Source organism: Enterobacter wuhouensis (assembly GCF_004331265.1).
Taxonomy (GTDB): domain Bacteria; phylum Pseudomonadota; class Gammaproteobacteria; order Enterobacterales; family Enterobacteriaceae; genus Enterobacter; species Enterobacter wuhouensis.
The window spans coordinates 284,999-515,684 of sequence record NZ_SJOO01000003.1; the positions used below are offsets into that span (position 1 = coordinate 284,999).

Annotated in this window: 193 protein-coding genes, 8 tRNA genes and 1 pseudogene (2 of these 202 cut by a window edge); 118 read left to right on the top strand and 84 right to left on the bottom strand. The window is 57.9% G+C overall.

Annotated elements, in window-relative coordinates; all coding sequences use genetic code 11:
• Positions 1–592 carry the 5' portion of a LysR family transcriptional regulator gene (locus E0L20_RS08970; RefSeq protein ID WP_131633651.1) on the bottom strand. The gene continues 335 nt to the left of window position 1, outside the view, so 592 of the gene's 927 nt are visible here — the first part of the coding sequence; it begins with the start codon at positions 590–592; the stop codon falls past the left edge of the window.
• A gap of 123 nt (positions 593–715) precedes the next feature.
• On the opposite strand from E0L20_RS08970, the gene lysA reads away from it, so the two are divergent.
• A complete protein-coding gene (gene lysA / locus E0L20_RS08975; protein ID WP_131633652.1) occupies positions 716–1,978 on the top strand; it encodes a diaminopimelate decarboxylase in 1,263 nt (420 codons plus the stop codon).
• Here the strand turns inward: lysA and E0L20_RS08980 are convergent.
• Positions 1,948–2,985, bottom strand: a complete 1,038-nt coding sequence (locus E0L20_RS08980) for a LacI family DNA-binding transcriptional regulator (protein ID WP_131633653.1) — start codon at positions 2,983–2,985, stop codon at positions 1,948–1,950. The genes lysA and E0L20_RS08980 overlap by 31 nt on opposite strands.
• A 299-nt stretch (positions 2,986–3,284) precedes the next feature.
• Here E0L20_RS08980 and E0L20_RS08985 point away from each other — a divergent pair, with 299 nt between their 5' ends.
• From E0L20_RS08985 to E0L20_RS09000, 4 genes are all read left to right on the top strand, one after another.
• A complete protein-coding gene (locus E0L20_RS08985; RefSeq protein WP_131633654.1) occupies positions 3,285–4,610 on the top strand; it encodes a PTS sugar transporter subunit IIC in 1,326 nt (441 codons plus the stop codon).
• Positions 4,611–4,617: 7 nt separating this feature from the next.
• Positions 4,618–6,045, top strand: coding sequence for a glycoside hydrolase family 1 protein (locus E0L20_RS08990; RefSeq protein WP_131633655.1), 1,428 nt, complete (start codon positions 4,618–4,620; stop codon positions 6,043–6,045).
• 76 nt (positions 6,046–6,121) lie between these two features.
• Positions 6,122–6,895 (top strand): GntR family transcriptional regulator, encoded by a 774-nt coding sequence (locus tag E0L20_RS08995; protein WP_131633656.1) that lies wholly within the window; start codon positions 6,122–6,124, stop codon positions 6,893–6,895.
• Entirely contained in the window at positions 6,892–7,368 is a 477-nt protein-coding gene (locus tag E0L20_RS09000; RefSeq protein ID WP_131633657.1) for a GNAT family N-acetyltransferase, read from the top strand. The genes E0L20_RS08995 and E0L20_RS09000 overlap by 4 nt, the downstream gene beginning before the upstream one ends.
• Here the strand turns inward: E0L20_RS09000 and galR are convergent.
• Entirely contained in the window at positions 7,329–8,345 is a 1,017-nt protein-coding gene (gene galR, locus E0L20_RS09005) for an HTH-type transcriptional regulator GalR (protein ID WP_131633658.1), read from the bottom strand. The two genes, E0L20_RS09000 and galR, sit on opposite strands and share 40 nt — an antisense overlap.
• Before the next feature lie 619 nt (positions 8,346–8,964).
• Between galR and aas the strand changes: the two genes are divergently transcribed.
• Together aas and lplT are read left to right on the top strand one after the other, a co-directional pair.
• Positions 8,965–11,124, top strand: coding sequence for a bifunctional acyl-ACP--phospholipid O-acyltransferase/long-chain-fatty-acid--ACP ligase (gene aas / locus E0L20_RS09010; protein WP_131633659.1), 2,160 nt, complete (start codon positions 8,965–8,967; stop codon positions 11,122–11,124).
• Positions 11,117–12,313: a lysophospholipid transporter LplT gene (gene lplT / locus E0L20_RS09015; RefSeq protein WP_131633660.1), complete on the top strand. Its 1,197-nt coding sequence runs from the start codon at positions 11,117–11,119 to the stop codon at positions 12,311–12,313. Before aas ends, lplT begins: the two co-directional genes overlap by 8 nt.
• A gap of 90 nt (positions 12,314–12,403) precedes the next feature.
• On the opposite strand, the gene E0L20_RS09020 is transcribed toward lplT, so the two are convergent.
• From E0L20_RS09020 to E0L20_RS24055, 4 genes and pseudogenes are all read right to left on the bottom strand, one after another.
• Positions 12,404–13,444, bottom strand: a complete 1,041-nt coding sequence (locus tag E0L20_RS09020) for an NADP(H)-dependent aldo-keto reductase (protein ID WP_131633661.1) — start codon at positions 13,442–13,444, stop codon at positions 12,404–12,406.
• A 131-nt stretch (positions 13,445–13,575) separates the two neighbouring features.
• A complete protein-coding gene (locus E0L20_RS09025; RefSeq protein ID WP_131633662.1) occupies positions 13,576–13,794 on the bottom strand; it encodes a YgdI/YgdR family lipoprotein in 219 nt (72 codons plus the stop codon).
• 129 nt (positions 13,795–13,923) lie between these two features.
• A complete protein-coding gene (gene mutH, locus E0L20_RS09030) occupies positions 13,924–14,616 on the bottom strand; it encodes a DNA mismatch repair endonuclease MutH (RefSeq protein ID WP_131633663.1) in 693 nt (230 codons plus the stop codon).
• A gap of 151 nt (positions 14,617–14,767) precedes the next feature.
• Positions 14,768–14,857 (bottom strand): annotated as a pseudogene (locus tag E0L20_RS24055) (hypothetical protein); the annotation flags it as partial.
• Positions 14,858–15,299: 442 nt separating this feature from the next.
• Between E0L20_RS24055 and rppH the strand changes: the two are divergent.
• The 12 genes from rppH to recD all read left to right on the top strand — a co-directional run bounded on the left by rppH (position 15,300) and on the right by recD (position 33,618).
• The gene (rppH, locus tag E0L20_RS09040) at positions 15,300–15,830 is read left to right on the top strand and encodes an RNA pyrophosphohydrolase (RefSeq protein WP_003862791.1); all 531 of its coding nucleotides are present in this window, start codon (positions 15,300–15,302) and stop codon (positions 15,828–15,830) included.
• Positions 15,831–15,842: 12 nt separating this feature from the next.
• The gene (gene ptsP, locus E0L20_RS09045) at positions 15,843–18,089 is read left to right on the top strand and encodes a phosphoenolpyruvate--protein phosphotransferase (protein WP_131633664.1); all 2,247 of its coding nucleotides are present in this window, start codon (positions 15,843–15,845) and stop codon (positions 18,087–18,089) included.
• Between the two features lie 182 nt (positions 18,090–18,271).
• Positions 18,272–19,147 (top strand): prolipoprotein diacylglyceryl transferase, encoded by an 876-nt coding sequence (gene lgt / locus E0L20_RS09050; RefSeq protein ID WP_131633665.1) that lies wholly within the window; start codon positions 18,272–18,274, stop codon positions 19,145–19,147.
• A 6-nt stretch (positions 19,148–19,153) separates the two neighbouring features.
• The gene (gene thyA / locus E0L20_RS09055; RefSeq protein WP_131633666.1) at positions 19,154–19,948 is read left to right on the top strand and encodes a thymidylate synthase; all 795 of its coding nucleotides are present in this window, start codon (positions 19,154–19,156) and stop codon (positions 19,946–19,948) included.
• A 184-nt stretch (positions 19,949–20,132) separates the two neighbouring features.
• Positions 20,133–20,597, top strand: a complete 465-nt coding sequence (locus E0L20_RS09060; RefSeq protein WP_131633667.1) for a prepilin peptidase-dependent protein — start codon at positions 20,133–20,135, stop codon at positions 20,595–20,597.
• Positions 20,588–21,148: a prepilin peptidase-dependent protein gene (locus E0L20_RS09065; RefSeq protein ID WP_131633668.1), complete on the top strand. Its 561-nt coding sequence runs from the start codon at positions 20,588–20,590 to the stop codon at positions 21,146–21,148. The genes E0L20_RS09060 and E0L20_RS09065 overlap by 10 nt, the downstream gene beginning before the upstream one ends.
• A complete protein-coding gene (locus tag E0L20_RS09070) occupies positions 21,145–21,546 on the top strand; it encodes a DUF2509 family protein (protein ID WP_131633669.1) in 402 nt (133 codons plus the stop codon). Before E0L20_RS09065 ends, E0L20_RS09070 begins: the two co-directional genes overlap by 4 nt.
• Positions 21,531–21,854 carry a prepilin-type N-terminal cleavage/methylation domain-containing protein gene (locus E0L20_RS09075; protein WP_131633670.1) on the top strand — a complete coding sequence of 108 codons (324 nt, stop codon included), beginning with the start codon at positions 21,531–21,533 and terminating at the stop codon, positions 21,852–21,854. Before E0L20_RS09070 ends, E0L20_RS09075 begins: the two co-directional genes overlap by 16 nt.
• Before the next feature lie 11 nt (positions 21,855–21,865).
• Entirely contained in the window at positions 21,866–25,240 is a 3,375-nt protein-coding gene (recC, locus tag E0L20_RS09080; protein WP_131633671.1) for an exodeoxyribonuclease V subunit gamma, read from the top strand.
• A 139-nt stretch (positions 25,241–25,379) separates the two neighbouring features.
• Positions 25,380–28,262 (top strand): pitrilysin, encoded by a 2,883-nt coding sequence (ptrA, locus tag E0L20_RS09085; RefSeq protein WP_131633672.1) that lies wholly within the window; start codon positions 25,380–25,382, stop codon positions 28,260–28,262.
• Positions 28,259–31,801: an exodeoxyribonuclease V subunit beta gene (recB, locus tag E0L20_RS09090; protein WP_131633673.1), complete on the top strand. Its 3,543-nt coding sequence runs from the start codon at positions 28,259–28,261 to the stop codon at positions 31,799–31,801. Before ptrA ends, recB begins: the two co-directional genes overlap by 4 nt.
• On the top strand, positions 31,798–33,618 hold the full coding sequence (recD, locus tag E0L20_RS09095; RefSeq protein ID WP_131633674.1) for an exodeoxyribonuclease V subunit alpha: 1,821 nt from the start codon (positions 31,798–31,800) through the stop codon (positions 33,616–33,618). The genes recB and recD overlap by 4 nt, the downstream gene beginning before the upstream one ends.
• A 33-nt stretch (positions 33,619–33,651) precedes the next feature.
• Here recD and argA read toward each other — a convergent pair whose 3' ends face one another.
• Positions 33,652–34,983 (bottom strand): amino-acid N-acetyltransferase, encoded by a 1,332-nt coding sequence (argA, locus tag E0L20_RS09100; RefSeq protein ID WP_131633675.1) that lies wholly within the window; start codon positions 34,981–34,983, stop codon positions 33,652–33,654.
• 216 nt (positions 34,984–35,199) lie between these two features.
• Here argA and amiC point away from each other — a divergent pair, with 216 nt between their 5' ends.
• Positions 35,200–36,453: an N-acetylmuramoyl-L-alanine amidase AmiC gene (gene amiC / locus E0L20_RS09105; RefSeq protein ID WP_131633676.1), complete on the top strand. Its 1,254-nt coding sequence runs from the start codon at positions 35,200–35,202 to the stop codon at positions 36,451–36,453.
• 89 nt (positions 36,454–36,542) lie between these two features.
• On the opposite strand, the gene E0L20_RS09110 is transcribed toward amiC, so the two are convergent.
• The 3 genes from E0L20_RS09110 to E0L20_RS09120 form a co-directional block, all read right to left on the bottom strand.
• Positions 36,543–36,619, bottom strand: a tRNA-Met gene (locus tag E0L20_RS09110).
• 44 nt (positions 36,620–36,663) lie between these two features.
• A tRNA-Met gene (locus tag E0L20_RS09115) sits at positions 36,664–36,740 on the bottom strand.
• A gap of 171 nt (positions 36,741–36,911) precedes the next feature.
• Positions 36,912–36,988: transfer RNA gene (locus tag E0L20_RS09120), tRNA-Met, on the bottom strand.
• A gap of 208 nt (positions 36,989–37,196) precedes the next feature.
• On the opposite strand from E0L20_RS09120, the gene mltA reads away from it, so the two are divergent.
• Together mltA and tcdA are read left to right on the top strand one after the other, a co-directional pair.
• Entirely contained in the window at positions 37,197–38,294 is a 1,098-nt protein-coding gene (gene mltA, locus E0L20_RS09125; protein WP_131633677.1) for a murein transglycosylase A, read from the top strand.
• Between the two features lie 75 nt (positions 38,295–38,369).
• Positions 38,370–39,176: a tRNA cyclic N6-threonylcarbamoyladenosine(37) synthase TcdA gene (gene tcdA, locus E0L20_RS09130; protein WP_131633678.1), complete on the top strand. Its 807-nt coding sequence runs from the start codon at positions 38,370–38,372 to the stop codon at positions 39,174–39,176.
• Here the strand turns inward: tcdA and csdE are convergent.
• Both csdE and csdA read right to left on the bottom strand, forming a co-directional pair.
• A complete protein-coding gene (gene csdE / locus E0L20_RS09135; RefSeq protein WP_131633679.1) occupies positions 39,167–39,613 on the bottom strand; it encodes a cysteine desulfurase sulfur acceptor subunit CsdE in 447 nt (148 codons plus the stop codon). The two genes, tcdA and csdE, sit on opposite strands and share 10 nt — an antisense overlap.
• Positions 39,610–40,818 (bottom strand): cysteine desulfurase CsdA, encoded by a 1,209-nt coding sequence (csdA, locus tag E0L20_RS09140; RefSeq protein ID WP_131633852.1) that lies wholly within the window; start codon positions 40,816–40,818, stop codon positions 39,610–39,612. Before csdA ends, csdE begins: the two co-directional genes overlap by 4 nt.
• Positions 40,819–41,010: 192 nt before the next feature.
• Between csdA and E0L20_RS09145 the strand changes: the two genes are divergently transcribed.
• The 4 genes from E0L20_RS09145 (at position 41,011) to rlmM (ending at position 44,033) form a co-directional block, all read left to right on the top strand.
• Positions 41,011–41,238 (top strand): YgdI/YgdR family lipoprotein, encoded by a 228-nt coding sequence (locus tag E0L20_RS09145; protein WP_008499648.1) that lies wholly within the window; start codon positions 41,011–41,013, stop codon positions 41,236–41,238.
• 349 nt (positions 41,239–41,587) lie between these two features.
• Positions 41,588–42,505 (top strand): glycine cleavage system transcriptional regulator GcvA, encoded by a 918-nt coding sequence (gene gcvA, locus E0L20_RS09150; RefSeq protein ID WP_131633680.1) that lies wholly within the window; start codon positions 41,588–41,590, stop codon positions 42,503–42,505.
• Positions 42,506–42,544: 39 nt separating this feature from the next.
• Complete coding sequence (locus E0L20_RS09155; RefSeq protein WP_003862756.1) at positions 42,545–42,940, top strand: DUF423 domain-containing protein; 396 nt, start codon at positions 42,545–42,547, stop codon at positions 42,938–42,940.
• Positions 42,933–44,033, top strand: coding sequence for a 23S rRNA (cytidine(2498)-2'-O)-methyltransferase RlmM (gene rlmM, locus E0L20_RS09160; RefSeq protein ID WP_131633681.1), 1,101 nt, complete (start codon positions 42,933–42,935; stop codon positions 44,031–44,033). Before E0L20_RS09155 ends, rlmM begins: the two co-directional genes overlap by 8 nt.
• 41 nt (positions 44,034–44,074) lie before the next feature.
• On the opposite strand, the gene xni is transcribed toward rlmM, so the two are convergent.
• The 5 genes from xni to queF form a co-directional block, all read right to left on the bottom strand.
• A complete protein-coding gene (xni, locus tag E0L20_RS09165; protein ID WP_131633682.1) occupies positions 44,075–44,830 on the bottom strand; it encodes a flap endonuclease Xni in 756 nt (251 codons plus the stop codon).
• A 112-nt stretch (positions 44,831–44,942) separates the two neighbouring features.
• A complete protein-coding gene (gene sdaB / locus E0L20_RS09170) occupies positions 44,943–46,310 on the bottom strand; it encodes an L-serine ammonia-lyase II (protein ID WP_131633683.1) in 1,368 nt (455 codons plus the stop codon).
• A 63-nt stretch (positions 46,311–46,373) separates the two neighbouring features.
• Positions 46,374–47,663, bottom strand: a complete 1,290-nt coding sequence (locus tag E0L20_RS09175; RefSeq protein WP_131633684.1) for an HAAAP family serine/threonine permease — start codon at positions 47,661–47,663, stop codon at positions 46,374–46,376.
• Between the two features lie 511 nt (positions 47,664–48,174).
• Complete coding sequence (ppnN, locus tag E0L20_RS09180; RefSeq protein ID WP_131633685.1) at positions 48,175–49,539, bottom strand: nucleotide 5'-monophosphate nucleosidase PpnN; 1,365 nt, start codon at positions 49,537–49,539, stop codon at positions 48,175–48,177.
• 116 nt (positions 49,540–49,655) lie between these two features.
• The gene (queF, locus tag E0L20_RS09185; protein ID WP_131633686.1) at positions 49,656–50,498 is read right to left on the bottom strand and encodes an NADPH-dependent 7-cyano-7-deazaguanine reductase QueF; all 843 of its coding nucleotides are present in this window, start codon (positions 50,496–50,498) and stop codon (positions 49,656–49,658) included.
• Positions 50,499–50,567: 69 nt separating this feature from the next.
• Between queF and syd the strand changes: the two genes are divergently transcribed.
• From syd to E0L20_RS09235, 8 genes are all read left to right on the top strand, one after another.
• Positions 50,568–51,113, top strand: a complete 546-nt coding sequence (gene syd / locus E0L20_RS09190) for a SecY-interacting protein (protein WP_131633687.1) — start codon at positions 50,568–50,570, stop codon at positions 51,111–51,113.
• Between the two features lie 632 nt (positions 51,114–51,745).
• Entirely contained in the window at positions 51,746–52,075 is a 330-nt protein-coding gene (locus tag E0L20_RS09200; RefSeq protein ID WP_131633689.1) for a YqcC family protein, read from the top strand.
• Positions 52,072–52,857, top strand: a complete 786-nt coding sequence (gene truC / locus E0L20_RS09205; protein ID WP_131633690.1) for a tRNA pseudouridine(65) synthase TruC — start codon at positions 52,072–52,074, stop codon at positions 52,855–52,857. The genes E0L20_RS09200 and truC overlap by 4 nt, the downstream gene beginning before the upstream one ends.
• Before the next feature lie 15 nt (positions 52,858–52,872).
• On the top strand, positions 52,873–53,322 hold the full coding sequence (locus E0L20_RS09210; RefSeq protein ID WP_131633691.1) for a flavodoxin: 450 nt from the start codon (positions 52,873–52,875) through the stop codon (positions 53,320–53,322).
• Between the two features lie 328 nt (positions 53,323–53,650).
• Positions 53,651–55,006 (top strand): galactarate/glucarate/glycerate transporter GudP, encoded by a 1,356-nt coding sequence (gudP, locus tag E0L20_RS09220; RefSeq protein ID WP_131633692.1) that lies wholly within the window; start codon positions 53,651–53,653, stop codon positions 55,004–55,006.
• Positions 55,006–56,346 (top strand): enolase C-terminal domain-like protein, encoded by a 1,341-nt coding sequence (locus tag E0L20_RS09225; RefSeq protein WP_131633853.1) that lies wholly within the window; start codon positions 55,006–55,008, stop codon positions 56,344–56,346. Before gudP ends, E0L20_RS09225 begins: the two co-directional genes overlap by 1 nt.
• A 15-nt stretch (positions 56,347–56,361) precedes the next feature.
• Entirely contained in the window at positions 56,362–57,699 is a 1,338-nt protein-coding gene (gudD, locus tag E0L20_RS09230) for a glucarate dehydratase (RefSeq protein ID WP_131633693.1), read from the top strand.
• Positions 57,700–57,776: 77 nt separating this feature from the next.
• The gene (locus E0L20_RS09235) at positions 57,777–58,916 is read left to right on the top strand and encodes a glycerate kinase (protein WP_131633694.1); all 1,140 of its coding nucleotides are present in this window, start codon (positions 57,777–57,779) and stop codon (positions 58,914–58,916) included.
• 118 nt (positions 58,917–59,034) lie between these two features.
• On the opposite strand, the gene barA is transcribed toward E0L20_RS09235, so the two are convergent.
• Complete coding sequence (barA, locus tag E0L20_RS09240; protein ID WP_131633695.1) at positions 59,035–61,794, bottom strand: two-component sensor histidine kinase BarA; 2,760 nt, start codon at positions 61,792–61,794, stop codon at positions 59,035–59,037.
• Between the two features lie 57 nt (positions 61,795–61,851).
• Between barA and rlmD the strand changes: the two genes are divergently transcribed.
• The 5 genes from rlmD to eno all read left to right on the top strand — a co-directional run bounded on the left by rlmD (position 61,852) and on the right by eno (position 69,536).
• A complete protein-coding gene (rlmD, locus tag E0L20_RS09245) occupies positions 61,852–63,150 on the top strand; it encodes a 23S rRNA (uracil(1939)-C(5))-methyltransferase RlmD (protein ID WP_131633696.1) in 1,299 nt (432 codons plus the stop codon).
• 51 nt (positions 63,151–63,201) lie between these two features.
• The gene (relA, locus tag E0L20_RS09250; RefSeq protein WP_131633697.1) at positions 63,202–65,433 is read left to right on the top strand and encodes a GTP diphosphokinase; all 2,232 of its coding nucleotides are present in this window, start codon (positions 63,202–63,204) and stop codon (positions 65,431–65,433) included.
• Between the two features lie 69 nt (positions 65,434–65,502).
• Complete coding sequence (mazG, locus tag E0L20_RS09255; protein ID WP_131633698.1) at positions 65,503–66,294, top strand: nucleoside triphosphate pyrophosphohydrolase; 792 nt, start codon at positions 65,503–65,505, stop codon at positions 66,292–66,294.
• A gap of 223 nt (positions 66,295–66,517) precedes the next feature.
• A complete protein-coding gene (pyrG, locus tag E0L20_RS09260) occupies positions 66,518–68,155 on the top strand; it encodes a glutamine hydrolyzing CTP synthase (RefSeq protein WP_131633699.1) in 1,638 nt (545 codons plus the stop codon).
• 82 nt (positions 68,156–68,237) lie between these two features.
• Positions 68,238–69,536 carry a phosphopyruvate hydratase gene (eno, locus tag E0L20_RS09265; RefSeq protein WP_131633700.1) on the top strand — a complete coding sequence of 433 codons (1,299 nt, stop codon included), beginning with the start codon at positions 68,238–68,240 and terminating at the stop codon, positions 69,534–69,536.
• A 53-nt stretch (positions 69,537–69,589) separates the two neighbouring features.
• Here the strand turns inward: eno and E0L20_RS09270 are convergent, their stop codons facing one another.
• Both E0L20_RS09270 and E0L20_RS09275 read right to left on the bottom strand, forming a co-directional pair.
• On the bottom strand, positions 69,590–70,699 hold the full coding sequence (locus E0L20_RS09270; RefSeq protein ID WP_131633701.1) for an SDR family oxidoreductase: 1,110 nt from the start codon (positions 70,697–70,699) through the stop codon (positions 69,590–69,592).
• Between the two features lie 356 nt (positions 70,700–71,055).
• Positions 71,056–71,880: a MurR/RpiR family transcriptional regulator gene (locus E0L20_RS09275; protein ID WP_131633702.1), complete on the bottom strand. Its 825-nt coding sequence runs from the start codon at positions 71,878–71,880 to the stop codon at positions 71,056–71,058.
• Between the two features lie 165 nt (positions 71,881–72,045).
• Here E0L20_RS09275 and E0L20_RS09280 point away from each other — a divergent pair, with 165 nt between their 5' ends.
• The 3 genes from E0L20_RS09280 to queE are packed head-to-tail and all read left to right on the top strand — an operon-like array spanning position 72,046 to position 75,038.
• The gene (locus tag E0L20_RS09280) at positions 72,046–73,605 is read left to right on the top strand and encodes a PTS transporter subunit EIIC (protein WP_131633703.1); all 1,560 of its coding nucleotides are present in this window, start codon (positions 72,046–72,048) and stop codon (positions 73,603–73,605) included.
• Positions 73,605–74,312, top strand: coding sequence for an N-acetylmannosamine-6-phosphate 2-epimerase (locus E0L20_RS09285; RefSeq protein ID WP_131633704.1), 708 nt, complete (start codon positions 73,605–73,607; stop codon positions 74,310–74,312). The genes E0L20_RS09280 and E0L20_RS09285 overlap by 1 nt, the downstream gene beginning before the upstream one ends.
• 54 nt (positions 74,313–74,366) lie before the next feature.
• Complete coding sequence (queE, locus tag E0L20_RS09290; protein ID WP_131633705.1) at positions 74,367–75,038, top strand: 7-carboxy-7-deazaguanine synthase QueE; 672 nt, start codon at positions 74,367–74,369, stop codon at positions 75,036–75,038.
• A 17-nt stretch (positions 75,039–75,055) separates the two neighbouring features.
• Here the strand turns inward: queE and E0L20_RS09295 are convergent, their stop codons facing one another.
• Both E0L20_RS09295 and E0L20_RS09300 read right to left on the bottom strand, forming a co-directional pair.
• Positions 75,056–76,453 (bottom strand): MFS transporter, encoded by a 1,398-nt coding sequence (locus E0L20_RS09295; protein ID WP_131633706.1) that lies wholly within the window; start codon positions 76,451–76,453, stop codon positions 75,056–75,058.
• Between the two features lie 27 nt (positions 76,454–76,480).
• Positions 76,481–77,650: a M20 aminoacylase family protein gene (locus tag E0L20_RS09300; RefSeq protein WP_131633707.1), complete on the bottom strand. Its 1,170-nt coding sequence runs from the start codon at positions 77,648–77,650 to the stop codon at positions 76,481–76,483.
• Positions 77,651–77,821: 171 nt separating this feature from the next.
• Here E0L20_RS09300 and E0L20_RS09305 point away from each other — a divergent pair, with 171 nt between their 5' ends.
• Positions 77,822–80,170: a helix-turn-helix transcriptional regulator gene (locus E0L20_RS09305; protein WP_131633708.1), complete on the top strand. Its 2,349-nt coding sequence runs from the start codon at positions 77,822–77,824 to the stop codon at positions 80,168–80,170.
• Here the strand turns inward: E0L20_RS09305 and queD are convergent.
• On the bottom strand, positions 80,155–80,520 hold the full coding sequence (gene queD, locus E0L20_RS09310; protein ID WP_165500697.1) for a 6-carboxytetrahydropterin synthase QueD: 366 nt from the start codon (positions 80,518–80,520) through the stop codon (positions 80,155–80,157). The two genes, E0L20_RS09305 and queD, sit on opposite strands and share 16 nt — an antisense overlap.
• Positions 80,521–80,822: 302 nt before the next feature.
• On the opposite strand from queD, the gene cysJ reads away from it, so the two are divergent.
• Genes cysJ through cysH form a run of 3 tightly spaced genes read left to right on the top strand, consistent with a single transcriptional unit; the run spans position 80,823 to position 85,090 of the window.
• Positions 80,823–82,628 (top strand): NADPH-dependent assimilatory sulfite reductase flavoprotein subunit, encoded by a 1,806-nt coding sequence (cysJ, locus tag E0L20_RS09315; RefSeq protein WP_131633709.1) that lies wholly within the window; start codon positions 80,823–80,825, stop codon positions 82,626–82,628.
• The gene (cysI, locus tag E0L20_RS09320; protein ID WP_131633710.1) at positions 82,628–84,340 is read left to right on the top strand and encodes an assimilatory sulfite reductase (NADPH) hemoprotein subunit; all 1,713 of its coding nucleotides are present in this window, start codon (positions 82,628–82,630) and stop codon (positions 84,338–84,340) included. The genes cysJ and cysI overlap by 1 nt, the downstream gene beginning before the upstream one ends.
• 15 nt (positions 84,341–84,355) lie before the next feature.
• A complete protein-coding gene (cysH, locus tag E0L20_RS09325; protein WP_063146470.1) occupies positions 84,356–85,090 on the top strand; it encodes a phosphoadenosine phosphosulfate reductase in 735 nt (244 codons plus the stop codon).
• A 161-nt stretch (positions 85,091–85,251) separates the two neighbouring features.
• Here the strand turns inward: cysH and E0L20_RS09330 are convergent, their stop codons facing one another.
• Positions 85,252–86,295 carry an aminopeptidase gene (locus tag E0L20_RS09330; RefSeq protein ID WP_131633711.1) on the bottom strand — a complete coding sequence of 348 codons (1,044 nt, stop codon included), beginning with the start codon at positions 86,293–86,295 and terminating at the stop codon, positions 85,252–85,254.
• Between the two features lie 246 nt (positions 86,296–86,541).
• Between E0L20_RS09330 and cysG the strand changes: the two genes are divergently transcribed.
• The 13 genes from cysG to rpoS all read left to right on the top strand — a co-directional run bounded on the left by cysG (position 86,542) and on the right by rpoS (position 97,535).
• Positions 86,542–87,891, top strand: coding sequence for a siroheme synthase CysG (gene cysG / locus E0L20_RS09335; protein ID WP_165500706.1), 1,350 nt, complete (start codon positions 86,542–86,544; stop codon positions 87,889–87,891).
• A gap of 9 nt (positions 87,892–87,900) precedes the next feature.
• Positions 87,901–88,809, top strand: a complete 909-nt coding sequence (cysD, locus tag E0L20_RS09340) for a sulfate adenylyltransferase subunit CysD (protein WP_131633713.1) — start codon at positions 87,901–87,903, stop codon at positions 88,807–88,809.
• A gap of 9 nt (positions 88,810–88,818) precedes the next feature.
• The gene (cysN, locus tag E0L20_RS09345; protein WP_131633714.1) at positions 88,819–90,243 is read left to right on the top strand and encodes a sulfate adenylyltransferase subunit CysN; all 1,425 of its coding nucleotides are present in this window, start codon (positions 88,819–88,821) and stop codon (positions 90,241–90,243) included.
• Positions 90,243–90,848: an adenylyl-sulfate kinase gene (cysC, locus tag E0L20_RS09350; RefSeq protein WP_131633715.1), complete on the top strand. Its 606-nt coding sequence runs from the start codon at positions 90,243–90,245 to the stop codon at positions 90,846–90,848. The genes cysN and cysC overlap by 1 nt, the downstream gene beginning before the upstream one ends.
• A 58-nt stretch (positions 90,849–90,906) precedes the next feature.
• Complete coding sequence (locus E0L20_RS09355; RefSeq protein ID WP_131633716.1) at positions 90,907–91,233, top strand: DUF3561 family protein; 327 nt, start codon at positions 90,907–90,909, stop codon at positions 91,231–91,233.
• 79 nt (positions 91,234–91,312) lie between these two features.
• Complete coding sequence (gene ftsB / locus E0L20_RS09360) at positions 91,313–91,624, top strand: cell division protein FtsB (protein WP_003862095.1); 312 nt, start codon at positions 91,313–91,315, stop codon at positions 91,622–91,624.
• A 19-nt stretch (positions 91,625–91,643) separates the two neighbouring features.
• Complete coding sequence (ispD, locus tag E0L20_RS09365) at positions 91,644–92,354, top strand: 2-C-methyl-D-erythritol 4-phosphate cytidylyltransferase (RefSeq protein WP_131633717.1); 711 nt, start codon at positions 91,644–91,646, stop codon at positions 92,352–92,354.
• Complete coding sequence (gene ispF / locus E0L20_RS09370; protein ID WP_131633718.1) at positions 92,354–92,833, top strand: 2-C-methyl-D-erythritol 2,4-cyclodiphosphate synthase; 480 nt, start codon at positions 92,354–92,356, stop codon at positions 92,831–92,833. Before ispD ends, ispF begins: the two co-directional genes overlap by 1 nt.
• Positions 92,830–93,879 (top strand): tRNA pseudouridine(13) synthase TruD, encoded by a 1,050-nt coding sequence (gene truD, locus E0L20_RS09375; protein ID WP_131633719.1) that lies wholly within the window; start codon positions 92,830–92,832, stop codon positions 93,877–93,879. Before ispF ends, truD begins: the two co-directional genes overlap by 4 nt.
• A complete protein-coding gene (gene surE / locus E0L20_RS09380) occupies positions 93,860–94,621 on the top strand; it encodes a 5'/3'-nucleotidase SurE (protein ID WP_131633720.1) in 762 nt (253 codons plus the stop codon). Before truD ends, surE begins: the two co-directional genes overlap by 20 nt.
• On the top strand, positions 94,615–95,241 hold the full coding sequence (locus E0L20_RS09385; RefSeq protein WP_131633721.1) for a protein-L-isoaspartate(D-aspartate) O-methyltransferase: 627 nt from the start codon (positions 94,615–94,617) through the stop codon (positions 95,239–95,241). The genes surE and E0L20_RS09385 overlap by 7 nt, the downstream gene beginning before the upstream one ends.
• 116 nt (positions 95,242–95,357) lie before the next feature.
• Positions 95,358–96,482: a murein hydrolase activator NlpD gene (gene nlpD / locus E0L20_RS09390; protein ID WP_131633722.1), complete on the top strand. Its 1,125-nt coding sequence runs from the start codon at positions 95,358–95,360 to the stop codon at positions 96,480–96,482.
• Between the two features lie 60 nt (positions 96,483–96,542).
• Complete coding sequence (gene rpoS, locus E0L20_RS09395) at positions 96,543–97,535, top strand: RNA polymerase sigma factor RpoS (protein WP_013098493.1); 993 nt, start codon at positions 96,543–96,545, stop codon at positions 97,533–97,535.
• 52 nt (positions 97,536–97,587) lie between these two features.
• On the opposite strand, the gene E0L20_RS09400 is transcribed toward rpoS, so the two are convergent.
• Together E0L20_RS09400 and E0L20_RS09405 are read right to left on the bottom strand one after the other, a co-directional pair.
• The gene (locus E0L20_RS09400) at positions 97,588–97,965 is read right to left on the bottom strand and encodes a DUF4440 domain-containing protein (RefSeq protein WP_131633723.1); all 378 of its coding nucleotides are present in this window, start codon (positions 97,963–97,965) and stop codon (positions 97,588–97,590) included.
• Positions 97,962–99,164 (bottom strand): MFS transporter, encoded by a 1,203-nt coding sequence (locus E0L20_RS09405; RefSeq protein ID WP_131633724.1) that lies wholly within the window; start codon positions 99,162–99,164, stop codon positions 97,962–97,964. Before E0L20_RS09405 ends, E0L20_RS09400 begins: the two co-directional genes overlap by 4 nt.
• A gap of 110 nt (positions 99,165–99,274) precedes the next feature.
• On the opposite strand from E0L20_RS09405, the gene E0L20_RS09410 reads away from it, so the two are divergent.
• Positions 99,275–100,162, top strand: coding sequence for a LysR family transcriptional regulator (locus tag E0L20_RS09410; RefSeq protein ID WP_131633725.1), 888 nt, complete (start codon positions 99,275–99,277; stop codon positions 100,160–100,162).
• Here E0L20_RS09410 and E0L20_RS09415 read toward each other — a convergent pair.
• Positions 100,159–100,566 carry a MarR family winged helix-turn-helix transcriptional regulator gene (locus E0L20_RS09415; RefSeq protein ID WP_131633726.1) on the bottom strand — a complete coding sequence of 136 codons (408 nt, stop codon included), beginning with the start codon at positions 100,564–100,566 and terminating at the stop codon, positions 100,159–100,161. The two genes, E0L20_RS09410 and E0L20_RS09415, sit on opposite strands and share 4 nt — an antisense overlap.
• A 172-nt stretch (positions 100,567–100,738) precedes the next feature.
• Between E0L20_RS09415 and E0L20_RS09420 the strand changes: the two genes are divergently transcribed.
• From E0L20_RS09420 to E0L20_RS09430, 3 genes are read left to right on the top strand one after another with little or no spacing between them, the layout of a single operon-like run.
• Complete coding sequence (locus tag E0L20_RS09420; protein WP_131633727.1) at positions 100,739–101,341, top strand: non-oxidative hydroxyarylic acid decarboxylases subunit B; 603 nt, start codon at positions 100,739–100,741, stop codon at positions 101,339–101,341.
• Positions 101,331–102,758 carry a non-oxidative hydroxyarylic acid decarboxylases subunit C gene (locus tag E0L20_RS09425; RefSeq protein ID WP_131633728.1) on the top strand — a complete coding sequence of 476 codons (1,428 nt, stop codon included), beginning with the start codon at positions 101,331–101,333 and terminating at the stop codon, positions 102,756–102,758. Before E0L20_RS09420 ends, E0L20_RS09425 begins: the two co-directional genes overlap by 11 nt.
• 10 nt (positions 102,759–102,768) lie before the next feature.
• Positions 102,769–102,990, top strand: a complete 222-nt coding sequence (locus E0L20_RS09430; RefSeq protein ID WP_059311755.1) for a non-oxidative hydroxyarylic acid decarboxylases subunit D — start codon at positions 102,769–102,771, stop codon at positions 102,988–102,990.
• A gap of 93 nt (positions 102,991–103,083) precedes the next feature.
• Here E0L20_RS09430 and mutS read toward each other — a convergent pair whose 3' ends face one another.
• Both mutS and E0L20_RS09440 read right to left on the bottom strand, forming a co-directional pair.
• On the bottom strand, positions 103,084–105,645 hold the full coding sequence (gene mutS, locus E0L20_RS09435) for a DNA mismatch repair protein MutS (RefSeq protein WP_131633729.1): 2,562 nt from the start codon (positions 105,643–105,645) through the stop codon (positions 103,084–103,086).
• Positions 105,646–105,758: 113 nt separating this feature from the next.
• The gene (locus E0L20_RS09440; RefSeq protein WP_131633730.1) at positions 105,759–105,989 is read right to left on the bottom strand and encodes a SymE family type I addiction module toxin; all 231 of its coding nucleotides are present in this window, start codon (positions 105,987–105,989) and stop codon (positions 105,759–105,761) included.
• A gap of 174 nt (positions 105,990–106,163) precedes the next feature.
• Between E0L20_RS09440 and E0L20_RS09445 the strand changes: the two genes are divergently transcribed.
• Positions 106,164–106,508: a nitrous oxide-stimulated promoter family protein gene (locus tag E0L20_RS09445; RefSeq protein ID WP_207389441.1), complete on the top strand. Its 345-nt coding sequence runs from the start codon at positions 106,164–106,166 to the stop codon at positions 106,506–106,508.
• A gap of 5 nt (positions 106,509–106,513) precedes the next feature.
• Here the strand turns inward: E0L20_RS09445 and E0L20_RS09450 are convergent, their stop codons facing one another.
• The 10 genes from E0L20_RS09450 to hypA all read right to left on the bottom strand — a co-directional run bounded on the left by E0L20_RS09450 (position 106,514) and on the right by hypA (position 116,445).
• On the bottom strand, positions 106,514–107,734 hold the full coding sequence (locus E0L20_RS09450) for an MDR family MFS transporter (RefSeq protein ID WP_131633732.1): 1,221 nt from the start codon (positions 107,732–107,734) through the stop codon (positions 106,514–106,516).
• Between the two features lie 15 nt (positions 107,735–107,749).
• Positions 107,750–108,511 (bottom strand): siderophore ABC transporter ATP-binding protein EitC, encoded by a 762-nt coding sequence (gene eitC, locus E0L20_RS09455; RefSeq protein ID WP_131633733.1) that lies wholly within the window; start codon positions 108,509–108,511, stop codon positions 107,750–107,752.
• Positions 108,511–109,548 carry a FecCD family ABC transporter permease gene (locus E0L20_RS09460; RefSeq protein ID WP_131633734.1) on the bottom strand — a complete coding sequence of 346 codons (1,038 nt, stop codon included), beginning with the start codon at positions 109,546–109,548 and terminating at the stop codon, positions 108,511–108,513. Before E0L20_RS09460 ends, eitC begins: the two co-directional genes overlap by 1 nt.
• Positions 109,548–110,546: a siderophore ABC transporter substrate-binding protein EitA gene (gene eitA, locus E0L20_RS09465; protein ID WP_131633735.1), complete on the bottom strand. Its 999-nt coding sequence runs from the start codon at positions 110,544–110,546 to the stop codon at positions 109,548–109,550. The genes E0L20_RS09460 and eitA overlap by 1 nt, the downstream gene beginning before the upstream one ends.
• A 151-nt stretch (positions 110,547–110,697) precedes the next feature.
• A complete protein-coding gene (gene flhA, locus E0L20_RS09470; RefSeq protein ID WP_131633736.1) occupies positions 110,698–112,770 on the bottom strand; it encodes a formate hydrogenlyase transcriptional activator FlhA in 2,073 nt (690 codons plus the stop codon).
• Between the two features lie 62 nt (positions 112,771–112,832).
• Entirely contained in the window at positions 112,833–113,843 is a 1,011-nt protein-coding gene (hypE, locus tag E0L20_RS09475; protein ID WP_131633737.1) for a hydrogenase expression/formation protein HypE, read from the bottom strand.
• A complete protein-coding gene (gene hypD, locus E0L20_RS09480; RefSeq protein WP_131633738.1) occupies positions 113,840–114,961 on the bottom strand; it encodes a hydrogenase formation protein HypD in 1,122 nt (373 codons plus the stop codon). The genes hypE and hypD overlap by 4 nt, the downstream gene beginning before the upstream one ends.
• A gap of 3 nt (positions 114,962–114,964) precedes the next feature.
• Positions 114,965–115,237: a HypC/HybG/HupF family hydrogenase formation chaperone gene (locus E0L20_RS09485; protein ID WP_119936001.1), complete on the bottom strand. Its 273-nt coding sequence runs from the start codon at positions 115,235–115,237 to the stop codon at positions 114,965–114,967.
• The gene (gene hypB / locus E0L20_RS09490; protein ID WP_131633739.1) at positions 115,228–116,091 is read right to left on the bottom strand and encodes a hydrogenase nickel incorporation protein HypB; all 864 of its coding nucleotides are present in this window, start codon (positions 116,089–116,091) and stop codon (positions 115,228–115,230) included. Before hypB ends, E0L20_RS09485 begins: the two co-directional genes overlap by 10 nt.
• A gap of 3 nt (positions 116,092–116,094) precedes the next feature.
• The gene (gene hypA, locus E0L20_RS09495) at positions 116,095–116,445 is read right to left on the bottom strand and encodes a hydrogenase maturation nickel metallochaperone HypA (RefSeq protein WP_131633740.1); all 351 of its coding nucleotides are present in this window, start codon (positions 116,443–116,445) and stop codon (positions 116,095–116,097) included.
• 211 nt (positions 116,446–116,656) lie between these two features.
• On the opposite strand from hypA, the gene hycA reads away from it, so the two are divergent.
• From hycA to hycI, 9 genes are all read left to right on the top strand, one after another.
• Complete coding sequence (hycA, locus tag E0L20_RS09500) at positions 116,657–117,121, top strand: formate hydrogenlyase regulator HycA (RefSeq protein WP_131633741.1); 465 nt, start codon at positions 116,657–116,659, stop codon at positions 117,119–117,121.
• 71 nt (positions 117,122–117,192) lie between these two features.
• The gene (locus E0L20_RS09505) at positions 117,193–117,801 is read left to right on the top strand and encodes a 4Fe-4S dicluster domain-containing protein (protein ID WP_131633742.1); all 609 of its coding nucleotides are present in this window, start codon (positions 117,193–117,195) and stop codon (positions 117,799–117,801) included.
• Entirely contained in the window at positions 117,798–119,612 is a 1,815-nt protein-coding gene (hycC, locus tag E0L20_RS09510; RefSeq protein ID WP_131633743.1) for a formate hydrogenlyase subunit 3, read from the top strand. Before E0L20_RS09505 ends, hycC begins: the two co-directional genes overlap by 4 nt.
• Before the next feature lies 1 nt (position 119,613).
• Entirely contained in the window at positions 119,614–120,537 is a 924-nt protein-coding gene (locus tag E0L20_RS09515) for a respiratory chain complex I subunit 1 family protein (RefSeq protein WP_131633744.1), read from the top strand.
• Between the two features lie 15 nt (positions 120,538–120,552).
• Positions 120,553–122,262 (top strand): hydrogenase large subunit, encoded by a 1,710-nt coding sequence (locus E0L20_RS09520; protein ID WP_131633745.1) that lies wholly within the window; start codon positions 120,553–120,555, stop codon positions 122,260–122,262.
• Positions 122,263–122,386: 124 nt separating this feature from the next.
• Positions 122,387–122,929: a formate hydrogenlyase complex iron-sulfur subunit gene (locus tag E0L20_RS09525; protein WP_131633746.1), complete on the top strand. Its 543-nt coding sequence runs from the start codon at positions 122,387–122,389 to the stop codon at positions 122,927–122,929.
• Complete coding sequence (locus tag E0L20_RS09530) at positions 122,929–123,696, top strand: NADH-quinone oxidoreductase subunit B family protein (protein WP_023295327.1); 768 nt, start codon at positions 122,929–122,931, stop codon at positions 123,694–123,696. The genes E0L20_RS09525 and E0L20_RS09530 overlap by 1 nt, the downstream gene beginning before the upstream one ends.
• Positions 123,693–124,103 (top strand): formate hydrogenlyase maturation HycH family protein, encoded by a 411-nt coding sequence (locus tag E0L20_RS09535; protein WP_131633747.1) that lies wholly within the window; start codon positions 123,693–123,695, stop codon positions 124,101–124,103. The genes E0L20_RS09530 and E0L20_RS09535 overlap by 4 nt, the downstream gene beginning before the upstream one ends.
• A complete protein-coding gene (gene hycI, locus E0L20_RS09540; RefSeq protein ID WP_131633748.1) occupies positions 124,096–124,569 on the top strand; it encodes a hydrogenase maturation peptidase HycI in 474 nt (157 codons plus the stop codon). The genes E0L20_RS09535 and hycI overlap by 8 nt, the downstream gene beginning before the upstream one ends.
• 54 nt (positions 124,570–124,623) lie before the next feature.
• Here the strand turns inward: hycI and E0L20_RS09545 are convergent, their stop codons facing one another.
• Both E0L20_RS09545 and ascF read right to left on the bottom strand, forming a co-directional pair.
• Complete coding sequence (locus tag E0L20_RS09545; protein ID WP_131633749.1) at positions 124,624–126,048, bottom strand: 6-phospho-beta-glucosidase; 1,425 nt, start codon at positions 126,046–126,048, stop codon at positions 124,624–124,626.
• A gap of 18 nt (positions 126,049–126,066) precedes the next feature.
• The gene (ascF, locus tag E0L20_RS09550) at positions 126,067–127,518 is read right to left on the bottom strand and encodes a PTS cellobiose/arbutin/salicin transporter subunit IIBC (RefSeq protein ID WP_131633750.1); all 1,452 of its coding nucleotides are present in this window, start codon (positions 127,516–127,518) and stop codon (positions 126,067–126,069) included.
• Between the two features lie 189 nt (positions 127,519–127,707).
• Here ascF and E0L20_RS09555 point away from each other — a divergent pair, with 189 nt between their 5' ends.
• The 4 genes from E0L20_RS09555 (at position 127,708) to E0L20_RS09570 (ending at position 132,673) form a co-directional block, all read left to right on the top strand.
• Positions 127,708–128,745, top strand: coding sequence for a LacI family DNA-binding transcriptional regulator (locus tag E0L20_RS09555; protein ID WP_345788977.1), 1,038 nt, complete (start codon positions 127,708–127,710; stop codon positions 128,743–128,745).
• 135 nt (positions 128,746–128,880) lie between these two features.
• On the top strand, positions 128,881–129,426 hold the full coding sequence (hydN, locus tag E0L20_RS09560) for an electron transport protein HydN (RefSeq protein WP_131633752.1): 546 nt from the start codon (positions 128,881–128,883) through the stop codon (positions 129,424–129,426).
• A 6-nt stretch (positions 129,427–129,432) separates the two neighbouring features.
• Complete coding sequence (hypF, locus tag E0L20_RS09565; protein WP_131633753.1) at positions 129,433–131,673, top strand: carbamoyltransferase HypF; 2,241 nt, start codon at positions 129,433–129,435, stop codon at positions 131,671–131,673.
• Positions 131,651–132,673 (top strand): HoxN/HupN/NixA family nickel/cobalt transporter, encoded by a 1,023-nt coding sequence (locus E0L20_RS09570; RefSeq protein ID WP_131633754.1) that lies wholly within the window; start codon positions 131,651–131,653, stop codon positions 132,671–132,673. Before hypF ends, E0L20_RS09570 begins: the two co-directional genes overlap by 23 nt.
• On the opposite strand, the gene E0L20_RS09575 is transcribed toward E0L20_RS09570, so the two are convergent.
• The 4 genes from E0L20_RS09575 to norV all read right to left on the bottom strand — a co-directional run bounded on the left by E0L20_RS09575 (position 132,646) and on the right by norV (position 137,412).
• Positions 132,646–134,310: an SgrR family transcriptional regulator gene (locus tag E0L20_RS09575; RefSeq protein ID WP_131633755.1), complete on the bottom strand. Its 1,665-nt coding sequence runs from the start codon at positions 134,308–134,310 to the stop codon at positions 132,646–132,648. The genes E0L20_RS09570 and E0L20_RS09575 overlap by 28 nt on opposite strands.
• Positions 134,311–134,471: 161 nt before the next feature.
• Positions 134,472–134,630 (bottom strand): hypothetical protein, encoded by a 159-nt coding sequence (locus E0L20_RS23855; protein WP_165500698.1) that lies wholly within the window; start codon positions 134,628–134,630, stop codon positions 134,472–134,474.
• Positions 134,631–134,836: 206 nt separating this feature from the next.
• The gene (norW, locus tag E0L20_RS09580; RefSeq protein ID WP_131633756.1) at positions 134,837–135,970 is read right to left on the bottom strand and encodes an NADH:flavorubredoxin reductase NorW; all 1,134 of its coding nucleotides are present in this window, start codon (positions 135,968–135,970) and stop codon (positions 134,837–134,839) included.
• Positions 135,967–137,412 carry an anaerobic nitric oxide reductase flavorubredoxin gene (norV, locus tag E0L20_RS09585; protein ID WP_131633757.1) on the bottom strand — a complete coding sequence of 482 codons (1,446 nt, stop codon included), beginning with the start codon at positions 137,410–137,412 and terminating at the stop codon, positions 135,967–135,969. Before norV ends, norW begins: the two co-directional genes overlap by 4 nt.
• Before the next feature lie 187 nt (positions 137,413–137,599).
• Between norV and norR the strand changes: the two genes are divergently transcribed.
• Positions 137,600–139,114 (top strand): nitric oxide reductase transcriptional regulator NorR, encoded by a 1,515-nt coding sequence (norR, locus tag E0L20_RS09590; RefSeq protein WP_131633758.1) that lies wholly within the window; start codon positions 137,600–137,602, stop codon positions 139,112–139,114.
• On the opposite strand, the gene gutQ is transcribed toward norR, so the two are convergent.
• The 7 genes from gutQ to srlA all read right to left on the bottom strand — a co-directional run bounded on the left by gutQ (position 139,111) and on the right by srlA (position 144,010).
• Positions 139,111–140,076, bottom strand: coding sequence for an arabinose-5-phosphate isomerase GutQ (gene gutQ, locus E0L20_RS09595; RefSeq protein WP_131633759.1), 966 nt, complete (start codon positions 140,074–140,076; stop codon positions 139,111–139,113). The two genes, norR and gutQ, sit on opposite strands and share 4 nt — an antisense overlap.
• Entirely contained in the window at positions 140,069–140,842 is a 774-nt protein-coding gene (gene srlR / locus E0L20_RS09600) for a glucitol operon DNA-binding transcriptional repressor SrlR (RefSeq protein ID WP_032640855.1), read from the bottom strand. Before srlR ends, gutQ begins: the two co-directional genes overlap by 8 nt.
• 63 nt (positions 140,843–140,905) lie before the next feature.
• Positions 140,906–141,265 (bottom strand): transcriptional regulator GutM, encoded by a 360-nt coding sequence (gutM, locus tag E0L20_RS09605; protein WP_131633760.1) that lies wholly within the window; start codon positions 141,263–141,265, stop codon positions 140,906–140,908.
• Positions 141,266–141,357: 92 nt separating this feature from the next.
• Positions 141,358–142,137, bottom strand: a complete 780-nt coding sequence (srlD, locus tag E0L20_RS09615) for a sorbitol-6-phosphate dehydrogenase (protein WP_131633761.1) — start codon at positions 142,135–142,137, stop codon at positions 141,358–141,360.
• Between the two features lie 14 nt (positions 142,138–142,151).
• Positions 142,152–142,514: a PTS glucitol/sorbitol transporter subunit IIA gene (gene srlB, locus E0L20_RS09620; RefSeq protein WP_131633762.1), complete on the bottom strand. Its 363-nt coding sequence runs from the start codon at positions 142,512–142,514 to the stop codon at positions 142,152–142,154.
• Positions 142,515–142,526: 12 nt separating this feature from the next.
• Entirely contained in the window at positions 142,527–143,450 is a 924-nt protein-coding gene (srlE, locus tag E0L20_RS09625) for a PTS glucitol/sorbitol transporter subunit IIB (protein ID WP_131633763.1), read from the bottom strand.
• A complete protein-coding gene (gene srlA, locus E0L20_RS09630) occupies positions 143,447–144,010 on the bottom strand; it encodes a PTS glucitol/sorbitol transporter subunit IIC (protein WP_023333189.1) in 564 nt (187 codons plus the stop codon). Before srlA ends, srlE begins: the two co-directional genes overlap by 4 nt.
• 252 nt (positions 144,011–144,262) lie before the next feature.
• Here srlA and mltB point away from each other — a divergent pair, with 252 nt between their 5' ends.
• The 19 genes from mltB to E0L20_RS09725 all read left to right on the top strand — a co-directional run bounded on the left by mltB (position 144,263) and on the right by E0L20_RS09725 (position 158,764).
• Positions 144,263–145,363 (top strand): lytic murein transglycosylase B, encoded by a 1,101-nt coding sequence (gene mltB / locus E0L20_RS09635; protein ID WP_207389442.1) that lies wholly within the window; start codon positions 144,263–144,265, stop codon positions 145,361–145,363.
• A 371-nt stretch (positions 145,364–145,734) separates the two neighbouring features.
• Positions 145,735–146,388, top strand: a complete 654-nt coding sequence (locus tag E0L20_RS09640) for a metal ABC transporter ATP-binding protein (RefSeq protein WP_131633765.1) — start codon at positions 145,735–145,737, stop codon at positions 146,386–146,388.
• On the top strand, positions 146,385–147,245 hold the full coding sequence (locus E0L20_RS09645) for a metal ABC transporter permease (RefSeq protein ID WP_131633766.1): 861 nt from the start codon (positions 146,385–146,387) through the stop codon (positions 147,243–147,245). The genes E0L20_RS09640 and E0L20_RS09645 overlap by 4 nt, the downstream gene beginning before the upstream one ends.
• A 14-nt stretch (positions 147,246–147,259) precedes the next feature.
• Positions 147,260–148,138 (top strand): metal ABC transporter substrate-binding protein, encoded by an 879-nt coding sequence (locus E0L20_RS09650; protein ID WP_131633854.1) that lies wholly within the window; start codon positions 147,260–147,262, stop codon positions 148,136–148,138.
• A 130-nt stretch (positions 148,139–148,268) separates the two neighbouring features.
• On the top strand, positions 148,269–148,766 hold the full coding sequence (pncC, locus tag E0L20_RS09655; RefSeq protein WP_131633767.1) for a nicotinamide-nucleotide amidase: 498 nt from the start codon (positions 148,269–148,271) through the stop codon (positions 148,764–148,766).
• 89 nt (positions 148,767–148,855) lie between these two features.
• Positions 148,856–149,914, top strand: coding sequence for a recombinase RecA (gene recA / locus E0L20_RS09660; protein WP_131633768.1), 1,059 nt, complete (start codon positions 148,856–148,858; stop codon positions 149,912–149,914).
• A gap of 68 nt (positions 149,915–149,982) precedes the next feature.
• Positions 149,983–150,483, top strand: a complete 501-nt coding sequence (recX, locus tag E0L20_RS09665) for a recombination regulator RecX (protein ID WP_131633769.1) — start codon at positions 149,983–149,985, stop codon at positions 150,481–150,483.
• Positions 150,484–150,614: 131 nt separating this feature from the next.
• Positions 150,615–153,242 (top strand): alanine--tRNA ligase, encoded by a 2,628-nt coding sequence (gene alaS / locus E0L20_RS09670; protein ID WP_131633770.1) that lies wholly within the window; start codon positions 150,615–150,617, stop codon positions 153,240–153,242.
• A gap of 241 nt (positions 153,243–153,483) precedes the next feature.
• Positions 153,484–153,669 (top strand): carbon storage regulator CsrA, encoded by a 186-nt coding sequence (csrA, locus tag E0L20_RS09675; protein ID WP_000906486.1) that lies wholly within the window; start codon positions 153,484–153,486, stop codon positions 153,667–153,669.
• Between the two features lie 342 nt (positions 153,670–154,011).
• Positions 154,012–154,104 (top strand) — tRNA-Ser (locus tag E0L20_RS09680).
• Between the two features lie 4 nt (positions 154,105–154,108).
• Positions 154,109–154,185 (top strand) — tRNA-Arg (locus tag E0L20_RS09685).
• 64 nt (positions 154,186–154,249) lie between these two features.
• A tRNA-Arg gene (locus E0L20_RS09690) sits at positions 154,250–154,326 on the top strand.
• 29 nt (positions 154,327–154,355) lie between these two features.
• Positions 154,356–154,432, top strand: a tRNA-Arg gene (locus E0L20_RS09695).
• A 28-nt stretch (positions 154,433–154,460) separates the two neighbouring features.
• Positions 154,461–154,537: transfer RNA gene (locus tag E0L20_RS09700), tRNA-Arg, on the top strand.
• 118 nt (positions 154,538–154,655) lie between these two features.
• Positions 154,656–155,222, top strand: coding sequence for a fructose-1-phosphate/6-phosphogluconate phosphatase (yqaB, locus tag E0L20_RS09705; protein WP_131633771.1), 567 nt, complete (start codon positions 154,656–154,658; stop codon positions 155,220–155,222).
• Positions 155,219–155,647 carry a YqaA family protein gene (locus E0L20_RS09710; RefSeq protein ID WP_008499541.1) on the top strand — a complete coding sequence of 143 codons (429 nt, stop codon included), beginning with the start codon at positions 155,219–155,221 and terminating at the stop codon, positions 155,645–155,647. The genes yqaB and E0L20_RS09710 overlap by 4 nt, the downstream gene beginning before the upstream one ends.
• A gap of 83 nt (positions 155,648–155,730) precedes the next feature.
• Entirely contained in the window at positions 155,731–157,275 is a 1,545-nt protein-coding gene (gene gshA / locus E0L20_RS09715; RefSeq protein WP_131633772.1) for a glutamate--cysteine ligase, read from the top strand.
• Positions 157,276–157,429: 154 nt separating this feature from the next.
• Positions 157,430–157,945, top strand: a complete 516-nt coding sequence (gene luxS, locus E0L20_RS09720) for an S-ribosylhomocysteine lyase (protein ID WP_119935962.1) — start codon at positions 157,430–157,432, stop codon at positions 157,943–157,945.
• Positions 157,946–157,999: 54 nt separating this feature from the next.
• On the top strand, positions 158,000–158,764 hold the full coding sequence (locus E0L20_RS09725) for an AraC family transcriptional regulator (RefSeq protein ID WP_131633773.1): 765 nt from the start codon (positions 158,000–158,002) through the stop codon (positions 158,762–158,764).
• Here E0L20_RS09725 and leuA read toward each other — a convergent pair.
• From leuA to E0L20_RS09785, 13 genes are all read right to left on the bottom strand, one after another.
• Positions 158,751–160,406 (bottom strand): 2-isopropylmalate synthase, encoded by a 1,656-nt coding sequence (gene leuA, locus E0L20_RS09730; protein WP_131633774.1) that lies wholly within the window; start codon positions 160,404–160,406, stop codon positions 158,751–158,753. The two genes, E0L20_RS09725 and leuA, sit on opposite strands and share 14 nt — an antisense overlap.
• A gap of 184 nt (positions 160,407–160,590) precedes the next feature.
• Positions 160,591–162,138, bottom strand: coding sequence for a multidrug efflux MFS transporter permease subunit EmrB (emrB, locus tag E0L20_RS09735; protein WP_131633775.1), 1,548 nt, complete (start codon positions 162,136–162,138; stop codon positions 160,591–160,593).
• Positions 162,139–162,154: 16 nt separating this feature from the next.
• A complete protein-coding gene (gene emrA / locus E0L20_RS09740) occupies positions 162,155–163,327 on the bottom strand; it encodes a multidrug efflux MFS transporter periplasmic adaptor subunit EmrA (RefSeq protein ID WP_131633776.1) in 1,173 nt (390 codons plus the stop codon).
• 126 nt (positions 163,328–163,453) lie between these two features.
• Positions 163,454–163,984: a transcriptional repressor MprA gene (gene mprA / locus E0L20_RS09745; RefSeq protein WP_131633777.1), complete on the bottom strand. Its 531-nt coding sequence runs from the start codon at positions 163,982–163,984 to the stop codon at positions 163,454–163,456.
• 313 nt (positions 163,985–164,297) lie between these two features.
• The gene (locus E0L20_RS09750; RefSeq protein ID WP_131633778.1) at positions 164,298–165,482 is read right to left on the bottom strand and encodes an MFS transporter; all 1,185 of its coding nucleotides are present in this window, start codon (positions 165,480–165,482) and stop codon (positions 164,298–164,300) included.
• Positions 165,483–165,691: 209 nt separating this feature from the next.
• Entirely contained in the window at positions 165,692–166,687 is a 996-nt protein-coding gene (proX, locus tag E0L20_RS23860; RefSeq protein ID WP_165500700.1) for a glycine betaine/L-proline ABC transporter substrate-binding protein ProX, read from the bottom strand.
• A 9-nt stretch (positions 166,688–166,696) separates the two neighbouring features.
• A complete protein-coding gene (proW, locus tag E0L20_RS23865; RefSeq protein WP_165500701.1) occupies positions 166,697–167,761 on the bottom strand; it encodes a glycine betaine/L-proline ABC transporter permease ProW in 1,065 nt (354 codons plus the stop codon).
• Positions 167,745–168,956: a glycine betaine/L-proline ABC transporter ATP-binding protein ProV gene (gene proV, locus E0L20_RS09760; protein WP_131633779.1), complete on the bottom strand. Its 1,212-nt coding sequence runs from the start codon at positions 168,954–168,956 to the stop codon at positions 167,745–167,747. Before proV ends, proW begins: the two co-directional genes overlap by 17 nt.
• Positions 168,957–169,389: 433 nt before the next feature.
• Positions 169,390–170,349, bottom strand: coding sequence for a class 1b ribonucleoside-diphosphate reductase subunit beta (nrdF, locus tag E0L20_RS09765; RefSeq protein ID WP_131633780.1), 960 nt, complete (start codon positions 170,347–170,349; stop codon positions 169,390–169,392).
• Positions 170,350–170,358: 9 nt separating this feature from the next.
• On the bottom strand, positions 170,359–172,503 hold the full coding sequence (nrdE, locus tag E0L20_RS09770) for a class 1b ribonucleoside-diphosphate reductase subunit alpha (protein ID WP_131633781.1): 2,145 nt from the start codon (positions 172,501–172,503) through the stop codon (positions 170,359–170,361).
• The gene (gene nrdI / locus E0L20_RS09775; protein ID WP_131633782.1) at positions 172,476–172,886 is read right to left on the bottom strand and encodes a class Ib ribonucleoside-diphosphate reductase assembly flavoprotein NrdI; all 411 of its coding nucleotides are present in this window, start codon (positions 172,884–172,886) and stop codon (positions 172,476–172,478) included. Before nrdI ends, nrdE begins: the two co-directional genes overlap by 28 nt.
• Positions 172,883–173,122 carry a glutaredoxin-like protein NrdH gene (nrdH, locus tag E0L20_RS09780; protein ID WP_131633783.1) on the bottom strand — a complete coding sequence of 80 codons (240 nt, stop codon included), beginning with the start codon at positions 173,120–173,122 and terminating at the stop codon, positions 172,883–172,885. The genes nrdI and nrdH overlap by 4 nt, the downstream gene beginning before the upstream one ends.
• A 243-nt stretch (positions 173,123–173,365) precedes the next feature.
• A complete protein-coding gene (locus E0L20_RS09785; protein ID WP_131633784.1) occupies positions 173,366–173,692 on the bottom strand; it encodes a DUF883 family protein in 327 nt (108 codons plus the stop codon).
• 158 nt (positions 173,693–173,850) lie between these two features.
• Here E0L20_RS09785 and E0L20_RS09790 point away from each other — a divergent pair, with 158 nt between their 5' ends.
• Positions 173,851–174,195, top strand: coding sequence for a DUF2002 family protein (locus E0L20_RS09790; protein ID WP_023333165.1), 345 nt, complete (start codon positions 173,851–173,853; stop codon positions 174,193–174,195).
• A 32-nt stretch (positions 174,196–174,227) separates the two neighbouring features.
• Here E0L20_RS09790 and alaE read toward each other — a convergent pair whose 3' ends face one another.
• Positions 174,228–174,677, bottom strand: a complete 450-nt coding sequence (gene alaE / locus E0L20_RS09795; protein WP_131633785.1) for an L-alanine exporter AlaE — start codon at positions 174,675–174,677, stop codon at positions 174,228–174,230.
• A 495-nt stretch (positions 174,678–175,172) separates the two neighbouring features.
• Between alaE and stpA the strand changes: the two genes are divergently transcribed.
• Complete coding sequence (stpA, locus tag E0L20_RS09800; RefSeq protein WP_131633786.1) at positions 175,173–175,577, top strand: DNA-binding protein StpA; 405 nt, start codon at positions 175,173–175,175, stop codon at positions 175,575–175,577.
• Positions 175,578–175,613: 36 nt separating this feature from the next.
• Here stpA and E0L20_RS09805 read toward each other — a convergent pair whose 3' ends face one another.
• The gene (locus tag E0L20_RS09805) at positions 175,614–175,793 is read right to left on the bottom strand and encodes a YodC family protein (protein WP_131633787.1); all 180 of its coding nucleotides are present in this window, start codon (positions 175,791–175,793) and stop codon (positions 175,614–175,616) included.
• A gap of 220 nt (positions 175,794–176,013) precedes the next feature.
• Here E0L20_RS09805 and E0L20_RS09810 point away from each other — a divergent pair, with 220 nt between their 5' ends.
• Positions 176,014–176,172, top strand: coding sequence for a YqaE/Pmp3 family membrane protein (locus E0L20_RS09810; RefSeq protein WP_007681616.1), 159 nt, complete (start codon positions 176,014–176,016; stop codon positions 176,170–176,172).
• Here E0L20_RS09810 and E0L20_RS09815 read toward each other — a convergent pair.
• Positions 176,169–177,098, bottom strand: coding sequence for a LysR substrate-binding domain-containing protein (locus tag E0L20_RS09815; RefSeq protein WP_131633788.1), 930 nt, complete (start codon positions 177,096–177,098; stop codon positions 176,169–176,171). The two genes, E0L20_RS09810 and E0L20_RS09815, sit on opposite strands and share 4 nt — an antisense overlap.
• A 320-nt stretch (positions 177,099–177,418) precedes the next feature.
• Here E0L20_RS09815 and E0L20_RS09820 point away from each other — a divergent pair, with 320 nt between their 5' ends.
• From E0L20_RS09820 to E0L20_RS09850, 7 genes are all read left to right on the top strand, one after another.
• Entirely contained in the window at positions 177,419–178,024 is a 606-nt protein-coding gene (locus E0L20_RS09820; RefSeq protein ID WP_131633789.1) for an ankyrin repeat domain-containing protein, read from the top strand.
• A 107-nt stretch (positions 178,025–178,131) separates the two neighbouring features.
• Complete coding sequence (gene fdrA, locus E0L20_RS09825; protein WP_131633790.1) at positions 178,132–179,673, top strand: acyl-CoA synthetase FdrA; 1,542 nt, start codon at positions 178,132–178,134, stop codon at positions 179,671–179,673.
• A complete protein-coding gene (locus E0L20_RS09830; RefSeq protein ID WP_207389443.1) occupies positions 179,673–181,088 on the top strand; it encodes a YlbE family protein in 1,416 nt (471 codons plus the stop codon). The genes fdrA and E0L20_RS09830 overlap by 1 nt, the downstream gene beginning before the upstream one ends.
• 11 nt (positions 181,089–181,099) lie before the next feature.
• On the top strand, positions 181,100–182,680 hold the full coding sequence (locus E0L20_RS09835) for a xanthine permease (RefSeq protein WP_131633792.1): 1,581 nt from the start codon (positions 181,100–181,102) through the stop codon (positions 182,678–182,680).
• Positions 182,677–183,642, top strand: a complete 966-nt coding sequence (locus E0L20_RS09840; RefSeq protein ID WP_131633793.1) for a carbamate kinase family protein — start codon at positions 182,677–182,679, stop codon at positions 183,640–183,642. The genes E0L20_RS09835 and E0L20_RS09840 overlap by 4 nt, the downstream gene beginning before the upstream one ends.
• Complete coding sequence (locus E0L20_RS09845) at positions 183,635–185,014, top strand: amidohydrolase family protein (RefSeq protein WP_131633794.1); 1,380 nt, start codon at positions 183,635–183,637, stop codon at positions 185,012–185,014. Before E0L20_RS09840 ends, E0L20_RS09845 begins: the two co-directional genes overlap by 8 nt.
• A 125-nt stretch (positions 185,015–185,139) precedes the next feature.
• Complete coding sequence (locus tag E0L20_RS09850) at positions 185,140–185,874, top strand: class I SAM-dependent methyltransferase (protein ID WP_131633795.1); 735 nt, start codon at positions 185,140–185,142, stop codon at positions 185,872–185,874.
• On the opposite strand, the gene E0L20_RS09855 is transcribed toward E0L20_RS09850, so the two are convergent.
• Positions 185,868–186,470: a short chain dehydrogenase gene (locus E0L20_RS09855; RefSeq protein ID WP_131633796.1), complete on the bottom strand. Its 603-nt coding sequence runs from the start codon at positions 186,468–186,470 to the stop codon at positions 185,868–185,870. The genes E0L20_RS09850 and E0L20_RS09855 overlap by 7 nt on opposite strands.
• A gap of 98 nt (positions 186,471–186,568) precedes the next feature.
• Between E0L20_RS09855 and E0L20_RS09860 the strand changes: the two genes are divergently transcribed.
• The gene (locus E0L20_RS09860) at positions 186,569–187,492 is read left to right on the top strand and encodes a LysR family transcriptional regulator (protein ID WP_131633797.1); all 924 of its coding nucleotides are present in this window, start codon (positions 186,569–186,571) and stop codon (positions 187,490–187,492) included.
• 23 nt (positions 187,493–187,515) lie between these two features.
• Here E0L20_RS09860 and E0L20_RS09865 read toward each other — a convergent pair whose 3' ends face one another.
• From E0L20_RS09865 to E0L20_RS09885, 5 genes are all read right to left on the bottom strand, one after another.
• A complete protein-coding gene (locus E0L20_RS09865) occupies positions 187,516–188,076 on the bottom strand; it encodes an Ail/Lom family outer membrane beta-barrel protein (protein WP_131633798.1) in 561 nt (186 codons plus the stop codon).
• Positions 188,077–188,169: 93 nt separating this feature from the next.
• Positions 188,170–188,529 carry a hypothetical protein gene (locus E0L20_RS09870; protein WP_131633799.1) on the bottom strand — a complete coding sequence of 120 codons (360 nt, stop codon included), beginning with the start codon at positions 188,527–188,529 and terminating at the stop codon, positions 188,170–188,172.
• A gap of 11 nt (positions 188,530–188,540) precedes the next feature.
• On the bottom strand, positions 188,541–196,343 hold the full coding sequence (locus E0L20_RS09875; RefSeq protein WP_131633800.1) for a two-partner secretion domain-containing protein: 7,803 nt from the start codon (positions 196,341–196,343) through the stop codon (positions 188,541–188,543).
• Positions 196,336–196,884, bottom strand: coding sequence for a toxin-activating lysine-acyltransferase (locus tag E0L20_RS09880; RefSeq protein ID WP_131633801.1), 549 nt, complete (start codon positions 196,882–196,884; stop codon positions 196,336–196,338). The genes E0L20_RS09875 and E0L20_RS09880 overlap by 8 nt, the downstream gene beginning before the upstream one ends.
• Positions 196,884–198,506: a ShlB/FhaC/HecB family hemolysin secretion/activation protein gene (locus E0L20_RS09885; RefSeq protein ID WP_165500702.1), complete on the bottom strand. Its 1,623-nt coding sequence runs from the start codon at positions 198,504–198,506 to the stop codon at positions 196,884–196,886. Before E0L20_RS09885 ends, E0L20_RS09880 begins: the two co-directional genes overlap by 1 nt.
• 368 nt (positions 198,507–198,874) lie before the next feature.
• On the opposite strand from E0L20_RS09885, the gene E0L20_RS09890 reads away from it, so the two are divergent.
• The 6 genes from E0L20_RS09890 (at position 198,875) to E0L20_RS09915 (ending at position 206,050) form a co-directional block, all read left to right on the top strand.
• Positions 198,875–200,056, top strand: coding sequence for an aminotransferase-like domain-containing protein (locus E0L20_RS09890; RefSeq protein ID WP_131633803.1), 1,182 nt, complete (start codon positions 198,875–198,877; stop codon positions 200,054–200,056).
• Positions 200,057–200,441: 385 nt separating this feature from the next.
• Positions 200,442–201,062 carry a LuxR C-terminal-related transcriptional regulator gene (locus E0L20_RS09895; RefSeq protein ID WP_131633804.1) on the top strand — a complete coding sequence of 207 codons (621 nt, stop codon included), beginning with the start codon at positions 200,442–200,444 and terminating at the stop codon, positions 201,060–201,062.
• A gap of 122 nt (positions 201,063–201,184) precedes the next feature.
• Positions 201,185–201,727, top strand: a complete 543-nt coding sequence (locus E0L20_RS09900) for a fimbrial protein (RefSeq protein ID WP_131633805.1) — start codon at positions 201,185–201,187, stop codon at positions 201,725–201,727.
• A gap of 45 nt (positions 201,728–201,772) precedes the next feature.
• Entirely contained in the window at positions 201,773–202,432 is a 660-nt protein-coding gene (locus E0L20_RS09905) for a fimbrial biogenesis chaperone (RefSeq protein ID WP_131633806.1), read from the top strand.
• A 43-nt stretch (positions 202,433–202,475) separates the two neighbouring features.
• The gene (locus E0L20_RS09910) at positions 202,476–205,004 is read left to right on the top strand and encodes a fimbria/pilus outer membrane usher protein (protein WP_131633807.1); all 2,529 of its coding nucleotides are present in this window, start codon (positions 202,476–202,478) and stop codon (positions 205,002–205,004) included.
• Between the two features lie 11 nt (positions 205,005–205,015).
• A complete protein-coding gene (locus E0L20_RS09915; RefSeq protein ID WP_131633808.1) occupies positions 205,016–206,050 on the top strand; it encodes a fimbrial protein in 1,035 nt (344 codons plus the stop codon).
• 23 nt (positions 206,051–206,073) lie between these two features.
• On the opposite strand, the gene nudI is transcribed toward E0L20_RS09915, so the two are convergent.
• The 9 genes from nudI to E0L20_RS09960 all read right to left on the bottom strand — a co-directional run bounded on the left by nudI (position 206,074) and on the right by E0L20_RS09960 (position 226,164).
• On the bottom strand, positions 206,074–206,499 hold the full coding sequence (gene nudI / locus E0L20_RS09920; protein WP_131633809.1) for a nucleoside triphosphatase NudI: 426 nt from the start codon (positions 206,497–206,499) through the stop codon (positions 206,074–206,076).
• 40 nt (positions 206,500–206,539) lie between these two features.
• Positions 206,540–206,887, bottom strand: a complete 348-nt coding sequence (locus E0L20_RS09925; RefSeq protein ID WP_131633810.1) for a HigA family addiction module antitoxin — start codon at positions 206,885–206,887, stop codon at positions 206,540–206,542.
• 10 nt (positions 206,888–206,897) lie between these two features.
• On the bottom strand, positions 206,898–207,197 hold the full coding sequence (locus tag E0L20_RS09930) for a type II toxin-antitoxin system RelE/ParE family toxin (protein ID WP_131633811.1): 300 nt from the start codon (positions 207,195–207,197) through the stop codon (positions 206,898–206,900).
• A 282-nt stretch (positions 207,198–207,479) separates the two neighbouring features.
• A complete protein-coding gene (locus E0L20_RS09935; protein ID WP_131633855.1) occupies positions 207,480–208,649 on the bottom strand; it encodes a beta-barrel domain-containing protein in 1,170 nt (389 codons plus the stop codon).
• Positions 208,650–208,659: 10 nt separating this feature from the next.
• Positions 208,660–210,852 carry a type I secretion system permease/ATPase gene (locus E0L20_RS09940; RefSeq protein WP_131633812.1) on the bottom strand — a complete coding sequence of 731 codons (2,193 nt, stop codon included), beginning with the start codon at positions 210,850–210,852 and terminating at the stop codon, positions 208,660–208,662.
• Positions 210,849–212,252 (bottom strand): TolC family outer membrane protein, encoded by a 1,404-nt coding sequence (locus E0L20_RS09945; protein WP_131633813.1) that lies wholly within the window; start codon positions 212,250–212,252, stop codon positions 210,849–210,851. Before E0L20_RS09945 ends, E0L20_RS09940 begins: the two co-directional genes overlap by 4 nt.
• 73 nt (positions 212,253–212,325) lie before the next feature.
• Positions 212,326–224,370: a BapA/Bap/LapF family large adhesin gene (locus tag E0L20_RS09950; protein WP_131633814.1), complete on the bottom strand. Its 12,045-nt coding sequence runs from the start codon at positions 224,368–224,370 to the stop codon at positions 212,326–212,328.
• 713 nt (positions 224,371–225,083) lie between these two features.
• Positions 225,084–225,440 carry a hypothetical protein gene (locus E0L20_RS09955; RefSeq protein WP_131633815.1) on the bottom strand — a complete coding sequence of 119 codons (357 nt, stop codon included), beginning with the start codon at positions 225,438–225,440 and terminating at the stop codon, positions 225,084–225,086.
• A 67-nt stretch (positions 225,441–225,507) separates the two neighbouring features.
• On the bottom strand, positions 225,508–226,164 hold the full coding sequence (locus tag E0L20_RS09960) for a TOBE domain-containing protein (RefSeq protein ID WP_242673395.1): 657 nt from the start codon (positions 226,162–226,164) through the stop codon (positions 225,508–225,510).
• Positions 226,165–226,215: 51 nt separating this feature from the next.
• Here E0L20_RS09960 and E0L20_RS24275 point away from each other — a divergent pair, with 51 nt between their 5' ends.
• The 4 genes from E0L20_RS24275 to tssK form a co-directional block, all read left to right on the top strand.
• Positions 226,216–226,632, top strand: a complete 417-nt coding sequence (locus tag E0L20_RS24275; RefSeq protein ID WP_131633816.1) for an Ail/Lom family outer membrane beta-barrel protein — start codon at positions 226,216–226,218, stop codon at positions 226,630–226,632.
• Between the two features lie 655 nt (positions 226,633–227,287).
• A complete protein-coding gene (tssB, locus tag E0L20_RS09970; RefSeq protein ID WP_131633817.1) occupies positions 227,288–227,779 on the top strand; it encodes a type VI secretion system contractile sheath small subunit in 492 nt (163 codons plus the stop codon).
• A 40-nt stretch (positions 227,780–227,819) separates the two neighbouring features.
• On the top strand, positions 227,820–229,355 hold the full coding sequence (gene tssC, locus E0L20_RS09975) for a type VI secretion system contractile sheath large subunit (protein WP_131633818.1): 1,536 nt from the start codon (positions 227,820–227,822) through the stop codon (positions 229,353–229,355).
• 13 nt (positions 229,356–229,368) lie between these two features.
• Positions 229,369–230,686: the 5' portion of a type VI secretion system baseplate subunit TssK gene (gene tssK, locus E0L20_RS09980; RefSeq protein WP_131633819.1), read on the top strand. It continues 23 nt past the right edge of the window; only the first 1,318 of its 1,341 coding nucleotides appear in the window; it begins with the start codon at positions 229,369–229,371; its stop codon lies beyond the right edge, outside the window.

Consider the following 230,686-nt stretch of genomic DNA (forward strand, 5'->3'; position numbering starts at 1 on the left):
ACAGGCTAATGTAGTTCTCGCCGTGGAAATCAGCGGGCGTCAGCACCTCTTTGCTGGCAAGGGGATGGCCGGCGGGCAGCACGCAAACTTCGTCCAGCGAAAGCAGCTCCGTGCGCTCCGTGCCGGCAGGCGTGGCGAGGGTTTCCGTCAGACCCAGATCGTGACGCTGGGCCGACAGCCACTCTTCAAGCAGCGGCGACTCCTGCGGCACGATGGTGAGGTTGACCTCGGGGTATCGGGCCAGAAAAGGCTGCAGCAGCGCGGGCAGGAACGACTGGGAAAAAACGGGCAGGCAGACGATGGACAGCTCGCCCTGGCGAAACTCGCGCAGGCTCTCTGCCGCGCTCACAATCCTGTCCAGCCCGTACCACGATCGCTGTACCTCTTCGAACAGACGCAGGCCCTGAACCGTCGGGTGCAGTCGGCCTCGCGTGCGCTCGAACAGCTTCAGTTCCAGCACCTTCTCAAAGCGCGCCAGCTCGCGGCTGACCGTCGGCTGCGAGGTATGCAGCATCTGCGCGGCTTCGGTGAGATTGCCGGTGGTCATCACGGCGTGAAAAATCTCGATATGGCGGAGGTTAACGGCGGGCATAAGGCACCTGATGGCTGAACGTAATCCATATCATTTTTGCATAGACTCAGGATAAAACGATATTTTTTATTCCCTTCGGGCTGTGGCGTAATCAGGTAAAACAGTGATTACCCGGAGAAGACCATGCCACGCCCGCTGAACCAGACGGATACCGATTTGAACGCCGACAACCTGCTACGCCTGCCCGCCGAGTTTGGCTGCCCGGTGTGGGTCTACGATGCGCAGATTATTCGCGAGAAGATCGCCGCCCTGCATCAGTTTGACGTGGTGCGTTTTGCCCAGAAGGCCTGCTCCAATATTCATATTCTGCGCCTGATGCGCGAGCAGGGCGTAAAAGTCGACTCCGTCTCGCTGGGCGAAATCGAGCGCGCGCTGGCCGCCGGGTTTGATCCAAAAACCGATAGCGACGCGATCGTCTTTACTGCGGATCTGATTGACGACGCCACCCTGGCGCGCGTCCAAGAGCTGCAGATCCCGGTGAATGCCGGTTCTGTGGATATGCTGGAACAGCTGGGGCAGGTCTCGCCCGGTCACCGCGTCTGGCTGCGCGTGAACCCAGGCTTTGGTCACGGCCACAGCCAGAAGACCAACACTGGCGGAGAGAACAGCAAGCACGGCATCTGGTATGCCGATCTGCCTGCCGCGCTGGCGGTACTGCAGCGCTATAACCTCACGCTGGTAGGCATTCATATGCACATTGGTTCCGGCGTGGATTACGGCCACCTTGAGCAGGTGTGCGGAGCGATGGTGCGCCAGGTTATCGCGTTTGGTCAGGATCTGGAGGCGATCTCCGCCGGTGGCGGGCTGTCTATTCCTTACCGTGAAGGTGAAGAGGCGATCGATACCGATCACTATTACGGCCTGTGGAGCACGGCGCGCGACAACATCGCCGCCCACCTGGGTCATCCGGTGAAGCTGGAAATCGAGCCGGGCCGTTTCCTGGTGGCAGAGTCGGGCGTGCTGGTGTCGCAGGTGCGAAGCGTGAAGGAGATGGGCAGCCGTCACTTCGTGCTGATTGACGCAGGCTTTAACGACCTGATGCGTCCGTCCATGTACGGCAGCTATCACCACATTACGGCGCTGGCCGCCGATGGCCGCGATTTAACGCAGGCTTCGCGCGTTGAGACAGTTGTTGCCGGTCCGCTGTGTGAATCCGGCGACGTCTTTACCCAGCAGGAAGGCGGCAAAGTCGAAACGCGCCCGCTGCCTGAAGTGAAGCCGGGGGATTACCTGGTGCTGCACGATACCGGCGCGTACGGGGCGTCTATGTCGTCTAACTACAACAGCCGCCCGCTGCTGCCGGAAGTGCTGTTCGATCGCGGCGTGGCGCGGCTTATCCGCCGCCGCCAGACCATTCAGGAGCTGCTGGCTTTAGAACTCATCTGAGTAAAGTACGGCCCCGTTGTGACCGAGTCGCGCAGGACCAGCGTGCCGGTAAACGGCGGGATTGCTTCGACCGGCTGGTTTTTCGCCAGCCGGATCGCCTGATCGATAGCGGTGACGATCATATTGTCGATCGGCAGGTAGACCGACGATAGCGCAGGCTCCAGCCATTTCGCGCTGGGCGCATCGTCAAAGCCAAACAGCGAAATATCCTGCGGGATCTTAAGCCCGGCCTGGTGCAATGCTTTAGAGGCACCTAATGCCATATCATCGTTACAGGCAAACAGGGCGCTGAACGGTACCTTCTCGTCAATCAGCTCTTTGCACAGCTCATAGCCCCGCGTCATGCCCGCATCGCCGTACTTAATCCGCCGCTCGTCCAGACGAATGCCGTGCTTTTCCAGCGCCTTGCGATAGCCCATCAGGCGCGCTTTGCCGGTGGGGGTATGGATAGGCACGGTCATGCAGGCGATCTCGCGATGCCCCTGGCTTATCAGGTAATCTACCGCTTTGAAGGCGGCATCCTGCTGTTCGAAGAAGACGCAGCGATCCGGTGCCTGGCTGACTTCACGGTTGATCACCACCAGCGGCGTTTGCACGCTGTGGATCAGCTTGATGATCGCCTTTTCGCTCATGTAGCGGGTGTACAGCACGATGGCGTCGCATTTGCGATCGGCCAGCATCTGCACCGCCTGTTCTTCCTGCTCCGGCGCGTCGTGACCGTCGGTGACGATCAGCTGTTTACCGTGCGTCTCCGTCTGCCGCGAGGCCTGCTGCAGCAGGCGGCCAAAGTAAAAGCCGTCGAAGGTAGAAACCACCAGACCAATGCTGTTGCTGGTCTGGTTAGCCAGCGAGCGCGCGAGAAAGTTCGGGCGATAGCCCAGCTCTTCCATCGCAGCGAACACCTGCTTTCGCGTACTCTCTTTAACCTGACCCGTGCCGTTCAGCACGCGCGAGACGGTGGCCTTCGACACGCCCGCACGCAGTGAGACATCCAGCATTGTTGCCATTCGAAATTCCTGCTTCCCCGTTATGGTCTGCAGTTTAACACAGACCTCACGGCGCATAAGCGACGCGGGACCGGCAAAACCCCATGAGGATCACGCTTTTCAGCAACGATCTAACGGCGCGGAATAAATGGCTGAAAGTGGTATGCCAAATTGGTCAAAAATCGCAATCTGGAATACCTCTGGCGGCGTTGAGAGCTTAATCACAGAACAATCCGCATCATGAAGCTATTTTTGGTATGCCAATAGTATCCGGCTGTACACCTTATTCAATAAAAGCCCTTTTACTGAGGTATTACCCTATGGCATTACAGGAAAAACTGATCGACGCTCTGGGCAGTTTTGCCACCAAATTCAACAGCTATCGCTACATCATGGCGATCAAGTCTGCCTTTATTACCCTCATGCCGGTCATCATCGTTGGGGCATTCTCGGTGCTGATCTCCAACATGGTGCTGGACCCGAAAAACGGGCTGGCGAGCTTCCAGTCGCTGTCGTTTCTCGCCGCGCTAAAGCCGATCACCAGCGCGCTAAACTACGCCACGCTTAACTTCCTTAACATCGGCGCGGTATTTTTAATTGGCGTGGAGCTGGGGCGCATCAACGGGATCAAGTCCCTGTTTCCCGGCCTGCTGGCGGTGATCTGCTTTATCTGCGTTACGCCGACCACCGTGGAAATGCTGGTGGACGGCGAAATGCACGTGGTGAAAGACGTCCTGCTGCGCCAGTTCTCCGATACCCGCAGCCTGTTCCTCGGCATGTTTATCGCCATTCTCTCCGTTGAGGTTTACTGCTGGCTGGAAAACCGCAAGGGGCTGAAGATTAAGATGCCGGATACCGTACCGCCTAACGTGGCGGCGTCGTTTTCCGCCCTGATCCCGGCGATTATCACCACCACCGCGATCGCCACCTTTGGCTTCGTTTTCCACCAGCTTACCGGCATGTATCTCTACGACGCGGTGTATCAGGTGGTGCAGCAGCCGCTGGAGCGCGTGGTGCAGAGCCTGCCGGGTATCCTGTTGCTGATGTTTGTCGCCCAGCTATTCTGGGTGATTGGTATCCACGGCAACCAGATGATCAAGCCGATCCGCGAGCCGCTGCTGCTGGGGGCGATCACCGTCAACATGAGCGCCTTCGAGCAGGGCAAAGAGGTGCCGAATATCATCACCATGCCGTTCTGGGATGTGTACATGAGCATCGGAGGTTCCGGCCTGACCATCGGCCTGCTGATTGCGGTAATGATTGCCACCAAACGCAAGGAGATGAAGGAAATTGCCAAGCTCTCCATCGGCCCGGGCCTGTTTAACATTAACGAGCCGGTGATCTTCGGTATGCCAATCATGCTTAACCCGATCCTCGCCATTCCGTTCATCATCACGCCGCTGGTAACCGGCTCAATCGGTTACTTCGCCACCGTGACCGGCTTTGCCGGTAAAGCCGTGGTAATGGTGCCCTGGACCACGCCACCGCTGATTAACGCCTGGCTCTCTACTGCGGGTTCAATGGGGGCGGTCATCACCCAACTGATCTGCATCGTGACGGCGGTGCTGATTTATCTGCCGTTTGTGAAGATTGCTTCACGCCGTGCAGATCAGGCCGCGCTGCAGCAAGCTACCGACAACGCATGAGGACGCGATGAGTACAAAACAGATAACCCTACCGCAGGATTTCATTCTTGGCGCGGCCGCTTCTGCCTGGCAAACCGAAGGGTGGAGCGGTAAAAAGCCGGGGCAGGATTCGTGGATCGATCTCTGGTACAAGAACGATCGTCACGTCTGGCATAACGGCTTTGGTCCGGCGGTGGCGACCGATTTTATCAATCGCTTTCGCGAAGATGTGTCCCTGATGAAGCAGGCGGGGCTGACGCACTACCGCACCTCTATCAACTGGTCGCGCTTTTTAACCGACTATGAAAACGTGACGGTGGATGAAGAATACGCCGCCTATTACGACGCGCTGTTCGACGAAATGCACCGTCAGGGCATTGAGCCAATGATTTGTCTGGAGCATTACGAACTGCCGGGCGCGCTGCTGGAAACCTACGGCGGATGGGCGTCGAAGCACGTGGTTGAGCTGTTCGTTCGCTATGCGGAAAAGGTCTTTGAGCGCTTCCACGGCAAAGTCACCCGCTGGTTTAGCTTCAACGAGCCGATTGTGGTGCAGACCCGCGTTTACCTTGACGCGCTGCGCTGGCCGTACGAGCAGAACACCAGCACCTGGATGCGGTGGAACCACCATAAGGTGCTGGCGACGGCGAAGGTCGTGAAGCTATTTCGCGAGAAGGGTTATGACGGTTCGGTGGGCTGTATTCTCAATCCGGAAGTGACCTATCCGCGCTCCCGCGCGCCGCACGACGTTAGGGCAGCGGAGATTTACGATCTGTTCTATAACCGCGTGTTTCTCGACCCGCTGGTACACGGGCGCTATCCGCAGGAACTCTTTACCCTCCTCGAGCATCATCAGGTTGAGTGGGATTACACGGCGGAGGAGCTGGCGCTGATCGCTGAAAACACCGTGGACGAGCTGGGCATCAACCTCTATTACCCGCACCGCGTTAAAGCGCCTTCCCGCGCCTGGCACCCGGACACGCCGTTCCACCCGGCCTACTACTACGAGCCGTTTGAGCTGCCGGGGCGACGGATGAACAGATCCCGCGGCTGGGAAATTTATCCGCGCATCATCTACGACATGGCGATGCGGATAAAAAATGACTACCGCAACATCGACTGGTTCGTGGCGGAAAGCGGCATGGGCGTGGAAAACGAAGCGCAGTTTCGCAACCGAGACGGCATTATTGATGACGCATACCGCATAGACTTTATCAGTGAACACCTCTACTACGCGCTGCTGGCGCGGGAGGAGGGGGCAAACTGCCACGGCTATATGCTGTGGGCCTTCACGGATAACGTCTCGCCGATGAACGCCTTTAAAAACCGCTACGGGTTGATTGAAATCGATCTGGACAACAATCGCGCCCGGCGGCCAAAAAAATCGGCTTCCTGGTTCCGGCGGCTGCGCGACGAGCGCGTGCTTACCCTCAGCGTTGACGATGAATGGAAGTGAGCCTTCTGGTAAAATAGTGCACAAACTGGCCGGGAGGACGCCCGGCCTGCGCATTAACTGAAAAACAGGTGAAAACGTGGATAAGGCTGTCATCCTGCCGGAAAAAAAACAGTACCAGGAAATTGGCGAGGATTTACGGGCGCAAATTATCCAGGGGCATTATCCCGTGGGATCGCGCCTGCCGCCGGAGCGCAACATTGCTGAGACCTATGGCGTAAGCCGCACCATCGTGCGCGAAGCCTTGCTGATGCTGGAGCTGCAGGGCACGGTGGATATCCGCCAGGGCTCCGGCGTCTACGTGATGCGCATCCCTGAAGAGCACGAAAACGAGGAGGAGCGTTTCCTCAACAGCGACGTGGGCCCGTTTGAGATTTTACAGGCGCGCCAGCTCCTCGAAAGCAACATCGCCGCCTTTGCCGCCAAAATGGCAACGCGCGCCGATATCGACAACCTGCGCCGCATCATCGAGCAGGAGCAGCGGGCGATTGCCGCCAACGACAACAGCCAGGATAACAATAAAATGTTTCACCTGGTGCTGGCGGGGGCGACGCAAAACCAGATGCTGCTGGCGACGGTCGAGAGCGTCTGGCATCACATGGACAGCAGCCCGCTGTGGCAGCAGTTCAACGTCCATATTGCCAGCCGGGCGTATCGCCTCAAATGGCTGGGCGACCGCCAAACCATTCTCGCCGCGCTGCGCCGTCGCGACGTGATGGGCGCCTGGCAGGCGATGTTCCAGCATCTGGAAAACGTGAAGAAGAGCCTGCTCGAATTATCCGATGAAGATGCGCCAGATTTTGACGGCTACCTTTTTGAATCCGTTCCGATTTTTCAGGGAAAGCTGGTGTGAATATTCTGCCGCTCTATGCCGCGCCGCAGTATGCCGATCGGGTGATTGACTGGATCTGGCGTGCTTTTGGCGACGGGCTGCCGCGTGAGTTTTTCCACAGCGTTATCGATCACAGCCAGACGCCAGGCGCATTGCCGCTGACCTTTATTGCCGTTGAGGATGAGCAGCTTCTGGGCACCGTGGGACTATGGCGCTGCGATCTTATTACTCGTCAGGATCTGTACCCCTGGCTGGCGGCGCTGTACGTCGATGACGCGGCGCGCGGAAAAGGGCTGGCGGGGAAGCTTCAGGAGCACGTTATCGCGTATGCCGCGCAGGCCGGGTTTACCGAGCTGCACCTGTGGTCTGCCTGCCGCGACTTCTACGAACGTTACGGCTGGCAGTACATTGGCGATGCGCTGGAGTACCCGGATAAAACAGTACACCTCTATCGTTATTCGCTCTGCGCTTCGGCAGGCGAAGTAACGGAGTGACGGCGTACTAACGTTGGGCTGAACAGGTGCGTGATTTCCGGCGGCTGCCGCTGTTCCGCCAGCGCTAACGCCAGCTCCGCTGCCTGCGTTGCCATGGTGATAATCGGGTAACGCACGGTGGTCAGGCGAGGGCGCACGTAGCGTGAGACCAGCACGTCATCGAACCCAATCAGCGAAATTACTGCCGGAACATCAATACCGTTGTCGTTTAACACGCCCATCGCGCCGGCGGCCATCGAGTCGTTATAGCTGGCCACTGCGGTAAAATTGCGCCCGCGTCCGAGTAATTCCGTCATCGCCTGTTCGCCACCGCTCTCGTCTGGCTCACCGTAGGCCACCAGGCGATCGTTGCACGGCAAACCGTTTTCGCGCAGCGCGTCGTAATAGCCCTGCAGGCGATCTTCCGCGTCTGAAATCGGGTGATTCGAGCAGAGGTATCCGATGCGGGTATGGCCCTGCTGGATCAGGTGACGGGTTGCAAGCCACGCGCCGTAGCGGTCGTCGAGCGCCACGCAGCGTTTTTCAAAGCCGGGGATAATTCGGTTGATAATCACCATCCCGGGGATCTGCTTCATCAGGTGAATCAGCTCGTCATCAGGGATCATTTTGGCGTGGACAACCAGCGCGGCGCAGCGATGGCGAATCAGCTGTTCGATGGCCTGGCGTTCTTTTTGCTGGTTGTGGTAGCCATTGCCGATCAGCAAGAAATTGCCGGTGTGATAAGACACCTGTTCAACGGCCTTAACCATTGCGCCAAAAAACGGGTCCGAGACATCGCCCACCACTAGCCCGATGGTTTCGGTAGATTGCTGAGCAAGTGCGCGGGCATTGGCGTTGGGATGGTAATTCAGGTTTTCCATGGCGCTTTGCACTGCCTGGCGCGATGCGTCACTGGCTTTGGGGGAGTTGTTAATGACGCGTGAGACGGTCGCAACGGAAACTCCTGCCAGACGAGCCACATCCTTAATTGTCGCCATTTAATACCTTCTTAGTGGGGTAAGCGTTTACACATCAACTAGTGTTGCGGAAAAGTCCCGCGCATTCAAGGGGAGGGAGATTTGGTCATTCACAAACGTGATGCAGACCAGAGCGTGACCGTGTAATCGTTACACGCTTAACCATGTCTAAATAATGTCAATCCGAACCTTTAGTTACACTTTGCCTCAGGCTGTTGCGATTGTCCGATAGCGGGATGAGGATGGGATTGATAGAGTCGAGATCCCAGAGGTATTGATAGGTGAAATCAACTCCGGTTGATTGACACGATTTACACCAACCTGCGTTTATACGCAGGTTTTTTTTTGCCCGTCATTCAACCTGTAACAGCAAACGAGAATATTCACACCTGGTTGCATTTCGGCTTATTCCCTTGCGTTTTCCCGCTGGCGAAGCCGGGTAGCAAGAGCCACAATCAGGATCCCAGAGGTATTGATTGGTGAGAATTCTTAGTACGGTTTCGTACTCATCTCTTGCACCAGCCTGCGCGGATGCGCAGGTTTTTTTTCGCCTCAATTTTTGCTGTCGCCCCCTCTCCACTTCTCGTGTAATCTGCCAACAATTAATAACCCTCCATACTGGCTGGCAAAGGGAGTTGAGATGCTTTTTGGGTTCTTCCGTACACTGTTTCGTGTCCTTTTCCGCGTCCGCGTCACTGGCGATGCCCAGGCGCTTCGCGGCGAACGCGTGCTTATCACGCCAAACCACGTGTCGTTTATCGACGGCATACTGCTGGCGCTATTTCTGCCGGTGCGGCCCGTTTTTGCCGTGTACAGTTCCATCAGTGAAAAATGGTACATGCGCAAGCTGGCGCCGCTGATCGATTTTGTGCCGCTCGACCCTACAAAACCGATGATGATCAAACATCTGGTGCGCCTGGTTGAACAGGGCCGGCCGGTGGTCATTTTCCCAGAAGGGCGTATCTCGGTGACGGGTTCGCTGATGAAAATCTATGACGGTGCCGGATTCGTTGCGGCGAAGTCAAAAGCCACGGTGGTGCCGCTGCGTATTGAAGGCGCAGAGCTGACCCACTTTAGCCGCCTGAAAGGGCTGGTGAAGCAGCGTCTGTTCCCTAAGATTACCCTGCACATTCTGCCACCGACCACGTTACCGATGCCTGAGGCACCGCGAGCCCGCGATCGCCGCAAAATCGCCGGTGAAATGCTGCACCAGATTATGATGGAAGCGCGCATGGCCGTACGCCCGCGCGAAACGCTGTATGAATCGCTGCTGTCGGCGCAGTACCGTTATGGCGCAAAGAAGAACTGCATTGAAGACATCAACTTCACGCCGGATACCTACCGCAAGCTTTTGACCAAGACGCTGTTTGTTGGCCGTATTCTTGAGAAGTACAGCAAGCAGGGGGAAAAGATCGGCCTGATGCTGCCGAACGCGGGCATCAGCGCCGCCGTGATTTTTGGCGCCGTTTCTCGCGGGCGTATTCCGGCTATGATGAACTATACGGCGGGCGTGAAAGGGTTGACCAGCGCGATTACCGCGGCGCAAATCAACACCGTGTTCACCTCCCGCCAGTTCCTTGATAAAGGCAAGCTGTGGCATCTGCCGGAGCAGCTGACGCAGGTGCGCTGGGTCTTCCTGGAAGATTTAAAAGCCGACGTCACCACCGGCGACAAGCTGTGGATATTTGCTCACCTGCTTGCGCCGCATCTCGCGCAGGTGAAGCAGAAGCCGGAAGACGACGCGATTATCCTCTTTACGTCCGGTTCTGAAGGCAACCCGAAAGGGGTCGTTCACAGCCACAAGAGCATTCTGGCGAACGTCGAGCAGATCAAGACGATCGCTGACTTTACCGCGAATGACCGCTTTATGTCGGCACTGCCGCTGTTCCACTCCTTTGGCCTGACCGTCGGCCTCTTCACGCCGCTGCTAACGGGTGCGGAAGTGTTCCTTTACCCAAGCCCGCTGCACTACCGCATCGTGCCGGAGCTGGTCTATGACCGTAACTGTACCGTGCTGTTCGGTACATCAACGTTCCTCGGCAACTACGCCCGCTTCGCCAATCCGTATGACTTCTTCCGCGTGCGCTATGTGGTTGCAGGCGCTGAAAAACTTCAGGACAGCACCCGCCAGATCTGGCAGGACAAGTTTGGCCTGCGCATTCTGGAAGGCTATGGCGTGACGGAGTGTGCGCCTGTCGTATCGATCAATGTCCCGATGGCGGCGAAGCCGGGCACCGTTGGCCGCATTTTGCCGGGGATGGACGCGCGCCTGCTGGAGGTGCCGGGCATTGAGAACGGTGGCCGCCTGCAGCTGAAGGGGCCTAACGTGATGAACGGCTATCTGCGCGTGGAGAACCCGGGCGTGCTGGAAGCGCCAACGGCGGAAAACGTCAATGGGGATATAGAGACCGGCTGGTACGACACCGGCGATATTGTTCGCTTCGACGAGCAGGGCTTTGTGCAGATCCAGGGGCGCGCTAAACGCTTCGCCAAAATTGCGGGTGAAATGGTTTCGCTGGAGATGGTTGAAATGCTGGCGACGGCGGTTTCTGCCGACAAACTGCACGCGACGGTGGTGAAGAGCGATGCCAGCAAAGGCGAGGCGCTGGTGCTGTTCACTACGGACAGTGAGCTTAAGCGCGACCAGCTGCTTAAACATGCGCGCGAGCACGGCATCCCCGAGCTGGCGGTGCCGCGCGATATTCGCTATCTCAAGCAGCTTCCTGTACTGGGCAGCGGTAAGCCCGATTTCGTCACCCTAAAAGGCATGGTTGAAGAGGCGGAAAAGCAAAATGCGTGAGTCAGTACACACTAACACTTCAATCTGGTCGAAGGGCATGATGGCGGTCATTGCGGCGCAGTTTCTCTCTGCGTTCGGCGATAACGCGCTGCTGTTTGCCACCCTGGCGCTGCTGAAAGCCGAGTTTTACCCCGACTGGAGCCAGCCGATCCTCCAGATGGTGTTTGTGGGTGCTTACATTATCTTTGCGCCTTTTGTGGGGCAGGTGGCGGACAGTTTCCCGAAAGGTCGGGTGATGATGTTTGCCAACGGCCTCAAGCTGCTGGGGGCCGCGAGCATCTGCTTTGGTATCAACCCGTTTATCGGATATACGCTGGTGGGGATCGGTGCTGCCGCTTACTCTCCGGCCAAGTACGGTATTCTGGGCGAGCTCACAACCGGCGATAAGCTGGTGAAAGCCAACGGCCTGATGGAGTCCTCCACCATTGCCGCTATCCTGATTGGTTCTGTCGCGGGCGGAGTGCTGGCGGACTGGCATGTGCTTGCTGCACTGAGCGTCTGTGCCGTGGTATACGGCGGGGCGGTTATTGCTAACCTGTTCATTCCCAAACTGGCGGTGGCACGTCCGGGGCAATCCTGGCGCTTCAGGCCGATGACCGGCAGCTTCTTTAACGCCTGCCGCGTGCTGTGGCGTAACGGTGAAACGCGCTTCTCGCTGATGGGCACCAGCATGTTCTGGGGCGCGGGCGTGACGTTGCGCTTCCTGCTGGTGCTGTGGGTGCCGGTGGCGCTGGGGATCGTGGACAATGCTACCCCAACTTACCTTAACGCGATGGTTGCGGTCGGGATTGTCGTTGGGGCCGGCGCTGCGGCAAAACTGGTTACGCTTGAGACGGTGGCGCGCTGTATGCCTGCGGGCATCCTGATTGGCGTTGGCGTGCTGTTCTTCTCGCTCCAGCATGCGTTATTACCCGCGTATGCGCTGCTGATCCTGATTGGTATCCTGGGCGGGTTCTTCGTGGTGCCGCTGAACGCGCTTTTGCAGGAGCGGGGAAAACACACCGTTGGAGCCGGGAACGCCATCGCCGTGCAAAATCTCGGCGAAAACATGGCGATGCTCCTGATGCTGGGGCTTTATTCGCTGGCTGTGAAGGTTGGCGTGCCGGTTGTGGCCATTGGCGTCGGGTTTGGCGCGCTGTTTGCGCTGGCGATTACGTGGCTGTGGGTCTGGCAGCGTCGGCGTTCATAAGTGCTGCCTGATGCCCTCACCCCGGCCCTCTCCCACAGGGAGAGGGGGCAAACCCTAAAAACGGCAACGTGCGTTGCCGTTTTGCTTTTATTACGGTGCCGGGTATGTGTATACCTGATGCACCGCTTCAATTTCCGCTAACACCTCTTCACTCAGGTTCAGATGGAAACTCTCAATGTTTGTTTTCAGCTGATCCATCGTCGTTGCGCCCAGCAGGGTGCTGGCCACAAACGGCTGACGACGCACGAAGGCGAGCGCCATCTGCGCAGGGTCAAGACCGTGACGCTTCGCGATGTCCACATACGCCGCGACGGCTTTTTGGGTTTGCTCACCGCTGTAGCGGGTAAAGCGGCTGAAGAGCGTATTACGCGCGCCAGCAGGCTTTGCGCCGTTCAGGTATTTGCCCGTCAGCGTGCCAAAGCCCAGGCATGAGTAGGCGAGCAGCTCCACCTCTTCATACTGCGTCACTTCCGCCAGACCGACCTCATAGCTGCGGTTAAGCAGGCTGTAGGGGTTCTGGATGGTGACGATACGCGGCAGGTCGTGCTTATCGGCCAGGTGCAGATAGCGCATCACGCCAAACGCGGTTTCGTTCGAGACGCCAATGTAGCGGATCTTGCCCGCGCGCTGACACTCGGTAAGGGCTTCCAGCGTTTCCAGCAGTGAGACCGCCGGGGCGTTCTCATTCCAGCTGTAGCCCAGCTTGCCAAAGCAGTTGGTTGGGCGCTGCGGCCAGTGAACCTGGTAGAGATCGAGATAATCGGTTTGCAGGCGCTTCAGGCTGGCATCCAGCGCGGCGCGGATGTTTTTGCGATCGAGGATCTGGTTAGGGCGGATCCCGGCATCGTTATTGCGCGAGGGGCCGCTAACTTTCGAGGCAACGACCAGCTTTTCACGATTGCCGCGTTTTGCCAGCCAGTTACCCACGTAGGTTTCGGTCAGCCCCTGCGTCTCAGGGCGAGGAGGAACGGGGTACATCTCCGCGACATCAATCAGGTTAATGCCCTGGCTGACGGCATAATCAAGTTGTGCATGGGCATCGGCTTCGCTGTTTTGTTCACCAAATGTCATCGTGCCCAACCCCAGCTGGCTAATCTCCAGAGCGCTATGGGGGATACGGTGATAGTGCATAGCCGGCTTCCTTAGTAAACATGTGGATCGCGTCAGGGGCTTCCCGACAAAGGAATATAAACATGGCAGAGGGGAGGCAAAAGGGGAAGAGAAAAATCAAAAAGGCCAGCAGGGTACTGACCTTTATCCATTTATCGTTCGATAATCTGCGAAACTTCGTCGCGATTGATTTGCATGTTATTCCCTTCCCGATCGCGGTAGCTGACCAGGCCGGTATCGTCGTCGACTTCAGGCTTGCCGTCGGTCAAAATCATCCGACCGTCTTTTGTCGACATCACGTAATCACTGCTACAACCCGAGACAGCAAATGCTAAACCGACTGCTGAAATTAACACTGCCCATTTTTTCATCGTTATCGTCCTCACCTGGCTCGTATCAAATCATAGTGTAGTAATAACCTGATATTTCGACAGGAGGAAGCGGTAAAATCTTAAAAACCAGGCGATTGTGTTTGATAGCTCGCAAAATTCGTTAAAAACTTAGTTTTTGAGTAAGAAATGGCGAGCAAGCAGCGCGCTGGTGAAATTCTTTTTAAGGTAAAAACCGCGCGGTAACGTCAGTATGGATTCACCCCGCATGCCGACTGCCTCTGTCAGCGCCTTGCTGTTGGCCGCTTTCGGGCGGATCTGTAACACTTCGCCGTGTCGGGCGGTAATACGCTCTACCTGCCCGAGAACGATCATATCCATTAATTCCTCCCAGTCGAGGCGGAGCTGGCGATCCTCGTCCTCATCAGGGCTCCAGAGCAGCGGTGCCCCAACCCGGCGCTCGGCGAGGGGGATTTGGCGCTCTCCTTCGACCGGAACCCACAGAACACGCTTCAATTTATGGCGTACGTGGCTGGTTTCCCACGTCACGCCCGTATTACCCGTTAAAGGCGCAACGCAGACAAAGGTTGTTTCCAGCGGTTTACCGTTGCGATCGACAGGGATAGTTTTTAGCTCCACGCCCAGTGCCGCAAAATCTTGCTCAGGTTTACTTCCCGCGCTGGCGCCCAGCCATAGCTCAAGCAGCATGCCAATCCAGCCCTTATCGCGCTTGAGATCGTTTGGGATCGGTAAACCTGCCATTGCCGCCAGCTCGCCGAGCGAAAAGCCCGCCAGACGCTGCGCCTGGTCGATCAGCTGGGTTTCACTGGAAGGGGGTGAAAGCAATGGGGCAAGCGGGCGCATGACGTTAACCTTTTGATTAAAAAATGTACCAGGAAATTATCCCTTGTGGATAGAGTTTAACTTTTTCTGTATGAATATTCCATGTCACTGATTTATAGGTTTTTTTAAATTTTTTAGAGTAATCCGATACGGCTAAGCGCAGGGTTGTTCAAATCTGGTCACTGACAATGAACAGGATCTTACACCATGTTATCCACAGAAAAGTGGGATAACTGGGAATAACCCTCACTACTGTTTCAATTTACAGCCTTGACGTGCGATGAAAATCGAATTTTCACACAAATTGTGACTAACTTATTGGCACAATCTGTGGATAAAACCGACGCTGTTCGATCTTTCGTCAGTACGACGATCTCTGATGTGACGATCGTCACGTTATGGGCTCGGCGGTCTATGAAAATACAATTAACGCAATGAAATACATAGTATTATTTTTAATGTGTGGTCGGACGCTTTGGCCGGGCTTTTAGGTTGTCCATCGGTAATTCCATACTTCTTCACAACTATATCCACAGAAAAGGTGAATAAAATTGCCGTTATGGCGTCTCATCTGTTTATAACTCGCCTCATAATTGTGAGTTATTCAAATGTTATTAGGTTGCAAGCCTGTAAGAGAGTGGTTTACCGCCTCCCTGTAGTGTGAAACAATCATTTGTATATAAGGTTTAGTTTGGGGTAGTCCGGTGATTGATGACGATGGCTACCGCCCGAACGTAGGAATTGTAATTTGTAATCGTCAGGGCCAGGTGATGTGGGCCCGGCGATATGGTCAGCACTCCTGGCAGTTCCCACAAGGTGGGATCAACCCAGGAGAGTCCCCAGAACAAGCGATGTACCGGGAGCTGTTTGAAGAGGTCGGTTTAAGCCGAAAAGATGTTCGCATCCTGGCTTCGACCCGCAACTGGTTGCGTTACAAGTTACCGAAACGTTTGGTGCGTTGGGACACAAAGCCGGTTTGTATCGGCCAGAAACAAAAATGGTTTCTGCTGCAGTTGGTGGGCAACGATTCAGATATCAATATGCAAACCAGCAGTACGCCGGAATTCGATGGCTGGCGCTGGGTAAGCTATTGGTATCCTGTTCGTCAGGTCGTGTCGTTCAAACGCGACGTTTACCGTAGGGTGATGAAAGAGTTCGCAAGTGTTGTGATGCAGCTTCAGGAGACGCCTCCAAAGCCGCAGAGCGCACCTGCCTGGCGACGTAAAAGAGGTTAAGCTACGCAAATCATGCTCACCCGCTTGCGAGAAATAGTCGAGAAAGTGGCCAGTGCGCCTCGTCTGAACGAGGCGCTGAATATTCTGGTCACTGACATCTGTCTTGCGATGGAAACCGAAGTCTGTTCGGTGTATCTGGCCGACCATGACCGGCGATGCTATTACCTGATGGCGACCCGTGGCCTGAAAAAACCGCGAGGCCGTACCGTTACGCTCGCGTTTGATGAAGGTATTGTGGGCCTGGTTGGGCGTCTGGCTGAACCCATCAACCTTGCCGATGCGCAAAAACACCCTAGCTTCAAATATATTCCTTCCGTAAAAGAAGAGCGATTCCGCGCCTTCCTGGGCGTGCCGATTATCCAGCGTCGCCAGCTCCTCGGCGTGCTCGTAGTCCAGCAGCGCGAGCTGCGCCAGTACGATGAGAGTGAAGAGTCTTTCCTTGTGACGCTCGCCACGCAGATGGCCGCGATCCTCTCTCAGTCTCAGCTTGCTGCTCTCTTTGGTCAGTATCGTCACACGCGCATACGTGCGCTTCCGGCATCGCCGGGTGTCGCCATTGCTGAAGGCTGGATGGACGCAACTCTGCCTTTAATGGAGCAGGTGTACGAGGCCTCGACGCTTGATGAAGCGCTCGAACGCGAGCGTCTTACCGCTGCGCTTGAAGAGGCTTCCAACGAATTCCGCCGCTACAGCAAACGCTTTGCCGCGGGCGCGCAAAAAGAGACGGCGGCCATCTTTGACCTCTATTCTCACCTGCTTTCCGATGCCCGTCTGCGGCGGGAGCTGTTTGCTGAAGTCGATAAAGGCGCGGTAGCAGAATGGGCGGTGAAAAAAGTTATCGAGAAATTCGCCGAACAGTTTGCTGCGCTGACCGACGGTTATCTGAAAGAGCGGGCAGGTGATTTGCGCTCGCTGGGGCAGCGTCTGTTGTTCCACCTCGACGATACCATTCAGGGCGCAAATGCCTGGCCTAAGAAGTTTGTGCTGGTCGCTGATGAGCTTTCGGCAACGACGCTGGCCGAGCTGCCGCAGGACAGGCTGGCGGGCGTGGTGGTACGCGATGGCGCAGCCAACTCACATGCTGCCATTATGGTGCGCGCGCTGGGTATCCCGACGGTTATGGGCGCAGATATTCAGCCCTCGGTGTTGCACCGACGCACGCTGGTGGTGGACGGGTATCGCGGCGAGCTGCTGGTCGATCCTGAGCCGGTTCTGCTCCAGGAATACCAGCGCCTTATCAGTGAAGAGAATGAATTAAGCAAGCTGGCGGAAGATGACGTCAATCTGCCCGCACAGCTTAAAAGCGGCGAGCGGGTTAAAGTCATGCTCAATGCCGGTTTAAGCCCCGAGCATGAAGAGAAGCTCGGTAGCCGCATTGACGGCATTGGCCTATACCGCACGGAAATCCCGTTCATGCTGCAAAGCGGCTTCCCGTCTGAAGAGGAGCAGGTCGCGCAGTATCAGGGCATGCTGCAGATGTTCAACGATAAGCCCGTCACGCTGCGTACCCTTGACGTAGGGGCGGACAAACAGCTGCCGTATATGCCGATCAGCGAAGAGAACCCGTGCCTCGGCTGGCGAGGGATCCGCATTACCCTCGATCAGCCAGAAATATTCTTGATTCAGGTACGTGCCATGCTGCGTGCCAACGCGGCGACGGGAAATCTCAGCATTTTATTGCCGATGGTGACCAGCATTGACGAGATCGATGAAGCGAAGCGCCTGATCGAACGTGCGGGCCGTGAAGTGGAAGAGATGATCGGCTATGCGATCCCTAAACCGCGCATTGGCGTGATGCTCGAAGTGCCGTCCATGGTCTTTATGCTGCCGCAGCTGGCCAACCGCGTTGATTTTATCTCTGTCGGCACCAACGACCTGACGCAGTACATTTTGGCCGTTGACCGAAACAACACGCGCGTTGCCAGTATCTATGACAGCCTGCATCCGGCGATGCTCCGGGCATTAGCAATGATTGCCCGTGAAGCCAATCAGTACGATCTCGACCTGCGCCTATGCGGTGAAATGGCCGGAGATTCCATGTGCGTTGCGATCCTGATTGGTCTGGGGTTCCGCCATCTGTCGATGAACGGCCGCTCGGTTGCGCGTGTGAAATATCTGTTACGCCATATCGACATCGACGATGCCAGCGAACTGGCGGCCCGCAGTCTGGAGGCGCAGCTAGCCACCGAAGTGCGACACCAGGTTGCGGCGTTCATGGAGCGACGCGGCATGGGCGGCCTGATCCGCGGCGGCCGTTAAGCCCTCATCCCGCAGAAGAGGGCACCCGCGCACAATACCCTATACACATCTTTTACATCTCAGGCGCATCCTCTGCGCCTGCCTTATGCTATTATTCGCAACCTTGGAGCACCTGCCATCGGCGGGAATGCAATTCTACCGCTGTCCACTTTCAGCGGAATAACAACATCTTGTGGTGACAGATGAACAGTGGTTATCTGCATTTTCCGGAATTCGATCCGGTTATTTTCTCAGTAGGACCTGTCGCGCTTCACTGGTACGGTTTGATGTACCTCGTGGGCTTTATTTTCGCTATGTGGCTTGCGGGCCGTCGCGCCAGCCGTCCAGGCAGCGGGTGGACGAAAAACGAGGTCGAGAACCTGCTGTATGCCGGTTTCCTCGGCGTGTTCCTCGGTGGCCGCATTGGCTACGTCCTGTTCTATAACTTCCCGGTTTTCCTGAACGATCCACTGTATCTGTTCCGCGTCTGGGACGGCGGCATGTCCTTCCACGGCGGCCTGATTGGTGTGATCCTGGTGATGGTGATTTTCGCCAAACGTACCAAACGCAACTTCTTCCAGGTTTCTGATTTTATCGCACCGCTGATTCCGTTTGGTCTGGGTGCAGGCCGTCTGGGCAACTTTATCAACGGTGAACTCTGGGGCCGTGTCGATCCGAGCGTCTCTTTCACCATGCTGTTCCCGGGTTCACGTGCAGAAGACATTGCGCTGCTGCCGTCCCATCCCGAGTGGCAATCTATCTTTGATACCTATGGCGTTCTGCCTCGCCATATGTCCCAGCTGTATGAGCTGGCGCTGGAAGGCGTTGTGCTGTTTATCATCCTCAATATCTTCATCCGCAAACCGCGCCCGATGGGGGCTGTCTCTGGCCTGTTCCTGATTGGCTACGGCGCGTTCCGTATCATCGTCGAGTTCTTCCGCCAGCCGGATGCACAGTTTACCGGCGAGTGGGTACAGTACATCAGCATGGGGCAGATCCTCTCCATTCCGATGATTGTCGCGGGTGCCATTATGATGATTTGGGCGTATCGTCGTCGTCCACAGCAACAACTCTCCTGAGGAACCATGAAACAGTATCTTGAATTGATGAAAAAAGTGCTCGATGAGGGCACGCCGAAAAACGACCGCACCGGCACTGGTACGCTCTCCATTTTTGGCCACCAGATGCGCTTCAACCTGCAGGAAGGCTTCCCTCTGGTGACGACGAAGCGCTGCCACCTGCGCTCGATCATTCATGAACTGCTCTGGTTCCTGCAAGGCGATACCAACGTTGCGTATCTGCACGAAAACAACGTCTCCATCTGGGACGAGTGGGCAGATGAGAACGGCAACCTGGGTCCGGTTTACGGCAAACAGTGGCGCGCGTGGCCCACGCCAGACGGTCGCCATATTGACCAGATCAGCACCGTCATGAACCAGCTGAAAAACGACCCGGACTCGCGCCGTATCATCGTTTCTGCCTGGAACGTGGGGGAGCTGGACAAGATGGCGCTGGCGCCGTGCCATGCGTTCTTCCAGTTCTACGTGGCTGATGGCAAGCTATCCTGCCAGCTTTATCAGCGCTCCTGCGACGTGTTCCTCGGCCTGCCGTTTAACATCGCCAGCTATGCGCTGCTGGTGCATATGATGGCGCAGCAGTGCGACCTGGAAGTGGGTGATTTTGTCTGGACCGGTGGCGATACTCACCTGTATAGCAATCACATGGAACAGACACACCTTCAGCTGACCCGTGAACCGCGCGCGTTGCCAAAACTGGTTATCAAGCGTAAACCGGAATCAATTTTCGACTATCGCTTTGACGACTTTGAAATTGAAGGATACGACCCGCATCCCGGCATCAAAGCGCCTGTCGCGATCTGATACCGCAAATATTCACACAGCCGGCGCGTATTCGCGCCGGTTTTTTTTCGCCCGCATTTCGTTTCACGAGCCGTTATCCAGATCGCATGCAACGTGTTGCAACAGGCCATATTCTCTGGATGCCGCCTCGTAATCCTCCCATTCGTTCCTCGCGGCTTCCCCGGCGCTGCGCCACACTCCCGTCATGAAAAAAGAGAACGGCTTTACGCTTACTGAAATCATGGTTGCTATCGCCCTTGTCGCCATTCTTAGCGCTACGGGGATGTATGGCTGGGACAGCTGGCAGCACCAGCAGCGGCTTTGGCAAACCGCCGGGCAGGTGCGTGACTATCTGGTGTTTCTGCGCAATAACGCAAACCGATATAACCGTGACCACCAGGTAACCATTCAGAGAGAGGGAGAGAGCCTCTGTCTGGCAAGCTCTTTCGTGAAGGGTTGCGAGAAGGGCAATCCGTACGTAATGAGCCCGCTCTGGCCTGAGGTGACGTTTAGCGAGATAACGCCTTCATTAGGCTTCTATGGATTAAGGGATACCGCATGGGCAGGAAGGATACGGGTGCAAAGTCGGGCGGGAGAATGGCTAATAATCGTTTCAAACGGTGGTCGAATCAGGATGTGCAATGCTACAGGCGATCGGTCATGCCAATGAATCAGCAGGGCTTTTCCCTGGCTGAGGTCCTGATCGCGATGGCAATCAGCAGCGTGTTGCTACTAAGCGCATCGCGTTTTTTACCTGCCCTGCAGCAGGCCGTTTTGTTGCAGTCAGGCCAGCGGGAGCTTGAGGAGGAGGTCTGGCAACGCCTTTACGTCGTCGGCAAGCAGCTTCAACGGGCGGGTTTATGCGCCGGAAACTGCCAGGGGCAAGGACTGACAATTGCCAGACAGGGGAGTTGCGTCGTTGTGAAGTGGGATGCAAACAGCAACGGTCGCTGGGACACGGCCGCATCGGAAAACGAGAGTACGGGCTATCGCCTGGAGTCAGGGGCGCTGGAAACGTTGCGGGGGGCGAGCGGCTGCGAGGGAAAGGGGTGGGAAAAACTTACCGATCCTAATCGGGTGGTCATCCAGCAGTTTAAGGTGAGTCAAACGGAACGCGCCGGTTTTGCGCCAGAGCTGACCATTGCACTGACCGCTATTCGCAAAACTGAAAATAGTGCCCCTTATCAGGCGCGCTACGGGGTCACGGGGTTTAACCTGTGAACCGGCAGTGCGGAATGTCCTCTCTGGCGCTGGTTCTGCTTCTGCTGGTGCTCGGCACGCTCATCCTCACCGGCCTTAACCAGCAGCTTACCTCGTTCAGCACGCTGGTGGGCGGCGAGAGTCGCGCGGTTCAAATGCAGGCAACCGTACAGTCAGCGCTGGAGTGGGGCCGGGTTCAGCCCTGGTCGACAGAGACAGATCTCCAGTGCAAAAACGGCACCGCCTGGCGAGTGTGTTTGCGATTGCTCAGTGAGGCGCGGGTGTTGCTCATTGCCAGAAGCGATGATCTGCTGCTGTGGCGTACGGGGGAGGTGGTGGAGGGAAACATTCAGTTTTCGCGCCACGGCTGGAGTGATTTTTGTCCGCTTAAGGAGAGTGCGCTATGCCAGATACCCTGAACAGAGAAAATGGGTTCAGCATGGTTGAGGTATTACTGGCGATGATGCTGCTGGTCGTGGTGGTCACGGCATTGTCCGGATATCACCGGGCGCTGGCCGCACGTTTTACCTCGTTTAATCAGTACCGCCAGCTCTGGCATAACGTCTGGAACCAGTCGCTGCTGGAAGCCGATGCGCTACCTGACGGCTGGCAGGTCAAGCGGGTGCAGACAACGCAGTCCGGATGTGTCAGCATCACGGTTACACTTATTTCTCCTCTGGGGCGGCGCGGCGAGATGACGCGTCTGCATTGCCCGGTAAGCCAGTAGTCGGAGCGTCTATGTTAAGGGTCTACCACTCGAATCGTCTGGATGTGCTGGAAGCGCTGATGGAGTTCATCGTTGAGCGCGAGCGGCTCGACGATCCTTTTGAGCCTGAAATGGTGCTGGTGCAAAGCACCGGCATGGCGCAGTGGCTGCAAATGTCGCTTTCACGGAAATTTGGCATTGCGGCTAACATCGATTTTCCATTGCCCGCGAGCTTTATCTGGGAGATGTTTGTCCGCGTGCTGCCGGACATCCCTGAGCAGAGCGCGTTCAATAAGCAAAGCATGAGCTGGAAGCTGATGTCGCTGCTGCCTGATATGCTGACGCACGATGAATTCACTATGCTACGTCACTACCTCAGTGATGATACCGATAAGCGCAAGCTGTTCCAGCTGGCATCGCGTACCGCCGATCTTTATGACCAGTATCTGGTTTACCGCCCGGAATGGCTGACAAGCTGGGAGGCAGGTGAATTAGTTGAAGGCCTACCGGAAGCGCAAATCTGGCAGGCACCTCTGTGGAAAGCGCTGGTAGAACATACTGAGGCGCTCGGTCAACCCAAATGGCACCGTGCGAACCTTTACCAACGGTTTATCTCAATTCTGGAAAGCGCTTCCGAACGTCCGGCCCGGCTGCCGTCGCGCGTGTTTATTTGCGGTATTTCTGCTTTGCCGCCAGTCTACCTGAAGGCGCTAGACGCGCTGGGTAAACACATTGATATCCATATTCTCTTCACCAACCCGTGCAGAGACTACTGGGGTGATATTCAGGATTCGCGCTGGCTTTCGCGGCTGGTGACTCGCCAGAGAAAACGCCTCTTTGAAGAACGCGCCGTTCCTCTGTTTAAAGACAGCGAAACCGCCGCCCAGCTTTTCGATGAAAACGGGATTCAAAATCTGCCAAATCCCCTGCTCGCATCCTGGGGCAAGCTGGGGCGTGATTACATTCATATGCTCTCAGACATCACGTCGTCAGGTGACGGTGATGTGGATGCGTTCGTCGAGATCCCGCCGGACAGCCTGCTGCACAATATTCAGCTGGATATCCTGAATCTGGAAAATCGTGCGGTTATGGGAGTGACTGCGAAAGAATTTGAACGCAGCGACAGCAAACGAAAGCTGGATCCTGACGATCGCAGTATTACCGTTCACGTATGCCATAGCCCACAGCGTGAGGTTGAGATCCTCCACGACCGGCTGTTGGCCATGCTGCAGGACGATCCTGAGCTGACGCCGCGCGATATCGTTGTAATGGTGGCGGATATCGACAGCTACAGCCCCTTTATACAGGCTGTTTTTGGTAGCGCCACGGGCGAACGATACCTTCCTTATGCCATCTCTGACCGTCGCGCACGGCAGTCTCACCCGGCGTTACAGGCTTTCCTCTCTTTGCTTTCGCTGCCGGATAGCCGGTTTATCTCTGAAGACGTGCTGGCATTGCTGGATGTGCCCGTCCTGGCCGCGCGTTTCAACATTGATGAAGAAGGGCTGCGCTATCTTCGCCAGTGGGTCAATGAATCTGGCATTCGCTGGGGGATCGATGACGACAACGTTCAGGAGTTCGAACTTCCGCCTACCGGACAGCACACCTGGCAATTTGGCCTGACGCGTATGCTGCTGGGCTACGCGATGGAAAGCAGCCAGGGTGAATGGAACGAGGTTCTGCCTTACGACGAGTCCACCGGGCTTATCGCCGAGCTTGTCGGCCATTTAGCCTCGCTGCTGATGCAGCTCAACCGCTGGCGACGCGAGCTTATGCAGCCGCGACCGCTTGAAGAGTGGCTGCCAGTTTGCCGCGAGATGCTGAATGACTTCTTCCTGCCGGACGGTGAAACCGAAGCGGCGATGGCGCTCATTGAAAAGCAGTGGCAGGGGATCGTTGATGAGGGCGTTAATTCGCACTATTACGAGGCAGTTCCACTTACGCTTCTGCGCGATGAGCTGACTCAGCGTCTTGACCAGGAGCGCATCAGCCAGCGTTTCCTTGCGGGGCCGATCAACATTTGTACACTGATGCCAATGCGATCTATCCCGTTCAAAGTGGTTTGTCTGCTCGGCATGAACGACGGTATTTATCCACGCGCGCTCGCCCCGCTTGGCTTCGACTTAATGAGTCCAAAACCAAAGCGTGGCGACCGTAGCCGCCGTGACGATGACCGTTATCTGTTCCTGGAAGCGCTCATTTCTGCCCAAAGCAAACTGTACATCAGCTATATCGGTCGTTCGATTCAGGACAACAGCGAGCGCTTCCCCTCCGTGCTCGTTCAGGAACTGGTGGACTACATCGGGCAGAGCCACTATTTGCCGGGTGATGAAGAGCGCAATTGCGACGAAAGCGAAAAGCGGGTGAAAGCGCATATTACCTGCTGCCACAGCAGGATGCCGTTTGACCCGGTGAACTACGTTGCCAACGAGTATCAGAGCTACGCCCGCGAGTGGCTTCCGGCAGCAAAAAAAGACGGCACGGCGCATACCGACTTCATTCAGGAACTTGAGCCGCGCCCTATCGAAAACCTTAACTTCGACCAGCTGCAGCGCTTTTGGGCGCATCCGGTGCGCGCATTCTTCCAGCAAAGGCTGCAGGTTAACTTCCGTTCTGAGGAGAGTGAAATTCCGGATGCTGAACCATTCATCCTGGACGGGCTGGAGAGGTTTAAGCTGAATTCCCAACTTTTAAATGCGTTGGTAGATCAGGAAGACGCGAATACGCTTTTTCGTCGTTATAAGGCTTCGGGATTACTCCCGTATGGCGCGTTTGGCGAAATCGTGTGGGACGCGCAGTGTCAGGAGATGAAGGCGCTGGCCGATCGCGTAATCGAATGCAGACAGCCCGGCAAAAGCCTTGAGATCGATCTCCACTGCAACGGTGTTCATCTCACGGGCTGGCTGCCTCATGTCCAGCCTGACGGGCTTCTGCGCTGGCGGCCCTCTATGCTTAGCGTTTCACACGGTTTGCAACTCTGGCTTGAACATCTTGTCTACAGTGCGGGTGGTAACAAAGGCGAAAGCCGGATCTTCGTGCGTAAAGAGGGCGAATGGCGTTTTCCGCCGATGGAAGCTGAGCAGGCGCTGAATTATTTGTCACTGTATATCGAAGGCTACCGTCAGGGAATGAACAAACCGCTGCTCCTACTGCCAGAAAGTGGAGGGGCGTGGATAAAAGTCTGTTATGACGCGCAGAATGATGCCATGTTAACGGATGACGCTTCCCTACAGAAAGCGCGGAGTAAGTTTGTTCAGGCCTATGAAGGCAACATGATGGTGCGAGGCGAAGGTGAAGATGTCTGGTATCAACGTTTATGGCGAACGCTTGAGCCAGAATATTTCGAGGCAATCACGGAAGAGGCGCAGCGCTATCTGTTACCGCTGTTCAAATTTAATCAGTCCTGAGTGCTGTATAAAAATTGCGCAGTATGGGGTGTTCATTTATGATGCACTTCTTATCACGGACTGATGTACCCAAAGAAAGAGATGCTGGCGTGTCCAGCACGCAGTTTGTTAATGATGTAGCCGTGATAAAGAGGTCGTAATGCCAGGCAGCACCTTGTTTAAAGCGTTCGTTTTGTTTGTCGCCCTTTGGGCTCCAGTCACTCAGGCAGATTCCGGTTGGCAACCCGTTCAGGAAACTATCCGTAAGAGCGAAAAAGATACCCGCCAGTATCAGGCTATTCGCCTTGATAACGGGATGACCGTGCTGCTGGTTTCCGATCCGCTGGCGGTAAAGTCTCTGTCCGCGCTTGTTGTACCGGTAGGCTCGCTGCAAGATCCTGAAGCCCACCCAGGGCTTGCGCACTATCTGGAACATATGACGCTGATGGGTTCCAAAAAATACCCGCAGCCAGATAGCCTCTCCGAATTCCTTAAAATGCATGGCGGCAGCCATAATGCCAGTACCGCACCGTACCGCACTGCATTTTACCTCGAAGTTGAAAACGATGCGCTGGTAGGGGCGGTAGACCGCCTGGCTGATGCTATCGCCGCACCGCTGCTCGATAAAAAATACGCCGATCGTGAACGCAATGCGGTGAATGCCGAACTGACCATGGCACGCACGCGAGACGGTATGCGCATGGCGCAGGTGAGCGCCGAAACCATCAACCCGGCGCACCCGGGGTCGCGTTTTTCCGGCGGTAACCTTGAGACGCTGAGCGACAAGCCGGGCAGCCCGGTGCTCGACGCGCTGCACGCATTTCGTGATAACTACTACTCCGCCAATCTTATGAAAGCTGTCATCTACAGCAACAAACCGTTGCCGGAGCTGGCAAGCATTGCATCGCAGACGTTTGGGCGGGTACCGAATAAAAACATCGATCTGCCAAAGATTGACGTTCCGGTCGTGACCGACGCGCAAAAAGGGATCGTGATCCACTACGTCCCTGCCATGCCCCGCAAAGTCCTGCGCGTGGAGTTCCGTATTGATAACAACACGGCGCAGTTTCGCAGCAAAACCGATGAGCTGGTGACCTATCTTATCGGTAACCGTAGCCCGGGTACGCTGTCCGACTGGCTGCAAAAGCAGGGGCTAGTAGAAGGCATTCGTGCAGATTCCGATCCCGTTGTGAACGGCAACAGCGGCGTGCTGGCGATCTCAGCAACCCTGACGGACAAAGGTCTGGCGCACCGCGATGAGGTCGTGGCGGCTATCTTCAGCTACCTCTCTTTGCTGCGCGAAAAGGGCGTTGATAAGCACTACTTTGATGAACTGGCCCACGTGCTGGATCTCGATTTCCGTTATCCGTCAATCACGCGCGATATGGACTACGTTGAATGGCTGGCGGATACCATGATCCGCGTGCCGGTCGCGCACACGCTGGACGCGGTGAATATTGCTGACCAGTATGATGCGGAGGCGATAAAAGCGCGTCTGGCGATGATGACCCCGCAAAATGCGCGAGTCTGGTATATCAGCCCGAACGAGCCGCATAACAAAACGGCCTACTTTGTCGACGCTCCTTATCAGGTAGATAAGATCAGCGCCCAGACCTTCGCCGACTGGCAGAAAAAGGCCGGAGAGATTGCGCTGCAGATGCCCGAGCTGAACCCCTACATCCCGGATGATTTTTCGCTGATTAAAACCACGAAGGATTACCCGCACCCGAAACTGATTATCGATGAGCCGACGCTGCGCGTGGTGTACGCGCCAAGCCGCTATTTTGCCAGCGAGCCGAAAGCGGATGTCAGCGTCGTGCTGCGCAATCCGAAAGCGATGGACAGCGCAAAAAATCAGGTGATGTTTGCCCTCAATGACTATCTGGCCGGTATCGCGCTGGACCAGCTCAGCAATCAGGCTGCTGTCGGTGGGATCAGCTTCTCTACCAACGCCAATAACGGGCTGATGGTGAATGCGAACGGCTATACTCAGCGTTTGCCACAGCTGTTCCAGGCCTTGCTGGAAGGCTACTTCAGCTACACGCCAACCGAAGAACAGCTTGAGCAGGCTAAATCCTGGTATGCGCAAATGATGGATTCGGCGGAGAAGGGCAAAGCGTACGATCAGGCGATTATGCCTGCACAGATGCTCTCCCAAATCCCCTATTTCCAGCGTGAAGATCGTCGGGCGCTTCTGCCATCCATCTCTTTAAAAGACGTGCTGGCCTACCGTGATTCGCTGAAAACCAACACGCGTCCGGAGTTCCTCATTGTCGGGAACATGAGCGAGGAACGGGCTAAAGCCCTGGCGAACGATGTGCGAACGCAGCTGGGTTCAAAAGGCGACGAGTGGTGTCGCAACCAGGATGTCCTGGTTGAGAAAAAGCAGAATGTGATTTTCGAGAAAGCGGGGAGCAGCACCGATTCCGCGCTGGCCGCCGTATTCGTACCGAAGGGCTATGATGAGTTTGCCAGCTCTGCGCAAAGCGCCGTACTTGGACAAATTATCCAGCCGTGGTTCTACAACCAGCTGCGCACGGAAGAACAGCTTGGCTACGCGGTGTTTGCCTTCTCTATGAACGTGGGTAGGCAGTGGGGGCTTGGTTTCCTGCTGCAAAGCAGCGATAAGCAGCCTGCGTATCTCTGGCAGCGCTATCAGGCATTCTTCCCGCAGGCAGAAGAAAAATTGCGCGCAATGAAGCCGGAAGAGTTTGCTCAGATCCAGCAGGCCGTCATCGCGCAGGTCATGCAGCCGCCGCAGACGCTGGGTGAAGAAGCATCCCAACTGAGCAAAGATTTCGATCGCGGTAATATGAAATTTGATTCGCGTGATAAAGTAGTGGCCGAGATAAAACAGCTGACGCCGCAGAAGGTTGCCGACTTCTTCCATCAGGCGGTTATCAAGCCGCAGGGAATTGCCATCCTGTCACAGGTTTCCGGTAGCCAGAACGGGAAAACGGAATACGTAGACCCGAAAGGCTGGAAAGTCTGGAAGAGCGTCACTGCACTGCAGCAATCTATGCCCTGGAGTAAGAAAGAATGACCGATACCGCTGAGTCCCTTGATCCCTTACGTTTACCTCTACAGGGTGAACGATTGATTGAAGCCTCAGCGGGAACGGGAAAAACCTTTACCATAGCCGCGCTCTATCTGCGCCTGCTGCTGGGGCTTGGCGGAAACGCGGCTTTTCCACGCCCCCTCAGCGTGGAAGAGCTGCTGGTGGTTACCTTTACCGAGGCAGCCACCGCTGAGCTGCGAGGCCGAATTCGTTCCAACATTCACGAACTGCGCATCGCCTGTCTGCGTCAGAGCACGGATAACCCGCTTTACGCCAGCCTCCTTGAAGAAATTGCCGATAAGCAACAGGCCGCACAATGGCTGCTGCTGGCTGAGCGGCAGATGGACGAAGCGTCCGTCTTCACCATTCACGGCTTCTGTCAGCGTATGCTGAGCCTCAACGCGTTTGAATCCGGCATGCTCTTTGAGCAGCAGCTTATTGAAGATGAGTCCCTGCTGCGCTATCAGGCCTGCGCCGACTTCTGGCGTCGCCACTGTTATCCTCTGCAGCGCGATATCGCCGAAGCGGTACATGCATTGTGGAGTGGCCCGGAAGCCCTTTTGCGCGCTATCGATCGCTATTTGCAGGGTGAAGCGCCGGTCATTAAATCCCCGCCGCCTGCGGATGAAACCCTGGCTTCTCGCCATGAAAAGATTATCGCCCAAATTGCGGCCTTAAAGCAGAAGTGGAACGCCTCCGTCGGTGAGATTGAAGCGATTGTCGAAAATTCCGGGATCGACAGACGCAAATTCAACCGTGGCAATCAGGGCAAATGGATCGACAAGATCAGCGCCTGGGCGCAGGAAGAGACCCGTGGCTATCAGCTCCCGGATGCGCTGGAAAAATTTTCCCAGCGTTTCCTGGTCGAGCGAACCAAAGCCGATGGCATTGTCCCTGAGCACGCCCTCTTTGTGGCCATTGAGGCCTTGCTCGCCGAGCCGTTAACCCTCAATGATTTGGTTATCACCCGCGCCATGACGGAGATCCGCGAAGCGGTATCGCGTGAAAAACGCCGTCGGGGCGAGCTTGGTTTTGACGATATGTTAAGCCGCCTGGACGCGGCGTTGAGCAGTGAAAACGGTGAAGCGCTTGCCTCTGCAATCCGTACCCGCTTCCCGGTCGCGATGATTGATGAATTTCAGGATACCGACCCCCAGCAGTACCGTATTTTTCGCCGTATCTGGCGACACCAGCCGGATACCGCACTGTTGCTGATCGGTGACCCTAAGCAGGCCATTTACGCCTTCCGTGGCGCCGACATTTTTACCTACATGAAGGCCCGTAGCGAGGTCGCAGCGCATTACACTCTGGACACCAACTGGCGTTCCTCGCCCGGCATGGTTGAAAGCGTTAACGCGCTGTTCGAGCGTATGGATACGGCTTTCATGTTCAAGGAAATTCCCTTTAAGCCGGTAAAATCCGCCGCGAAAAATGCCTCTTTGCGCTTTGAATTCAACGGTGCGACGCAGCCAGCCATGAACTTCTGGCTGCTGGAGGGCGAAGGTTATGGCGTTGCTGACTATCAAAATGCGATGGCGCAGCACTGTGCCGCGCAAATTCGAGACTGGCTCAGCGCGGGCGCTCGCGGTGACGCGGTGCTCTGGAAAGGTGAGAAATCCACGACTGTAAAAGCCTCCGACATCACGGTGCTGGTACGGAGTCGCCAGGAGGCTTCACTCGTACGCGATGCGCTGACGTTGCTGAATATTCCGTCCGTTTATCTCTCCAATCGCGATAGCGTGTTTGAAACCCTGGAAGCCCAAGAGATGCTGTGGCTGCTGCAGGCCGTGCTGGCACCGGAGCGTGAGAGTACGCTTCGCAGCGCGCTGGCCAGCGCCATGCTCGGGCTGAACGCCCGGGATATCGATGCGCTGAACAGCGATGAAGTCGCCTGGGATGCGGTGGTGGAAGAGTTTGTTCACTATCGTGAGCGCTGGCAAAAACGCGGCGTGATGGCGATGCTGCGCGAACTGTTGGCGCAGCGCCACATTGCCGAGAATATGCTCGCGACGGCAGGCGGCGAGCGTCGCCTTACCGATATCTTGCATATCAGCGAGCTGCTGCAGGAAGCGGGGACGCAGCTGGAGAGCGAACACGCGCTGGTGCGCTGGCTGTCGCAGCAAATCGCCGACCCAAACAGCAACGCTTCAAGCCAGCAGATGCGTCTTGAGAGTGACAGGCACCTGGTGCAAATCGTCACCATTCATAAATCGAAAGGGCTGGAATATCCGCTGGTCTGGCTGCCGTTTATTGCGAACTATCGCGTGCAGGATCAGGCGTTTTATCACGATCGTGACTCGTTTGAAGCGGTCCTTGATTTAAGCAACGCCGAATCCAGCGTTGAGCTGGCCGAAGCCGAGCGTCTGGCGGAAGATTTACGCCTGCTCTACGTCGCGCTGACCCGCTCCGTCTGGCACTGTAGCCTGGGCGTCGCTCCACTTTTCCGCCGTCGGGGAGAGAAGGCGGGGGAAACTGATTTTCATTTGAGCGCTCTCGGGCGGCTTATTCAGCTCGGTGAGCCAAAAGACGCGGCAGGGCTGCGCCAGTGTCTCGAATCACTCTGCAACGATCATATTGCCCTGCATATCCCGTCCTCTCCGGACAACAGCCGCTGGGAGATGCCGGAACAGCGCGAAGCGGAGCTGAACGCCCGTCAGATCGCGCGCACCATTGTGGACGACTGGCGCGTCACCAGCTATTCCGGTTTACAGCAGCACGGTCAGAGCATCGCGCAGGATCTGATGCCAAAGCTGGATGTCGATGCTGCAGGCACCGGCAGCGTGCCGGTTGAGCCGGTACTGACGCCGCATCAGTTTCCACGCGGCGCGTCACCAGGGACCTTTTTGCACAGCCTGTTCGAAGAGCTGGATTTCACTCAGTCCGTCTCTGACGAGTGGGTGCTGAAAATGCTGCAGAGCGGGGGCTACGACGTGCAATGGCAGCCGGTGCTTAGGGACTGGATTAACGCCATTTTGCAGGCGCCGCTCACGGAGCAGGGTATTTCTCTCAGCCGGTTAACCGCCCGGGATAAGCAGGTTGAGATGGAGTTTTATCTCCCTATCGCCAGCCCGCTGAAGGCGGACGCGCTGGATGCGCTCATTCGCGAATACGACCCGCTCTCTGCCGGCTGCACGCCGCTCGGTTTCCGCCAGGTTCAGGGCATGTTGAAAGGTTTTATCGACCTTGTCTTCCGGCACGAAGGCCGTTACTACCTGCTGGATTACAAATCGAACTGGCTTGGCGAGAACAGCGAAGCCTACACGCAACAGGCGATGGCATCCGCCATGCAAATGCATCGCTACGATCTGCAGTATCAGCTGTATACCCTGGCGCTGCATCGCTACCTGCGCCATCGCATCGCGGATTACCGTTACGAAGAACACTTTGGCGGGGTCATCTATCTGTTCCTGCGCGGCGTGGATGCCGCTGACCCGCACTCAGGTATCTTCACTACCCGTCCTGATGTGGAACTCATTGAAAAAATGGATAATCTGTTTGCCGCAGGCACGGAGGAGGTGGCATGACGATGCAGGAATTATTGCTGGACGCGGTAGAGCAACGCTTGCTGCGCCAGCTGGATGTACAGTTTGCGATGATGGTTGCCGGTGAGCAGCCTGCGGTGATGCTTGCTGCGGCAATGCTCAGCAAAGATGCAGGGGAGGGGCACGTCTGCCTGCCGCTTTCGCGCCTGGCTATTGATGCAAAAATGCCCGCAGCCCTGCAGTCTTGCTTCGCCCTGCTCGGTGACTCGGTGGACTGGCAGACGGTGCTATTGGATTCATCTGCGGTCAGCCTGTCGGATACCCAGACGCCGCTCATCCTCATCGGGGAGCGCTTATACCTTAACCGATTGTGGCGCAACGAGCTGACGGTAGCGCGCTTCTTTAGCGAGACCAACGCCCCGCTACCGTGCGATGAAGCACAGCTCCGGCAAACGCTGGACTCTCTGTTTATCTCCAGCGAGGCCCTGGACTGGCAGAAAGTGGCGGCGGCGGTAGCGTTAACGCGGCGCATTTCGGTGATTTCTGGCGGTCCGGGGACGGGGAAAACGACCACCGTTGCAAAACTGCTTGCTGCGCTGATTCAGCTTTCCGGTGAGCAGAAATGCCGTATTCGCCTGGCGGCGCCCACGGGTAAAGCGGCGGCCCGCCTGACGGAATCTCTGGGGGGGGCGATGCAAAAGCTGCCTCTTAGCGATGCTCAGCTGGCGCTTTTCCCTAAAGACGCGAGCACGCTGCACCGTTTGCTCGGCGCGCAGCCGGGCAGCCAACGCCTGCGTTACCATGCCGGAAACCCGCTGCATCTGGACGTGCTGGTGGTGGATGAGGCTTCGATGATTGACCTGACGATGATGTCGCGGCTAATCGATGCGCTGCCGCCTCACGCTCGCGTTATTTTCCTGGGCGACCGCGATCAGCTCGCCTCCGTTGAAGCGGGCGCGGTGCTGGGCGATATCTGCACCTACGCCAGCTATGGCTATACCGCCGCGCGCGCCCAGGAGCTGGCGCGCCTGACGGGATGCGCGCTGGAGGCCAACAGCGTTCCGCAGGCAGCCGCGCTGCGCGACAGCCTCTGTCTGCTGCAAAAAAGCTACCGCTTTGGCAGTGACTCCGGCATCGGCCAGCTGGCTGCGGCGGTAAACCGCGGCGATCGCCACACCACTCGGGCGGTATTCGACGGCACCTTCACCGATATCGAGAAGAAATCGCTGCAAACCGGGGAAGAGTATCAGGCGATGCTAAATGACGCCCTGCAGGGGTATCAGCACTTTTTGACCGGCGTTCAGCAGCAGAACGCGCCGGAGCAGGTCATCGCCGCCTTTGGCGAATATCAGCTGCTGTGTGCCTTGAGGGAAGGGCCTTTCGGCGTAAGCGGTCTGAATGACAGGCTGGAACAGCTACTGGCTCAGAAACGTAAAATCATGCGTCAGCCGCACTCTCGCTGGTATGAAGGCCGGCCGGTGATGATTTCCCGCAACGACAGCGCGCTGGGCCTGTTCAACGGGGATATCGGAATTGCGCTTGACCGTGGACAGGGACTGCGCGTCTGGTTCCAGATGCCGGATGGCAGCGTGAAGTCCGTGCAGCCAAGCCGTTTACCGGAGCATGAGACGGCCTGGGCGATGACGGTGCACAAATCACAGGGGTCTGAATTTACCCATGCGGCGCTGATCCTGCCTACGCAGCTCTCACCGGTTATTACCCGTGAGCTTATCTACACCGCAATCACCCGTGCGCGTCAGCGCCTGTCGCTGTATACCGATGAGCGGGTGCTGGTACAAGCAATCGCCGCGCGTACGGAGCGGCGAAGCGGGTTAAGCGCAATTTTTGAGTCAGCATAGGCAAGCCCTCCACCTTTCGGGGAGGGCGTTGACTTATCCCAGGTCGGCCATCAGGACTTTTGAACGGCGCTGATAGTTATACATCTCTTTCTTGCTCTCCGGCAGCGAGTCAATATCCACCGGCGTGAAGCCGCGTTCCTGGAACCAGTGAATGCTGCGCGTCGTCAGCACGAACAGCTTGCTGAGCCCAATCTGGCGAGCCTGTGCCGCCACGCGCTCCAGCAGCACTTCGCCGCGTGACGAGCTGCGGTAGTCCGGATGCACGGCAACGCAGGCCATTTCGCCGATCTTCTCTTCCGGGAAGGGATAAAGCGCGGCGCAGGCAATGGTCAGGTTATCGCGCTGGATGATGGTGAATTTATCGATCTCCATTTCCAGCTGTTCACGCGAGCGGCGAACCAGGATGCCTTGCTGCTCCAGCGGACGGATCAGTTCCAGAATGCCGCCGATATCGTTGATGGTGGCACGGCGGATCTGCTCCGCGCTCTCCATCACAATCTGCGTGCCGATACCGTCGCGGGAGAACAGCTCCTGCAGCAGGGCGCCGTCTTCCTGATAGCTGATCAGGTGGCTGCGGCGCACGCCGCTGCGGCAGGCTTTTACGGCGCCGCGCAGAAAGCGCACGGTGCCGGAGTGGTAATCTCCCGCCTCTTCCAGCTCTTCGACGCGCGCCTGCGCTTCGTTAGGGAATAACTCAGGCACAATCACCCCTTCTTCGTTTTCGACGCCCTGAGAGGAGCAAAACCCAATCATCTTTTCCGCCTTCAGCTTGATGGCTAACTGCGTGGCGATCTCTTCAGACGTGAGGTTAAAGCTTTCGCCTGTGACGGAAACGGCCACGGGGCCCATCAGCACGATGGCACCGCTGTCCAGCTGGCGGTGAATCGCCTCTTCATCAATACGGCGAATACGGCCGCTGTGGCAGTAATCCACGCCATCGTCCACGCCGAGAGGCTGGGCGATGATGAAGTTGCCGCTCACGACGTTAATATGCGCACCCTGCAACGGCGTGTTGTTCAGGCTCATCGACAGGCGAGCGGTGATGTCCAGCTGAAGCAGACCCGCCGCCTGCTTAACCAGTTCAAGGGTTTTGGCATCCGTGACGCGGGTATGCTTGTGATAAATCGGCTCATGGTGATGAGAGGCCAGGTTAGCATCAATCTGCGGGCGGGCACCGTACACCACGACCAGGCGGATACCCAGGCTGTGCAGTAGGCCGATGTCGTTGACAATGCTGGAAAAGTTTTCATGCTCAATGGCTTCGCCGCCGAGCATGATGACAAACGTTTTTCCCCGATGGGTATTGATATAGGGAACAGAATGGCGGAATCCCTGGACCAGTTCGGTTCTACGTTCCTTCACCATGGCACAACCCTTAATGAATGTTTATTCGTAATTTATGTATTTTTATTCGATTGTGGGCGCGTGTGCAAGCCTAAATTTTCTCCGGCACACAGAAAAGAATAAGTAATCCGTGCGTTAACGTATGATTGTTTACCCTTTTATAGATGACAGTTTATGCGTCATTCGTTAAAGTTTTCGGTCAATTTGGACTTTTTGTATTTCTTGCTCGGGAGAAGCATGTCGGGATCCAATTCAGCAATAAGCCGCCGCCGTTTATTAAAAGGGGCCGGGGCAATGTGGTTGCTTAGCGTCAGTCAGGTGGGTCTTGCCGCCACAAGCCAGGTTGTGGCTGTGCGCGTCTGGCCCTCGTCGACCTATACGCGCGTGACGGTAGAATCCAATCGCGTGTTGAAATACAAGCAATTTGCCCTCAGCAATCCTGAACGTGTCGTGGTGGATCTCGAAGGTGTTAACCTGAACTCTGTGCTAAAGGGGATGGCGGCGCAGATCCGCGGCGACGATCCTTTTATTAAATCGGCGCGCGTGGGGCAGTTCGATCCGCAAACCGTGCGCATGGTGTTTGAGCTAAAGCAGAATGTTAAGCCTCAGCTGTTCGCCCTTGCGCCCGTAGCTGCCTTTAAGGAGCGTCTGGTTATGGATCTTTATCCGGCCAATGCAACGGATATTCAGGACCCGCTCCTGGCACTGCTTGAGGATTACAACAAAGGCGATCTCGACAGGCAGGTTCCACCAGCGCAAAGCGGCCCGCAGCCCGGGAAGGCAGGGCGCGACCGTCCGATTGTGATCATGCTCGATCCCGGCCACGGTGGGGAAGACTCGGGAGCCGTCGGGAAATATCACACCCGCGAAAAAGACGTGGTGCTGCAGATCGCTCGTCGTCTCAAGGCCTTAATCGATAAAGAAGGCAATATGCGCGCCTACATGACGCGTAATGAAGACGTCTTTATCCCGCTGAAGGTGCGGGTGGCAAAAGCGCAGAAGCAGCGCGCGGATCTGTTCGTCTCGATTCATGCGGATGCGTTTACCAGCCGTCAGCCGAGCGGCTCTTCGGTATTCGCGCTTTCCACAAAAGGGGCGACCAGTACGGCGGCGCGATATCTTGCCGATACGCAGAACGCCTCGGATCTTATCGGTGGGGTGGGCAAAAGCGGCGATCGCTACGTCGACCACACCATGTTCGATATGGTGCAGTCGTTGACCATTACCGACAGCCTGAAATTTGGTAAGGCGGTGCTGGGCAAGCTGGGCAATATCAATAAGCTGCATAAAAACAGCGTCGAGCAGGCCGGGTTTGCGGTGCTGAAAGCGCCGGATATTCCGTCCATTCTGGTCGAAACCGCGTTTATCAGCAACGTGGAAGAGGAGCGTAAGCTCAAGACCGCTAAATTCCAGCAGGAAGTGGCGGAGTCGATTCTGGCAGGGATACGGGCGTATTTCTCGGACGGGGCGACGCTGGCGCGACGTGGTTAATGCTGTACGCCGGGTTATCGCCCGGCAGTTTTCACAAACGGCAGATACAAAAAAACACCCTTAAGGGTGTTTATTGTTTTTAGAAGTGTTGGTTGCGGGGGCCGGATTTGAACCGACGACCTTCGGGTTATGAGCCCGACGAGCTACCAGGCTGCTCCACCCCGCGTCCGTCTTTCTACTGTTGTAGAAACTTACTTCTTCAAATTTGATTGGTTGCGGGGGCCGGATTTGAACCGACGACCTTCGGGTTATGAGCCCGACGAGCTACCAGGCTGCTCCACCCCGCGTCCGTCTTTTTGCTTCGTATTTCAAACCACATCTGCGTTGACTTTCCTCGTTCACCTCAGTCACTTACTTGAGCAAGTTCCTAAGGATTCACTGCGTCGTCGCCTTGCTGTGATTCGAACTACTTCGCAAAAATTTCTACAGTCGTAGAAGATACTTCATCAAATTTTAATTGGTTGCGGGGGCCGGATTTGAACCGACGACCTTCGGGTTATGAGCCCGACGAGCTACCAGGCTGCTCCACCCCGCGTCCGTGGATGCGCACTATACTCGGATAGGTTTGTGATGCAACCCCTTTTTCACATAAAACATGATTTTGTATGCAAATTGAACGACATGGCTCCCTTTGGACTATTTTTTGTGCAAAATTTGCCAAAGGGCATGCGATTGCATTTCATTAGCTTTGGCGGTTTGTTATCTTCATCACGCGGATAAAGGCAACTTAAAGACGAGATATAATGAAAGGACGTTGGGCGAAGTATCTAATGACAGGCGCAATGGTGGCGATTCTTGCGGCCTGCTCTTCTAAACCGACCGATCGCGGTCAACAGTATAAAGACGGGAAGTTATCCCAGCCTTTCTCCTTAGTTAACCAGCCTGATGCCGTAGGCGCACCGATTAACGCCGGAGATTTCTCCGAGCAGGTCTATCAGATCCGCAATGCGTCACCGCGCCTGTACGGTTCACAGAATAACGTTTATAGCGCGGTACAGGACTGGCTGCGCGCGGGCGGCGATACGCGCAACATGCGCCAGTTTGGTATCGATGCCTGGCAGATGGAAGGGGCGGATAATTACGGTAACGTCCAGTTTACCGGGTATTACACGCCAGTGATTCAGGCTCGCCACACGCGCCAGGGTGAGTTCCAGTACCCTATTTACCGTATGCCGCCAAAACGCGGCCGCCTGCCGTCGCGCGCTGAGATCTACGCCGGTGCGCTAAGCGAAAACTACGTCCTGGCCTACAGTAACTCGCTGATGGATAACTTCATCATGGACGTGCAGGGCAGCGGCTACATTGATTTCGGCGACGGCTCTCCGCTTAATTTCTTCAGCTATTCCGGGAAAAACGGCCATGCCTATCGCAGTATCGGCAAGGTGCTGATCGACCGCGGCGAAGTGAAGAAAGAAGATATGTCGATGCAGGCGATCCGCGAGTGGGGCGAAAAGCACAGCGAAGCCGAAGTGCGTGAGCTTCTTGAGCAGAACCCGTCGTTCGTCTTCTTTAAGCCGCAAAACTTCGCGCCGGTGAAAGGGGCGAGCGCCGTGCCGCTGATTGGCCGCGCGTCCGTCGCATCGGATCGTTCTATTATTCCTGCGGGCACCACGCTGCTGGCTGAAGTCCCTCTTCTGGACAATAACGGCAAATTCAGCGGTCAATATGAACTGCGCCTGATGGTCGCGCTGGACGTCGGCGGCGCGATTAAAGGCCAGCACTTCGACATCTATCAGGGTATTGGCCCTGACGCAGGCCATCGCGCGGGCTGGTATAACCACTATGGACGCGTATGGGTGCTGAAGGCAGCGCCTGGTGCCGGAAACGTATTCAGCGGCTGAGTGTGGTATTCTGAGCGCAATACGGATTACTGTTCAGGGTGAGGAATACCTCACCCTTTTTACATCTGAGGTTTTATGTCTGTGGTAATTAGCGATGCCTGGCGCCAGCGTTTTGGCGGCACGGCACGTTTATACGGTGAAAAAGCCCTGCAGCTGTTTGCGGATGCGCACGTCTGCGTGGTGGGCATTGGCGGCGTGGGCTCATGGGCGGCAGAAGCGCTGGCGAGAACCGGCATTGGCGCAATCACGCTGATTGATATGGATGACGTCTGTGTGACCAATACCAACCGGCAGATCCACGCCCTGAGCGATAGCGTTGGCCTCGCAAAGTCAGAGGTCATGGCGGAGCGTATTCGTCTGATCAACCCTGAGTGCCGGGTGACGGTAATCGATGACTTCGTGACGGCCGATAACGTTGCGGAGTACATGAGCAAAGGCTACAGCTACGTCATTGACGCCATCGACAGCGTGCGTCCTAAAGCGGCCCTGATCGCATACTGCCGCCGGTATAAGGTTCCGCTGGTGACTACCGGCGGTGCGGGCGGGCAAATCGATCCCACGCAGATCCAGGTCGCCGATCTGGCAAAAACGATTCAGGATCCGCTGGCCGCCAAGCTGCGCGAGCGTTTAAAACACGACTTCAACGTGGTGAAGAACAGCAAGGGCAAGCTCGGCGTCGACTGTGTGTTCTCGACCGAAGCGCTGGTCTACCCGCAGGCGGATGGGTCGGTCTGTGCGATGAAGAGTACGGCGGAAGGGCCAAAACGGATGGACTGCGCGTCAGGCTTTGGCGCGGCCACCATGGTGACCGCGTCTTTCGGTTTTGTGGCGGTGTCTCACGCCCTGAAGAAGATGATGGCGAAGGCCGAACGTCAGGCCTGAGCCTCACGCGCGGCGTCCACTACCGCGTCGCTCAGCGCGGTCAAACCCTGACTGCGCGAGGCGCTAAGCTGGGCGCGTAGCCCTAGCTCATCGAACAGCACCAGCGGCGAATGCGCCTGCAGCTCGGCGGCGCTTTTGCCTTCCACCGCGGTTAACAGCACCGCCAGCAGACCGCGTACGATGCGGCCTTCGCTGTCGCCAAAGAAATGCATCTTCCCGTCAGAAACGCTAAACCCCAGCCATACGCGGTTCTCGCAGCCCGGGATCTCTTTTGCCTGCGCTTTCAGTTCGTCAGAGAGGGCAGGCAGCTGCTTTCCTAGCAGGATCAGCTGGCGATATTTATCTTCCCACTGTGTGAGTGGGGTGAAGGTATGTTTTAACGTCTCTTCGGTTATGACGGAGCCGAACGGGTGTCCGGCTAAAGCTGGGCTAGTCATTCATCCACCAGGAGTTCAAGGGCGCGGTCAACGGCGTCAACGAGCGCGTCGACATCGCTTTGCGTGTTATACGGGGCAAACGAGGCGCGTAGCGTACCGCTAACGCCCAGCGCCGCCAGAAGCGGCTGGGCGCAGTGCTGGCCGGCGCGCAGGGCAATGCCGTATTCAGCGAGCAGGGTCACCATATCGCTATGATGTACGCCCGCAAAATCGAAGGCGAGAAGGCTGGAATCTTGTACGCGAAACGAACGGAAGCCCGGTCGTTTTTTGAGTTCCTCTTCCGCCAGCGTCGCCAGGCTTCGGCTCCAGCGCTCAGCCTGGACCACGTCGGTTTCCGCCAGCCATTCCAGCGCGGCGCTCAGGCCGATGACACCGGCCACGTTGGGCGTACCGGCTTCCAGACGATAAGGCACGTCCTGAGTTTTAAAGCCGTCGAAGGTCACTTCGGTGATCATCTTGCCGCCGCCGAGCCACGGCGTCATTTGTGCCAGCAGGTCGGGTTTGCCGTACAGCGCGCCGATCCCGGTTGGCCCGTAGAGCTTGTGTCCTGAGAAGGCATAGAAATCGATATCAAGCTTTTGCACGTCCGCCGGAAAATGCACCACGCCCTGCGCACCATCAACCATCACCACCATGCCGCTGGCATGGGCAATCTCAATAGCGCGAGCCAGATCCGGACAGCCGCCGGTGACGTTAGACATCTGGCCCAGCGCCAGAATACGGCTGCGCGAGCCGATAAGCTCAGGCAGACGCCCCACGTCCGGCAGGAGATCGGCACCCAGCGGAAGCTTCACAATGCGCGCGCCCGTCTGCTCTGCCACCATCAGCCATGGTATCAGGTTGGCATGATGTTCCGCTTCGCTGACGATGATCTCATCGCCCGGCTGCAGCATCGGGCGTGCATAGCACTGCGCCACCATATTAATGGCCTCGGTGGTGCCGCGCGTCCAGACGATGTTCTTCCCGCTTTCGGCGTTGATCAGGCGCGCAACCTGATCCCGTGCGGCTTCGTATTGCGCCGTCAGGCGCTGCGCTTCGGCAAACTGGCTGCGATGCACGTTCCCGGCGCTCAGGCTGTAAAACTGCTGCGTTGCCTCGATAACCGCCTGCGGCTTCAGCGCAGTGGCTGCGCTATCAAGGTAAATTCCGGCATCGGCCAGCGCCGGAAACTGTGCGCGAAACTGCGCAGGACTGAAAGCGTTCATGGAATTCCTCATGTCGATAAAGAGATCGTCGCGCAATTTCATCGGCAGGGCAAGGAGGTTGGTATCTATAAGATTTGTCTGCATATCCTGGCGACCTCAGAAAAGCAGGTTATGCTAAATAGTGTTAGGTGGATGTTTTAGCCTGTTATAAATCGAGGTTTGAATAGCATTAATTGCTAAAGGAGAATAATCATGAATAAGACAGCTGCAATCATTTCTGCCTGTGCGTTTACTTTTGCTCTGAGCGCCTGTTCTGGTAATAACTACGTGATGCACACCAATGATGGTCGTTCTATCGTTTCGGAAGGGAAACCGACAACCGATAATGATACCGGGATGATTTCATACAAAGATGCTAACGGGAACAAGCAGCAGATCAACCGCACGGACGTGAAAGAGATGAAAGAAATCGAGCATTAACAGTTCGACAGGCAAAAAAAAGCACCGCAAATTGGCGGTGCTACATTAATCACTATGGACAGACAGGGTAAATGTACAGGAAGTGAAAAATTGGTAGCGTTGCTACCGTGGTCTGAATCGCAGACCAATTGCAAACACAACAACACAACATCACAACCGTAAGCCAAAAGCCCTTCAGAACACGCATTCCAAAAAAAGCTTTTCGTTCCGGCTCAGGAAGTGCCGCCACTATAGGTATTTGCTGGTAGTTCCTCAACGGACAAATTATAATGGCTCAGATAAAAAAAACTAATAGGTTAAGCATTGTTTCCTATATGTTAAATCTTGTTAACATCTAAGCCAGATAACCATGTCAAAGCGATTGCCACCCCTCAATGCATTACGTGTTTTTGATGCAGCAGCACGTCACCTGAGCTTCACCCGCGCAGCAGATGAGCTTTTTGTGACGCAGGCCGCAGTAAGTCACCAAATCAAGTCCCTGGAGGATTTTCTGGGGCTAAAGCTGTTCCGCCGACGCAACCGTTCTCTGCTGCTGACTGAAGAAGGCCAAAGCTATTTTCAGGATATCAAAGAGATTTTCTCCCAGCTTACCGAAGCCACACGCAAGCTGCAGGCGCGCAGTGCAAAAGGTGCGTTGACCGTCAGTTTATTGCCCAGTTTTGCCATTCAGTGGCTGGTGCCAAGGCTCTCAAGCTTTAACTCAGCTTATCCGGGAATTGATGTTCGAATCCAGGCGGTGGATCGTCAGGAAGAAAAGCTCGCGGACGATGTGGACGTGGCTATTTTTTACGGTCGCGGCAATTGGCCGGGCTTGCGCGTAGAAAAATTATACGCAGAATATCTGCTGCCGGTCTGCTCACCTTTGCTGCTGACGGGCGAGAAGGCGCTGAAGACGCCCGCGGATTTGGCGCAACATACGCTTTTACATGATGCTTCTCGCCGTGACTGGCAAACTTATACCCGCCAATTAGGTCTTAACCATATAAACGTGCAGCAGGGGCCCATTTTTAGCCACAGCGCGATGGTGTTACAGGCTGCCATTCACGGGCAGGGCGTGGCGTTGGCGAACAACGTCATGGCGCAGTCCGAAATTGAGGCGGGCCGTCTGGTTTGCCCATTTAACGATGTTCTGGTCAGCAAGAATGCGTTTTATCTGGTTTGTCATGACAGTCAGGCAGAACTGGGTAAAATAGCCGCCTTCCGACAGTGGATACTGTCCAAAGCGGCGAACGAGCAAGAAAAATTCCGCTTCAGGTATGAACAATAACTTTTGTGTGCTGAGCACGCATCACTTTAGGATCGACACATGACCAGCCGTTTCATGCTGATTTTTGCCGCGGTGAGTGGCTTTATTTTTGTTGCACTGGGTGCCTTTGGCGCGCATGTGCTAAGCAAGTCTTTGGGCGTCGTTGAAATGGGCTGGATCCAGACCGGCCTTGAATATCAGGCTTTCCATACGCTGGCGATCTTTGGCCTGGCGGTGGCGATGCAGCGCCGAATCAGCATCTGGTTTTACTGGAGCAGCGTATTTCTGGCGCTGGGTACCGTGCTGTTTAGCGGTAGCCTGTACTGCCTTGCGCTCTCGCATCTGCGCCTTTGGGCGTTTGTTACACCTGTCGGCGGCGTCAGCTTCCTGGCAGGTTGGGTATTAATGTTTATCGGAGCCATCCGTCTGAAACGCAAGGGCGTTGTTCATGAATAAGGTTGTTTTATATTGTCGCCCGGGGTTTGAGAAAGAGTGCGCCGCGGAAATTACGGACAAAGCGGCGAAGCGCGAGGTCTTCGGCTTTGCCCGCGTGAAAGAGAATGCGGGCTACGTCATCTTCGAGTGCTATCAGCCTGAGGATGCCGACAGGCTGGCGCGCGAGCTGCCGTTCAGCTCGCTGATCTTTGCGCGCCAGATGTTTGTTGCGGGCGAGCTGCTGAAGGATCTGCCGCCGGAAGACCGCATCACGCCGATTGTCGGCATGCTGCAGGGCGTGGTGGAGAAGGGCGGCGATCTGCGCGTTGAGGTGGCGGATACCAACGAAAGCAAAGAGCTGATGAAGTTCTGCCGTAAATTCACGGTTCCGCTGCGCGCGGCGCTGCGTGACGCGGGCGTGTTGACCAACTACGAAACGCCAAAACGTCCGGTGGTGCATATCTTCTTTATCGCCCCTGGCTGCTGCTATACCGGCTATTCGTATACCACAAACAACTCCCCGTTCTTTATGGGCATCCCGCGCTTGCGCTTCCCGTCCGATGCGCCGAGCCGTTCAACGCTGAAGCTGGAAGAGGCGTTCCACGTCTTTATCCCGGCGGATGAGTGGGACGAGCGCCTGGCGAACGGCATGTATGCGGTCGATCTGGGCGCATGTCCGGGCGGCTGGACCTATCAGCTGGTGAAGCGCAACATGTGGGTGTCGTCTGTCGATAACGGCCCGATGGCGCAAAGCCTGATGGATACCGGACAGGTGACCTGGCTGCGTGAAGACGGTTTCCGCTACCGTCCAACCCGCAACAACATCTCCTGGATGGTGTGCGATATGGTTGAGAAGCCGGCGAAAGTGGCCGCGCTGATGGCATCCTGGCTGGTAAACGGCTGGTGTCGTGAGACGATCTTCAACCTCAAGCTGCCGATGAAAAAGCGCTACGAGGAAGTCTCCCAGAACCTGGCCTACATTCAGGAGCAGATGGACGAGCACGGCATTAACGTGGTCATTCAGGCGCGCCAGCTGTATCACGACCGCGAAGAGGTGACGGTACACATTCGTCGCTGGTGGGCTGCGGTCGGCGGACGTCGCGACGAGCGATAGGCCCCTCACCCTAACCCTCTCCCCAAAGGGGAGAGGGGATCTTAACGTTCTAACCGCAGCTGCTGTAAATTCCCGTCCAACTGCAGATCCGTTTGTAGCGTGGCTATCTCCCGGCAGATAAACGCCATTTCTTTATGCGCCTCCAGCTTCTTGCGCCATTTCTCCGGCACGTCATCCAGACGGGCGTAAATCCCTTCCAGATGTTGAAAATCCGTCAGCAGCTGCGCGGCACTCTTCGGCCCAATACCGGCTACACCTGGAACTTTCGAGCTGCTAATTCCCGCCAGCCCCCAGTAGTCAGGCAGTTGCTCTGGCGAGACGCCGAACTCGCTGGCGATAAACGGCGCGTCCAGCCAGCGTTTTTGAAAGTAGTCGCGGATACGAATGGTGGGGGAGAGCAGCTGGCAGTAGCCTTTGTCGGTAGAGACAATGGTCGCCTGATGTCCGGCACCGGCGACTTTGACGGCCAGCGTGGCGGCCAGATCGTCGGCTTCGTTACCCTCTGCGCCCCAGCAGGGTACGCCACGCTGCTCAAAGGCTGCACGTATCACGGGCAATTCAGCGTGAAGATCGTCCGGCATCGGTGCGCGTCCGGCTTTATAGTCGGGCAGGCGCTGGTGTCGCCAGCCCGTGTTGCGCGCTTCGTCGTCGAACACGGCAACCGCATGGGTGGGTTCGCTATGGCGGATAAGCTGTTCCAGCGCGTGCAGGCAGGTGTCCTTGCAGGGCGTGCCTTGTACCGCATGGATACGGCGGATCAGGTTGAGTGCATCGACGATAAGCAAATGAACGGCCACAGATATTCTCCCTAAAATCTAATGGGTAAAGGGTATCACTGTCGGCAGGATGAAACGAATAGCGAGAGGGAAAACAGGAAGAAGCCTCGCAAAACGAGGCTTCCTGAGAGGCTTAATCGCAGGTCACGATCTTCATCGCCAGGCCGCCGCGAGAGGTTTCGCGGTATTTGGCGTTCATATCTTTACCGGTTTCGTACATGGTTTCGATAACCTTATCGAGACAGACGCGCGGCTCGCTGGTGCGGCGCAGCGCCATACGCGCCGCGTTTACCGCCTTCACGGAGGCGATCGCGTTACGCTCGATGCACGGCACCTGCACCTGTCCGGCGACCGGGTCGCAGGTCAGTCCCAGGTTATGTTCCATACCGATTTCAGCCGCAATGCACACCTGCGCAGGGCTTGCGCCCAGCAGCTCGGCTAGACCCGCCGCCGCCATGGAGCAAGCCACGCCGACTTCACCCTGACAGCCCACTTCCGCACCGGAAATGGAGGCGTTCATCTTGTACAGTGAGCCAATCGCGCTGGCGACCAGCATGTATCGCGCCAGTGAGTTTGCGTTCACTTCGCGGATAAACTTGTCGTAATAAGCCAGCACCGCCGGAACGATACCGCACGCACCGTTGGTTGGCGCGGTGACGACGCGGCCGCCCGCGGCGTTCTCTTCGTTCACCGCCAGTGCGAACATGTTGATCCAGTCGACAACGGCCATCGGGTCGGTCGTGGTTTTGTCGGTGCTGACCAGCATACGGCGCAGCGCTGCCGCACGGCGCGGCACCCGCAGCTTGCCCGGCAGTACGCCTTCGGTGGTGATCCCGCGCTCGATGCCGCCGCGCATCACGTCCCAGACGTTTGCAAAGTGCTGCTCCAGCTCTTCTTTGCTGTGCAGCGCCAGTTCGTTTTTCATCATCAGGCCGGAGAGGGAAAGCCCCGTTTCCTGGCAGTGGCGCTGTAAGTCCGCCGCGTTTTTGTACGGATAAGGCACTTCAACAGCAGAACTGTTGGTTTGACCAAAGTGGTCTTCGTCGACGATAAAACCGCCGCCGATGGAGTAATACGTCTGGCTGTAAACCGCCTTGTCGCCGGCCAGCGCGGTAATGCGCATGCCGTTTTCGTGCAGCGACAGGTTGTCTGCATGGAAGTTCATGCAATGATCAACCGGGAATTCAACCTCATGCTCGCCGTTCGCCAGCAGTAAACGACCGTGGGTATTTACGTCCTGGATGAAGCCTGGGATCGCGTCAATATCAACGGTGTCCGGCAGGTTTCCCGCCAGGCCCATGATAATGGCGATATCGGTATGGTGGCCCTTACCGGTCAGGGAAAGGGAACCGTATACATCGACAACCACGCGGGTGATGTCGTGCAAAATGCCGCGTGCAATCAAGTCATCCGTGAATTGTTTACCGGCCTTCATTGGTCCGACGGTGTGAGAGCTGGAAGGACCAATACCGATTTTGAAGATATCGAATACGCTAATCATGATGCGTCCATTGCTATCAGTCAGAGGGGAGGAGTGCGCCGCCCGAGAGCGGCGCAGGAGGTATTAGCTGAACAGCGAGTAGAAAATAGCGGAGATGGCAATCAGGCCCATAATCACAACGAACACGTTGCTGATATGGCCGCTGTATTTACGCATCGCAGGCACTTTCTGAATCGCGTACATCGGCATCAGGAACAGAATCATCGCGATAACCGGGCCGCCCAGGGTTTCAATCATGCCCAGGATGCTTGGGTTCAGGGTCGCTACCGCCCAGGTGGTGAGCAGCATGAACAGCGCAGTGATTTTGTTCAGCTTGTTGATTTCAATGCTCTTACCTTTACCGCGCAGAGATTTAATCACCATACCGTTGAAGCCTTCACGTGCGCCCAGGTAGTGGCCCAGGAAGGATTTGGTGATAGCGATAATCGCGATGATCGGTGCCATCCACGCAATCAGCGGTGCGTTAAAGTGGTTTGCCAGGTAAGACAGGATAGAGATGTTCTGCTCTTTCGCCGCCGCCAGATCCGCAGGGGAGAGGCTCAGCACGCAGCTGAAGACGAAGAACATCACGGTCAGAACCATCATCACGTGAGCGCGCGCCAGGATGCTGGAGCACTTCTTCTCTGCACCGTTGCCGTACTCTTCACGCTTCGCAACCGCGAAGGAGGAGATGATTGGCGAGTGGTTGAAGGAGAACACCATTACCGGAATTGCCAGCCACAGCGTCAGCAGCAGGCCGTTACCGGTCGCGGATGCGCTGCTCATGGACAGGGTTTCCAGCGCCGCACCGTTCCACTGTGGGATCAGGTAGCAGGCCAGGACCATCAGGGCGGCAACAAACGGGAACACCAGAATGCTCATCGCTTTAACGATCATCTGCTCGCCGAAGCGCACGATGGTCATCATGCCGACGATCAGGATCAGAGACAGAATGGCGCGCGGTGGCGGCGTCATCTGCAGCTGGTGCGTCATGAAGCTTTCAACGGTGTTGGTGATGGCGACGCTGTAAACCAGCAGAATCGGGTAAATGGCGAAGAAGTAGAGCAGGGTAATCAGTTTACCTGCGCCGATGCCGAAGTGCTCTTCAACCACTTCCGTAATGTCTTCGCCCGGATTTTTACCGGACAGCACGAAGCGGGTCAGGCCGCGGTGTGCAAAGAAGGTCATCGGGAAAGCGATGATCGCCATGATGATCAGCGGGATCAGGCCGCCGACGCCTGCGTTGATAGGAAGGAACAGTACACCAGCGCCGATTGCCGTGCCGTAAAGGCCAAGCATCCACATGGTATCCGTTTTGCGCCAACCGCTTCGGGAATCAATCGAAGCAACGGTGCTGGTTTGAGTGGTTTCCATCTGTATCTCCTGGAGGAAGCAAATTGTCAGGTTTCTAGTCAAATCCGATGAAAAAGTGCCTGACGGTAATATGAAATTCGTTCAGTGACGGTTTTTTAATAATTTTCGCCCGTAACTATTGGCGGGCGGAAAGATACATTCAAGTTATGAATCCTTCAGTGATCCTGATCCCAAATGCAATAATCCACTCTCTATGTGGGCATGTTTAGACCATTTATCTGTTAAAAAAACATCAAAGAGAATTTACGGGCGCGAAGGCTACCATTAACGACATGTAGCCTGAAAGACTGGGCCGTAAGTTAGGAGACTTACGCTGTAAAGAAATGGCTTTATAGGATTTTGTGGCAGGTAATTTTGATTAAGGCTGATAATTTACGGTTTGTCATTCCAGGTAATCGTTTGCGTTGGGGATGGATTTGTAAATGACATAGAAGATGCTAATGAATTGCATCAGTAATAAAAAAGCCGGAACGCGTTGGACGCGATCCGGCTTCAACGGAGGAGAAAAGCGTTATTTAATGATTTCGTAGCAAGGGATGTAGGCCGAACCCGGCAGCTTCATGCGGTGCTGAGCGACAAAGCCCTGCAGCATGTCATCCATGCGGCGCATCATCTCCGGGTCGCCGTGGATCTTATACGGCCCAAACTCTTCTATGGCGCGGATACCGACCTCTTTCACGTTACCCGCCACGATGCCGGAGAAGGCGCGACGCAGGTCGGCAGCCAGCACTTCCACAGGCTGGTCGGGATACAGTTTCAGGTTCGCCATATTCTCATGCGATGGCTCAAACGGGATCTGCAGATCCGGCGCGATGCGGATCGACCAGTTAAAGCTGTAGGCATCGCCGGTATCGCGACGGTTCTCTTTCACCAGCGGCATCGCTTTTTTCATCTGGCGGGCCACTTCCGCGGCATCGTCAATGATGATGCGATAGTAACGACGCGCATCTTCACCAAGGGTGTGCACGATAAATTCGTCCAGCACGCGGAAGTAGTCGGCGCTCTCTTTCGGCCCGGTCAGGATCAGCGGCAGGACCTGGTTTTTGTTTGCCGGGTTCATCAAAATACCCAGCAGGTAAAGCAGCTCTTCTGCCGTGCCTACGCCGCCCGGGAAGATGATAATGCCGTGGGCGATACGGACGAACGCTTCAAGGCGTTTCTCGATATCCGGCATGATGATCAGTTCATTCACCAGCGGGTTAGGCGGTTCAGCCGCAATAATGGACGGTTCGGTCATGCCGATGAAACGCCCTTCTTTATAGCGCTGCTGGGCATGACCCACCGCCGCCCCTTTCATTGGCGCTTCCATCGCACCCGGGCCACAGCCGGTGCAGATGTTAAGCTCGCGCAGGCCAAGCTGGGTGCCTACCCGGCGGGCATAGAGGTATTCAGTTTCGTTAATGGAGTGGCCGCCCCAGCAGACGACCATATTCGGCGCTTCGCCCACGTGCAGGGCACGGGCGTTGCGCAGAATAGAGAATACAAGGTTTGTAATATGGACGGAGCTTTCCAGGTCGAGGTGCTGGAAGCGCCCGGCATTGTGGATCTGTCCGTTCACGAACAGAATGTCGCGCAGCACGGCAAACAGGTTGGCCTGCAGAGAGCGAATAATGCGACCGTCGACAAAGGCCTCTTCCGGCGGGTTGATGACCTCAAGCTTCACGCCGCGCTCGCGGCGCAGCACGTTGATATCAAAGCTTTCGAAGCGGGACAGCAGCTCTTTACTGTTGTCGGTCAGGCTTCCGGAGTTCAGTACGGCAAGTGAACAGTTACGAAACAGTTGATAAAGGTCGCTACTGGCCGTGCGTTTAAGCATGTCCACTTCCAGCTGCGACAACATATCCATTGAGCCAAGCGGGCTAATATGTGTAATCAAGTGAGCTCCTTACGGGACGATTATCGTCTTTCCCTGTTGATTACAATAGCCCTGGCTTATGACGTTTCACAACACCCGGCGCGGAATACCGCCCGCATATTATGAAAATATTTATATTACTGCCGGACTAGTCGCCCGGTGGCAGGCACAAAATCGGTATTGGTACGCCACGGGTTGATGTCCAGACCGCCGCGGCGGGTGTAGCGCGCGTAAACGCTCAGCTTTTCAGGCTGGCAGAAGCGCATGATGTCGTTAAAAATGCGCTCCACGCACTGCTCGTGGAATTCGTTGTGATGGCGGAACGACACCAGATAGCGCAGCAGCTTTTCCCGATCGATTTTCGGGCCGCGGTACTGGATCTGCACCGAGCCCCAGTCCGGCTGATGGGTAATCAGGCAGTTGGACTTCAGCAGATGGCTGACTAGCGTCTCTTCAACAACCTTGCCGCTTGCCGCGTTTTCGAGGTAGTCGGTACTGAACTCGTAGCTTTCAACTTCAATGTCCTGATCGTCAATGCAGGCGCCGCTGAAGTGGGCGATGGGTTGCCCTTCCAGCTCGTGCAGGCGGTACAGCGAAACCGCTACGTCGCCCTGCGCGCAGGCGCGTAAATCCCGTTCCAGCGTGCGCTGTACGTCGTCCCAGCTGTCGAATTTGGTCTGGTTAAAGCTATTGAGATAGAGCTTGAAGCTTTTCGACTCGACCAGGTTAACGCTGGCGTAATCCAGCTCCACATGGCCGACGGCCACCTGCGGCAGGCCGCGAGCGTTAAGCCAGGACAGCTCGTATAGCGTCCAGATATCGCCGCCCACAAACGGCAGCGCGTCGGCGTGCAGGCCTAGCGGATCGCGGTTCAGGCTGCGCGGTACGCCCTGCAGCAGGCTTGCATCGTAGGTGTCGCGGTAGTCGGTCGATTTGCCCAGCGTTAAGCCGGTTAACGCCTGATGATTTTCGTAAGACATGTTTCATAGCCACTTTACAGGTACACTTATGGGCTGAGTTTATCCTGTCTTACAAGAAGAGAGAAATCGGTGGATATCGAAACTGCAAATGCCCTTACGACCTTCACGACCCGCTACTGCGACGCATGGCATGAAAAGCAGGGTACGTGGCCGCAAAGCGCCGATCTTTATGGTGTGCCATCGCCATGCATTATCTCAACCCTTGACGACAGCGTACTCTGGCAGCCCAAACCCTTCACGGGTGAGCAGAATGTAAATGCGGTTGAACGCGCAATGGACCTTGTGGTACAACCAGCGGTTCATGCGTTTTATACCACGCAGCTAGCGGGGGATATGGCCGCGCGCTTTGCCGACATATCGCTGACGCTGTTGCAGACCTGGAGTGAAGACGACCTCCAGCGCGTTCAGGAAAACCTGATTGGCCATCTGGTCACGCAAAAACGCCTTAAGCTTTCTCCGACGCTCTTTATCGCTACCCTGGACAGCGAGCTGGATATTATTTCCGTCTGCAACCTGTCCGGAGACGTCGTTAAAGAGACGCTCGGCACCCGCAAACGCGACGTACTCGCCCCTTCACTTGCGGATTTCCTTAGCCAGCTTGAGCCTCTTCTGTAATCCATGATGCTACTGCGTGTGTAAGAGATCTCTTACAAGGTTTGTGAGACATCGCTTAAACATTCAGGATTGTCTCATCGGATTCATATCATTATTGCCCTATTTTTCATTTGCTTATGGGGTTTTTGTGACTTTGTAGATGATGCGCTACTGCATACAGCGCTTACAGAGTGGGTTGTAAGACGAAGCGGAATAGCGGATTCTATCTCTGTCGACAGGATGCCGACACGAGAGACGAACATCAGGATGATGGCGTTTCTTACAAAGGACTCGTCAGGATGGCGCTGCAGGAAGGCTTCAGGATGAAGCAAAGTGGATATCGCAGGATGCGTAAGGGACACCTCCAGGAAGGAGAACGAGAGCCGGTCAGGATGGTCGGTGGGTCAGGATGGCCAGGACGTTTCAGGATGAGACAAACACGTCAGGAAGATGTGTGCAGGATGCAAAAGGTTGACGGATGACCAGGCCTTCGGGCATCAGGAAAAGTTGTCACGGACGAGCAGGGAGCACGAATTGTAGCTGGAATGCTGCGAAACGAACCGGGAGCACTGTTTTTACAGTGCTCCCTTTTTTTATTTCTGCCTTCTGCAATGCTATGCTGCGCGCCGTTCATTTTTTCAGTTGAGGTTCCCATGACGCAACACGATAGCGTTCGTGCTCAGTTGCACGCCATCGAGGCACGCCTGCGCCAACATCAGCTGTGGCAGGAAACTGCGCCGCAGCCAGAGGCGTTTGCAAGCACTCAGCCCTTCTGCCTAGATACGCTGGAGCCGTTTGAGTGGCTGCAGTGGGTATTGATTCCGCGCATGCACGCGCTGCTGGATGGAGGTCATCCTCTCCCGCAGGATTTTGCGGTTTCTCCTTATTATGAAATGGCGCTCGATGCATCGCATCCGGCGCGCCCGGTGATGCTGCCTGAGCTGGAACGCCTGGATGCGCTGTTTGCCGGTGATAATGCATGACGCTTGAGATCCTCTATCAGGACGAGTGGCTGGTGGCGGTGAATAAACCGTCGGGCTGGCTGGTGCACCGCAGCTGGCTGGACCGCGACGAGAAGGTCGTGGTGATGCAGACCGTACGCGACCAGATCGGTCAGCATGTCTTTACCGCCCATCGTCTGGACAGACCAACCTCCGGCGTCCTGCTGATGGGGTTGTCCAGCGAAGCTGGGCGTTTGTTGTCTCAGCAGTTTGAACAGCACCAGATGCAAAAGCGCTACCACGCGATTGTGCGCGGCTGGCTGACGGATGCCGCCACGCTCGATTATCCGCTGGTGGAAGAGCTGGACAAAATTGCCGATAAATTTGCCCGTGATGACAAAGGTCCACAGCCGGCCGTGACGGATTACCGCGGGATGGCGACCGCGGAAATGCCCGTCGCCACCAGCAAATTCCCCACCACGCGCTACAGCCTGGTTGAGCTTTTGCCTAAAACCGGGCGCAAGCACCAGCTACGCCGCCACCTTGCGCACCTGCGTCACCCGATAATCGGCGACAGCAAGCACGGCGATCTTCGCCAGAACCGCAGCGCGGCGGAACATTTTGGCTGTCATCGTCTGATGCTGCACGCAAGCGAGCTAAGCCTGACGCACCCGTTCACCGGCGAGCCGTTGACTATCCGCGCGGGGCTGGATGACGTCTGGATGCAGGCGCTGTCACAGTTTGGCTGGCTTGGACAACTCCCCGAAAATGAAAGGGTTGAGTTTGTCCCGGGCAACGTTCAGGATGAACAGCAGACGCAATAATGACGGGAGCAAAGCATGGCTGAAGTAGGCATTTTTGTCGGCACGATGTACGGCAATTCGCTGCTGGTGGCGGAAGAGGCAGAGGCAATCCTCGCGAACCAGGGCCATAAGGCCACGGTGTATGAAGATCCGGAACTGGCCGACTGGGAAAAATACAAAGATAAATACATCCTGGTGGTGACCTCCACGACCGGACAGGGCGACCTGCCGGACAGCATCGTGCCGCTGTTCCAGGGCATTAAAGACCAGCTTGGCTACCAGCCTGACGTTCACTACGGCATCATTGCCCTGGGCGACAGCTCTTACGCCAATTTCTGCGGCGGCGGCAAGCAGTTCGATGCGCTCCTGCAGGAGCAGAGCGCCCAGCGCGTCGGCGAAATGCTGCTGATTGACGCGGGCGAACACCCGGAGCCAGAAAGCGAATCCAACCCGTGGGTTGAGCACTGGGCAACGCTGCTTAACTAGTTTTGTAGTTTGTACGCCGGGTCAGGCGAAGCCGCCACCCGGCAACAAAGCCGCACGAAAACCTCAATTCCGTGAACCATCTTCCACTGCTTTGGGCTTATGCCCCAAACCGCGTCTCACTCCCCCTTCAATGTTGTGTCGATGCACGGTGAGGAAGAGCGCCACTCCTTCATATACTTTTCCCGTCAGTTACCCAATAAGGCAGCGCTTCACCATAAAACGGCCTTCAGCCGTACCAAAACTGCCGAACACTTATCTCTCATTCTGATTACCCTACAGGTGCTGTACAGAATGAACCAGGCGAAAGCTATGATTCAGGAGTGCAACTATGAGTACATTAAGCCAGGCGGCGAGCAGCGCAGAGAAGCGCACTAACGCTCGCTACTGGATCGTGGTGATGCTGTTTATCGTCACGTCCTTCAACTACGGTGACCGCGCCACGCTATCGATTGCCGGCTCTGAGATGGCAAAAGATATCGGGCTTGATCCGGTCGGCATGGGTTACGTTTTCTCAGCGTTTTCGTGGGCCTATGTCATTGGGCAAATTCCCGGCGGCTGGCTGCTTGACCGCTTCGGCTCCAAACGCGTCTATTTCTGGTCCATTTTTATCTGGTCGATGTTCACCCTGCTGCAGGGCTTCGTTGATATCTTCAGCGGCTTCGGCATTATCATTGCGCTCTTTACCCTGCGCTTCCTGGTGGGCTTAGCCGAAGCGCCGTCCTTCCCCGGCAACAGCCGCATTGTGGCAGCCTGGTTCCCGGCGCAGGAGAGGGGAACGGCGGTGGCGATTTTTAACTCCGCACAGTACTTCGCAACGGTTATCTTTGCGCCAATCATGGGCTGGCTGACGCACGAGGTGGGCTGGTCGCACGTCTTCTTCTTCATGGGCGGGCTTGGGATCGTCATCAGCTTTATCTGGCTGAAGGTGATCCACGAGCCGAACCAGCACCCGGGCGTGAACAAAAAAGAGCTGGAGTACATTGCCGAGGGCGGGGCGCTGATCAATATGGATCAGAAATCCGAAAAAGCAAAAGTGCCGTTCAGCCAGAAATGGGCGCAGATCAAACAGCTCGTCGGCTCGCGCATGATGATCGGTATTTATCTGGGCCAGTACTGTATCAACGCCTTAACCTACTTCTTCATTACCTGGTTCCCGGTTTATCTGGTGCAGGCGCGCGGCATGTCGATTCTGAAAGCGGGGTTTGTCGCCTCGATCCCGGCTATCTGCGGCTTTGTGGGCGGGGTACTCGGCGGTGTGATTTCCGACTGGCTGATGCGCCGTACCGGTTCCCTGAATATCGCGCGTAAAACGCCGATTGTGCTCGGTATGCTGCTCTCCATGACAATGGTGTTCTGTAACTACGTCAGCGCGGAATGGATGATTATCGGCTTTATGGCGATGGCCTTCTTCGGCAAAGGCATTGGCGCGCTGGGCTGGGCGGTGATGGCGGATACGGCACCAAAAGAGATCAGCGGCCTGAGCGGCGGCCTGTTCAACATGTTTGGCAACATCTCCGGGATTGTTACGCCAATCGCCATCGGCTACATCGTAGGTACGACGGGCTCCTTCAACGGTGCGCTGATCTACGTGGGGGTTCATGCCCTGGTGGCGGTGCTGAGTTACCTGGTGCTGGTGGGCGATATTAAACGCGTCGAGCTTAAACCTGTTGCGGAGCGTGGATGATGACAACGCAATCAAGCCCAATCGTGACTGATATGAAGGTCATTCCGGTAGCCGGTCAGGACAGCATGCTGCTCAACATTGGCGGCGCGCACAACGCCTGGTTTACCCGCAATATTGTGGTGCTCACCGACAGCGCAGGAAATTCCGGCGTGGGCGAAGCGCCGGGCGGGGAGGTGATTTACCAGACGCTGGTGGAGGCCATTCCGCAGGTGGTGGGGCAGGAAGTCGCCCGCCTGAACAAAGTGGTTCAGCGGGTGCATAAAGGCAATCAATCAGCAGATTTTGACACCTTCGGGAAAGGTGCCTGGACCTTTGAGCTGCGCGTGAATGCGGTTGCCGCGCTGGAGGCCGCGCTGTTGGATTTACTCGGCAAAGCGCTGAACGTGCCTGTCTGCGAACTGCTGGGGCCGGGCAAACAGCGCGATGCGGTGACGGTTCTCGGTTATCTGTTCTACGTGGGCGATCGCAATAAAACCGACCTGCCGTATCTGGAACGCTCCCCGGGCAACCATGAATGGTATCACCTGCGCCATCAGGAGGCGCTCTCCAGCGAGGCGGTAGTTCGCCTGGCGGAAGCCGCGCAGGACCGCTACGGCTTTAAAGATTTCAAGCTTAAGGGCGGCGTGCTCCCCGGCGAGCAGGAGATTGAAAGCGCGCGTGCGCTGAAAAAACGCTTCCCGGACGCGCGGATCACCGTCGATCCCAACGGCGCGTGGCTGCTGGATGAAGCGATCGACCTTTGCAAAGGTCTGGGGGACGTGCTGACCTACGCGGAAGATCCCTGTGGTGCCGAGCAGGGCTTCTCAGGCCGCGAGGTGATGGCGGAGTTCCGCCGGGCAACCGGCCTGCCGGTCGCCACCAATATGATCGCCACCAACTGGCGCGAAATGGGTCATGCGGTCATGCTCAATTCGGTGGACATTCCGCTGGCAGACCCGCATTTCTGGACGCTTTCAGGCGCGGTGCGCGTGGCGCAGCTCTGCGACGAATGGGGTCTGACCTGGGGATGTCACTCTAACAACCATTTCGATATCTCGTTGGCGATGTTTACCCACGTTGGCGCGGCGGCACCGGGTAATCCGACCGCCATCGACACCCACTGGATTTGGCAGGAGGGGGAAGCCCGCCTGACTCAAAACCCGCTGGAGATCAAAAACGGCAAAATTGCCGTACCGGATGCGCCGGGGCTGGGCGTGGAGCTTGACTGGGATCAGATCCACAAAGCGCACGAGGCGTATAAAAAGCTGCCGGGCGGCGCGCGTAACGACGCAGGCCCGATGCAGTACCTTATCCCCGGCTGGACATTTGACCGTAAGCGCCCTGTTTTTGGACGTCACTGATAAAAGGATTGAACCATGAGCACATTTACTACCCCTGTCGTCACTTCCATGCAGATCGTTCCGGTTGCGGGCCATGACAGCATGCTGATGAACCTGAGCGGCGCGCACGCGCCATTCTTTACCCGCAATATTGTGATTATCAAAGACAATTCCGGGCATACCGGCGTGGGTGAAATTCCGGGCGGCGAGAAGATCCGCAAAACGCTGGAAGAGGCTATTCCGCTGGTTGTAGGCAAAACGCTGGGTGAATATAAAAACATCCTGAATACCGTGCGCAGTAATTTTGCCGACCGCGATGCGGGCGGGCGCGGGCTGCAAACGTTCGACCTGCGCACCACTATCCATGTGGTAACCGGTATAGAAGCCGCGATGCTGGATCTGTTAGGCCAGCATCTGGGCGTAAACGTTGCCTCCCTGTTGGGCGACGGCCAGCAGCGCAGCGAAGTGGAAATGCTGGGCTACCTGTTCTTTGTCGGCAACCGCAAGCTGACGCCGCTGCCGTACCAGAGCCAGCCGGACGAAAAATGCGACTGGTATCGTATTCGTCACGATGAGGCCATGACCCCGGATGCGGTGGTACGCCTGGCAGAAGCGGCTTACGAAAAATATGGCTTCAATGATTTCAAGCTGAAAGGCGGCGTGCTGGCCGGAGAAGAAGAGGCGGAAGCCATTACCGCGCTGGCAAAACGCTTCCCGCAGGCGCGCGTGACGCTGGATCCTAACGGAGCATGGTCGCTTGATGAAGCGATTAAAATCGGTAAGCAGCTTAAAGGCGTGCTGGCCTACGCGGAAGATCCGTGCGGGGCTGAGCAGGGTTTCTCAGGCCGCGAGGTGATGGCGGAGTTCCGTCGGGCGACCGGTTTGCCAACGGCTACCAATATGATCGCTACCGACTGGCGTCAGATGGGGCATACCTTGTCCTTGCAGTCTGTCGATATTCCGCTGGCGGACCCGCACTTCTGGACGATGCAGGGATCGGTTCGCGTGGCGCAGATGTGCCATGAATTCGGCCTGACCTGGGGTTCGCACTCCAACAACCACTTCGATGTCTCTCTGGCAATGTTTACCCACGTTGCGGCGGCGGCCCCCGGCAAAATTACCGCTATCGATACCCACTGGATTTGGCAGGAAGGCAACCAGCGCCTGACGAAAGCGCCGTTTGAAATCAAAGGCGGCATGGTGCAGGTTCCTTCTACGCCGGGTCTGGGCGTTGAGCTGGATATGGACCAGGTGATGAAGGCCCACGAGCTGTATCAGAAACATGGCCTCGGCGCGCGTGACGATGCGCTGGCGATGCAGCATTTGATCCCTGACTGGACATTCGACAATAAACGTCCGTGCATGGTACGATAAACGCATTGGGACCGCTCCCATGGGCGGTCATTTACGTGGTGTATGCTTAACGTAATTAACATGCGTAAGGATGGCTTATGAAAATTGTTATCGCGCCGGACTCGTACAAGGAAAGCCTGAGCGCGCTTGAGGTCGCGACGGCGATAGAGAACGGTTTTCGCGAAATTTTCCCGACGGCGGAATACGTCAAACTTCCGGTAGCGGACGGCGGTGAGGGCACGGTAGAGGCGATGGTTGCAGCCACGGCAGGGCGGATTGTCCCTGTTCCGGTTACCGGCCCGCTGGGCGAGCGTGTGGAAGGATTTTTCGGGCTTTCCGGCGATGAGCAGAGCGCCTTTATCGAGATGGCCGCGGCGAGTGGTCTTGAGCTGGTCGCGCCCGCGCAGCGTAATCCACTGAAAACCACCTCCTGGGGCACCGGTGAGCTGATCCGCCATGCGCTGGATGCGGGCGTTAAGCATATTATTATCGGTATCGGCGGCAGCGCGACGAACGACGGCGGTGCAGGCATGGTACAGGCGCTGGGCGCAAAGCTGCTGGACGCTAAAAAGCAGCCTGTTGCGCAGGGCGGCGGCGAACTGGCGCGTATCGAGCATATCGATCTCAGCGGTCTGGACAAGCGTCTGGCAGACTGCCGAATTGAAGTGGCCTGTGACGTCACCAACCCGTTAATCGGTGAAGACGGTGCTTCTGCCGTGTTTGGCCCACAGAAGGGGGCGACGCCGGAGATGATTGTTACCCTGGACCACGCGCTGGCGCATTATGCGCAGGTTATTGCCCGGGATCTGGATATTGACGTTGTTAATCTCGATGGCGGCGGTGCGGCGGGCGGAATGGGCGCTGCGCTGTACGCCTTCTGCGGCGCGCAGCTGCGTCAGGGAATCGAGATCGTCACCGACGCGCTGCATCTGGCCGAACAGGTTGCAGACGCTGATTTAGTCATTACGGGTGAAGGGCGCATCGACAGCCAGACCATTCACGGTAAAGTGCCGGTCGGCGTGGCGAAAGTGGCTAAACGCTACAACAAGCCGGTTATCGGAATTGCGGGTAGCCTGACGGCGGATGTGGGCGTGGTGCATAATCACGGTATCGACGCCGTGTTCAGCGTGCTCTATACCATTTGCTCGCTGGAAGACGCACTGGAAAACGCCAGCAAAAATGTACAGATGGCGGCGAGGAATATTGCGGCGGTGTTGAAACTGGGGCAGACAGGGTAGTTTCCCCTCACCCCGCCCTCTCCCCTAAGGGGCGAGGGAGAAAAAACCGCACAGTTCTATCCCCTCTCCCTTTTGGGGAGAGGGTTAGGGTGAGGGGTAGCGCCACCGGGCGTTTGCCTCAGTTCCCCAGCACCTTCATCGCTTCCCGCGTCACATTATCCATCTCATCCAGAAGCTCCAGAAACTCAGGTTCAAGATCGGACTCTGGCGTTCCGGCACGCAGCTGCTGTTCCAGCAGCTGGCAGAGATTTTTTAATCGCGGCACGCCGCTATAGCCGCAGCTGCCGTGCAGCTTATGGATAGCTTCCATCAAACCTTCAGGATTTTCACCTACCAGCTGTTCTTCAACCTTATTGCGGATCTCCGGCAGGAACGCGACCAGCATTTGCAGCATGTCGCGGGCTAAATCGGCTTTCCCCGCCGCCTGGCGAAGCGCAAGCTGCCAGTCAAAAGTGGCGTTTGGATTAACGTTGATCTCGGCGGATTCGCTCGTGAAGATATAGGTTCCGCCTATATGCCCCGGCTTATAGCGTATCAGGAGGTTGTGCAGTTTCTCTTCGTCGATGGGTTTTGCCAGGTAATCATTCATCCCGGCACTCAGCAGCTTCTCTTTTTGACCGGCCATCGCGTGCGCGGTCACGGCAATCACCGGGGTTTGCTGCTGGTGAGGGAGCTGGCGGATCAGCTCGCAGGCGCGAATACCATCCATGCCCGGCATCTGAATATCCATCAGAATCAAATCGAACTGCATCTGTTTCGCCCGTTCAACCGCCTGGGAGCCGCTGGTGCACAGTTCGACGTGCTGAACCTGATCCTCCAGCAGCACGCCGATAAGCTTCAGGTTGGCCGGATTATCATCCACCGCCATGACGCTCATCGGTAGTTTTTGCTCGTTATTAACCAGCGGCAGGGCGTGCTGGCTCAGGCGACAGTATTCCGTCAGCGCAGGCAGCAGGCGAGTGGCGGTAAGCGGTTTAAGCAAACAGGCTGCCGCGCCGTCATTTTTCAACTCTTCCGCATTGATTTGCGCATGGCACGGCAGCGCCAGCAGCAGATAATCCGTCATGGACGCAGCCTTCGCCAGACGCTCCTGCTGCATGGTCAGCTCCCCGGTGAAGGTGACCGGAATGCCCATCAGCAGAATATCGTAATGCTCGACGGCCAGCGCGGAGAAGGTTGGGCTGTAGATAACCTCCAGCGGCGTCGTGCTTAACACATCCAGCGTACATTGCGCCGCCGCGGCATTAGGCTCCACGTAGGCAAGCCGCATTCCCTTCAGGCAATCCGTCACCGGGCCATCGGTCAGCACGTTGGGATTAAGGTCAAGGTTGATGTGGAACCAGAACGTCGAACCACGGTTTGGCTGGCTGTGGAAGGAGATATCGCCGCCCATCTCTTTCACCAGTTTTTGCGTGATCACCAGCCCCAGCCCTGTTCCGCCGTGACGCCTTGAGATACTGGCATCCGCCTGGCGAAACGCCTGGAACAGACGCGACTGATCGCGTTCGGGGATGCCGATACCGGTATCGCGGATCTGGATCTCAACCTGCACCTTGTTGTTACTGATAGAGCGTCGTTCCACCAGGATGTCGATGTTGCCGCTTTCGGTAAACTTGATGGCATTCCCGACAAGGTTAGTGATGACCTGCTGGAGACGCAGCGGGTCGCCGATAACGTTATCCGGCACGTCGTTCTTAATGTTGAGCGTCAGCTCAAGCCCTTTATCATGAGACGAGTGCGCAAGCAGCGTGACCACTTCATCCAGCGTGCTGCGAAGCGGGAACGGAATGCTTTCCAGAATCAGCTTGCCCGCCTCCAGCTTGGAGAAGTCCAGCACGTCGTTAATGATTGCCAGCAGGTTATTGGCCGAGCGCTCAATGGTGTGAAGATGGTCGCGCTGGGTGGGATTAAGCTCGCTTTTAAGCGTCAGGCGGGTAAAGCCGATCACGCCGTTCAGCGGCGTGCGCAGCTCGTGCGACATATTCGCCAGGAATTCAGACTTAATACGCGCCGCTTCCTGGGCGCGCTTTTTCGCCAGGTCCAGCTCGACGTTCTGGATTTCCATCTGCTCAAGCGTTTCACGTAAGTCCGACGTGGCCTGATCGACGTTGTGCTGCATCTCTTCGTGGTAGGCCGCCAGCGACATCGCCATCGAGTTGATGCCATTTTTCAGCATATCCAGCTCGCCCAGCATAAATCCTTCCACCCGGCTGTCGAGCTGGCCGCGACGAATGCGGTCTACGGTGTTGACCATGTTGCGAATAGGCCCCGTCACATCGCGCATCAGTCGCCAGCCGAAGATAAGCGCAATGCCGATACAAAACAGCATCATCACGCCGGAGATAAAGATTTCTTTGTACTGCTGCAGCCGTACCGACTTGAGATCCAGCTCCAGCGCCACATATCCCAGCATATTGCTGCTCGATTTGGCATCGGACTGGGCGGACTCATCGGGCGAATAGCTTTCGGAGACGATCGGCGTGCGCAGGATCATGATATCGCCCCGCCGCAGCACCGTGAGGTGGCGCGGGAACGGCGTACCCTCAGGAATTTTCAGGGACGTAGGATCAAGATGAAAATTGGAGGTGACGAACAGGCGGTTGTGTTCGTCGTAAACCGAGATTGCGCGGACGATCTCAGAATGGCGTCGATGCAGTACGCTGATGAGTTGACCAATTGATTCGCGGTTTTGCAGGTTCATTCCGTACTCGCTGGAGACGGCCAGCGGTTCAATAATGCTGGCTCCGGCATCTTCGAGCTGGCGCTGCAAATCGTTATAGCGGTGCACCACAAAGAAGATACTCAGCAGCAAACCGATAAGCACGGTGGGGGCGAGGATCAAAATCATCATGCGAGCACGCAGGCTGTAGTTGGTCATGGAGTTCCGTTATGGGACAATTAGGATAATTATGTTTATTTGAGAACAATCTCAGCAATGGCGCAATTCTACTCTGCAAAGCGACGCGTTACGACGCGTCAGATCATAACTGTTGAAGCCACGGACCTCGACCCTTTCGGTCAGGGGGTGGCGCGTCACAATGGTAAAGCATTGTTTATCACAGGTTTGCTGCCAACGGAACGCGCAGAAATTACGCTGACGGACGATAAGCGCCAGTACGCACGCGGCCAGGTTAAGCGTCGTCTTAGCGATAGCCCTGAACGCGTAGTGCCGCAGTGCCCGCATTTTGGCGTCTGCGGCGGCTGCCAGCAACAACATGCCAGTCCACTTTTACAGCAAAAAAGCAAAAGCAGCGCGCTGTCTCGCCTGCTTAAGCATGAGGTTAATGACGTTATTGCCGATAAGCCCTGGGGCTATCGTCGCCGCGCGCGGTTGAGCCTCAGCTACCAGCCAAAAGCGGCCCGGCTTGAAATGGGATTTCGCAAGTCCGGGTCCAGCGATATTGTCGATATCAAGCAGTGCCCCATTCTGGTGCCCCAGCTTGAGGCATTGCTCCCGGAAGTGCGCGCCTGCCTGTCGGGGTTGGAGGGATTACGCCACCTGGGGCACGTCGAACTGGTGCTGGCAAACAATGGTCCGCTGATGGTGCTGCGTCATACTGCACCGCTGTCGACAAAAGACCGCGAAAAACTGGAACGCTTTTCGCATTCTCACGAGCTGGCTCTTTTCCTCGCGCCCCAAAGCGAGATACTTGAGCAGGTAACGGGAGAAGCTCCCTGGTATGCGTCAAACGGGCTACGCTTAACGTTCAGCCCGCGGGACTTCATTCAGGTGAACGACGGCGTAAATCAGCAGATGATTGAAAAAGCGCTGGCGTGGCTGGATGTTCAGCCAGACGATCGGGTGCTCGATCTCTTTTGCGGAATGGGGAATTTCACCCTCCCTCTGGCGCAGAAAGCGGCCAGCGTGGTGGGCGTAGAAGGCGTCGAGGCGCTGGTGGCAAAAGGGCAGGAAAATGCTCTACAGAACGGCTTGCACAATGTGACATTTTTTCATCAAAACCTTGAGGAAGATGTTACTCAACAGCCGTGGGCAAAACAGGGCTTCGATAAAATACTTCTCGACCCTGCGCGTGCAGGCGCACCCGGCGTAATGCAGCATATAATTAAACTCGCGCCGACGCGCGTGGTCTATGTTTCCTGTAACCCGGCAACGCTTGCCCGAGACAGCGAGGCGTTAGTCAGCGCGGGTTACCAGATTCAGCGTCTGGCAATGCTGGACATGTTCCCGCACACTGGGCATCTGGAATCGATGGTGTTGTTCGAGCACATCTAATTTGTTTGGCTTGTCGACTTCGACAGGCCCTGGTCCCTAAAGGAGAGGACGATGGTTGCGGTAAGAAGTGCACATCTTAATAAAGCTGGTGAGTTTGACCCACAAAAATGGATCGTAAGTCTGGGGATTTCCAGCCAGCAGTCGTGTGAACGCTTAACCGAAACCTGGGCCTACTGTCTGCGCACCACGCAGGGACATCCGGATGCCGAGCTGCTGCTGTGGCGCGGCATCGAAATGGTCGAAATTTTATCCATGCTCAACATGGATATCGAAACGCTGCAGGCGGCACTTCTGTTCCCGCTTGCCGACGCTAACGTTGTTACCGAAGATGTGCTGGTAGAAAGCGTGGGTAAACCCGTCGTCTCGCTCATTCACGGCGTGCGCGATATGGCCGCCATCCGCCAGCTTAAAGCCGCTCAAACCGATTCCGTCTCCTCCGAACAGGTTGATAACGTTCGCCGGATGCTGCTGGCGATGGTGGATGACTTCCGCTGCGTGGTCATCAAGCTTGCCGAGCGCGTTGCGCACCTGCGCGAAGTCAAAGATGCGCCGGAAGACGAACGCGTCCTGGCCGCCAAAGAGTGTACAAACATCTATGCGCCGCTGGCGAACCGCTTAGGCATCGGTCAGCTGAAATGGGAGCTGGAAGATTACTGCTTCCGCTATCTGCACCCTGCGGAATATAAGCGTATCGCCAAGCTCCTGCACGAGCGCCGTATCGATCGCGAACACTACATCGACGAGTTCGTCGGCGGGCTGCGCCAGTCGATGAAAGAAGAAAACGTGCGCGCCGAGGTATACGGTCGGCCAAAACACATCTACAGCATCTGGCGCAAAATGCAGAAGAAACATCTCGCGTTTGACGAGCTGTTCGACGTGCGTGCCGTGCGTATCGTTGCGGAGCGCCTGCAGGACTGCTATGCCGCGCTGGGGATAGTGCATACTCACTTCCGTCATCTGCCGGATGAGTTCGATGATTATGTTGCGAACCCGAAACCGAACGGCTACCAGTCTATTCATACCGTGGTGCTGGGGCCCGGCGGCAAAACGGTTGAGATTCAGATCCGTACCAAACAGATGCACGAAGACGCCGAGCTGGGCGTCGCCGCGCACTGGAAATACAAAGAAGGCACTTCGGGCGGGGTACGCTCCGGTCATGAAGACCGCATTGCCTGGCTGCGCAAGCTGATTGCGTGGCAGGAAGAGATGGCCGATTCCGGCGAAATGCTCGACGAAGTGCGCAGCCAGGTGTTCGATGACCGGGTGTATGTCTTTACGCCGAAAGGCGACGTTGTCGACCTGCCGGCCGGCTCCACGCCCCTCGACTTTGCTTACCACATCCACAGCGACGTGGGACACCGCTGCATCGGCGCGAAAATTAGCGGGCGCATCGTGCCGTTCACCTATCAGCTGCAGATGGGCGACCAGATTGAAATCATCACCCAGAAGCAGCCGAACCCAAGCCGCGACTGGCTTAACCCGAATCTGGGCTACGTTACCACCAGCCGCGGACGTTCTAAAATTCACGCTTGGTTCCGCAAGCAGGATCGTGACAAAAACATCCTTGCCGGACGCCAGATCCTGGACGACGAGCTGGAGCATATCGGCATAAGCCTGAAAGAAGCAGAGAAGTTCCTGCTGCCGCGCTACAACTTCAACGAGCTTGATGAGCTGCTGGCGGCGATTGGCGGCGGTGATATTCGCCTCAACCAGATGGTGAATTTCCTGCAGGCGCAGTTCAACAAGCCGAGCGCGGCGGAGCAGGACGCGGCGGCGCTGAAGCAGCTGCAGCAGAAAACCTATGCTCCCCAGCAGCGCAGTAAAGACAATGGCCGCGTGGTTGTGGAAGGGGTAGGCAATTTAATGCACCACATTGCGCGCTGCTGCCAGCCTATCCCGGGCGACGACATTGTCGGCTTTATCACTCAGGGGCGCGGGATTTCGATCCACCGTTCCGACTGCGACCAGCTCGCCGAGCTTCAGTCTCACGCGCCAGAGCGCATCGTGGAAGCCGTCTGGGGCGAGAGCTACTCTGCGGGCTACTCGCTGGTGGTGCGCGTCACTGCCAACGACCGCAGCGGTCTGCTGCGCGACATCACGACCATTCTCGCCAACGAGAAGGTTAACGTGCTGGGCGTTGCCAGCCGCAGCGACACCCGCGAACAGCTTGCCACCATCGATATGACCATCGAAATCTACAACCTGCAGGTGCTGGGCCGCGTGCTCGGCAAGCTGAACCAGGTGCCGGATGTGATTGACGCGCGTCGTCTGCACGGCGGATAAAATTTTCCTCCTTTGTAGGCCGGGTAAGGCGCAAGCCGCCACCCGGCATTTTTTTATCAGGACAGAACCATGACTCAAATCGACCGCCTGCTCGGCATCATGAAGCACCTCCGCGACCCGGAAAACGGCTGCCCGTGGGACAAAGAGCAAACCTTCGCCACCATCGCACCCTATACGCTTGAAGAGACCTACGAAGTGCTGGACGCCATTTCACGCGAAGATTTCGACGACCTGCGCGGCGAGCTGGGCGATCTGCTTTTCCAGGTGGTGTTCTATGCGCAGATGGCGCAGGAAGAGGGGCGTTTTAACTTTGACGATATCTGTGCCGCCATCAGCGACAAGCTGGAGCGTCGCCACCCGCACATCTTTGGCGATGCCGCCGCAGGCACCAGCGCCGAGGTATTGACCCGCTGGGAGCAAATCAAGAGCGCCGAGCGCGCCGAAAAATCCCAGCACTCCGCGCTGGATGACATTCCGCTAAGCCTGCCTGCACTGATGCGCGCGCATAAAATTCAGAAACGCTGCTCTGCCGTTGGCTTTGACTGGCACTCCCTCGGCCCGGTGCTGGATAAAGTGCATGAAGAGATTGACGAAGTCATGCATGAAGCGCAGCAGGCCGTCGTGGATGAAGCAAAGCTGGAGGAGGAGATGGGCGACCTGCTGTTCGCCACCGTCAATCTTTCGCGCCATTTGGGTGTAAAAGCGGAAACCGCGCTGCAAAAAGCGAACCTCAAATTTGAACGCCGCTTCCGTGAAGTTGAGCGGATTGTGGCCTCGCGCGGCCTGGAAATGACCGGAATTGACCTCGAGGCTATGGAAGAAGTCTGGCAGGAAGTAAAACGGCAGGAATATGATCTCTAACGGAATTTTGCGAGCAAGCGCAATTTGTGTGATTTTTTAAATGACAAGCGCTTGATTTGCGTCAAAAACATTTACCCAAAAGGGGCTATTTTCTCACTCCTTATGTTTGTCATGGCCTGGAATGGAGACGGAGAATGAAAGTTTGTGGCGCTCGCCGTGTTCGGGTATACTACTTTCCCGTCCTGGTTATTCCATCGTTTCACCCTAACTTCTCAGGTTCAGCATGACAACGAACTATATTTTTGTGACCGGCGGGGTCGTATCCTCTCTGGGTAAAGGCATTGCCGCAGCCTCCCTCGCAGCCATTCTTGAAGCCCGTGGCCTCAATGTGACCATGATGAAACTGGATCCGTACATCAACGTCGATCCCGGCACCATGAGCCCAACCCAACACGGGGAAGTGTTCGTTACTGAAGACGGCGCTGAAACCGATCTGGATCTTGGCCACTACGAGCGTTTCATCCGTACCAAAATGACCCGTCGTAATAACTTTACGACTGGCCGTATCTACTCTGACGTACTGCGTAAAGAGCGCCGCGGCGACTACCTGGGCGCAACCGTACAGGTGATCCCGCACATCACTAACGCGATCAAAGAGCGTGTCCTTGCCGGTGGCGAAGGCCATGACGTTGTGCTGGTTGAAATCGGCGGTACCGTGGGTGATATCGAATCCCTGCCGTTCCTCGAAGCGATTCGCCAGCTGGCGGTAGACATTGGTCGTGAGCACGCGCTGTTCATGCACCTGACGCTGGTGCCGTACATGGCTGCTGCAGGTGAAGTGAAAACCAAACCGACCCAGCACTCTGTTAAAGAGCTGCTCTCCATCGGTATTCAGCCTGACATCCTGGTTTGCCGTTCCGATCGCGCTATTCCAGCGAACGAGCGTGCGAAAATTGCATTGTTCTGTAACGTGCCGGAAAAAGCCGTTATTTCAATGAAAGATGTCGATTCAATTTATAAAATCCCGGGCCTGTTGAAATCACAGGGCCTGGACGATTATATTTGTAAACGATTCAGCTTGAACTGTCCGGAAGCTAACCTGTCTGAATGGGAACAGGTTATTTACGAAGAAGCCAATCCGGGCGGCGAAGTGACTATCGGTATGGTCGGTAAGTACATTGAACTGCCGGATGCCTATAAGTCAGTCATTGAAGCGCTGAAACACGGTGGTCTGAAGAACCGCGTCTCCGTTAACATCAAGCTGATTGATTCGCAGGATGTTGAAACGCGCGGCGTTGAAATTCTGAAAGATCTGGATGCTATTCTTATCCCTGGCGGCTTCGGCTACCGCGGTGTAGAAGGCAAGATCGCCACCGCACGCTATGCGCGTGAAAACAATATTCCATACCTCGGCATCTGCCTGGGTATGCAGGTTGCGCTGATCGAATTCGCGCGCAACGTAGCGGGCATGGAAAACGCGAACTCTACGGAATTTGTGCCAGACTGTAAGTACCCTGTAGTGGCGCTTATTACTGAATGGCGCGATGAAGACGGTAACGTCGAAGTCCGTACCGAGAAGAGCGACCTGGGTGGCACGATGCGTCTTGGCGCACAGGCCTGCCAGCTGTCTGACGATAGCGTGGTGCGTAAGCTGTATGGCGAAACAACCATCACCGAACGCCATCGTCACCGCTATGAAGTCAACAACATGTTGTTGAAACAAATTGAAGCTGCGGGTCTGCGTGTTGCGGGCCGCTCCGGGGACGATCAGTTAGTCGAGATCATTGAGGTGCCAAACCATCCGTGGTTCGTTGCCTGCCAATTCCACCCGGAATTTACTTCAACGCCGCGTGATGGGCATCCGCTGTTTGCAGGCTTTGTGAAGGCCGCCAGCGACTACCAGAAGCGTCAGGCGAAGTAAAAAAAGTTAGAACGGCAACGCGTACCTTGGGTACGCGTTGTTTGTCTGGAGTTTTAGTTTAACTTGTACTGAGGAAAATCTAATGTCCAAAATCGTTAAAGTCATCGGTCGTGAAATCATCGACTCCCGTGGTAACCCGACCGTTGAAGCCGAAGTTCATCTGGAAGGTGGTTTCGTCGGTATGGCAGCTGCTCCATCAGGTGCTTCTACTGGTTCCCGCGAAGCGCTGGAACTGCGCGATGGCGACAAATCCCGCTTCCTGGGCAAAGGCGTACTGAAAGCTGTTGGCGCTGTGAACGGTCCTATTGCTCAGGCAATCCTTGGCAAAGACGCCAAAGACCAGGCTGGCATCGACAAGATCATGATCGATCTGGACGGTACTGAAAACAAATCTAACTTCGGTGCGAACGCAATCCTGGCTGTTTCTCTGGCAAACGCCAAAGCAGCTGCGGCAGCTAAAGGCCAGCCACTGTTCGAGCACATCGCTGAACTGAACGGCACCCCAGGCAAATACTCCATGCCTGTACCAATGATGAACATCATCAACGGTGGTGAGCACGCGGATAACAACGTTGATATTCAGGAATTCATGATTCAGCCAGTTGGCGCGAAATCCCTGAAAGAAGCCGTGCGTATGGGTTCTGAAGTGTTCCACAACCTGGCTAAAGTTCTGAAAGCTAAAGGTATGAACACTGCTGTTGGTGACGAAGGTGGCTACGCGCCAAACCTGGGCTCTAACGCAGAAGCACTGGCAGTCATCGCAGAAGCCGTAAAAGCTGCTGGCTACGAGCTTGGCAAAGACATCACCCTGGCGATGGACTGTGCAGCATCTGAATTCTACAAAGACGGTAAATACGTTCTGGCTGGCGAAGGCAACAAAGCGTTCACCTCCGAAGAGTTCACTCACTTCCTGGAAGACCTGACCAAACAGTACCCAATCGTTTCTATCGAAGACGGTCTGGACGAGTCTGACTGGGACGGTTTCGCATACCAGACCAAAGTACTGGGCGACAAAATCCAGCTGGTTGGTGACGATCTGTTCGTAACCAACACCAAGATCCTGAAAGAAGGCATCGAGAAAGGCATCGTTAACTCCATCCTGATCAAATTCAACCAGATCGGTTCTCTGACCGAAACTCTGGCTGCGATCAAAATGGCGAAAGACGCTGGCTACACCGCTGTTATCTCTCACCGTTCTGGCGAAACTGAAGACGCGACCATTGCCGACCTGGCTGTGGGTACCGCTGCAGGCCAGATCAAAACTGGTTCTATGAGCCGTTCTGACCGTGTTGCTAAATACAACCAGCTGATTCGTATTGAAGAAGCTCTGGGCGAAAAAGCACCATACAACGGTCGTAAAGAGATCAAAGGCCAGGCATAATCGCCTAAGCCTTAAAATGAAAATGCCAGTCGAATGACTGGCATTTTTTTTGCCTATTTAAAATCGACCGCCATTTGCTCCGGGATGGTCAGCCCCTGGGTCGTTTGCACGCAGCGGGCGATGTAGTCCGTGAAGCGTGGGGGTTTTGGCATCCCCATACTGAGCAGCTTATCATTGCTGAAGCGCACGTTCAGCGTGGCAAAAGCCCCGTATAAACGCATGGCTTTCAGCATCAGACGTTCGTTACACGGACCAAAAATATTTTTGAGCTCGCGGCGCATTCTGACCAGCGTTTCGTAGCTTACCTGCGCATACTTATCCCCGACCGGCGCTTTCTCCAGCGCCTGCGCCATTGCATTATCAATGTCTGCGAAGCGAACGCTATTCTCTTCACCCGCTGAAATATGCACAACTTCTCCCGGGCGGGCATCGCTGTAGAGCAGCATGAGCAGCGCATCGGCGCAGTAGTCCACCGGGACGACATCAATCCTGTCTTCCATCGAGCACATGAATTTTTGCAGCATCAGCCCCATGCTAAAGACCCAGAAGATGCTGCTGGAAGGGGCACAGCCGTGGAGCGTATGGCCCACGACGATAGAGGGCCGGGCGATGAGGAGCGGCAGGTTAGGGCAGTGTTGACGCATCAGCTGTTCGATGGTCGATTTTGAATAGGTATATTCCACCAGGTGCTCGGCGTTTTCCCTGAATTCGGCGCTTTCCGCTACCAGCGAATCCTGTTCTGGCGTGCAGGACATGGCCGTTCCGACGTGCACGAAGCGCTGCAGGGTTGCCACCTGTTCCATACGGCGAGCCAGCGCTAACGTGCCTTCGACATTCACTTTCCAGATAAGCGGATTGTTTCCAAAGGATGCGACGGCCGCGCAGTTAAGGACATGCGTTACGCTCTCCAGACGCGGATCGTTCAGAAACATTTCTGGCTGGCTGAGATCGCCAATGAGCACATCCTCGGCTTTCAGCGCGTTTAGCCTGCTTTCATGGACGTTAAACTTGCGCATGTTTTCCTTCACGCGTTCCAGCCCACTTTGCGCGTCGACGGCGCGGGCGAGCAGAACCAGCTTTACGCCTTCTGTGCCATTCAGGATTTTTTCAAGCACTGCTCCACCCAGGAAACCCGTCACGCCTGTAATTAATAACGTCTTCATTGATACCGTCTCATAATGATTGATGAGGCGGATTGTAGGCGTGCAAAAGTAAACGGTATTTAAATAATAAAAGGCCGAAATCAACGGTGCCTTAAGCTTATTTTAAGAAATGAAACACAGGGGAAGATATAAGACATTGCGGGTGAGATAAAAATTCAATTTATTGACGTTTTGATTTTTATATATTGATTTTTAAGGGATTTATTTGCGTTTTTGCGCCGTTTAATTTAATGCTAAATGTAATAAATAAAATGATTTGTTACACCAATCATTTGTTGAGGAAATATATCAAACAGGATTTAAGTCAAACTGAAACCGATCGCTCGCAGGCTATTTTATTTAGCCTGCGAATGGTTTCAGAGCAGCAGCGGCAGCGTGGCGCTCGCCGTTTGCTGGCTAACGTCGCCGTAATGGCCATCCAAAGCAATCAGTGACGTGGTCAGCAGCTCGACCAGCAGCATCACGCCAACCTTCGCGTTAAGCGCCCCGGCGCTAAGAGGGCCTTCCGGCTTGGCGGCAACCAGCTGCATATCGCTCAGGGATGCCAGGGGACTGCGGGGCGTATTGCTGAGCGCCAGGACCTTCACGCCGCGCTTGCGGGCAAGCTTCACCACGTGGAGTAAATCACGCGTTGAGCCGGAGCTGGAGATGGCCACGACCAGCGTTTCTTTTGAAAGCGTTGTCGCATTCATTGCCGCACGGTGCATATCGCTAAACAGCTGCGCGGGTTTGCCCAGCCTCAATAACTTGTAGTGGAGATACTCGCCGAGGATCGCGCTGGCCGCTACGCCGTATATTTGTACGGACTGCGCCCGGTGCAGCGCCAGCGCGGCCTCTTCAAGCAGCGTCCGGTCGAGCAGCCTGGCGGTATCCTGCAAAGCCTGCACCGACTCATCCACAACGGTATCAATCTCATCCCCGGCCTGACGCGCGGGCTGGCCCTGCTGAATATCAAGCGCCAGCGCCATTTTGAATTCGTTATAGCCTTTGCAGCCCAGCGTCCGACAAAGTCGCGTCACGCTGGCCTCGCTGGTGTGACTTTCGCGGGCCAGCTCGGTGATCGTCAGGTACAGCACCCGGGCAGGATCGCTGAGAACAAACTCCCCCAGCTTTTGTTGCGTTGGGCTGTACCCGGAAGCCTCCTGGCGTAGCTTCAGCAGCAGGTTTTCATGGTCTGACATGCTAGATCCTTAGTGCGTTTCTCTGCGACTAGTGTGGCGGAAAGCGGGGGAAAGATGCCAGTCATTTCGAAAAAGTATGATCGGCCTCCTGGTTTTTGATGATAATTTTCACTATTAAATATTAATGTGGTAAAAATTTTCATCGTTAAATAAGGGGATGAAAAAATGATGCAAATGTTCAGTGGGGCTTCTTCTGGTGGCTGGTTTGAAAAAGCGCAGCGCTTCGGCAAATCCTTTATGCTGCCCATCGCCGTATTGCCTGCGGCCGGTCTGCTGCTGGGGATCGGCGGCGCGCTATCGAATCCCAATACGCTCGCGGCTTATCCGTTCCTGGACGTTGGCTGGCTACAGGCCATTTTCACCATCATGAGCAGTGCGGGTTCAATTGTGTTTGCGAACCTCTCGGTGCTGTTTGCCGTTGGGGTTGCCGTTGGGCTGGCAAAAAGCGACAAGGGAACGGTAGGCCTGGCGGCATTGCTTGCGTTTCTGGTGATGAATGCCACCATCAACGCGCTGCTGATCCTCACCGGCAAGCTGGCTCTTGAGAACCCGGGAGCGGTGGGGCAGGGCATGACGCTGGGCATTCAGACGCTGGAAACCGGCGTGTTTGGCGGCGTTGTGATTGGCCTCGTAACCTGCATGCTGCATCATCGGTTTAATAAGATTGCCCTTCCGCAGTTCCTGGGCTTCTTTGGCGGCTCACGCTTTGTACCCATTATTAGCTCGCTGGCGGCAATATTCATCGGCGCGGCAATGACGGTGGTCTGGCCGCATTTCCAGAAACTGATTTTTGGTCTGGGCGGGCTGGTGGATGCCACCGGCTATCTCGGCACCCTGCTGTACGGCTTCATTTTGCGCATGCTCGGCCCGTTCGGTTTGCACCACATCTTCTATCTTCCTTTCTGGACCACCGCGCTCGGCGGGAGCGAGATCGTCAACGGTCATCTGGTTGAGGGCACGCAGCGGATTTTCTTCGCCCAACTGGCCGATCCCACCACGCGTCAGTTTTACGAAGGCACGTCGCGCTTCATGTCCGGGCGCTTCATTACCATGATGTTTGGCCTGCTGGGCGCCTGCCTGGCGATGTACCACACCGCAAAGCCGGAGAACAAAAAGCGCGTGGCCGGGCTGCTGCTTTCAGCGGCGTTAACCTCGTTCCTGACCGGGATTACCGAACCTATCGAGTTCTCCTTCCTGTTTATTGCCCCGGTGCTGTACGTCATTCATGCGCTGTTTGACGGGCTGGCGTTTATGCTCGCACACATGCTGCACATCACCATCGGGCAAACCTTCTCCGGCGGTTTCATTGACTTCGTGCTGTTCGGCATTCTGCAGGGCGAGGCTAAAACGAACTGGATGTTCGTCCCGCTGGTGGGCGTGCCGTGGTTCTTCCTTTACTACTTCACCTTCCGCTATCTGATTAACCGCTTTGATTTCGCCACGCCGGGTCGGGAAAAGGAGGCGATGGCTGACGAAGTTACCCTTGCGCAAAGCGAGCGTGCTGCTGCGGTAATCGCCGGGTTAGGCGGAAAAGAGAACCTCGAAGAGGTGGACTGCTGCGCCACGCGCCTTCGCGTCACGGTCAAAGACGGCAGCCGGGTGAATGAGGCGGCCCTGAAAGCCACCGGCGCGCGCGGCGTTATCGTGCGCGGAAATGGAGTCCAGGTCATATATGGCCCGCACGTCACGATCATCAAAAACGAAGTTGAAGAGATCTTATCGTAATGAAAACTGTACTGGATAATCTGAAGGGAAAGCTGGTCGTCTCCTGTCAGGCGCTGGAGAACGAACCGCTGCACAGTCCGTTTATTATGTCGCGGATGGCGCTGGCGGCGCGTCAGGGCGGGGCCGCAGGCATTCGCGCCAACAGCGTGGCGGATATCGAAGCCATTAAGCAGCAGGTGTCTCTGCCCGTTATCGGCATCATCAAGCGGGATTACCCCGCAAGCGAGGTGTTTATCACCGCGACGATGAAAGAGGTGGATGAGCTGATGACCGTCTCTCCCGAGATCGTTGCGCTTGATGCGACGGCGCGGGAACGACCCGGCGATGACTCTCTGGACGCGCTGGTCACGCGTATTCGATCGCATTATCCCACGGTGCTGCTAATGGCGGATATTTCCACCGTTGAAGAGGCCGTGACGGCGCAGAGGCTTGGCTTCGACTGCGTCGGGACCACGCTATATGGCTACACCGCGGAAACCGCGGGACGTTCACTTCCGCAGGATGACTGCGCGTTCCTGAAAGCGGTGCTGGCTGCCGTGACGCTCCCCGTGGTGGCCGAAGGCAACGTGGATACCCCAGAGCGCGCGGCCAGGTGTCTGGCGCTGGGGGCGCATACGGTCGTCGTCGGCGGGGCGATCACCCGACCACAGCAAATCACTGAACGGTTTATGGCGGCGATTGGCGCGCAAAGCACCGATGGAGCATGACCATCCGGCGGGGATCTGCGATACTTATCGTTTATCCCCTTAACTGAGATGACTATGCAGTACCCGATTAACGAGATGTTCCAGACCCTGCAAGGCGAGGGTTACTTTACCGGCGTCCCCGCCATTTTTATTCGTTTACAGGGATGCCCGGTTGGCTGTGCCTGGTGTGACACCAAACATACGTGGGATAAGCTCGCAGATCGGGAAGTGTCGCTGTTTAGCATTCTGGCGAAAACCAAAGAGAGCGATAAGTGGGGCGCGGGAAGCGCGGAAGATCTGCTGGCCATTATTGGTCGTCAGGGCTGGACGGCTCGCCATGTGGTGATCACCGGGGGGGAACCCTGCATCCACGACCTGATGCCGCTGACCGAGCTGCTCGAAAAGAACGGCTACAGCTGCCAGATCGAAACCAGCGGCACCCATGAGGTGCGCTGTTCACACACGACCTGGGTGACGGTCTCGCCAAAAGTGAATATGCGCGGCGGGTACGACGTATTGTCTCAGGCGCTGGAACGCGCGGATGAGATTAAGCACCCGGTAGGGCGCGTGCGGGATATCGAAGCGCTGGATGAGCTGCTGGCAACGTTAACCGATGAAAAACAGCGTGTGATTGCGCTGCAGCCAATCAGCCAGAAAGACGATGCGACGCGTCTGTGCATTGAAACCTGTATCGCCCGCAACTGGCGGCTGTCGATGCAGACGCACAAGTACCTGAATATTGCCTGAACCCTTCGCGGCCCCGCTTATCGCGGGGCCCGTGCTGAAGGGAGTAACGCCCAGGTTACTGCCGCCGACGCGAGACAAATCGCGCTGTTAAACAGTAACGCATACTGCGCGGCGCTGGCCATTCCCAGCGGCAGCAGCAGCGCGTACAGCGAAGCGGTGACGGCGATCCCCATGGCCCCGCCCAGCGAACTGCCCATCTTATACACTCCTGAGGCCACCCCAACTTTGTTTTCCGGCGCGTTCATCACCGCCGTATCCGTTGACGGCGTGGCATAGCATCCCAGCCCCAGGCCGAATAGAATGTTGCTCAGAAACACGGTGACAATGTAGATCTCCTTGCTTAAAAACGTACAGGAGATCAGCGTGATACCCGTTGCGGTGAGCAGCGGCCCGGTCATCATAGGCAGCCGCGCCCCGTAGCGCTGGAGCAGCTTTTCCCCGACCCGAATCATCGCAAGCACGGTGACCAGATAACCCAGCGTCATCATACCGGTTTGCAGCGGCGACAGACGGTGGCCTTGCTGCAGCCAGATGCTGGCGATCATCATGGTGCCAATGCAGCCGTTGAGCAAAAAATTAGAGAAGACCGAGGCGCTGTAGGCCCGGTTTTTAAACAGGGCAAAATCAATTAGCGCCGCATCACCCTTGCGTCGCCCCGCAAGCACAAAGCAAACCCCCGCCAGCGCTGCGCCACCCAGCACAAGCAGCGACAGGCCGCTGCCCCAGCCCCAGCCGTGCCCCTTGCTGATAAACAGGTTCAGCAGCACCAGCATACAGAAAAAACTCACCAGGCCGCTGATATCCAGCCTGTGGCGACTCGCGCCGTCGCTTCGGCTTTCCGGAGTACCGCGAATCAGCAGCAGTGCCGCCGCCGCTACCAGCATGGAAAAAATAAAGATCCAGCGCCAGCCGAGCGTGGTAGCGATGGCGCCGCCGACAAACGAGCTCAGGCCGCTGCCGCCCCAGGAGCCGATGACCCAAAAGCTGATTGCCCGCTGGCGCGCGCTGCCCTGATACCAGGTTTTAATCAGAGCCAGCGTAGCGGGCATGATGCAGGCTGCTGACAGGCCCTGGATCGCTCTGCCCAGCAGAAAAAGAACCGGTTCCCACGAGACGAAAAGCAGTGCGCTGCCGATGATGCTCAGCGTCAGGCCAATGTACGTCATGCGCACGCGGCCAAACTTATCGGCAAAGCCCCCGCAGGCAACGACAAAACAGCCGCATAGCAACGCGCTGAGGCTGACCGCCAGCGTGAGGGTTTCCAGGGAGATAGCCAGGCTATTTTTCATTGCCGGCACAACGTTTATCACCGACTGCGCGAATAACCAGAACGTTAGAACGCTCATCACAATACCGGCCAGCAGCCGATCGTTACCGGCATAGGAGGTCGTGTCTGTCAGGGGAACGGTACTCATCGTGCAGCCCTCCGGGGTTGGCGCCAGCTAGCGCAGATAGTGTTCGGTTAACGCGGTCCAGAGCGCCGCCCCGGTCAACAGGATCTTGTCGTTAAAGTCGTAGCCTGGGTTATGCACCATGCAGCGGTCCGGCTCATCCCCGGCTCCCAGAGTGAAGTAGCAGCCGTGAGGATTTTTTTCGAGCATGAACGCAAAATCCTCGCTCCCCATAAACGCATTCACCGACGTGACGGCATCCTGACCGAACAGATCGGTCGCCACGGCGCGCACCATTTCGTTGGCCTGCGGGTTATTGTTCAGCACCGGGCTGCCGTTCACGTGACGGATCGTGGCCGTGGCGTTGAAGCTCTCAGCCTGCGCCACCGCGATGTCGTGGATACGCTGCAGGACGGTTTGACGCACCGCTTCGTCCAGCGTGCGCACGGTCAGCTTCATTAATACCTTGTCGTTGATGATGTTCGGGGCGTGTCCCGCCTGGATGCTGCCCACGGTCACGACGGCCGGCTGGAACGGCGTGATATTCCTCGACACAATCGACTGCAGGGCGATGGTGATATGGCAGGCGACCAGCGTGGCATCGACGGTGTGTTCCGGAACGGCGCCGTGCCCTCCCACGCCGTTGACTTCAATGTGCACGGTGTCCGAGGAGGCCATCATGGCGCCATCGCGCAGGCCAATTTTCCCGAGCGGCTGGGAGGGCATATTGTGCAGGCCAAAAATATGGTCGCAGGGGAATTGCTCAAACAGGCCATCCTCGACCATAACGCGCCCACCATACAGCAGCTCTTCCGCGGGCTGAAAAATCAGGTGTAGCGTGCCGTTAAAGCTGCGGGTGCGCGCCAGATACTCTGCGGCATAGAGCAGCGTGGTGGTGTGGCCATCGTGGCCGCAGCCGTGGAATTTACCCTCGACGGTGCTGCTCCACGCCTTGCCGCTATTTTCCTGCATCGGCAGCGCGTCCATATCGGCGCGCAGGCCCAGACGTTTGCTGCCGTTACCCACTTTCAGCGTACCGACCACCCCGGTTTTCGCCATTCCACGGTGGACCTCATAGCCCCATTCATGAAGGAGCGTTGCGACGCGATCGCTGGTTTTATGCTCCTCAAAGCCGATTTCAGGGTGCCGGTGAAATTCGCGGCGTAATTCAGTGAACTGAGCCTCGGTGCCCCGCAGCGCGTCAACAATTGGATGTGTCATTTTTGTTATCCTTTTCCTGCTAAACGGTGTTAGTTTCGAGTTTATGTCGATCGTATTGCCTGAAAATGCTCTTTTTTGTTGTAATTCGACGCCTTTTTTCTGATTGTTTTTCATGCGATTCAGTTATGACAAAAAACAGCCCGTCATTATTTGTCTTTGCAGGGGTGGCGAATGGAGCAGCGTGGAAATGAATTTACGGTGGCCGTGGAGGACGTGCGCCTGTTCGCGCAGGATGAAGGCGACGGCCTGACGATACTGTGGGTGCTGGAAGGGCAGGCCGAGCTGGAAACCCACGCGGGACAAGAAACGGTGCCGACAAACGGCCTTGCGGTGATAAACCGCCATCAGCGCTGGCGGTTCAGCAGCCAGAGTGCGAACGTTACCCTGCGCGTCGTCCTCTCCGGGCGCTGGTTGACCCAGCTGTACGCTGACTTTTTCGCCCATGACTACGTCATACCCACGGCGCCTGGCGGGAGCTGGCCGCAGTGCGACGAGCTGCGGCATCTGCTGCGTCAGCTTCTTGTGGTGGCGCTGGTCAACGATCCCCATCGCTACAGGCTAGAGGCGAACCGCTGGCTGAGCGAGATCCTGCTGCTGCTGATCGGCCGCTTTCAGCAGCCCGCCCGCCTTAAACCCCGTGACCAGCACGCTAACGTAAGCAAGCGCATCACCCGCGTGCTGGAGCGAATTAACGCCAGCTACACCCGCCGCATTACGCTGGCCGAAATCGCAGAGAGTGAATTTGTCTCCGAAGCGTGGCTCTCCCGTCTGTTTAGAAAGGAGGTCGGGGTCAGTTTTATGCAGTACATCACCGCCCTGCGGCTGGAAAAAGCGGCTGCTGCCCTGTGCCTCACCAGTCGTCCCCTGCACCAGATTGCGCAGGAGCACGGGTTTGCCAGCACGCGAATGATGACCGATCGGTTCCGGCACGCTCACGGCATGTCTCCAGGCGAGTTTCGTAAGGCCATGCGCCATCGCCCCGACGCTTACCGCTTGCGGACGAGCGCGGGCGAGCAGCGCTTTCCCGTTGCGGTGGATACGCTGTTCAGCCTGCTCAACGGCGCTGAGGCCCGCGGCTGGGAACCTTCTCCGCTAACCCACTCTCCCGGTCAGGAGCGAATACTGGATCTGCAGCAGCTTCATCCGCTCTCTGGCGCGATGCGACACACGCGGCTGGTTGTCACCCTGCGCGAACTGGACGATTTGCTGCGTGAAGATGTTCGCCAGCATCTGGAGGCGCTACACGAGGCGATCCCCATTGAGGGAATTGATATCGCGGAACCTTTCCTCAGCAGCCGTCTGTTCGCCACGGGGTGGGATAATCCCCATATTGCGGGCTACGCCTGCTGGTACAATCTGCAACAGCTGTTCACTTGGGTGGCGAAAAAAGGCTGGACGATCCTGCTGCACACGGGCGTCACCACCCGATGCGATCTCCTCACGCGCTTTTTGCAGCTGTCGGTCAGCCGATTTTCACCCGACGTCACCGCAGGCTGGCACGCCGTGATGCACTGGTCTCCTCAGGCAAACCCGGAGAACCAGGAGCACGCCTGGCAAGCGCAGAGGGCGGCGCTTCAGACCTATCTTCCGCAGGCAAAATTTGGGGTATGGCATCGTTTTTCACCGGTCGGCACCGAGCCTATCGGCGACGCGTTATTCCGCTCGTGCATACTGGACCAGGCCGATTTTCTCGCCTGTCCGGCAGATGCCAACGAGCTGCTCGATCTGGCGCAGCTGGGGCCGGCGCATCTCTCCTCGTCAGAAAATTATCCCGTGCTGAAGATCCGCCAAATCCTCGCCGCCCTTCGCCAGCGGCAGCGCGCGCTGCCGGTATGGTTACTCTCGTGGAATACCCTTACCGGGAACACGCGGGCGACCAACGGCTGGTTTTTTCGCGGCGCGTTGCTGATGCAAAATCTGCTCGGGCTTTCAGAACAGGTCTGGCTGGCGGGATTCTGGCTAAATTCAGGCTTGCAGGGTGAGGCCAGGGCGAACAACACCCTGGATACATCGAGCCTTGCGCTTCAGTATAACCACGGCCTTCCCCGGCCTATCTACTGGGTGCTATGGCTGTGGCAGCGCCTGCGGGGAGAAGTGCTTGTCAACGACAAGAGCGTCCTGCTGCTTCGCCATCAGGGGCGCTATCAGCTGCTGCTGCGTAACGTGGTGGTTTTTAATCCGCTGCTCTCCAGCGAGGAGGCCTTCATCCAGCGCTTTCGTCAGCAGTATCATCTTGAGCTGCGGGGAATGCGCGGCAGCTGGCGCATTAAGTGCCATCTTTTCGATCGTCACAACGGTGCGCTCTACCCGCTGCTGGAAGGGGTACACAGTGAAAGCGGGCCTGACGAGGAGATGTTACGCTGGATTGCGCATAAAGCGCGTCCAACGCTTTCCGTACGCGATGAACGGCTTTATGACGGCTGGCAAATCACGGAATCGCTGGAGAGTAACGCGCTCGTACTCTATGAGTTCACGCCGCTAGACGCGCGCGAGGAAGAAGGGGATCACTCCCCGCGATAGATGCAGCCTGCGGTGCAGGTTTCTTTGATCATCACCGCGCTCAGCAGCGGCACCAGCGGCTTCATCTGATCCCAGATCCATTTTGCCAGCACTTCACTGGTCGGATTTTCAAGGCCCGGAATGTCATTCAGGTAGTAGTGATCCAGACGATCGTAGGTTGGCTTAAACGCGGCCTTCAGCTCGGCAAAATCCATGATCCAACCGGTATGCGGATCGACTTCACCGGTGATTTCAAGGCGCACCATAAACGAGTGCCCGTGCAGGCGGCCACATTTATGCCCTTCAGGCACATGCGGAAGGTGGTGGGCGGCTTCGAAGGTGAAATCTTTAAACAGTGTGGTGGACATCATAGCTCTCAGTAATGCGGAAAAAACCGCCGCATAGTACCGGAAAGCACAATTTTTAGCATTAACTAAAACGGCTCTGAAAGCATAAGGCGGATATACGGGATGCATGAATGCTTTTTTGCTTTATATATCAAAGGATTGATTAATCGTTTTTATCGTTAAGAACGATAGCTAAAACAGGTTAGTCCATTTGGTTATTTATTATTTCCATCCCTTCTTTAATTGTTATTATCCTCGCCGTTAACCTTATCTCTAGTTTGGTCTTTTTGCATAAATTCCGCTTTGCTACTGGAACATAACGACGCATGACAACACAGGCCCCACCTTCAAATTTGCTTCCCCTGAACCCGGAGCAGCTGGCGCGCCTTCAGGCTGCCACCACGGATTTTTCACCTACCCAGCTTGCCTGGGTTTCCGGCTACTTCTGGGGAATGCTCAACCAGCAGCCTGGTGCTGTCGCCGCAGCGCCCGCCGCAGCGGTTGACATTCCTGTCATAACGCTCATCTCCGCCTCGCAAACCGGCAACGCCCGCCGCGTGGCAGAAGCGCTGCGTGATGATTTGCTCGCCGCTAAACTGAACGTGAACCTGGTGAACGCCGGGGACTATAAATTCAAACAAATCGCGTCAGAAAAACTGCTGGTGGTTGTGGCCTCAACGCAGGGTGAAGGTGAACCCGCTGAAGAAGCGGTGGCGCTGCGCAAGTTCCTGTTCTCGAAAAAAGCCCCCAAACTGGACGGTACCGCTTTTGCCGTGTTCGGCCTGGGCGATACCTCGTATGAGTTTTTCTGCCAGTCCGGTAAAGACTTTGACAGCAAGCTGGCGGAGCTGGGCGGTGAACGCCTGCTGGACCGCGTGGATGCGGATGTGGAATATCAGCCCGCAGCCGCCGAGTGGCGCGCGCGCATCGTTGAGGTGCTGAAAGCCCGCGTGCCGAAAGAGACGCCAGCACAGGCTGCCGCCACCGCCGCAGGTACCGTCAATGAAATCCATACCAGCCCTTATACCAAAGAGGCGCCGCTGACGGCGAGCCTGTCGGTGAATCAGAAAATCACCGGACGCGACTCGGAAAAAGACGTGCGCCATATCGAGATCGACCTGGGCGACTCAGGCCTGCGCTATCAGCCTGGCGACGCCCTGGGCGTCTGGTATCAGAACGATCCGGCGCTGGTGAAAGAGCTGGTCGAGCTGCTGTGGCTGAAGGGCGACGAGTCCGTCACCGTGGAAGGCAAAACGCTGCCGCTTTCTGACGCGCTGCAGTGGCATTTCGAGCTGACGGTAAACACCGCCAATATCGTTGAAAACTATGCCACCTTAACGCGCAGCGAGTCCCTGCTGCCGCTGGTCGGTGACAAAGCGAAGCTGCAGCATTACGCGGCGACCACGCCAATTGTCGACATGGTGCGCTTTTCTCCTGCGCAGCTGGATGCCGATGCGCTGATTGGCCTGCTGCGTCCGCTGACGCCGCGCCTGTACTCCATCGCCTCATCGCAGGCGGAAGTGGAAAGCGAAGTGCATATCACCGTGGGCGCGGTGCGTTACGACATCGAAGGCCGTGCCCGAGCGGGCGGGGCATCAAGCTTCCTGGCGGATCGCGTCGAAGAAGAGGGCGAGGTGCGCGTCTTTATCGAGCACAACGACAACTTCCGCCTGCCGGCGAACCCGGAAACCCCGGTCATCATGATTGGCCCTGGCACCGGCATTGCGCCGTTCCGCGCCTTTATGCAGCAGCGCGCCGCGGATGAAGCGCCGGGCAAAAACTGGCTGTTCTTCGGCAACCCGCACTTCACCGAAGATTTCCTCTACCAGGTCGAGTGGCAGCGCTATGTTAAAGAAGGCGTACTGACCCGCATCGATCTGGCCTGGTCGCGCGATCAAAAAGAAAAAGTCTACGTACAAGACAAGCTGCGCGAACAGGGCGCAGAGCTGTGGCGCTGGATCAATGACGGTGCCCACATTTATGTCTGCGGCGACGCCAATCGCATGGCGAAAGACGTTGAGCAGGCACTGCTGGACGTGATTGCCGAATTCGGCGGTATGGATGCCGAAACGGCGGATGAATTTTTAAGTGAGCTGCGCGTCGAGCGCCGTTATCAGCGAGATGTCTACTAATGAGCGAAAAACATCCTGGCCCACTGGTGGTCGAAGGCAAACTGACGGATGCCGAGCGCATGAAGGTAGAGAGCAACTACCTGCGCGGCACCATTGCCGAAGATTTAAATGACGGCCTGACCGGCGGTTTCAAAGGCGATAACTTCCTGCTGATCCGTTTCCACGGCATGTATCAGCAGGACGACCGCGATATCCGCGCCGAGCGTGCCGAGCAGAAGCTGGAGCCGCGCCACGCGATGCTGCTGCGCTGCCGCCTGCCGGGCGGGGTCATCACCACCAAACAGTGGCAGGCGATCGACAAATTCGCCCATGACAACACGATTTACGGCAGCATTCGTCTGACCAACCGTCAGACCTTCCAGTTCCACGGCATTCTGAAGAAGAACGTGAAGCCGGTTCACCAGATGCTGCACTCGGTCGGGCTGGACGCGCTGGCGACCGCCAACGACATGAACCGTAACGTGCTGTGCACCTCGAACCCGTACGAGTCTGAGCTGCACGCCGAGGCGTACGAGTGGGCGAAGAAGATCTCCGAGCACCTGCTGCCGCGCACCCGCGCCTACGCGGAGATCTGGCTCGATCAGGAGAAAGTGGCGACCACTGACGAAGAGCCGATCCTCGGCCAGACCTATCTGCCGCGTAAGTTCAAAACCACGGTGGTGATCCCACCGCAGAACGATATCGACCTGCACGCCAACGACATGAACTTCGTGGCGATCGCCGAAAACGGCAAGCTGGTAGGCTTTAACCTGCTGGTGGGCGGCGGTCTTTCTATCGAGCACGGCAACAAGAAAACCTACGCTCGCACCGCGAGCGAGTTCGGCTACCTGCCGCTGGAGCACACGCTGGCCGTAGCGGAAGCGGTGGTGACTACCCAGCGCGACTGGGGCAACCGTACCGACCGTAAAAATGCGAAAACCAAATACACCCTGGAGCGCGTGGGCGTCGAGACGTTCAAAGAAGAAGTGGAGCGTCGCGCGGGCATCAAATTTGAGCCGATCCGCCCTTACGAATTTACCGGTCGCGGCGATCGCATCGGCTGGGTCAAGGGCATCGACAACAAATGGCACCTGACGCTGTTTATCGAAAACGGCCGTATTCTGGATTATCCGGGACGCCCGCTGAAAACCGGCCTGCTGGAAATTGCGAAGATCCACAAAGGCGAGTTCCGCATTACCGCTAACCAGAATCTCATTATTGCCGGCGTGCCGGAGAGCCAGAAGGCGAAGATCGAGAAGCTGGCGCGCGATCATGGGTTGATGAATGCGGTCAAACCGCAGCGTGAAAACTCCATGGCCTGCGTGTCGTTCCCGACCTGCCCGCTGGCAATGGCAGAAGCCGAACGCTTCCTGCCGTCTTTCACCGATAAAGTGGAAGCGATTCTGGAAAAACACGGTATTCCGGACGAGCATATTGTTATGCGCGTGACCGGCTGCCCGAACGGCTGCGGCCGTGCGATGCTGGCCGAGCTGGGTCTGGTGGGGAAAGCACCGGGCCGTTACAACGTCCATCTTGGCGGGAACCGCAGCGGAACGCGCATTCCGCGTATGTATCGCGAAAATATCACGGAGCCGGAAATTCTCGATTCCGTTGACGAGCTTGTCGGGCGCTGGGTGAAAGAGCGCGAAGCGGGTGAAGGCTTCGGCGACTTTACGGTGCGTGCGGGCATCATTCGCCCGGTGCTCGATCCCGCAAGGGATTTCTGGGAGTAACTACGAGAGGTAATTATGTCCGTACTCGATCTAAACGCCCTTAATGACCTGCCAAAAGTCGAACGCATTCTGGCGCTGGCAGAAACCAACGCTCAACTGGAAAAGCTGGACGCCGAAGGGCGCGTGGCGTGGGCGCTGGAAAACCTGCCCGGAGACTACGTGCTCTCGTCGAGCTTTGGCATTCAGGCGGCGGTCAGCCTGCATCTGGTGAATCAGATCCGCCCGGACATTCCGGTGATCCTCACCGATACCGGCTATCTGTTCCCGGAAACCTACCAGTTTATCGACGAGCTGACGGACAAGCTCAAGCTGAACCTGAAAGTCTACCGCGCGACGGAAAGTGCGGCCTGGCAGGAGGCGCGCTACGGCAAGCTGTGGGAGCAGGGCGTTGAGGGCATTGAGAAATACAATGAGATCAACAAAGTTGAGCCGATGAACCGCGCGCTGAAAGAGCTGAATGCGCAGACCTGGTTTGCGGGCCTGCGCCGCGAGCAGTCGGGAAGCCGCGCTACGCTACCGGTGCTGGCGGTTCAGCGCGGCGTGTTCAAGGTGCTGCCGATTATCGACTGGGATAACCGTACGGTGTACCAGTACCTGCAAAAACACGGGCTGAAGTACCATCCGCTATGGGACCAGGGCTATCTGTCGGTTGGCGATACCCACACCACGCGCAAATGGGAACCGGGAATGGCGGAAGAAGAGACGCGATTCTTTGGGCTGAAGCGCGAGTGCGGGCTGCACGAAGGGTAAATCCTTCCTGCCCCTCACCCCGGCCCTCTCCCCAAAGGGGCGAGGGGGAAAAGACGGCTCCGTGCGATCCCCTCTCCCCAAAGGGGCGAGGGGGAAAAGACAGCTCCGTGCGATCCCCTCTCCCCTTTGGGGAGAGGGTTAGGGTGAGGGGAAATAAGACCTCAGGCTTTCCCCGCTTTCGCCAGCTCCTTCACCAGCGGCAGCATCACCTTCACGACGTCCCGACTGCGGTGCTCAATCCGCTGCGGCAGCGCGCTATCAATGTGCTGCTGATTATCCAGCCTGACGTCATGCCAGCTTGTCCCGTCCGGGAAGGCTTTTGATTTGGCGCGCTGCTGGTAGCCGTCTTTTTTGCCCAGCCCCCAGTTCGTGGCCTCGACGTACAGCACGGGAATGCCCGCTTTATCGAAAACTTCCCCGTCGTTGCAGCAGCCGGTTCCTTTTGGATAATCCGGATTGCCGCCCGGGTTGGTGGTGGCATAAACGCCATGGCTGCGCGCGATGGCCAGCGCCCGGTCGCGCGTCAGTTTACGTACGCTGCTCGGCGTACTCTGCCCGCTGTTAAAATAAAGCTTATCGCCGACGATCAGGTTATCAAGATTAATCACCAGCAGCGTATTTTTCTTCTCTTCAGTACTCATGCGCTTAAGGAGATTCTCAGCGCCGAGCGTGCCTTCTTCTTCACCGCTGGTGGCAATAAAGCGAATTCCATACTTCGTCGGGATATTCTTCAGACGTTCGGCCAGTTCGAGCATAACGCCCAGACCCGCTGCGTTATCGTCCATGCCCTGCAGCGTCAGTCCACCGAGATTATTATCGGTATCAGCGTCGCTCATCGGAGCATAGGTATCGAGGTGCGCCATAATGATGATCTGCTCATCGGCCTTGCCTTCGTGCGCCGCAATGACCGTACTGCCCGTCACGTTATGCCAGTTTTTCGTTTTATTACGTGAGGTATAGATATAGCGGCTGTGGAACGAGCGGATATCGCTCTGATAGCCCATATCCGCAAACTGCTGGCGAATATAGTCGGCGGAAAGCATCTCGGCTGGGGTGCCGGTCATGCGTCCAGGAAAGACGGTGGCAATATGCCGCGCCTGCATAGTGGCGATTTCACCATAAGGTTGGTTTTTTGCCTGAGCCGGAAGAATAAAGCAAACGCCGAGCGCCAGGGCAGCAATACGGTGGCGCGTTGCGGAAAACATAGTGAGTCCTTAAAAACTGAGCAAAATAATAACCCGCTTAGTATGAAACTGTGATCGTCCATACACAATTTGAATTGCTCTTAAATGCCCGAAATTTCGCGTGTTAAGCACTTTTTGGTATTAGCTTTTTCGCGGCGTTATTCCATTGAGTAACTACTCATTCCAATTCGTAATTTCATTCGGTCTAAGCCGCCCCCTATAGTCCCTTTATTCCTCGTTGTTAGTGAGTTGTTGCTTGTGGACTATCTGCCCTTATTTGCCGCGATAAAAGAGAAGCCGGTGCTGGTTGTAGGCACGGGTGAGATCGCCGATCGCAAAATCGCGTTCCTCCACCGTGCCGGTGCGCAGGTGCGGGTAGTCGACGAGGCGGATTTCGATGAGTCGCAGATCGACAGCGTGGTGCTGGTGATTGCCGCAACCGAAAACCGCGAGCTGAACCGCCGGGTTTCCGACGCGGCGCAGGCTCGCTATCGTCTGGTTAACGTCGTTGACGACCAGCCTTTGTGCTCGTTTATTTTCCCGTCGATTGTTGACCGCTCGCCGCTGCTGGTGGCGATCTCCTCCGGCGGTACCGCGCCGGTGCTGGCGCGCGTGCTGCGGGAAAAAATCGAAGCGCTGCTGCCGACCAGCCTCGGGCGCATGGCGGAAAAAGCCAGCTACTGGCGCAACCACCTGAAAACGCGCCTGACCAGCGTGACGGAACGCCGTCGCTTCTGGGAGCGCGTGTTTCGCGGCCGCTTTGCCAGCCTGATGCATGCCGGTAATGAAACCGCAGCGCAGAAAATTCTCCAGGACGAACTGGATAACCCCGGCAGCAGCGGCGGGGAGATCATTCTGGTGGGGGCAGGGCCGGGCGATGCCGGGCTGCTGACCCTGCGCGGCCTGCAGGTGCTTCAGGATGCGGACGTCGTTTTCTACGACCATCTGGTCACCGACGGCGTGCGCGAGCTGATCCGCCGCGACGCCGAGCAAATCTGCGTGGGCAAACGGGCGGGGGAGCACTCGGTGCCGCAGCACGACACCAATCAGATGCTGATTGACGCGGCGAAGGCAGGCAAAACCGTGGTGCGCCTCAAAGGGGGCGACCCGTTTATCTTTGGCCGCGGCGGTGAAGAGCTGCAGGCCGCAGCCGAAGCGGGCGTCCCGTTCCAGGTGGTGCCCGGCATTACGGCGGCCTCTGCGGTCACGGCCTACGCCGGTATTCCGCTGACCCATCGCGATTACGCCCAGAGCGTGACCTTTGTGACCGGCCACTATAAGGCCGACAGCGCGCCGTTCGACTGGTCGCATCTCGCTCAGAGCCGCCAGACGCTGGCAATTTACATGGGCACGATGAAGGCGGCGGACATCAGCGAACAGCTTATTCAGCACGGCCGCGAGGCAACGACGCCCGTGGCCGTCATTTCTCGCGGCACGCGTGTCGATCAGCACGTTGCTATCGGCGAGCTTCATGAACTTGCAACTCTGGCGAAAGACGCCCCGATGCCCGCCCTGATCGTGGTGGGCGAAGTGGTGCAGCTGCACGGTACGCTCGCCTGGTTTCAGAACACAACCGATACAGAAGGCTTCGGTTCTTCTGTCGTAAATTTGGCTTAAGGAACGGTTATGGACCAAAAACGTCTTACTCACCTGCGGCAGCTCGAAGCGGAAAGTATCCATATTATCCGCGAAGTGGCCGCCGAGTTTTCTAACCCGGTGATGATGTACTCCATCGGTAAAGATTCCAGCGTCATGCTGCATCTGGCGCGTAAAGCGTTTTATCCGGGCACGCTGCCGTTCCCGCTGCTGCACGTGGATACCGGCTGGAAGTTCCGCGAAATGTACGAATTCCGCGACCGTACCGCGAAAGCCTACGGCTGCGAGCTGCTGGTGCATAAAAACCCGGAAGGGGTGGCGATGGGCATTAACCCGTTCGTGCACGGCAGCGCCAAGCATACCGACATCATGAAAACCGAAGGGCTGAAGCAGGCGCTGAATAAATACGGTTTTGATGCGGCCTTCGGCGGCGCGCGCCGCGATGAAGAGAAATCCCGCGCCAAAGAGCGTATTTACTCCTTCCGCGACCGCTTCCACCGCTGGGATCCCAAAAACCAGCGCCCGGAGCTGTGGCACAACTACAACGGCCAGATTAACAAAGGCGAAAGCATTCGCGTCTTCCCGCTCTCTAACTGGACCGAGCTGGATATCTGGCAGTATATCTATCTGGAAAATATTGAGATCGTTCCGCTGTACCTGGCCGCCGAGCGCCCGGTGCTGGAGCGCGACGGCATGCTGATGATGATCGACGACGATCGCATCGACCTACAGCCGGGTGAAGAGATCAAACAACAGATGGTCCGTTTCCGTACCCTCGGCTGCTGGCCGCTGACCGGCGCGGTGGAATCCAACGCACAGACGCTGCCGGAGATCATCGAAGAGATGCTGGTGTCGACCACCAGCGAGCGACAGGGCCGCATGATCGACCGCGACCAGGCAGGCTCCATGGAGCTGAAGAAACGTCAGGGTTATTTCTAAGGAGCCGCCATGAACACCACTATTGCTCAACAAATCGCTGATGAAGGCGGCGTAGAAGCCTACCTGCACGCCCAGCAGCACAAAAGCCTGCTGCGCTTTCTGACCTGCGGCAGCGTCGACGACGGGAAAAGCACCCTGATTGGCCGCCTGCTGCACGACACGCGCCAGATTTATGAAGACCAGCTTTCATCCCTGCATAACGACAGCAAGCGTCACGGCACCCAGGGCGAAAAGCTCGACCTGGCGCTGCTGGTGGATGGCCTGCAGGCGGAGCGCGAGCAGGGCATCACCATCGACGTGGCCTACCGCTACTTCTCTACCGAGAAGCGCAAATTTATTATCGCCGACACCCCGGGGCACGAGCAGTACACCCGCAACATGGCGACCGGCGCGTCCACCTGCGATCTGGCGATCCTGCTGATCGACGCCCGCAAAGGCGTGCTGGATCAGACCCGTCGTCACAGCTTTATCTCCACGCTGCTGGGGATCAAACACCTTGTGGTGGCCGTGAACAAAATGGATCTCGTCGACTACAGCGAAGAGACCTTCAACCGTATTCGTGAAGAGTATCTGACCTTTGCCGGGCAGCTGCCTGGCAATCTCGATATCCGCTTTGTGCCGCTGTCCGCGCTGGAGGGCGATAACGTCGCTTCTCAGAGCGCGAACATACCGTGGTACAGCGGCCCGACGCTGCTGGAGGTGCTGGAAACCGTTGAGATCCAGCGCGTGGTTGACACCCAGCCGATGCGCTTCCCGGTGCAGTACGTTAACCGTCCTAACCTCGATTTTCGCGGTTTCTCCGGCACCATTGCCTCTGGCTCGGTGAAGGTTGGGCAGCGCGTAAAAGTGCTGCCATCCGGCGTGGAATCGGCCATCGCCCGTATCGTGACCTTCGACGGCGATCTGCCGGAAGCGGGGGCCGGTGAAGCGGTCACGCTGGTCCTGAAAGATGAGATTGATATCAGCCGGGGCGACCTGCTGGTCGACGCGCAGGAAACGCTGGCCGCGGTGCAGGGTGCCGCGGTGGACGTGGTGTGGATGGCCGAACAGCCGCTGACGGCAGGCCAGAGCTACGACATCAAAATTGCGGGCAAGAAAACCCGCGCCCGCGTGGACGGCATTCAGTTCCAGGTGGACATCAACAACCTGACCCAGCGTGAGGTGAGCGAGCTGCCGCTGAACGGCATCGGTCTGGTCGATCTGACCTTCGACGAACCGCTGGTGCTGGATCAGTACCAGCAGAACCCGGTTACGGGCGGGCTTATCTTTATTGACAGACTGACCAACGTCACCGTGGGTGCCGGCATGGTGCGCGAGCCTAACGAACAGGCTGCCGTGGCGTCTGAATTCAGCGCCTTTGAGCTTGAGCTGAACGCGCTGGTGCGTAAGCACTTCCCGCACTGGGGCGCACGCGATCTGCTGGGAGGCAAGTAATGGCCGCCCATGATGAGAACGTCGTCTGGCATCCTCATCCGGTCACCGTCGCCCAGCGCGAGCAGCTCCACGGTCACCGTGGGGTTGTGCTGTGGTTTACCGGGCTGTCCGGCTCCGGTAAATCCACGGTGGCAGGCGCGCTGGAAGAGGCGCTGCATCAGCAGGGCGTGAGCACATACCTGCTGGATGGAGACAACGTGCGTCACGGCCTGTGCAGCGACTTAGGCTTTAGCGATGAAGACCGCAAAGAGAACATCCGCCGGGTAGGTGAAGTCGCCAGCCTGATGGCTGACGCCGGGCTGGTGGTGCTGACGGCGTTTATCTCACCGCATCGCGCCGAGCGCCAGATGGTGCGCGAGCGCGTGGGCCACGACCGCTTTATCGAAGTGTTTGTGGATACGCCGCTGGAAATTTGCGAAGCGCGCGATCCGAAAGGGCTGTACAAGAAAGCCCGTGCAGGTGAACTGCGCAACTTCACCGGTATTGATGCGGTCTACGAAGCGCCTGAATCGCCAGAGATTCACCTGGAGGGTCAACAATTGGTAACAAATTTAGTAAGCCAATTATTAGACCTGCTCAGACGGGACGATATTATCAGATCCTGAGACGGTATCGTTCGGGAGCTGTCTTCCCGAACGATGAGTCACGGTCACAGGATTAGCTATGCGCAACAGTGAAAACTACATTATCAACACCGGGTCGGAGCCGTTAGCGACCGACGACGAAACGACCTGGTCATTTCCTGGGGCCATCGTCGGCTTTATTTCGTGGCTGCTGGCGTTGGGCATTCCGTTTCTCATCTACGGCGGCAACACGCTGTTCTTCTTCCTCTACACCTGGCCTTTCTTCCTGGCGCTAATGCCCGTGGCGGTTGTCGTCGGCATTGCCCTGCACTCCCTGTTCAATGGCCGGCTCCTGTACAGTACCGTTATCACTATCGCTACCGTTGTTATCATATTTGGACTGCTGTTTTTGTGGCTGATGGGTTAACTTGCGACATAATTAAAACCCCGGAGTAGAGTCCAGCGGAAAGTTATGGGATGATGAAGCCGTTTTTTCAGGGGGCAGGATGGGTAAACTAACGCTGCTGTTGCTGGCTTTGCTGGTCTGGCTGCAATATTCGCTGTGGTTCGGCAAGAACGGACTGCACGACTATAGCCGGGTGAGCGATGACGTCGCGGCTCAGCAGGCAACAAACGCCAAACTTAAGGCGCGAAACGATCAACTCTTTGCTGAAATTGATGACCTCAATGGCGGGCAAGAGGCGATTGAGGAACGCGCACGCAATGAACTCAGTATGACTAAGCCGGGCGAAACCTTTTATCGTCTGGTTCCGGATGCGTCTAAACGCAATCAGGGCTCAGCACAAAACAATCGATAATCAGGCCCAGGATTACGACATGGCAGTAACTTTTTCGGACGTATGCGCCGTGGTGCCGGCCGCAGGTTTTGGCCGGCGCATGCAGACAGAATGTCCAAAGCAGTACCTCTCAATTGGCGATAAAACGATCCTTGAGCACGCCGTAGCGGCGCTGCTGGCGCATCCGCGCGTGACGCATGTTGTTATCGCCATCAGCCCGGGCGATGCGCGCTTCGCGCAGCTGCCGCTGGCGAACCACCCGCAGATTACCGTCGTTGACGGCGGTGCCGAGCGCGCCGACTCCGTCCTTGCTGGCATTCAGGCCGCCGGAAACGTGCAGTGGGTGCTGGTGCATGACGCCGCGCGCCCGTGCCTGCATCAGGACGACCTTGCGCGCCTGCTTGCGCTGAGTGAGACAAGCAGGGTCGGCGGCCTTCTTGCCGCGCCGGTGCGCGACACCATGAAGCGCGCCGAGCCGGGCAGACAGGCCATTGCCCACACCGTTGAGCGCGTCGACCTCTGGCACGCGCTGACGCCACAGTTTTTCCCCCGCGAACTCCTCCACGACTGCCTGACGCGAGCGCTGAAAGAAGGTGCGACCATCACAGACGAAGCCTCGGCGCTGGAGTATTGCGGCTATCACCCTGAGCTTGTTGAAGGACGCGCTGATAATATAAAAGTGACGCGCCCGGAAGATTTACGGCTCGCGGAATTTTATCTTACCCGTTCGACCCATCAGGAGAAGGCATAATGCGAATTGGACACGGTTTTGATGTACACGCCTTTGGCGGAGAAGGCCCAATTATCATTGGCGGCGTACGCGTTCCTTACGAAAAGGGGCTGCTGGCGCATTCTGATGGCGACGTGGCGCTGCATGCGCTGACCGACGCGCTGCTCGGCGCTGCCGCGCTGGGCGATATCGGCAAGCTGTTCCCGGATACCGATCCGGCCTTTAAGGGGGCTGACAGCCGCGAGCTGCTCCGCGAAGCCTGGCGCCGCATTCAGGCCAAAGGCTACACCCTGGGCAACGTGGATGTAACGATCATCGCGCAGGCACCGAAAATGCTGCCCCACATTCCGCAGATGCGCGTGTTTATCGCTGAAGATCTGGGCTGCCACATGGATGACGTCAACGTCAAAGCCACCACCACCGAGAAGCTGGGCTTCACGGGCCGTGGCGAAGGCATTGCCTGCGAAGCCGTGGCGCTGCTGGTGAAGGCGGCACAATGACGCATTTCGACGATCTGACGTACCTGCACGGTAAACCACACGGGAATGGCCTGCTGAAAGCCAGCCCGGAAGATTTCGTGGTGGTAGAGGATTTAGGCTTTGAGCCGGACGGTGAAGGCGAGCACATTCTGATCCGCATTCTGAAAAACGGCTGCAACACGCGGTTTGTCGCCGACGCGCTGGCAAAATTCCTCAAAATTCACGCCCGCGACGTCAGCTTCGCCGGGCAAAAAGACAAACACGCCGTTACCGAGCAGTGGATTTGCGCCCGCGTGCCGGGCAATGCGATGCCTGATTTAAGCAAATTTGAGCTTGAAGGCTGTAAGGTGCTGGAGTACGCCCGCCACAAGCGCAAGCTGCGCCTTGGCGCGTTGAAGGGTAACGCCTTTACCCTGGTGCTGCGTGAGGTGACCGATCGCGATGACGTGGAAAAGCGTTTAAACGCCATCAGCGAACGGGGCGTACCGAACTACTTCGGCGCACAGCGCTTTGGCATTGGCGGCAGCAACCTGCAGGGTGCGCTGCGCTGGGCGCAAAGCGATGCGCCGGTACGCGACAGGAATAAACGCAGTTTTTGGTTGTCGGCGGCCCGCAGCGCGTTGTTTAATCAGATTGTGAGCGAACGACTGAAAAAAACGGACGCGAATCAAGTTGTTGTCGGCGATGCGCTACAATTAGCGGGACGCGGGAGCTGGTTTGTGGCATCGGCAGAAGAAATGGCCGACGTCCAGTCGCGCGTGGACGCCAAAACCCTGATGATTACCGCCGCGTTGCCCGGTACGGGCGACTGGGGACCGCAGGGTGAGGCGCTGGCCGCCGAGCAGGCCGCCGTGGCGGATGCGCCAGAATTGCAATCATTGCTGGTGCGGGAAAAAGTCGAAGCAGCACGCCGGGCGATGCTGCTCTACCCGCAACAGCTTAGCTGGAACTGGTGGGATGACGTGACCGTCGAGTTACGCTTCTGGCTGCCGGCAGGTAGCTTTGCCACCAGTGTTGTTAGGGAACTTATCAACACGTCGGGTGATTATGCGAATATTGCTGAGTAACGATGACGGGATCCATGCGCCAGGCATTCAGACGCTGGCGAAACACCTTCGCGAATTTGCGGAAGTGCAGGTCGTGGCGCCCGATCGTAACCGCAGTGGAGCGTCTAACTCGTTGACGCTCGAGTCGTCGCTTCGCACCTTTACCTTTGATAACGGTGATATCGCCGTGCAGATGGGCACGCCGACCGACTGCGTGTTCCTCGGCGTGAACGCGCTGATGCGTCCGCGTCCGGATATCGTGGTTTCCGGTATCAATGCCGGACCGAATCTTGGCGATGACGTAATCTACTCCGGCACCGTGGCCGCCGCAATGGAGGGCCGTCATCTTGGCTTCCCGGCGCTGGCGGTATCGCTCAACGGCCACAAGCATTACGATACGGCGGCGGCCGTCACCTGCTCCCTTCTTCGTGCGCTGGGCCGTGAACCGCTGCGAACCGGCCGCATCCTCAACATTAACGTCCCCGATCTGCCGCTTGATGAAATCAAAGGTATTCGGGTAACGCGCTGCGGTAGCCGACACCCTGCCGATCAGGTGATCCCGCAGGAGGACCCGCGCGGTAATACGCTCTACTGGATTGGTCCTCCGGGCGAAAAATGTGATGCCGGGCCGGATACCGACTTTGCTGCCGTGGACGAAGGGTACGTTTCCGTTACGCCTTTACACGTGGATTTAACCGCTTACAGCGCGCATGATGTGGTGTCGGGCTGGCTGGATCGTGTCGGGGTGAACACGCAATGGTAAGCAAACGTGTACAAACTCTTCTGGAACAACTGCGCGCTCAGGGAATCACCAACGAGCCTGTGCTGAATGCACTTGCTCAGGTTCCCCGTGAGAAGTTTGTAGATGAGGCGTTTGAACACAAAGCGTGGGAAAACGTAGCGTTGCCGATTGGACAGGGGCAGACGATTTCGCAGCCCTACATGGTTGCACGCATGACGGAGTTACTGGAGTTAACGCCGGGTTCTCGCGTGCTGGAGATTGGTACCGGATCCGGGTATCAAACCGCGATCCTTGCGCATCTGGTTCAGCATGTCTGTTCGGTTGAGCGCATCAAAGGCTTACAGTGGCAGGCGCGCCGTCGCCTGAAACAACTTGATTTACATAATGTTTCGACACGTCACGGTGATGGATGGCAGGGTTGGCAGGCCCGCGCCCCGTTTGATGCCATTATCGTCACGGCCGCGCCGCCTGAGATACCGGCAGCGCTCTTATCGCAGCTGGATGAAGGCGGCATTCTCGTCCTGCCCGTGGGTGATGAACATCAGCTGTTGAAGCGCGTTCGTCGACGTGGCGGAGAGTTTATTATCGATACCGTAGAAGCCGTGCGCTTTGTGCCTCTGGTTAAGGGAGAGTTGGCCTGAGACTCGGAATTTTCCAGGGTTATTAAGGCAAATTCAGCGTATGGTGTGGCGCGATAGGTTCGTGCCATCACGGTTATTTTTAAGTCACTGGTAGTTAACACATTCCTGGGGGATACATGAGCGCGGGAAGCCCTAAATTCACCATCAGCCGTGTTGCGGCATTATCACTGGTTTCGCTTTGGCTGGCGGGTTGTACGAGTTCTAACAATGCGCCTGCGCCCGTCAGTTCCGTTGGCGGAAACAGCGGCTCGGGCAATACGTCCAGTGGAATGCTGATTACGCCGCCGTCGACAATGGGTTCCACGACGGCGCAGCAAGTTCCGCCGATCCAGCCTGTTCAGCAGCCGATATCGCAGCCAACTCAGATTCAGCCAGTGCAACAACCTGTTCAGACGCAAAATGGCCGCATAGTCTATAACCGTCAGTATGGGAACATTCCGAAAGGAAGCTATACGGGCGGCAGCACCTATACCGTTAAACGCGGTGATACCTTGTTCTATATTGCCTGGATCACCGGGAACGATTTCCGCGATCTGGCTCAGCGCAATAACGTCCAGGCCCCGTATGGACTGGAAGTGGGGCAAACGCTCCAGGTTGGCAATGCGACAGGCGCGCCGCTAACGCCTGGCAACACCGTTTCTGCAGCCGACGTGTCGGCGCAAAATAACAGCGTTATGCCTGCACAAAAATCCAGCACGGTGGTTGCTTCACAACCTGTAATTACGTATTCTGAGGATTCAGGTGATCAGAGTGCTAACAAAATGTTGCCGAATAATAAAGGTACTGCGACGACAGTCACAGCACCGGTTACGGCTCCTGTGGTTAGCTCTACCCAACCGACTGCCAGCAGTACGTCTACCAGTTCGCCTATCTCTGCATGGCGCTGGCCAACTGACGGCAAGGTTATCGAAAACTTCTCTTCCACCGAGGGTGGAAATAAAGGGATCGATATCGCAGGAAGTAAGGGACAGGCTATCATCGCGACCGCAGACGGGCGCGTTGTGTATGCCGGTAACGCGCTGCGCGGTTACGGTAATCTTATTATCATAAAACATAACGATGATTATCTGAGTGCCTACGCCCATAACGACACAATGCTGGTCCGGGAACAACAAGAAGTTAAGGCGGGGCAAAAAATAGCTACTATGGGTAGCACCGGCACCAGTTCTACACGCTTGCATTTTGAAATTCGTTACAAGGGGAAATCCGTAAACCCGCTGCAGTATTTGCCGCAGCGATAATTTGACGGGGCATGCCAGCCAGGGTGTCTCGTCCAGGGATCACGGGTAGGAGCCACCTTTATGAGTCAGAATACGCTGAAAGTTCATGATTTAAATGAAGACGCGGAATTTGATGAGAACGGAGCAGAGGCTTTTGACGAAAAAGCCTTAGTAGAAGAGGAACCCAGTGATAACGATTTGGCTGAAGAAGAGCTGTTATCGCAGGGCGCCACACAGCGTGTACTGGACGCGACTCAGCTTTACCTTGGGGAGATTGGTTACTCCCCACTGCTAACGGCCGAAGAAGAAGTCTATTTCGCACGTCGTGCTTTGCGTGGTGATGTTGCCTCGCGCCGTCGCATGATTGAAAGTAACCTGCGACTGGTCGTGAAAATTGCTCGCCGTTACGGCAATCGTGGTCTGGCTCTGCTGGATCTGATTGAAGAGGGCAACTTAGGTCTCATCCGCGCAGTTGAGAAATTTGACCCGGAACGCGGGTTCCGTTTCTCAACCTACGCGACCTGGTGGATTCGTCAGACCATCGAACGGGCTATTATGAACCAAACCCGTACGATTCGACTGCCGATCCACATCGTCAAAGAGTTGAATGTCTATCTCCGTACCGCGCGCGAGTTGTCCCATAAGCTGGACCACGAGCCAAGTGCAGAAGAGATTGCCGAACAGCTCGACAAACCGGTTGATGACGTGAGCCGTATGCTGCGTCTCAACGAGCGCATTACCTCGGTTGACACCCCGCTGGGTGGCGACTCCGAAAAAGCGCTGCTGGACATCCTGGCCGATGAAAAAGACAACGGCCCGGAAGACACCACGCAGGACGATGACATGAAACAGAGCATCGTCAAATGGCTGTTCGAACTGAACGCCAAACAGCGTGAAGTGCTGGCACGTCGTTTCGGTTTACTGGGGTACGAAGCTGCAACACTGGAAGACGTCGGCCGTGAAATTGGCCTGACTCGTGAACGTGTTCGTCAGATTCAGGTTGAAGGTCTGCGTCGCCTGCGTGAAATCCTGCAGGGGCAAGGTCTGAATATCGAAGCGCTGTTCCGCGAATAAGCAACCTTTCGTCAAAAAAGGCCCGTCGTGAGACGGGCCTTTTTCTTTTGCGCTACGGCTGCGCCGTTTCGTGCAGCAGTCGCCATGCAATCCTGTCGCCTTCGTGGTTGAGCACCGCGGTCGACCAGCGTACGTTTACGGGCTGACCCGGGCGCGTCTGCGTCTCCCTATAGTGAAGCACCGCGCCGCTGTCCCACGTCTGCAGCGTCGTTAACGCATCGATGGTAATGCTGAGGCCGGGTCGACTTCCGCGCTGGGCGTTCAGAAAGCTGGCGAGGGCGTGATGATCTAAATGGGCTCCGCTCGGAGGAACCATCAGAAAGTCCGGCCGGAAACGGGCGAGCAGGGCATCAACATCACCTTCTCCTGCCCCGAACCAGTTCTCAAGCGCGACGTGGATGTCGATGATCTCGTGTTCGTAATGCGTCATGGTTTCTCCTGTTGCAGCTGCGCTAGCACCTGCGTGTTGTTAAGACGGAAAACGTACGGTACGGGCAGTAAGGTTATGGCTGCGGCAAACGCAAACATCCCGTGCCAGGCGGCGAGCGGCGCAAGATAAGCCTGCATGATGTTCAGCACCTGAGCCAGCAGCAGTGCACCCGCAAAAAAGCTCAGCTGACGATTAAGGTTCCACAGCGCGCTGGCATCCGGCATATCCTCGCGGCGCGTCGTCAAAAACGCGCTGCTCTGGGCCGTGCTGCTGCACAGACTTCCTCCTGCGCCCATCAGCGTAAACGCAACGGCAGGCAACAGCGTTGTCGAGCTGACGTTTATCAAAAGCAGAATACCTATCGCCTGCAAAAGGCAGCCAATGACGATCAGAGGCCGGGGACCGATACGGTTGAAATAGCGTCCCGTCGCCGCGATCGCCATAAACGATGCCACAGACCAGGGCAGCATAAGCATTCCCGTTGCGCTGGGCGTCATGCTGGCCTCGCTCTGAAGGTAATACATTCCCGTTACGTTTACGCCAATAAAGATGCCGGGTACGCACACGTAGATGAGCATGGAAAAGCGCATCAGCGGGTCCCTCAGCAAAGAAAGGTTTAAAAGCCTGGTTGTGTTTACGGGTGATGATTCAGCATTAAGCCACGCGCAGGCCAGCGCAAACGTGACGATAGCCACGGGCAGCGTGGCAAAAAATATCCAGCGCCAGCTAAGGGCCTGAACCAGCGCACCGCCCACGGCGGGGGAACAGGCGGGCGCTAACAGGGCAACCAGCATCACTGCGGAAGAGAGTCTGGCGCGTTCGTGGGGCTTGAACTGTTGCCAGGCCAGCGCTTGCCCGACCGGGATCAGCAGCCCGCCCCCGACGCCCTGCAGCACGCGCCAGGCGATCAGGCTTTCAAGAGAAGAAGCCAGGCCGGAAGCCGCTGAGGCCGCGCTGAAGAGAACCAGCGAGAGAAGGATTACGCGCTTCGGGCCGACGCGGCGCGTCAGGATGCTGCTGAAAGGGATGACGAGCGTCAGGCCGGCAATATACCCGTTGCTCACCCAGGCAAGTGCGGAAGGCGTGGCGTTAAACGCGCGAGCCATTGCCGGGAAGGCGACGCTGGCAATAAACATGTTAATCAAATCAAGGAACAGGCCGAGCAGAAAGACTACGGCGATTTTGCTGCGATACGTCATGGTGGCTCCTCCGGTGAGGTGGCGTATCGTATCGGCCCGCACGCTGCGGATAAACGCGACAAAGCGCGATATACTGTCAAAAATATTTTGACAGTAGGCAGGGAAAAACGATGCTTAATCTCCAGCGTACGGCAATGTTTATCGCCGTGGCCGATACCGGCAGCTTCACGGCTGCCGCTGAGGCGATGGGGCTGACAAAAGCCGTGGTGAGTTTCAACATTCGCCAGCTTGAAGATGAGCTGGGAGTTACGCTGCTGCTTCGTTCCACGCGACGCCTGACGTTGACCGAGGCGGGGAAGCTATTTCATCAACGAAGCGTCATGCTTTTAAGAGATGCGGAACGCCTTCAGGATGACGTACGCGCGAACCATGCCGGGCTAACGGGGGATTTACGGATCACCACCACGCCCGAATATGGCTCGCAGGTCGTGGTCCCTTTACTGGCTGAATTCAGCCAGAAGCACCCGGATCTTCGCGTGCGTCACGTCTCTTCCTCATTGCATGCTGACCTTATCTCGGAGCGCTTCGACGTCGCTATCCGGCTGGGCACGCTTGCAGATTCGCGCTACCACGCCGCACTGATGACGTCCTTCACCATTCTGCCCGTGGCGACGCCCGGCTGGCTGGTTAAGCATCCGATGGAATCGCTGGAGCAGCTGGCGGAGGCGGACTGGATCATTCACGAGCGCCTCGCGTCTCCGCTGCGCTGGCAGGTGAAAGACGCCGACGGACAGACGGTATTTCTTGAGATCAAGAAAGCCCCGCGCCTGTATGCAGACAGCGCGCAGGCGCTGATGGCGTTCGCGCTGGCCGGGTGCGGCGTGGCGCTGCTGCCGGAGTGGCTGGTGCGCGACGCCCTGGATGCGGGGGCGCTGGTATCGCTTTTGCCGGAGTACGCGTTTGCTCAGCAGGGCATCTATGCCGTATATCCGGATGCACAGCATGTGCCCGCGAAAGTGCGAACGTTTATCGATTTTATGCGCGCGAGGGTTAACTAATCGTGCATCATCTTTTTGATGAGCGCTGAAAATTGCTCGCGCTCAGCCCCGTTGAGGCGCCCTAAAAATGCCTCATCTACCTCATTTCCTACCGGTTTACAGCTCTCAAGCAGGGCCTCACCTTCAGCCGTCAGAAAGACAAACCGACGGCGCTTGTCCGCAGGATCGTGCTCGCGCTTGACCAGGCCGCGTGATTCCATGCGGCTCAGCATTTCGGCCAGCGTCGCCTTGGTGCTCACGGCAACTTCCGTCAGTGCGACCTGCTCAATGCCTGGATTTTCAGCAATCGACCGCAGTACAGCGTATTGCGGCTTGGTCAGTTCCGGCAGGGCATGTTGCCACTGAGCGGTATGCTGTTGAAAAAGCTGCCGCAGCAGGTGGAACGCTTCTTGTCTTAACTCCATGAACACTCCGACGGAAAAATACTCCCTCTATGATAGCCGCTATCGGCTCTGATTTTAACGCGCCTGTTTTTAGCAATTAGTGTGATCGTATGCGAACGATCTTGTCAGCAACGGCATCCGGGAGTAATTTAAACAACATGTTCGTACACGAACGAATTAATTGAGGTACTGAATGAGATTGATAGTCGGAATGACGGGAGCAACAGGCGCGCCGCTGGGCGTGGCCCTTTTGGAGGCGCTGCGCGATATGCCGGAGGTAGAGACCCATCTGGTGATGTCGAAATGGGCGAAAACAACCATTGAGCTGGAAACGCCTTATACCGCGCAGGACGTTGCGGCACTGGCGGATGTAGTCCATAGCCCGGCTGACCAGGCCGCTACCATTTCCTCCGGCTCGTTTCGTACCGACGGCATGATCGTCATTCCGTGCAGCATGAAAACGCTAGCGGGTATCCGCGCAGGCTATGCCGAAGGGCTGGTAGGGCGTGCGGCAGACGTCGTCCTCAAAGAAGGGCGTAAGCTGGTGCTGGTGCCGCGAGAAACTCCGCTGAGCACCATCCATCTGGAGAACATGCTGGCGCTTTCCCGCATGGGCGTGGCGATGGTGCCGCCTATGCCTGCTTATTACAACCACCCGCAAACCGCCGATGACATTACTCAGCACATCGTTACCCGCGTGCTCGACCAGTTTGGTCTCGAGCATAAAAAGGCGCGCCGCTGGAACGGTTTGCGGGAGGCGAAACATTTTTCACAGGAGAATAAAGATGGCATTTGATGATTTGAGAAGCTTCCTGCAGGCGCTCGATGAGCAAGGGCAGCTGCTGAAAATTGAGGAAGAGGTAAACGCCGAGCCCGATCTGGCGGCGGCCGCCAACGCCACCGGCCGCATTGGCGACGGCGCGCCCGCGCTGTGGTTCGATAATATTCGCGGCTTCACCGATGCCCGCGTGGTTATGAACACCATCGGCTCCTGGCAGAACCACGCCATTTCGATGGGGCTGCCTGCGAACACCCCGGTAAAAAAACAGATCGACGAGTTTATTCGCCGCTGGGACAAATTCCCGATCGCGCCCGAGCGCCGCGCCAATCCTGCATGGGCGCAGAACACGGTGGATGGGGACGATATCAACCTGTTTGACATTCTGCCCCTGTTCCGCCTGAACGACGGCGACGGTGGTTTTTATCTTGATAAAGCGTGCGTCGTGTCGCGCGATCCGCTCGACCCCGATCACTTCGGCAAGCAGAACGTCGGTATCTACCGCATGGAAGTGAAGGGCAAGCGCAAGCTCGGCCTGCAGCCGGTTCCGATGCACGATATCGCTCTGCATCTGCACAAAGCGGAAGAGCGCGGTGAAGACCTGCCGATTGCGATTACGCTAGGCAACGACCCGATCATCACCCTGATGGGGGCCACGCCGCTGAAATACGATCAGTCCGAGTATGAAATGGCCGGTGCGCTGCGTGAAAGCCCGTACCCGATTGCCACCGCGCCGCTGACCGGCTTCGACGTGCCGTGGGGTTCTGAAGTGATCCTCGAGGGCGTTATTGAAGGCCGCAAGCGTGAAATTGAAGGGCCGTTTGGTGAATTTACCGGACACTATTCCGGTGGCCGAAATATGACGGTTGTACGAATCGATAAAGTCTCCTATCGCACCAAGCCGATCTTTGAGTCGCTCTATCTGGGCATGCCGTGGACCGAGATTGACTATCTGATGGGCCCGGCTACCTGCGTGCCGCTCTACCAGCAGCTGAAAGCGGAATTCCCGGAAGTGCAGGCGGTGAACGCGATGTACACCCACGGCCTGCTGGCGATTATCTCCACCAAAAAACGCTACGGCGGCTTTGCCCGCGCGGTCGGTTTACGTGCCATGACCACGCCGCACGGTCTGGGCTACGTGAAGATGGTAATCATGGTGGATGAGGATGTCGATCCGTTCAACCTGCCGCAGGTAATGTGGGCGCTGTCATCGAAGGTAAACCCTGCGGGGGATCTGGTGCAGCTGCCGAACATGTCGGTACTGGAACTTGACCCCGGCTCTAGCCCGGCGGGCATAACCGACAAGCTGATTATTGATGCCACCACGCCGGTTGCGCCGGACAACCGTGGCCACTACAGCCAGCCGGTACAGGATCTGCCTGAAACCAAAGCCTGGGCTGAAAAACTGACCGCGATGCTGGCGGCACGCCAATAAGGAGGAAAAAATGATTTGTCCACGCTGTGCCGATGAGCACATTGAAGTGATGGCGACATCACCGGTGAAAGGTATCTGGACCGTTTACCAGTGCCAGCATTGTCTGTATACCTGGCGCGATACCGAACCGCTGCGCCGCACCAGCCGCGAGCACTACCCGGAAGCGTTCCGCATGACGCAGAAGGATATTGACGAGGCGCCGCAGGTGCCGACGATCCCGCCGCTGTTGTAAAAAAAAGCCCGGTGGCGCTGCGCTTACCGGGCCTACGGGTTTTGTAGGTCGGGTAAGGCGAAGCCGCCACCCGACAAAACAGACCGCAGAAAACTAAACCAGACTCTTCAACCGATAAATCCACTCCAGCGCCTGACGCGGCGTCAGTGAATCCGGGTCGAGATTCTCCAGTGCTTCCACCGCTGGCGACGTCTCTTCCGCCGGTGCCAGCAACGACATCTGCGTACCGTCAATCTGCGTGGCTGCCGCGTTCGGCGACAGGCTTTCCAGCTCCCGCAGTTTTTGACGCGCGCGTTTAATCACCTCTTTTGGCACGCCTGCCAGCGCCGCTACGGCCAGGCCATAACTCTTGCTTGCCGCGCCATCCTGCACCGTGTGCATAAAGGCGATGGTATCCCCATGCTCCAGCGCGTCGAGATGAACGTTGGCAACGCCCTCCATTTTCTCCGGCAGCTGCGTCAGCTCGAAGTAATGGGTGGCGAACAGCGTCATTGCTTTGATTTTATTTGCCAGGCTCTCAGCACAGGCCCATGCCAGGGACAAGCCATCATAGGTTGACGTTCCGCGGCCTACCTCATCCATCAGCACCAGGCTGTGTTCGGTGGCGTTATGCAGGATGTTCGCGGTTTCGGTCATCTCAACCATAAAGGTTGAACGGCCGCTTGCCAGATCGTCCGCCGCCCCTACGCGGGTGAAGATACGGTCGATTGGGCCGATCTCCACTTTTTGCGCAGGAACGTAGCTACCGATATAGGCGAGAAGGGCGATCAGCGCGGTCTGGCGCATATAGGTACTTTTACCGCCCATGTTAGGCCCGGTAATGATCAGCATTCTTCTCTGCGGTGACAGGCTCAGCGGGTTAGCAATGAACGGCTCGTTCAGCACTCGCTCAACCACCGGATGGCGACCTTCGGTAATGCGAATGCCGGGCTTATCGGTAAAGGTCGGGCAGGTATAGTTCAGCGTTTCTGCACGCTCGGCCAGATTCACCAGTACGTCCAGCTCCGCCAGCGCGCCCGCGCTGAGCTGCAGGTCGGCCAGGTGCGGCATCAGCATGTCGAACAGTTCGTCATACAGCTGTTTTTCGAGCGCCAGCGCTTTGCCTTTCGAGGTAAGGACTTTGTCCTCATACTCTTTAAGCTCAGGAATAATATAGCGCTCGGCATTCTTCAACGTCTGGCGACGCACGTAGTGAATCGGTGCCAGGTGACTCTGCCCACGGCTGATCTGAATGTAATAGCCGTGTACCGCGTTATAGCCCACTTTCAGGGTGTCGAGGCCCAGCCGCTCGCGTTCGCGAATTTCCAGCTTATCGAGATAGTCCGTTGCGCCATCTGCCAGCGCGCGCCATTCATCCAGCTCTTCGTTATAGCCGGGGGCAATGACGCCGCCGTCACGCACAAGCACCGGTGGCGCATCGATGATGGCCCGCTCCAGGAGTTCGCGAAGCTCGGTAAATTCGCCCATGGTTTCGCGGAGTTTCTGAACCGGCTCGCTGTTAACGTCACTCAGCTGTGCACGCAGTTCCGGCAACTGCTGGAAAGCATGACGCATGCGTGCGAGATCGCGCGGGCGAGCCGTACGCAGCGCCAGACGCGCCAGAATACGCTCCAGATCGCCAACCTGGCGCAACACCGGCTGCAGATCGGTATAACGATCCTGCAGGGCGGCAATGGTCTGCTGGCGGCCAATCAGCGTGTCGGTATCGCGAACCGGCATATGCAGCCAGCGCTTCAACATGCGGCTGCCCATCGGCGTGACGGTGCTGTCGAGCACCGAAGCCAGGGTATTTTCGACGCCACCGGCCAGATTCTGGGTGATCTCCAGATTACGGCGCGTGGCGGCATCCATGATGATGCTGTCCTGCTGGCGCTCCATGGTAATAGAGCGGATATGCGGCAGGGCGGTACGCTGGGTATCTTTCACATACTGCAGCAGGCAGCCGGCTGCACACAGCCCGCGCGGCGCATTCTCTACGCCAAAGCCAATCAGATCGCGGGTGCCAAACTGCAGATTAAGCTGCTGACGCGCCGTATCAATCTCGAATTCCCACAGCGGGCGACGACGCAGGCCGCGACGCCCTTCAATCAGCGCCATTTCGGCGAAGTCTTCGGCGTAGAGCAGCTCAGCCGGATTGGTACGCTGCAGCTCGGAGGCCATGGTTTCGCGATCGGCAGGTTCACTCAGGCGAAAACGCCCGGAGCTGATATCCAGCGTGGCGTAGCCAAACCCTTTACCGTCCTGCCACAGCGCCGCCAGCAGGTTATCCTGACGCTCCTGTAGCAGCGCTTCGTCGCTGATGGTGCCGGGCGTAACGATGCGCACGACCTTGCGCTCAACCGGACCTTTCGAGGTAGCCGGATCGCCAATCTGTTCGCAAATGGCGACGGATTCACCCTGATTCACCAGTTTGGCCAGGTAGTTCTCAACCGCGTGATGCGGAATACCCGCCATCGGGATAGGCTCACCCGCAGAGGCACCGCGTTTGGTCAGTGAGATGTCGAGCAGCTGCGACGCACGTTTAGCATCGTCGTAAAATAGCTCGTAAAAATCGCCCATACGATAAAACAGCAAGATTTCCGGATGCTGTGCCTTCAGCTTCAGATACTGCTGCATCATAGGCGTGTGTGCGTCGAAATTGTCGATTGTGCTCATGGAGTGATGATGTCCATTTCCTTGAAAATATTGCGCTTTGAGCGGCTCAAAGGCCGTTAGTTCCCTCTATTGTCGCATGAAAAAAAGATGCGGCGCAGTAAAATGTCGCGACTTTACGAGGCTCCTTCCGACATTAATTCGATAATGATTTTTCCACGCTCAACGCCGACCCGAACCTGCGAGTTTGTGGTAAATCCGGCCTGTTCTAACCAGTCTCCCTTTAAGCTCAGGGCGGCATGCACGCTGTAGCGTGTGGGAATTTTAGTCTTGCGGTCTTCATGCCGTTTTCTGAAATATCCCACTTTAAGGTGGCGATACGGTTTGGTGATAGCGATCTCTTGCATAGCGGCTCCTGCGGTGTTGACGGTGACTGTTATTAAAGCCTGTATAAAATACCAGTAAAAATGAGGCGGTGCGGGCTTAAGAGTGGAAGGCGGATTCAGAAAACGAAATGCAACAACTGAAATCGACACCGTAAAGGGGTATTATAAATGCACTTTATTACTCGGTACCCCGTCATGACTGGTAAACGCATCTCACGAGAAAAAGAGACGATCGCCAAAATGATCGCCCTGTATGAAAAACAGTGCCCGCAGGCCTCAAAAGAAGAAGGGCATTATCAGGCCTTGAATGCCTATGCCGATAAACGCCTGGATAAATGCGTCTTTGGTGAGGAAAAGCCCGCCTGCAAGCAGTGTCCGGTGCACTGCTACCAGCCGATGAAGCGTGAAGAGATGAAGCAGGTTATGCGCTGGGCAGGGCCGCGTATGCTGTGGCGTCATCCGATCCTGACTATCCGCCATCTCATCGACGATCGCCGCCCGGTGCCGGAATTACCGGAAAAGTATCGCCCGAAAAAGTAGCCGTTTCAGCGTCTCAATGGACGACAAATGATGTTCAGCGCCACCGCGCTGCACAGCGGGAACAGCGCCAGCAGCAGCCAGGGATAAACCGCCTGCGCTGAGGGCACCAGCGCCCGATCCAGCAGGCTGCCAAACAGCAAATTTCCCGCCAGCACCGCGATGCCGCCTGCAGTAGAGAGGGCGCCATAGTGCGCACCCAGCGTTGATTCCTCGGCGAAATGCGGGATCAAATCTTTTGCCGACGGCACCAGCAGCATTTGCCCCAGCGTCAACAGGGTGACGAAAATTGCAGAGGGCAGCAGCCGCAGCCAGCCTTCCGACGGCTCTGTCGAGGCAAACAGGGCCACGCTCGCAAAGGAGGCGGAGAGCAGCAAAAAGCCCACCGGTAAAATTTTGACCGCGCCGACTCGTCTGGCGACACGCGCCAGCGGCAGCTGAAACGCGATAATCAGCACCGAGGCCAGCATAAAAAGCGGCCCCAGATCTTTCTCGGTGCCGCCGGAGCGCTGGATCTCCACCGGCAGCGCCAGGTACAGCTGGTTATAGCTCAACAGCCATGAGCTGTAGGCGATGATAAAGGCCACAAAACGCGGCTGGCGGAACGTCGTCCACCAGGGAAGAATGTTGAGCGCCCGCTGGCTCTGATGCGCAGCAGGCAGGCAGAAAAACAGGACCGCCAGCGCCGCGATAAATATCCCCGCGCCCGCCAGCGCGACCTGGCGAAAGCCCAGCCCCGTCAGCAGCGCGCCCGCCACGGGGCCCAGCACCGCGCCGAGTTCGCCGCACACGGCAAAGAGCGCAAACCACTCCGCCCGGCTGCGCTTTCCTTTCGCCTCGCTTTGCGTGCCTGCTTTTGCCAGCAGCGCCTCAATGGAGGGCGAGAAGAGCGCGCCGCCGATGCCGGTCAGACACGCCCCGAGAATAATGGGCCACAGCGATTGCCCGAAGGCCAGCAGCAGATAGCCCGCAACGCGGATAACGCAGCCGCTCAGGATAACGACCTTCGCGCCGTATTTGTCCGAAAGCGCGCCGCCGACGATAAACATGCCCTGCTGCGAAAACGTGCGCAGCCCGAGCACCAGCCCGATAAGCCCGCCGGAGAGCAGCATGTCGTCGCGTAAAAATATCGCCAGGAAAGGCACGACGGCGTAAAAGCCGATGTTAAACACAAACTGGCTGCCCAGTAATACGGGCGGCCAGAGGGTCGTGGCGGGGCGCATGGGCATACCGTCTACTCGCTCCTACACGATAAAGTGAATGTGCTTTTTGCCATGGTACGGGGAGATCTCAACTTTGGTTTTCACTCTGAACACATCCCAGAGCAGATCCTCGGATAAAATCTCCTGCGGGGTTCCCGTGGTCACAATTTGCCCTTTTTGCATCACTATTAACGAATCGCAGAACATCGACGCGTGGTTGAGGTCGTGGATGGCGACGATGCTGGTGACGGGTAATTCGCTGATCAAGTGCATCAGCTGCATTTGATGATGAATATCCAGGTGGTTGGTCGGTTCATCCAGCAGGATTTCTGTCGGGGCCTGAGCCAGCGCGCGGGCAATATGGACGCGCTGGCGCTCTCCGCCGGACAGGCTCAGCCAGCCCTGCTCGCTGCGGTCCAGCATGTCCACGCGCGCAAGGGCGGCGTTGACGATTTCGTCATCCTGCGCGCTCCAGTTCGAGAAGGCAGAGTGGTGCGGAATACGCCCAAGCTTTACCACGTCGCGCACGCGCATGTTGGCGTCGGTCATGCCGTGCTGCTCAACGAACGCCACGCGGCGGGCAAGCTGCTTTTTGGCAATGCGGGAAATGTCCTGGCCGTCCAGGGTCACGCAGCCGGCATCCGGGCGGCGCAGCCCGGCGAGGATACGCAAAAGGGACGATTTGCCGCAGCCGTTTGGGCCAAGCAGTCCTACCGTTTCGCCCCGGGAGACCTTCAGCGAGACGTCATTCACGATGACTTTTTTACCCACCTTCCAGGTAATATTTTCAGCGCAGATACTCATCACTTATTCCTTGAGCGGTAGATAATCACGGCAAAGAACGGGACGCCAACCAGCGCGGTCACCACGCCGACGGGCAGGCTTTGCGGGGCAATCAGCATGCGCGAGGCAATGTCTGCCAGCACCATCAGGATCGCGCCCGCCAGCGCGCTGGCAATGAGTAGCGTGCGGTGCAGCGGACCGAACAGGAAGCGCATGATGTGCGGTACCACCAGCCCGACAAAGCCGATAGAGCCTGCCATGCTGACGATCGTCGCGGTAATCAGCGCGGTGGCGGTAAATAGCGCCAGACGCACCCAGGGCACGTTAATGCCGAGCGACGCGGCGGCATCGTCCCCGAAGGTGAACGCATCCAGCGCGCGGGAATAGTAGAGACAAACGGCCAGACCCGCCAGCACCACGACCAGCGCCAGCTGGAACTCGGGCCAGCGCACGCCGCTAAAGCTGCCGAGCAGCCAGAACATCACGTCGCGCGCCTGCTGCGCGCTGGCGGAGGTGCTGATGGTGTAGGCGGTAATGGCGTTGAACAGCTGCGAGGCGGCAACCCCTGCCAGGATCGTACGCTCATTGCCGCCGCGCGCGCCGTTCGTCAGGAAGGCGACAAAGGCGAAGGCGGCGAACGCCCCGGCAAACGCGCCCGCAGAAAGCGACACCGCGCCGGTGCCGATGCCCAATACCACGACGGACACTGCACCCGTAGACGCGCCTGCGGACACGCCCAGCACGTAGGGTTCCGCCAGCGCGTTTTTCAGCAGGCTTTGCAGCACGGCGCCGCAGATGGCAAGCCCGGCACCGCAGCAGGCCGCCACCAGCGCGCGGCTCAGGCGGAAGTCCCAGATAACGCTCTCATAGATGCGGTTGAGCGGAACCTCGGTCAGCCCCAGCTTATTACCGATAGCGTAAAAGACGTTAGAGAGCGGAATCGACAGTTCGCCGACGCTGACGCCAAGGGCAATCACCAAAAATAACAGGACGATAGCAAGCAGAGCGGACGTGGTCAGGAACAGGCCCTGTCGGGCCTGCATTACGGCTGCCGTCATCAGTTCAGCCCCAGCTTTCTGAGCTGCTCGCCAACCTGCTCAGCGCCGTAGATCGTGCGAATCGTCGGGTTCATGGCCTGACCGTCCATCACCACGATGTGGCCTTTTTTCACCGCATCGAGCTGGCTGACGGCGGGATCGCTTTTCAGAAATTTGATTTTTTCTTCCGCGTTATCCAGCGCCCAGCGGTTACGATCCAGGCTGGAGACGACGATTACGTCCGGGTTGGCGGCAATAATGCTTTCCCAGCCCACGGTCGGCCATTCGGTTTCGGAGGTGATGGCGTTATGCCCGCCCAGCACGTTGGCAATAAATCCGGAGGCGCTGTTTTTACCGCCAACGTAGGCATCAGCAGACGGGGATGCGCTGGAGAACCAGAAGACGAACGACAGATCTTTTTTGCTCTTACCGAACTCCTGACGCAGGTCGGCCTCGCGTTTTTTGAAATCGGCAATGACGGCCCGACCGCGATCTTCAACGTTGAAAATTTTGGCGAAATCTTCGATCTCTTTATAGAGATAGGTCATATCCCACAGCGTCTGGCGGCTGCCGTACATATCCCCGGCCGCTTTTTTGGTGGCGCACATGCCCGGCGATAAATAGCTGTTCACGCCGACGGTGGCCAGATCTTCCCGTTTGGCGACCTTACTCTCCGGCCCGAGCAGCAGGGGAAGCTGGGCAGGAACAAAGTCAGGGTTTTGCGAAAGGATGGATTCAAGGGTGGGAATTTCAACCGTCAGCGTCTTCACTTTTGCGTTCTGTTCAGCCAGCTGCGGCAAGACTTCGGTCGGCCAGAAGGCGCTGGCTTTGACCTTATCTTCCAGCCCCAGCAGAAGCAAAATCTCCACCGTATTCTGACCAAGGGCAACGACGCGCTCAGGCGGTTTGGTAAACGTCTCTTTGTAGCCGCAGTTTTCAATCGTCAGCGGATACGTTGTTGCCAGAGCAGAACCGATCGACGCAACCGCCAGACCTAACGTAAAGATGACCTTTTTCATTACACGCTACCCTTCATTAAAATTATTATTAATGCAAATGAAACGCATTATTGAGGCGGAATTTTATACAGAGGAAAATATATTGTGTCAATGAGGGACAATTGCGCGGGGTAACGAAAGGCGGCGCCCGCAACGGCGCCGGAATGACGGGTTAAACCAGGCTCTCTTTATCGATTCCCAGACGCTTCATGCGTGAGAGCAGGGTGGTGCGCTTCAGCCCCAGCCGCTGGGCCGCGCCTTTTGGCCCCGCAACGACGCCGTTCGTCTCCTTGAGTACGCGCATTATCAGCTGATATTCATCTTCGCCGTCCTGCGCCACCTCTGCCGCAGCGCGGGTTTCGTCCGGCGGCGAGATTTCAGGCAGGGAGAGCTGAAGAACGCTTCCGCGCGTCAGCAGCACCGCGCGCTCAATGACGTTTTCCAGCTCGCGCACGTTGCCCGGCCACTCCATCGACGAAAGGGTACGCAGCGTTTCGGCGGGGATGCTGTCGATATTTCGCCCCATCCGCCGCGCAATTTTGGCGGTAAAGGCCTTCACCAGCAGGGGGATATCTTCCGGGCGCTCGCGCAGCGGCGGCAGGCAGATCGGGAAGACGTTCAGGCGGTAATAGAGATCGCTTCGAAATTCGCGGTCGGCGACCATTTTTTTCAGGTCGCGGTTGGTGGCGGCAATTAGCCGCACGTCGGTCTGGATAAGCTTGTTGCTGCCGAGACGCTCAAACTCCTGCTCCTGCAGGACGCGCAGCAGCTTGGGCTGTAGCTCCAGCGGCATATCGCCCACCTCGTCGAGGAACAGCGAGCTTTTGTCCGCCAGCTCGAAACGCCCCAGCCGCTGGCTGCTTGCCCCGGTGAACGCGCCGCGTTCGTGGCCGAACAGATCGCTTTCCAGCAGGCCCGCGGGCATGGCGGCGCAGTTCATCTTCACCATGCGGCGGCTGTTGCGGTTGCTCAGGTTGTGAATAGCCCTGGCGATCAGCTCCTTGCCGGTGCCGGTTTCGCCGAGGATCAGCACCGTGCTGTCGCTCTGCGCCACCATCTCAACCTGCTTGAGCACGCTGTACATGGCGTCGCTGCGCCCGATGATTTCGCCAAACTCGCTGTCGACGTTATTGAGCTGTTCGGTCAGGGCCAGGTTCTCATCCACCAGCCGTTCTTTCAGGCGATGAATTTCCTGATAGGCAAGGGCGTTATCCAGGGCAATAGAGATGCGCTCGGCGATCTGGCGCAGCAGCTTCAGGTTGGCGGTGGTAAACACGCCTTCCTCGCACTGCGCCAGCTTCAGCACGCCCAGCATGGTGTTGCCGGACATCAGCGGCAGCAGGCACAGCGTCTGGATTTTGTTGCCCCAGGTGTTAAACAGCATCCGCTCGTACGGCGCGACCGGGTCCTGTTCGTTCAGGTTGAGCAGCAGGATCTCTTTGCTTTTAAACACTCGCTCAGAAAGCGTACCCGCTTCGTCCACTTCGCTCTGCTCGTGCGCAGGGTTGGCTTCATCGAGATAATGCGTGGAGTAGATGTTCAGCTTGCCCTTGCGGTGCCCGCGAAGCGCAATGCTGATGGCGTCGATTTTGAAATAGTGGTGGATCTCTTTCGAGACTTCGCTGACCAGCTCGTCCATGTCGAGGCGGGAGAGCACGGCGTTGGTGATGGCGACCAGAATGCGGAAGTTGTCGCGCTCGCGGCTCAGCAGGTCGAAATCCACGTTGTTGGTGACCCGGCTTTGGATCTGCTCTGCCACCACGCCCACAATCTGGGTGAAAGTATGCAGGCGTTCGTACTCCGCCTCGGTCCAGGGCTGGTCCGTATTGCGGATAAACTCGCAGCCGCCAAAGATGTGGCCTTCCGCCGCCAGGGGTAACATGCAGTAATGGCCGAAAGGCTGGTAAATATTGCTCTCCGCCAGCTTTGGCCAGGCCTGTCGAAATTCCGCAAAATTGCAGTGCAGTACCTCCGGGCGGGAAAGAATGCGCCGCACCGGACCGTGCGCCAGAAAGGTTTCATCTTCGTATTCAAAGGGTTTGCCGTTATCACGCGTTGAGTAATAGCTCGCGCGATGCGTTCCGCTATGCCAGAGCACAACGGCGGCGCTGTCGGCCAGCGCCGATTGCCTGACCAGCCGCGTCAGGGCATCGCTGAGCGAACCGAGATCGGGCTGCTGTAAAAGTGTGCGCGTGATGTCAAACAGGCCCTGCTGTCCTAGATCGCTCATCGGTGTATACGGCATTATTGCTTTCCACTTGAAACTGGCAAAAAGATAAATTGAGTGCTGACCGCTTATGGCGCGGTCTAGCAAATACGGGGTAACGGCTCCGCGTGCGGGAGATCCAGCGTACGCTTAACGCCATACAGTCCGGCCAGGCGCACCCCTTTGCGCTCAACCACCTCGCCGATGATTGCCGCATCCTTGCCTAAGGGATGTGCGCTCAGCTGCGCAAGTACGGCTTCCGCCGCCGCGCGATTCACGCCGATGACCAGCTTGCCTTCGTTAGCAAAGTTTAGCGGATCGAGGCCTAATAGCTCGCACAGCCCGCGCACGGCAGGTTTAACCGGCAGACCGCGCTCGGTCAGTTCGATGCCGTACCCGCAGCTTGCGGCGAACTCGTGCACCACGGCGTTGACGCCGCCTCGCGTGGCGTCGCGCAGGGCTTTTACCCCCGGAATGGCGCGTAGCGTCTGGATAAGCGGAGTGAGTACCGCGCAGTCGCTGCGCAGCTCGCCGTCCAGCCCCAGGCCTTCGCGGAGGTTAAGAATCGTTGCCCCGTGGCAGCCCAGCGTTCCGCTGACGATCAGCACGTCGCCCGCGGCAAGCTGCTGCGCGCCCCAGTGGATATGGGCGGGGATCGCCCCCATGCCGGCGGTGTTGATGAAAAGCTTATCGGCCGCGCCGCGCTGCACCACTTTGGTATCCCCGGTCACGATAGCAATGCCCGCCTCGCGCGCGGTCTGCGCCATGCTGTTGACCACCGCCGCGAGCGTCTCCATCGGTAGCCCTTCTTCGAGGATAAACCCGCACGAGAGGTAGCGGGGGACCGCGCCGCTAACGGCTACGTCGTTCGCCGTGCCGCAGACGGCGAGCTTGCCGATATCGCCCCCCGGAAAGAACAGCGGATCGATCACGTAGCTGTCGGTGGAGAAGGCCAGCCGGTCGCCCTGCGCGGTCAGGGTCGTGAGGTCAATGCGCGCCTGGTCTTCCTGTTCGGCAAGCCAGGGATTGTTAAACGCCTCCATGAACAGCCGGTTAATCAGCTGCTGCATCGCCTGTCCACCGCTTCCGTGCGCCATTTCAACCGTGTTCATACTTCACACTCCTGATTGCGATACTGATACCACGCGGCACATGCGCCCTCAGAGGAGACCATCAGCGCGCCAAACGCGGTTTGCGGGTTACAGGTGTTACCCAATAATGGGCATTGATGCGGTTTACATTTTCCGGTGAGTACCTCGCCGCAGCGGGCGCGCGGATCGTCGCAAATCTGCTGCGGCTGCGGGCGGAAATGCGCCTCGGCGTCGAACGAGCGGTAGGCCGGCGTTAATCTCACGCCGGATTCGGCAATCAGCCCCAGGCCGCGCCACTCGCTGCCGCCTTCGACGCAAAACACGTCGGCTATCGCCTGCTGGGCGAGCGCATTGCCCGCATCAGGCACCACGCGGCGATACTGATTTTCTACCGCGCTCAGGGCCGCTATTTTCTGCTCAACCAGCATGGTCACGCCTTGCAGTAGATCAAGCGGTTCGAAACCAGCGACCACTAACGGACGATTGTACCGCTCAGCGATAAAGCCGTAGGCGTCTGTGCCAATCACCATGCTGACGTGCCCCGGTGCCAGAAAGGCGTCTATTCCGTTCCCCGGCGCCTCCAGCAGGCTGCGCAGCGTGGGGATGAGCGTGATGTGCTGGCAGAAGAAGAAAAAGTTGTCGAGATTACGCGCTTTCGCCTGCTGGAGCGTGATGGCGGTGGCGGGCATGGTGGTTTCAAACCCCAGGCCAAAAAACACGACCCTGCGCGCGGGGTTATTCTCTGCCAGCGTCAGGGCATCCATCGGCGAGTAAACGATCCGCACGTCCGCGCCGCGCGCCTTCGCCTGCAGCAGCGATCCCTTTTTCCCCGGCACGCGCATCGCGTCGCCAAAGGTGCAGAAGATCACGTCGGGATGGCTGGCGATTTCAATACAGCTGTCGATGCGCCCCATCGGCAGAACGCAGACCGGGCAGCCGGGGCCGTGGATAAACTCGATGTTTTCCGGCAGCAGCTGGTCGAGGCCAAACTTGAAGATGGCGTGGGTATGCCCGCCGCACACCTCCATGATCCGCAGCGGTTTTTCTTTCGTGTAGTCCAGCTGCGCCGCGCGCGTTTTCAGGTGCCCGATAAGCTGCATCACCTGTTCCGGCGCGCGGTATTCATCAACGTAACGCATGTGCTATCGCTCCTCGCCGAACAGGAGCGCGCCTACGTCAGGCTCCACGTCGAACATGTTTTGCAGGGCGTCGAGGGTGTCGCGGGCTTCCGCTTCATTTATTACGCTCATCGCAAACCCCACGTGGACCAGCACCCACTGGCCGAGGCGCGAGGCGCCCGTTTCGTCAGTGCTGCCTACCAGCGTCAGGTCGACGTCGCGCAGGATGCCGCAGACCTCGACTTTGGCCTGATTCCCGTCAATGGAATGGATCTGCCCCGGTACGCCTATGCACATCGTTCGCTCTCCAGCCAGTTCAGCCAGGCGTCCATGCCGTCGCCGCGCGTGGCGGAGACCAGCAGGATCTGAATCTCCGGATTCACTTCCCGGGCATACGCCAGACACTTATCCACGTCGAAATTCAGGTACGGCAGCAGGTCAACTTTGTTCAGCAGCATGATGGAGGCCGCAGCAAACATATGCGGATATTTCAGCGGTTTGTCTTCCCCTTCTGTCACGGAAAGCACTGCGACCTTGTGTCGTTCGCCAAGGTCAAAGCTCGCCGGGCAGACCAGGTTGCCGACGTTTTCAATAAACAGGATGCCGTTATCCGCCAGCGGCAGTCGCGGGGCGGCATCGGCAATCATCTGCGCGTCCAGATGGCAGCCTTTGCCGGTGTTGACCTGAATCGCCGGGGTGCCGGTTTCGCGAATGCGCGCGGCGTCATTAACGGTTTGCTGATCGCCTTCGATAACGGCGCAGGAGACGCGCGCGTTCAGGCGTTTGAGCGTTTCGGTCAGCAGCGTGGTTTTGCCGGAACCGGGGCTGGAGACCAGGTTCAGCACCAGCTGTTTACGGGCGGCAAAACGGGCGCGGTTGCGGGCGGCGAGCCGGTTATTTTTGTCCAGCACGTCGATCTCCACCTCCAGCATCTGGCGCTGGCTCATGCCCGGCGCGTGGGTACCCGCCTCGCCGTGGCCGTAGTGCAGATCGCCCGCAGCGGATTGTTGCGGGGCGAAGGTGATACCGGTTAAGGCCGCCGCAGGCCGCGGGGCAGGAGAAAAGGGCGCGGAGCGAAACGCGGAGTGGGGACGGTGTTCATCCCCTTCTATATACAGGTTGCCTTCGGCGCAACCGCAGGTGCTACACATAACTTACTCCTTCTCGATTTCGAGGCGTTGGATCTGCATACCGTCGTCCGCCACGATGCGCAGCCCGGCGCTCTGGCACTGCGGGCAGCGCTGAACCTTTGATGACAGCAGGGTGACGTACTGCTGGCACTGCTCGCACCAGCACTCCGCCTGCTGCTCGTCGATATGCAGCTCGCATCCTTCCGCCAGCGTACCGCGGCACACCAGCTCAAAGCAGAAGGTGAGGGCGCTGGTCTCGACGCAGGAAAACGCGCCAACCTTCAGCCAGACGCCGGTAACGCGCTTCGCGTGGTTTTGCACTGCCTGCTGTTCGATAAGCTCCAGGGCCCGCTGGCAGAGGGTAATTTCGTGCATGACGCCTCCTCAATGATTTGCGCCATTCAATGCAATAACGGTGCCAGCTTGATTTTTGTTAAGGCGTGACGATGTCAACGCTGTCGAAATGACACGTCGACACCCCGATGATGACAGCGTGAGCTTCGTTAAATCCTTTAAAATTCAATAAATTAAAAACTGGCACGGAATCTGCTTAACAGCCGCTATCTCCATTACGCGGATACCTTTTATGACTATTTGGGAAATTAGCGAAAAAGCTGACTACATCGCGCAGCGTCACCAGCAGCTGCAGGATCAGTGGCACCTCTACTGCAACTCTCTGGTTCAGGGGATCACCCTGTCGAAAGCCCGCCTGCACCACGCCATGAGCTGTGCGTCGCAGGGGGATATGCGCTTTGTGTTATTCGGTCACTTTACGATCAACGTCACTCTGGCAGAGAGTTTTAACAGCCACACCATCGAGTACTACGTCGAGACAAAAGAGGGTGAAAAACAGTGTATTGCGAAGGCGCAGCTGATGGCCGACGGCATGGTGGACGGTCACGTCAGCAATCGCGATCGCCAGCAGGTGCTTGAGCACTATCTGGAGAAAATCGCGCCGGTGTACAACGGGCTCTACGCGGCGGTTGAACACGATTTGCCGGTCAACCTGCAGCAGCTGATGGATGGAAACGCCCCGGCAAACGTGGCCTGAATATCGCGTGTCGAGATGTGTCGACACGACAGTTTTTTCGTCAAAAATGACCATCACCAGAGGATTGCCCGGTGAACCGTTTTGTAATTGCTGACTCGACGGTCTGTATTGGCTGTCGAACCTGTGAGGCGGCGTGTTCAGAAACGCATCGCCTGCACGGGCTACAGTCCATGCCGCGCCTGCGCGTCATGCGTAATGAAAAAGAGTCTGCCCCGCAGCTCTGCCACCACTGCGAGGATGCCCCCTGCGCGGGCGTCTGCCCCGTTAACGCCATCACCCGCGTTGACGGTGCCGTCCAGCTGAATGAAAGCCTGTGCGTAAGCTGCAAGCTGTGCGGCATCGCCTGTCCGTTCGGCGCCATCGAATTTTCCGGCAGCCGCCCGCTGCATATTCCGGCGAACGCAAACACGCCGAAAGCCCCGCCTGCGCCACCGGCTCCGGCACGCGTAAGCACGCTGCTGGACTGGGTGCCCGGCATCCGTGCCGTTGCGGTGAAGTGCGATCTGTGCAGCTTCGATGAACAAGGCCCGGCCTGCGTGCGCACCTGCCCGACCAAAGCGCTGATTCTGGTCAACATTCGCGACATTGCCCGCACCAGCAGGCGCAAGCGCGAGCTGACCATTAATACCGACGTCGGCGATCTTTCGCTTCTGCAGGCGCTTAACGAGGGGGCGAAATGAACGCTATTACCATGATTAACAGCGCCGTGGCGTACTTTGCCGCTGCCGCCGTGCTGGCGCTGATCTTCTCTTTTCATAAAACCCTGAGCGGCTGGATCGCCGGTATCGGCGGGGCGGTCGGCAGCCTGATGACGCTGGCTGCGGGCGGCGTCGTCCTGATCGGCGGGCAGTCCGTTTCCGCACTCATGCCGCTGATCCGCTACACCGTCGCGCTTACGCCGCTGAACGCCATCTGGCTGGTGACCTTTGGCCTGTGCGGGCTGTTTATCAGCCTGTTCAATATTGACTGGCATCGCCATCAGCAGGTCAAAGCTAACGGCCTGCTGGTGAACCTGCTGATGGCGACGGCGGTCTGCACCGTTATCGCCAGCAACCTCGGTGCGCTGGTGGTGATGGCCGAAATCATGGCGCTGTGCGGCGTGTTCCTGACGGGCTGCAGCGCCTCCGGCAAGCTGTGGTTTGCGCTCGGGCGCCTCGGCACGCTGCTGCTGGCGCTGGCCTGCTGGCTGGTGTGGCAGCGTTTCGGCACGCTGGACTTTACCGCGCTTCACGGCCAGGCGCTGGGCAATGACGTCTGGGTTCTTGGCGTCGTCGGCTTTGGCCTGCTCGCCGGGATCATCCCGTTGCACGGCTGGGTGCCGCAGGCGCACGCGAACGCCTCCGCGCCCGCCGCCGCGCTGTTCTCCACCGTCGTCATGAAGGTCGGGCTGTTCGGTATTCTGAGCATCACGCTGGCCGGCGGGCAGCCGCCGCTGTGGTGGGGCATCGTGCTGCTGGTCGCCGGCATGATTACCGCGTTCGTCGGCGGACTGTACGCGCTGATGGAGCACAACATCCAGCGCCTGCTGGCATACCACACGCTGGAAAACATCGGCATCATCCTGCTCGGTATGGGTGCGGGCGTGACCGGGCTGGCGCTTAACCAGCCGGCGCTGATTGCCTCCGGGTTTATCGGCGGCCTGTATCACCTCGTCAACCACAGCCTGTTTAAAAGCACGCTGTTCCTCGGGGCGGGCAGCGTCTGGTTCCGCACCGGCCATCGGGATATTGAAAAGCTCGGTGGGATTGGCAAAAAGATGCCGGTGATTTCACTGGCGATGCTGGTCGGGCTGATGGCGATGGCCGCGCTGCCGCCGCTGAACGGCTTTGCCGGGGAGTGGGTGATCTACCAGTCCTTCTTCGCGCTCGGTCAGAGCGACGCATTTATCGCGCGCCTGCTTGGCCCGCTGCTGGCGGTCGGCCTGGCGATTACCGGCGCGCTGGCGGTGATGTGCATGGCCAAAGTTTACGGCGTGACCTTCCTCGGCGCGCCGCGCACCCGTGAAGCTGAAAACGCCTGCTGCGCGCCGGTACTGATGGCGATAAGCGTGGTCGCGCTGGCGCTGTGCTGCATCGCGGGCGGGGTTGCCGCGCCGTGGCTGCTGCCGCTGCTGGGGCGCGCTATTCCGCTGCCGCTCGCGACGGCGCATACCGTCGTTTCCCAGCCGATGATTGCGCTGCTGCTGGTCGCCGCGCCGCTCCTGCCGTTCTTGCTGATGCTGTTCTTCAAACGCGACCGTCTCGCCTCCCGCGCGCGCGGTTCGGCGTGGGCCTGCGGCTATGAACACGAGCAGTCGATGGTTATCACCGCCCACGGCTTCGCCATGCCGGTGAAGGAGAACTTCGCCGCCGTGCTGAAGCTGCGCCACTGGCTGAACCCGGTGGACTGGGTGCCGGGCTGGCAGAGTGCTGCCGTGCCCCTGCTGTTCCGCCGTCTGGCGTTGATCGAGCTGGCGGTGCTGGTGGTCATTGTGATTTCACGAGGAGCCTGACATGAGTTTGTTACTGGCCATTCTTCAGGCGCTGGTGCTGTTCGCCGTCGCGCCGCTGCTGTCGGGCATCACGCGCGTGGCGCGCGCCCGAATGCATAACCGTCGCGGGCCCGGCGTGCTCCAGGAGTACCGCGATCTCTTCAAGCTGCTTTCTCGACAGAGCGTGGCACCCGACGCCGCAGGCTGGGTCTTCCGCCTGACGCCGTTCGTGATGGTGGGCGTGATGCTGACCATCGCCACCGCGCTGCCGGTGGTGACGGTGGGCTCGCCGCTGCCGGCGCTTGGCGATCTGATTACGCTGATCTACCTCTTCGCCATTGCCCGCTTCTTCTTTGCGATTGCGGGTCTGGACACCGGCAGCCCGTTTACCGGCATCGGCGCCAGCCGCGAGGCGATGCTCGGCGTGCTGGTGGAGCCGATCCTGCTGCTGGGGCTGTGGGTCGCCGCGCAGGTGGCCGGTTCAACCCACATCAGCTTTATCACCGACACCGTCTATCACTGGCCGGTGGCGCGCTCGATCCCGCTGGTGCTGGCGCTCTGCGCCTGCGCGTTCGCCACCTTTATTGAGATGGGCAAACTGCCGTTCGATCTGGCGGAAGCCGAGCAGGAGCTGCAGGAAGGGCCGCTTACCGAATACAGCGGCTACGGCTTTGCGGTGCTGAAGTGGGGCATCAGCCTCAAGCAGCTGGTGGTACTGCAGATGTTCGTCGGCGTTTTCTTCCCGTGGGGGCAGATGACCCATTTCTCCGCGGGCGGCCTGGTGCTGGCGGTTGTTGTTGCCGCCCTCAAGCTGCTGGTCGGCGTGCTGGTGATTGCCCTGTTTGAAAACAGCATGGCGCGCCTGCGTTTTGTCGAAACGTCGCGCATCACCTGGGCCGGTTTTGGTTTTGCATTTTTAGCGTTCGTCTCCTTGCTGGTGGCGTGATTAAAGAGAGTATTTATGTCTGAAGAAAAGAAAGGTCAGCAGTATCTCGCCGCGTTGCATCAGGCTTTCCCCGGCGTGGTGCTGGAGGAGTCATGGCAAACCAAAGACCAGATAACCGTCACCATTAAGGTGAACTACCTGCCGGAAGTGGTGGAGTTTCTGTACTACCAGCAGGGCGGCTGGCTGTCGGTGCTGTTCGGCAACGACGAGCGCCAGCTGTGCGGCAACTATGCGGTGTACTACGTGATGTCGATGGAGCAGGGCGAGAAGTGCTGGCTTACCGTGCGCGTCGAGGTCGACCCGAATAAGCCGGAATACCCGTCCGTCACGCCGCGCGTGCCCGCCGCCGTGTGGGGCGAGCGCGAAGTGCGCGACATGTACGGCCTGGTGCCGGTCGGCCTGCCGGACGAGCGCCGCCTGGTGCTGCCGGACGACTGGCCGGACGAACTCTATCCGCTGCGCAAAGACAGCATGGACTACCGCCAGCGCCCGGCGCCGACCACCGACAGCGAAACCTACGAGTTCATCAACGAGCTGGGCAGCAAGAAGAACAACGTGGTGCCGATCGGCCCGCTGCACGTCACATCCGACGAACCGGGCCACTTCCGCCTGTTCGTTGACGGCGAAAACATCATCGACGCCGACTACCGCCTGTTCTACGTCCACCGCGGCATGGAAAAGCTGGCGGAGACCCGCATGGGCTACAACGAAGTGACGTTCCTCTCTGATCGCGTGTGCGGCATCTGCGGCTTTGCCCACAGCACTGCCTACACCACCTCGGTGGAGAACGGCATGGGGATCGTGGTGCCGGAGCGCGCGCAGATGATCCGCGCCATTCTGCTGGAGGTGGAGCGCCTGCACTCGCACCTGCTCAACCTCGGCCTGGCCTGCCACTTCGTCGGCTTTGACTCCGGGTTTATGCAGTTCTTCCGCGTGCGCGAGGCGTCGATGAAGATGGCGGAGATCCTCACCGGGGCGCGTAAAACCTACGGCCTGAACCTGATCGGCGGGATCCGCCGCGACCTGCTGAAGGACGACATTATCCAGACCCGCCTGCTGGCGCAGCAGATGCGCCGCGACGTGCAGGAGCTGGTGGACATGCTGCTCAGCACGCCAAACATCGAGCAGCGCACCGTCGGCATTGGCCGCCTGGACCCGGAAATCGCCCGCGACTTCAGCAACGTCGGTCCGATGGTGCGCGCCAGTGGCCATGCCCGCGACACCCGCGCCGATCACCCGTTCGTCGGCTACGGCCTGCTGCCGATGACCGTGCACAGCGAGCAGGGCTGCGACGTCATTTCGCGCCTCAAGGTGCGCATCAACGAGGTGTTCACCGCCCTGAACATGATCGACTTCGGCCTCGATAACCTGCCGGGCGGCCCGCTGATGGTGGAAGGATTCACCTACATCCCGAACCGCTTTGCCCTCGGCTTTGCCGAAGCGCCGCGCGGGGACGATATCCACTGGAGCATGACCGGCGACAACCAGAAACTCTACCGCTGGCGCTGCCGTGCGGCGACCTACGCCAACTGGCCAACCCTGCGCTATATGCTGCGCGGTAACACCGTCTCCGACGCGCCGCTGATCATCGGCAGCCTCGACCCGTGCTACTCCTGCACCGACCGCATGACCGTCGTGGACGTGCGCAAGAAGAAAAGCCAGGTGGTGCCGTACAAAGAGCTTGAGCGCTACAGCATCGAGCGTAAGAACTCGCCGCTGAAATAGATGATGTTGTGCGGTCTGGTCCCCTCACCCCGGCCCTCTCCCCAAAGGGGCGAACGGTTCCCTCTCCCTTTTAGGGAGAGGGCTAGGGTGAGGGTGAGAAAACCGCACGAAAGCAGGAGTAAAAATGTTTACCTTTATCAAAAAAGTAATCAAAACCGGCACGGTAACCAGCAGCTATCCGCTGGAGCCGATGCCGGTGGATAAAAACTTTCGCGGCAAGCCGGAGCACAACCCGCAGCAGTGCATCGGCTGCGCGGCCTGCGTCAACGCCTGCCCGTCGAATGCGCTGACGGTAGAAACGGATCTCAAAAGCGGCGAGCTGGCCTGGCAGTTCAACCTCGGGCGCTGCATCTTCTGCGGCCGCTGCGAGGAGGTCTGCCCGACGGTCGCCATTCGCCTGTCGCAGGAATACGAGCTGGCGGTGTGGAAGAAAGAGGATTTTCTGCAGCAGTCGCGCTTTGACCTGTGCAGCTGCCGCATCTGCCAGCGTCCGTTCGCCGTGCAGAAAGAGATCGACTATGCCATCGCGCTGCTGCAGCACAACGGCGACGCACGCGCGGAGCATCACCGCGAAAGCTTTGAAACCTGCCCGGAGTGCAAGCGTCAGAAGTGCCTGCTGCCGTCCGACCGCATTGATATCACCCGCCATATGAGAGAGGCCAGCTGATGGAAAACCTACTGGGCCCGCGCGACGCTAACGGCATTCCGGTGCCGATGACGGTGGACGAATCCATCGCCAGCATGAAGGCGTCGCTGCTGAAAAAAATCAAACGCTCGGCCTACGTCTACCGCGTGGACTGCGGCGGTTGCAACGGCTGCGAGATCGAGATCTTCGCCACGCTGTCACCGCTGTTTGACGCCGAGCGCTTCGGCATCAAGGTGGTGCCGTCTCCGCGCCATGCGGACATTCTGCTGTTTACCGGGGCCGTCACCCGCGCCATGCGATCCCCCGCGCTGCGCGCCTGGCAGTCCGCGCCGGACCCGAAAATATGCATCTCGTACGGGGCCTGCGGCAACAGCGGCGGCATCTTCCACGACCTTTACTGCGTCTGGGGCGGCACCGACAAAATCGTGCCGGTGGACGTCTACATTCCAGGCTGCCCGCCGACACCCGCCGCGACGCTGTACGGCTTTGCGATGGCGCTCGGCCTGCTGGAGCAGAAAATCCACGCGCGCGAGCCGGGCGAGCTGGACAACCAGCCTGCGGCCATTCTGCACCCGGACATGGTGCAGCCGCTGCGCGTGAAGGTCGACCGCACGGCGCGGAAGCTGGCGGGCTATCGCTATGGCCGCCAGATCGCCGACGATTATCTGCGCCTGCTGAGCCAGGGCGACCATCAGGTGGCGCGCTGGCTGGAGGCGGAAAACGATCCGCGTCTCAATGAGATCGTGGCGAACCTGAACAGCATCGTGGACGAGGCGCGTATCCGATGAGTGAAACGGTGGTGTTCAGCCAGCTGAGCCGTAAGTTTATTGATGAGAACGATGCCACGCCGGATGCGGCGCAGCAGGTGGTCTATTACAGCCTGGCGATTGGGCATCACCTCGGGGTGATCGACTGCCTGGAGGCGGCGCTGAGCTGCCCGTGGGCCGATTACCTGGCGTGGATCGCCACGCTGGAGGAGGGCAGCACGGCGCGGCGCAAGATGGAGGGCGTGCCGAAATACGGCGAGATCGTCATTGACGCCAACCACATTGCGATGCTCGCCAACGCCTTTGACGCGGCGCTGAGCAGGCAAACCCCCGGGCAGCAGGCGTGGAGCAAAACGCTGCTTAGCATGCTGCACGATATTCATCAGGAGAGCGCCATCTACCTGATGGTGAGGAGATTACGTGACTGACGTTTTACTGTGTGTCGGCAACAGCATGATGGGCGACGACGGCGCGGGCCCGCTGCTGGCAGAGATGTGCGCCGCGAACCCGCAGGGCAGCTGGGTGGTGATTGACGGCGGCAGCGCGCCGGAAAACGACGTAGTCGCCATTCGCGAGCTGCGCCCGGAGAGGCTGTTAATCGTTGATGCCACCGATATGGGGCTCAACCCCGGCGAGATCCGCCTGATTGACCCGGACGACATCGCCGAGATGTTTATGATGACGACGCACAATATGCCGCTGAACTACCTGGTCGATCAGATTAAAGACGACGTGGGCGAGGTGCTGTTTTTGGGGATCCAGCCGGACATCGTTGGGTTTTATTACCCGATGACGCCGCCGGTGAAAGAGGCGGTGGAAGTGGTTTATTCACGGCTAGCGGAGTGGGGTGGAAATGGTGGATTTGAACCCCTCACCCTAACCCTCTCCCCATAGGGGAGAGGGGACAAAACACACCCTCTCCCCTATGGGGAGAGGGGTAAGGATTGGCTACTCCAGATCCCCCCCGTTACTCGCGATCACCTTCTTATACCACCCGAACGATTTCTTGCGCTTGCGGTCCAGCGTGCCGTTTCCGGCGTCATCGCGGTCAACGTAGACAAACCCGTAGCGCTTGCTCATCTCGCCCGTTGAGGCCGACACCAGGTCGATGCAGCCCCAGGTGGTGTAGCCCATCAGCGGCACGCCGTCCTCAATGGCGTCGCCCATGGCGCGGATGTGCTCGCGCAGGTAGCTGATGCGGTAGTCGTCGTTGATCTCGCCGTTGGCGTCAATCTCGTCCTTCGCGCCCAGCCCGTTTTCCACCAGAAACAGCGGCTTCTGGTAGCGGTCGTACATCATGTTCATGGTGATGCGCAGGCCGAGCGGGTCGATGCCCCAGCCCCACTCGCTCACCTGAATATGCGGGTTGCGCAGAGACTTCACGATGTTCGCCGCGCTGGTGTTGCCCGCGTTCATGTCCGCCGATGCGCAGCGCGAGGCGTAATAGCTGAACGAGACAAAGTCGACGGTGTTTTTCAGCAGTTCGTCGTCGCCGGGATCTTTCACAATCACCACGCCTTTCTCGCGGAACACGCGGGCGGAGTAGGCCGGATAGCGGCCGCGCGCCTGCACGTCGATAAAGAACAGGTTCTCGCGGTCTTTCTCGAGCGCCATCCACACGTCTTCCGGCTTGCAGGAGTACGGGTAGAAATTCCCGCCCGCCAGCATGCAGCCGACCTGGTTTTCCGGGTTCACCTCGTGGGCGATTTTGGTCGCCAGCGCGCTTGCCACCAGCTCGTGGTGCGCGGCCTGGTATTTCACCTGGTCTTCGTTTTCACCTTCCTCAAACACCAGCCCCGCGCCGGAGAACGGGCTGTGCAGCATGATGTTGATTTCGTTGAAGGTCAGCCAGTATTTCACCAGCCCGTTAAATTCTTCAAAGCAGGTGCGGGCGTAGCGGGCGAAGAAATCGACCATCTTGCGGTTGCGCCACGAGCCGTACTCCGTCACCAGGTGCATCGGCACGTCGAAGTGGCACAGGGTGACCAGCGGCTCAATGTTGTACTTTTTGCACTCCTCGAACACCGCGCGGTAGAAGGCGATGCCCTCTTTATTCGGCAGCGGCTCGTCGCCGTTCGGGTAGAGACGGCTCCAGGCAATCGAGGTGCGGAACACCGTAAAGCCCATCTCCGCCATCAGGGCGATGTCCTCTTTATAGCGATGGTAAAAATCAATCGCCTCGTGGCTTGGGTAGAACTCGTCGTCACGCAGCGAGAAACGCTTTTCCTTACCGACCTTCACCGCCAGGCGATTCGCGCCGTGGGGGATCATATCGACCGTCGTCAGCCCCTTTCCGCCTTCACGGTAAGCACCTTCACTCTGGTTAGCGGCAAGCGCGCCGCCCCATAAAAATCCTTGTGGAAAAACAGACATTCTTACCTCGCTTTCAATTTATGCTTGTGCTGCTTTGCTCTGTACCGGTGCGGTCTGCAGGGCGCGCGCTTTTTCGGCCTCGTCTTCGACCGGGATATCCTCAAAGCCGAGTATCAGGGTCAGAACAAACGACAGCACCACCGCCAGCCCCATCACGCCAAACACCCAGACGATGGTCATCGGGTTGGCCGGGTCGAAGAACTGCACGCTGGTGAACAGCCCCGGCGCCGCCATCGAGTGGCTGGCGAGACCGGCCATGCCCGCCACCGCGCCGCAGATAAAGCCGCTGATCAGGCTGGCAATCAGCGGACGCTTCAGGCGTACCGCCACGCCGTACAGGGCAGGCTCAGAGATCCCCGCCATGATGGCGGAGGCCGCCGCCGCCAGCGCCGTCTGGCGCAGCTCAGGGTTTTTGGTTTTCCACGCCACCGCCAACGACGAGCCGCCGAGCGACAGGTTGGCGCCGATTTCCGACGGCATCACCATCCCCTCTTTGCCCGTCTCGGCAATGGTCTGAATGATAGTCGGCGTAAACACGCGGTGCATCCCGGTCATCACCAGCAGCGGCCACAGCGCGCCCATGATGGCGACGGAGAGCCAGCCCAGATAGCCATGAATGGTGTAAACCAGCGCGGAGATGGCGCTGCCGATCCAGATCCCCAGCGGGCCAATCAGTACGATGGCGAGCGGGGCGGCAATCAGCACGATCAGCATCGGCTTGAGGAAGTTTTTGGTTACCGCCGGGGTAATGCGATCTACCCAGCGCTCGATGTATGACAGGCACCAGGTCATGACCAGAGCCGGGATGACGGTGTAGGTGTATTTCACCGCCGTCACCGGGATAAAGGCGAACTCAACGTGCTCGCCCTGCGCGGCCTTCGCCATCAGCTCGATAAAGCTCGGGTGCACCAGCACGCCCGCGATGGCAATCGCCAGCGACATATTGGTTTTGAACTTCACCGCCGCCGAGGCCGCCACCATCAGCGGCAGGAAGAAGAACGCGCCGTCGCCGATGACCGTCAGGATGGTCAGCGTGGGATCGCCCTTGCCCAGCACGCCGGTCATCTCGAGGATCATCGCCAGCAGCTTGACCATCGAGCCGCCGATGATCGCCGGGATCAGCGGGGACATGGTGCCGATCAGCGCGTCGAGGATCCCGGCGCCGATGCGGCGCAGGGTCAATTTCTGCGGGCCTTCCGGTACGGCAGGCTGCAGGCTGGTTGGCAGCAGGCTCACCACTTCGCGGTAGGCCTGTGAAACGGTGTTGCCGATGATCACCTGGCACTGGTTGTCGTTGCGCACCACGCCGAGCACGCCGCTGATGCTTTTCAGGCGCGCGGCGTCGGTGAGGCTTTCGTCTTTCAGCACGAAGCGCAGGCGCGTCATGCAGTGGGTGACGGCGACAATGTTCTCTCTGCCGCCCAGCGCGCTGACAACGTCGTTCGCCAGCGCGGCGTAATTTTTGGCCATCGGATGTGATCCTGTTATCGTTGTGAGAAGTGTAGGAAACCGGTTCCACATAATCATCATGAGTTTCTGTGAATGAAACAAGATCGCTTTTTAGCCATTTTTTCGTTTCGTGATGACGATCACTCGAGGGTGTTAAAAGCGTGAGATCGCCGCTGCGACAATTTTTCTGCAGTGCAGTACACTGCGCCCATCAGGTTCAAACGGAATAACAACATGACCACGATGCTGGAAGTGGCGAAGCGGGCAGGCGTTTCGAAAGCGACGGTCTCCAGGGTGCTGTCGGGAAATGGCTACGTCAGCCAGGAGACCAAAGACCGGGTATTTCAGGCCATCGAAGAGAGCGGCTATCGCCCCAATCTGCTGGCGCGAAACCTGGCGACTAAACGCACCCAGACGCTGGGGCTGGTGGTGACCAACACGCTGTATCACGGCGTCTACTTTAGCGAACTGCTGTTTAACGCCGCGCGCATGACCGAAGAGAAGGGGCGGCAGCTGATCCTCGCGGACGGCAAGCACAGCGCCGAGGAAGAGCGCGAGGCCATTCAGTATCTGCTCGACATGCGCTGCGACGCGGCGATCATCTACCCGCGCTTTTTGAGCGTGGAAGAGATGGACGAGATCGTCGAGAAGTGCGAGCAGCCGATCATGGTGCTCAACCGCCGCCTGCGGAAAAACAGCAGCCACTGCGTCTGGTCCGATCATAAAGCCTCCAGCCAGGAGGCGGTGTCGCAGCTGATTGCGAAGGGGCACCGTGACATTGCGTTTATCACCGGCTCGCTGGATTCTCCCACCGGGGTTGAGCGCCTTTCCGGCTACAGGGACGCGCTGGCGCAGCACGGTATTCCGCTGCGCGAGGGGCTGATTGCGCAGGGGAAGTGGAACCCGGCCAGCGGCGCGGCGGCGGTGTCTGAGCTGCTCGCTCGCGGCGAACGCTTTACGGCGCTGGTGGCGAGCAACGACGATATGGCGATCGGAGCCATAAAGCAGCTTCACCAGAGCGGGATCGCCACGCCGGATGCGGTGTCGGTGATCGGCTTTGACGACGTGGCGATTGCGCCCTACATCGTGCCGTCGCTCTCCAGCGTGCGCGTTCCGGTGACGGAGATGATCCAGGAGACCATTAGCCGCCTGATTTTCATGCTCGACGGCGGCGAATTCAAATATCAGCAAACGTTTTCCGGCGAGCTAATCCTGCGCGAATCGGTAATTGATGGCCCGCACCGCTGACGTCGACAGCCGTCATCGTCAGAAGTGACGATGACAACACCTCTGTCTTTTCTGTAAGTCCAGTTATTTCAACAGGTTAAAAACTGGCACGGTTTATGAATAGCTCCGCGCATGATTGTTATGCTGGAGAAGCAGATGAACCGTTTTATGATGGCCGATGCCAGTAAGTGTATTGGCTGCCGTACCTGTGAAGTTGCATGCGTAGTATCCCACCAGTCGGAGCAGGATTGCGCCTCCCTGACCCCGGAAGCCTTCCTGCCGCGCATTCACGTTATTAAGGGCGTGAACATCTCAACCGCCGCGATTTGCCGCCAGTGCGAAGACGCACCCTGCGCCAACGTCTGTCCGAACGGGGCGATTAAGCGCGAGAAAGGCTTTGTGCACGTGATGCAGGAGCGCTGCATCGGGTGTAAAACCTGCGTTGTTGCCTGCCCGTACGGGGCGATGGAGGTGGTGGTTCGCCCGGTGGTGCGCAACAGCGGAATGGGGCTGAGCGTGCGCGCGGAAAAAGCAGAAGCCAACAAGTGCGATCTCTGCTACCACCGCGAAGCCGGCCCGGCCTGCATGGAGGTCTGCCCGACGCACGCGCTGGTGTGCGTGGATCGCGACAAGCTCGAACAGATGAGCGCCGAAAAACGCCGACGTGCGGCGTTCGACACCTCCTCGTCACTGCTGTTTTAACCTGCGATGAGCGGTAACGGCGTTCAGCTGCGGGTGAGGGGCAAGGTGCAGGGCGTGGGGTTTCGGCCCTTCGTCTGGCAGCTTGCGCATCAGCTTCAGCTAGCGGGTGATGTCTGCAACGACGGAGAGGGCGTGCTGGTGCGCCTCGCGGGTAATGGGGGGGCCTTTATCGCGAGGCTGCGCCAGGACTGCCCGCCGCTGGCGCGCATTGATGACGTTGAAACGCAGCCGTTCACCTGGACGACCCTGCCGGACGCGTTCGTTATCCGCCACAGCACGGGCGGGGCGATGGACACCCAGATTGTCCCCGATGCCGCCACCTGTCCCGCGTGTCTTGCTGAAATGCGCGACCCCGGCGAGCGCCGCTACCGCTATCCGTTTATCAACTGCACCCACTGCGGCCCGCGCTTTACCATTATCCGCGCCATGCCCTACGACCGTCCGGCCACGTCAATGGCCGCTTTCCCGCTCTGCGTGCCGTGCGAAACGGAATACCGTAACCCGGCCGATCGGCGCTTCCACGCCCAGCCGGTGGCCTGCCCGGACTGCGGGCCCGCGCTGGAATGGCGTTCGGGCGACGTTGTTGCCATCCGCGAAACGGCACTGCGTGAAGCGGTGGCAATGCTCAGGAGCGGTGGCATAGTCGCGGTTAAAGGGCTGGGCGGTTTTCACCTCGTCTGTGATGCGCAAAATCCGCAGGCGATACGGAAACTGCGGGCTCGCAAACAGCGCCCGTCGAAGCCGCTGGCGGTGATGATCCCGCAGGCGGATAAGCTGCCTGAGTCGATTCAGACGCTGCTCGGCTCACCCGCTGCACCTATCGTGCTCACGCCAAAAGCCTGGCTGCCTGACTACCCTGAGGCTATCGCACCGGGTCTGGATACCCTGGGCATAATGCTTCCCGCTAATCCGCTGCAGCACCTTTTGATGATGGACTGCCGGCATCCGCTGGTGATGACCTCCGGCAACCTCAGCGGCAGGCCGCCTGCCATCAGTAATCAACAGGCGCTGGATGAACTGGGCAACATTGCGGACGGCTTCCTGCTGCACAATCGCGATATTCTTCAACGGATGGATGATTCGGTGATGGATCGGGACGGCACGATGCTGCGCCGGGCGCGCGGTTTTGTGCCCGATGCCATCACGTTGCCTGCGGGTTTCGAGAACATCCCCGCCATGCTATGCACCGGCGCGGAGATGAAAAACACCTTCTGCCTGGTGCGTGGCAGCCAGGCGGTGCTGAGCCAGCATTTTGGCGACCTGAGTGACGACGGTGTCGAAGCGCAGTGGCGCGGCGCGCTCTCGACGATGCAGGACATCTATGCCTTTCAGCCGGAGCGCGTGGTGTGCGACGCCCATCCGGGCTATCACACGCAACAATGGGCGCAGGGGCAGGGGCTACCGGTCGAAACCGTGTTGCACCATCACGCGCACGCGGCGGCGTGCCTGGCCGAAAACGGCTGGCCGCGAGAGGGCGGAGACGTTATCGCCCTGACGCTGGACGGCATCGGCATGGGCGAAAACGGCGCGCTGTGGGGCGGGGAGTGCCTGCGGGTCAACTATCTTGAGTGCGAACATCTCGGCGGGCTGCCCGCCGTTGCGCTGCCGGGCGGCGATCTGGCGGCGCGGCAGCCGTGGCGTAATTTGCTCGCCCACTGCCTGGCGTTTGTTCCTGACTGGACGCAGTACCCGGAAACGCGCGCGGTTCAGGCACAACGCTGGCCGCTGCTGGCGACGGCCATCCAGCGCGGCATTAACGCGCCGCTGGCCTCGTCGTGCGGTCGCCTGTTTGACGCGGTCGCCTGCGCGCTGGGCATCGATACGCAGAGCTATGAAGGTGAAGCCGCCTGCAGGCTGGAAGCGCTGGCATCGCGGTGCGCGGGCGTCGATCATCCGGTGACGCTGTCAGTCGAGAACCTCGCGCGTTTCTGGCAGCAGTGGCTGACCTGGCAGGCGGAACCCAGCGCGCGCGCGTGGGCGTTCCACGACGCGCTGGCTAAAGGGCTGGCAAACGTTGCGGCGTTTCATGCCCGACGCCTGTCGCTGTCGACAATCTGCCTCAGCGGCGGCGTGTTGCATAACCGTCTGCTGCGCGCGCGCCTGCGTCATTATCTCTCTGACTTCACTCTTCTTTTTCCTCATCACCTGCCCGCAGGCGACGGGGCTATCTCCTTCGGGCAGGCGGCGATCGCCGCCGCCCGGTCATGTTCACAAAGGACTTACAATGTTACGACTCTTACGCAATGAACCTTGCGCGGCGCTTCTGCTGCTGGGACTGGTAATGGCTAATTTGCTCGCCTGGGGATGGGCATGGCAAACCTTTAGCGGCAGCACGGCGCTGATGGCCGCCAGCCTGCTGGCGTGGTGCTACGGGCTGCGCCATGCGGTAGATGCGGACCACATTGCCGCCATTGATACCGTGACGCGTAAGATGATGCAGCAGGGCAAGCGTCCGTCCGGCGTGGGGGCGTGGTTCTCGCTGGGGCACTCCACCATCGTGGTGCTGGCCTCCATTGCCATCGCCGCCACCGCGACGGCGTTTCAGAAAAACATGGCATGGTTCCACGAAACCGGCAGCCTGATCGGCACCGCCGTTTCCGCGACCTTCCTGCTGGCGATGGCGCTGGTGAACATGGTGATCCTGCGCGGCGTCTGGCGCAGCTTTCAGGCGCTGAAAAACGGCAGGCCGGTGCAGGGCGACATCGCGCTGCCTGCGCAGGGCGGCGTCATGAACTGGCTGTTCGGCAAAACCTTCCGCCTGGTGAATAAAAGCTGGCAGATGTACCTGGTCGGCTTCCTGTTTGGCCTCGGCTTTGATACGGCCACCGAGATTGGCGTGCTGGGGATCTCTGCCGCCAGCGCCTCCAGCGGGATGTCGGTGTGGTCAATCATGGTCTTCCCGGCGCTCTTCGCCAGCGGCATGGCGCTGGTGGATACCCTCGACAACCTGCTGATGGTCGGGGCCTACGGCTGGGCGTTCAACAAGCCGCAGCGCAAGCTCTACTACAACATGACCATCACCGGCACCTCCGTGGTGGTGGCGCTGTTTATCGGCGGGCTGGAAGCGCTGGGCCTGCTGATGGACAAATTTGCCCTCAGCGGCGGCGTCTGGGATCTGATTGGCGCGGTGAACGACAACCTGGGCAACGCCGGGTTTGTGGTGGTCGGGCTGTTCGTTGCCTGCTGGCTGATCTCGATGGTCAACTACCGCTGGCGCGGCTACGACGCGCTGATCGTGCGCTCCTGAACCGGCGGCAGCCAGGCGCGGGTAAAATCGAGCCAGCCGCTGGCGGTCAGCACAATGTCCTGCACGTTTTCCAGGGTGTTAAGACGATAGCGGTAGTGGAACAGCGGCGTGCAGGCGCCGCTTTCCAGCAGGTGCTGAAAGAACGCGGGCACCCGTGTTTTCAGCGTTTCTTCGCTTTCGCAGTACGTTATAAGCGTCTGCTTCGCTTTTTGCCAGGCGGTCTGCCCCAGCGCGGCGGCCCAGGCGGGTTCTTCTGTAAACCACTCTGCCAGCGCAAACTCCGGCACTTCGCCAGCCAGATAGTCCCCCAGTAGGATATCGCCCTGCGCCAGCGCGTCGGGCGCATGCCATTCCTCGCGGTCCTTCCACTGAATATTAACGTCGCAGCCGCGCTTTTTCAGGCGCGCTTGCAGCATGCTGGCCAGATCGCTCAGCCCCGGCGTGTCGTAACAGACAAGCGAAAGGGTGGCGGGAAGCGCCACCTCGGATACATCCGGAAGGGCGGGCGTCGCGATGCCGGGCAGAATTTCCGTGCGGGTGTCGACATCCTCCCGGCAAAGGTACTGTTGATTGATATGCTGAATTTCCTGGCGCAGCCAGGCCGCCAGCGGCTCTGGCAGCATGGCGTTCAGCATCAGCCAGGCAAACCCACCGCTGGTAGAGGTGACGGACGCCCGGGCATTGTCTCCTTTCCCCACGGTGATCCACGCGGGTCTTTCCGCCTCGCTGCGGGTTCGCCAGAACTCAATGGCGTGGAGCAGCGGGTGCGCGGCAAAGTACCAGGGCTGGCGCTCAAGGCGCAGATAGTGGGAGTGGTGGCGAGCGATAGCAAACGGCCCGGCACCGATATCCGGCTGCTGCGGATGCGGCAGGCGACAGGCGTGGTGGGCAAGACGGTGCGCCAGCATAGCGTCGGGCGTGTTCAGCTGGAACTCCAGACACCAGGGGGCGACAAGCGACACCGTCTGAACGTGCGTGCACCCCGCGCTGCGGCCGGGATCGGCCAGCAACTGCTGAATCGCGCTGAGAACATCTTCATCGCTGATGGACTGCCCGTTATGCCAGTGCGCGCCGCTGCGCAGGTAAAACCGCCAGGCGAGTTTATCCTCGCTGGCTTCCCAGTGGTGGGCTAAATCGGGCACGGGACGTGGGTGGCCTGACGCATAGCGCGTCAGCCCCGCATGTACCGCGCAGATAATATGCTGCTCGGCGCGACGACGCTGAAGGGCGGGGTGAAGCGAGGTCAGCGGGCGGTACCACGGAATACGCAGGGTTGGCTGATGCTTTAGCCATTTTCCCCCTAAAAACGGGGTGATGATGTGGTGCAGGCTGGCCGGATCGCCGTCGGCCAGCTGGAGCGCGCTCTGGTAATCCCCTTTCTCCAGACAGGCGTGCATCAGCGGCGCGCTCAGTTCGCTGGTGGTTGTCAGGCAGTGCAGGGTGGCACGATGCCCGCGCCCCGGCTGCGCATCCCAGCTTAGCCAGCCGCTTTGTGCGAGCTGGCGCAGCAGGGTGCGCGCATGACGTTCGCTGCACAGCGCAACCTCCGCGACTTCTGCAATGGTCGTGGAGGCTGGCGCAGCGCCGTAGTGCTGATAAAGCCGTTGATACTGACGGATTTTCTGTAGCTGGCGCATAGCGGCATACCGATAACAAAGGGATGCTGAGAGTGTAGGATTTTTTTGCGGAAGAAAAAGTGCTGGTTTATGTAAAGTGTTCCGGTTTTTAGCCCGGCGGCGCTACGCCTGCGCGGGCCTACGGGCTTTGTAGGCTGGGCAAGCGCAGCGCCACCCGGCAATTACCGCTCATGCTCACTGACCGGCATCATCAGCTCACGCAGACGCTCAATGCGCGCCTCCGGGCTGAGCCAGAGCCAGCGAAACAGAATATGTTCTCCCTTTTTCGCCTGTTTAAAATAGGTTGAAAAGTAAAGTAGCTCTTTGCTGAACGTTGCCATGGGATGTCTCCGGCTGATTGATTCCTGTTCAGGGTAAGCCGGGGAAGGGGGATAAAACAGGGTGATGTTTTTAAGCTGTTCCGCATTTTCATCGGGCAAAAAAAAGCCCCGGGACATCGGGGCGGCGGATAATAAAATCCAAAGGTTAAGTAAGCGTGGCAGTACTGTAGGCCGGGTAAGCGAAGCGCCACCCGGCAAAAAGAGGGTTAAGCAGGTAGCGATTTCAGCAGCGCAAAGGCCTCCTTCATGCGGTCTTCACTGACCACAAAGGCCCGCACCTGGCCGTCATTATCCGAACCGCGCGCCACCATGCCCTGCGGCTCAATGGCGATGTTCCAGTTCAGATCCTGACGCTGCGTTTCACCCGCAAGGTGCAGCGGTAATTCCGGCGTTTTGACCTTCACCAGCATGGCGGGTAATTTCAGCGGCGCGCTGCCGCCGAGCAGGTTTTTTGCCAGATACATGGCGCTTAATTGAATCGGCTGCAGGAACGGCAGCACCTGACCGTTAATTTCAGCGCAGTCGCCCAGGGCGTAAATATCCGGCTGCGTGGTTTGCAGATAGCTGTCCACCTTCACCCCACGGTTTGTTTCCGCCCCGGCGCGATGCGCCAGCGCGGTTTCCGGGCGCAGGCCCGTTGCGGCAACCACCACATCCACCTCTACGCTGCGGCTGCGGTCGAGCGTAGCGCGAATGCCGCCCTCGGTTTTGGTCAGGCTCTGCAGCTGTGATTTCAGCAGCAGATGCACGCCCATGTCGGTCAGACGATGCTGTAAGCGACTGCTTACTTCAGCGGGCATCAGCGCCGACAGGATGCTCGCCGCGTGGTCGACGAGGGTAACGGACTTGCCCGCACGGCAGAAATCCATCGCCAGCTCGGTGCCGATCAGCCCGCCGCCGACGATCATCACGCGCTGCGCGTCGCGAAGCCTCGTTTCGCTGGCCTGATACTCCTGCTGGCTGTTGAGGGTAATCATCAGCTCGCGGCCTTCGACCGGCGGCACAAACGCAGAGGCCCCCGTGGCGAGCACCAGCCTGTCGTATTGCCAGGTTTTCTCTTTCGCCTTCACTACGTGGGCATCGGCGTCGATGTCGGTGACCCAGGTATAAGGGAACAGGCGCAGGTTAAACTGCTCGGCGAACTCCCCCGCCGTCTGGCGGGTGAGGTCGTCGGCGCGCTGATTCTGGCTAATGACGTGGCTTAAATCAGGCTTGTTGTACTCATCCATGCTGTCGGCGGCAATGACCGTCAGCGGCACGCTGGCGTCCTGCTTGCGGATGTTTTTCACCAGCTGGCGGGCGGCAAAGCCCGAGCCGATGATGACGATACCGTTGCTCATTTTGCCTCCGTACCCAGTTCGTCAAAGACGTCTTTACCGAGGGAGCATTCCGGGCAGAGGAAGTTGTCCGGCACCTCGCTCCACGGCGTGCCCGGAGCGACATCCTGCAGCGGTTCGCCCAGTTCAGGATCGTAAATCCACTGGCAGACGCTGCACTGCATGCGCGGGCCGAGGTCTGCGGTGGAGGCTGCACACGCGGTGGCTTCCTGAGAGGCGGAAGGTTTTGCTGCTGTTTCAGGCAGCGGAGCGAGCGCCCACTGACGTGCAATATCGCGGCCGTGCTGGCGGCAGATTTCCAGCGCATCGATATCCGGGCGCCATTTCGCCTTCAGGCTCAGGGACATTTCGAATCCGGCATCCTGCAGGCGGGTAGACAGACGATCTACCGCGCCGCCGCTCCAGCCGTGGGAGCCAAACGCGCTGGCGCGCTTGTTGCGAAAGCGCAGGCCGGTCATCTCTTCCACCAGGCCGGCAATTTTCGGCATCATCACGTTGTTCATGGTGGAGGTGCCCACCAGCACGCCCTTCGAGCGGAACACGTTGGTCAACACCTCGTTCTTATCGCTGCGCGCCACGTTGAAGATTTTCACCGCCACGTTGGGGTCCACTTCGTTGATGCCCTGGGCAATCGCGTCCGCCATCATGCGGGTATTGTTGGACATGGTGTCGTAGAAAATGGTGATGCGGTCTTCCTGATAGTCCGCCGCCCACTTCAGGTACAGCTCAACAATCTGGGTTGGGTTCTCACGCCACACCACGCCGTGGGAGGTGGCGATCATATCCACCGGCAGGTTGAAGCCGAGGATTTCGGTGATTTTTGGCGTTACCAGGCGGCTGAACGGCGTCAGGATGTTGGCGTAGTAGCGCTGGCACTGCTCGAACAGCTCGGTCTGGTCCACTTCGTCGTTGAACAGGCGCTCGTCGCAGTAGTGCTGGCCGAAGGCGTCGTTGCTGAACAGCACCGCGTCGCCGGTCATGTAGGTCATCATGCTGTCCGGCCAGTGCAGCATCGGGGTTTCCACGAAGATCAGCTGTTTGCCATTGCCGATATCCAGCGCGTCGCCGGTTTTCACGGTGTGGAAGTTCCACTCCGGGTGGTGGTGGTGACCGTTGATGGAGTCGATGGCGTTAGTGGTGCAGTAGATCGGGGTGTTCGGAATGTAGGACATCAGCTCGGTCAGCGCGCCGGCGTGGTCCTCTTCCGCGTGGTTGATGATGATGTAGTCGATAGCGTCGAGGTCGATTTCGCTGCGCAGGTTCTGCACGAATTCGCGGCTGAACTTGTGATCGACGGTATCGATCAGCACGTTTTTACCTTCGCGGATAAGATAGCTATTGTAGCTGCTGCCGCGCAGCGTTTTGTATTCCGTCCCGTGGAAATCGCGCACTTCCCAGTCACGTTGACCGACCCAATGAATGTTATTTTTAACCAGAATAGACATAGCAACCTCAGCTTAATACGGTGTGTTCAAATAAGATGGTTTAGCTATATCAAGTTGCGTGCCAACTTTTTAATTGATTGAATTTAGTGGGTTTATTGTTTTTTAGCTCTTAATGGGTAGTCATTATGACTATACTAAATACGGTCAATATGACAGTATGTGTTGTCAAAATGACAATGAGGCAGACATGAGCTTTTCCGTAGACGTGCTGGCGAAGATCGCCATTGAACTGCAAACCGGTATCGGCCATCAGGACCGCTTTCAGCGCCTGATTTCCACGCTGCGCCACGTGCTTGAGTGCGATGCGTCCGCGCTGCTGCGCTACGAGGGGCGGCAGTTTATTCCGCTGGCTATCGACGGGCTGGCGCAGGACGTGCTGGGGCGGCGCTTTACGCTTGAAGGCCATCCGCGCCTGGAAACCATCGCTCGCGCGGGGGACGTGGTGCGCTTCCCGGCGGACAGCGACCTGCCCGATCCGTACGACGGCCTGATCCCGGGACAGGAGAGCCTGAAGGTGCACGCCTGCATCGGGCTGCCGCTGTTTGCCGGACAAAACCTGATTGGCGCGCTCACGCTCGACGGCATGTCGCCGGACCAGTTTGATACCTTTAGCGACGAAGAGCTGCGCCTGATTGCCGCGCTGGCCGCCGGGGCGCTGAACAATGCCCTGCTGATTGAACAGCTGGAGAGCCAGAACATCCTACCCGGCAGCCCGGCGGCGTTCGAGCAGGTCGCGCACACGGAAATGATCGGCCTTTCGCCGGGGATGGAGCAGCTCAAAAAAGAGATCGACATCGTGGCGGCCTCCGATTTGAACGTGCTGATCTTCGGCGAAACCGGCACCGGTAAGGAGCTGGTGGCGAAATCGATCCACGAAGCCTCGCCGCGCGCGGTCAACCCGCTGGTGTACCTCAACTGTGCGGCCCTGCCGGAAAGCGTGGCGGAAAGCGAGCTGTTTGGGCACGTTAAGGGGGCGTTTACCGGGGCCATCAGCAACCGCAGCGGCAAGTTCGAAATGGCCGATAACGGCACGCTGTTTCTGGATGAAATTGGCGAGCTGTCGCTGTCGCTACAGGCCAAGCTGCTGCGCGTGCTGCAGTATGGCGACATCCAGCGCGTGGGGGATGACCGCAGCCTGCGGGTGGACGTGCGCGTGCTGGCGGCGACCAACCGCGATCTGCGGGAAGAGGTGCTGGCGGGGAATTTCCGTGCGGACCTGTTCCACCGCCTGAGCGTATTCCCGCTCTCCGTCCCGCCGCTGCGCGAGCGCGGTGACGATGTCGTGCTGCTGGCCGGCTTTTTTTGCGAGCAGTGTCGGCTCAAAATGGGGCTGTCCCGCGTGGTGCTCAGCCCGGGGGCAAGAACCCATCTCCTGAGCTACGGCTGGCCGGGCAACGTGCGCGAGCTGGAGCACGCTATTCACCGCGCGGTGGTGCTGGCGCGGGCGACGCGCTCGGGTGACGAAGTGGTGATCCACGCGCGGCATTTTGCCCTTCATGATGACGGCGTACAGGCTGTCGCCCAGGCTACGCCGGAAATTGCCAATGAAAACCTGCGTGAAGCCACGGAGGCGTTTCAGCGTCAGATGATCACCCGCGCGCTGGAGCAGAACAACCGCAGCTGGGCGGCGTGCGCGCGGGCGCTGGAGATGGACGTCGCCAACCTGCACCGGCTGGCGAAGCGTCTTGGGCTGAAGGGTTAAATTATCCCGGCCTGGTAGAAGTCCTGCAGGTTGATGGCGCCGCACAGCCTGCCGCGCTCATCCACCACCGGGGCGGCGGTGATTTTACGCTTCATCAGCACCTCTTTGGCCTCAATGGCGCGGCTTTCGGCGTTCAGCGTCAGCCCGCCGAGGGTCATTGCGTCCGACACCTGCGATTCCAGCGTGCCGCCTCCCACCAGCCAGCGGCGCAGATCGCCGTCGGTGAACACGCCCCTTACGCAGCCGCTTTCGTCGCACACCGCCACCAGCCCCAGCCCGGTGCGGCTGAGTTCTAGCATTGCATCCATCACGCTGGTGTCGAGTTTGACCTGCGGAATGGCGTCGTCGGTACGCATCAGGTGGTGAACCTTGTTGAGCAGGCGTGCGCCGAGCGCGCCCGCAGGATGGGAGCGGGCAAAATCTTCTTCGTTAAAGCCGCGCGCCTGCATCACCGCCATGGCCAGCGCGTCGCCCATCATCAGGGTGTTCACGGTGCTGGAGGTCGGGGCAAGGTGCATCGGGCAGGCTTCGCGCTCGACGGAAATATCCAGCGTCGCTTTGGCGGCCAGCGCCAGCGGCGAGCGGGATTTGCCGGTCATCGCCAGCAGGGCGACCGATTTTTCCTGCAGGCGCGGAATAATTAGATCCAGCTCTTTGGCCGAACCGGAGTAGGAGATAAACAGCATCACGTCGCGGCTTTCGATCATCCCGAGATCGCCGTGCAGCGCTTCGGCGGGATGCACGAAGAACGCCGGGGTGCCGGTGCTGGCGAGCGTCGCGGCAATCTTTTTGCCGATATGGCCGGATTTACCGATGCCCGCTACGATCACTTTGCCTTCGCAGTGGATAATGGTGTTGGCGGCGCGGACAAAATCCTCGCCCAGACGTTCCGGCAGGCGGCTGGCTTCCTGCAGCTCCAGCATCAGCGTCTGGCGGCCCGTTTCTAACAGAAAATCACTCATCTCTTTCTCCGGTTACGATCACGTCGATTCCTTTCTCTTCCAGCGCTTTCTTAAACGCCGGGTCGATACCCGCGTCGGTAATCAGCTTATCGACGCTTTCAAGGCTACAGACAATGTTGGGGCTTTTGCGGCCAAACTTCGACGAGTCTGCCATCAAAATCACTTCCCGCGCGGCGTTGCACATGGCCTTGCTGACGCTGAACACCTCGTTAAAGGTGGTGACGCCCGCGTTGAGGTCGATGCCGTCGGTGCCCATAAACAGTTTATCAAAGCTGAAGTGGTCAAAGGCGTTCTCCGCCAGCTGGCCGTGAAACGACGCCGATTTTTTGCGAAAGGTGCCGCCGGGCATCAGGATGGTCTGCTCGCTGTCAAACTCCGACAGGGCGTTGACGATGTGCAGGCTGTTGGTCATCACCGTGATGTTGTTAAAGCGGCTGAGCAGGGGGATCATCTGCAGAACGGTGCTGCCCGCGTCGAGGATGATGGAGTCGCCGTCGTGGATAAACTTCACGGCAGCTTCGGCAATCAGCGCTTTCTGGTGGGTATTGATCAGCGTTTTGTGATCGATAGGCGGGTCCGCTTCGTCTTTATTGAGCACCACGCCGCCGTAGGTTCGAATGACGGCACCGGAGTTTTCGAGCAATACCAGGTCCTTGCGTATTGTCGTGCCGGTGGTGTCAAAGTAGTGGGCCAGATCCTCTACCGAGCATTTTCCCTGCTTTTGCAGATGCTCCAGAATGGCCGCCTGCCGCTGACGAGGTTTCATAGGCGCTTCGTTCCTTAGGTTGCGAAATGATAATTTCGCAAGCCTATAGCTTTCACAACGAAATTATCCATGTTTCAGATTAAGCGCTAATGATAGTGCATTCTGACAGAGTGGATCATGGGGAAAGATCACATCAGGCTGCAATTCCTGCAGCGAAATGCCGTTGATTGCCTGGATTTTCACCGGCCGGGCGAACACCGTCATGCCGCGCATGATGAGGGAATCGCAGACGCGGTTGTTTTCATCCAGCGCAACGGCGACGACCACGCGCGGCTTGAAGCGCCCGCCGGAACGTCCGACCCCGACGCGCCCCTTCTGACACAGGGCGTCAAACGCGCGGTTGAACTGGTGGATCTGCCAGCCGCCGAACGCCATCTGGCACAGCCAGGCGAGGGCGGCGACGGTGATGAGTGCGGTTACCATATTTCACTCCTTAAATGCCGGGTGGCGGCTGCGCCTTACCCGGCCTACGGGATTTGTAGCCCCGGTAAGCGCAGCGCCACCGGGGAAGGGACTTAGAACATGACCTGCCCGCCGGTCACGTTAATCGACTGCCCGGTGCAATAAGACGCCTTCGGGCTGGCGTAAAACAGCAGCATGTTCAGCACGTCCTGATAGTCGCACCCGCGCTTCAGCGGCACCTTATCGATGTAGTACTGCTCAACCTCGTCGGCGCTAATGCCGAGCTTGGTGGCGTACTGCGGCAGCAGGGACTGGAACATCGGCGATTTCAGCAGGTTGCCGAGCATCAGCGAGTGAACGGTAATGCCGTACTCGGCCAGATCCAGCGCCAGAGACTGCGTCAGCCCCACGCCGCCAAACTTCGCCGCGCTGTAGCCGGAGTTGTGCTTGCTACCCACTTTGCCCGATTTTGAGTTGATCTGGATGATGCGCCCCTGAATGCCGTCGCGGATCATCAGGCGGGAAAACTCGCGGGCGCAGAGGAAATAGCCCACCAGGTTCACCTGCAGCGAGCGGTCAAAATCCCCCAGTTCGAAATCGCTGATAAAGGCCGCTTTCGCAATCCCCGCGCTGTAGACCAGCAGGTCGGTACGTCCAAAAATCTCGTCCACGCCGCGGGCCAGGGCCATCACGCTCTGCTCGCTGGTGGCGTCCGCACCAAACCCGTACGCCGTGCCTTCGCCAAACTCGGTGTTAATGGTGTCCGCCACGCGGGCGGCTTTTTCACTCTGAATGTCCACTACCGCCACGCGGTAACCCTCTGCGGCAAGCCCACGGCAGAGGAACTCGCCTAAGGTTTGTCCCCCACCAATGACAACGGCAACCTGACTCATGTGTCTCTCCTTAATTACGCAACAAATTTTAACGTGCAGCCTGGGGTAACGGCCTGCGGAACCGGGCCCGCCACGTGAACCGTGCCGGGATACTCGGCCTGCGGCTGGCCGTCGAAACGCAGGGTGATATGGCCCAGCTCGCGCAGGTTTTGCTCGGCCACGTCGCCGACGGCGGTCACGGCATAGCGCGCCTCGCCCAGCTCCAGCCGGCTTCCTGCCTTCAGCTCGCCCTTCAGCTCGCCGTGGCAGTGGATAAAGCAAAACTCTTCGATATCCGCCGGGGCGCCTTCTCGGAAGGTGATCAGCATCTGGTCGTTTAGCGCGTCGGCCGCGCTCTGGCCGATGCGGGTAATGGTGGTCTGATAAATCACGGTCATCGCAGGAACCTCTTATTGATAAATAAAGCCGGAGACAAACCAGGCAATCAGCACCGACGGTACGCCCACGCGCACGGTGTCCTGGCGCGCTTCGGCCAGCGACAGCCCAACGGGGATGAAATCGCACGCCGCCTGGGCGTTAATGGCAAACAGGGCGGGCAGGGCGAGGTGCGGAGGGATGTTCCCCAGACCAATCTGCACGCCAATCAGCACGCCGATGACCTGGGCAATCACCGCGCCCGGGCCGAGGAACGGCGACAGCAGCGGGAAGGAGCAGATCAGCGCCAGCGTCACCAGCCCGAGCGGGTGGCTGGCGAGCGGCGCGAGGCCATGGGCAATCCAGTCGCCCAGGCCGGAGGCCATGATGATGCCGATCAGCGCCGAGACGAACGCCATAAACGGCAGGATGGTTTTCAGTACCGTGTCGATGGTGTCGCGCCCGGACTGGAACAGCACCGCCACGGCGGAGCCCATCCCCATCCCGACTTTCGCCAGCAGGCCGTCGCTCTGCTCGGTGATTTTCCTGCTGGTGTCGTACTCGCGCGGGGCCGCTTTTTGCGGCGCGGGTGTGCCATTCACCAGCGTGATGTTGTCCTCCTTCACGCCCGAGACGTAAATGTCCTCAAGGATGTACTGCGCCAGCGGGCCGGATTTTCCGGTGGAGTGAATATTCACCGTCGGAATGCGGCGCTTCGGATAGATGCCGCAGCGCAGCGTGCCGCCGCAGTCGATCACCGCCACGCCGATTTCCGCTTCCGGCGGCTCGCCCTCCTTGAAGCCGTCGACCGCTTCCCAGCCGGTCAGCTCGCGCAGCCTGTCGACGATCGCCGGGCGCGTGCCCGCGGTGATGTAGACGATCTTTTTGCCTTCGGTGGCGTCGAACTCCAGCGGGCCGCCCCAGCCGCCCGTGCCTTTCTCAATGCGAATACGGCTCATGCTGTGGCTCCTGAAAGATGGACTTTCTGTTCAAGCTGGATGCCCATTTTTTTCTCAAAAATGGCGGTGGTGAGGTCGGTGACCCAGCCGCGGAAGAAGTTGGTGACCAGCCCGACCAGCAGATAGCTCACCGCCAGCGGGCCGAGCGGCAGGCCAAGAGTGGTGAGGCCGCTGGCGATCCCGAGATAGACAAACAGCTCGCCGGGGTTGATGTGCGGGAACAGGCCGTTCATCGAATGGCAGCTGTAGGACGCGGCGGCGTAGTAGCTCGGCTTGTACTTTTCCGGCATAAAGCGGCCGAGGCTCAGGGTCATCGGATTGCAGAAAACGAAGGTGCCGATAAAGGGCAGTACGAGGTAGCGGGACAGCGGATTCCCGGCGCAGCGCTGGGCGAAGCGTTCGATACGCTGCTGGCCGATAAAGTTTATCAGCGCGTTCATGATCACCAGCAGGCTGATCAGCAGGGGCAGGATCCCGGTCACCATGCCGGTGAACACCTCTCCGCCCTTTTGAAATAGCCCGATGAACCACTCGGCGCCGTGGGTGATGGTTTCTATCATTCTTCTCTCCTGTGGGGCTTTTTTGTTTTTGTATAACTGCGGCCAATAATAATCACTTTGAAAGGTTTTAAAGTGTTAATTAGATCTCACAATGAAAGAAAAATAGATTATTTTGAAAGTTAACGGGATGTATACAGCCAGTTTGGATGAAAAAAGCACAGATTTGCGTTGGGGAAGTGTTACCGCTTCCTTGAGGAGACGGGGATGCTTTACCATAATGGGTTCTTACCGAACTCGTTAAATGGATGTCCCATGTTCAAGCGTCGTTACGCAGCGCTGTTGCCTGCGCTTATTCTGCTGTCCGCCTGTAGTAGCAAACCTAAAACTGAAGCCGTCCAGCAAACGGCTGGCGCGCCTTCCGGAGGGTTCCTGCTGGAGCCGCAGCACAATATGATGCAGATGGGCGGCGACTTCGCGAACAACCCGGCGGCCGAGCAGTTCATCGACAAAATGGTGAGCAAGCACGGCTTTGACCGCCAGCAGCTGCATGAAATTCTCTCTCAGGCGAAGCGCCTGGACTACGTGCTGCGCCTGATGGACAGGCAGGCACCGACGGCGCAGGTGCCGACCGGGCCAAACGGCGCGTGGCTGCGCTATCGCAAACAGTTTATTACGCCGGACAACGTGCAAAACGGCGTGGTGTTCTGGAACCAGTACGAAGATGCGCTCAACCGCGCCTGGCAGGTCTACGGCGTACCGCCGGAAATTATCGTTGGGATCATCGGCGTGGAAACCCGCTGGGGCCGCGTGATGGGCAAAACCCGCATCCTCGACGCGCTGGCGACGCTTTCGTTTAACTACCCGCGCCGCGCCGCGTATTTCTCCTCCGAGCTGGAGACCTTCCTGCTGATGGCGCGCAGCGAGCAGGACGACCCGCTCGATCTGAAAGGGTCCTTTGCCGGGGCGATGGGCTACGGCCAGTTTATGCCGTCCTCCTATAAACAGTATGCTGTTGACTTTAACGGAGATGGCCATATCAACCTGTGGGACCCGGTGGATGCCATCGGCAGCGTAGCGAACTACTTCAAAGCCCACGGCTGGACGCCGGGCGGCCAGGTTGCCGTGCAGGCAAACGGCGAGGCGTTTGGTCTGGAAAACGGCTTTAAAACCAAATACAGCGTTGCGCAGCTGACGGCGGCAGGCTTAACGCCGACCCAGCCGCTGGGCAATGTCGACCAGGTGAGCCTGCTGCGCCTGGACGTGGGTACCGGCTATCAATATTGGTACGGCCTGCCGAACTTCTACACCATCACCCGCTATAACCACAGCACCCACTATGCAATGGCGGTGTGGCAGCTGGGGCTGGCGGTATCTCAGGCCCGCGTGCCGGCGGCGTCACCGTTTAGTCAGTAAGTCACTTTATTCCCCCTCTCCCTGTGGGAGAGGGCTGGGGTGAGGGCATCAGGCCGCAGTGCCGCCCAATCGCCCGGTGACGCTTCGCTTACCGGGCCTACGGGCTGGGTATTCTCCCTCTCCCTTTGGAAGAGGGTTGGGGTGAGGGCACCCGCGCGCACTTATTTCCTGCTGAAACATTTCGCCACACTCCCTTTTCACACCCGCCATTTACATCTTAATCGCCTTTCATTATTGTTATGTTATAACATTTAATGTGGTGTCGATATGTCAACGTCCTTGTTTTCTCTCTCTTCCCCGGTTCGGCTGCTGCTGGCCCTGGTACTCATTCTCTTTCTCGGGCTGGCCGTGCGCTGGGCGGTGGCGTTGCCATGATCGTGATGAACGAACTGGTCGCGGGCTACGACCGCCAGCCCGTTACGCGTCCTCTTTCGGGGGGGATCGAACGGGGGAGCATGACCGCGATTATCGGCGCTAACGGCTGCGGGAAATCTACGCTGCTGAAAACGCTCGCCGGGTTTATCCCGCCCGTGAGCGGCAGATTCCGCTGGCAGGGTAAACGCCCGGTAATCGGCTGGCTGGCGCAGCGTCATGCCCTGGAGGCGCAGTTTCCGCTGACCGTACGGGACGTGGTCAGCATGGGCTGCTGGCCCGGTATTTCACTTTTCGCCGGTTTGCGCCGCGAAGCGGGCCTGCGCATCAGCGGCGCGCTTGAGCGCGTGGGGCTGGAATCGCTGGCGTTAACCACCATCGATGAACTCTCCGGCGGCCAGTTTCAGCGCATGCTGTTTGCCCGCGTCCTGGTGCAGCAGGCGCCGCTGGTGATGCTGGATGAACCCTTTACCGGCGTCGATGAGGCCACCTGCAACGTGCTGATGGATCTGATGCTGGAGATGTATATGCAGGGCCAGACGCTGCTGGCGGTTCTGCACGACAGCGAGCGCGTGTCGCGCCACTTCCCGCAAACGCTGCGCCTGGACGCTGACGTACCGCGCTGGAAAACCGAGCGGGTGAGGGTGGCATGATCTGGCATACATTCTTCCAGCCTTTCATCGAGTATGGCTTTATGCGCCGCGCGCTGGTGGTTTGCCTGGCGCTTTCCGTCAGCACCACCGCGCTGGGCGTATTCCTTCAGCTGCGCCGGATGAGCCTGATGGGCGATGCGCTCTCGCACGCCATTCTGCCCGGCGTCGCCGTGGGGTATCTACTCAGCGGGATGTCGCTGCTGGCGATGAGCATTGGCGGCTTTATTGCCGGGATTACCGTAGCGCTGGTGGCAGGGCTGGTCAGCCGCCGCACGCCGCTCAAAGAAGATGCCAGCTTTGCCGGTTTCTACCTCGGTTCGCTGGCGCTGGGCGTCACGCTGGTTTCCCTGCGCGGTTCGAACATCGACCTCCTGCATCTGCTGTTCGGTTCTATTCTCGCGGTGGACAGCGATGCCGCGCTGTTTGTGGTAGGGGTTTGTGTCTTCACGCTCATCGTGCTGGCTATTTTTTATCGCGGGCTCGTGACTGAGGCGTTTGATACCGCCTGGCTGCAGGTAAACGCCCGCTGGCTACCCGGCTTACTGCACGGCCTGTTTCTGGCGCTGCTGGTGCTTAACCTGGTGGCCGGTTTTCAGGTGCTTGGCACGCTGATGGCGGTCGGTCTGATGATGCTCCCCGCCGTGGCGGCGCGCTGCTGGGCGCGCACCTTACCGGGATTACTGCTGATGGCGGGCATTAGCGGCATTGTTTGCGCGTGGCTGGGGCTGAGCCTCTCCTGGGCGGTGAGTTTACCCGCCGGACCGTCCATCGTGCTCACCGCCAGCGCCCTCTTTTTTATGTCCATTCTATTTGGCACGCGCAGCAGGCTGGCTGGCAGCCTGCGGACGCTTTTTTAACGCAAGGGGAAATGATGAAACGTACAGGGTTAGCCGTGGCGCTCGCGCTTGGGATGCTGTCGCAGGGTGTGATGGCGAAAACGATCAATGTGGTGACAAGCTTTTCCATTCTGGGGGATATCACGCAGGAAGTGGGGGGTGACCACGTTAAGGTGACGACGCTGGTCGGCCCGGACGGCGATCCGCACACCTTTGAACCGTCCCCGAAAGACAGCGCGGCGCTCAGCAAGGCTGACGTGGTGGTGGTTAACGGTCTGGGGCTGGAGGGCTGGCTTGACCGTCTGGTGAAAGCCTCCGGGTTTAAAGGCCAGCTGGTGGTGGCCTCAGCCGGGGTGAAAACGCACACGCTTGAGGAAGATGGCAAAACCGTGACCGATCCGCACGCGTGGAACAGCGCGGCGAACGGGGCGCTGTATGCAAAAAATATTCTGGACGGGCTGGTGAAAGCCGATCCGCAAGATAAAGCGGCGCTCGAGGCTACTGGTAAGCCGTATATCGCGCAACTGACGCAACTGGATGGCTGGGCCAAAACGCGCTTTAGCCAGATCCTGCCGGCGAAGCGCAAAGTGCTGACCAGCCATGACGCTTTCGGCTATTTCAGCCGCGCGTATGGCGTGACCTTTATGGCGCCGCAGGGGCTATCGTCTGAGAGCGAAGCCAGCGCGGCGCAGGTTGCCGGGATCATTAATCAAATTAAGGCCGACGGCGTGAAAACCTGGTTTATGGAAAATCAGCTCGATCCGCGTCTGGTTAAACAGATTGCATCGGCGACGGGCGCGCAGCCAGGGGGCGAGCTTTACCCGGAAGCGCTGTCGGCCAAAGGCGGCGTTGCGGATACCTACGTGAAGGCGTTTCGCCACAATGTGGATACGCTCACGAACAGCATGAAATAACATTCTCCACGGCCGGTGCGCCTGCACCGGCTTTTTTCTGAAGCCCCCTCGTAAAACCCGAAGCGCATCCCCATATTTGACGAGAAAGTGCTATCTTGTGCTGCACGTTTCTCTATGGCCTGGAGCGAGAATGACTGACCATGAATTAATGCAGCTTAGCGAAGTGGTAGGGCTGGCGCTAAAGCAGCGTGGGGCGACCATCACCACCGCTGAGTCCTGCACCGGCGGCTGGGTTGCCAAGGTGATAACGGATATTGCAGGCAGTTCCGCCTGGTTTGAGCGCAGCTTTGTAACCTACAGTAATGAAGCTAAAGCGCAGATGATCGGCGTACGAGAAGCCACGCTGGAGCAGCATGGCGCAGTCAGCGAGCCGGTCGTTATTGAGATGGCCATTGGCGCCCTGAAAGAGGCGCGTGCCGATTACGCCATCTCTATTAGCGGCATCGCGGGGCCGGACGGCGGCAGCGACGTTAAGCCCGTTGGCACCGTCTGGTTTGGCTTTGCCACCTCGAAAGGTGAGGGGATCACCCGTCGGGAGTGCTTTAGCGGCGATCGCGAAAGCGTGCGTCGTCAGGCAACTGAATATGCGTTAAAAACGCTCTGGCAACAATTTCTACAAAACACTTGATACTGTATGACCATACAGTATAATTGCATCAACAGAACAGAAATCCACGGTGAAGCGCAGTTGCTTCTCCCGGCATGACAGGAGTAATAATGGCTATCGACGAGAACAAACAGAAAGCGTTGGCGGCAGCACTGGGCCAGATCGAAAAGCAATTCGGTAAAGGCTCCATCATGCGCCTGGGTGAAGACCGTTCCATGGACGTGGAAACTATCTCCACCGGTTCGCTTTCTCTTGATATCGCACTGGGCGCTGGCGGTTTGCCAATGGGCCGTATCGTAGAAATCTACGGACCGGAATCCTCAGGTAAAACGACCCTGACCCTGCAGGTGGTTGCAGCAGCACAGCGCGAAGGTAAAACCTGTGCGTTTATCGATGCCGAGCACGCGCTGGACCCTGTCTATGCTCGTAAACTGGGCGTTGATATCGACAACCTGCTGTGTTCCCAGCCGGACACCGGCGAGCAGGCGCTGGAAATTTGTGACGCGCTGGCGCGCTCCGGTGCGGTTGACGTAATCATCGTCGACTCCGTTGCGGCGCTGACGCCAAAAGCGGAAATCGAAGGTGAAATCGGTGACTCTCACATGGGCCTCGCGGCACGTATGATGAGCCAGGCGATGCGTAAGCTGGCGGGTAACCTGAAACAGTCCAACACGCTGCTGATCTTCATCAACCAGATCCGTATGAAAATTGGCGTGATGTTCGGTAACCCGGAAACCACTACCGGTGGTAACGCACTGAAATTCTACGCGTCTGTTCGTCTGGACATTCGTCGTATCGGCGCAGTGAAAGACGGCGAGAACGTGGTGGGTAGCGAAACCCGCGTGAAGGTTGTGAAGAACAAAATCGCAGCACCGTTCAAACAGGCTGAATTCCAGATCCTCTACGGCGAAGGCATTAACTTCTACGGTGAGCTGGTCGACCTGGGCGTGAAAGAGAAGCTGATTGAAAAAGCGGGTGCCTGGTACAGCTACAACGGCGATAAGATTGGTCAGGGTAAAGCGAATGCTATCTCCTGGCTGAAAGATAACCCGGCTGCAGCAAAAGAGATTGAGAAGAAGGTGCGTGAGCTTCTGCTGAACAACCAGGACTCCAAACCTGATTTCGTGGCTGATGCTGCGGATGCTGAAGAAACCAACGAAGACTTTTAAGTCTCTTGTGTAAAGATGAAGGGCTGCTGATGCGGCCCTTTTTGCATTTCTGAATCTGCAGGTTTTTTATGAGTGAATCCACATCACGCCGACCCGCCTACGCGCGACTGCTCGATCGCGCGGTGCGCATCCTTGCCGTGCGTGACCATAGCGAACAGGAACTGCGGCGAAAACTGTCAGCGCCTGTGATGAGCAAAAATGGGCCGGAAGAAATAGATGCTACGGCAGAAGATTACGACCGCGTCATTGCCTGGTGCTACGAGCATCACTATCTGGACGATGGGCGCTTTGCTTCCCGCTTTCTCGCCAGCCGCGGCCGCAAAGGATATGGCCCTGCGCGCATACGTCAGGAGCTAAATCAGAAAGGCGTTGCCCGCGAAGCCATTGAAAAAGCCATGCGAGAATGCGATACCGACTGGTGCGAGCTGGCAAAAGAACAGGCGATTCGGAAATACGGTGAACCGCTGCCGCGTGAATTTTCAGAAAAAGTCAAAATTCAGCGCTTTTTGCTCTATCGCGGCTTCCTGATGGAAGATATTCAGGATATATGGCGTAATTTTGTCGATTGAGCGCATGCGGGATTTTACTTCCCACTAAAGAAAACTTATCTTATTCCCACTTTTTCCAGTAGCTGGTCCGTCCAACTGTTTACAGATACGGACCTGCTACGACATTTCGTTAGCTTGATTTCAGGATAATTATGAGCAAGAGCACCGCTGAGATCCGTCAGGCGTTTCTCGACTTTTTCCATAGTAAGGGACACCAGGTTGTTGCCAGCAGCTCCCTGGTACCGAACAATGACCCGACTCTGCTGTTTACCAACGCCGGGATGAACCAGTTCAAGGATGTATTCCTTGGTCTCGACAAGCGTAATTATTCCCGCGCCACAACCTCACAGCGTTGCGTACGTGCGGGCGGTAAACACAACGACCTGGAAAACGTCGGTTACACCGCGCGCCACCACACCTTCTTCGAAATGCTGGGTAACTTCAGCTTCGGCGACTATTTCAAACACGACGCTATTCAGTACGCATGGGAACTGCTGACCGGTGAAAACTGGTTCAACCTGCCGAAAGAGCGTCTGTGGGTGACCGTCTACGAAACCGATGACGAAGCCTTCGACATCTGGGAAAAAGAAGTTGGGATCCCGCGCGAGCGTATTATTCGCATCGGCGATAACAAAGGCGCGCCTTACGCGTCTGATAACTTCTGGCAGATGGGCGACACCGGTCCGTGCGGTCCGTGCACCGAAATCTTCTACGATCACGGCGACCACATCTGGGGCGGCCCTCCGGGAAGCGCTGAAGAAGATGGCGATCGCTACATTGAGATCTGGAACATCGTCTTCATGCAGTTCAACCGTCAGGCTGACGGTACCATGGAGCCGCTGCCGAAACCGTCTGTTGATACCGGTATGGGCCTGGAGCGTATCGCGGCCGTTCTGCAGCACGTGAATTCCAACTACGACATCGACCTGTTCCGCACGCTGATCGCGTCCGTCGCGGAAGTGACCGGTGCGACCGATCTCAGCAACAAATCGCTGCGCGTTATTGCAGACCATATCCGTTCCTGTGCGTTCCTGATTGCCGACGGCGTTATCCCGTCGAATGAAAACCGTGGCTACGTGCTGCGTCGTATCATTCGTCGTGCCATCCGTCACGGCAACATGCTGGGCGCGAAGGACACCTTCTTCTATAAACTCGTTGGGCCACTGATTGGCGTGATGGGTGCTGCCGGTGACGAACTGAAACGCCAGCAGGCGCAGGTGGAACAGGTTCTGAAAACCGAAGAAGAGCAGTTTGCGCGTACGCTTGAGCGCGGTCTGGCGCTGCTGGACGACGAACTGTCTAAGCTCAAGGGCGACACGCTGGATGGCGAAACCGCTTTCCGCCTGTACGACACCTACGGCTTCCCGGTTGACCTGACGGCGGACGTTTGCCGCGAGCGCAACATCAAAGTTGACGAAGCGGGCTTCGAAGCCGCGATGGAAGAGCAGCGCCGTCGCGCGCGTGAATCCAGCGGTTTTGGCGCAGACTACAACGCGATGATCCGCGTTGATAGCGCATCAGAATTCAAGGGTTATGACGCGCTGGAGCTGACCGGTAAAGTGACCGCGCTGTTTGTTGACGGTAAGGCCGTAGACAGCATCAGCGCGGGTCAGGAAGCCGTCGTCATTCTGGACAAAACGCCGTTCTATGCGGAATCTGGCGGCCAGGTTGGCGATAAAGGCGAGCTGAAAGGCAACGGCTTTAGCTTCAGCGTCAGCGATACTCAGAAATACGGTCAGGCGATTGGTCACCAGGGCAAACTGGTTTCCGGTTCTCTGAAAGTGGGCGAGGGCGTACAGGCTAACGTTGATGAAGCTCGCCGCGCGCGCATTCGTCTGAACCACTCTGCAACCCACCTGATGCACGCTGCCCTGCGCGACGTACTGGGTACACACGTTGCTCAGAAGGGTTCTCTGGTTAACGATAAGGTCCTGCGTTTCGACTTCTCGCATTTTGAAGCGATGAAGCCGTCTGAAATCCGCGCGGTGGAAGATCTGGTGAACGCGCAGATCCGTCGTAACCTGCCAATCGAGACCCACATCATGGAGCTCGAGGACGCGAAGAAAAAAGGTGCGATGGCGCTGTTTGGCGAGAAGTATGACGAGCGCGTTCGCGTGCTGAGCATGGGTGACTTCTCTACCGAGCTGTGCGGCGGTACGCACGCTTCGCGCACCGGTGACATCGGTCTGTTCCGCATCGTTTCCGAGTCTGGTACGGCGGCGGGCGTGCGTCGTATCGAAGCGGTAACCGGTGAAGGTGCGATTGCCAGCCTGCATGCGCAGAGCGACCAGCTGCACGATATCGCGCAGCTGCTGAAAGGCGATAGCCAGAACCTGGGCGAGAAAGTGCGCGTTGCGCTGGATCGTACCCGTCAGCTGGAAAAAGAGCTGCAGCAGTTGAAAGAACAGGCTGCAGCGCAGGAGAGCGCAAGCCTCTCCAGCAAAGCAGTAGATATTAAGGGCGTCAAACTGCTGGTCAGCGATCTGGCGGGCGTGGAGCCTAAGATGCTGCGTACTATGGTCGACGATCTGAAGAACCAGCTTGGTTCTACGGTTATCGTGCTGGCGACGGTGGCAGAAGGTAAGGTTTCTCTGATTGCGGGGGTCTCTAAGGATGTGACCGATCGCGTTAAAGCAGGGGAACTTATTGGTATGGTCGCCCAGCAGGTGGGTGGCAAAGGTGGCGGTCGTCCGGACATGGCGCAAGCCGGTGGTACGGATGCGGCGGCACTTCCCGCGGCATTGGCCAGCGTTGAAAGCTGGGTAAGCGCGAAACTGTAATAACTACAAAGCACAAGCAGACGCCATAGCGGCAACGTTATGGCGTCTTGTTCACTGCGCTATCGATAATGATAAAGTCAGGTTGAGTTTGTGTATATCGGCTAAACTTACGTTTAACAGAATGTGATGCCGTGACTGCTTACACTTTACGTGTTTGTCATCGCTTACTTTTTGGCGTTATATGATGGATAATGCCGGGATACAAGAGACCCGACTCTTTTAATCTTTCAAGGAGCAAAGAATGCTGATTCTGACTCGTCGAGTTGGTGAGACCCTCATGATTGGGGATGAGGTCACCGTGACAGTTTTAGGGGTAAAGGGTAACCAGGTACGTATTGGTGTTAACGCTCCTAAAGAAGTATCTGTCCACCGTGAAGAGATCTACCAGCGTATCCAGGCTGAAAAATCCCAGCAGTCCAGTTACTGATATTGTCGCGTCTCGCTGTCGGGCGAGACGCAACCCTCCCGCCATTTTTCCTGCTTAACGTTACCGTTTAATTTCAATCGCTCTGTTTTTAACCACTCCGTTATCCTTAACTCGTCCTTACGCCGCCATTTCTGCATAGGTTTTCTGTAAAGATGCCTGCAAAATCCGCTTATAAAACACCCTCTTTGCGGCTTTTACATGCGAATTGCGTGTGATTTGTGCAAACGATAAAAGCTTTTGGAAAATTGTTTGACTTATAAGTCCCAGAAAGTAATATATGCGCCACGCAGCGACGAGAAGCTCTTAACGAGTTACTCGAAGCACTCGAAAGAGGCGTTGTGTGGTGAGGTGGCCGAGAGGCTGAAGGCGCTCCCCTGCTAAGGGAGTATGCGGTCAAAAGCTGCATCCGGGGTTCGAATCCCCGCCTCACCGCCATTTTGCATCCGTAGCTCAGCTGGATAGAGTACTCGGCTACGAACCGAGCGGTCGGAGGTTCGAATCCTCCCGGATGCACCATCTATTACTTCATATTGCTTTCGAAGTGATATGAGTATCGTGTAGTACAGTAGTAAATCCCGATGCATCCGTAGCTCAGCTGGATAGAGTACTCGGCTACGAACCGAGCGGTCGGAGGTTCGAATCCTCCCGGATGCACCATTTACTATTTCTGAAAGCAGTACCCTGATGCATCCGTAGCTCAGCTGGATAGAGTACTCGGCTACGAACCGAGCGGTCGGAGGTTCGAATCCTCCCGGATGCACCATTATTATTTCTAAAAGTAGTACCCTGATGCATCCGTAGCTCAGCTGGATAGAGTACTCGGCTACGAACCGAGCGGTCGGAGGTTCGAATCCTCCCGGATGCACCATCTTCTCCTCCCTTTGTTTATTCCTTCGACGTTCCGTCAGTAATCTCTTTCTCTGCCAGCGACAAAAACCCCCTTTTACGATAAAGTAATGCTTTGTTAATCGGTTAGCGAGAGCACGATGTACGCACAGTATGACGGTTTGATCTTCGATATGGATGGCACCATCCTGGATACCGAACCCACGCATCGTAAAGCCTGGACTGACGTCCTGAGCCGTTACGGTATGCGTTTCGATCTTCAGGCGATGATTACCCTCAACGGCTCGCCAACCTGGCGTATTGCTCAGGCCGTGATTGAACTCAATCAGGCCGATCTCGACCCGCACCTTCTCGCGCGTGAAAAAACCGATGCGGTAAAAGCGATGCTTTTAGACACCGTTCGCCCTTTGCCACTCATTGATGTGGTAAAAGAGTGGCATGGACGCCGTCCAATGTCGGTGGGGACGGGCAGTGAAAGCGCGATTGCAGAAGCATTGCTCAACCATCTTGGCCTGCGCCACTATTTTTCGGCCGTGGTTGCTGCCGATCACGTTAAACATCACAAACCCGCACCGGACACCTTCCTGCTTTGTGCAGAACTCATGGGCGTACCTGCGGCAAAATGCGTTGTGTTTGAAGATGCCGATTTTGGTATTCAGGCCGCGCATGATGCCGGAATGGCTGCGGTGGACGTTCGCTTACTGTGAGTGACGCGCTGTCACTTGCCTCATTATTCGCCAGCAGTTTTTTAAGCGCCACGCTCTTACCGGGAAATTCGGAAGTGGTGCTGGTGGCGATGCTGTTGTCCGGCGTGAGTCAGCCCTGGTTGCTAGTGTTAATAGCAACAATGGGTAATAGCCTTGGAGGGCTGACTAACGTTATTCTTGGGCGTTTCTTTCCGCTCCGCGAAAAATCGCGCTGGCAGGAAAAGGCAGTCGGCTGGCTAAAACGCTATGGCGCTGCCACGCTGTTATTAAGCTGGATGCCTGTAATAGGTGATTTACTGTGTCTGCTGGCGGGATGGATGCGCATCTCCTGGGGACCAGTGCTCTTTTTTTTGTGCCTTGGCAAGGCGTTGCGCTATGTTCTCGTGGCGTGGGCAACGCTGCAGGGTATGACGTGGTGGCACTAATTGGTGGAATGAATACGCGACCTTCAATCGTCAACCATTACAATTATGCTGAGTAACATTACTTTGACAGGCGGGAGGTCAATTTGATCCCGGACGTATCACAGGCGCTGGCCTGGCTGGAAAATCACCCTCAGGCACTGAAGGGGATTCAGCGTGGCCTTGAGCGCGAAACGCTGCGCGTAAACGCGGATGGCAGCTTAGCGACAACGGGTCATCCGAAGGCGTTAGGCTCGGCGCTGACACATAAATGGATCACAACCGATTTCGCCGAAGCGCTGCTGGAGTTCATCACGCCGGTAGAGGGTGATATTGATCGTATGCTGACGATCCTGCGGGACGTTCATCGCTTCACCGCCCGTAATCTGGGCGATGAGCGCATGTGGCCGCTGAGCATGCCGTGCTATATCGAGCAGGGTCAGGATATCGAACTTGCGCAGTACGGCACGTCAAATATTGGTTGTCTGAAAACGCTTTACCGTGAAGGGCTAAAAAACCGCTACGGTGCGCTGATGCAGACTATCTCTGGCGTGCACTACAATTTCTCACTGCCGATGGCGTTCTGGCAGGCAAAGTGCGGTGAAACGGATAAAGAGGCGATCTCTGCGGGTTATTTCCGTTTGATCCGCAACTATTACCGTTTTGGCTGGGTGATCCCGTATCTATTTGGCGCGTCACCGGCGATCTGCTCTTCTTTTCTGCAGGGGAAACCGACCACGCTGCCGTTCGAGAAAACCGAGTGCGGGATGTACTATCTGCCCTACGCAACCTCTCTGCGCCTGAGCGACCTTGGCTATACCAATAAATCGCAAAGCAATCTCGGTATTACGTTTAACGAATTGCACGAATATGTGGCAGGATTGAAGCGGGCGATCAAAACCCCGTCGGAAGAGTACGAGAAAATCGGCCTCGAAAAAGACGGTAAGCGCCTGCAAATCAACAGCAACGTGCTGCAAATTGAAAACGAACTGTATGCGCCAATTCGTCCGAAGCGCGTAACCCGCAGCGGCGAAACGCCGTCGGACGCGCTGCAGCGCGGCGGGATTGAGTACATTGAAGTGCGATCGCTGGACATCAACCCGTTCTCACCGATTGGCGTTGACGAGCAGCAGGTGCGTTTCCTTGATCTGTTTATGGTCTGGTGCGTGCTGGCGGATGCGCCGGAGATGAGCGCAGATGAACTGCTCTGCACGCGCACCAACTGGAATCGTGTGATTCTGGAAGGTCGCAAACCGGGCCTGACGCTGGGTATTGGCTGCGAAACGGCGCAATTCCCGGTGGCTAAGGTGGGCAAAGATCTGTTCCGCGATCTGAAGCGCGTCGCGCAGACGATGGACAGCGTGTACGGCGGTGAAGCGTATCAGGACGTGTGCGACCAGCTGGTCGAGAGCTTTGATAACCCGGAACTGACGTTCTCCGCGCGTATTCTGCGTTCTATGCTTGAACAGGGCATTGGCGGTACGGGTCGGGCGCTCGGCGCAGAGTATCGTGAGATGCTGATGCAGGAGCCGTTGGACGTACTGAGCGAAGCGGATTTTGTGGCGGAACGCGATGCGTCCGTCGTGCGTCAGAAAGAGGTCGAAGCGGCGGATACAGAGTCGTTTGAGGCGTTTCTGGCGAAGCAGTCTTGAGCTGAAAAAGAAAAAGGCCACATCGCTGTGGCCAAAATATACATCTCTGAATTCAGGGATGATGATAACAAATGCGCGTCTTTCATATACTCAGACGCGCATTCTGTAGAAGAGTTCAGTTTATTTTAAAAAAAATCACTGTCGGAGGTGACGTATGCCGTTATTAGATAGCTTTACTGTCGACCATACCCGTATGGAAGCACCTGCAGTCCGTGTCGCGAAGACCATGCACACCCCGCACGGCGACACGATCACCGTTTTCGATCTGCGCTTCTGCGTGCCGAACAAAGAAGTGATGCCGGAAAAAGGTATTCACACGCTGGAGCACCTGTTCGCGGGTTTCATGCGCGATCACCTGAACGGCAACGGCGTTGAGATTATCGACATCTCCCCGATGGGCTGCCGTACCGGCTTCTACATGAGCCTGATTGGTGTGCCTGATGAGACGCGCGTTGCGGACGCGTGGAAAGCGGCGATGCAGGACGTGCTGAAGGTGAAAGAGCAGAACCAGATCCCTGAGCTGAACGTTTACCAGTGCGGGACTTACCAGATGCACTCTCTGGAAGAAGCGCAGGAGATCGCGCGTCACATCATCGAGCGTGACGTTCGCGTGAACAGCAACGACGAGCTGGCCCTGCCAAAAGAAAAACTGCAGGAACTGCACATCTAGTGCACCTTTTCCCTCTCCCACAGGGAGAGGGTAGGGTGAGGGTGGTTTAACCCCATGACCACAACCTCAACTTTCTCCTTTACCCATCGCCCCCTCGTTCCGTTCGCCCATGATTACGTTCATGGCGACAGCGAGCCGTGGCACCAGCACGACTGCGCGCAGCTGCTGCACAGCCTGAGCGGCGTGGTGCGGGTTGATACCGCATCCGGCTGCTGGGTGGTGCCGCCCGGGCGCGGCGTCTGGCTACCGGCAGGGACGCCGCACTCCCTTCGCATCACCGGCAACGTTGCCGCCCGTACGCTGTTTATCGATCCGCTGGCGCGCGCCGATCTCCCGGCGACCTGTCAGATCGTGCAGATCTCACCCCTGTTGCGCGAGCTGATCCTCACCAGCCTGACGCTCCCGGCATCTTACTCGCCCGGCAGCCGCGATGAACGGGTGTATGAGCTGATCCTCGATGAAATTCGCATCATGCCGGTGCTGCCGTTTCACCTACCGGAGCCGGAAAGTGAAGCATTGCGTCATCTTTGTCGTCACATCCGCCAGACCGCAGGGGAGAGCTGGAGCAGCACGCAGGCCGCGAGCATGATGGGAATGAGCGAACGCACCCTGAACCGCCATTTTCAGCAGCAGACCGGATTAAGCTACAGCGAGTGGGTGAGAAGGGCGCGCCTGCTGGAAGCCTTAGTGCGGCTGGCGCAGGGCCAGCCGGTGCTGCGCGTGGCGCTTGATCTGGGCTACGGCAGCCACAGCGCGTTCACGGCAATGTTTCGCCGGGTGATGGGCATTTCCCCCAGCGATTACTTTAAGAACGACTGACGGCGTTAAACAGCGCCTGAATCGACGCGCGCGCCACGTCGCTGTCAATGCCCACGCCCCAGCGGCTGCTGCCGTCCTGGAACAGGCAGCGGATATAGGCCACCGAGCGGCTATCGCTGCGCTCGCCCAGCGTATGCTCGTGATAGTCCTTAATCACAAACGGGGCGTTAACCCAGCGGCTCAGGCCGTGAGCGGCGGCAGAGAGCAGCCCGTTGCCCTGACCCTCCAGCTGGCGCGTTCCCCCCTGCGTGGCAACGCTTGCCGTTAAGCGCAACTGGCCGTCCTGCTGGCTGTCGCTGCGGTAGGATTGCAGCGCAAACTGCGGCGTCGCCACCAGCCCGTAGCGAGCGCGGAACAGCTGCCAGAGCGCATTCTGCGTCATCTCTTTCCCGTGGCTATCGGTTTCCTGCTGCACGTGCTGGCTAAAGTCCTGCTGCAGGGCGCGGGGCAGCTTCAGTCCGTGGTTTTGCTCGATAAGCCACGCGCTGCCGCTTTTCCCTGACTGGCTGTTCACGCGGATCACCGCTTCGTAGGTGCAGCCGATATCCTGCGGATCGACGGGCAGATAGGGCATCTCCCAGCGCTCGCCAGGCCTGCGGGCATCAAAGCCTTTTTTGATCGCGTCCTGGTGTGAGCCGGAGAAGGCGGTATAGGCCAGCCGACCCGCCCACGGATGGCGCGGATGCACCGGCAGCTGGTTGCAGGCTTCCACCACTTCCACCACCCGGTTCATGTCGCTGAAGTCCAGATTTGGGCTAACGCCCTGGCTGTAGAGATTCATTGCCAGCGTCACCAGGCAGACGTTGCCCGTGCGCTCCCCGTTGCCAAACAGGCAGCCCTCCACGCGGTCTGCGCCTGCCATCACGGCCAGCTCGGCGCTGGCCACGCCGGTTCCGCGGTCGTTATGCGGATGCACGCTGATGCAGACGTCGGCGCGGCGGCTGAAGTGGCGGCAGAAATACTCGATCTGATCGGCATAGACGTTTGGCGTGCTCACCTCGACGGTGGCGGGCAGGTTGATTACCATCGGACGCTCGGCGCACGGCTGCCAGATTTCTGCCACCGCCTCACAAATCTCCAGCGCAAACTCCGGTTCGGTAAAGCAGAAGGTCTCCGGTGAATACTCATACTGCCAGCGGGTGTCCGGGTTCTCTTCGCACAGCTGGCGGATGAGGCGCGTGGAGCGCGTGGCCAGCTCGACGATCTGCGCTTTCTCCATGCCGAACACCAGGCGGCGGAACAGCGGGGCGGTAGCGTTATAGAGGTGCACGGTGGCCTGTTTCGCGCCGCGCAGTGATTCGAAAGTGCGATGAATAAGATCTTCCCGCGCCTGGGTCAGCACCTGAATCGTGACGTCATCCGGAATGCGGTTCTCTTCAATCAGCTGGCGAACAAAGTTGAAGTCCGTCAGCGAGGCGGAAGGAAAAGCGACCTCGATCTCTTTGAATCCGCAGCCGATCAGCAGGTCCCAGAACTGCAGCTTGCGCGCGCTGTCCATCGGCTCGGCAAGCGCCTGGTTGCCGTCGCGCAGATCGGTTGAAAGCCAGCGCGGCGCGCGGGTGATGCGCTGCTCCGGCCAGCGGCGGTCGGGCAGAGACATGACGGGATAAGGTTGGTATTTGTCGGCGGGTGTATTCAGCATGATGCGCTCCTGTTGTCTTTTCACTATCGTGAATCGATTTCAGAAGCGCTGCTTTATCGGAAATGACAATCGCTGTTGCGTTTTGGACACGGTGCGGTTTTTTGCCGGATGGCGGCTACGCCTTATCCGGCCTACGTTCGTAGGCCCGGTAAGCGCAGCGCCACCGGGCAACCGTCGCACAGGACTAGTGCGCGCCACCGCCCCCGCTGCCGGCACCAAACGGGGGTTTAGCAAACCACACCAGCCCCAGGAGGACGAGGAAGATCCCCGCCGATATCCAGAAAATCTCGTTTGCCGAGATAATCAGCCCCTGGTTGGTGATCTGCTGGGCAATCCACCCTGACGCCTGCTGCTCCGTCATCCCCATTCCCTGCAGCTGGTTGTACATCTGCTGAGAGTTCGGGTTGAACGGATTCACCGCTTCGGTCAGCTGGGCATGGTGCATCGATTCACGGTTGGTCCACAGGGTGGTGGTGATCGACGTACCGATCGAGCCCGCCAGCGTTCGCGTAAAGTTCGACAGGCTGGATGCCGCCGCCATGCGCTCGGGCGGCAAGCCGGAAAGCGTGATGGTCGTCAGCGGCATAAAGAAACACGCCACGGCAAAGCCCTGAATAAACTGCGGCCACGCGGACGCGCCAAAGTCCATTCCCGGTTCAAACGTATACGCGCGCCAGTAGAAGCACACGGCGTACATGATAAAGCTGAACGTCACCAGCCTGCGCATGTCGAGCTTGTGGGCGAAGCGGCCAATAATCGGCGACAGCAGAACCGGAATCAATCCAACCGGCGCCGAGGCTAAGCCTGCCCAGGTTGCGGTATAGCCGTATACCTCCTGCAACAGCTGCGGCAGCAGTACAATCGCGCCGAAGTAAAGCATGTAGGCGAGGCTGATACACAGACAGCCGATGGTGAAGTTTCGCGACTTAAACAGCGACAGGTCGACTATCGGGTTATCGTCCGTCAGCTCCCAGACGATCAGGAAGCTCAGCGACACCACCGCGACAATGGTCAGGATGATGATCTCCCGCGAGTTGAACCAGTCCAGCTCTTTGCCCTGGTCGAGCATGACCTGCAGGCTACCGATGCCGACAACCAGCAGGGCCAGACCAATGGCGTCGATACGCCGCTGTTCCGTTCGCGTTTCCCGGCCGCGCAGCGACTGCAGCGTCATCATGACCACGATGGCGCCAATCGGCACGTTGATGAAGAAGATCCAGCCCCAGTGATAGTTGTCGCTGATGTAGCCGCCTAAGATAGGCCCGCAAATCGGCGCGACAATCACGGTCATCGACCACAGCGCCAGCGCGATAGAGCGTTTGGCGGGCGGGTAGTTGTTCAGCAGCAAACTCTGCGACAGCGGAATCAACGGCCCGGCGACAATCCCCTGAATGACGCGGAAGAAAATCAGCATCGTCAGGCTGGTGGACATGCCGCACGCCCAGGAGGCGATGACGAAGGCGATGGTTGACCAGAGGAACAACTTCACTTCACCGACGCGCTTTGCCAGCCAGCCGGTAATCGGAATAGAGATGGCGTTCGCCACCCCGAACGAGGTAATGACCCAGGTCCCCTGGCTCAACGACGAGCCAAGGTTACCGGCGATGGTCGGGATCGCCACGTTTGCGATGGTGGAGTCCAGCACCTGCATGAATGTCGCCAGCGAGAGCGCAATGGTCATGATGACCAGCTGCGCCCCTTCCAGCGGTTTTTGCGGCTTTTGCTGTTGCATAACGCTCACCTTCGGATTAACCGGCGTTTGCCTTCACGATGTCATCGATCAGCTTGTTGACCGGATCGAGGCTAATTTCACGGGCGTTACTTTCATAAGCCGGGCTGCTGCGGACCTGGCTTGCGAGGATCTGACCGTCGCGGTTGGCGGTATCTACCGTCACCAGCGTGGAAAGACCAATACGCAGCGGATGGTCAGCAAGCTGTTTTTCATCCAGCTCAATACGCACGGGCAGGCGCTGTACTACTTTGATCCAGTTACCGGTGGCGTTCTGCGCGGGCAGCAGGGAAAAGGCGCTGCCGGTCCCCATGTCCAGACCCACCACTTTACCGGTGTACTTCACGTCGTCACCGTAGATGTCGCTGACCACGGTCGCGGTCTGGCCAATGCGCATATGGGCCAGCTGCGTCTCTTTGAAGTTAGCATCTACCCACAGGTTGTTCGCCGGAACGACCGCCATCAGCGGCGTGGTGGTGCTAATCTGCGCGCCAGGCTGTACGGAACGGCGCGAGACGTAGCCGGTCATCGGGCTGACGATTTTGGTACGCTGCAGGGCAAGCCATGCGTTACGCACTTCGGTCGCGGCCTGCTTAACGGCAGGCTGGTTTTCAAGGCTTGTGCCCAGCACCATCGCCTGATTCGCATTGTACTGCTGGATCGCAACGTCCAGCTGTGCCTGCGCGCTGGCAACGGCATCGCGTGCGTGCTGCAGCTCTTCACGGCCAATCAGGTTAGCGGTGCCCAGAGGAACACGACGATTCAGGTCGCTCTGCGCCTGCGCCAGTGCGGTTTTCTGCACGTCGATGCTGGCCTGAAGCTGTTTACTGTTAATCATCAGCTGGCGGGTTTGACGAACGCTGGACGCCAGCTCCGTCTGTGCTTTTTCAAACGCCTGCTGGGCGTCCGTCGGATCGAGCGTGACCAGCACATCGCCTTTTTGCACAAAGTCGGTATTGTCAGCCCAGACTTTCGTCACGCTGCCCGACACCTGCGCCATAATTTGTACCTGGTTCCCTGCCACGTATGCATCGTCTGTCTCTTCAGCATGACGCAATACTAAAAACCAATAGATCCCATATGCCACGGCAATAATAATAAAGAGCAAGGTCAGCAGAAGAAGGGCGCTCTTACGTTTGCCTTTCTTGTTGACCGGTTGCTGCGGGGTTGTGTTCTCCGCATTTGCGCTCATTGTTGTTCTCCACGATCTTCTTATTTTCACATCGGCTGAGCCGACCTGTTGTCAGAAAGGCCAGCAGTGTGACGTGCTGGCCTGTCGGTTTTCTTATAAATCTGGATTGTCGAGAGTGTCGTCGCGTTAGCGCAGCGCCTCAAGAATAACGCCGTCTTCATCCATCTGATCCAGACGGGTCAGCAGCTTGCGAGTGATGTGCTCAAGCTGGTCGCGCTCGGCGGTGCTGAGAACAGACCAGAGTTGGTGCAGACAGTTGTGCTGAGGCGGTAATACCTCACGCAGGAATTCGTGACCTTTGTCGGTCAGCTGCAGGTGCAGGCAGCGGCGATCGTTGTCGCTTTCACGGCGCTCAATCCAGCCGCGTTTTTCCAGCTCATCCGCGATACGGGTCGCGTTAGTGCGGGATGAACCCAGCGCGCAGCTCAGCTCAGACGGCTGAATGCTGTGGTTCTCCTGAGACTCCAGGGTAATCAACGCCATAAATAACGTCTCGTTAATCCCTTGAGCTTTCAGCATCTTATTACGGTTGTCCAGCAGTTTCCCCTGCATGTGCATGCACAGGCGGGTCAGCAGGATTTCCTGATACGGGAACTCCTCGTGACGACTGGCGCGGAATTTAAGCATTTGTTCAATGGGCGTAAACGAACTATCCATTTGGGCATAACCTCATTAATTACAGCCGATATAGTAACGACAGTGACAAATAATGTAAATGAATTATTTGTGCGGTTATATCCGCCAAATGTATGTCACCATCAGAAAGCGCCGGGTAAGTCCGTGACCCGGTGAGCACAGAAAGCGTAGGGAGTGAACCCATAGAAGAGAGGAGGTGAGGATGGGGGTCTGAACTATTCATGCCGGTACTAAATATGTCACCCACATTAAAATTTCTGGGATAAATGATTGCGTTTACATTAACAGATGCAGGACCCCTTTACACCCCAAGAGGTCCAAAGCAATGTAAATCTTAGTGAATCGCCTCCTGGCGATGATAGCCACGCCACCATACAAGCAGGTTCAGCGCGGCGACGATGGCTCCAATCGAACACACGCCTGCCCAGCCCGCATGCTGCCATGCCGAGGCTGATATTAATGAGCCCGCCGCCCCGCCGATGAAGTAGCTGGTCATGTAACCGGCGGTCAAACGGTTACGCGCGTCCGGCTTCACGCGGTAGATAACGGTCTGGTTGGTGATATGTACGCCCTGCACGGTGAGGTCGAGCACCAGAATCCCGACGATCAGCGCCAGTACGGAGGCATGTCCGTACCAGATCGCTGCCCATGAAAGAAGAAGTAAGACCAGCCCTGCGGAGGTGGTCATGTGTGATTTGCCTTTATCGGCCAGCCCACCGGCCGGACGCGCGCCCAGCGCGCCTGCGGCACCTGCCAGGCCAAACAGGCCAATCACCCCTTCGGAATAGTTGAACGGCGGGGAGGCCAGCAAAAAGGCCATCGACGTCCAGAGAATGCTGAAGTTGGCGAAGGTTAAACAGCCAAGCAGTGCGCGGGTACGCAGCAGTTTATCCTGCGTGAACAGGCTGAATACGGAAGCCAGAAGCTGCGGATAGTTCAGGTGGTTTTCATGCTTCACTTTCGGCAGGCCGCGCCACAGCGCCAGCGCCATGACGACCATCAGCACGCTCGCCACCCAGTAAACGGTGCGCCAGCCGCCCAGGCTTGCCAGCAGTCCGGCAACGGTACGCGCCAGTAAGATCCCCAGCAGCAGCCCGCTCATGATGGTGCCCACCACCTTGCCGCGTTTTTCCGGCGCGGCGAGCGTTGCCGCCAGCGGCACCAGAATTTGCGCGACGACGGAGAACAGCCCCGTCAGCGCGGTGCCGATAATCATCATCGTCAGCGACTGGCTGCTGGCGGTGATCAGCATCCCGCCCGCGGCCAGTAAGGTCATTGAGACAATCAGCATCCGGCGCTCAAACATATCGCCGAGCGGCACCAGGAACAGCAGCCCTGCGGCATAGCCAAGCTGTGCAGCGGTGACGATAAAACCGGCGGAGCTGGCGGAGAGATTGAACGCGCGGGCGATGGTGTCGAGAAGAGGTTGCGCATAATAGTTGCTGGCGACCGCCAGACCCGTTGCCACGGACATTAAAAGAATCAGTGCCGGGCTAAGCCCGTGAGTGGTTTTAGTCATTATGTTCAGGGATCGTAAGTTAAGTGATTATTTTTCCGGAAACATAATAACCAATGATTGTGAACGTTGGGGGATTGTTACGTGCTGGATTGTGCGGTTTAGGTTGGGTGCGGTTTGATCCCCTCACCCTATCCCTCTCCCCAAAGGGGAGAGGGGATTTTATACACCCTCTCCCCTTTGGGGAGAGGGCAGGGTGAGGGGTAGTATTTTTACTTCTGCGCCGCAAGCGCCTCTTTCACCCAGCCGTCAAACAGCTGCTGGTGGGCTTTGATCCAGCCGTCAACGTGGCCTTTCACATCCGCCTCAGACGATTTGCCCTCGTGCATCATGGCGTTCTGGGCGTTGATGTCCGCCAGCGGCAGCTTCATTACCGAGAACAGCTTCGCCGCGGCCGGGTTTTTCTCCGCCCAGGCTTTGTTGGCCACGATATGCATCGTGTTCACCGGGAAGCCATAGTTCATGCCGTTCGGCAGCTTAGTGTCGATATCCTTCTGCTCGCCCGGCAGGGAGGAGAACGGCACCTGCAGCCACACCACGTCTTTACCCGGCTTCAGCACGTCGCTCACCCAGTACGGGGTCCAGGTGTAGTAGATAACCGGCTTGCCCTCTTTGAAGCGGGCAATGGTATCGGCCATCATCGCGGAGTAGTTGCCGTGGCTCACGTCGACCGTTTTCGCCAGATCGAACGCTTTGTTCTGGTGGTTAATCACCGCTTCGCAGCCCCAGCCCGGCGAGCAGCCCATCATGTCGGCCTTGCCGTCGCCGTTGGTGTCGAACAGTTTGGCGATCTTCGGATCTTTCAGCTGTTCAATATTGGTGATGTGATACTTATCGGCGGTTTTCTTGTCGATCAGATAACCCTGCGCCGCACCGGTCACGAAGGTGCCTTCGCGATAGAATTTCTTGTCGCCCCCGGCGGCGGCATACATGTCGTCGTGCAGCGGCTGCCAGTTCACGGCGGTAAAGGTGGCGTCACCGGAGGCAATCGAGGTATAGCCCACGTTGTAGTCCACTTCGCTGGCGGTATTCACCGTATAGCCCAGCTTCTCCAGCGCGCGGCTGACGATCTGAGTCTGGAAACTCTCTTCCGAAATGGTGCTCTGCACCGGCTGAACGGTAATGCCTTTACCCGGCAGCTCGGCCGCAAAGGTGCTGGTGGAGACAAGGGTCGCAAACGCTGAGGCAAAAAGTACGCTATGTCGCATCGTTGTTCCTTATTTTATGAATGGGCGGGTGAGTAACCCGACAGGGCCGGTGGTATACCAGCGACGGTTGCCGCGACTGCGTGAATCACGACCGACAGCCTGCGTCAGGCGGTCAAGAATAATGGCGAGGATCACAATGCCGACGCCGCCGACGGTGGCCAGCCCCATGTCGAGACGGCCAATGCCGCGCAGCACCATCTGACCCAGGCCGCCAACGGCAATCATCGAAGCGATCACCACCATCGACAGGGCCAGCATCAGCGTCTGGTTTACGCCCGCCATGATGGTTGGCATTGCCAGCGGAAGCTGAACTTTAAACAGCATCTGGCGCGGGCTAGCACCGAACGAGCGCGACGCTTCGATCAGATCCGCAGGTACCTGGTTAATCCCCAGAATGGTCAGACGAATAATCGGCGGCAGGGCGAAGATAATGGTCACCACCACGCCCGGCACGTTGCCGATGCCGAACAGCATCACGATAGGCACCAGGTAGACGAACGCTGGCGTGGTCTGCATCGCATCCAGCAGCGGGCGAATAATCTTCGCCGCCCGCGGGCTGCGCGCCAGCCAGATCCCCATCGGCAGGCCTATCACCACGCAGAAGAGCAGGGCGGTCAGCACCAGCGCCAGGGTGATCATTGCCTGCGACCACGCGCCAATCGCGCCGATGGCAATCAGGGAGATCAGCGTGGCGATCCCCATGCCCGCGCTGCCGATCTGCCAGGCGATCAGGGAGAACAGGATGATGGCGACCGGGGCCGGCATGCCCAGCATCAGCTGCTGGAAGCCGTTGAGGATGTAATCCACCGGGACGCGGATGCCCTGGAAGACCGGACGGAAGTGGGTGACCACCCAGTCGATCCCCTCCGTGACCCAGCTGTCCAGCGGGATCAGCGTCTTGTGGAACGGGTCCATAATGTTGAAGTGTTCTGGCGCAGGCGCAGGCGCGCTGTTGAGCCAGTCAGCTGCACCGCCGCCATCGGCAGGAGCAGGCGTGGAACCCCACGCGTCGGCAGATTGCGCAGCGCTGTCCGCTGCTTCAGTGGTTCCCCACGGGTTAGATTGATCGGTCATTGTGTGCCCCCTCGCGATCTAAAGCCTGCAGCAGCATCCGTTTTGAGATGATGCCGACGTACTGTTGTTCCTCACCGACGACCGGTACGGCGCACGGCGCCTGGCCCACGTGTGAGAGCAACTCGCTGAGCGGCGTTTCGGCGTCCACGGCAAGCGGAGCGTCGATTAACGCCGCATCGATCCCCTGATTTTCGCCCAGAGCGGTTTTCAGGGAGTCGATGGAGACAATGCCGACAAACTTATTGCCGCGTTCGACCAGATAACCGTATTCACGGTCTTCATCCTGCAGCAGCTTAAGCGCGGAGCGCGGGCCGAAGCCTGGCGTTTTACGAATAATGCCGTTCGGGGAACGACGGGCAATATCTTTAGCGCTAAAGACCTGACTAATATCCACGCCGCGGAAGAAGGTGCGGACATAATCATTCGCCGGATTATTCAGAATTTCATCCGGTGTCCCCACCTGCACGACTTCACCGTTTTGCATAATGGCAATACGATCGCCAATACGCATGGCTTCATCCAGATCGTGGGAAATAAAGACAACGGTGCGCTGATGTTTTGCCTGTAATTTTACCAGTTCATCCTGCATCTCGGTGCGAATTAATGGGTCGAGGGCGGAGAAGGCTTCATCCATTAATAATATGTCTGGATTAATGGCTAATGCACGGGCTAATCCCACGCGCTGGCGCATACCGCCAGAAAGTTCATCCGGATAACCGTGAGCGTAATTTTCAAGCCCTACCTGACGCAGCGCGTCGAGCGCTTTTTCATGACGTTCCTGAGCAGGCACGCCCGCTAATTCCATACCAAACGCGGTATTGTCCAGCACCGTCAGATGCGGCATCAGCGCGAATGACTGAAACACCATTGCAATCTTTTTTCTGCGCACCTCGCGAAGCTCTGCGGCCGATATTTTGGCGATATCCACACCGTCAATCAGCACCTGTCCGCGGGTGGGTTCAATCAGGCGATTGAGAAGGCGAACCATAGTGGATTTACCCGAGCCGGATAATCCCATGATGACAAAAATCTCGCCTTCTTCAATGGCCAGACTGGCGTCTTTAACGCCAAGCGATAGCCCGGTTTTTTCCAGAATTTGCTCTTTCGAAAGGCCTTTCTCAATATATTTGAATGCGCGCTGTGGATGCTCGCCAAATACTTTATAAAGATTTTTCACTTCTAATTTAATTGCCATGCAATAGAGAGTGTCCTGTTATTTGTTTATGTCGATATGATTACCATGGTAAATAGTTAACTGGCATTACCCTAACATACTGAGAATCTGAGACAACCCTGAGCCCGCCATAAGCGCGAATTTTGCCACAAGCGAAACGGCTGAATTACCCATGAGTAAAGGGCTGAGGGTGGTTTGAATTTTTCTGAATTTTTTACCGCAGCATCGGGAAATATCACCTGAATCGGCGTGATTCAGGTGAATATGAAGCGGAAATTACAGTGTAGATGACATGGAAATATTATGGGGATAATGCGGGGATTTATATTAAATTAATGAACGTTATTTTCCCCTCACCCTATCCCTCTCCCCGGAGGGGAGAGGGGATCGCTCCGTACCGTTTTTTCTCCCTCGCCCCTTTGGGGAGAGGGCGGGGTGAGGGGAGGGGAAAACATTAAAAATCCCAATCCTCATCTTCCGTTTCCACCGCCTTGCCCATTACGTACGACGAGCCGGACCCGGAGAAGAAGTCATGGTTTTCGTCGGCATTGGGCGACAGCGCCGCCAGAATCGCCGGGTTGACTTCCGCCATTTCTGGCGGGAACAGCGCCTCATAGCCCAGGTTCATCAGCGCCTTGTTGGCGTTGTAGCATAGGAAGGCTTTCACGTCCTCCTCCCAGCCGCTGCCGGCGTACAGTTCCTCGGTGTAGCTCAGCTCGTTGTCGTAGAGATCCATCAGCAAATCGAGGGCAAATCCTTTAAGTTCCTCGCGTTTTTCCGGGCTGACTTTCTCCAGCCCTTTCTGATACTTATAGCCAATGTAATACCCGTGTACCGCTTCATCGCGGATGATGAGGCGGATCAGGTCGGCGGTGTTGGTGAGCTTGCCCCGGCTCGACCAGTACATCGGCAGCCAGAAGCCGGAATAGAAGAGGAAAGATTCCAGAAACACGCTGGCGATCTTTTTCTTCAGCGGCTCGTCGGCGCAGTAGTACTCCAGCACCAGATCGGCCTTGCGCTGCAGCGATGCGCTCTCTTCACTCCAGGCGTAGGCCGCGTCCACGTCTTTGGTCTGGCACAGCGTCGAGAAAATCGAGCTGTAGGAGCGGGCATGGACCGCCTCCATAAAGCTGATGTTCGACATCACGGCTTCTTCGTGCGGCGTCAGCGCATCCGCCATCAGCGCAGGCGCGCCGACGGTGTTTTGAATGGTGTCCAGCAGCGTCAGGCCGGTGAAAACGCGGATCGTCAGCTGCTGCTCGGCGTGGCTCAGCGTTTGCCAGGCCGGAATATCGTTTGAAAGGGGCACCTTTTCCGGCAGCCAGAAGTTGCTGGTCAGGCGGTTCCACACCTCAAGGTCTTTGTCGTCCTGAATTTTGTTCCAGTTAACGGCACTCACGCGTGACAGTTTCATCCTTTCTCCTTACAGCGCGCAGGACACGCAGCCTTCAATTTCGGTGCCTTCCAGCGCGAGCTGGCGCAGGCGAATGTAGTACAGCGACTTAATGCCTTTTTTCCAGGCATAAATCTGCGCCTTGTTGATATCGCGGGTGGTGGCGGTATCCGGGAAGAAGAGCGTCAGCGACAGCCCCTGATCCACGTGCTTCGTTGCCTCCGCGTAGGTATCGATGATTTTTTCCGGGCCGATCTCATACGCGTCCTGATAGAGCGCCAGGTTCTCATTGGTCATAAACGGGGCGGGGTAGTAAACGCGCCCGGTTTTGCCTTCCTTACGGATTTCAATTTTTGACACGATCGGGTGAATGCTCGACGTGGCGTGGTTGATGTAGGAAATCGAGCCGGTTGGCGGCACCGCCTGCAGGTTCTGGTTGTAGATGCCGTAGCGCATCACGTCATCGCGCAGCTGCTGCCACATCTCGCGCGTCGGCAGGGTTATCCCCGCGCGGGCGAACAGGGCCCGCACTTTTTCGGTTTTCGGCTGCCAGTCGCCTTCAAGGTACTGGCTGAAATACTCCCCGCTGGCGTAGCGCGACTGCTCAAAGCCCGCGAAGTGCTGGTTACGCTCGCGCGCCAGCATCATCGACGTATTAAGCGCGTGCCAGGTGACGGTGTAGAAATAGAGGTTGGTGAAATCCAGCCCCTCCGGGCTGCCGTAGGCAATGCCTTCCCGCGCCAGATAGCCGTGCAGGTTCATCTGCCCCAGCCCGATGGCGTGGGACGCGGCGTTGCCCGCCTCAATGGACGGCACGCTGCGAATGTGGCTCATGTCGGACACCGCCGTCAGCCCGCGGATGGCGGTCTCTACCGTGCGGCCAAAGTCGGGTGAATCCATGGTGTGGGCAATATTCAGCGACCCGAGGTTGCAGGAGATATCTTTCCCGATATCCGCGTAGTCGAGGTTTTCGTCATAGGTTGACGCGCTGTTAACCTGCAAAATCTCCGAGCACAGGTTGCTCATGTTGATGCGCCCGGCGATCGGGTTCGCGCGGTTCACCGTGTCTTCGTACATGATGTACGGATAGCCGGACTCAAACTGAATTTCCGCCAGGGTCTGGAAGAAGTCGCGGGCGTTAATGTACGTCTTGCGAATGCGATCGTCGGCCACCAGCTCGTCGTACAGTTCGCTTATCGCCACGTCGCCAAAGGCTTTGCCGTAAATTCGCTCGATGTCATAAGGGGAAAAAAGCGCCATGTCGGCATTCTCTTTGGCGAGCCGGAAGGTGATATCGGGGATCGTCACGCCGAGCGACAGGGTTTTGATGCGGATTTTTTCGTCGGCGTTCTCGCGCTTGGTATCCAGAAAACGCAGAATATCCGGATGGTGCGCGTGCAGATAAACGGCCCCCGCGCCCTGACGCGCGCCCAGCTGGTTGGCGTAAGAAAACGCATCTTCCAGCATCTTCATCACCGGGATCACGCCGGAGGACTGGTTTTCGATGCGCTTGATCGGCGCGCCCGCCTCGCGCAGGTTCGAGAGCAGAAACGCCACGCCGCCGCCGCGCTTAGAGAGCTGCAGCGCCGAGTTCACCGCGCGGCCAATCGACTCCATGTTGTCTTCGATGCGCAGCAGGAAGCAGGAAACCAGCTCGCCGCGCTGGGCTTTGCCGCAGTTGAGGAAGGTCGGCGTGGCGGGCTGGAAGCGACCGGAGAGGATCTCCTCCATCAGGCGTTCAGCCTGCGCTTCATCCCCCTGCGCCAGGGTTAACGCCACCATCACGGTGCGATCCTCGAAGCTCTCTAAATAGCGTTTGCCGTCGAAGGTTTTCAGGGTATAGCTGGTGTAATACTTCCACGCGCCGAGGAAGGTCTGGAAACGGAAACCGCTGGCGTGCGCGCGTTCAAACAGCGTCACGACAAAGTCGCGATCGTAGCGGGTCAACACGCGTTCTTCGTAGTAGCCCTCTTTTACCAGATAGTCGAGACGCTCCTGCTGGCTGCCAAACGTTACGGTATTCGGGCGAACGTGAGCGGCAAAAAACGCGTCGACCGCCTCGTGGTCTTTGCCAAACTGAATTCGCCCCTCGCGATCGTACAGATTGAGCATCGCGTTTAGCGCGTGGTAATCCGGCGCAGCCTGAATTACACGTTCTGCGGTTGTCGTTGCCAAAATTCGTTCACTCCTTTACGCACGTTTTCTACGTCCTGCTGTGTCCCCATCAGTTCGAAGCGATAGAGATACGGCACGCCGCATTTTTGAGAGATGACATCCCCGGCGCGGCCAAAGGCATCGCCGAAATTGCGGTTTCCCGCCGCAATCACGCCGCGGATAAGCTGTCGATTATGAGGATCGTTCAGAAAGCGGATGACCTGGCGGGGAACCGCGCCCGCCGTCCCGCCGCCGCCATAGCTGGGCACGACCAGTATGAAGGGTTCGTCTACCTGAATACGCTCCCGCTCGTTCAGCGGAATGCGGATTGCAGGCAGCCCGACGCGCTCGATAAAGCGAAGCGTGTTTTCCGAGCTGCTGGAAAAGTAGACCAGCCCACTCATGCACTGGCGGCCTGAGCGGCGAGGCGGTTGATCATGTCCGGGCGGAAGCCAGACCAGCTGGTTTCCCCGGCAACCACGACGGGCAGCTGGCGGAAGCCTTGCGCGCGCAGAGTATCGGCAGCATCGGGAACGAGGTCGATATTCACCATCTCAAAACGTACGCCGCGGCTCTCCATCGCGCGTTTGGTGGCGTGGCACTGAACACAATCGTTACGAGTGTAAATAATAATGCTCATGATTCGTATTTCCATTTAGAATGAAAGGCTGGCGCGATTTGTCGCGTCAGGTTGTGTGTATCTTGCTAAAGGGAATACTAGATGTAGTTGTGATAAGTTTCAACCATACAAGATATGGGAAATTTAGATTGGTTATGCCCCAGCGATGAGCACGGCGGGGCAGGGCAGACTGTACGGGATTTTCAGGCGAGCGGGCAAAGAAAAGCCCCGGCGCCAGAGGCTACCGGGGCTGACAGGCCGCGCTTACTTGCGCAGGCTGAGCAGCGCGCCGACGAAAATGCCGACCGCCGCGACCGTGCCCAGCGTGCAAAGCGGTTTTTCGCGCACGAAGGTAGTGGCGCAGCTCGCCATGTCGCAGGCAGCCTGCGTGGTACGCGAGCGGCCGTTCATTCTGGCCCGCGTTTCACGCAGCAGAGACTGAGCCTTACGTTTCGCGGCATCCGCATCATCCTTCGCGTCGGTTCCCCAGGATTTCAATACATCTTCCAGGGTGTCCGCTAATTGACTGACATCATTACGAATATCCTGAGCGTCGTCATTAATATCGTTTCGGTTCGGTCTGTTAAACATACGATCCTCCATAATTTGCGTTCCCGTTTAGTGTAGTTCAGAAATTTATTATCTGAAGGGAGTCACGCCTTATCGGGCAGTTTATGGAATATTCTGAAAGCCCTGCTAATGCTGAATACTGTAAGGTTGCCGGGCAGGAATGATAATGAGGAAGAGATATGTATTTACGACCCGATGAGGTGGCGCGCGTTCTTGAAAAAGAAGGATTCACCATGGATGAGGTAACGTCAAAAGCGTACGGATATCGCCGTGGCGAGAATTATGTTTACGTTAACCGTGAAGCAAGAATGGGGCGCACCGCTCTCATTATTCACCCGACGCTGAAAGACAGAAGTTTGTCATTTGCTGAGCCCGCCTCGGATATTAAAACCTGCGATCATTATCAGCAATTTCCGCTCTATTTAGGCGGTGAAAGGCATGAGCATTATGGTATTCCGCACGGTTTCAGCTCGCGTATGGCGCTGGAGCGATTCCTGAAGGGATTGTTTGGCGACGTTCAGTAGGTTTGCGACTGGCCTGGGCCAGTCGCTTCACATTACGCTTTTGCCTGGCTGTACTGGCTGACTTTGAACAGTCGACGACAGTAGTCGAGAAAATAGCCGTAAACCGCACCCATCAACATCGAAATCACGATATTTGAGCTGACCGCAGCGGCAATCTGATGCCAGTCTGCGCCAACGACCAGCAGAATGGCGACGTAAACCGGTGACTGAAACGTCACGTACGCCAGCACGTCTGCCAGATTTTTCACCCAGCCTGCGGGGCTAATACGACGCGCAAATCGCATCACGGCATCGCGGTATAAGCCGTAAGGCCAGGCAATGATGATGTTGACCGGGATCGCGACCAGGCGAGAAGAAAGCGACTGCTCGAAGGTCATTCCGGAGAGGAATATTTCAATCAGCATGTTCACGACGGAACAGTAGACAACCATCGCGAAGGTATCCGCTACCGCGTGGCGCAGGCGAGATTGCGGTGAGAACATGTCTGAACTCCTTGAGAAGACACACGGGTAACGTTTTGCCCGCAGAAATTAGTGCTTTAGGTTGGTTTGTTTTGTGTGCATAGCGTATCTCTCTGCGTTTAAACTAACAACTAGTGATTAATTTTTATTTAATCGCCTTTTGTCCACAAAATCCTCTATGATTGTGCGATTTTTGCACGCTTCGTTATTATGTTCCTTAACCGCCGTTTTGTAATTCAAAATCAATAGCTTAAATTTTATGGATGGCGTGCGATTTTGGCTCTTATGGCCTGAAGCACAGCATTCTGCAGTTTGGCTTAAAAGTGAACATTTATATTGAAATGGGGGATATATTCCCGGGTAAACATGCAGGCACCTGTTCAGATATTTAAAATTCATATTTTAAAATACTTACAATATTGTCAAAAAGAGTGGATGGGTAGATATTGGCGGGGAAATCAATTATTCTACCCGTTGATTTTTCGACTTACCCCAAAGAAAAGGTTTTCAATTATTATGTCTTTGACGTTACAGAATCTTAATAATATCCGTACTCTGCGTGCGATGGCGCGTGAATTATCCCTGGACGTGCTCGAGGAAATGCTGGAGAAAGTCCGCATCGTTGCCGAAGAGAAACGTAGCGAACAGGCGGAATTCGAGAAACAACGTGCTGAGCAGCAGGATAAAATTAATGCGTTGCTGGAACTGATGAAAGCCGATGGTATTTCACCTTCTGATTTGCTCGGTTCAGAACGCGCTATCGCGGGTCAGCCAGCGAAAAAACGCAAAGTTCGTGAGGCGAAATATCGCTTTACCGACGTGAATGGCGAAGAGAAAACCTGGACCGGTCAGGGCCGCACGCCGAAGCCAATTGCCACTGCGCTGGCAAACGGCAAATCACTGGATGATTTCCTGATCTAATCCAGAAGCCGGGCGGAGCGCCGCCCGGTTATATTATTAGCAGACGCCGAAATCACCTGCTTCGGTATATAAGGTCACGTCTGCGGCTTTCAGCGTAAATTTCTCGCCCTGCTCATTGCTGGCCTGTACCGCCACAATGTTCTCACCGTCCACTTCGAGCACTTTCAGTTTTGGGCCGCCCTGACGCGGTTGTACATAATCACCGACAGAAAACATAATACCTCCTCATTGATTTGTGCGTTTCACCTTAGCCCACGCTGCGTCCAGGGCACAATGAATTTCCTGTTTCTACCCCTGAGTGGTGAGCGCTTAAGCCAGTGTAAAGAGGGTAAAGGCAGGTAAAAGCGCGAGGGCGCCCTGGCAGCAAGCGGTAAACTGGCTATGCTTAGAGATACTCTCTTTTTATTTTCAATTGGTTAGCTTGCACGGAGTTTTTATGGGTTTTTGGCGTATCGTGTTTACCATCATCCTGCCACCGCTGGGCGTGCTGCTTGGCAAAGGATTTGGCTGGGCATTTATTCTCAACATCCTTCTCACGCTGCTGGGCTATATTCCCGGCCTTATCCACGCGTTTTGGGTGCAATCCAAAAGCTAGGCCCGCCAGAGTAAATCGCTGTAGATCCCGGTCAGGACGCCGTCTGGCGCAAACTGCTGTTTGATCCAGCGCGTCACCTGGCCGGTCGCCGCATGCTGCGTTGCGAGCAGCATGCGTGAATCCTGACGCGGGTTATTGATCCGCCGCGTTATCAGCAGCCCATCTTCCATCGCCTCCCGCGCCATATACTCCGGTAAAAAACCTATCCCTTCGCCCAGAATCTGACACTGGCACTTGGTGTTGAAATCCGGCACCAGAATCGCCTCCTGCCCGTGAAGCAGCCAGCCAACCTTCTTGTTAATGGTGTGCGCCGTGTCTTCCACCATGATGTTGGGATACAGACGAAGCTGGCTTTCCGCTATCGGCTCCGGCGAAAACGCCAGCGGATGCGTCGGTGAAATGGCAAAGACCCAGCGGATAGCGCCGATCTCGGTGTAGTCAATGCCGCCGCCGTCGAGCAGGGTATCCGGCGCGCCAATGGCAATGTTGGCCTGATTGTTAATGATGGAGTCCCAGACGCCGTTATACACCTCGGTGGTCACGGTGATCTGGCAGGTGGGAAACTGCTTTTTCAGCACCTGCAGCAGCCGGGCGGTGTGGCGAGGGGTATACAAAAGCTGATTGATGCAGATGCGCACCCGGGTTTCGATCCCCTGGGAAATGGTATCTATCCCGCGCTTGATGGCGTGAAAATCGTTCAGCAGGTCGGTGGCCTTGCGGTAAAAGTAAAACCCGGACTCGGTCAGTTCGATGCTGCGCGTGTTGCGCACGAACAGCACCACGTCCAGCCCGGTCTCCATGCGCTTGATGGTATAGCTAACGGCCGAGGTAGTGACACCCAGCTCGGCGGCGGCTTTGCTGAAGCTGCCGAAGCGCGCTGCGGTGGTGAAGGTCAGCAGGTTCTCTTCGGTAAAGATGGAATTCATATCTCACTCCCGTCAGCCATCAGTTTTGAACATATTTTAACAACGCCGTTACAACGCATTTGAAGCCGATCACAGTTCTGACTATTTGCCGTAGGCCGCACGCAGTAAGGCTTCGTCAGACATAAGCATAATGCAGCTTCGCACGCTAAAACGCGGAGAAACATAAGAAAAAGGTTGCACGGACGCACGTTTTGACCGGACTGTTGAATTTACCTCAACAATGAATTGACTGTCGATGAATCATTTTTAAGCGGATTCTTTTATGACCAGGCTGTTGCTATTCTCAGGTCAACAGAAATAAAAACATCGGGAGTCTGAATATGTCTGCGAACGAACTCGTTACTGAATTTCTGCTGGCGGCAGAAGAGGGCAATAGCGACGCGCTAAAAGCCTGTCTGGAGAAAGGCGTGGATATTAACGCCACCAACCGCCAGAAAAGAACCGCCGTTATTATTGCCAGCCTGAAAAAACATTATGCCTGCGTGGAGTTATTAATTGCCGCCGGGGCGGATATTGATAAGCAGGATCAGACCTGCTTTAACCCCTTCCTGATTAGCTGCCTGACCAACGATATCACCCTGCTGCGCACTGTCCTTCCGGCCAATCCCGATCTCGACCGCCTGACGCGTTTCGGCGGTGTGGGCATCACGCCCGCCAGCGAAAAGGGGCACGTTGAGATCGTGCGCGAGCTGCTGGAAAAAACCGATATCAACGTCAACCACACCAACTTTGTCGGCTGGACCCCGCTGCTGGAAGCGATCGTGCTCAACGAAGGCGGCGCGAAGCAGCAGGAGATCGTCAAGCTGCTTCTGGATCACGGCGCAAACCCGCACATGACCGATAAATACGGCAAAACCCCGCTCGAACTGGCGCGGGAAAAAGGCTTCGATGCGATAGCTGACCTACTCCTGGCGGCGGGCGCATAACGCATTTGGCCAGCCTTTTCCGGCTGGCCGTTAATTGAAAAGTATTTTTAACCGACGTGCATTTTGCGCGACGGCGGCCCCCTTTTATCCGCGTTCTGGAGAAAATAATGCCAACCAAAATCGTCATAAAAAAGAACACCTATTTTGACTCGGTATCATTAATGTCCGTTTCCACCAAAGCCAATAAATTGCCGGGCGTCGATCAGGCGTTTGTGGCTATGGCAACGGAAATGAATAAAGGCGTACTGAAAAACCTTGGGCTATTAACGCCAGAATTAGCCGAAGCTAAAAACGGCGACCTGATGATCGTGATTAAAGGCGACGCGGCGAATGAGGAAACGCTGGCCGCCATTGAAGCCTTGTTCACGCGTAAGGAGAGCGCAGGCTCCCATGAAGCGCGCTACGCCACGATCGCCAGCGCCAAAACCCATCGTCCGGACAGCAACCTTGCGGTGATTTCCGTCAACGGCACCTTCGCCGCCCGCGAAGCGCGCCAGGCGCTGGAAAACGATCTTAACGTGATGCTCTTTTCCGATAACGTATCGCTCGACGACGAGCTGGCGCTGAAGCAGCTCGCGCACCGGAAAGGGCTGCTGATGATGGGGCCGGACTGCGGCACCGCCATCATCAACGGCGCGGGGCTGTGCTTTGCCAACGCGGTGCGCCGCGGGCCGATTGGCATCGTCGGCGCATCCGGCACCGGCAGCCAGGAGCTGAGCGTGCGCATTCACGAATTCGGCGGCGGCGTGTCGCAGCTGATTGGCACCGGCGGGCGCGATCTCAGCGAGAAAATCGGCGGCCTGATGATGCTCGACGCCATCGACATGCTCGAAGCCGATGAGGGCACCCGGGTTATCGCGCTGATCTCCAAGCCCCCCGCGCCAGCGGTGGCAGAAAAGATGCTGGCCCGCGCCAGAGCCTGCCGTAAACCGGTGGTCGTCTGCTTCCTCGGCCGCAGCGAACCGCCCGCCGATGAAGACGGCCTGCAGTTTGCGCGCGGCACTAAAGAGGCGGCCCTGAAGGCGGTCCTGCTCACCGGCGTCAAAAAAGAATCCCTCGATCTACACCCGCTCAACTGGCCTTTGATTGAAGAGGTGCGCGCCCGCCTGACGACGCAGCAGAAGTACATTCGCGGCCTGTTCTGCGGCGGCACCCTATGCGATGAGGCGATGTTCGCGGCGCTTGCGAAATTTGACGACGTTTACAGCAACATTCAGCCGGATCCCGCGAAACGCCTGAGCGACATCAGCGTCAGTAAAGCCCACACCTTCCTCGACTTTGGCGACGATGACTTCACCAACGGCAAGCCGCACCCGATGATCGACCCGACCAACCGCATCAGCCGCCTGCTGCAGGAGGCGCGCGACCCGGAGGTGGGCGTCATCGTGATGGACTTCGTGCTGGGCTTCGGCGCGCACGAGGATCCGGTCGGCGTGATGCTCGACGCCCTCAAAGAGGCGCAGGCCATCGCGAAGGCCGATCGCCGTCCGCTTGAGATCCTCGGCTACGTGCTCGGCACCGACCAGGATCCGCAGTCGCTGTCGCAGCAGTGCCAGCTGCTGACTGACGCAGGCGTGATCTGGGCCAGCAGCAGCACCAATACCGGATTACTGGCGCGCGAATTTGTCTGCAAAGGGGAGAAAGCATAATGACCACCTTATTCAACCAGCCGCTGAACGTCATTAACGTCGGCATTGCGATGTTCAGCGACGATCTCAAAAAACAGCACGTTCCCGTCACCCGGCTCGACTGGACGCCGCCGGGGCAGGGCAATATGCAGGTCGTTGAGGCGCTTGACCAGCTGGCGGAAAAACCGCTGGCGGAGAAAATCGCCGCCGCTAACCAAATCGCCCTTGAGCGCATTATTCAGTCCCATCCGGTGCTGGTGGGCTACGACCAGGCCATTAACGTTGTGCCGGGCATGACCCGCACCACTATTCTGCACGCCGGTCCGCCCGTCTCCTGGGAAAATATGTGCGGGGCGATGAAGGGCGCGGTCACCGGGGCGCTGGTGTTTGAAGGGCTGGCGAAAGATCTGGAGGACGCGGCAAGGCTGGCGGCCTCTGGCGACATTACCTTCTCGCCGTGCCACGAGCACGACTGCGTGGGCTCGATGGCGGGCGTCACCTCCGCGTCGATGTTTATGCACATCGTTGAAAACAAAACCTACGGCAACCGCGCGTTCACCAACCTCAGCGAGCAGATGGCGAAGATCCTGCGCATGGGGGCCAACGACCAGAGCGTGATCGACCGCCTGAACTGGATGCGCGACGTGCTCGGCCCGATGCTGCGCGACGCGATGAAGATTATCGGCGAAATCGACCTGCGCCTGATGCTGGCCCAGGCGCTGCACATGGGCGACGAGTGCCACAACCGCAACAACGCGGGCACCACGCTGCTTATTCAGGCGCTAACGCCGGGGCTGATCCAGGCGGGCTATCCGGTAGAGCAGCAGCGCGAGGTGTTTGAGTTCGTCGCCAGCAGCGACTACTTCTCCGGCCCGACGTGGATGGCGATGTGTAAGGCCGCGCTGGACGCCGCGCACGGCATTGAGTACAGCACCGTCGTCACCACCATGGCGCGCAACGGCTACGAGTTTGGCCTGCGCGTTTCCGGTCTGCCGGGGCAGTGGTTCACCGGCCCGGCGCAGCAGGTGATTGGCCCGATGTTCGCAGGCTATAAGCCGGAAGACTCCGGGCTGGATATCGGCGACAGCGCCATCACCGAAACCTACGGCATCGGCGGCTTTGCGATGGCGACGGCCCCGGCGATCGTTGCGCTGGTGGGCGGGACGGTGGATGAAGCCATCGACTTCTCCCGCCAGATGCGCGAAATCACCCTCGGCGAAAACCCGAACGTCACCATTCCGCTGCTCTCGTTTATGGGCATCCCAAGCGCCATCGACATCACCAAAGTCGCGGGCAGCGGCATTCTGCCGGTGATCAACACCGCCATTGCCCATAAAGACGCGGGCATCGGCATGATTGGGGCGGGCATCGTTCACCCGCCGTTTAGCTGTTTTGAAAAGGCGCTGTTGACCTTCCGCGATCGCTACTTTTTATAAGGCAAGCATCCATGAAAAACATGAAGCTGGAGTGGAAAAGAGGTGACTGGGCGGCGTATTTCGGGTTGATGACCAACAACCTGACCAATCTGCTGACCATGATGGGGCTGCTCATTTTTGTCGTCGGCATCCCGAAGGAGATTGTTTATGGACGCATCGCACCGGCCTTCGGGCTGGCGGTGCTGGTCGCGAGTATTTGCTACGCGTGGTTTGGCCTGCAGATGGCGCGCGCCACCGGGCGCACGGACGTCACCGCGCTGCCGTCCGGCCCGAGCGCGCCGTCGATTTTTACCGTCACCTTCCTGGTGCTGATGCCGGTTTATCAGCAAACGGGCGACGCGGATCTTGCTATCCAAATCGGCCTGGTGTGGTGCTTTGTTGAGGCGATGATCCTTGCGGGCGGCTCGTTTTTAGGGGAAACCATCCGCAAGATGATCCCGCGTACGGTGCTGCTGTCGTGCCTGTCCGGGCTTGGTCTGCTGCTGCTGGCGATGAACCCGATGCTGCAGGCGTTCGAAGCGCCGACCGTGTCGTTTATCGTGCTGCTGCTGATCTTCATCAACTGGTTCGGTAAAAAGCCTATTTTCGCCAAAATCCCGACCGGCCTGCTGTTGTTAATCGCCGGTACGGCGCTGGCGTGGATCTCCGGCCTGCAAAGCCCGGAAGCGATCAAAGCCTCGATGTCGTCATTTGGCTTTAACCCGCCGCAGGTGCACGTGGAAGGCTTCCTGCAGGGGCTACCGCACGCCCTGCCGTATCTCGCGTCTGCCGTACCGCTGGGGCTGGCGAACTACATCTTTGACCTGGAAAACATCGAAAGCGCCCATGCGGCGGGCGATCCCTACCCAACCCGCAAGGTGATGCTGGCGAACGGCCTGGCCTCGATGCTCGGCTGCCTGATGGGCAACCCGTTCCCGGTGACGGTCTACGTCGGTCATCCCGGCTGGAAAGCGATGGGGGCCAGCATCGGCTATACGCTGGCCTCCGGCGTGACCATGTTCATCGTGCCGCTGTTCGGGCTGGGGGCGTTTATGCTCGCCATCATACCGATGACCGCCATCGTGCCGATTCTGGTGTTTATCGGCGTCGTGACGGCCAACCAGGTGGTAAGGGAAACGCCCAAGGTGGAGGTGCCGGTGATCTTCATCTGCCTGTTCCCGTGGATCGCCAACTGGGCGCTGACCATGATGAACAGCGTGATGGGCGCGGCGGGCACCAGCGCGGCGAAAATCGGCACCGACGTGCTGCACAGCAAGGGGATCTACTACGAAGGGCTGATGCATCTCGGCAACGGCGCGCCGCTCGCCAGCATGCTCTGGGGCTGTATCGCCATCTTCTCCATCATCAACAAGCCGCTGCGCGGGGCCGTTGCGGCAGCCGTCGGCGCGCTGCTGGCGCTGTTTGGCGTCATCCACGCCCCGGTGGTGGGCTTTGCCGAAGGCAGCTCGCTGATGTTCGTCACGGCCTACCTGATGATGGGCGGCATGTTTGTGGTGAAGCATGTGCTGGATGTCTCTGTTAATCCCCCTCTCCCTGTGGGAGAGGGCCGGGGTGAGGGCACCAGAACGCACCTTCTAAAGGAAACAAAATGAAAGAGCTTATGGTCGTCGCCATCGGCGGCAACAGCATTATCAAAGACAACGCCAGCCAGTCGGTTGAACATCAGGCGCATGCGGTGAAAGCGGTGGCCGAGTCGGTGCTCGAAATGCTGGCCTCCGACTATGACATCGTGCTCACCCACGGCAACGGCCCCCAGGTGGGGCTGGATCTGCGCCGCGCTGAAATCGCCCACGAGCGGGAAGGGCTGCCGCTGACCCCGCTGGCAAACTGCGTGGCGGACACCCAGGGCGGCATCGGCTACCTGATCCAGCAGGCGCTCAACAACCGCCTGGCCGCGCGCGGTGATAAAAAAGCCGTGACGGTGGTTACCCAGGTCGAGGTGGATAAAAACGATCCCGGCTTTACGCACCCGACGAAGCCTATCGGCGCGTTCTTCACCGAGCCGCAGCGCGACGAGCTGCAGCGTGCGCACCCGGACTGGCGTTTTGTCGAAGACTCAGGCCGCGGCTATCGTCGCGTGGTGGCCTCTCCGCAGCCGCTGCGGATAGTCGAGGCGGATGCCATTAAGACGCTGACGCAAAAAGGCTTTGTGGTGATTGGCGCGGGCGGCGGCGGAATACCCGTGATCCGCAGCGAGCAGGGCGACTACCAGAGCGTCGACGCGGTAATTGATAAAGATCTCTCCACCGCGCTGCTGGCGCGAGAGATCCGCGCCGACGTGCTGGTGATCACTACCGGCGTGGAGAAAGTGTGCGTTAACTTCGGCAAGCCGAACCAGCAGGCGCTGGACGCCGTAAACGTGGCGCAGATGACGCGCTACATGGACGAAGGCCACTTCCCGGCGGGCAGCATGCTGCCCAAAATCGTCGCCTCGCTGGAGTTTTTAAAACACGGCGGCAGGCGGGTGATTATCACCTCGCCGGACTGCCTGCCCGCGGCGCTGCGCGGTGAAACCGGCACCCATATCGTTAATGAAGGAAGAAAAGATGAGTGAACACAAAAGCCGCCGCGAGTTTATTAGCCAGAGCGGCAAAATGGTTACCGCCTGCGCGCTGTTTGGCGCCACCGGCTCCGTCGCGTATGCTGCGGATACCGCGAAGCCAACCTGCGAGACGGGCAAACCGATGAGCATCACCGCAAAACACTACTACCTCGACAACGTGCTGCTGGAGGCCGGGTTCAACGTCGACGGCAGCGTGGCGACGAGCACCCGCACCGAGCTGAAAACGCTGGAAATCAAAGACGGAAAGATCGTCGCCCTGCGCGACAACGGCAGCCACGCCGACGCTGCGCTGCCGCACTACGACGCGGGTAAAAAGCTAATGCTCCCGGCGATGCGCGACATGCACATCCATCTGGATAAAACCTTCTACGGCGGCCCGTGGCGCTCGCTGAACCGCCCGGCGGGCACCACCATTCAGGACATGATCCGCCTTGAGCAGAAGCTGCTGCCGGAGCTGCAGCCCTACACCCAGGAGCGCGCGGAAAAGCTGATCGACCTGATCCAGTCGAAAGGCTCCACCGTCGCCCGCAGCCACTGCAATATTGAGCCGGTTTCCGGGCTGAAGAATCTGGAAAATCTGCAGGCGGTATTAGCTCGCAGAAGCGCAGGCTTTGACTGCGAAATCGTCGCCTTCCCGCAGCACGGCCTGCTGCTGTCGAATGCAGAAAAGCTGATGCGCGAGGCGATGCAGGCCGGGGCGCACTACGTGGGCGGGCTGGACCCGACGAACGTGGACGGCGCGATGGAGAAATCCCTCGATCTGATGTTCCAGATTGCGCTGGACTACGACAAAGGGGTGGATATTCACCTGCACGAAACCAGCCCGGCGGGCGTGGCGGCGGTGAACTACATGGTGGAAACCGTGGAGAAAACGCCGGAGCTGAAGGGCAAGCTGACCATCAGCCACGCCTTCGCGCTGGCGACGCTCAACGAGCAGCAGGTGGATGAGATCGCCACCCGCATGGCGGCGCAGCAGGTGACCATCGCCTCCACCGTGCCGATTGGCACCCTGCACATGCCGCTGAAGCAGCTGCGTGAGAAGGGCGTGTTCGTGATGACGGGGACCGACAGCGTGATCGACCACTGGTCGCCGTACGGCCTGGGCGACATGCTGGAAAAAGCCAACCTCTACGCGCAGCTCTACATCCGCCCCAACGAGCAGACGCTCTCCCGCGCGCTCGGTATCGCCACCGGCGACGTGCTGCCGCTGAACGACAAAGGCGAGCGCGTGTGGCCGAAAGCGCAGGACGACGCCAGCTTTGTGCTGGTGGACGCCTCCTGCTCCGCCGAGGCCGTGGCGCGCATTTCACCGCGCACCGCGACGTTCCACAAGGGCAACCTTGTCTGGGGCTCGGTGGGCTAATGTGGTGCCGGGTGGCGCTGCGCTTACCCGGCCTACGGTTCGGAGATTTTGTAGGTCGGGTAAGGCGAAGCCGCCACCCGGCAATGCAGTATACTGCTATGCACATTCTTAAAGAGGGATCTGCCATGGCACAAAACATCTACGACAACCCGGCGTTTTTCGAGGGCTACGCCCAGCTTCCGCGCTCGGTGCAGGGTCTGGACGGCGCGCCGGAGTGGCCTGCGCTTAAGGCCATGCTGCCGGATCTAACCGGCAAATCGGTTGTTGATCTCGGCTGCGGCTACGGCTGGTTCTGCCGCGCAGCCCGTGAGCTGGGCGCAGCTGACGTCACGGGGGTCGATATCTCCGAAAAGATGCTCGCCCGCGCGGCGGAACTGACTCATGACGTCCAGATCCACTATCAGCGTAGCGATCTCGAATCGCTGGCGCTCAACGAGAACAGCCTCGATCTGGTCTACAGCTCGCTGGCGCTGCACTATCTGCCGGAGCTGGATACCCTGTTTACGAAGGTTAAGCGCGCGCTTAAGCCCGGCGGCAGCCTGGTCTTTTCGATGGAGCACCCGATATACACCTGCGCGAGCCGTCAGGGCTGGCTGACCGACGACAGCGGCGAGCGGTTCTGGGGCGTCAACCATTATCAGGAAGAGGGCCAGCGCGTCAGCAACTGGCTGGCGGACGGCGTTATCAAGTATCACCGCACGCTCGGCACCACGCTCAACGCGCTAATCAAGGCCGGACTGACGATCGATGAGGTCAACGAATGGGGCCCAACGCAGGCGCAGATTGACGCCTGGCCCGCGCTGGCCGAAGAGGCTGAACGCCCGATGCTGGTGCTCATCGCCGCCCGTAAGGCTCAGTAACCGACCCTGTACACCCGCCCGCTCTGTACGCCTTCCACGCTGCGGCGGTAGGCCAGCGCCACGGTGGCGGCGGGCACGCTTTCAAAGCCCGGGAAGAAGCCGTCGTACGCCTCGGCGGATTCGGTCAGCACCGTCGGGCTAATCAGGTTGATGCGAATGCCGCGCGGCAGCTCACAGGCCGCGGCGCGAACAAAGCCTTCCAGCGCCGCGTTCACCGTGGTGGCATTCACGCCCTGCGCGATCGGCTCGTGCGCCACAATGCCGCTTATCAGCGTAATCGAACCGCCTTCGTTCAGGTGGTGCTGGCCGGTCAGGGCCAGGCGCACCTGCCCGAGCAGCTTATCCTGCAGCCCCTGGTTGAAATCGCGGTCCTTCATGGTGGCGAGCGGGCCAAAGTGCAGGCCGCCGCTGGCAGAGACAATCGCATCCACCGGGCCAGTCTTTTCAAACAGCGCCTGCACGCTCTCCTGCGAGGTGATATCCACCTGATGGTCGCCCTGCGTACGACCGACGCGAATGACCTCGTGGCGACGGCTTAACTCTTCCGTAACTGCACGGCCGACCGTGCCGCTGGCACCAATAATCACGATTTTCATAGCAGACTCCTTAACGTTGTGAGCCTTCATTCTTTAATAAATAAAAAGTCAGATAAACTGGGCTAATGTTAGATAATTACTAACCAGGGGTTTGGAATATGGATAAGCTACGCGGCATGGAGACGTTCGTTGCGGTGGTGGAAAGCGGCAGCTTCACCAGCGCGGCGGCACGGCTGGAGATGTCGGCGGTGATGGTGGGCAAGTACGTTGCCCTGCTGGAATCCCGGCTCGGCACGCGGCTGCTGGAGCGCAACACGCGCCGACAAAGTTTGACCGATGCCGGACGCGTCTATTTTGAAGAGGCAAAGCGGGTGCTGGAGCAGGTCGTGATTGCTGAAAGCGCGGTGGAGCGCCTGCGTGCCGCACCCGCCGGCACCCTGCGCGTGACGGCGCCCACGTCGTTTGGCGGCTGCGTGATTGCGCCGCTCACCGCCACCTTTTTGCAGCGCTTTCCCGACGTGCGCGTGGAGCTGGATCTCACTAACCGGATGGTGGACCTGGTGGATGAAGGCGTCGATCTGGCGATCCGCATCGGTGACGTTCGCAACGACGATCTGGTGGCGAAATACCTCTGTCCGTACCGAATGGTCATTTGCGCCGCGCCGGACTATCTGGCCCGCCACGGTACGCCGCAAACCCCTGCCGATCTGGTGGATCATCTGTGCCTGTCCCACACGGTATGGACGGCGCGCAACGAGTGGCGGCTGCCGGGCGTGGAAGGGGAGGTGCGCTGGAAGCGGGACGCGATCTTAAGGTGCAACGACGGCTACGGACTGCGGATGGCGGCGAGAGCGGGAGCGGGGCTGCTGCTGCAGCCTGAGGTGCTGGTGGCGGAAGAGCTGGCGAGCGGAAAGCTGGTACGGGTGCTGGAGAAATTCACGCCTGAGCCAAGGCCGGTGCATCTGCTGTGGCGGCAGGATCTCCGGCCCCTGCCGAAGCTCACGCAGTTTATTGCGCATGTTGTGCGGTCTGTCATGCCCGATGGCGCTGCGCTTACCGGGCCTATAAAACCCGGTCCGTAGGCCGGGTCAGGCGAAAAGGGGGCTTAGAACCGGTAACCCACGCCCACGTTAAACCCGTTGATGGAACGATTGCCGTCCAGATCCGCGTTGGTGCCTTCGTAGCCAACGTTAATCGCCAGCTCTGGCGTTGGGTTAAACTGCACGCCCGCGCCGTAGGCGAAAGAGGTCGATTTTTCGGAGATGCTGTCCTTCTGGGTAAAGCCGTCGCCCGCGTTCACCCATTTGGTGTCGCCGTCCGCTTTGGCGTGTGCGACGCCGCCCAGCGCATACAGGGAAACGTACTCATTAATGCGGTAGGCCGGGCCCACCAGCAGGGAGTAATACTTTGCCTCAACGTGGTTTTTCACCGAATCAGAAGCAACATAGTAATGTTCGTCCTCATCGCCGCTCATGTAGGTGAATGAACCCATAACGCTCCACGGGGAATCCCACTCGTAGCGATACTGCGCGTTAACGCCGCGGATATTTTTGAAGTCTTCGATTTTGCTCTGCGCATAGCCAACGGAAACCGTCTGGTTATCCGCCAGCGCAGCGCCGCTCGTCAGGCTTGCCGCGATAATTACCGCCAGAGATATTTTTTTCATTTACCGTCATCCTTTCGTCGTTTTTTTTTTAATGATTGCCGGAACGCTCCGGCAGTACGGGCGCGGTAATCCGCGCCAGATAAGGTGATAAAGTTAGTTCGGGCACAGCCCGGTCGGCGCCTTTAGCGGGCCGCACTCATCGAAGCCATAGACCTTGTAGCCCTTGGCTTTCATGCAGCTGGAGATTTTCTCTTCTCTGGCAACCACTTCCTGAAGCGTTTGCCCTAGCCGGGCGCTGCCCCCGTTCCAGCTACCGTCATCCAGATTGGCGCGTCTGGGCACCCCGCAGCTGTAAAGATCTTCTTTACGCTGAGCGGTGTCGGTACGCCCGGTGTTATCCAGCTTCTGGAAGGTCTGGGCGTATTTCACGTACTGGTAATTGGATGAATCCTTACTGTCCACTACGCAGCCGGTGAGCAGGAAGGGCAACAGAAGAAGCAGGCTTTTTTTCATGGTTCGCTCACTCACTGAGAGGTTGAGAAAATAAACTGCAGCAGCTCAGGCGACACCAGCTCGCTCATGGCAAACGGTGTGGCAATTGGAATGGCTGCAATGGTCCAGGTATTGGCCGCCGTGGTAACCAGCGGGTTGCGATCCCGGCCGGTATTACCCGCGTTATCATAAAAACCGGGCAACTGACCGCCAACCAAATCATGGGTTCCGGCATAGCTTTCAACAAGATCGTCAAAGAATGAACCCGCTGAATAGGTCCACGAGCTCATCATCCCCACGCCGCCCTGGAATCCGCCGGTCGGGCCATAAAGCCCGTCAGATACCGTACGGTCTTCCAGCAGGGCGTCGAACGTCTTATGACGGTCATCCCCTTTGTACTGAACCCGGCCTCTGTCGTCGAGAATAAGGGCGTGATTGTTGTTCTCATCGTTTACACAGCGGATGTTGTTGTCGCCGCAGATGAAGTCGAGGCCAACGCGGACGCCCCCGAGCTTAACGCCGTCGTACAGTCCGTCGCTTGGGCCGGAGACATTGCTGATCACGTTACCGTCTTTATCGACGACCCCCGGGAAGATCAGGGAGTTTTTAAGCGTTTCCTCACGCATTTTCGTCGCCGCCAGCGACAGCGTGCCCTGGGTTATCGCAGCATCCGGCGACCCGGCAACGACACCCACCAGCGTTTGCAGGAAGCGGCGCTGATACTGCAGTTTGTATATATCCTCCATCGCAGCATCTTGCTTCGCTTTATCGCCGGTTTTGATGGCGTCCTGAAGAACCTTACGGGCTGCGGCCTGCTTGTCGTCGAGGTACTCGCCAATCTGACGATTCGCATTCTCTTTGAAATCGCGGGTGACGCTGACCTGAAGGTTTAGCTCTTTGAACACCTCGTCTTTGTCGAAATTGTTCTTAATCGCCCCGGAGTTCGCCGCGGCGGTCTCGGTGGTGATATCGGTCTTCACGCCCTCAATGGCCTGCTGCTGGCCGTCCGGGTTGGTGAGGGTGATATTGCTGGTGTTAATGCCGCTGCGGGTGGTACCCCTGTCGCTACCGCTGTCGTGGCCGATGCCGAAGGTCACGTTTTTATTCGTACCCGCGTCGGCGTTGTGGCTTACCGAGCCGCCAATGCCAAAACCGTTACCCTCAAATTCCGAGGTATTCTGCACGTCGCGCCAGCCCAGCGTGCCGGTACTGAACTGGTTTTTACCCGCCAGCTCGGCGCTCTCGCTGGAGGTGATGATCCCGCCGATCAGTTCGGTACGATCCTTCACGTTGATGTTGTAGCCATCGCCGCCCGCAAAGACGCCGGACTGCTCCTGCACCGAGGCGTAATTCGCATCCACCTTCGACTGACCATAGTTACCGGACGCCGCAAAGCCGTAGCCCACGGTGACCTGGCCGCCCATGCTCTTCTGCTCGCCTTTGTAGGTCATGGTGTCCTGCAGGCTCTCGATATTGAGGTTCTCAGCGGTGATATCCACCCCTTTGCCGAGGAGCTGCCCCCCGCGCAGCGTGGTGTCGCCGCCGCTGATAATGCGGGTCTGCCCGTCCATATCGCCCACGTGGCTGTTGCGCCAGGAGACTTCATCCCCGTTGCCGTAGCCTTTGCCTTTGTTTGCGCCAGCGGTAACGCCGAAGGATGCGCCGCCCTGGCCGTAGCTGACCGCGATCCCGGCGTTCCAGCCGCTGGAGTTATCGGTGCTGCGATCGTGGCTCTCCTGCTGCGCCGCCACGATATTGATGTCGTTATCGGCAAACAGCGTGGTGCCTTGCTTACCGCTCACGTCGGAGCCAACGATGTTGATATCCGACGTCTCGCCGCCGGTGGCGACCACCACGGCCTGCTTGCCGGCATTCACCTTACTTGCCAGCGCCGTGGTGCTGTCGTTGGTCTGGGTGTGCGTCTGCTTGCTTTGGCCGTAGGTCAGCGACACGCTCACGTTTTGCGCAGCGGCCTGGGCGCCGTTGGCCATCACGCCCTGCGCGGCGCTCATCATGGTGTTAGCGGCGCGCGCGCTGTCCCACGCGGCGTTGGCGGCGGCCAGCATATTGATGCGGTCGTTGTTGCTCTGCCCGATCTTCTCGGTCGACGCCATCACGCTTTGCAGCGCCTGTACGACCGGCACGTTCACCGCCAGGGTAAAGCCTTTCTGCTCCACGGTTCGTTTGTACTGCGAGGCGTAGGTGTTTTCCGCCGCCTCGATGGTGACGTTTTTCCCCTGAATGCCGACGTTGCCGTTTGGCGAGGCCACGGTGCTGCCGGTCTGGCGGTAGTCGTTACCCGCCAGCAGAAGCGTATCGCCCTGCAGGCTGCCGACCATCGACCCCTGACCCGCCAGCGCCTGGCTTGCCTGCTCGGTGGTCTCTTTGCGGGATCCCACGGTGAAGCCAATTCCGCCCGAACTCAGCAGGCCCGATTTTTTCTCTTGCTTCAGGTGCGTCTCGTCGTTGCGTCCGCCCATGCTGGTGAGCGTCAGATCGTTACCGGCGCGCAGCGCGACGTCACCCGTGCCGACGACGCTGCTGCCCGCTACGGTGAGATCCTTCCCGGCGCTGATGTTAACCGAATCGGCGCTCAGCTCGCTTCCCTGCACCGTTTGCCGGTCTACCGTATCGCGGGTTTTGGTGGTGGTTTTCGACAGCCAGCCGTTGCCGCCTACCACTTTATGACGTTCGTCGAGCTGGCTTTCGTTAAGCACGCCTTCGATGTTGACGTTGTTTTTCGCCGCCATGACCAGCGCGCCGTCGGAGGTGACGGATGAGCCCCGGACGTTAATGTCCTGACCTGCCGAGACGGCTACGCCGCCGGTGCCGGTGAGAACGCTGCCGTTACGATCGACGCTGCCCTGCCTGAGCGTGTTGTCCGCATCCCAGACCAGGTCGTCGCGGCTGGCGGTCGTGACCGTATTGAGATCCACGTTGCGTCCCGCAACCAGCTGCGCTTTGCCGTTCTCGCCGCTGGCGATCACCTGCGCGCCGGTCAGGGTGATGTCGCGCCCGGACTGCAGCGCGAGCTTGCCGTCGTCGCCCTGAACGTAAATGCCGGAAACGCTGTCGATGGTGGTGCGCGCGAAGCTATTTTCCCCGCTCACGCTCTGCGCGCTGGCGGTCGTGGTGGTGACGTTAATATCGCGCCCGGCGTTAGCCAGCACGCTGCTGTCGCCGACGATGGCTGCGCCGACGTTGTTGATGTCGGTCCTGGCATTCAGGCTGACGTCCGCCGCCCTGATGATGCCTGACTGGTTGGTAATGTTGTCTGCGTCCAGCTGCAGCACCTTGCGCCCGGCAATGGTACCGCTGTTGAACAGGTCGCCGTTGAGCTTCATCGACACGTTGTTCCCGGCAATCAGCGCGCCGGAGCCATCGATATCGCCCTGTTTAACCTTGGCGTACACCTGCGGAACCAGCACGGTCTGCATTGAGCCGTCCTGCATTTTGACCTGGGTGTTAACCAGCCAGACGATATCCCCGGTCAGCAGCGCCATCTGCTCTGGCGTGAGCGCCACGCCGAGCTTGAGGTTATAGGCCTTGCCGAAGGTAATGCCTTTATCCATTAACGACTTAAACTGCTCTTCATCGTTGCTGTAACCGTCCAGGTAGCGCTGGCCGGTGATGCCCACCACCTGCTCACGCACCAGCCGCTGCTCGTAATAGCCATCGCCCAGCCGCTTCAGCGTGTTGTCGCCATCGTCGGTAAACGCGTTTTGCATATAGTCGCTGCCGAGCCACTGGCGCTCGTTGGTAAAGCGCGGGTCGGTTTCGACCAGATACGGCACGTCCGCCGACGGGTTAACCTTAAACAGGCTGTTGTCCGGCAGGGTGGTGTTCGGGCCGATTATGCGGATGGCGCCATCGGCTGGCGTCACCTCAAACTCCTGGCCTGCCGGCGGCGTAACGGGTTCGCCCGGCTTGACGGTGTGCTGCGGCGCGGCGCTGACCCCCGCAGCCTGACCAATGTCGACGCCCGTGCCCTGCAGCACCAGCGGCGTGATGCTGAGGTTGCTGCCCTCCACGCTGCCGTTGCTGACGACCTGGCCCGGCTTCAGGGAGATGCTCTGAATGGCGGTTGGCGGGGTATACGCCGTGGCGCTGCGCCCCTGCTCGTCATCGCCTTTGTGACGGATGCGGTAGTAGTGGGTCACGGTGCCGCTGTCGGTGGTATAACGCACGCCGCTGACGTCGTCATTCTGCACGCTGCCCAGCTGGTCAATCAGCAGCGTGCCGCCCGCCACGACCTGGCTGTTGTCGTTAAACAGCCTGTCGCCCGTCAGGGTCATGCTGCCGCCGGAGAGGATCTTCGCCGGATCGCTCTCCTTAATCCGCGTTTCATCCACGGTGCGGGTGTAATCGTACTGGTTGAAATCGTCGTAGTTCGCGCCCGTATGTTCCGGCGTATTCAGGTTACGCAGGCCGTCCGAGGAGTTGCCGTCCACCCAGACGCCGTCGTCACCGGCCTTCCAGCGGCTGGTTGAGCCGGTGTGCTGATATTCGGTGAGCTGTTCCTGCGAAACCTGCACCACTTCGGTGGAGAAGTTATCGTTGATGTTATTGATCTGCGAGGCGGCAATCGCCATGTCCCCGGCGGACTCGATGGTGGAGCTGTGGTTATTAATCGCGCCCGCGCGCCCGGTCGCCGCGCCGCTTTCGTCCAGCGCGCCGCCAATCTGCATCGTACCGGCGCTGTAGATCAGGCCGTGTCCGACGTTGTTCAGCGTCTGTATGCCCAGATCCACGCGCTCGCGCCCGGCAAGCGTCGCCGCCGTGCCGTTTTCGGCCAGGTTGTTGAAGGTGATAGCGTTCACGCCCACGGCGTCACCGTAAATGCGCCCGGTACCGACGTTGGTCAGCGTATCGGCGTTAATGCGGGTGTGGATGCCGTCAATCAGGCCGTAGTTCAGCACGGTGCCGGTCGCGCTTAGCGTATTGCTCCCGGCGTTAATCTCGCCGCTGGCGGCGTTGGTGAGGCTGGCGCTCTGCAGGCTCAGCGCGCTGCCCGCGATCAGCCTGCCGCTGTTGGTGAACTCGCCCGGCGTGGTGAAGCTGAGGTTGCCGTTGGCAATGGTGCTCCCGCTGTTGTTCACTCCGCTTGCGCTACTCAGCGTCATATCCCCGAGCGACAGCAGCTGGCCGCTGGCATCAAGGTTTTGCGCCGCAACGCTGAGCGCTTTGCCAGCCTTAACCGTGCCGCCGGCGTTGATCAGATCCAGCCCGCTTCCGCTGAGATCCAGCGTACCGGCCGAGGCCAGCGCGCCTGCGCTGTTGTTCAACACGCCGCTGGCGCGCACGCTGAGGGCGTCATTCGCCAGAATGCTGCCGCTCTGGTTGTCGACGGCATTCGTGTTGACGGCGACGCTCTGGCCTTCCAGCCCCTGATTTTCACCAAGGGTGTTTTGGTTAACAAAGTTGAGGGCGTTGACCGTGACCGATTTGCCGCTGCGGATAAGGCCCGAGGCGTTATCCACCAGGCCTCTGGCGCTGTCGATCAGCAGATCGCCCACGGTCTGGATCTGCCCGCCGCTGTTTTGCAGGGTATCGCTGTGCAGGGCGGTGTTCGCGCTGCCAATCACGCGCCCCGCGCTGCGGTTGTCGATGCTGCTGGCGGCGATGTCGGCGCTATCCGCTGCGGCCAGCGTGCCCGCCTGATTGTTCAGGTTCCCGGTTGAGAGGTTCAGCGCGCCAAGGCTGTTAAGCGTGCCGGAGGCGTTATCCAGCGCCCCGGTGGTGACGTTCACGCCGTTGCCCTGCAGCACGCCGGAGACGTTGCTCAGCTGGCTTGCCGCGTTAAGGGACAGGCCGTCAGCCGCCGCCAGCTGTCCGGCGTTGTTGATCAGCGCGTCACCCGTGAAGGCAAGGCTGGTGCCGGAGAAGGTCGTCCCGTTGGTGTTATCCAGCAGGCTGCCGTTGAGCGTCATCGCGTCCACGGATTTCACCGCGCCGCCGCCGTTGTTCAGGGAGGCAAACGACGCGTTCAGGCGCTGGTTCGCGCCAATCTGGCCGAGAGTGTTATCCACATCGCCGCTGTTCAGCGTGAAATCACCGCTGCTGGCGAGGAAGCCGCTCTGGTTGTTCAGCGTGCCGCTCTCAAGGCTCAGCGCCCCCTGAGAGAGCAGGGAGCCGGACCGGTTGTCCAGCGTACCGCCGTTCAGCGCAAGGGTCGCGCCATCGGCGACAATCACGCCCTGCTGGTTGGTTACGCCCGACGCGGTGATGCGCTGGGTTTTGGCGGCTTCGATGCGGCCTTTGGTATTGTTGATGGTCTGCCGGGTGGCGATCTCGCCGTCACCGGCAACCGCAGAAATCAGCCCCTGCTCGTTGTTAAGCGAGTCGGCCGTCATGTGGTTTTTACCCGCGACGGCAATCACCTTGCCCTGGGTATTGTCGACGGACCCGGCGTTAATCTGCACGTTATTCGCCGCGCCCAGCGTACCGCCGGTATTGTCGAGCATCCTGCCGGTGCGAATAGTCAGCTCGCTGGCGTTAACCTTCGCGCGGGCCGTTTTCACATCCCCCGCGCCGCCCTCGATTTGCACGCGTTTTCCCTGCGTCTGGCTGTCGCTGAGGTCCACGCCCTGGCCGCTGGCGCTCAGGTTCCCGCCCGCCAGGGTTTGCCCGTGGGCGCTTAGCTGCCCGCTGGTGCTGAGCTGCAAATCGCCCGCATCGGCCAGCTTGCCGTCGCCTTTAACCCCGGCGGCCAGCACGCTCTCTTTGCTGCCGGTGAGGCTGGCGGCCTTGACCCGCACGTTGTTTGCCGCGGTCAGCACGCCGCTGTTAGACAGTTCGCCGGCGGTCTGGACGGTTGCGCTGTCGCTGGCGCGCACGGTGCCGCTGTTCTCAATGCGTCCGTCGGCGGTAATGATAACGTTGCCCGCCTGCGCGCCCATCGCCCCGGCGTTGCGTACGCCCACGCCGCGCTCGGTGCCGACCATGCGGATTTTACCCGCGTACATGCCGCCGAGGCTGGAGACGTCCACAGCCAGCTGGGGGCGTGCGGTGGCGTCATCGCTGCCTTTCTCAATCTTCTCATGGGCCGCATCTACCGTGTTGCGCCCGGTCGTGACCTTGAGGTCTTTCGCCCACAGCCCGGCGTTCACCTTCACCGAGCGGGCGATGATGTCGGTGTAATCCGCGCCGGAGGTATCCATCCCGGCGCCGTCCACCACCACTTCACCGCGATCGACCTTATAGCCCGTCAGCTGGCCGTCCTTCATCTGCGCCTGGCCGGTGGTCAGGGTGGCGCGGTTGGCGTTGATAAATCCGCAGCCGCTGCAGGTAATGCCCGACGGGTTCGCTATCACCACCTGGGCTTTTTTTCCCGCAACCTCAATCATGCCGTTCAGCCTGCTCGGATCGCGCGAGCTGACTTCGTTGAGAATAACTTTGGCTTCCCCTTTGGCGAGCCACGGGTTGCCCGCCACCATGCCGCCGAGGTTGGTCTGCACGTTTTTGTGGGAGTTGTTGAGGATGGCCCCGTTTTTATCCACGTCGAACCGGGTGTAGTTGTTGCGCGACACGCCCGCCTTCGATGGCGTCTGGATATTGACCTGCGGCGTGCCGTTGGCGCTTTTGATCACCGTCGGCTGCTGGTTTTTGGGCGCGCCGGTGTTGGCAACAATGGCGGCCTGCGCCGTGTGTACGGCACCCATCGCCAGCCACAGGCTTAGGCTGAGGGCGCTGACCTTGCCAATAATCTGGCTGTGCGTATGGCCAATGCCGGAAGAACGGGATGAACCGGCGCGGCCGGAGCGGGCGATGTCGGCCACCACCATCAGCATGCCGCGCGCTTTGTTAAAGACAATTCGGTACAGGTTCTTATTCATGGTTCGTTCCTCTAAACGCTTCCGGCAGTTTCACGGCGAGCGGGTGTTGCCGTTGCCACTCTCTTGCTTGTTCCCGGCTAACGCGGCTGCCGTGGAAAATCATGACGCGCTTGCCGCGCTCGGCGCCCCGGTGATAAAGCGCGCGGCAGACGTGGTCAGGGAAGATGTCGCGACACATCAGGGCGTACATCTGCGCGGTATGCCCGAAGGGGGCGATCCAGTCGCAAAACCAGATCCTGTCCCCGCTGTCCCAGTCCTCTTCCTTCATCTCGATCGACGGGCGGGTGAGATAGCGGGCTTCCGACTCCTCGTTGAGCCACGCCCAGCTGAGGAAGAACACCGGACGATTGTTTTCCGAAATAAGCACATACTGCCCGCGCTTGATGATGGGCAGCAGCAGCGTCGGCAGGGCGTGCAGCGGGGCATCCCGGTGCATCGGGGAGTGCATCCACAGCCAGACGGTTGCGCCCAGCACCTCGGCTTCGCTCTCTTCGCCGCCGAGCATCAGCGGGGCTTTGATATCCAGATTTCCGATGCGCATCACCAGCTCCAGTTGAGGTTAAACCCGAGGGTCAGGTTGCTGGTGGTGAACCCGTCTGGCTTCGAGAACGGTGTTCCTGCGAACATGTCATAGCCGGTGTTGAAGGCGCTGCCGCGCAGGCCCACCACGCCGCCTGCCAGATGTTTGCCGATCAGATAATCCGAACTGTAGCCGCCCACCTCGCCGTAATCCGCGCCGAGATACAGCTCCTGATTCGGCAGGGGGGTGCTCCATGCCAGATCGTTACGCACGTACCAGCCGTGGCTGGCGTTCAGGGTGCGCTCGCCGTCAAAGCCGCGCACCGTCCAGCGGTTGCCGATGGCGAACTGATCCTGCGGCGTCAGCGGCGTGTTGCTGATCTGGCGCAGGTACTGCACGTTGTAGCGGAAGTTCTGGGTGCCGATGTCGAACGGCAGATCGAGCTGGGCGTTCAGTTGGGCGATCTTGCCCAGCGCGGTCGCTTCGCCGAACGTCTCTTCCGGCGCTGGACGCGCGCCAAACCAGCGGGTGCCGCGCTGGTAGCTGATGCCCGCATCCAGCGTGGCCTGGCCAATGTAGTGGCGATGTTCCAGCCCTACGCGCCAGCCCGCCGTCTGGCGGCGCTGGACGCCGACTTCGGTGTCTTCGATATAGTTACGCGTTTCGCGGGCCAGCACGTCATAGGTGAAGGTAGTTTTCTGCGTGCCGCTGCGGTGCAGGACGCGGCTGAGCTGCACGTCCAGGTTTTTGCTTTTCCCGCTGTAGCGGTAGTCGCCGTTCAGCCCGGCGACGGTCTGGTGATAGTCGTAATCGCTGCCCGTCACGCCGAGCATCCAGTAGCCAAAAGGCACAGAGTAATGCGCGGTGTAGTTTTTGCTGCCCTTGCCGCTCTTGTCATTCAGGTCGTGGCTGGCGGAGACGTACAGCAGATCGCTCAGCGAGAAGGGGTTATCCAGCGACAGCGTAACGCCGCCCTGATAGCGCCCGGTGGTTTCGGTCCCGGCATCGTCCAGCGACAGGCCCAGTCGCCACATTTTGCTCTGCCTGCGGGTGATGACCACGTCGCTCTCACCGGGTTTTTCGCCCGGCAGGATCTCCATGTTCGCTTCCACCGTCGGCAGGCGCTGCAGGTTTTCGAGCCCTTGTTCGATATCGCGCAGATCAAGCAGGTTGCCCTCGTGCGCCGGGAACGTGCTGTAGAGCTGGATGTAATCATCGCTATCCTCGGTCAGCTTCACGTGGCGAATGTAGCCCGGCACGACGGTCAGCTTCAGGATGCCGCTTTTCAAATCCTGAGAAGGGGCCAGCACGCGGGTGGTGATCCAGCCGTGATCGACGATGCGGTTTTGCATCGTGCTCATCAGCAGGTTGATCCCTTTTCCGCCCAGGCAGCGCCCCTGTGCCTGATCGGCCATGCGCTGCAGGGGCAACCAGTGGGGCAGGGCATCCTGACCGCTCAGCTCCACGCGGGTTATCGGGAAGCAGGGCGTTTCGGTGGGAAAGTTAATTTTGCCAAAACTGGAGGAGGGCTCTGAGAGGCGCACGTCGGGAACCGGCGGCGTCAGCTGTTGTTCGAGTGCCTTCTGGCGTTGCTGCTGGATAATAAACTGATTATCCGGCTCAGCAGCATGGGCAGAAAGCATTAAAAACAGGCCAGTGGCTGACGATATTATTATCGCTTTAGTGTGTCGGGCTATCATCGGATGTTCCGCGCTGTGTAAGAAAAAAGGATGCAATGTGAATTTATGTAAGATTGTTTAAATATTGGCGAGGTAATAAAAGGGGGATTAATCCTAAAGCTCGGAAAAGTCCGAGCGGGAATATCCTTAAATTTGGTAGTTCTGGTCATTAAGGAAAATATATTTGCGTTTAGGAGGATATATCCAATAGCCCGCAGGGTTGTTGTGGCTATAGCGGAGCGACGCCTCAGCGCGTGCGAAAAGGAGTTATCAAAGCCGCAGACATGTGCTACTAAGACGGAGCACATCATAAAAAATAAGGTTAGATAAGAATGTCTGTCAATAAACTCGCCAGCAGCGCGCAGGGCCTGCAATCATCAGCCATCCGTGAATTATTAAAACACAGCAAAATGGCGGGCGTGATTTCGCTGGGCGGCGGTATTCCCAATCCTGAGCTTTTCGATCACGAAGGCCTGAAAATGGCCGCTGATGCCGTCTTATCCCAGCACTTTGGCGAGGCCTTTCAATACGGGCTGACCGAGGGCGTGCCGGGGCTGCGCGAGGAAATTCAGAAGATCTGCGCCGGGCGCGGTATTTCCTGTCACGCTGACGACGTGGTTATTACGTCCGGTTCGCAACAATCTCTCGACGTCCTGGCGCGCGCATTAATTAATCCGGGCGATATTGTCGTCGTAGAACGTCCTACTTATCTGGCCGCGCTGCAGGTATTTGGCCTGGCGCAGGCGCAGTTTGAATCCGTGGGCACCGACGGGGATGGAATGATTGTCGACGAGCTCGAAGCGCTGGTGGCAAATAAGACCATCAAAGCGGTCTATATCGTTCCGACGTTTGGTAACCCCGGCGGCGTAACGCTTTCTGAAACCCGCCGTAAACAGCTGGTGGAATTATCTAAACGCTATGACTTCGTTATTATTGAGGACGACCCGTACAGCGAAATCAGCTATACCGACGACGTATTCCGTCCGCTGATTGCGCACGCCAAAGATATTGGCAACGAAGATAACGTGGTCTATACCTCCACCTTTTCGAAAATCCTCGCGCCGGGAACCCGCGTGGGCTGGGTGCTGGTGCCCGAGTGGCTGAAACGCGCGGTGGTGAATCTGAAGCAAACCACCGACCTGCACACCAGCACGCTCTCGCAGCTTATGACCTACGAGTATCTGAAAACCGGCCGCCTGGCCGGGCAGATCGCGACGATCCGCGAGGCATACCGTCAAAAATACCGGACCTTCGCAAGCGAGCTGGAGGCGGAGCTGGGCGATGTGATGTCGTTCCACAAGCCGAAGGGCGGGATGTTCCTGTGGGCGAAAATGAACAACGGCATCAACACGACGCGCTGGCTGGAAAAAACCTTAGGCAACGGCGTGGTGTTTGTACCGGGTGAGTTCTTCTACTGCAGCGCGCCAGACCATGCGACGCTGCGTATGTCCTTCGTGACGCCAACGGATGAACAGCTGAAAGAAGCGGTAAGACGTTTGAAAGCGTCGCTGTAATACCGCGCGGGGGATGATTCTGCATACAATTTAATCGATGAAGGCGAAACAGTGTTTTAAAAACTTCACGTTAACTTGCGCAGGATCATACCTCTGGCATGTTTTTGGATTGTATTCGAATAGTTATACCTAAATTAACATTTTCTAACTAATTCATTCCGCATGAATTTTTTGTGAGGATCGCACTTTTTGTATTATCATTTTTAGGATTACTCTTACACTTGCTGCCCATATTCTTATTTGCATCTCAATCACTTTGATCTGAATAATGTCTCATGGAATAAGCACGGTGGTTAGATAGTTTTTGGCAATAGCACAGGGTTAAATCTATTCACAGGCTTTATTCCCGGAATATTATACATGGATCAGTATAAGGTTACGGACGATGATTATTTGTGTATCTGATAATGCCTGGTTCAGGATTGGGCTTAAAGAAATCGTACAAACCTGTCCGAAAGAGAAACGTGAACTCAGCTTTTTGAGCTTTAAAAAAGCGTACAGCATACTGAGTGATTTTGCGACCGACTCGCCGGTGACGATAATTATTGATTATTATATCGCCGATCATGGGTTATTACTGCTGCTATTAAAGTTAAAGCGTAAGAACGCGTTTGATAATATTCTCATTATTACCACCCATGAACGTATTGTTGACATTACCGAGAATATTTTGCTGGACTCTGTTGCGGATATTTTAATTGATAATAGCGAGTCGCGTGAAAAAATAGGCCGTTTTATGATTAAAGATAATGCGGGGCAGATTATTTCTAAATCCATCACCAACCGAACCTGGGCGATGATTAAGAAAAACTCAAATCTGACGCATCGGGAAATTGATCTGATGCCGTTTTTTATTACAGGGAAAGGTAATAAAGAGATCTCCCGGCAGGTGGATATCAGTGAAAAAATGGTGAGCATTCACCGGCGCAATATTTATACCAAGCTGCACGTTGATAGCCTGACGGGGCTGTATAACTATCTCACCACGGATATCAAAATGAGCTGAGAAGGATGCTCAGAGGGAAATGATTCGCTGTAATGTGCTACAAATTTAATACGTCATCGAGAATTGAATAACTTCATCGTTAATCGCCAGTTATATCGTCTTAAAAACAGAAGGAGCTGTATATGAAATTGAAATCACTTTGCGCGGCAATGGTTGTTATGGGTCTCGCTACCTCTTTTGCCCATGCGGCAGACGGCAAGCTCAAGTTTATTGGTAAAATTGGATCGTCAACCTGCCAGATATCGGGCGGTGCGGCAGCAGAAATCGATGTGCCAATGGGTACGGTGCCGGTTGAAAGGTTGCAAAGCGATGCCGAAGGCCCGGAAGTCGGCTTTGCCATCAATATGACGAACTGCAAACCGGGTACTTACTATCTGGTTCTCGACGGCGTGAGTCCGTCTGGTCAACAGAACATTCTTGATTTAGAAAACGCGGGTGATGCTTCTACGGCGAAAGGGGTGGGGATTAAAATTAAGGATATTGCCGATAAAAATATCACCCTATCCAAAACCCTTGATAAAGATGATGCCAGCATCACCATTACTGAGGCCGATAACGGCGGCGGCACGTTTTATCTGAAAGCAAACTATTTTGCCTACAACCAGAGCGCGTTAACCTCCGGGGAAGCAAACGCAACGGCCACCTTTACTATCGTACAACAGTAATATTAACGGAAGCAGGCCCGACGGGCCTGCTGTTAGGGTGGTAGCATGAAGTCACTCGCATTTATTCTATTGGCGTTATTTTCCGCATCGTCTTTTTCTGCCGTGCAGATTGAAAGCTCACGCGTTATCTATTCTGGCGAATATAAATCTGCCTCCCTGACGCTGCATAACGCATCGGAGAAAAATTATATCGTTCAGACCTGGCTCGATGAAGATGCTGATAAGCCAGGCAAAGAGATGGTCGTCACGCCGCCCGTTCTGAAAGTCAAACCCGACCAGAGTGCGGTATTGCGTTTTATCTATTCCGGTAAAGGACTGCCGACCGATCGTGAAAGCCTGTACTGGATTAACGTTCAGGAAATTCCCCCGCGCGCCAGCGAGCCGAACGTGATGCAGCTGGCAATCCGGACGCGCCTCAAGCTGTTTTATCGTCCAGCGGGCTTAAACGCCAGGCTTGAGGATCAGGTGAGTCATTTAACGTTCGTAAAGAACGCAGGCAATGTGGTCGTCAAAAATAACGGGCCGCTGCATATCAGCCTGAGTCAGCTAATTATTCAACCTCCTCAGTCGCAGCTGTTAAAACTGACCGCGCCGATGATTTCACCTTTTAGCAGTGAAACCATTACGTTTCCAAAAGGATCGCGGATCGTTGGCTTAACCTATATCAATGATTATGGCGGCATTGCTGACGTCAAAATAAATTAAGCCATCGTTGCGGGTTAGTTAATAATGTCATGGATGAACCATTATGCAACGAGCATGGATACCCTTATGTGCGCTCACCTCTTTGCTGGTTACCGGCAGCGAGTGCGCGGCGCAAAGTGAATATAACACCTCATTCTTTCACGGTAGCGGGGATCGGTCTTTCATTAATTTGATTGATCCTGATTCGGGCATTATTCCCGGAACCTATTCACTCGATATATATGTAAACCAGAAGCTGGTCGATCAGCGCGACGTCGAGATTGTGCGGGATAACGCCGATAAATCGCTTCGCCCCTGCATCAGCGCAGAACAGCTTCGCGACTGGTCCGTCGCCATTCCCCCTCAAGACGATGAGCGCTGTTATCCCCTCGAAAAGCGGATGACGGGGGCATCGATGGGCTTCACGATGGCGGAGCATCGCCTGGATATTCAGGTGCCCCAGCTTAGCATGCACACCCAGCCGCGCGGGGCGATCCCGTCTACGCGTTACGACGACGGCATTAACGCCGCCTTTGTAAACTACAACCTGGTGGCAAACAACGTCAGGAGCAGCGGCCAGGAGAGCCAGTACGCTTATCTTTATCTCAATAACGGCATCAATATCGGCGCGTGGCGCTTTCGTCATATGGCGAACCTGACAAAGCGAAGCGGGGAGGAGAGCCACTGGCAAAACGTCTCGTCCTGGGCGGAAAGGGCGCTTCCCTCGCTCAAGAGCCGCCTGCTGTTTGGGCAGGCGAGCACCGGCACGGTGTTATTCGACAGCATTCCTTTTCGCGGGGCGCAGCTGGCCTCGGAGCCATTGATGCGCGCGGAGAGCCAGTCGCGCTATGCGCCGATTGTCAGAGGCGTGGCGGAAAGCAACGCCCGCGTGGAGGTGCGGCAGAATAAATACCTGATCTACTCCACTAACGTACCGCCAGGCCCGTTCGCTTTTGACGATATTGTGCCGGTCAGCCAGAGCGGCGATCTGTTCGTGACGATTATCGAAACGGACGGACGCAAAACCAATCTGGTGATCCCCTATACCGTCCTGCCGGGCCTGGTGCGCAAGGGGCAGTGGAACTATGACGTCGCCGCGGGGAAGTACCATGACGGCGCGAATGGCTATGCCCCGGGATTTGCGGAAAGCCAGCTTTCCTACGGGATAAGCGATACGATCACCCTGTCTGGCGGCCTGCTTTCCGCCGAGCACTACCAGAGCGCGGCGCTGGGCGTCGGTCAAAATATGGGGCATTTTGGCGCGGTGTCGGTCGATCTTGCCTTGTCGGATACGCGTCTGGCGCGCGGTGATGCCGAGCAGGGGGGCAGCGCCCGCTTTCTCTACGCCAAGTCGTTTTTGGATTCCCGAACGGATTTCCAGGTGGCGGGCTACCGTTACTCGTCCTCCGGCTATTACGATTTTCAGGAATCGGTTCAGGAACGCCGCCGCTGGGACAATGGCCGGTACAAAACCTATTACTGGGACGACACCCGCCTGGACGATCCTGAGTGGGTGGTTTCAAAGCCTGAGGTCAGCTATGACGCCAGCTATGCCACCAAAAAATCCCGGCTGGATATCTCCATGAGCCAGCAGATTGGCGAGATAAGCCAGTTTTATCTGACGTTCAGCAGGCAAAATTACTGGAAAGGGGCCAAAACGGATACCTCCGTACAGTCGGGGCTCACCTCGCGGCTGGGTAACGTGACCTGGAGCCTTTACTATCAAAATACCCGTAACCATTACGCCTCGAATGACAGCAGCATCAACCTGCGGCTGTCGCTGCCGCTGAGCCTTGGCAGCCATCCGGCGACGGCGACCACGGATCTCCATGCCGATCGTGCCGGAAACGTCTCCTCTTCAGCCGGGCTAAGCGGGTCCATGCTGGAAGATAACCGCCTCAGCTATGCCGTGCAGGTAGAGCAGAATGATTCAGAACGCACGGCAGGCGACATGAGCATGGGCTACCGGGGCGGTGCCGGGAACCTGTGGCTGGGCTACTCCACGGCGGAAAATATGCAGCAGACGAGCATGAACCTCTCGGGCGGAATCGTTGCGCACCGCGGCGGGGTGACGCTATCGCAGCCGCCGGGCACCACGTTTAGCTTAATTGAAGCGCAGAACGCGGAGGGCGTGGGCGTCATGAATCAGACCGGCGTGCGGATCGACGCGTCGGGCTATGCGGTTGCGCCAAATGCGATCCCGTACCGCAACAACACCTGGTCGTTAGACACCCGTGATTTCCCGGACGATCTCGACGTGCCTCTGGCGACCCAGAATAACGTGCCTACCCGTGGCGCTATCACCCGGGTGACGTTTGAAACCTGGCGAGGGGAGAGCGTGCTGATCCACAGCAGGCGACCGGATAACAGCGTTCCACCGGTTGGGGCGCAAGCCTACAGCCGGGGCGATCGTAACAACGGCATCGTCGGAACGGATGGGGATATTTTTGTCTCTGGCGTAACGGCAGGGGAGACCATCACGATCCGCTGGGGCGAAGGGGCGGATGAGCAGTGCCGCATCCAGCTGCCAGACGGGCATCCGGTTGACCAGGCTGGCGCGGGATACCGTGAGATCGCCGCCATTTGTCGATAAAGGAGAAGGTAATGCAATTTCAAGGACGACACATACTCTACGCCGCCGTAGTGTTTTGCTTCGGGTTATTTTCTTCAACCGTGATGGCCCTGACCTGCAAGGCGCAGGGCTCGGTGAGTCAGTATGTGGCTATAGACAGCGTGATCAAGGCGTCCGTGGGGGATTTTGGCACCAACACCAAGATATGGGTTTCCGCGCCGATTACGGCGACGTTTACCTGTTCCGATACGGATAATTTCCCAAAAGGGGAAAGCGCCTTTTTATGGCTGGATCCGAAGGATGCGGTGAAAAATGTTCACAACTCGCTGGAGATCGGCATCACCTTCAGGAACGTTGATTACAAGCTGAAGAAGGGCGACAAGATCGAAATCGGTCCCGGCACGATGTGTACGCCTGACGGGAAGGGGGGCTGCACCTCGAAGGCCACTTCGCAGACCTTTTCCCTGACTTATCAGGTGTATATTAAAACGACGGGGCTGCCTGCTGCGTCGGATGGCAAGGTGATGGGCGACGTCAGCCTGTCGCTCTTTCAGGTGGATGGCGTAGGCGGCCTGCGGGGTGGAACTGTCACTCAGGACGGCAACTTTAACCTGACGATCACCGGGCTGGATAAAATCACCTTCCTGGCCTGCACGCCAAAAGTGATGCTGGTGCCCGATACGCTCGACTTTGGGGTCATCAACGGCAGCTGGGCCACGCCGGGGAAAATTGAGAAAACCAAACCTTTTACCCTGCAGGTTGATTTGACCCGCGAAGCCAGCGGTAAAACCTGCACCGGCGAGACGCTGCTCATGACCCTCGGCTCGACGAATCCGGTTAAGGATGGCGCGATTATCATGCCGGCGACGAACAGCGGCTTTGGCTTTATCATTTCCGCCAACAGCCTGATGGAGCCGCGCATCGCCTTGAACACGCCGCAGACGATAGGGGTAATTAGCGGCGATCGGCTTACGCGAGATTATTACGCGGGGTTTGTCTGGACGACGAACGCGCCCCTGTTAGGGGATTACAGCGCGACGGCCACCTTCACCGTAACGTTCAGGTAACGCCGTCGGGACTGCACCTGAGTTTAGAGGAGGCCTTTCTGCGCGAAGGTGACGCGCGTGGCCTCGTTCAAATCCAGCGATTTCAACGACGCCGGGCGCACCCAGGCAATTTCCTGAAACTCTTCGTTGAAGGTTACGCTGCGGTTGGCGCTGATGCAGTCGAAGATCAGGTAAATCATATAAATTTCTTCCGTGGTGCCGTCGGCATAGGTTTTCACCCGTATGTCATCGCGGAAGGCCCAGGGCTTCACCTCGGTAATCTCCAGCGCGTCCCCCAGCTCCTCGCGGATTTCGCGGCGCAGCGCCTGTTCCATCGTTTCGCCGGGCTCCATTCCACCGCCGGAGAGCGCCCACTGGCCGGGGAACACGCCGCGATCGTCGGCCATTTTGCACAGCAGATAAGCCCCGTCGTTCTGAATGATGGGGCAGACAATAGAACGTTGACGCATGGTTTCTTCCTGAAAGATGAGTAAGTTAACACCGTGCCTTTTAGGCCACGTCGGGCTGGCCTGATTTTCGTTTTGCAATGATTTCAGCCGCTGTCTTAATACGGCTTAACTCTTCCTGAGTCCGTGAGTCAGTTTGCGCTTCCCATATTTCAACGTTGAGCTGCAGGTTCAGCCAAAACTCAATCGTGGTATCAAACGCTTTAGCCAGCCTGATCGCCATATCAGCAGTTAGTTTACGATTATTATTGACCAGAGCGCTGATGGTGTTTCGGTGCACGTTAAGCATGTCTGCAAGGTCGCTAATTTTCAGATTGAGCGGCTCAAGATATTCATATTGCAAGACATCGCCCGGCGTGGTGGGTTTGCGTAGTGCCTGTTGTAGAGTCATATGGGATACCTCATTTGTGTGGCGTGTACTTGTGTGCTGAGAGGTAGAGATCGTTTGCTTTGCCCTCTGTCCACCGGAAAACCAGCCTGTATTGCCTGTTTACGCGAATTGATGAAAATCCTGCGAGTGGGGGATTCAACAATTCATACATATTCCCTGGCGGGGATCTTAGATCCCGGTGAGAGGTTGCTGCGTTGATGATATCTAGCTTTCTCGCCAGGGCAGATTCCAGGCTCGCTGGAATGATGTTGCATGATTTTCCATAGAGAAAGAAATCCATAAGCCATTGATCGCGAAAATGATTAATCATAATACTGGTTAGCTCCGATCCGTGAAGCTGAGTGGATATTAATGCACTCCCGCACTGTGCGCAAGTGCAATATTTGGTGCGAGAATAATATACCTGGAGTAGGACTTGAGGAAAGCCGACGGCGACATAGAAAGATGATTCTTCGAGGCGGATTCAGGGAATATGTATACGATTGCCGATTTTCCCCTCACCCTAACCTTCTCCCCAGAGGGGCGAGGGGATTGATTGTGCAGTTTGAGGTTTTGTAGGCCGGGTAAGGCGTAGCCGCCACCCGGCAATGTATCACCGCTCCCTCAGCGCCTCTTTCGCCCGGTTAAACGGCTTGATCATATAATCCAGCACCGTTTTTTCCCCGGTCTTGATATCCACCGTCGCGATCATCCCCGGCACGATCGAAAAATGCCTGCCCGCCTTATTCACCAGGTAATCCTGGCTGGTGCGGATAAACACGCGGTAGTAGAACACTTCAGGCTTGGCCTCGTCCTGAATGGTGTCCGGCGAAATGGTTTCGACCACGCCGTGCAGCCCGCCGTAGATGGCATAATCGTACGCGGTGATCTTCACCAGCGCTTCCTGGTTAGGGTGGATAAAGGCAATATCGCGCGGCGACAGGCGGGTTTCAATCAGCAGATGATCGTCCACCGGCACGATCTCCATCAGCTCTCCGTTGGGGGGAATGACGCCGCCGATGGTGGTGACTTTGATGTTTTTCACGATCCCGCGCACGGGCGATTTCACCGTCAGGCGCGTGACGGAGTCCTCACGCCCCTTCAGTACCGCCGACACCATATCCACTTCCGCGTTGGCTTTGGATAACGCTTCGCGGGCCTGCACGTAATACTGCGAGCGCACGTCGGTCAGCTTCAGCTCCAGGTCGCTTTTTTGCCGCTGCAGGCGCAGCACTTCAACGTGGCTCGCCGCGCCGGTTTTTACCAGACGCTGGGTGATCGCCAGCTCTTTATTCGCGAGATCTAACGCTGCGCGCAGCTCGCGCTGGGTATCCTCCAGCTGCGCGCGGCGGGAGTTGTAGAGCCGGGTTTCGGCGGCGATCAGATCCGTCCATTTCGCCAGCGAAGGGGGAAACTTCAGCGGCAGATCGTTCACCTCGGCGTATAAACGCACGCTGGAGGCCAGCGATGCCCGATAGCGCGCGGCGCTCTCCCCAACGTTCGATTCCGATCGCGTCGGGTCCAGCCGCGCCAGCACCTGTCCGGCCTGCACCTGATCGCCCTCGTGAACGTTAAGCTCGGTCAGAATACCGCCGTCGAGCGACTGCAAAACCTGCTCGCGCGAGCTGGGGATCACCTTGCCCGTTCCGGTTGAGACTTCATCCAGCACGCCAAACCACGCCCAGATCCCAACGGCAACAAACAATAACAGAGAGAAGATGACGATCCGCCGCGCGCCGGTGTAGCCGCTTTCGGAGTCGAGCGCGTTGTCCAGGTCGTCCATGGCGGCAACGTCACGCTGATTGATTTTCATTTTTCCACTCCCGTCCGGTTGCCTGCTGCTGTTGCTGCATGCGGCTGTTGCTCAGCGCCTGCGCTTTCGGGGCGTCCATTACCAGCATGCCCTCTTTCAGTACCACTACGCGCTCGACCAGCTCCAGCACCGGCACGCGGTGGGTGGCGACGACAAGCGTGCGGTTGCCGAGCCAGGCCCCCAGACGCTGGATAAATTCCCGTTCGGTGTGTTCATCAAGCGACGCGGTGGGTTCATCCATCAGCACGATATTCGGGTCGCGCAGGAGCATGCGCGCCAGCAGGATAGACTGCCGCTGCCCGCCCGATAACCCCACGCCGTTCTCCATAATCGGATAGTCCAGCCCCTTCGGCAGCTTCTGCACAAAGCCCGCTGCGCCGCACATCTCCAGCACCTCGAAGATCTCTTCATCCGTGGCGCGCGGCATGCCGAGCGTGATGTTCTCCCGCAGGCTGCCGTAAAACAGCCGCGCGTTCTGGGTCATAAAGCCGACGTTACGCCGCACGTCCGCCACGTCCAGATGCGGCAGGCTGAAGTTGTCGAGCCGCAGCTCCCCTGCGGCCAGATCCATCCCCCCGGCCATGGCCTGCAGCAGGGTCGATTTGCCCGCGCCGTTGCGCCCGAGGATCGCCACTTTCTCACCCGGCCTGATCTCCAGGCGGTTGATGCGCAGCGCCATGCGCGGATCTTCCGGGTGATAGCGGAACTGCGCCTGCTCGAACAGGTAGTGGCCGCGCAGCACGTCCTGGCGGATCGGCGTCTCTTCGCGCTGGTTTTCGGTGGGCAGCTGCATGATGCTGTCCAGACCTTCCTTCGCCGCTTTCACCTGCTGCCAGCGGGCGAGCACGCCGCACAGGGTCGCCATCGGGGCGATCATGCGCGAGGCCAGCATCGAAGCGGCCACCACCGAACCGGTGGTTAAGGTGCCGTCGATCACCATGGGCGCACCGACCACGATGACGCCTGCGTAGACGAGACTCTGGATGGTCATCCCCCAGCTGATCAGGTTTTGCGTCAGCTCGCGGGTGCGCAGGCCGGACTCTGCGGTGATCTGGATATAGCTGTTCCACTGCTGCAAAAAGCGGTTTTCCGCCTGCATCAGCTTAATGTCCTCCAGCCCCTGCACGCTCTCCACCAGCACCGCGTTGCGCAGGGTGGATTCATGCGCGGACTGCTTCGCCAGCTCCGCCAGCTTCTTTTGCAGCAGCAGGCCGGGGAGCACCATGATCACTGCCGCGACCGGGGCGATCCACGCCAGCTGCGGAGCGATGATCGCCAGCACCACCACGAACAGGAGGAAGAACGGCAGATCGACAATGGTCGAGATGGTGGAGGAGGTGACCATCTCGCGGATCTGCTCCAGCTCGCGCAGCTGCGAGATAAAGCTGCCGGTGGAGCGGGGGATCGCGCTGTTGCGCAGGCGCAGGGCGTGGCCGAATACGCGATCCGACACCCGCAGATCCGATCGCTTGCCCAGCAGATCCATAATGTGCCCGCGCGCCACGCGCAGCACGAAGCCAAACAGGGTAGCAATCAGCACCCCGATGGTCAGCACGTAGAGCGTGGGGTAGGACTGAGCGGGGATCACCCGGTCATACACCTGCATGGAAAAGACAATCCCCGACAGCGACAGCACGTTGATAAACAGCGCCGCCAGCATCACCCAGCTGTAGGGGCGGAGGTCGCGCATGACCAGGCGATAAAGCCAGTCCGGGCGGTATTTGGAGATATAGGCATCAACGCGGCTGTCCTTCAGCGCCGCCAGCGGGCGCAGGGCGATAACGTGGCGGATGGCGGGCAGCATCGCGCTCATCGACAGGCGGTTGGTGTGCGTTTTGCCGTCGAAAAAGATCACCTCAAGGGTGTCCTCGCCGTCGAAATGCTCGATGACGCCGATTTTGCCTTCGTCCAGCGCCACGACTACCGGCAGCCGCCAGCTGTTGATGGACTGCTGATCCGCCGTGAGCAGCTGAAACGACAGCCCGGCCTCGCGGGCGAGCTGGGTCAGCGCCGGAACCATAGGTTTACCCTTCAGCCACGGGGCGCCCGCGATCAGCGCCCCGGGCGAGCAGGCCACGCGGTAGCGGGTGGCGACATAGCCAAACGCCTGCGCCCACTGTTCCAGCTCCTCGTCCGTTACGATCTCACCCTGCGGGATGTCACTTTGCTTCATGGCTGGATCTCCACGGTCTGGATGGTGCGGTTGTCAAGATCGAAGGAATGGCGCAGGCGTCCGGTGTTGTACAGGCAGTTCAGCTGAAGCTGATGCAGCTGTCCGGCGGTCTGCTGCTGGGTGAAGCGCGCCTGGTAGACCTCCTGCTCGGCGTTGAGGACGTCGAGCAGCGGGCGCGAGCCGAGATCGAGATACTGCTGCTGATAAAGCTCGCGGGTGCGGGCGCTTAGCGCCTCCTGGCGTCCCTGAATTTGCAGGGTGCTCATCAGGCTCATGACCTGGCTGCGGGCTTCCAGCAATTTTTGCCGGACGTCGAGGCGCGTGCGCTGAATGGTGGACTGCGCGGATTCCACCGCATGTCCGGCAGCGTTACGCCTGGCGGTGAGGCCGCCTCCCTGATAGAGCGGCATCTGCACCTTTACCCACGCGGAATACTGAGTGCGGTCCCGCGTCTCGCTGCCCGCGTAGCGGTCGTTAAGGTAGTGGCGCACTTCCGGTTCGAGCGAAATGGTCGGCGTCATCTGCGCGTTGGCATTGTCCAGGTTGGCCTGCGCGACGTTAGCCTGCGCCCAGGCCGCCAGTACGGCGGGCACCAGACGATCGTCCGGCTCGGCGATGTCGCAGCTGCGGGCCAGGCTTTGCGGGAAGTCGTTGCTGACCTCGTTCAGGTTGTTCCAGCCGAGAAAGCTCATCAGCGTGGCGCGGGAGCTGTCGAGGCTGGCCTGATACTGCATCAGCTGCGCGCGGGCGCCTTCGATACGGGCGTCGGTCTGCACCACGTCAGAGAGCGAGGTGGCCCCCTCGTCGTTGCGCAGCTTCGTCAGCTTTCCGATCGAGGAGAGGGCGTCGAGCTGCTCTTTCGCGGTCTCCACCATCTGCTGCCAGGTTTGCACTTGCACCATGGCGATGGCGGTGTCGTGGGCGATGGTGTCGATGCTCACCAGCACATTAGCCTGCTGCTGGGCGACGCCCGCGCTTTCGGCGCGCACCTGGCTTGCCACTTTGCCAAAGTCGTAGAGCATTTGCGAAAGGGAGAGCACCAGCGACGGCGTAAAACCGTTGTCGCTGCCGTCGTGGGTGTAGCCGTTTTCCATTCCGGCGTTGACCTGCGGATAGTATTTCGATCTGGCGACGTCCACGTTTTCGCTCTGCTGGTAGAGTTTCCCCACCGCTTCGCTGATGGCGGGGTGCCAGGTAACGGCGCGATTCACCGCTTCACCCAGCTGGAGCGTGCCGGGGGCGGCGTTGCCCGGCATGGGGGCCACGCGACCATTCAAAGAGGGGAGTTCCTGCGTTTCGCGCAGTTGTTCAGTATTGATCGTCGCCGCCGGGTTGGCGGCCGTTGCGGGCACAGATATCAGGCAGCACGAGAGCCACCAGTAAGGCATCTTCTTTCCCATGTCTTATCCCTAATAAAAGAGTACTGCTTTATTTTGCCCGGGCGCTGCTGCGCCCGGGTCATTTGGTTTGCTATCAGGTAATGATGTGCTGCTGGTTAACAAGCTCGTCGTAGGTGGTCTGAACGCCATCAAGCGTAACGAGCGTTGTATTAGTGTAGGTGCTCCCTGCACCATCACGGTCGACGGAGATCACAGTGTTGCCACCGCTTTGAGTAACATGGAGATAATTACCCAGCGTTGAGGCGCTACCGTTCCAGCCCACCAGCAGATCGCCGATGTCGATCTTGTCTCCCTGCGCCAGCGAGAAGTTGGTCCAGTGATCGCCCACCGTGCTGTTGACGTTGCCCGCCGTGGCGTTGCCCGCCGCGTTGTTCAGCACCTGGTAAATCAGGGTGTCCGCATAGGCCGTGCCGGTGATCACGTCGTTATGCTCCGAGCTGATGAACTGCGGCGCCATGTTGATGGTCAGCGAGGCGGTATCCGTTTTGCCCGCCGCGTCGGTCAGGGTGTAGTTAAAGACCTCCTTCGAGGTGATGGTGGCGAGCGAAACGCCGCTGTTCAGGGTGTAGGTGTAGTGACCGTCTGCGCCAATCGCCAGGGTGCCGTAGTGGCCGACGATATTGACGGTGGCGCTGCCGGTGTAAGGATCCAGCGTGGTGGTCACGCCGTTGTAGCCGGTTACGCTCAGGCGGGTGTCCACCGAGTGCAGCTGATCCATCGCCCCGGCGGAGTCCGTACCGTCAAAGATGTTGCCGTTGACGGTGTGGCCGCTGGTGGAGTCATACTGGGTCAGCGAGTAGGTGGTGCCGGTGACGCTCGGGGTGATCGTGACGCTGCCAAGACCCAGCGCCGGTACGCTGCCGGTATAGCTCAGCGTGTAGGTGCCTGCGTTAAGATCGAGGCCGGTAACGGCAATATCAGCATTGCCTCCCAGCAGCAGACCGCCGCCAAACGAGCCCGTTTTGAGGGTGGTACCGCCCTGAGAAATCGCCCAGTTGACCGTCAGCCCGCCCAGCGTCAGAAGTGATGCCACGTTAAAGTGCAGCACAATGTCGTGCAGGGCGGTGTTGGCGTCCACCACAAAGGTGCCGCTGCCGCTGCCCGAGGTGGTGGCCAGCAGGGCTGAGTTCCAGCTTGCGCTCCCCACGCTGGTGTCGGAGTAACCCGTGGTGTGGTGTACCGAGGTGACGTCGAGCACGTGGCTGATATCGTTCACGGCGTCCATCGCCCTTGCGGTTGGGGTGATGTTCAGCGATGCGGTGTCCTTCGCCCCGTTTGGCGCCTTGATGGTGTAGACGAAGGTATCCGGCGTGCTGATGTGGTCCGCGCCGACACCGCTCTTCAGGGTGTAGGTGTATTGCCCCGACGCGTTGATGGTCAACGTGCCGTACTCCCCGACGATGGTCGTCACGCCGCTGTTATTGACCGTGACGCCGTTCACTTCTGAAACCACGGTGCCGGATGGGGCAATATCATCCGCCAGCACGTTACCGGTGGTGCTGGCGCTGACGCTCGACACGCTGTAGACGTGATCTTCCAGCACGTTCAGCGTATAGCCCGTCAGGGCGGTGATGCCTGCCGCGGTGTTGAGCAGGAACAGGTACTCCCCGGACGGCAGGTTCAGCGTCAGCGTTGACGAGGTTCCGCCCAGCAGCGGCGCGCGCAGCCAGCCCGGCTGGACGCGCATCTGCTCGAAGGTCTGGGTGGCGTCGTTGAACTTATAGACGTACAGGTCAAACACCGACGCCAGGGCCACGCCGCCCACGGAGGCCTGGATGGTCATGGTGCGGGTGGTGCCTTCCTCCACGCTGTAGATGATCGGGTTGCTCAGGTCGTCCAGCAGGTTCAGCCCCAGCGTACTGCCAAGGTTGACGCCCACGACGGTGAAGCCGCCCTGCGAGGAGGTGCCGTTATTGATTTCATGCACGGTGGTGTCAAAGGTCAGCGACGCCGTGTTGTCCACCGCCACAACGCTGTTGGCGGTGGTGCCTGCTCCCAGAGACAGCACCAGGTTTGCCGACGCGCTGGTACCGTTGTGGGTGATGGTATAGGTGAAGCTCTCCGTGCGGCCCACCACCGAGGCGCTGGTGTTGGTCAGGTTATAGGTGTAGCTGCCGTCGCGGTTGATGGTCAGGGTGCCGTACTGCCCCTGAATCACCGTGCCGTCGACGGTCACGTTGGTCGTTACGCCCAGAGCATTGGTCACCGCAGTCACCGTGGTGCCCGCCGGCGCGTTATCGCTGCCGGTGGTCGGGTCAACGTCGAGAATCACGTTCCCGCCGAGGCTGGTATCGCCGGTCACCGTACCTGCGCTGGTCTCTTTCACCCCTACGTCAATGCTGGTGTAGGAGCCGGTTGCCAGCAGGTTGGTGTTGTAGCTCAACACGCGATACTGGCCGCTGGCAAGGCCGTTCAGGTTCAGGGAAACGCCGGTTGCCCCCAGGGTGAGCAGGTCGGCGAACTGCGGCTGGCCGGTATCCACAACCGTGGTCCAGGTGCCGTTCACGCTATCGAAACGCTGCACCACCAGCTCAAGGGTGTTGAGCAGGGACAGCACCGCGCCGGTGGCGTTGGCATTGACCGCGATATCCGCGCTGCCGCCGCTACCCACCGTGAAGCCGACCTGTGCGGTGTCGTTGCCGAGCAGGGTCAGCACGTTGCCGAGCGCACCCACCAGCAGGAAGCCGTAGTCGCTGTACTGCGAGTTAGTGACCGTCGCCGTGGTGCTGATATCCAGCTCCTCGACGTTGCTGCTGGCCGACAGCGGAACCACTGGCGCAAGGACCGATCCCGGCTGGGACGGGTTGCCCGCGGCATCCGTTGCGGTGATTTGCAGCGTCTGGCCTTCGGTCTGCTTGTTGAGGAAGGTATAGCTGTAGGTGCCGTTGCTCCCCGCCGTGGTGGTGACCGTGGTGCCGTCCGCCAGGCGAATCGAAACGGTGCTGCCCGCTTCGGCATTCCCCGTCAGCACGCTGCCGTCGGCGTTAAATACCCCAGTAGGCGTGTTGGGGGCCGTGATGTCGACAATCACCGTCGTGGCCGTGGAGATTGGCCCGGTTCCCGTACCGTTAGCCGCCGAGGCGGTAAAGGCATGCGAGCCTTCACTCAGCGCCGGCGTGGTGAAGGTCCAGTTGCCCGACCCGTCCGCCACGACCGTCCCCATCGACACGCCGTTGTTATACAGCGTGACGGTGGAATTCGGCTGCGCCGTGCCGCTCAGGGTTGGGGTGGTGTCATCGGTGGTCTTACCGTTGGTCAGATTCCCGGTGATGGTGCCAGCGTTATCGTTGATGGTGGCGATAACCGGCGCGTTCGGCAGGGTGGTGAAGGGGGCCGTGACCGAGGCGCTGGAACCGGCGTTACCCGCTTTATCAGTGGCGAAGGCGAGCAGCGTTTCGCCGCCGGTCTGCGCCGGGCTGATGGTGACGTTAAAGCTGCCGCTACCGTCCGCCGTTGCCGTGCCCAGTACCGTGCCGGTGCTGCTGGTGATGGTCACCGTGCTGCCCGCTTCGGCCGTACCGGTGACGTGCGTCCCGTTGGTGATGACGGCGAGCGCCAGCGGCAGCGCAGGCGGCGTCACATCCACGGTAATCGAGCTAATTGGCGACGCCGGGCTGGTGTTGCCCGCCGCGTCGGTCGCGGTGGCGGTGAAGTTATGCTGTCCTTCCGTCAGCGTGGTGCTGGTCTGCGGCAGCGTCCAGTTGCCGTTGGCGTCGGCGGTGACGGTGCCCACGAGCGTGGTGCCGTCGTAGATGCGCACGGTGGCGTTGGCTTCGGCCGTGCCGTTAAGCGTTGGACGCGTATCGTTCGTCGGGTTGTTGCCGGTAATCGGTCCGGTGACGGTGCCCACATCATCGACAATCGAGCTGATGACCGGCGCGTTCGGCACCGTTGCGTCAACAACGATCGCGAAGCCCGTCGTCGGCGCGCTGACGTTGCCCGCCGCGTCGGTTGCTCTGACGGTCAGCGTGTGCGGGCCGTCCGCCAGGGCGGTGGTTGGGGTGAAGCTCCAGCTTCCGCCGGTGGCGACCACGCTGCCAATCAGGGTGGTGCCATCGTAGATATTCACCGTTGAGCCGGCTTCTGCGGTGCCGTTGAGGGTAGGCAAGGCATCGTTGGTCACCTGACCGTTGGTCAGATTGACGGTGGTGCCAACATCATCAACAACGGAGGTGAGCACCGGTACGGCTGGCGGCGTGGTATCCACATTCACCACGAAGTTACCGGACGATGGGCTGACGTTGCCCGCCGCATCGGTTGCCGTTGCGGTGAGGGTATGGTTGCCGTTTGCCAGCGGCGTGGTGAGCTGGATGGACCATTTACCGTCCGCGCCCGCCGTGGCCTGGCCAATCTGCGTGCCGTTCTCAAACAGACGCACGACGGCGTTGGCCTCGCTGGTGCCGCCGATCGTCGGCAGCGTATCGTCGGTGACCTGACCGCTGCCGAACGAGCCGGTGATCGTGCCCTGATCGTCAACGCCCTGGCTGATGATTGGGGCGACGGGGGCAACGGTATCCACGACCACCGTGAACCCTGCCGACGGCTGGCTGAGGTTACCTGCCGCATCGGTCGCCGTCATCGTCAGCGTATGGCTGCCGTTGGCCAGCGGATCCGTTGGCGTGAAGGTCCAGTTGCCTGAGCCATCCGCCGTCGTCTGGGCGATTAGCACCCCGTTGTCGTAGATACGGATCGTGGCGTTGGCTTCTGCCGTCCCCGCCAGGGCAGGCTGCGTATCATTGGTCGACTGACCGTCGGTCAGCGTCCCGGTCGACGGCAGCCGATCGTCGGTAACGGTGCTAATCACCGGCGGGTTCGGGATGCTGGTATCGACGGTCAAATCGAACAGCGTGGAGCCGGTGCTGGTGTTCCCCGCCGCGTCCGTCGCCGTGAGGCTCAGGGAATGCGGTCCGTCAGCCAGCCCGGTCGTCGGCGTGATTGTCCAGTTACCCGAAGCATTCACCACGGCGGTACCGATCTCCACGTTGTTATCAAAGATATGAACTGTGGAGCCAATTTCCCCGGTGCCGTTGAGGGTTGGCAAGGCGTCATTGGTTGCCGAACCGGTCGTTAACGCCCCGGTGACCGGGCCAATATCGTCAACCACGCTGGTGATAACCGGCGCGGTCGGGCCGACGGTATCAACGGTAAGATTGAAGACCGGGGAGTTGGCGGAGACGTTGCCTGCCGCATCGCTGGCATTGATGCGAAGGCTGTGAGGCCCTTCCGTCAGCGCGGTGGTCGGCGTCCACGTCCAGGTACCGTCGCCGTTGACGGTGACGGTGGCGATTTCATTGCTGCCATCCAGGATATGGATAATGGAGCCCGCCGCGCCCGTACCGGCAAGGGTTGGGGTGTTGTCATTGGTGACCTGGCCCGACGTCAGCGTCCCGTTTACGCCGCCCGGGACGTTGTCCGTCACGGTGTTCAGGACCGGCGTCGTTGGCGCGACGGTATCAACAATAACGTTGTACGAATTGGATGACGTGCTGACGTTACCCAGCGGGTCGGTGGCGATAACGCTGAAGGTATGGCTCCCTTCAGCCAGCGGCGAGGCCGGCGTGAATGTCCAGGCGCCCGATGCGTTGGCCTGCACGGTGCCAATCTGGATCGCCCCTTCGAAAATAGCAATGGTGCTGTTGGCCTCCGCCGTGCCGGACAGCGTCGGCGTGGCATCGTTGGTGGTCCCACCGGTCGGCACGTTGACCACCGTGCCCACGTTATCCTCTGCGCCCGTAATCACCGGCGTGGTCGATACCGTATCGACGACGATGGCAAACGGCGGGGAGGCAGGGCCCTGGTTACCGGCAGGATCGGTCGCGCGGATGGTGAGGCTATGGGTATCGTTGCTGAGCGCCGTCGAAGGCGTAAAGCTCCATGCGCCCGTTGGGCCCACCAGTGCGGTGCCAAGCAGATTACCGTTATCGTAAACGGAAATGGTGTCTCCCGGCGTTGCGGTGCCGCTCAGCGTTGGCCGATCGTCGTTGGTAGACTGTCCGTTAGCCAGCGGGCCCGTGCCGGGGCCGACATCATCCGTGACGGCGCCGATGGTCGGTGCCAGCGGCGCGGTAGTATCAATGGTTACCGTTGAGGCCGGAGAGAGACCGCTGGTGTCCGCGCCGACCGTTGCGGTGACTTCAAAGCGGTGTAGCCCCTCCGTCAGCGGCGCGCCCGGGGTGTAACTCCAGGCCCCGGTGGAGGCGTCCGCGACCACGGTATCCAGTATCGCGCCATCAAGATAAATGGTGACGGTGCTGCCTGCCACGGCGGTGCCGTTAAGCGTTGGCGTGGTGTCGTCGGAAGCGCTGCCTTTCACATCGCCGGTAACGGGGCCCACGCTATCGATGATGGTGGTGATAATCGGGATGTCCGGCAGATCCGGGGTATCAACGACGGTAAACGACGCGTCAGGGCTGACGTTGCCCGCGGCGTCGGTTGCCGTAACCTCCAGGGTCGTTGGGTTGGTCTGCGCAGGCGTCAGGGCAATGGAGAACGTACCGTCCTGCCCGGCCACGCCCGTGCCGATGATGGTTGTGCCATCCCGCACGATGATGGTGGTACCGGCCTCAGCCGTACCGGTGAGAGGCGTCCCCTGTTCGGTCAGCGCCAGGTCCGCAGGCTGTACCGGCGGCAGATTATCGACGGTTATCGTGACGGTGGTCGAACTCGAAATATTGCCCGCCGCATCGGTGGCGCTCACCAGGATCGTGTGGGTGGCATTATCGCCCAGCGCCACATTTGGCGTAATTGTCCAGGTGCCATCCGCCTGAACCACGGCGGAATTGGTTGTCGGTAAATTGTCGATGGCAAGAATGATGGTTGAGCCGGGTTCACCGGTTCCGCTCAACGTTGGGGTGGTATCTTTTGTGAAGTGTACGCCGTCGACAAGGTTACTGTCGGCGACCGCGGTCAACAGCGGCGTTGTCGGCGCGACGGTATCGATGGTGACGGTGAAGGCCGGACTGGTGCCGCTCACGTTACCGGCCGCATCCAGGGAGGAGGCGGTCAGCGTCAGTTTTCCATCCGGCAGCGTGGACGGCGTGTATGACCACGCGCCGGCGACGACGTCGACGCGGGCGATCTCCACGCCGTTGTTATAAATAATGACCTTATCGCCGGTACTGCCGGTACCGGAAATGGTTGGCGTAGAGTCAGCCGTTGAGCCGCCTGACGTCGCCCCCCCGGCAAGGAGAATATCCGGCGTCGCGGGTGGGGTGGTATCCACGCTGAAGGTGAACCCCGTAGACGGATCGGAAACGTTGCCCGCTTCATCCGTTGCGGTGGTGGTAATCGAGTGGCTGGCTTCGTCAAGCGGAGAGTCCGGGTCTGGTCGCCACGTCCATTTACCGTCCGCGCCAACGGTCACCTGGCCAATCTGTACGGCAGTATCACCGTTCACGCTATCGTAAATGGTGATGACGTCGTTAGGCGTGCCGGTGCCGTTAAAGACCGGACGGTCGTCGTTGGTTGTCGTGCCGGACGCGATCGTTCCTGTAATTTGATCCACGTTGTCGGTAATGGTCGGGGCCGTCGGGGTATCCGGCGCTTCGGTGTCGATCGTTATCTGGATCGGCTGCGATGGCGCACTTTCGTTACCGGCGCCGTCCTTCGCGGTGACGGTCAGCGTCAGGTTGTAGGTCCCGTCGTCCAGGCCACCCGGCGGCGTCCAGGTCCAGGTGCCGCCCGGCGGGATCACCACGGTGCCCAGTATGTCATCCCCGTTATAAATGGTGATGGTATCGCCCGCGGTGCCCGTTCCGCTCAGCGTTGGGTTGGTATCACGCGTGATATCGCCCGAGCCAAGCGTAACGTCCGTGCCATCCGGATTCACGACCACGGCCGGCGTGTCCGGCGTATCCGGTGCCAGCGTGTCGACTCTAATCGTGATCGGCTCGGACGTCGTTGTCGTCCCCGCGCTGTTGGTGGCCACCACGGTCAGAATATGCGTGCCATCCGTCAGCGGCGAGGTTGGCGTGAAGGTCCAGTTCCCTGCACCATCCACCGTGGCGGTGCCGATGGCGTTGGCCCCGTCAAAGACGGTAATGGTCGTCCCCGGATCGGTGGTCCCGGCGATCAGCGGCGAGGAGTCATCGGTTGGATCGCCGTTATTGACCGGCCCCTTAATGGGCCCCACGTCATCGGTAATGGTTCCAATCTCAGGCGCCGACGGAGCTTCGGTGAAAATATTCAGCGCAAAGTCTGCGGAAGGCGCGCTTTTGTTCCCGGCGGCATCGGTGGCGGTCGTGGTCAGCGTATAGCTACCGTCAGGAATAACGGACGGCGGCGTAAAGGTCCAGGCACCGTTCTGCCCCACGACGACGGTACCGAGAGGGCTTCCGTCAAGAAGGATGGTGATCGTCGATCCGGGTTCACCAGAGCCGTTGAGCGTAGGGCGGTTATCGTTCGTCAACTGCCCGCTGGTAATGGCTCCTGTCACGCCTGCAACATCATCTACCACGCTGCTGACGACCGGTGCGTTAGGGGCCTGCGTGTCGACGGTAATGCTCCAGCTGTTGGAGAGCCCGGTGCTATTTCCGGCGGCATCGGCGGCGGAGGTGGTAAAGGTATGCCCGCCCTGGCCCAGCGCAGGCGGCGTAAAGCTCCAGTTACCGCTTCCGTCGACCTGCACGGTGTCCACCAGCCTGCCGTTGTCGAAAATGGAGATGATGGAGCCTGCCTCACCGGTTCCGCGGATCAGCGGAGTCGTGTCATTGGTGATGGCGTTATTGTTAAGCAAACCGGTGTTAGCTTCGACGTTATCTTCCAGCGAAACAATTACCGGTAAGGACGGCGGGGTCACGTCAGGGGCGTTAACCGGCGCGGAATCCCCAATATTGCCCGCAGGATCTTTGGCGCTGACGTCCAGGGTCTCGCCATTTTTCTGCGGCGGCGTGAGGGTTACCGTGAAGTTGCCGCTATCATCGACGCTGCCCGTGCCGAGGGTGGTGGTCCCTTGTTTCACGGTGACCGTGGTGCCCGGCTCTGCGCTCCCGGTCAGCGTAGTGCCATCCGGGCTAACGACCAGCCCGGTTGGGGCATCGGGCGCCGTGGTGTCCGGCGCCGTGATTTCCGCGTTCGGGCTGGTGTTGCCTGCGTCATCTTTGGCGCTGACGTCCAGCAGCTGGCCGTTGTTTTGCGCAGGGATTAATGGAATGGTGAATGTGCCGTCCGTGCCCACCGGACCTGACGCGACCGTGGTGCCGTCCGGATATTTGACGGTGACCGTGCTTCCGGGTTCAGCATCCCCGGAGATGCTGGTGCCGTCGGGAGCAATCACAACGTTGGTTGGGGCGTTTGGCGCGGTGATGTCCGGGGCATCGGCATCGGTGCCGGTGCTGCCGTTACCCGCTTTGTCGGTAGCGGTGACGGTCAGGGTTTCACCATTTTTCTGCGGGGTATTCAGCGTCACCGTAAAGCTGCCGTCGTTCCCGGCAACGGCGGTGCCCAGCGTAACGCCGTTCGCATCCTTCACCGTAACGGTGCTGCCCGCCTCCGCGGTTCCCGTTACCTGCGTGCCGTTAGCAGAGACCGCGACGTCGTCCGGTGCCGGAGGCGAAACGGTATCGACGATAATGTTAAAGGAGATGGAATCCCCGCTGGTGCCCGCCGGGGTGGTCGCCGTGGCGGTGATAATGTGTGTGGCATCAAGCAGTACGGTTGAAGGGAAACTCCATGCCCCGCTGGCATCCGCCACGACGGTACCGATGGGGTTGCCGTTGTCATAAAGGGTAATGGTGGCATTCGCGACGGAGGTCCCGCTAATGAGCGGGGTATTATCGTTGGTCGCCTGGCCAAAACCGATGGAGACGGGATCGGCGCCGTTGTCATTGTCCACGCGGATGATGATCGGCGTATCCGGGAAGCCCGAGTCGCTGGCGTTAAACGGCGTAGGATTGCCGATGTTGCCGGCGGCATCCTCTGCGACCGCGGTCAGCGCTTTACCGTCGGTTTGTGCAGGCGATACCCGCACGGAAAAGTGACCGTCAGCACCGGCAAGGCCTTGCCCAATCAGCGTGTTGCCGTCGTAGATAGAGACCGTGCTGCCAGGCTCCGCCTGACCCGTGACAAAAATACCGGTATCCGCCATCGGATCGACGGTAGGGGGGGCTGGAGGCGTGGTATCGACGATAAAGGTGATCGGATCTGAAGGCTGGCTCAGGTTGCCTGCCGCGTCGCTTTCACGCACGGTGATGGAGTGCGATCCTTCTGCCAGCGGCGTCGTTGGCGTGTAGTTCCACAGTCCGTTTGACCCCACGGTGACGGTGGCGACGGGCTGGCCGTTATCGTAGATGGTGATTTTGTCGCCCGGCGTACCTTGTCCGCTCAGGCCTGGGCGCGTGTCATCGGTTCTTTCGCCGTTCTGTACCGACCCGACAATTGAGCCTCTGGCGTCATCGACAACGACGGCCACCGGCGTTGCGGGTGGCGTGATATCCACGGTAAAGCTAAAGCTGCCGTTTGCCGACGTCGTGTTACCCGCCGCATCCGTTGAGGTCAGGGTTATCTGATGGGAACCTTCCGCCAGGGCTGCCGCTGGCGTGAAGGTCCAGGTTCCGCTAGCGGAAACGGTTGTGGTACCGATCAGTACGCCTTTGTCATAGAAGGAAATAACCGAACCTGCTTCACCCGAGCCGTTGAACGTAGGGCGCGTGTCGTCAGTGACCTGGCCGCTGGTCAGCGGGCCTTTAATCGACCCTACGTCATCCGTCACGCTGCCCAAAATCGGCACCACGGGCGCGGACGTATCGACAATCACGACGTACCCGCCGGAGGCGGCACCGGTATTTCCGGCGGCATCGGTGGCTTTTGCGGTGAACTGATGGCTGCCTTCGCCCAGATTACCCTCAGGGGTAAATGTCCACTTGCCGGTGGCATCGGCTTTTACGGTGCCAATGAAAACGCCTTTATCGTACAGGGTGACGGTGGAATTCGCTTCTGCGGTACCGGTGAGCGTAGGGCGCGCATCGTTGGTGCTGCCGCCGTTACCGACGCTGCCCGTATTAGGGTTCACGTCGTCAGTCACGCTGGTGATAACCGGCGCCTGAGGCGCGAGGGTATCCACTACAAACGAGACCGTACCGGAGGCCGGGCTGGTATTGCCTGCCGCATCTGTTGCCGTTGCCGTGAGGGCATGCGGGCCATCCGCCAGCGCCGTCGACGGCGTAAAGGTCCATTTACCGTCGGCATCAACCGTCGTGGTGCCAATGGCTTTGCCGTTATCGTAAACAGTGATGGTTGTGCCTGGCTCGCCGGTGCCGCTCAGCGCGGGTTTCGCATCATTGGTAGGCTGCCCGTTGCCGACCGGGCCGGTTACCGTGCCGACGTCGTCATTCACCAGAACAATGTCGGGCGCGTCGGGGGCCGTGAGGTCAGGTGCGGTGGCGTGCGCCTCTTTACTGATATTCCCCGAGCTGTCTGTTGCTGTCGCACTGATTTCCTGGCCGTTCGTCAGCGGCGTCCCGAGGTTGATCGTGAACGAACCGTCGCTTCCCGCTTTACCCGTACCTATCACATTACCCTCGCTGTCCTTCAGCGTAACGGTACTTCCCGGCTCCGCGCTGCCGGTGACGGTTTTACCGTCGCCTGAAATTTGCAGGCGGGTAGGGGCATCGGGCGGTGTTGTGTCAGGATTGGACGGATTGCCCGGATTTCCGGGGTTGCCAACGTTACCGTTATCGTCATCGCCACCACCACCACCGCCGCCGCCGCTGCTGGCCGCGACGGCAATTCCTCCGGCTACGGCTAACCCTCCTAATACCCAGGGCCAGACGGCTGCGCCACCGGTATCGCTACCTGCAGCTGCCAGCAAAACGTCGGTGGAGGCGATAGATTCGTATGTCGCTGCACCCGTTGGGTCAGCAATCCACCACAGGGCACCATCGCTCTCTTCGAGCACCAGCTGGCTCGCCCCTTCTGCATCAGTGACGTAAAAATTCTTAAGGGTGATCACCTCGCCGGAGTTGAGGGTGATGACCAGATCGTTCCCACTGCGCGCGTACTGGGCGATATCGGATCGCTCGACATGAAGTTCAACGATAGAAGAATGGCTCAGCGTAACCTGAGTACCTTCCGTAGTTGTTTCCACGCCAGTAAGTTTCGAGATAACAGAGATTTGGCTCATATTATTATTACTCCAGCAGAGTTGTCATGGACGGCAAACGAGTCGAGCCATCTCTTTGCTATGGGTAAAGCGCGCTCCCGGCATAATTACTGGGTTTAAAACAGTAATTACCGTCACTTTCTTTAGAGCGATCGATGCCCGCCAGCGCGATGAGTGGCAACATCAGTACGAATCTATTTATTTAGTGCAGATGAATTTGTGTTTTTAATTTTATGTGCGCTATAAACCTTGTGATTAATAGAGGAATTTATTTATTTCGGTATAAAAATGATATAGCTATAAATCTCTGGATATGCAAATTAAGCTTCGGTAAAGACAGAGCGTAACGTTGAAGGTGGAATTAATTAATTGTGATTGTGCATGGAGTGGTTTTTAAAATGTCTTCCTTTTCAATTACTTGTGTTTTTAGTAAGCAGGGTATTTAATATGTAAGCGAAGCGATAATAACGGAATGGACGTATTATTAAATTATTTCCAGGGCTTTTGTTAATGGTGGCTTAATTGCCATTTAAGTTAGGGTAAAGTTTTTGCTATAGGATATATTATGTTTGTGCACATATTTTAAATATATTCTGGTGGGGAATTCATAATCTGCTAGCGAAAGGGAAATAATGAAAAGACTCAGTAAAAATACATGCTTATATTAATCAGGATGAAAAAGAGGTTAAACGGCAGGCAAATAAAAAGGCCGCATCTGCGGCCTTTATGAGGGGTTACTCAGTCACTTTCTTTTCTAGCTCACCGGCACCCTGCTTGGTTTTGTTCCAGCCTTTCTCGGCACCTTCTTTGGTGGCATCCCACCCTTTCTCGGTACCTTCTTTGGTTTTATGCCAGGCTTTCTGGGAATCTTCGCTGACCTTGCTGCCAACGCTGTCGCTTTTACCTTCCGCAGCGTGCTGCTGTTTCAGCTTCAGCTCTTCGCCCTTGTTCTGCTCTTCATGCAGTTTTTGCTTCGCCTCGTTAGCGTTTGCATTCGCCGCGGCGACGGTGTCATCGGTAGCATGTGTGGTCGCAGCAAAAACAGGGGAAGCCAGCAGAACGGCAGATAATGCGATAATTGTTTTTTTCATAATATCCTCATTTAACGTTATCGGTTATGAGCGTGATTCAGCATGACACAGGCGAAGCGGGATGGCTTTAGGAAAAAACTGTAATGAGATCAACGGCCCCTTCAGCGGTTGCTGAAGGGGATTGGCGAGCACGCAATGCCCGCAGGCGTTTGCCGGTTTCGGCTTCAAACAAGAAGATTTTCGCTGCATCTACGGTGAGAAAGACCTTCTGCCCCGCGTTAACGTCCAGTTTTTCATGGGACACTACGATCAGCTCCTGGTCGCCAACACGCACCCGGATCTCCTGCCCTTCACCGGTCATTTCTATCAGCACAATTTCGGCGGCTATCCCTGAATCGCTTATCCGCAGATAGTGTGGGCGCGTGGCGCAGATAACTTCCATCCCTTCAGCGCGTGGGCTGAGGGGGTAGGCGAAACGGTAGCCGTTGTGCAACACGATTTCGCCGTTCTGAATCATACCTTTTAATGTGTTAATTTCCGGCGTGCCGATAAAGCCCGCGACAAAGAGGTTATCCGGGTCACGGTATAGCTCCTCCGGCGTGCCGACCTGCTCAATATGGCCGGCATTCAGCACCACAATTCTGTCCGCCATGGTCATGGCTTCCGTTTGATCGTGCGGGAGGCGATCGAGCAAATGCGTCAGCCCCAGGATTTCCGCAGCCGCGTCCACGCGCGTCATCCGTTCCGTTTTTGAGACCCCGGCAAGCTTCAGGGCAAAGCTCATATTGTCCCGCACCTTCATGTGCGGGTAGAGGCGGGCGATCGTCTGGGCGTCATGTTTTCTGTTTTATACAGTAAAAACGGCACGAGCAAGCGAGCAGAGTCTGGAAGTCAATTCAGTTTTAATACGCAATATCTGAGCCTGTCGGCAGGGCCGGCTTGGCGAATTAATCCCTACGTCAGCGTTTATGGTTTAGTCGGTGCCTCCTCGTTGCGTAGCGACCTGGAATACAGAACGCCTTCTCAGCGAAAGGTACGGAAAAAATCAAAAAGACGACTCAGAGCAAAACCCCGTTCCCGCGGCAGCATTCATCACGTTCACGAATTTAGCTCTGATTATGGCCTGGTTGGAGGCGTTGGGGTTCAGTTTAATCTGTCAAAAAATCTGGTGCTGGACACATCATGGGAATACTCATGGTTACGGAATAATCGCATCAGCTCATGGGGAATGGGTTTAGGGTATCGTTTCTGATGCCTCGAACCAATAAACGGAGAGAATACCATCACCAAAAAAATGATCGCGTCTGCAGCCGTCGGTAAAAGGGTGAGAAGCGTCATTTACCCGGAAAAGGTTTTAAACAAACAACAGTAAGCGAATTGTTCACGCTGATGGCTGCAGGCAACTGTGATATTCACCTCAGTTTTCTGACAATTATTGGAGCCCGGCACGGACTGTGATGTGGGAGATCGTGTATCTTAATTTTTTTCATCAAGCCTGTGTAATGAAACTACTGTCCAGAATTGGACTTTTTTATTACTGATACCTGTCACAAAATTAAGCTATTGCTCATTACGCCTTCAGGATTTTCTCAAGCGCAAGGATATCTATCGCGGTATTCATGTATTGATACACATCAACAAAACGAGTGTGCTCAGTTATAAAACTGATGTTTTCATCAGCGGCAGATATTAATTCCATGTTTTTGTAAATAAACAGTTAATGGTTCGTGTTTTTAATGCATGCAGAGTGTCGTCTGCTGGGTGCATTCAGTGGAAAATTCTTAATAAAAGTCTCATATTGGATCTAAGATCTGGTTAGTTGATCTATGGTAGTGTTTTGTTCTACTATGGCTTTGTAAAGAAACGTCGTTATTTTCAACAAACATTCCTTAAGGAAAGGGACCGCTATGGCTGATACGTTCCAGAACGAGGTGCCCAAGGCACGCATAAATCTTAAATTAAGCCTGCATACAGGCGGTGCGCAGAAGAAAGTCGAACTGCCGCTTAAGCTCCTCACCGTCGGTGATTTCAGTAATGGTAAAGAGAGTCGTCCATTATCTGAAAGAGAAAAAATTAACGTCAATAAAAATAACTTCAACAGCGTACTTTCGGAATTTAACCCGGAGGTAAATCTGACCGTGCAGAACACGCTGGCCGGCGAGGGGGCGGAAGAAAATGTGAAACTGAATTTCTCCGATATTAAAGATTTCGAGCCTGAGCAGGTGGCCCGTCAAATCCCTCAGCTCCGCGCCATGCTGGCGATGCGTAATTTATTACGCGATCTCAAATCCAATCTCCTTGATAACGCCACTTTCAGAAAAGAACTCGAGAAAATTCTTAAAGACCCGGCGCTGTCTCAGGAATTACGCGACGAAATGAGTGCACTGGCCCCGAAATAAGCGGCGTGCGTTATTTAATGGATTAACCGGGAATATGCTGATGTCTGTAAATTCTGAAAACGCCTCCGCACAGGGGCAGACCACCGTACTGGAAAAAGAGAGCGTTTACGCCTCCCTGTTTGAAAAAATCAACCTGACTCCGGCTTCCAGCCTGGGTGATATTAACGCGTTTCTGGATGATGCGGCGCTGTCTGACGCGCCGGCTGGCGAGCGCCTGACGGCGGCGATGCAGGTATTTATGGACTGTATCCGCAAGTCCGGTCAGCAGGTTGAGAAACTCGACAAAACGCTGATTGACCACCACATCGCGGAGCTGGACTTCCAGATCAGCCGCCAGCTGGACGCGGTGATGCACCACCCCGAGTTCCAGAAGGTGGAATCCCTCTGGCGCGGCCTGAAGCAGCTGGTGGACGGTACCGACTACCGCCAGAACGTCAAAACCGAAATTCTGGACGTGTCTAAAGACGATCTGCGCCAGGACTTTGAAGACGCGCCGGAACTGATCCAGAGCGGACTCTACTGGCACACCTATACCGCTGAATACGACACCCCGGGCGGTGAGCCGATTGGCTCGGTGATCTCCTCCTATGAATTCGACGCCAGCCCGCAGGACGTGGCGCTGCTGCGCAACATCTCGAAGGTGTCTGCTGCCGCGCACATGCCGTTTATCGGCGCCGTCGGGCCGAAATTCTTCCTGAAAGACTCCATGGAAGAGGTCGCCGCGATTAAAGACATCGGCAACTACTTCGATCGCGCCGAGTACATCAAGTGGAAGTCCTTCCGCGACACCGACGATTCGCGCTATATCGGCCTGGTGATGCCGCGCGTGCTGGGGCGTCTGCCGTACGGTCCGGACACCGTGCCGGTGCGCAGCTTTAACTATGTCGAGCAGGTGAAAGGCCCGGATCACGAGAAATACCTGTGGACCAGCGCGTCGTTCTCCTTCGCCTCCAACATGGTGAAGAGCTTCATCAATAACGGCTGGTGCGTGCAGATCCGTGGCCCGCAGGCCGGTGGTGCGGTGAAAGACCTGCCGATCCACCTGTATGACCTCGGCACCGGTAACCAGGTGAAAATCCCGTCTGAGGTGATGATCCCGGAAACCCGCGAGTTTGAATTCGCCAACCTGGGCTTTATCCCGCTGTCGTACTACAAGAACCGCGACTACGCCTGCTTCTTCTCGGCGAACTCCGCCCAGAAACCGGCCCTGTACGACACCGCCGACGCCACCGCCAACAGCCGCATCAACGCGCGCCTGCCGTACATCTTCCTGCTGTCGCGCATTGCGCATTACCTGAAGCTTATTCAGCGCGAAAACATCGGTACCACCAAGGACCGCCGTCTGCTGGAGCTGGAGCTGAACACCTGGGTGCGGGGTCTGGTGACGGAAATGACCGATCCGGGCGACGAGCTGCAGGCTTCCCACCCGCTGCGCGATGCGAAGGTGGTGGTGGAAGATATCGAGGACAACCCGGGCTTCTTCCGCGTGAAGCTGTTTGCGGTGCCGCACTTCCAGGTGGAAGGCATGGACGTGAATCTGTCTCTGGTAAGCCAGATGCCGAAAGCGAAAGCGTAAGGCGGGAGCAGGGATGAAAATTTATCGTCCGCTGTGGAACGAGGGGGCGCTGTTGTCCCCTCAGCAGTTCCAGCAACAGTCAGAATGGGAGGCCTTTCGCAGCGCGGGCGTTGCGGCTCTCTCATCGCCATTTGCGTGGGGCGTAGAGCGGGTTGAATTTGATGAAAGGCTGCTGGTTTCGGGCCTTCTTCAGGTTACATACCTGCGGCTCTGGCTGCCTGACGGCACGCTGGTAGACACAACGGTCAGCGATTTGCCGCCGGAGCCGCGCGAGCTCGAGATCTCGCAGTATTCGGACGCGGTTACGGTGGTGATCGCCCTTCCGCTCATGCAGTACGGGCTGAACAACGTGCAGCAGGAATCGGTTTTGGCAGACCGACCGCTCCGCTATCGGGAAGAGTGGGTCAATATCCAGGACGCGTTTGGCAGCGAGGAGGAATCCGTTGCTGTCGCCCGCTATAACCTGGCGATCCGTTTTGAACATGAGGATAACGCGTCGTGGCGGTGCTGCCCGGTTGCACGTCTGATTCGCGACGGACAAGGGTGGCGTCAGGATCCGGCATTCATTCCGCCAATGGCACTGTTCTCTTCAAGCCCGTCGATGAGGGAAAGACTGGTGCTGCTGAACCGCCAACTGCGCTCCCGTCGCCAGCGCCTGATGTCCATGCGTCGTGAAAGCAACGAGCGTCTGGCCGATTTCGCGGTGGCAGACGTCTCTCTGTTCTGGCTGCTCAATGCACTGAACTCCCATGCAAGAGTACTGACGGAATTTGAACGTTTTCCCGATCGTCATCCGGAACAGGTGTGGGCGGAGCTTGCGCGTCTGGCCGGCAGTATGCTGACGTTTTCTCTCGACAGCGATTTGGACGCCATTCCCGGCTATGACCATGCTGCACCCGAAAAAACGTTTCCGCCACTGTTTGAACTGATTACCGGTCTGCTGGAAGCCAGCCTGCCGTCACGAGTGATTGCGCTGGAGATGTCCAGACCGGACGAGCAGACATGGAAAGCCTCGCTACACGATATTCGTCTGCGCGAAGAGGCCGATCTTTATCTGTCCGTCAGATCTGACGTTCCTGCGTGGCAGGTAGCAGAGAAATTCCCGGCGTTGTGTAAGGCGGGTTCACCGGATGATGTCAGTGCTATTTCGTCAGTCGCCCTGCAGGGGATCCCGCTTATTGCAGTTAATCGCGTTCCTGCAGCGCTGCCGGTACGGATGGAGAATCAGTACTTCGCGCTGGACATGGAAAGTGCTGCAGCCCGGGACATGCTGGAACAGGGCATTTGCATGTTCTACGTGCCGGCGCTGTTGGGAAGGCTTGAGCTAGAAC

Bases quoted from the DNA above. Each gene is read 5' to 3' on its own strand.
- E0L20_RS09295 (WP_131633706.1), bottom strand. From the start codon at position 76,453: ATGAGTACCGTTCCCCTGACAGACACGACCTCCTATGCCGGTAACGAT.
- galR (WP_131633658.1), bottom strand. From the start codon at position 8,345: ATGGCGACAATTAAGGATGTGGCTCGTCTGGCAGGAGTTTCCGTTGCG.
- proV (WP_131633779.1), bottom strand. From the start codon at position 168,956: ATGGCAATTAAATTAGAAGTGAAAAATCTTTATAAAGTATTTGGCGAG.
- E0L20_RS09885 (WP_165500702.1), bottom strand. From the start codon at position 198,506: ATGCTTTCTGCCCATGCTGCTGAGCCGGATAATCAGTTTATTATCCAG.
- eno (WP_131633700.1), top strand. From the start codon at position 68,238: ATGTCCAAAATCGTTAAAGTCATCGGTCGTGAAATCATCGACTCCCGT.
- E0L20_RS09785 (WP_131633784.1), bottom strand. From the start codon at position 173,692: ATGTTTAACAGACCGAACCGAAACGATATTAATGACGACGCTCAGGAT.
- E0L20_RS08985 (WP_131633654.1), top strand. From the start codon at position 3,285: ATGGCATTACAGGAAAAACTGATCGACGCTCTGGGCAGTTTTGCCACC.
- gcvA (WP_131633680.1), top strand. From the start codon at position 41,588: ATGTCAAAGCGATTGCCACCCCTCAATGCATTACGTGTTTTTGATGCA.
- ftsB (WP_003862095.1), top strand. From the start codon at position 91,313: ATGGGTAAACTAACGCTGCTGTTGCTGGCTTTGCTGGTCTGGCTGCAA.
- E0L20_RS09225 (WP_131633853.1), top strand. From the start codon at position 55,006: ATGACAACGCAATCAAGCCCAATCGTGACTGATATGAAGGTCATTCCG.
- nrdI (WP_131633782.1), bottom strand. From the start codon at position 172,886: ATGAGTGGGCTGGTCTACTTTTCCAGCAGCTCGGAAAACACGCTTCGC.
- E0L20_RS09945 (WP_131633813.1), bottom strand. From the start codon at position 212,252: ATGGGAAAGAAGATGCCTTACTGGTGGCTCTCGTGCTGCCTGATATCT.
- ispD (WP_131633717.1), top strand. From the start codon at position 91,644: ATGGCAGTAACTTTTTCGGACGTATGCGCCGTGGTGCCGGCCGCAGGT.
- E0L20_RS09570 (WP_131633754.1), top strand. From the start codon at position 131,651: ATGTTACGACTCTTACGCAATGAACCTTGCGCGGCGCTTCTGCTGCTG.
- E0L20_RS09640 (WP_131633765.1), top strand. From the start codon at position 145,735: ATGATCGTGATGAACGAACTGGTCGCGGGCTACGACCGCCAGCCCGTT.
- mazG (WP_131633698.1), top strand. From the start codon at position 65,503: ATGACTCAAATCGACCGCCTGCTCGGCATCATGAAGCACCTCCGCGAC.
- truD (WP_131633719.1), top strand. From the start codon at position 92,830: ATGACGCATTTCGACGATCTGACGTACCTGCACGGTAAACCACACGGG.
- lplT (WP_131633660.1), top strand. From the start codon at position 11,117: ATGCGTGAGTCAGTACACACTAACACTTCAATCTGGTCGAAGGGCATG.
- ascF (WP_131633750.1), bottom strand. From the start codon at position 127,518: ATGGCCAAAAATTACGCCGCGCTGGCGAACGACGTTGTCAGCGCGCTG.
- E0L20_RS09520 (WP_131633745.1), top strand. From the start codon at position 120,553: ATGTCTGAAGAAAAGAAAGGTCAGCAGTATCTCGCCGCGTTGCATCAG.
- queF (WP_131633686.1), bottom strand. From the start codon at position 50,498: ATGTCTTACGAAAATCATCAGGCGTTAACCGGCTTAACGCTGGGCAAA.
- E0L20_RS09830 (WP_207389443.1), top strand. From the start codon at position 179,673: ATGACCACCTTATTCAACCAGCCGCTGAACGTCATTAACGTCGGCATT.
- E0L20_RS09280 (WP_131633703.1), top strand. From the start codon at position 72,046: ATGATGCAAATGTTCAGTGGGGCTTCTTCTGGTGGCTGGTTTGAAAAA.
- hypF (WP_131633753.1), top strand. From the start codon at position 129,433: ATGAGCGGTAACGGCGTTCAGCTGCGGGTGAGGGGCAAGGTGCAGGGC.
- E0L20_RS09305 (WP_131633708.1), top strand. From the start codon at position 77,822: ATGGAGCAGCGTGGAAATGAATTTACGGTGGCCGTGGAGGACGTGCGC.
- hypE (WP_131633737.1), bottom strand. From the start codon at position 113,843: ATGAACACGGTTGAAATGGCGCACGGAAGCGGTGGACAGGCGATGCAG.
- hycA (WP_131633741.1), top strand. From the start codon at position 116,657: ATGACTATTTGGGAAATTAGCGAAAAAGCTGACTACATCGCGCAGCGT.
- argA (WP_131633675.1), bottom strand. From the start codon at position 34,983: ATGGTGAAGGAACGTAGAACCGAACTGGTCCAGGGATTCCGCCATTCT.
- flhA (WP_131633736.1), bottom strand. From the start codon at position 112,770: ATGCCGTATACACCGATGAGCGATCTAGGACAGCAGGGCCTGTTTGAC.
- E0L20_RS08980 (WP_131633653.1), bottom strand. From the start codon at position 2,985: ATGGCAACAATGCTGGATGTCTCACTGCGTGCGGGCGTGTCGAAGGCC.
- E0L20_RS09950 (WP_131633814.1), bottom strand. From the start codon at position 224,370: ATGAGCCAAATCTCTGTTATCTCGAAACTTACTGGCGTGGAAACAACT.
- E0L20_RS09860 (WP_131633797.1), top strand. From the start codon at position 186,569: ATGGATAAGCTACGCGGCATGGAGACGTTCGTTGCGGTGGTGGAAAGC.
- truC (WP_131633690.1), top strand. From the start codon at position 52,072: ATGACGCTTGAGATCCTCTATCAGGACGAGTGGCTGGTGGCGGTGAAT.
- alaE (WP_131633785.1), bottom strand. From the start codon at position 174,677: ATGTTCTCACCGCAATCTCGCCTGCGCCACGCGGTAGCGGATACCTTC.
- hypB (WP_131633739.1), bottom strand. From the start codon at position 116,091: ATGTGTAGCACCTGCGGTTGCGCCGAAGGCAACCTGTATATAGAAGGG.
- recA (WP_131633768.1), top strand. From the start codon at position 148,856: ATGGCTATCGACGAGAACAAACAGAAAGCGTTGGCGGCAGCACTGGGC.
- queE (WP_131633705.1), top strand. From the start codon at position 74,367: ATGCAGTACCCGATTAACGAGATGTTCCAGACCCTGCAAGGCGAGGGT.
- E0L20_RS09515 (WP_131633744.1), top strand. From the start codon at position 119,614: ATGAGTTTGTTACTGGCCATTCTTCAGGCGCTGGTGCTGTTCGCCGTC.
- srlD (WP_131633761.1), bottom strand. From the start codon at position 142,137: ATGAGTCAGGTTGCCGTTGTCATTGGTGGGGGACAAACCTTAGGCGAG.
- gutM (WP_131633760.1), bottom strand. From the start codon at position 141,265: ATGGTAACCGCACTCATCACCGTCGCCGCCCTCGCCTGGCTGTGCCAG.
- E0L20_RS09645 (WP_131633766.1), top strand. From the start codon at position 146,385: ATGATCTGGCATACATTCTTCCAGCCTTTCATCGAGTATGGCTTTATG.
- E0L20_RS09065 (WP_131633668.1), top strand. From the start codon at position 20,588: ATGCCAATGAATCAGCAGGGCTTTTCCCTGGCTGAGGTCCTGATCGCG.
- rlmM (WP_131633681.1), top strand. From the start codon at position 42,933: ATGAATAAGGTTGTTTTATATTGTCGCCCGGGGTTTGAGAAAGAGTGC.
- nrdF (WP_131633780.1), bottom strand. From the start codon at position 170,349: ATGAAACTGTCACGCGTGAGTGCCGTTAACTGGAACAAAATTCAGGAC.
- E0L20_RS09805 (WP_131633787.1), bottom strand. From the start codon at position 175,793: ATGTTTTCTGTCGGTGATTATGTACAACCGCGTCAGGGCGGCCCAAAA.
- nudI (WP_131633809.1), bottom strand. From the start codon at position 206,499: ATGCGTCAACGTTCTATTGTCTGCCCCATCATTCAGAACGACGGGGCT.
- E0L20_RS09425 (WP_131633728.1), top strand. From the start codon at position 101,331: ATGGCATTTGATGATTTGAGAAGCTTCCTGCAGGCGCTCGATGAGCAA.
- E0L20_RS09525 (WP_131633746.1), top strand. From the start codon at position 122,387: ATGTTTACCTTTATCAAAAAAGTAATCAAAACCGGCACGGTAACCAGC.
- E0L20_RS09075 (WP_131633670.1), top strand. From the start codon at position 21,531: ATGCCAGATACCCTGAACAGAGAAAATGGGTTCAGCATGGTTGAGGTA.
- tssB (WP_131633817.1), top strand. From the start codon at position 227,288: ATGGCTGATACGTTCCAGAACGAGGTGCCCAAGGCACGCATAAATCTT.
- thyA (WP_131633666.1), top strand. From the start codon at position 19,154: ATGAAACAGTATCTTGAATTGATGAAAAAAGTGCTCGATGAGGGCACG.
- ptrA (WP_131633672.1), top strand. From the start codon at position 25,380: ATGCCAGGCAGCACCTTGTTTAAAGCGTTCGTTTTGTTTGTCGCCCTT.
- E0L20_RS09865 (WP_131633798.1), bottom strand. From the start codon at position 188,076: ATGAAAAAAATATCTCTGGCGGTAATTATCGCGGCAAGCCTGACGAGC.
- amiC (WP_131633676.1), top strand. From the start codon at position 35,200: ATGTCGGGATCCAATTCAGCAATAAGCCGCCGCCGTTTATTAAAAGGG.
- norW (WP_131633756.1), bottom strand. From the start codon at position 135,970: ATGAGCAACGGTATCGTCATCATCGGCTCGGGCTTTGCCGCCCGCCAG.
- proW (WP_165500701.1), bottom strand. From the start codon at position 167,761: ATGACCGATCAATCTAACCCGTGGGGAACCACTGAAGCAGCGGACAGC.
- E0L20_RS09200 (WP_131633689.1), top strand. From the start codon at position 51,746: ATGACGCAACACGATAGCGTTCGTGCTCAGTTGCACGCCATCGAGGCA.
- cysC (WP_131633715.1), top strand. From the start codon at position 90,243: ATGGCCGCCCATGATGAGAACGTCGTCTGGCATCCTCATCCGGTCACC.
- E0L20_RS09930 (WP_131633811.1), bottom strand. From the start codon at position 207,197: ATGATTAATCATTTTCGCGATCAATGGCTTATGGATTTCTTTCTCTAT.
- tcdA (WP_131633678.1), top strand. From the start codon at position 38,370: ATGTCTGTGGTAATTAGCGATGCCTGGCGCCAGCGTTTTGGCGGCACG.
- emrA (WP_131633776.1), bottom strand. From the start codon at position 163,327: ATGAGCGCAAATGCGGAGAACACAACCCCGCAGCAACCGGTCAACAAG.
- sdaB (WP_131633683.1), bottom strand. From the start codon at position 46,310: ATGATTAGCGTATTCGATATCTTCAAAATCGGTATTGGTCCTTCCAGC.
- proX (WP_165500700.1), bottom strand. From the start codon at position 166,687: ATGCGACATAGCGTACTTTTTGCCTCAGCGTTTGCGACCCTTGTCTCC.
- gutQ (WP_131633759.1), bottom strand. From the start codon at position 140,076: ATGAGTGATTTTCTGTTAGAAACGGGCCGCCAGACGCTGATGCTGGAG.
- hycC (WP_131633743.1), top strand. From the start codon at position 117,798: ATGAACGCTATTACCATGATTAACAGCGCCGTGGCGTACTTTGCCGCT.
- eitC (WP_131633733.1), bottom strand. From the start codon at position 108,511: ATGAGTATCTGCGCTGAAAATATTACCTGGAAGGTGGGTAAAAAAGTC.
- nrdH (WP_131633783.1), bottom strand. From the start codon at position 173,122: ATGAGCATTATTATTTACACTCGTAACGATTGTGTTCAGTGCCACGCC.
- E0L20_RS09485 (WP_119936001.1), bottom strand. From the start codon at position 115,237: ATGTGCATAGGCGTACCGGGGCAGATCCATTCCATTGACGGGAATCAG.
- E0L20_RS09925 (WP_131633810.1), bottom strand. From the start codon at position 206,887: ATGACTCTACAACAGGCACTACGCAAACCCACCACGCCGGGCGATGTC.
- fdrA (WP_131633790.1), top strand. From the start codon at position 178,132: ATGCCAACCAAAATCGTCATAAAAAAGAACACCTATTTTGACTCGGTA.
- hypA (WP_131633740.1), bottom strand. From the start codon at position 116,445: ATGCACGAAATTACCCTCTGCCAGCGGGCCCTGGAGCTTATCGAACAG.
- lgt (WP_131633665.1), top strand. From the start codon at position 18,272: ATGAACAGTGGTTATCTGCATTTTCCGGAATTCGATCCGGTTATTTTC.
- E0L20_RS09450 (WP_131633732.1), bottom strand. From the start codon at position 107,734: ATGCCCATGCGCCCCGCCACGACCCTCTGGCCGCCCGTATTACTGGGC.
- E0L20_RS09880 (WP_131633801.1), bottom strand. From the start codon at position 196,884: ATGCGCATCGGAAATCTGGATATCAAAGCCCCGCTGATGCTCGGCGGC.
- E0L20_RS09915 (WP_131633808.1), top strand. From the start codon at position 205,016: ATGCAATTTCAAGGACGACACATACTCTACGCCGCCGTAGTGTTTTGC.
- srlE (WP_131633763.1), bottom strand. From the start codon at position 143,450: ATGAGCCGTATTCGCATTGAGAAAGGCACGGGCGGCTGGGGCGGCCCG.
- srlR (WP_032640855.1), bottom strand. From the start codon at position 140,842: ATGAAACCTCGTCAGCGGCAGGCGGCCATTCTGGAGCATCTGCAAAAG.
- E0L20_RS09440 (WP_131633730.1), bottom strand. From the start codon at position 105,989: ATGCAAGAGATCGCTATCACCAAACCGTATCGCCACCTTAAAGTGGGA.
- E0L20_RS09940 (WP_131633812.1), bottom strand. From the start codon at position 210,852: ATGAAGCAAAGTGACATCCCGCAGGGTGAGATCGTAACGGACGAGGAG.
- srlB (WP_131633762.1), bottom strand. From the start codon at position 142,514: ATGACCGTGATTTATCAGACCACCATTACCCGCATCGGCCAGAGCGCG.
- norR (WP_131633758.1), top strand. From the start codon at position 137,600: ATGAGCTTTTCCGTAGACGTGCTGGCGAAGATCGCCATTGAACTGCAA.
- rpoS (WP_013098493.1), top strand. From the start codon at position 96,543: ATGAGTCAGAATACGCTGAAAGTTCATGATTTAAATGAAGACGCGGAA.
- E0L20_RS09905 (WP_131633806.1), top strand. From the start codon at position 201,773: ATGAAGTCACTCGCATTTATTCTATTGGCGTTATTTTCCGCATCGTCT.
- E0L20_RS09890 (WP_131633803.1), top strand. From the start codon at position 198,875: ATGTCTGTCAATAAACTCGCCAGCAGCGCGCAGGGCCTGCAATCATCA.
- E0L20_RS09145 (WP_008499648.1), top strand. From the start codon at position 41,011: ATGAATAAGACAGCTGCAATCATTTCTGCCTGTGCGTTTACTTTTGCT.
- norV (WP_131633757.1), bottom strand. From the start codon at position 137,412: ATGTCTATTCTGGTTAAAAATAACATTCATTGGGTCGGTCAACGTGAC.
- E0L20_RS09420 (WP_131633727.1), top strand. From the start codon at position 100,739: ATGAGATTGATAGTCGGAATGACGGGAGCAACAGGCGCGCCGCTGGGC.
- cysN (WP_131633714.1), top strand. From the start codon at position 88,819: ATGAACACCACTATTGCTCAACAAATCGCTGATGAAGGCGGCGTAGAA.
- E0L20_RS09955 (WP_131633815.1), bottom strand. From the start codon at position 225,440: ATGAAAAAAACAATTATCGCATTATCTGCCGTTCTGCTGGCTTCCCCT.
- hypD (WP_131633738.1), bottom strand. From the start codon at position 114,961: ATGCGTTACGTTGATGAATACCGCGCGCCGGAACAGGTGATGCAGCTT.
- E0L20_RS09020 (WP_131633661.1), bottom strand. From the start codon at position 13,444: ATGCACTATCACCGTATCCCCCATAGCGCTCTGGAGATTAGCCAGCTG.
- mltA (WP_131633677.1), top strand. From the start codon at position 37,197: ATGAAAGGACGTTGGGCGAAGTATCTAATGACAGGCGCAATGGTGGCG.
- E0L20_RS09870 (WP_131633799.1), bottom strand. From the start codon at position 188,529: ATGAAAAAAAGCCTGCTTCTTCTGTTGCCCTTCCTGCTCACCGGCTGC.
- E0L20_RS09810 (WP_007681616.1), top strand. From the start codon at position 176,014: ATGGGTTTTTGGCGTATCGTGTTTACCATCATCCTGCCACCGCTGGGC.
- alaS (WP_131633770.1), top strand. From the start codon at position 150,615: ATGAGCAAGAGCACCGCTGAGATCCGTCAGGCGTTTCTCGACTTTTTC.
- mprA (WP_131633777.1), bottom strand. From the start codon at position 163,984: ATGGATAGTTCGTTTACGCCCATTGAACAAATGCTTAAATTCCGCGCC.
- E0L20_RS09910 (WP_131633807.1), top strand. From the start codon at position 202,476: ATGCAACGAGCATGGATACCCTTATGTGCGCTCACCTCTTTGCTGGTT.
- E0L20_RS09575 (WP_131633755.1), bottom strand. From the start codon at position 134,310: ATGCGCCAGCTACAGAAAATCCGTCAGTATCAACGGCTTTATCAGCAC.
- cysJ (WP_131633709.1), top strand. From the start codon at position 80,823: ATGACAACACAGGCCCCACCTTCAAATTTGCTTCCCCTGAACCCGGAG.
- E0L20_RS09175 (WP_131633684.1), bottom strand. From the start codon at position 47,663: ATGGAAACCACTCAAACCAGCACCGTTGCTTCGATTGATTCCCGAAGC.
- E0L20_RS09545 (WP_131633749.1), bottom strand. From the start codon at position 126,048: ATGTCTGTTTTTCCACAAGGATTTTTATGGGGCGGCGCGCTTGCCGCT.
- csrA (WP_000906486.1), top strand. From the start codon at position 153,484: ATGCTGATTCTGACTCGTCGAGTTGGTGAGACCCTCATGATTGGGGAT.
- E0L20_RS09820 (WP_131633789.1), top strand. From the start codon at position 177,419: ATGTCTGCGAACGAACTCGTTACTGAATTTCTGCTGGCGGCAGAAGAG.
- rlmD (WP_131633696.1), top strand. From the start codon at position 61,852: ATGGCGCAATTCTACTCTGCAAAGCGACGCGTTACGACGCGTCAGATC.
- aas (WP_131633659.1), top strand. From the start codon at position 8,965: ATGCTTTTTGGGTTCTTCCGTACACTGTTTCGTGTCCTTTTCCGCGTC.
- E0L20_RS09530 (WP_023295327.1), top strand. From the start codon at position 122,929: ATGGAAAACCTACTGGGCCCGCGCGACGCTAACGGCATTCCGGTGCCG.
- E0L20_RS09400 (WP_131633723.1), bottom strand. From the start codon at position 97,965: ATGACGCATTACGAACACGAGATCATCGACATCCACGTCGCGCTTGAG.
- emrB (WP_131633775.1), bottom strand. From the start codon at position 162,138: ATGCAACAGCAAAAGCCGCAAAAACCGCTGGAAGGGGCGCAGCTGGTC.
- E0L20_RS09385 (WP_131633721.1), top strand. From the start codon at position 94,615: ATGGTAAGCAAACGTGTACAAACTCTTCTGGAACAACTGCGCGCTCAG.
- csdE (WP_131633679.1), bottom strand. From the start codon at position 39,613: ATGACTAGCCCAGCTTTAGCCGGACACCCGTTCGGCTCCGTCATAACC.
- queD (WP_165500697.1), bottom strand. From the start codon at position 80,520: ATGATGTCCACCACACTGTTTAAAGATTTCACCTTCGAAGCCGCCCAC.
- stpA (WP_131633786.1), top strand. From the start codon at position 175,173: ATGTCTTTGACGTTACAGAATCTTAATAATATCCGTACTCTGCGTGCG.
- cysH (WP_063146470.1), top strand. From the start codon at position 84,356: ATGTCCGTACTCGATCTAAACGCCCTTAATGACCTGCCAAAAGTCGAA.
- E0L20_RS09410 (WP_131633725.1), top strand. From the start codon at position 99,275: ATGCTTAATCTCCAGCGTACGGCAATGTTTATCGCCGTGGCCGATACC.
- E0L20_RS09875 (WP_131633800.1), bottom strand. From the start codon at position 196,343: ATGAATAAGAACCTGTACCGAATTGTCTTTAACAAAGCGCGCGGCATG.
- barA (WP_131633695.1), bottom strand. From the start codon at position 61,794: ATGACCAACTACAGCCTGCGTGCTCGCATGATGATTTTGATCCTCGCC.
- pyrG (WP_131633699.1), top strand. From the start codon at position 66,518: ATGACAACGAACTATATTTTTGTGACCGGCGGGGTCGTATCCTCTCTG.
- surE (WP_131633720.1), top strand. From the start codon at position 93,860: ATGCGAATATTGCTGAGTAACGATGACGGGATCCATGCGCCAGGCATT.
- hydN (WP_131633752.1), top strand. From the start codon at position 128,881: ATGAACCGTTTTATGATGGCCGATGCCAGTAAGTGTATTGGCTGCCGT.
- pncC (WP_131633767.1), top strand. From the start codon at position 148,269: ATGACTGACCATGAATTAATGCAGCTTAGCGAAGTGGTAGGGCTGGCG.
- E0L20_RS09960 (WP_242673395.1), bottom strand. From the start codon at position 226,164: ATGAGCTTTGCCCTGAAGCTTGCCGGGGTCTCAAAAACGGAACGGATG.
- tssC (WP_131633818.1), top strand. From the start codon at position 227,820: ATGTCTGTAAATTCTGAAAACGCCTCCGCACAGGGGCAGACCACCGTA.
- E0L20_RS09835 (WP_131633792.1), top strand. From the start codon at position 181,100: ATGAAAAACATGAAGCTGGAGTGGAAAAGAGGTGACTGGGCGGCGTAT.
- ispF (WP_131633718.1), top strand. From the start codon at position 92,354: ATGCGAATTGGACACGGTTTTGATGTACACGCCTTTGGCGGAGAAGGC.
- E0L20_RS09300 (WP_131633707.1), bottom strand. From the start codon at position 77,650: ATGACACATCCAATTGTTGACGCGCTGCGGGGCACCGAGGCTCAGTTC.
- E0L20_RS09235 (WP_131633694.1), top strand. From the start codon at position 57,777: ATGAAAATTGTTATCGCGCCGGACTCGTACAAGGAAAGCCTGAGCGCG.
- E0L20_RS09155 (WP_003862756.1), top strand. From the start codon at position 42,545: ATGACCAGCCGTTTCATGCTGATTTTTGCCGCGGTGAGTGGCTTTATT.
- E0L20_RS09270 (WP_131633701.1), bottom strand. From the start codon at position 70,699: ATGAAGACGTTATTAATTACAGGCGTGACGGGTTTCCTGGGTGGAGCA.
- relA (WP_131633697.1), top strand. From the start codon at position 63,202: ATGGTTGCGGTAAGAAGTGCACATCTTAATAAAGCTGGTGAGTTTGAC.
- E0L20_RS08990 (WP_131633655.1), top strand. From the start codon at position 4,618: ATGAGTACAAAACAGATAACCCTACCGCAGGATTTCATTCTTGGCGCG.
- E0L20_RS09895 (WP_131633804.1), top strand. From the start codon at position 200,442: ATGATTATTTGTGTATCTGATAATGCCTGGTTCAGGATTGGGCTTAAA.
- E0L20_RS09275 (WP_131633702.1), bottom strand. From the start codon at position 71,880: ATGTCAGACCATGAAAACCTGCTGCTGAAGCTACGCCAGGAGGCTTCC.
- E0L20_RS09445 (WP_207389441.1), top strand. From the start codon at position 106,164: ATGACTGGTAAACGCATCTCACGAGAAAAAGAGACGATCGCCAAAATG.
- yqaB (WP_131633771.1), top strand. From the start codon at position 154,656: ATGTACGCACAGTATGACGGTTTGATCTTCGATATGGATGGCACCATC.
- E0L20_RS09935 (WP_131633855.1), bottom strand. From the start codon at position 208,649: ATGGACGACCTGGACAACGCGCTCGACTCCGAAAGCGGCTACACCGGC.
- E0L20_RS23855 (WP_165500698.1), bottom strand. From the start codon at position 134,630: ATGGCAACGTTCAGCAAAGAGCTACTTTACTTTTCAACCTATTTTAAA.
- E0L20_RS09790 (WP_023333165.1), top strand. From the start codon at position 173,851: ATGTATTTACGACCCGATGAGGTGGCGCGCGTTCTTGAAAAAGAAGGA.
- nlpD (WP_131633722.1), top strand. From the start codon at position 95,358: ATGAGCGCGGGAAGCCCTAAATTCACCATCAGCCGTGTTGCGGCATTA.
- gudP (WP_131633692.1), top strand. From the start codon at position 53,651: ATGAGTACATTAAGCCAGGCGGCGAGCAGCGCAGAGAAGCGCACTAAC.
- recD (WP_131633674.1), top strand. From the start codon at position 31,798: ATGACGATGCAGGAATTATTGCTGGACGCGGTAGAGCAACGCTTGCTG.
- E0L20_RS09405 (WP_131633724.1), bottom strand. From the start codon at position 99,164: ATGACGTATCGCAGCAAAATCGCCGTAGTCTTTCTGCTCGGCCTGTTC.
- E0L20_RS09840 (WP_131633793.1), top strand. From the start codon at position 182,677: ATGAAAGAGCTTATGGTCGTCGCCATCGGCGGCAACAGCATTATCAAA.
- E0L20_RS09430 (WP_059311755.1), top strand. From the start codon at position 102,769: ATGATTTGTCCACGCTGTGCCGATGAGCACATTGAAGTGATGGCGACA.
- E0L20_RS09415 (WP_131633726.1), bottom strand. From the start codon at position 100,566: ATGGAGTTAAGACAAGAAGCGTTCCACCTGCTGCGGCAGCTTTTTCAA.
- E0L20_RS09900 (WP_131633805.1), top strand. From the start codon at position 201,185: ATGAAATTGAAATCACTTTGCGCGGCAATGGTTGTTATGGGTCTCGCT.
- recX (WP_131633769.1), top strand. From the start codon at position 149,983: ATGAGTGAATCCACATCACGCCGACCCGCCTACGCGCGACTGCTCGAT.
- ptsP (WP_131633664.1), top strand. From the start codon at position 15,843: ATGCTCACCCGCTTGCGAGAAATAGTCGAGAAAGTGGCCAGTGCGCCT.
- csdA (WP_131633852.1), bottom strand. From the start codon at position 40,818: ATGAACGCTTTCAGTCCTGCGCAGTTTCGCGCACAGTTTCCGGCGCTG.
- E0L20_RS09650 (WP_131633854.1), top strand. From the start codon at position 147,260: ATGAAACGTACAGGGTTAGCCGTGGCGCTCGCGCTTGGGATGCTGTCG.
- cysD (WP_131633713.1), top strand. From the start codon at position 87,901: ATGGACCAAAAACGTCTTACTCACCTGCGGCAGCTCGAAGCGGAAAGT.
- E0L20_RS09535 (WP_131633747.1), top strand. From the start codon at position 123,693: ATGAGTGAAACGGTGGTGTTCAGCCAGCTGAGCCGTAAGTTTATTGAT.
- gudD (WP_131633693.1), top strand. From the start codon at position 56,362: ATGAGCACATTTACTACCCCTGTCGTCACTTCCATGCAGATCGTTCCG.
- eitA (WP_131633735.1), bottom strand. From the start codon at position 110,546: ATGAAAAAGGTCATCTTTACGTTAGGTCTGGCGGTTGCGTCGATCGGT.
- luxS (WP_119935962.1), top strand. From the start codon at position 157,430: ATGCCGTTATTAGATAGCTTTACTGTCGACCATACCCGTATGGAAGCA.
- E0L20_RS09060 (WP_131633667.1), top strand. From the start codon at position 20,133: ATGAAAAAAGAGAACGGCTTTACGCTTACTGAAATCATGGTTGCTATC.
- cysI (WP_131633710.1), top strand. From the start codon at position 82,628: ATGAGCGAAAAACATCCTGGCCCACTGGTGGTCGAAGGCAAACTGACG.
- E0L20_RS09285 (WP_131633704.1), top strand. From the start codon at position 73,605: ATGAAAACTGTACTGGATAATCTGAAGGGAAAGCTGGTCGTCTCCTGT.
- E0L20_RS09815 (WP_131633788.1), bottom strand. From the start codon at position 177,098: ATGAATTCCATCTTTACCGAAGAGAACCTGCTGACCTTCACCACCGCA.
- lysA (WP_131633652.1), top strand. From the start codon at position 716: ATGCCACGCCCGCTGAACCAGACGGATACCGATTTGAACGCCGACAAC.
- E0L20_RS09725 (WP_131633773.1), top strand. From the start codon at position 158,000: ATGACCACAACCTCAACTTTCTCCTTTACCCATCGCCCCCTCGTTCCG.
- recB (WP_131633673.1), top strand. From the start codon at position 28,259: ATGACCGATACCGCTGAGTCCCTTGATCCCTTACGTTTACCTCTACAG.
- E0L20_RS09855 (WP_131633796.1), bottom strand. From the start codon at position 186,470: ATGAAAATCGTGATTATTGGTGCCAGCGGCACGGTCGGCCGTGCAGTT.
- E0L20_RS09460 (WP_131633734.1), bottom strand. From the start codon at position 109,548: ATGACGGCAGCCGTAATGCAGGCCCGACAGGGCCTGTTCCTGACCACG.
- recC (WP_131633671.1), top strand. From the start codon at position 21,866: ATGTTAAGGGTCTACCACTCGAATCGTCTGGATGTGCTGGAAGCGCTG.
- E0L20_RS09210 (WP_131633691.1), top strand. From the start codon at position 52,873: ATGGCTGAAGTAGGCATTTTTGTCGGCACGATGTACGGCAATTCGCTG.
- mutH (WP_131633663.1), bottom strand. From the start codon at position 14,616: ATGCGCCCGCTTGCCCCATTGCTTTCACCCCCTTCCAGTGAAACCCAG.
- E0L20_RS24275 (WP_131633816.1), top strand. From the start codon at position 226,216: ATGTTTTCTGTTTTATACAGTAAAAACGGCACGAGCAAGCGAGCAGAG.
- E0L20_RS09025 (WP_131633662.1), bottom strand. From the start codon at position 13,794: ATGAAAAAATGGGCAGTGTTAATTTCAGCAGTCGGTTTAGCATTTGCT.
- E0L20_RS09330 (WP_131633711.1), bottom strand. From the start codon at position 86,295: ATGTTTTCCGCAACGCGCCACCGTATTGCTGCCCTGGCGCTCGGCGTT.
- E0L20_RS09850 (WP_131633795.1), top strand. From the start codon at position 185,140: ATGGCACAAAACATCTACGACAACCCGGCGTTTTTCGAGGGCTACGCC.
- E0L20_RS09750 (WP_131633778.1), bottom strand. From the start codon at position 165,482: ATGACTAAAACCACTCACGGGCTTAGCCCGGCACTGATTCTTTTAATG.
- E0L20_RS09845 (WP_131633794.1), top strand. From the start codon at position 183,635: ATGAGTGAACACAAAAGCCGCCGCGAGTTTATTAGCCAGAGCGGCAAA.
- mutS (WP_131633729.1), bottom strand. From the start codon at position 105,645: ATGAGCACAATCGACAATTTCGACGCACACACGCCTATGATGCAGCAG.
- E0L20_RS09355 (WP_131633716.1), top strand. From the start codon at position 90,907: ATGCGCAACAGTGAAAACTACATTATCAACACCGGGTCGGAGCCGTTA.
- leuA (WP_131633774.1), bottom strand. From the start codon at position 160,406: ATGCTGAATACACCCGCCGACAAATACCAACCTTATCCCGTCATGTCT.
- mltB (WP_207389442.1), top strand. From the start codon at position 144,263: ATGTTCAAGCGTCGTTACGCAGCGCTGTTGCCTGCGCTTATTCTGCTG.
- srlA (WP_023333189.1), bottom strand. From the start codon at position 144,010: ATGATAGAAACCATCACCCACGGCGCCGAGTGGTTCATCGGGCTATTT.